We start from the raw sequence: 227,442 nt of genomic DNA on the forward strand, positions 1-227,442 counted from the left end.
AAGGGCCACCTGCAACCCGGCCTCGAACAGTAGGGTATGCACCAGCCGCCCGCGCATGGTTTTGTGCGTGGTGCGGTAAAGATGGGTCATCACCCGGTCAAAAATCAGGTTGTACAGGTAGTTCCACACCATGGCGGTTATGGCGCTGCCAAGGCCAATAACGCCCATGGAGGATTCGTGCAGGCCAAACAGGGCGCTACCAGCGGGAATGGTAATGGAGAGCGCAATAAGCTCGAACAGCAGAACATGGCGCAGGCGGTCCATGCCCGAACGCATGGGAACCACAGGAGGTGCGGGTAGCCCTGCCGCGCGCATGGCCGGGGGCTGGCTGGAAGAGTAAGTTGACATGGCGGCAATCTATCGAGCCTGATAGGAAAGAAAAGATGGAACCTATCGGAAAAACAGATGGATGAACGTTTCTCTCGAACAGCTTGAAGCCTTTGTGGCCACGGTGGATGCCGGGTCTTTTTCCGCGGCAGCGCGTGCGCTGGGGCGTGCCCAGTCGGCCATTAGTACGCACGTGGCCAACCTGGAGGTGGACCTTGGGGTTGTCCTGTTTGTGCGCACAGGGCGCACCCCCGTACTGAGCGTGGATGGCGAACGCCTGCTGCGTGAGGCCCGCGTGGTGCTGGAACGGCGTGAGCACCTGATTGGTGTTGCCCGCTCGCTGGAAAGCGGGGTGGAGAACAAGCTGGTTGTCGCCATAGACGAACTATACCCCGAGCATGCCCTTGGCCCGGTTTTTGCGGAATTTGCACAGGTTTTTCCGCATGTGGAAATGGAAATCCTGTTTCCACTCATGGAGGATGTCGGCCAGTTGGTGCGTGATGGTGCCGCCCAGCTTGGGGTTATGTGGCAGCAGCACCGCATGCCGCCCGAACTTGCCTTCCGCACCATCGGGCGGGTGCCGCTCAAGCTGGTGTGCGGGCGCAACCACCCGCTGGCACAGGGGGGCCCCGTAGCGTGGGAGGAGCTTAAACGCTACCGCCAGATTCTGGTCGCGGCCCGTGGGCAGGAGCGCGAGCGGCATTACCTGCGGCTGGCGGGGGAAGTCTGGTGGGTGGAAAGCCACTGGGTCATTCTGGAACTGGTGCGCCACGGCATAGGCTGGGCCTTTGTATCCGACCATGTTCTGGCGGCATCGCCCGCCGCACCGGACATTGTGGTGCTGGAGCAACAATTTGATGCAGGCAACCGTCTGGTGCCCCTTGCCGTGGTCTGGCACGCCAAGGGTTCCCACGGGGTTGCCGCGCGGTGGCTTTTGCAACGATTTTTTAAAAAAGAAGGGAATTTTTAAAATCGACCGCCGGATTTCCGCGGTCGGTTCCCGGTCGTGTCAGGTTGTTGACATATGTGTGCAATTTTTGTGTTGAAAAGGCAACAGTAACGACTATGATACGAAAATCCTGAAGGAAAACGAGAGAAAAACAGGTCTGCATGTCCCTTCTTAGCCCCCGCAAATCATGGCTTGGCCTGCTTCTTGGCAGTGCGGCCTTTTTTTCAGCAGCCACCGTTCAGGCCGCCGAACCCGTCCTGCAAACCGAGCAGAGCGACGTGGTCACCCTAAAACCTTACAGCCCCCACACCATTTTGGTGGAAGACGCGGTTTACACCCATAACAAGGATGGCCGTGTAGATGTGGTGGACGCCGATCGTGGCGTATTGCTGGGTATGGTGCAGGCTGCCTACAACCCCAACATGGTGCTCAGCCCCGATGCCAGCCACTTTTATGTGGGTGAAACCACATGGGAACGCGGCAACCGTGGCGCACGGAACGACCTTCTGGCCGAATACGATTCCCAGACACTCAAGCTGACTGCGGATGAAAAACTGCCGTCCCGCGCACTGGTGACCCCCAAGCGGAACGACATGGCCATCAGCGCCGATGGCGCACGGGTTTACGTGTACCAGATGAGCCCCGCCAACGCGGTGCAGGTGGTGGACACAAAGGAACACAAAGTTACCCATACGGTGGAAATTCCCGGCTGTGCCCTTGCATACGCGTGGGGCAATGCCGGTTTTTCCTCCCTGTGTGGTGATGGTACTCTGAGCAATGTCAGTGTCGAGGCAGATGGCAAGGCCAGTGTAACCCACAGCGCTGCGTTCTTTGAACCCGACAAAGACGGCATTTTTGAACAGAGCCCCAGTGTCGCCAAAGACGGTTCTACGTATTTCATCAGCTATAGCGGCAAGGTTTACCCAACCACCCTGTCTGCCAACAGTGTTGTGCAGCCTGCATGGTCCTTGCAGGAAGGGGCCGGTCTCAAGCCCGGGTCCGATGCTACGGCACCGTTTGAAGTCACCTGGCGTCCGGGTGGGTGGCAGATGTCCGCCCTGCATAAAGACACGCACGAGCTGTATGTGCTCATGCACCGTGGCACGTTCTGGACCCACAAGGATTCCGGGACAGAAGTCTGGGTGTACAACACGGACACGCACAAGCGTATCCGCCGTATGCCGCTCAAGGTAGCCAGCACCATGGTCGGCGTGACGCAGGATGCAAGCCCGCTGATGTTTACTGCGGATGAAGATGGCAACTTCTTTATCTCCGACGCCCGCACCGGCAAGCTGCTGCGGACCATGAAAGGGCTTGGTACGTCTTTGATTTTCACGGTTGCGCCGGGTGAAGGATGAGCCTGCAGGCTTCGCCCTTTCTGGCACCCGTATGGTGCGTTGAGACAGGGCAACTGGTAGCGGCTTTGTGTGCAGGTGGTATTGGCGCCCTGTTTATGGTGGCTGGTATTGCCAAACTGCGTGCGCATGACACGTTTTTGGGCACACTTGCTGCTTACCGCCTGTTGCCCGCATGGTCGTACGAAAGTGCGGCCTGGGCACTGGCTGTAGCCGAAATCGGGGTCGCTGTTTTGCTGTTTTCCGGTATTGGGGCAGGTGTTGGCAGCATTGCTGCGGCGGTGCTGCTGGTTGTGTTTGCCTGCGCCATGGGCGTGAATGTGCTGCGCGGCCGTACGGACCTGTCGTGTGGGTGCACGCCGGGGGTGGCTGGTCAAAAGCTCTCCTGGGCAGTTGTGCTGCGCACTCTGGCCTGTGCCGTGCTGGCTCTTGTGCCCTGCATGGGCCTTACCTTTGGGTATGGGGTTGCTCCCGTACTGTGGGGGCAGGGTGTTGTAGGGGGCGTGTGCCTGTATCTGCTGTGGCAGGCCATGCAGGTATTGCCACCGGTGCATGTGCCCGGGTCCGGCATGCAGGAGCACGGCGCATGATTATGCTGTTGTGCCTCTGGCAGGCTGTTCTGGTTGTTCTGGTGCTTGTGCTGGCCGTTGTGCTGGTTGCACTGGCCCGCCAGATTGGTGTGCTGCACGAGCGGCTGGCACCGCTGGGTAACCAGGAGGTCAAGCCCGGTCTGGACGTGGGGCAGGTGGTCCCGCGCCTGATCCTGCATACGCTGGATGGCCAGCCCTTTACCGTGGGGGATGTTCTTCCCGCAGGTCGCAGGCAGCTTTTGCTGTTTGTGGCGGCGGAGTGCCCCGTGTGCAAGCGCGTCTCCCCCATTGCGCGCCAGATTGCTGCCGAGCGTGGGCTGGACCTTGTGTTTGTAGGGGACGGCCCCGAACCCGAACTTAAAGCCATGCAGCTGGCCCGGCCAGAAATGCAGGGTGTTCCACTTATAACCGGGGTTGAACTGGCTCTGGTTCTTCAAATCAACCGTATGCCAGCGGTGGTACTGCTTGATGAGCGCGGCACCATACTGGCCAAAGACCTAGTTAATACGCGGCGGCAGATTGAAGGGGTGTTGGATGGCGTGGCCCCCACACACTCCGCAGCGCCAGCCGATACAGGAGCGAATGCGCATGTTGCCTTCTGAACACACTCAAAAAACGGAACAGGATGTCTCCCTGTTCGACCGTATGACCGAATCCGTGCTGCGCCGCTTTGCGGGGCGTACGTCCCGCCGTGGTGTGGTGGCCCGTCTGGGCGGGCTTGCGGCTGCCGTGCCGCTGTTCCCGCTGCTGCCGGTCAGCCGTGCTTCGGCAGCAACGCCTGCTGCGGGCAAGGCTGCTTCCAAGGCGCCAACGCCTTTTGGCACCAAGGCACAGGTCAAGGATGCCAATGCGTGCGATTACTGGCGTTATTGCGCCATTGACGGCAACCTGTGCACGTCCTGCGGTGGTGGGGTTCATAGCTGCCCGCCCGGTACGGCTCCGTCCCCCACATCATGGATTGGGAGCTGCTACAACCCGCAGGATGGTAATTCCTACATGATTGCCTACCGTGACTGCTGTGGCCAGGATTCGTGTAACGAAGTAACCTGCCTTGGCACGGACGGGGACCAGCCCTCCTACCGCCCCATGGCCAATAACGACATCATCTGGTGCTTCGGCACGGGTACGTCGGAAATGTACAACTGCTCCACCGCCGCCGTGATCGGGAAAGCTTCCTGAGCATGCGCATGGCGTTGTTGCGTTGTGTTCTGCCTGCCTGCGTTGCGGTGCTGGCCATTATGGCCGGTACCGCGCGTGCCCATGCGGTGCCAGATGCCGTGCCGGGTGCGACAACCCTGAGCCATACGCAGTCTGTTTATGTTTCGCATTGTGGTGGATGCCACGGGATTGAGGGCATATCCGGCCCGACCTTTGTGCCCATGCTGCGTAACACGGTAGGCAGTTTTGCCTGCACGGAGGAGGGGCGGTCTTATCTGGTGCGTGTGCCAGGTGTGTCCATGTCCCTGATCCGCGATGACCAGACTCTGGCGGATGTCATGAACTTTGTGCTGATCACACTGGGGGGGACCAGCACGCCGCCCAACTTCAAGCCCTACACGGCAGCGGAAGTGCACACATGGCGTGCGCACCCGCTCTCGGGGCCGGACTTCATGAGCCTGCGTGCGCATGTGCTCGAACGTTCGCTTGCGGCCTGCGCGCATACACCCGGCAAAGGGTGAGTGCGGCGTGCTCCTTGTGGCGGTGCGGCAACAAGGAGCAGGCGCAGCTTGTGGCAGGTCTGGCGGGTGACATGAAAACTTAAAGTGACTTTTGGTCACGCCTTATCCAGCCTGTATCCGGTGCAAACTGTCATACTCACCCGCCCGGCGGGTTTTACTGAATAATTTGGTTCTGATCTGTGGAGCAAAAAAAGTATGTTTCTTCGCCGCCCTTTGCCCGTTGGGATGTGGCTGACCATGCAACTGGCGGCGCTGCCCGCCATGGCGCAGGAAAAAATAATTCCCGGTGATTCCGCCCGCCCTCTGGTGCTGGAAGAAACCCCTGCGGAAAAAGCACAGGCGGACAAGGAAGAGGTTAATCTTAAAACCTCCAAGAACCATACATGGTTTGATGATCTGGAAGGCCACCTTGTGGTCGAAGCCGGCGTAAACGGCAACCCGTGGACCCACACAGGCCGGAACTGGGCACAGTCCTACGTGGACCGCGCCAACACGGCTACACTGAACCAGATTACGGGCACACTCTCCCACCCCACGACCGACATTGGCGGGGGCTATGGCATCGGGTTTGTGTTCGAAGTGCTGTACGGTTCGGACGCCCGCTTTAACCCGACCATTGGCATGGGCGATGGTAACCTGACAGGCATGTACCAGTGGGCGCCAACACAGGCCCATATTGATGCGCATCTCCCCTGGCTGAGCAAGGGCGGCATAGACCTGCAGATAGGCCAGCAATACGGTATTCAGGGTTTTGAGGGCACGGACGCACTGGAACGCCCCTTTTATTCCTATAACTATTCATCCGATTACATTGTACCATTTGAAACCGTGGGTGTGCTGGCCACATGGCATATGACCGACACGGTTGCATGGGTTCTGGGTGTTAATGCGGGTAACTCCACCACGTTTGGCGGTGCCAAAAACAACAAGCGGCCCAAAGGCTATTTTGGCGTGCAGCTTACAGGCCTTGCTGACGGCAATCTGGATGTGGCGGCCATTGCCTACCTTGGCCCGCAGCAGAGCGTGTATGCCATTGGCAATGTAGCCAACCAGAAAATGGAATATGTTGGCGATATTCTGGCTACGTACAAACTGAACGACACCACGTCCATCACGCTCAATGGTACCTATTACCATGACGACTATTTGCAGGATGACGTGTACGGCGTGACCACCTATTTTGCGCATGATTTCTCCCCCTCGCTGACCTTTAACGCACGTGGTGAAATCTTCCGGGACAATAACGGACAGGTTGTAGGTGCCAACACCTCCACCATGTCCTACGTGAACGAGCTGCGCGGGCGGAGCTACCCCTACGATCAGGCACCGGGCACCACGTATGGGGAACTGACCGTGGGCGTGACCTACCGGCCGGAGTTCCTCAAACTGCCGCGCGGCAGCTTTTCTCTTCGCCCCGAAGTGCGGCTGGACAAGTCGCTCAATGGCACCCGTCCGTTCAACCGTGTTTCTCCCACGGATGATCCGAACGTCAATTTTGCCAATAACGGCACCAACAACATGTTCTGGTTCAGCTGCGATGCCATCTGGTCTTACTGATACGCCGCTAAAGGGCGGGAAGGAGCAGGTATGACACAGGCAGGCCTGCAGGCTCTTGTTCTTGCAAATGCCATGTTGGGCCTGCTGCTGTGTGCCGCATTTTTTGTGGCGTACCGCATGGTGCTCAGGCTGCGCAGGCTTTTTCAGGAAATCGCGCCCGTAGGTGCCCTGACAAACGCACGCGGCCCCCAGCCGGGGGACATGGCCCCCGCAGGCTCCTTTGCAACGCTGGATGGGCAGGCCATGGGGCTGGCCGGTGGGGCCATGCCCCGCCTGCTGCTGTTTGTGTCGGCTACCTGCCCGATCTCGCGTAAGGTCATACCCATTGCACGCAGTTTCTGCGCCAAGGAGCAGCTGGAACTGGTTCTGGCGGGGGATGATAACCCAGCCGCACAAACCCTTTTTGCACAGCAGACCGCCACACCACCGGCCCTGTTTATAAACGACCCCGCTCTGGGCCGTGCGCTGGAAGTGGACAAGCTGCCAGCAGCCTTCCTGCTTGACCAGCAGGGGGTGCTGATCGCACGCGGGCTGGTGAACAACCGTGAACATCTGGAAAGCCTGCTCAATGCGTGGGAGAGCGGGTTTGGCACGGTACAGGCCTATATCGCCCATAACCGTAAAGCAGCCCGCACCAGCGCGTAGGGGAGTGCTGGCACACGGCCTTTTGTCGTGTGCCAGCTTACCATGCGTACCCGCCCTGCCTGTTCCTGCCTTGTGAATGGCGGAACCTTCATGCACACAGAAGCGTTGAGGTTAATCCGTGCGGGGGACTGTGCGGGGTCCATCCATACTCAAGGAGAACGCAGGCGTGAGCATTCCTGAACTAACCCTGAACGATGGCCGGAGCTTTCCACTTATAGCTTTTGGTACATACAAATTAAACGGTGCAGCAGGCGTGCAGGGCATGCTCAGTGCGCTTGATGTTGGCTACCGTGCGCTGGACAGCGCGTTTAATTACGAAAACGAAGGGGCCGTGGGCGAGGCCGTGCGTAAAAGCGGGCGTGCGCGCGAGGAACTGAGCATTGCGTCCAAACTGCCCGGCCGCCACCAGAAATATGATGAAGCCCTGACCTGCATTGAGGAATCCCTCTACCGCGCCGGTCTGGATTATTACGACCTGTATTTCATCCATTGGCCCAACCCCAAGCAGGGTTTGTATGTGGAGGCATGGCAGGCGCTGATCGAGGCACAAAAGCGCGGTTATGTGCGTTCTATTGCCGTATGCAACTTTCTGGCCGAACATCTGGACAAGTTGCATGCCGAAACAGGCGTGCTACCCACCATCAACCAGATCGAGCTTTCGCCCTACTTCCCGCAGGACGATATGCGGGCCTACCACCAGAAGCACGGTATTGTGACCGAAGGCTGGAGCCCGATTGGCCGGGGTGGCAAAATCCTGTCTGATGAGCTGATAGCAGGCATTGCCAAACGGCTGGGCAAAACCCCGGCACAGATTGTGCTGCGCTGGCATGTGCAGGTTGGTTCCGTGCCGATCCCCAAGGCATCGCACCGTGAGCGGCAGGTGGAGAACATGTCCGTGTTCGATTTTGAACTGACGGAACAGGACATGAAGGACATTGCCACTCTGGCCCGCCCCGATGGGCGCTCCTTTGGGCAGGACCCCGCGACGTACGAGGAGTTTTAAGGGCGGCTGGGGCATGGATAGCCTCAAACTCGCACAGCTCAGGTTTTTCTGCGCGGTTATGGAGGCAGGCTCGGTTGTGGCTGCCTCCCGCCGCCTGAACTGTGTTGCTTCCAACGTAACGGCCCGGCTGCGGGAGCTGGAGCAGAGTGTTGGCCAGCCCCTGTTCCTGCGTGAAAAAGGGCGGCTGGTTGAAACACCATCTGGCCGGGCATTTTACGCGCAGGCGCGTGAGGTTGTGCAAAAAGCCTCAGCCCTTGAACATTTTTTTAAACCTGATGTGCCGCGTGGTGTGCTCCGGCTTGGGGCGCTGGATGTAGCGTTACAGCATTTTCTGCCCCAGTGCCTTCCATCCTTCATGCAGACATTCCCGGATGTGGAGCTGACCGTGCTCAAGCGCGCGAGCTACACGCTGGAACAGATGCTGATGGAACGCGCAGTGGATCTGGCCCTGACGGATGGCCCAATCCAGCACCCTCTGCTGGAAAGCAGGCTGGTTTTTACGGAATGTTTGCGCCTTGTGGCGCCTGCACAGATTGCATCGCCCGGTGAGATAGACTGGGCAAACACGGATGTTCTTCTGTTCAACTCGGACTGTTTTTACCGCAGTGTGTTCGAGGCATGGATGCAAAAGAACGGTGTTGTACCAAGGCGTGTGCAGACTATTGAATCCTACCACGTTATTTTTGCCTGCGTGCGCGCAGGGCTTGGGGTGTGCTGCTGCCCCGATGTGATGTTGCCCGCAGCCCACACGCACGGGCTGCATGCCATGACCCCGCCAGACCTGCCAGAAGCCCCGGTGTACAGCGTATGGCGGCGTGATGGCGTAACCCCGCTGCTTATGCGGTTTGTGGACTATCTGGGCACCCCAGCGGAATAGGTGTTCATTTTTTGTGAGCCTTTGGCTCACATATCATCACTTTTAAAGTGGTGTTCCATGCCCAATAATCATACCCAGACGGTAAGGAGACTATTGGAAATGTCTTTGAAAAAACATGATCAGTTCATCAACGGTCAGTGGGTTCAGCCTAGCTCCGGCCATTACGTAACCATTAAAAACCCGGCCAATGGCGTGGCGCTGGCAGCCGCAGCCAAAGGTAATACCGCAGATGTGGACAAGGCCGTGGCAGCCGCGCGCAAGGCTTTTGGTCCGTGGAGTGCCAAAACAGCCTCCGCCCGGGCCGATTACCTGTACGCCCTGATGAACCTGCTGGTGCGTGACAAGGAAAAACTCGCCACCACCATTACCTCCGAAATGGGAAAACCCATTGCAGAAGCACGGGTGGAGGTGGATTTTGCCGCAGGGCTTTTGCGTTTTGCGGCTGAAAATACCCGCCGCCTGCAAGGCGAAATTATTCCCGGTGAACGTGAGGGAGAAAAAATCCTGATCGACCGTGTGCCCCACGGTGTTGTGGGGGGGATTGCCGCATGGAACTTTCCGCTGGCCCTGTGTGCGCGCAAAATTGGCCCGGCACTGGCTGCGGGGAATACCATTGTTGTAAAACCACATGAGCTAAGCCCGCTCTCGGCTCTGGCACTGGCCTCTCTGGCGCAGGAAGCAGGGCTGCCTGCCGGTGTGTTGAACATTGTAACCGGGGATGGCCCGGATGTGGGTGTGCCACTGGTGGCCCACAAGGACGTGCCGCTGATTACCATGACCGGCTCCACCCCTGCGGGCAAAAAGATCATGGCGGCCGCTGCCGAACATCTGAAGGAAGTCCGGCTGGAACTGGGGGGTAAAGCTCCGTTTATTGTTATGGAAGATGCGGACATAGACGCAGCGGTAGATGCTGCGGTGAGTGCGCGCTTCTTTAACGGCGGGCAGGTCTGCACCGCCAACGAGCGGACCTACGTGCACGAGGCCGTGTATGACCAGTTTGCAAAAAGCCTGCGTGCACGCGTGGAAAAGCTGAAAGTGGGAGACCCCATGCAGGATGATACCGATATGGGGCCAAAGGTCAGTCTGGCGGAGCTGGAAAAAGTGGATGCCATGGTGCAAAAAGCCATTGCACAGGGTGCCACGCTGGAACTGGGTGGCCACCGCTTGAGCGGGCCAGCCTATGACCACGGCACCTATTATGCACCCACCCTGCTGACCAATGTGCGGCATGGTATGGATATTGTGCAAAACGAGGTGTTTGGCCCAGTACTGTCCCTGCTCAAGGTGCGGGATTTTGATGAAGCCCTCGCACTGGCAAATGATAGCCAGTACGGCCTGTCGGCTTATCTGTTTACCAAGGATCTGGGTCGGGTGCTGCGCATGACGCGTGAACTGGAGTTTGGCGAAATATACGTCAACCGTGGCGCGGGGGAAGAACCGCAGGGCTTCCACCACGGCTACAAGAACAGTGGCCTTGGTGGGGAAGACGGGCAGCACGGGCTGGAAGCCTATGTGCAGACCAAAACCATCTACCTGAACGCCTGAATGCCACCCGTAAGCACGGGGCTTGGGGGTTAAAACAAAAGGCTGCGGAGCGTTCTGGCTCCGCAGCCTTTTTGTCTGTTTTGTATAAGCCCTGTTCTGTTAAGGATGTTTTATGTCAGGTGCCGTTTAGTTAGCCTGTCTGGCGTCATGCACTGCCTGTTCCATGTTGTGTGGGGTGGCTGTGGTAAAATGGGTCATGACAAAGCTGGCAATGTCGGCCAGATCCCGCTCGCTCAGCCCGCCACCGGCAAAATGCGGCATAATCTGCACACCCGTGGTGGTTTGCATGCCGCTCCCCTGCACCAGCAGTTGCACAAGGTTGTGCCCGTTATCCGCTCCAAGTGAGCGCGCTCCCGTAATGGTGCCAAAGCTGGACTGGCGGCCCGTGCCATCGGGCATGTGGCACCCTGCGCAGGTAGACGCATACAGGCGTGCCCCGCGCGTGTTCTGGGGCAAGCTGGCATCACCCGCTGTGGGGGTTCTGGCTTCCACCGTATCTTCCGCCGTGTGCAGGGGGGCAATGCTGCGCAAATACACAACCATGGCATGAATGTCGGATGCGCTCAGGTAGCGCAGGCTATGGCCAATAACATCGGCCATGTCTCCTGCTGCGGTGCCATGGCCATCGGCATGGCCGGTGGAAAGGTACTGGGCAAGAGCTTCATCACTCCACGCGCCAAGCCCGCTCTGTTTGTCCGGTGTCAGGTTATATGCACGCCAGCCATTGACCACATTGCCGCCCAGTGCGCGGCTGGTATCCAGCCCGAAGGTTCGTGTGCGGGGGGAGTGGCAGTCTGCGCAATGGCCCGGCCCTTCCACAAGGTAGCGGCCACGGTTCCAGTCTGCTGGTTTGGTCGGGTCATTGGCATAGCTTGCGGCCGGGCCGTTGAGCATGTTCCAAAAAACCATCAGGCTACGGATGGAGAACGGGAATTTGACCGAGTTTTCAGGTGTTTTCTGCGCAGATGGCGGCAGGGTTGCCAGATAGGCGCGTATGTCCCGCACTTCTGCATCGCTCATGCGGGCATAGGCGGGGTAGGGCATGGCGGGGTAAAGGTGCTTCCAGTGGGGGGATATGCCTTTGCGCACGGCATCTACAAACTGCTGGTCGGTCCATGCGCCAATACCTGCGGTTTTGTCCGGCGTAATGTTGGGGGCGTACATAACCCCCACCCCCGGCAGGCTGAAGGCCCGCCCGCCTGCATAGGGTGTTCCGCCTTCGGCTGTGTGGCATACCTCGCAGTCCGCCGCGCGGGCCAGGTAGCGCCCGTTTTCCACATTGGGGGCAGAGGCTGCTGCATGGGCATGTGCTGTGGTGGCCAGCAGGGCTGCCCCGCCAAGGAGCACGCCAGACAGGGCGCCACCCGCTCGGGAGAACTTTACCCGTGTGCCCTGCACACAGGTGGAAATAAAGGGGAAGGACATGGGGTTACGCATCAGCCCTGCTCCTTGTGGTCTGCCCCATTGCGGGGGGAAAGGAGTGGCAGCGTGCGGTAGCGTCGCCCCTGTGCCGCTGCCATGGCGTTGGCCAGAACGGGGGCTGCGGCTGCGGTGCCAACTTCGCCAATGCCGCCGGGGTCTTCCGTGCTGGGCATGAGCAGGACATCAATTTTGCAAGGCGCTTCATTCATGCGCATGACGCGCCATGTATTGAAGTTGCTTTGCTGCACACGGCCCCCTTCGAGCGTGATTTCGTTATAAAGGGCCGCACTAAAGCCAAAGATCAGCCCCCCTTCGATCTGTGAGATGACCTGATCGGGGTTGAGCACCCGCCCGCAATCCACCACTGCGGTTACGCGGTGGATAATCACGTTATCGGGTTCGGGCATTTCCACCTCTGCAATGCTGGCCATGTAGGAGCCAAAGGCAAACTGCACGGCCACACCGCGTGCGCGGCCCGGTGGCAGGGGGGTGTTCCAGCCTGCGGCCTGTGCGGCCTTGTCCAGCACGGCCAGAGCGCGGGGGTTCTGGGCCAGCATGGCGCGCCGGTAGGCTACGGGGTCCGCGCCTGCGCGGTGGGCCAGCTCGTCAATAAAACCTTCCACCACAAACAGGCCGCGTGTGCCGCCTACACCGCGCCACCATGCGGTAACAACGCCGGGGGCTTCACGCCGGGCAAACTCCAGCCGGTAGGCGGGGTAGGTGTAAGGCGTAATAACGGTCGCGACGGAAAGATCTTCGTCATACCCGTCCTTGGTCAGTTCCGGCGGGTCCCAGCGGGCAACCACGGCGGGGCCGACAATGCGGTGGGTCAGCGCGGTTATAAAGCCCTTGCTGTCCAGTGCGGCGGTCATCTGGTCCACGTAGGCAGGGCGGTAGCGGTCGTGCGTCAGGTCCTCCTCGCGGCTCCAGATGATCTTGAGCGGGTGGGGCACCTGCCGTGCGAACTCCACGCACTGGGTAACGTATTCATGTTCCAGCCTGCGGCCAAAACCCCCGCCAATATACTGGCAGTGCACATTAACCTTGTCTTTGGGCAGGCCGGTCAGTTCTACCGCCGTGTCCCGCGCGCGGTCGGCAATTTGTGTGCCGGTCCATATGTCGCACCCATCGGGGCGTACATGGGCGGTGCAGTTTATGGGTTCCATGGTGGCATGGGCCAGCAGGGGCTGCTGGTAGGTGGCGGTATGTGTGGCCGCCGCGTGGGCAATGATGGCTGGGGCATCGCCCTTTGTGTTGGCCACAATGGCGGGGCCATTCAGGCCATCATGCAACTGATCATAGATGGTCTGGGTCGTCACATGGGCGTTAGGGCCATCGTGCCATTGGGGCTTGAGCGCGCGCAGGCCCTTGCGGGCGGCCCAGTAATGGTCGGCTACAACGCACACGGTGTTATTGGCCGTGTTGACCAGCACGGCCTGCACGCCCCGTATGGCAAGGGCTGCGGCCTTGTTCATGCCTGCCAGCGTGCCACCTACAACCGGGCAGGCAGCTACGGTGCCGATTTTTTGCCCCGGCACCTGTACGTCCATGCCAAAAATGGCACGGCCCTGCACCTTGACCGCACTATCTATGCGGTGCTGGGGTTTGCCCAGCAGGGTGTAAGTGGCAGGGTCCTTGAGTGTGGGGTTTTGTGGCACGGGCAGCGTGGCTGCCTGAGCGGCAACCGCACCAAAGGGCAGGGAGCGCCCGGTAGGCACGTGGATAATTGTGGCCGAGCGGGTTGTGCACTCTGCCACCGGCACCTGCCAGCGCATGGCGGCGGCCTGTACCAGCATGCTGCGCGCTGCAGCCCCGGCCTGCCGGAGCGGGAGCCACTCGGTCATGACCGAGGTGGAGCCGCCCGTAATTTCGGCCCCGCCGCCGGGGGGAGCGGCTTCAATTTCCACCTGCGCCATGTCTATGCCCAGTTCTTCGGCAATCAGCATGACGGAGGATGTGTAAATGCCCTGTCCCATTTCCACATTGGGCAGAATAAGGGTGATGCGGTTGTCCGTTGCAATGCGGATATAGGCGTTGGGGGCAAAGGCTCCCTGTGCGTTTTCCACCAGCAGACCCTGCTCGGGGGCCGTGCTGGCGGGCACGGACGCGCCCTGTGCCCGGCCCTGGCGTGGTGTGGGCCAGAACGTGGCCAGCAGAAGGGCGCCCCCGGCCCCCAGCAACTGCCTGCGGCTGGCCAGTGCGGGGCGTGGTGTTTGTGTGGTCATGCCAGTGCTCCCGCCGCGTGGTGGAGGGCTGCGCGAATACGCACATACGTGCCGCAACGGCACAGATTGGCCGACATGGCGCTGTCTATCTGTTCATCCGTGGGGTGGGGGACGGCACGCAGGAGCGCAATAGCCGCCATGATCTGCCCCGGCTGGCAGTAACCGCACTGCACCACATCCAGTGCCACCCATGCGTCCTGCACGGCTTTGGTTACGGGGTCTGTGGGGTTCAGCCCTTCCAGCGTGCTGATACGCTGCTCACCAATCAGCCCTACCGGCAGGTTGCACGCCCGCACGGCCCGGCCATCCATATGCACGGTACAGGCACCGCACTGGGCTATGCCACAGCCGAATTTGGTGGCGTTCATGCCCAGAACATCGCGCAGAACCCACAGAAGGGGGGTGTCTGGATCGACATCCACCTGGTGGGATTGTCCGTTTATGTTCAGGCTCAGCATGGTGGCTCCTTGGGGTGGGTCTGGGCCTTGCAATGTAATGGAATTGGTTTGTTTCCGAAATGGGAAGGATGAAGAATGTGCCGGGTTTTTTGAAAAATCATCTGTATATAAATGGATACATTTCTAGCTTTGCGCAGGCTTGATGCCAGTAAGGAGTGGCCGTGCAAGGGGGGTAAACGCTGCCGTGATGGCGCTGGCGTTGCTACAGCCCGCGCCTGCGTTCATCATATGCAGGCACACAGCATGAGAGGCGATTCCCCATGAACACCACCCCCGGCACCCCGGATGCACTTTTGTGGAAGCTGGCACGTCTGGCCGCAGGTGTTGAGAACAAGGCCTGTGAGGAAACAGCGATTTCGTTCGATCTGAAGGAAATTACGCAGATTTTGCAGGAGATCAAAAACGCTCTGCCGGCGGATAATGAATGGTCGCTCTACCTGACACCGGGCATTATCTGGTCCACGGTCTGGAGCCTTTATCAAAACGCACTGGAGCTTGGCGGTTATCAGGACCGCGAGGCAATTGTGCAGCTTGTGCGGGATGCGGTGGAAAGCCTGAGAAGCGCTTTGCTGGGCACGGCAAAAACCACAGGTGTACGCACACTTGGTGTAGACCATCTGATGGAGCCGGGAGCCATTACAGCGGGCTGAATGCGGCAATGGGGCGTGTGCCTGTAAGGCACTGAGGCACAGAACCGCCAGCGTGTGTAAACACAAGGGCTGGTGGTTTACAAAAAGCCGATATTTTTTAAGGAAAACAATAGCATAGTCAGGCGGTTGGTGGAGCTGAGGGGAATCGAACCCCTGACCTCCTCATTGCGAACGAGGCGCTCTCCCATCTGAGCTACAGCCCCGCCTGATCTGTCAGGCAGTGGTTTACAGGGCTTACGATTTTTCTGTCAAGTTGTATTGTAGGGCGTATAACTGCAAGGTGGCCCTGCCGGGCTTGAAGCGTAAGGAGCTGGTTTTATATCGTGTTTGTGTTTTCGCTCTTCATGGTGCTGACGCGGATACTGGAGATTTATTGCTGGATTCTCCTTATATCCTGTATTTTTGTCAATCTGTATGCGTTTGGCATACTGGATAGCCGCAACCAGCTTGTCTGGAAGATTGGCATGTTCCTGGAACGGTTGACCGAGCCTGTGCTGGCCCCTGTCCGGCGGGTGCTGCCAACGCCCGGTGGGGTCGATTTTAGCCCCATGGTCGTGCTGCTGGGTATTCAGTACGTCATTCAGCCGCTGCTGGCCGATGTGTTTAGCGCATTGATCATGCACTAGGCCGTTGGATACAAAAAAACCGCCAGACCGTGCAGGCTGGCGGTTTTTTTAACGGGTTGTCCGCTAAGGCTCAGTGATGAGCGTCGGGAGTGCCGTCTTTTTCAATGTGGGTCAGCGTGTAGCTGCTCATAATGACAACCGGCACCAGGAACGCCACAACCGCAACGCCCAGCACTGCGGTGTTGCCGCCAAGCAGGTATGCGATCAGGTCAAGACCCAGAAGTGTTACGCACAGATAAATGCCCATTCCAAAAACCCTTTTGTAGCCTGTAAGGCAGGAGCTGCTGGTGTTCTGGCGCGGAATGCCTACTGTGCAGAACCTGCCGGATTCATTCACAAATCTGACAGCGTCACACTACTCCTTTGGTTTTGGCGGTCAACTGCTATCTGCTGCATGGCGTTGCGGCATTTTCGGGCGGTGTCCCGCCTGTGGGGGCGCTAGGGGCGGGCTGGTGGTGCAGGCGGTGTTGACCCGGATGCAGGGGCTGCCTGCTCCTGTGGTGCAGCCGGAGCCGCATTGTGCGGGGACTGGGAAAAACCGCTAATATCAGGCGCATGGAAGGCGGAAACCGGGCCAAAAATGGTGCCCGATACTTTATGGGCGGAGGGTACGGGGGTGTTCAGGCACCCTTTTATAACGGTGGCACACACCCCGTCGCTGCCAATCATCTGGTCGTTGTCACCGCTATAATGCATGTCTGTTACCCTGCCATCCACCAGCCGGATGGAGGCCACACAGGTGGAGCCTGCCCCGCCAAGGGTTGTCTGGGTCAGGTTGACCAGTGTTTGCAGGGGGATCAGCGTCGAATCGTTGGTTGCCGGTATGTTGGTGCCCCGGGTGTACTGGTAGATCCGCACGTGCTCGTTAATGATCTGTGTTCTGTCGGGTACGCCTACGCAGGCTTGCAGGTCCTCGTTGGTCATGCCCAGTACGGCCAGTTGCCCTTTATGCGCAATGCGGGAGGAGTAATAACCGCACCCGCTCAGGGCAAGCAGTGTAGCCAGGGTCAGGCGGGGTACAAGGTGCAGGGGCCGGGTAAAACGGCGCGGAGTAAGGCGGGCACGCATGCGCCTTAGTTTCCCGGTCTTGCGGGGGTGATGTCAATATACAGAATGGCAAGCCATGGCAGGGGCCATAAAAAGGGCAGGGGAGCTTGCCACAGCAGGGCTAACGCCCCAAGCATGGCCCCACCGGCAAAACCAACCCATGACAGACCGGGGAGCAGAATAGCCCCCGCAGGCAATGCTGGCCCCGTGCTGGCCCCGCAGCGCAGGGCTACGGCACTGGCCAGTGCCGAGGCACATTTGAGCATGTTGCTGGTGATAACCACGGTCTGGATTGCGTTGCCGGAAAAACGGGCAATGCTCTCGCCCTGAACCGCCATAAGGGCGGGGAGCAACACAAGCTCGACCAGTCGGGCATGTGCCCCAAATTGGGCAGCCTGCACCACCAGCAGTAAAAGCACCATGAGTGCAATGCCATTGGTGGCCCCCCACCGCAGGCGGGCAAGGCTTGCCAGAAAGCCCGCACCAAAAAAAATGGCCAGCACGCAGCCCAGCAACACGGCGTAGTGCCAGTTGGCATGGGCCAGTGCTGCGGAAAGATGTGTGGTGTTGCCGGTCATGGCCGAGGCAAACAGGCCGCCCAGATGAGCAAAGCTGAGCGCATCTACGTGCCCGGCCAGAATGCCAAGCACCAGAATACGGCGGGCGGATACGGCTACAGGGGTGGCAGGGGCGTCTGGCATGTTGGGGCTTGCTGTGCGTTCAGGCAAAAGGTGGGAGCGTATTGTGCCCCACAGGGCAGAAGGCTGCAAACACTGCCGGGCAGGCAGGAGCCATGCCAGACAGAGCGGGTTTATACCGGGCTGTGGGGATGGCCGCAGGGCACCTGATGGAAAAATCGGGTCTTTAAAAACCATAATGCTGCCACCAGATACAGGCATGCATAACGCAGGCCCTGAAAAGCAGGGCTGGTTTGGGAACGGAAAAGAGACAAGCGTATGAGACTGCACCGCGTGATGACACTGGGACTGGCCGGCCTTATGGCCGCAACAGTGGGCACAACCGTTGTACAGGCCGAACCGGGCGGGTGCCTTAAATATGGTGCGGCAGGTGCGGTTGGTGGGCATCTGGCCAACCATGCCGTACTGGGGGCCACGGCCGGTTGTGTAACGGGCATGTACCGCAGGCATGAATACCGTAAGGAAGCCAGAAACAAGGCCAAGCTGTACGATCAGGAACATCCCGGCGCAAAAGGCACATACGAGCAGAAAGCCACCGCCTATGATGTGGAACACTCCACCGCTCCGGGTAGCACAACGGCTCCTTCCAATGCCCAGCCCGGTTCTGCCCAGCCGCAGCAGCCAGCAAGCCCGCAGGGGGAAGAACACCTGTAACCGGGCCTGACGGCCTGCCCCTTTTGGTTTGAGGCCGCTGAAATATCTGCGCTAAAGGGGGATTTTGCCCCGCCCTGCCTGCATCATGCTTCCGGTTTGGGGGCAGGCGGGGTCCGGCGGGAGGAGAGCGTGCGCACGGTATCGAGCACAAATGCGGTCACGTAGAGCATAATGCGCTCAAACTCTTCCTGCACATCTTCAAAGGTCAACAACTGGTGGCGGAGCAGGATGTGCATGATCTGGGTATGGCAATCCATATCCGGGTTTGTGTCCAGCCATTCCGTCTCGCTCAGGCGTCGGGCATTGGCCTGGCAGATGTTCAGCAACACAATTTCTAACGCAATATGCCCACCCAGCACCCGCCCAAGTGGCTGGGTGGGGTTGTAAATGGTGGGAATAAGCGTTTCAGCGTTATAGGTTTCTTTGCACTGTTCGTAGTGAATTGAGTAATACAGATATTCCGCAAAAGTAATTTTTGTATAAATACCGGTATCGCGTGCTGTTGCCTTGAGAAAGTTTTTATAAAGATTGGCACTGACTTCAAACGGGATTGTGCCGTTCAGGTCGGCAAAGCGTTTTGCGACGCTGAGAATACTGGAAACCCGCAACTGCGCCCCTTTGAATGCGCGCAGGGTAATGGCCAGCAGCTCTTCCTGACTGATGCTATGGATGATTGTGCGGAATTTCTGGCTATGGTCGTGGGTTAATTCCACAAATTTATCGTAAAATTTGGCTTTGGTAAGAATGTAAGGCCCGGAAAGCTGGCTGTTGGGCATGATCGTGCTTTAAAGACGGGGGGATGAAATAGATAGGGTTTTAAAAACGCGGGCTGGCATGGCGTGTTTCTGAATCCTCTGGAGTGGCTTATGCTTAAAATACACTCACGCTCTTTTGCACAAAAAAGGTAAATTTCTGGTTAAAAATTGTTTTAGTGGCGGTCTCAAACCGGTGTTTGGGAACACAATAAAAAAGACGGACTCGTTTCGTTGTGTGGTTTTGCGGGCTGTTTGTGTGAATTTTACGCATGCCCGCCCAAGGGCAGCATAAAGCCGGCCCATACCGTCCTTATGCCACGGTAGCGTTAAAAGGTCTGGCGCAGGCGCATGGTTTTTCCATCCTGCGTGTGGAGCACAAGGGTTCCATCTTCCATGTTCCAGGACTGCACGGTGTGCAACAGGTCCAAAAACAGGGCAGAAACACGGCCATGCGCGCCCGGGCAGGCCATGAGCGTGCTCATGCCCGCCTGTGGAGACTGGCTCACCTTGCCATCATGGCCAAAAACAAGGCCACCGGCATAACGGTTGCAGCCATCTGACCCGGATACCTTGCCGCTGTCGTTAATATCCAGCGTGGGGGTAAACATGTCTGCCGCCGGGTCGGGGTTTTCGTCCGTGGCGCTGTCATGCGCATCGGGCAGAACATTGCCGTTGTGCAGTTTATGGCCATCAAGCTGTGTGGCAACCCAGCGTGTGGCGTTCAGTTGCGTGGGGGGCACAATGTTGCCGCCGCACCCGTTAAGGGTCTGCTCCTTGGTGGTAATGCGCACGCTTTGTGTGAACATCTGCCCGCTCATGCTGTCCTGGCAGGGGGTGGGGCTTATGGTTACGGCCAGATTGGGGGCCTCGTAATGGCGGGTGTCGCCACGGGTATAGGTCCGGGTGATCATGCGGGTCAGGCGGGGGCCATCGGGGGTGCTCAGGGCCAGTGTGCCAGCTGCCATGCTGAAGTTCCAGAATGGCTCGTTCCCACGGGCTTCATACACACCGTTGTCTGTGCCGGGTGTGTTCAGCGGCTGTGGTTGCGTTGCACAGCCCGCCGCAAGGGTTAAGGCGCAGGACGCCAGAAGGGAACGAATACGCGGCAGGGCCATGGCATGGCTCCTCATTCTATTGCGGACCGTAAGCAGTATGGCCCTTTGGCGCGTGGGCACAACGGCTTTCTTGCCCATGGCGTGTGGAGCAGGTGGGAGTTGGAGATATTAAGGTGCAGGGCGGGCCTGTTCTGCCGGGCATAGGGGGATTAAAAGCAGGGTATGATTATTCAGGGTTACAATTACTTTTGCGACATGCCGGACGATGCGCGCTACCTGCGCAGCCCCCAGCCGGATGAACGGTTTATTGAAGAAAATATGGTGTTCATTCTGCCCGATCGCCTGCGCAAGTTCCGCCGGCAGTTGTGGCATGTGCGCCGCAACCCCGGCCCGGTGCATGTTTATGTGCCGCTGTTCCGTGTGAATACGATTATGGCATCAGACCCGCTGCCTGCGGGGTATGGGGCGGTGCAGGATGTGTATCCATTCTATACCCACACCACGCGCAGGCGTGGGCGGGCACTTGATTATTATGTGCTGTTCCTTTTCAGGGACAAGGATTCCTACGTCCGGTGTGAAGCAGCCTTACCCGCTGATGGCGCGGGCTGACTGGCCCCCATATTCATGTAAGCAGATGGGCCGCCGCGGCCATGATCGCCCCTTGGGCGGATGAAAAAACAGTGCCGGAATCGGCCAGAACCGTTGCAATCATCAGGTTCACCGGTAAGCCAAAATCCTCCACCGTCATGTTGTGAGCATCCACCAGTGTTGTGCGGTTGTCCAGCGTGACCGTGCTCATGCTCTCCCCACTGGCCAATACGCGTTCGGGGTAGGCGGCCATGGGGGTGGTGGTGCTGGCATAGCCAAAAACCGGCAGGCCGAGCGCGTGGGCATAGCCTATTTCAAACGCGGTGCCATCATCCACATTGGGGCCACGGAAGGGGGAAAGATCGGCAATAACGGCCCGGCTCTGGCGGATCAGGTCCATATTGGCGCGGGCTATGGCTGCTGCAAGGGCTGCGGGGCCAGCATGGGCCTTTGGGTCGAGTGCGGCATCCAGCGGGTATAGGCCGCGCAGGCCCGCGCGCGTGCAGGCCGCCACCAGTTGTGCCCCCTGTGCGCGGGCATCCAGCGCAAAAACGCCCGGCCCGGCTAGGTACACGGCTGGTTCTGGTGTGGTGCTCTGCTCTGGCCGGGTGCCTGCATGGTTCTGGGGCATGGCGTTGGGTCCTGCTGGTGGTGGGCAAAGTGGTATGGTTGTCAGATTTTGTGTGTGCTGTCAGGCGTAAAGGTGGGCAAGGGGGTGCTTGGGCGGGTAGGTCAGGGTGGCTCTCGCACTCCGGCAATGGGGGTGTGCTTTTTTTGTTTATGGGGCATGGCGCAAAAGCGCGGTATCCTGCGTGCAATACTGGCCATACCAGAGCGGGAGCCGCCCAGACCATGCTGCATAGTTTTCAGTCCACCCGGGGGATGGTCACATCCCCGCATCATCTGGCCAGCCAGAGCGGTCTGGCTATTCTTAAAAAAGGCGGCACGGCGCTGGAAGCGGTTACCGCCATGGCCGCAACCCTGTGCGCGGTTTACCCGCACATGACCGGCATGGGGGGGGATGCGTTCTGGCTGATCTCCTACCCCGATGGCCGGACCGAGGTGCTGGAAGCCTGCGGTGCCGCTGCCCTGCATGCCAGTGCGCAGGACTACACGGCCGCAGGCCATACCAGCGTACCTTGGCGGGGGGGCATGGCGGCCAATACCATGGCGGGCACGGTTTCGGGCTGGCAGGCAGCACTTGAGCGCAGTGCGGCACTCCAGCCCGCCCTGCCGCTGGACGCAGTGCTGGAAGATGCCATCTGGTACGCCCGGAACGGTTATGCCCTGACCACGAGTGAAGCCTCCCTGCTGGCGGAAAAACAGGCCGAGCTACTGGGCAATGCTGCTTTTGCCGCAGCCTATGCCCCACAGGGGCGCTTGCCGCAGGCAGGGGATATACGCAAAAACCCGGCACTGGCCGAAACCCTGCAAAGTCTGGTGCGCCACGGGCTGGGCAGTTTTTACATTGGCGATGTTGGCCGCAAGCTGCTGGCAGACCTGACCCACGCCGGCAGCCCCCTGCGCGCGCAGGACTTTGCCCACCACGCAGTGGCAACCCCAGCCTCCCTGCATGCCCGTGTGGCGGGCGCGCAGGTCTATAACGCTCCCCCGCCAACTCAGGGTGTGGCCTCGCTCGCCATTCTCAAACTGTTTGAAAAACTCAACGTGCAGGAGGTGGATGGCTTTGCCTATGTGCATGCACTGGTCGAGGCCACCAAACATGCCTTCCTGTTTCGGAACGCGCATGTGGGCGACCCGCGCTGGATGAGCGAGGACGCACAGGGTTTTCTGGATGATACGGCCCGCTTTAACACCATGGCAGCCAGCATAGACCCCCACCGCGCCATGCCCTGGCCCGCACCGGCCCAGATGGGGGACACAACCTGGATGGGGGCCGTGGACTCCCGCGGGGTGGCGGTCAGCATGATCCAGAGCCTGTATTTTGAATTTGGCTCTGGTGTGTTCCTGCCCCAGACCGGGCTGCTCTGGCAGAACCGTGGCGCGTCCTTCCTGCTGGAGGAAGGGGCATGGAATGCCTTTGTGCCCGGTCGCAAGCCGTTCCACACCCTTAACCCCGCGCTGGCCCGGTTTGATGATGGACGGGTTATGGTTTACGGCACCATGGGGGGCGAAGGGCAGCCGCAAACGCAGGCGGCCCTGTTTACGCGCTACGCCATGTTTGGCGTGCCCTTGCAGCAGGCCATTACCGCGCCACGCTGGCTGCTGGGGCGCACATGGGGCAGCCACAGCCATTCGCTCAAAATGGAGAGCCGGTTTGATGCGGGCGTTATCGCCCGGCTGGAGCAGGCCGGGCACGAGGTGGAGCGCGTGGCTCCCTTTACCAGCATGATGGGCCATGCCGGGGCCGTGGTGCGCCATGCCAGCGGCCTGTTTGAAGGGGCGGCAGACCCCCGGAGCGATGGGTGCGTGGGGGCTTACTAGCCCGTATGCACCGCTGCATCCGCCTGCGTCTCTGCCCGTGCATGCACCAGTCGGCCATTGGCCCATGTGGCGCGTATGGCCCGGTCATCGCCCAGAACCATTAAGGTAAACAGGCGCTCGGCCAGACTGGTGCAGCGGGCACTCCGCTGGGCCATAAGTGGGGTGGCGGCGGGGTCCATAACACAGAGGTCGGCCTCCATGCCGGGGGCTATCAGGCCAATATGGTCGTGCAGGTGCAGGGCGCGTGCAGCCCCCGCCGTGGCCAGCCAGAGTGCCTGTGCTGCGGAAAGCCGGGTATTCCCCGCCATGAGTGACACCTTGTAGGCTTCTCCCATTGTGGCCAGTAGCGAGAGCGATGTGCCTGCCCCAACGTCTGTTCCCAGTGCCACGTGCACCGGGCGGGTGGGTTTGAGCGCGTCAAACAGGGCAAATGCGCCACTCCCGAGGAACAGGTTGGAGGTTGGGCAATGGGCCAGCGTACAGCCTGACTGGTGGCAGTGGGCAAAGTCATGCTCAGCCATGTGAATGGCATGGCCAAATATGGCGCGTGGTCCATCCAGCCCTGCTTTTGCGTACACATCCAGATAGGAGGAGCGGTTGGGGAACAGGCTGCGCACGGCGGCTATTTCGTCCAGATTTTCGGCCAGATGGGTCTGCATGTACAGCCCCGGCGTGTGCTGGAATAACGTGCCTGCCAGTTCAAGCTGTTCTGGCGTGCTGGTTATGGCAAAGCGTGGGGTTACGGCATAAAGCTGGCGGTCCCTGCCATGCCAGCGCGCAATAAGGGCGGCGGACTGGTCATACCCGCTCTGGGCGGTGTCCTGCAGGTTGGGGGGGCAGTTGCGGTCCATCAGCACCTTGCCCGCGATCATGCGGGTGCCAAGGCGGGCGGATTCCTCAAAAAACGCATCGACCGACTGGGGGTGTACCGTGCAGTACACCGCGGCCGTTGTGGTGCCGTTACGCAGCAGCTCGGACAAAAACAGCCTTGCCGTCCGCCGGGCGACATCCACATCGGCAAACTCTGCCTCGGTGGGGAAAATATACTGTTCCAGCCACGGCAGGAGCTGCTCCCCCCAGGAGGCAATGGCCGAAATCTGGGGGTAATGCACATGGGCATCTATAAAACCCGCGCTGATCAGGCAATCGGGGTAGTGGGTCAGGGGGGTGTTGTCTCCCAGCAGGGGGTGCAGGGTGGCGTAGGGGCCGCATTGGGTAATGCGCCCGTGTTCCATAATAATCAGCCCGTCCTCTTCCAGCACCAGTGCATCGGGCGTGGTAAAGGGGTTGGCGCAAAAGGTAACGTAACTGCCTCTTATGGCGTGGCGGTCCGGGGTGTGGGGCATTGGGGGCGTGCTTTCGGGCCGTTAGAACTGTTCGGCAAAAAAGTTTTCAATTTCGGTAATAATAAACCGCGCGGCGGTGGAAAGCTGGCGCGAGCGGTCCACGCACAGGGCCAGTGTTAGCGGGGGGAGCTTGCGGTTGGTAATGGGGGTAAAGGCCAACTGGCCTTTCTGCACCTCATCATACGCATCCAGATAGCTTAGAATCCCCACACCCGCGCCTTCCAGCACCATGGATTTGATCATCTGGATATTGTCGGCCTTGGCCACGGTTGCGACCTTGACCCCCGTTTCCGCCTCCAGCACCCCAATGGGGCGCCACAGGGCCAGCGGAGGGGCCGGGATGATCATGGGGTATTCCGCCGCAAGGCTGAAGCGGGCTTCGGTCATTTCCGCGATCTCGTGCGAGGGCAGGCAGACAAAGCCCAGTGGTATTTCCTTGTGGGTGCGTACTGTTAATTCGCGCATGTGGCCGGGGTTGAACATGAGCGCGAAGTCGGCATGCCCCTTAACCAGCAGTTCCCCCATATCGTGGCTTTTGCGTACATGCACGCTCACCATAATGCCAGGGTGTGTCTGGCGCAGCTTGCCCAGAAGGGTGGGCAGAAAACCCTTGGTCAGCGCATCGGGGATAAGAATATCCGTGCTCCCCTGCCGCAGGCCTTTAAGGTTATCCAGCTGGGTTTGCAGGGCGTTCAGGTCGCGGGACCAGTGGCGGCAGGAGGTCAGGAGCAGTTCCCCCGCGGTGGTCAGCCGCAGCCCCGATGGCAGGCGCTCAAAGAGCTGGGTGCCCAGAATTTTTTCGCCCTGCAACACCTGCCGGTCTATGGCGGATGCGGCAATATGCAGCTCGTCCGAAGCTTTTCTAATAGAGCCATGCTGGGCTACGGCCATGAAATACCGCAGGAAGCGGGAAAAAACGGGCATCAGCTTTTGCTCTCTTTTTGCGAACGCACCATGCTGAATTAAGTCATATACAAGAACGATACGTGTGTGAAACAGTAAGTCTGATTTTATTTGGCGCGATCAGGAACCACGCAGGATTCCCGATCTGCATAATGTGGACTGATAAATGGGTATGGAACAGCTAAACAAACGTGTTCGGGACGATCTTGCCAAAATCGAGTTTGCCTCGGGTAACTGGTGCGTTCCCCATCAGCACAACGGACGGGATGTGCTGGACGTGGCCATTATTGGCGGCGGGCAGGGCGGGCTTGCCACATGCTTTGGCCTGCGGCGGCGCGGCGTGGCCAACACCTGTATTTTTGATATGGCCTCCGAGGGGGAAGAAGGGCCGTGGGTTACTTTTGCGCGCATGATCACCCTGCGCACGCCCAAGCACGTGACCGGGCCGGACCTTGGTATTCCCAGCCTGACCCCCCAATCCTGGTTTGAGGCAAAATACGGCGAGCAGGCCTGGCGTGATCTGGATAAAATCTCCCGTCACGACTGGCAGGATTATTTGCTCTGGCTGCGTAATGTGCTGGACCTGCCAGTTAAAAACGAACACCGTCTGGCCGACATTGCATGGGAAGACGGTCTGCTCAGGCTGACCTTTACCGGCGCGGGTGGGGCCGAGCATGTGGTCTGGGCGCGCCGTGTGGTTCTGGCGACCGGCATAGAAGGCGGTGGGGCGTGGCATGTTCCCGACTTTATCCGCGAGGGGCTGCCCAAAAGCCGCTATGCCCATACCTGTGAACAGATTGACTTTGAAGCCCTGCGCGGCAAGCGCATTGGCGTGCTGGGGGCTGGTGCCTCGGCGTTTGATAATGCAGCAACCGTGCTGGAACATGGCGCTGCCAGCGTGGACCTGTGCCTGCGCCGCAAGCAGATCCCCACGGTGAACCCCTACCGCTGGATGGAAAACGCAGGCTTCCTCAGCTATCTGGCCGATCTGCCGGACCTGCTGCGCTGGCGCTTTATGTACAAGATTTATGACCTGAACCAGCCGCCCCCGCAGGATACGTTCTGGCGTTGCCGCAAGCACCCCAACTTTGCCTATCACCCCGGCACCCCCTGGACCGCCGTGCGGGAGGAAAACGGGGCCGTGGTCGTGACCACCCCAAAAGGCGAGATGGAGTTTGACTTCCTGATCATTGGCACAGGCTTTATTATCGACCTGACCAAGCGGCCCGAACTGGGGCGTATCGCCAGCCGCGTTGCCCTGTGGAAAGACCGGTTTGAAGCCCCCGCAGATGAGCAGAGCGCCCTGCTGGGTAGCCACCCTTACCTGAGCAATGCTTTCCAGTTCCAGCCGCTGGAAGCCAATGACCCGCTCGCCCCCATGATGCAGTGCATCTACAACTTTACGTTCTCCGCCATGCCCAGCATGGGGCTTGCCGGGGCAACCATTAGCGGGATGCGCTTCGGGGTGGAAAAACTGACCAACTGCATAGGCCGCAGCCTGTTTGTGGAGGACGGAGCCCTGCACCTGCAAAGCCTGCTGGATTATAACGTGGATGAACTGACCAGCTTTGACCCGCCGCCAGAGCAGGCCTGAAAAAAACCAAGCGTAAAACGGGATAAAAATGAACCAGACTTACCCGCGTGACATGATCGGCTATGGCGCCACCCCGCCCGATGCACACTGGCCCGGTGGCGCGCGTATAGCCGTGCAGTTTGTGATCAACTACGAAGAGGGCGCGGAAAACTGCGTCCTGCACAATGATCGCGGGTCCGAGGCATTTTTGTCCGAAATGGTAGGTACGTCCTCCATTGTCGGTGCGCGCTGCATGCAGATGGAAAGCCTGTATGAATACGGCAGTCGTGCCGGTTTCTGGCGGCTTTACCGCCTGTTTGCAAAAGCGGGCCTGCCCGTTACGGTTTTTGGTGTTGCCATGGCGCTGGCCCGCAACCCGACAGCCGTTGCCGCCATGCAGGCCAGCGGGTGGGAAATTGCAACCCACGGCCTGCGCTGGATAGATTACCAGAACGTGCCAGAGGATGTGGAGCGCGCCCATATGCGCGAGGCCATAGCCCTGCACACGCAGGTTACGGGTGCTTCGCCGCTGGGCTGGTATCAGGGCCGAACCAGCCCCAATACCGCCCGTCTGGTCGTGGAGGAAGGCTGCTTTTTGTATGATGCAGATTCCTACGCCGATGACCTGCCCTATTACGACCGGCGCTACGGCAAACCCCAACTGATTGTGCCGTACACGCTGGATGTGAATGACATGAAGTTTGCCGCCCTGAACGGCTTTACCGAGGGCGAGCAGTTCTTCCATTACCTGCGCGATACGTTTGACATGCTCTATCAGGAAGGGGGGCGTATGATGTCCGTTGGCCTGCACTGCCGTCTGGCAGGCAAGCCCGCACGGGCACTGGCTGTTGCCCGCTTTTTGGAGCATGTGGCAGCCCATGCCGATGTATGGGTGGCAACCCGGGCCGATATTGCCCGCCACTGGCAGAAGGTGCACCCGGCATGACCACCTCTGCCATGCTCACTCTGGCGCAGGTTAACGCCATGCCCGATGCCGCTTTTGTGGAGGCGTTTGGGAGTGTGTATGAACATTCCCCATGGGTTGCGGCGCAGGCAGCCAAAAGCCGCCCGTTTGCAGACCTTGGCGGCATGTGTGCGGCGTTTTCCGCCGCCATGCGTGCCGCGCCCGAGGCGGCACAGTATGCGCTTGTGCGCGCCCACCCCGAGCTTGGGCACCGTCTGGGGGTGGACCCGGGGTTGACCGCAGACTCTGCACAGGAACAGGGCGGAGCTGGGCTGGACCGGCTAACGCCAGAGGAATACACGCATTTTCGTGCCCTGAATGATGCGTACACACACAAGTTCGGCATGCCGTTTGTTATTTGTGTGCGCAAGGTGGGCGGGCATGCCAAACAGGTTATTGCACAGGCCATGGAACAGCGGCTTGCCAGCACGCCCCAAGCCGAACTGGCCGAGGCCTTGAGCCAGATTGACGCAATAGCCGCATTACGTCTGCACGATAAGGTGGTGGCATGAGCTCTCTTTCAACCCATGTTCTCAACACGGTTTCCGGCCGTCCGGCGGTGGGGGTGGCGTTGCGCCTGAGTGGGGCCACAGGCGTTCTGTTTGCAGGGCAGACCGATGCCGATGGCCGCTGCCCGGAACTGAAAGCACTTGAGCTGGAAGCCGGTGCCTACTGTCTGGAGTTTGAGGTCGCGGCCTATTTCCGCCAGCAGGGCACACCGCTGGCGGACCCGCCGTTCCTGGATATTGTGCCAATCTGCTTTGGTCTTGGCGGCAGCGGGCACGCCCATGTGCCCCTGCTGGTCGCCCCATACGCCTATTCGACCTACAGGGGGAGTTAAGCCATGCAACCTGCCAGCAACACGCCACAGACCGTCCACCCCGTGGACCAGATGCTCCCGGTCTGGAAGCTTGGCTTCTATGGCCTGCAACATGTGCTCACATTCTATGCAGCCGCCGTTATTGTGCCTGTTCTGCTGGCGGGTGCCATGGGTCTGCCCCGTGCCGCACTTGAGCATCTGATCGAGGCGGACCTGTTTACCTGTGGCATTGCCTCCTTCATCCAGTCCGCAGGGCTTGGGCGTTATATCGGGGTCAAGCTCCCGCTGTTGCAGGGGGTAACCTTTGTGGCTGTCACCCCCATGATCGCCATTGGCGTGGCTGCGGGTGGGGGCGTGCAGGGGCTGCCCCAGATTTTTGGTGCGGTCATTGCTGGGGGGATCTTTACCTTTCTGGCGGCACCTTGGTTTGGCAGGCTGGTCAGGTTTTTTCCGCCTGTGGTCACGGGGTCTGTCATTCTGGTTATCGGGCTGGCCCTGCTGCCGGTGGCCGCGAATGATATTGTGAACGGGCAGGGCACGGGAGTCATGCAAAACCCGGTTAACATGCGCAATGTGGCGTATGGTCTGGGCACGCTGGTTTCCATCCTGTTTATCCAGCGTATGTTCAAGGGTTTTGTGGCCAGTATTGCCGTGCTGTTCGGGCTGGTGGCTGGCACGTTAACCGCGTGGTTTCTGGGCGATGCCAGTTTTGATGGCGTGCTGTCTGCTCCGTGGGTGACTGTTGCGCAGCCTTTTTACTTTGGTATGCCCACCTTCCATGTGGTGCCGGTGCTGTCCATGCTGGTGGTCATGATCATTACCATGCTGGAAACCACGGGGGATGTGTTTGCCACGGGCTCCATTGTCAAAAAGGATATTTCCTCAGCCGACATCACGCGGGCGATCCGTGCGGATGGTCTGGCAACCATGATTGGCGGGGTGCTGAACTCCTTCCCCTACACCTGCATAGCCGAGAACGTGGGCCTTGTGCGGCTTACACGGGTGACCAGCCGCTGGGTTGTGGTGGCGGCGGCGTTTATCATGATGGGGCTTGGCTGCCTGCCCAAGCTTGCCGCCATTATTGCCAGCGTGCCCCTGCCGGTACTGGGTGGGGCCGCACTGGCCATGTTTGCCGCCGTGGCTGTGGTGGGGATTCAGACCCTTGTCAAAGTGGATTTTGATAATCTGAATAACACGGTTATTGTGGGCACCAGCATCGGGCTGAGCATGCTGGCAACAGCACAGCCCCATATTGCTGACCATTTTCCCGCATGGATGCAGGTTATTTTTGGCAGCGGTATTACGTTGGGTGCCCTGTCTGCCATTGTGCTGCATCTGGTGTTCAACTTTGGCAATCTGTGTTCCTCCGAGCAAACGGTGGAACAGGATACGGTCATACTCGAAACCCCGGTCTGGAATGTTGTGGGCGCGCAGGACAAACCTCAGGCCGCCATTGGGCAGGCTGGCCGCGCCCAGACCGAGTAAGCATCGGCGTTTCGCATACTCTGTGCCTGATACGCATAAAAACATAAGCCGGGAGGGCACGCATGCGCCAGCACATCAGCTTTTATGTGGGGGATACCCTCCACCATCTGTCCAGCCTGCCGCCGGAGTTGACCCTGCTGGACTGGCTGCGCGACCAGCAGGCCCGCACCGGCACCAAGGAAGGCTGTAACGAAGGGGATTGCGGTGCCTGCACCGTTCTGGTCGGGCGGCTGGAGCAGGGGCATCTGGTATGGCGCGCAGTTAATGCCTGTATCCACATGGTGTGGATGCTCGATGGCGCGCAGCTCTTGACCGTGGAGGATCTGCGCAGCCCCGATGGCGCATTGCACCCGGTGCAGCAGGCCATGGTAGACGAGCACGGATCGCAATGCGGGTTCTGCACACCGGGGTTTGTCATGTCCATGGTCGCGCTGTCCACGCGCGCGGATCTGGCGGCACTTGAGGGCACGCTGGATGGTGAGCGGATTATAAATGAGGCACTGGCAGGCAATCTGTGCCGTTGCACGGGGTATGCCCCCATTGTGCGCGCCATGAAAAAAGCCGCAGCCTACTGCGCCCGGCATGGTGAACCCATAAGTGCCCGCACGGCGGAGCTGAGCGCGCGCCTACAGGCCCTGCAGGATGGCAAAACAGTGGAACTGCATAGCCCGCAGGGGCGTGTCACGCTCCCTGCTACGGTGGAGGCACTGGCCACTGCCTATGCGCAGGACCCGGCGGCCGTGCTGGTAGCAGGGGGGACCGATGTTGGCTTGTGGGTCACCAAAAGATTGCGCCAGCTCCCCCATATTATTGCCGTGCGTAGCGCCCGCGACCTGCACAAAATCCACACCCGCCCCGATGGCGCGTTGTGGATAGGTGCAGGCGTTACCTATACGGAGGCCATGTCCCATCTGGTCGCGCACCTGCCAGCGGCGGCAGATACGCTGCGGCGTATTGGGTCCACGCAGGTCCGTAATGCTGCCACCGTGTGCGGCAATATCGGCAATGCGTCACCGATTGGGGATGGCCCGCCCATTTTTATGGCCGCAGGGGCGCAATTATACCTGCGTTGCGGGACTGATCGCAGGGTTGTGCCGCTGGAAGCGTTTTTTCTCGAATACGGCAAGCAGGACATCCGCCCCGGCGAGTTTATAGAAGGCGTGCTTATTCCGCCGTTGCCTGCTGGGAGCGTGTGCGGGGTGTACAAGGTTTCCAAGCGGTTTGATCAGGATATTTCTGCCGTGCTGGGGGCCTTTGTGCTGGTTATGGCAGAGGATGGCACCATACGGCAGGCCCGTCTGGCCTATGGCGGCATGGCGGGCATACCCTGCCGGGCCAGCCGGGCGGAGGCTGCCCTTACGGGGCAGACGCGTACCCCTGAAACACTCCTTGCAGCGCAAGCGGCCATAAAAGAGGATTTTACGCCTCTGTCAGACATGCGGGCCAGTGCGTGGTACCGTGCAACGGTTGCCGCCAACCTGCTGGTCCGCCTGTTTGAGCCTGATAGGGATAACAGCCCGCACCACGCTCCAACATTACAGAACTGGCAGGAGGTGGCGCATGGTTGACCCCCACACCATGGCAGCACAACAGGCTGAAGCCTCAGGCGTGGCACCCCAAGGCCCCGCACCGGTGGCCGGTGCGGCGTCTTCCTCGCTCAGGCATGAGAGCGCGCATTTGCACGTAGCGGGGGAGGCGCGGTATGTGGATGATATGCCAACACCGCCCAATGCGGTGCATGTTGCCCTTGGCCTGAGTAGTCGCGCCCATGCGCGCATCATCAGCATGGATCTGGGGCCGGTGCAGGCTTACCCCGGCGTGGTTTGCGTGTTGAGCGCGCGCGATATAGCGCACCACAACCAGATCAGCTCCGTAGGAGCGGGGGACGAACCCCTGCTGGCCGAAGACCATGTGTTTTTCTGTGGTCAGCCCTTGTTTGCCGTGGTGGCCCAAACCCGCCATGCAGCCCGCCAGGCCGCAGTGCTGGCACGGGTGGAGTACGAGGACCTGCCCGCAGTGCTGAGCATAGAGCAGGCCCGCGCACAAGGGGGAGCACTGGTCTGCCGCTCGCTGGAAATGACACGGGGTAACGCCGCTCAGGCTCTGGCCAATGCCCCGCACAGGCTTGCAGGCCAACTGGCCATTGGCGGGCAGGAGCATTTTTACCTCGAAGGGCAGGCCGCACTGGCCTGGCCCGGAGAGGACGGGGAAATGCGTATCTGCTCCTCCACCCAGCACCCGACCGAAACCCAGCACATGGTGGCCCACGTGCTGGGTTGCCCCAACAACCTTGTGACCGTGGAAGTCCGGCGCATGGGAGGTGGTTTTGGCGGGAAGGAAACTCAGGCCAACATTGTGGCCTGTCTGGCAGCCCTTGCCGCCGCGCGCACGGACCGCCCAGCCAAACTCCGCCTTGACCGTGATGATGACATGATGATCACGGGCAAGCGCCATGATTTTGTGATTGATTATGACGTGGGTTTTGATGCGCAGGGCCATGTTCTGGGGGTGGATATGGAGCTGGCTGCCCGCTGTGGCTGGTCGGCCGACCTGTCCGGCCCGGTAACGGACCGCGCGCTGTTCCATGCGGATAACGCCTATTACTACCCCGACGTACGCCTGCGCTCGGTGCCGCTGCGCACCAACACGCAGTCCAACACGGCATTTCGTGGTTTTGGTGGCCCGCAGGGGGCTGCGGCGGCTGAACGGATGATGGAGCAGATTGCCTTTGCCACCGGGCTGGACCCGTTGGATGTGCGGCTGCGCAATGTGTATGGTACGACCGAACGCAACGTCACTCCGTACCACATGACCGTGGAGGATTCCATTGCCGGGGAGGTCATGACCCAACTTGCGCAGGACTGCGACTACCGCAAACGCCGCGCACAGATCAGGGAGTTTAACAAGACAAGCCAGTACCTACGGCGTGGTATTGCGTTAACGCCGGTCAAGTTTGGTATTTCCTTTACCGCCACGCATTTTAACCAGGCCGGGGCATTGGTGCATGTTTACACCGATGGCTCGGTGCAGGTGAACCACGGCGGGACAGAAATGGGGCAGGGCCTGCATACCAAAATGGTGCAGATTGTCATGCGCGAGTTCGGGCTGCCCCATGAGCGGGTGCGCATTACCGCCACCACAACAGGCAAGGTCCCCAATACCTCTGCTACTGCCGCGTCCAGTGGTGCGGACCTGAACGGCATGGCCGTGCTGGCGGCTGTGCGCACCATCAAGGACCGGCTTGTAAACTTTGCCGCTGCCAAATGGCAGGTTCCCCCCGAACAGGTACATTTTACAGCTGATGGTGTGGTGGTGGGGGAGGCTACGGTGCCGTTCGCCACACTGGTCAATGCGGCGTATATGGCCCGTATTTCCCTCTCCTCCACAGGGTTTTACAAAACACCCAAAATCTCGTGGGATAGTGCAACAGGGCGTGGCCGACCGTTTTATTACTTTGCTTACGGTGCGGCCTGCGCGGAGGTTGTGGTGGACCTGCTTACGGGGGAAAACCGCATGGAGCGGGTGGACATCCTGCACGATGCAGGTCTCTCCCTTAACCCGGATATTGATATAGGGCAGATCGAGGGCGGGTTTGTGCAGGGCGCGGGCTGGCTGACCATGGAGGAACTGTTCTGGGATACATCGGGGCGTTTGCGCACCCATGCGCCCAGCACTTACAAGATTCCCGCCTGTTCCGACCGGCCACGTATTTTTAATGTCAAACTCATGGAAAACGTGCCCAACCGGGAGGAAACCATCTTCCGCTCCAAAGCGGTGGGGGAACCTCCGTTTGTGCATGGTCTGGCGGTGCTGCATGCCATTTCCGATGCGCTGGCCAGTGTGGACAACTACCGTACCTATCCGGGGCTGAATGCCCCGGCAACGCCCGAACAGATTTTGCGCGTGGCCGAGCGCCTGCGCCAGCAAGGTGGAGTGGGTCATGCGCAGGTACACACCTAAGCAGTTACTTGGCCTTTGGCAGCAGGCACCTCAGCCTCTGGTCGTGGCGCGCGTAACGCTTACCCGCGGTTCCACCCCAAGGGAGGAGGGAGCGTTTATGCTGGTCGGGCAGGACGTAGTGGCGGGCACGGTTGGCGGCGGCGCGCTGGAACTGGCGTGTGAGCAGCATGCCCGCACCATGCTCCAGTCGGGCGAGGCACTGTGCGAGCGCCAGATAGTGCTGGGGGGGAGTAATGTCAGCCAGTGCTGTGGTGGCCGCGTGGCCGTAAGGCTGGAAGTGCTGAGTGCTCCGTTATGTGCACAGCTTGAACAGCAACTGGCCCAGCAGAATACCCAGCGCCCAACCCTGTTTTTGTTCGGGGCGGGGCATGTGGGGCGTGCACTGGCCCACGCACTGGCCCCTTTGCCGTTGCGGCTGGTCTGGGTGGACCCGCGCGCACATGAGTTTGGCCATGTGCCCGAAGGAGTGGAAGCACGCGTGACCGCCGTGTGGGACGATGTTCTGGCAACGGCGGAGCCGGGTGCGGGGGTTCTGGTGTTAACGCCATCGCACACACTGGATGCGCTGATTGTGGAGGCAGCGCTCCTGCAGCCCGGCCTAGCCTATGTTGGGCTTATCGGTTCGCGCACAAAACGCTTGCGGTTTGAAAAATCCTTTTCAGAAGTGGGAATTTCTCCAGAACAGCTTGCGGCACTGGTCTGCCCCATAGGGGATAGGGGCGTGCGGGACAAACGCCCCGAGGTGATAGCCGCTCTTGTGGCAGCCGAAGTGGTGGAAAAACTGCTCCATCCCGCACAGCAGGGGGAAGGGTTTGCTGGGGCCAGTATGGGCGCCAGTGCCTGACCGCTAAACTCTGTGCGGCAAGTGTGCAGCAGTTACGTTGGCAGGGTCGGGGAAGAGCCGATTGTGGGCAAAAGACGTCACATTCTCTAGAGTACATGGCGCATCAATTTTAAAAACAGAATGAAAATGGCAGAGCAGGCCTGTCCCACGCCGTGTTCTGGTTGATTGGAATATTCCGCTCTTTTCAATTTATGAAAAATTCAGAAAATTGACCGCAATGGATCAATGCAACAGGAGGCAGCATGAAAATCGGGTTTGTTGGTCTGGGCGCTATGGGGCACCCTATGGCAAGGCGCCTTCTTGCTGCCGGGCATCAGCTTTGTGTCTATAATCGAACAGCCGCCAAAGCTGCCGACTTTGCTGCTCTGGGCGCGACTGTGGGGGAAACTCCTGCCATGGTTGCCCATGACGCCGATATTGTATTTTCTATGCTGCTGGATGATGCAACGACTGAGCAGGCGACATTTGGCAAAAATGGTATAGCCGAAGGGTTATTGCCCAATGCTGTGCATGTCTGTTGCAGCACAATATCCCTCGAGCAGGCACGCCGTTTGCGCGATGGTCATGCAGAACGTGGGCAAACATACGTCAGTGCCAATGTTCTTGGGCGGCCTCCTGCGGCGGAAGCGGGAGCATTGTTTGTTATGGCCGCTGGTAAATCGGCCGTGCTGGATTATCTGGAACCAGCACTCCAATGTTTTGGCCCTCATATCTTCAGGGTGGGGGATGACCCGTTACAGGCTAATCTTGCAAAATTGTCCCTGAATTTCATGATTTACTCAACCATTGAACAGATGGCAGAAGTTTTTGCTCTGAATGAAAAAGCGGGAACAGACCCACGCAAGATTTTCGAGATTATGACAGGCAGCTTCTATACTGCTCCGATCCATAAGAACTACGGCAAGCTGATGGTTGACCATGCTTATGACACTCCGGGAGCACCTGTTACTCTGGGCCTGAAGGATGTCGGGATGTTCATGGATGCCGGGGGAGATTATGGCGTACCACTCCCCTATGCCGCCATTGTTCGTGATCGTTTGTTGAGTGCAGTCAGCGCGGGTGATGCAGACCGCGATTTTGTCGTCCTGCAGGAACGGGTGCGTCAGGAAAGTGGCTTGAAGTAGGGCATGCCAGCGCAGAGAAGCTGGAAGGTTTGGGTTATGCCCGCTCAAGATATTGGCTTTGCAAGCATTGCACTTTGAGATTCCGGGTGAGTTTGTCCAGTGTTTCGCTTTTCAGGCGCGGAGTAACCCAGTGCAGATTAACATTTACTCGGTGCTTTGGTGCGAGTTCGACAAGCCGCCCGGATTCAAGGTGTGCTTTGGCGAGTGCAAGGGGTTGCAACCCCCACCCCATTCCGGCGAGTGCGAAATCCAGAAACCCCTGAGGGGTCGGGATATAATGCACCTGTCGGGGCAAAGGGAGTTGGTGGACCTCCTGCAACCACCGTGTTTGCAGCCTGTCCCGTTTTTCAAAGCACATGCAGGGCGCGTTGGAGAATGCGTCTTGCGTCCGTCCATGAGAAAAATAGCGTTGCACAAAATCCGGGCTTGCACAGGCTGCGTAACGTAACGTGCCAAGGTGTAGCGTGCGGCAGCCGGGCACCGGGCTTGAATCTGCCGTAACTGCGGCCATGACATCACCCGACCGCAGCCGGTCCGCCGTATGGGCTTCGTCCTCTATAAGCAGGTCCAGAAAAACCCCGCTTTCTTTTACGAAGCCAGAAATTGCGGATGGAAACCACGTGGCGAGACTATCCGCGTTAACGGCAATTTTGAGCGTGGGTGAGCGGGAGACGGATAATGCTGCATCTCCAGAAAGCTGAGGAATTTCAGCTTCCAGCAGGCGGACTTTGTCAATATGGGCGCAAAGAGCCTTGCCCAGCGTGGTGGGCTGGCAGGGCAGACCGCGGATAATCAGCAGCGCGCCCAGTTTTTCCTCATACCCTTTGACGCGTTGTGAAATGGCGGACGATGTAATGCCAAGAGCCTGAGCCGCTCCTTCAAAAGAACCCTCACGCACAACGGCACTGACAATACCCAAGGCAGCGTAATCCAGCATAAGTAAGGAATGCTTTATATCATTTAGAAAAACAAGTTTTCCTTATCAGGAAAAAGGACATAGTGAAACAGCATGATGCTGTTCCTCATTTCGTTTTGCACTGGTTTTGCGCTTTCCGCATCTCTGATCGTAGCCATTGGTGCACAAAACCTGTTTGTGCTGCGGCAGGGTCTTAAACAGGAACATGTCGGGGTGATTGTCCTGTTCTGTGGCTTTTCGGATGCCGTGCTGATTATTGCGGGTGTGAGTGGGGTCGGGGCTTTGGCGTCTGCTCTGCCTGCCCTGTCGGCGGGTCTTACGCTGGCTGGTGCCTTGTTTCTGGCATGGTATGGCGCAAAATCACTGTACCGGGCGGCACACCAGAGCAGCATGTTGGCTCAGGTGGATCGTGGGATTTCGTTAAGGCAGGCGCTGCTGGCGGTGGCGGCTTTTACGTGGCTTAACCCTCATGTTTACCTCGATACAGTGCTGCTGATGGGGGCTGCGGCCACGGCACAGCCTCCATCAGCAAGACCCATGTTTGCAGCAGGAGCGGCGTCTGCCAGTTTTTTGTGGTTTGCGGCTCTGGGCTATGGGGCACGCCTTTTACAGCCGTTGTTTGCTCGCCCCCGCTCATGGCAGATTCTGGATGTGTTTATAGGATGCATCATGTTTACGCTTGCGGGTTTTCTGCTCTGGAACGGCCTTGTGCACTCGTTTCTGGCACGGTCATAATGGCTACTATTGGGCTGGATCGCCTTATTGCAGGCAGCGCAGGGGGCATTGCCCTCCTTGCGCTGTTATGGCCGTCAAAACACTCTTTTACGGACCTGAGATTACATCTGGGCCCCGATCATCCATGGAACCATTTCCTCGTTGCCAACATTGAGCGCTTCGCTCTTACTGTGTTCCCCTGACGCCATGCGGATAATGAAGTGAAAAATCTCTTCCCCCATGTCCGTCACGCTGGAATGGCCATCCAGAATACTGCCGCAGTTGATGTCCATATCATCCTGCATGCGGTTATACATGGTGGTGTTTGTTGCGATTTTGATGGTAGGGGCAACGCGGGATCCAAAACAGGAGCCTCGGCCAGTTGTAAACGCCAGCAGGTTTGCCCCGCAGGCAATCTGGCCTGTGGCGCCCATCGGGTCATATCCGGGGGCATCCATAAACAGTAACCCGCGTGCATCAATAGGTTCGGCATAGTGGTAAACGCCCTGTAGCGCGGTGGAACCACTTTTTGCGACCGCACCCAGAGATTTTTCCAATATGGTTGTCAGCCCTCCCTTTTTGTTGCCAGGGGTGGGGTTGTTATCAATGCTGCCGTGTTCGCGCTCTGCGTATTGTTCCCATCCGTGGATGATATTGACGAGTTTTTCGCCAATATCACGCCGTGCTGCCCTGCGGGTTAACAGGTGTTCTGCCCCATAAATCTCCGGAGTTTCGGTCAGAATGGCTGAACCACCCTGTGCGACCAGAAGATCAACCGCATGCCCCAGAGCAGGGTTTGCCGTAATGCCCGAATACCCATCCGATCCACCGCACTGCAAGGCAAGGACCAGATGCGAGAGCGGGAGGGCCTCACGCGTGATAGTGTTGATTTCGGGAAGGATTTTTTCAATCGCGGCAATCCCGGCATCAACGGTCTTCTGCGTTCCGCCTTCCTCCTGCATCACAAGGGGGATCAGGCGTGTGCCGGGGTTTACATTCTCGGCCATGAATATGGCGTCCATCTGGTTTGCCTCACACCCCAGCCCGATCACAAGAACTGCCGCAAAGTTGGGGTGCACCACATAGCCCCCAATTGTCCGCCGAAGTTGCTGGAGGCCTTCCCCCTTTGAGTCGATACAGCACCCAAAGCCATGTGTGACAGGAATAACCCCATCAACATTAGGGTAGTGCTCAAGAATATCTGACCGAACGAAGTGTTCGGCAATTTTTTTGACAGTTGTGGCAGAGCAGTTAACCGTGCTGACAATTCCTATAAGGTTGCGTGTTGCTCCCCGGCCATCCGGGCGCAGGTATCCCTTAAAAGTCATGTGCTCGGCTGGTTCGGGCGAGGGTTTTACCCCTTTGCCAAACGCATAATCCCGCGCAAAATCATGCCCCATAGACAGGTTTTGGATGTGCACATGCTGGCCGGGAGCAATATCCTGCGTCGCAAACCCTATGATCTGACCATATTTGTGTACGGGATCACCGCGCTGGATTGTTCTTAAGGCAACTTTGTGCCCTCCCGGTATCTCGGTCGCAGTGCGCACCCCGTCGGTTCCTTCGAGCAGGCTGCCCGCAGGCAGGGCCAGCGTGGCAATGGCGACATCATCCATCGGATTTAATTTTATGATGTTGGCAATCGTGGACATTTTTCTAACCCCGGTTTGAATTCTCCATCTAATTTATAAGGAGGATTTGGAATTGGGTGGGTTGAAATCGTCGCACCTGTCTGTCAAAGTTTTTTCACCAATCTCAGAGCAGAAGCCACAGATGCAACGCCGCATTCCCCCCCTGAACACGCTTTACGCGTTTGAAAGTGCCGTCCGGCACGGATCATTCAGCAAAGCGGCTGAAGAGTTGCTGCTGACAAGAAGTGCCGTGAGCCACCGGATCAAACTTCTGGAGGAACTGGCGGGCTTTGCTCTCTTCCATAGGCAGGGCCGTGCATTGGTTCTCAGCTCCGCTGGGGAGGCGTATATTACGATTGTAAGGCATGCGCTTGATGCGCTTGAGGATGTTAAGCTGCCCCGTCTGGCCAATAACATTGAGGCCAGCATCACAATCAGCACACCACCGTCTTTTGCCCGGCTGATTCTGTGGCCCGCAATACAGGGTTTTCAGCAGGAACACCCCGAGGCGCAGATCAGTATTGAACTCAGTTCTTCCGGGCTGGATGTCAAAGCCGAAGGGGCGGATATTTATATTCGGTTTGGAACAGGCAACTATCCCGGAATGAAAAGCCTGATGTTTATGAAGTCAGATATTTTTCCTGTCGCAACACCGGATTTTATAAACCAGCATCGTCTTTTTGCACCTGCCGACCTGGAGCACTGCACTATGCTAAGGAGCCCTCTGGAACCATGGAAGCCGTGGTTTATGGCCGCCGGGCTGCCTTGGTCAGAACCTGTAGAGGGGCCTCATTTTGGTGACTTTGCCATGATGTACCAAGCCGCACGGGAGGGCATGGGGGTAGCCCTTGTGCGTGCTGCATTGCTTGAGCACTTTGACCCCGGAGCAAAACTGATCCCCGTCACCCATATTCGCGCGACCCCCGCATATGGGTATTATATCGTTTACCGCGAAGATGCTGCGGAGCCTAAGAGCAAGCATCTGCTCCTTGAATGGCTGGTTCAGGATAGGCGTGCCTAGGTTCAGGGTTTATGAAGTCAATATTTGAATTGATAGAATTGTGAAGGTCGGGGGTTATGCAGGGTAGCGGCGTTGGGGTCCTTGATAAGTATATGGCGCTGCAAAAGCATCTGGCAGGTGTCTCCAAGGGTTTGACAGCACTGGAGCTCGCGCGGTTGACGGGTATGGACCGTGGTACGGTCCACAGGCTGTTAAAAGCGATGATGCACTGGCGGCAGGTGGAGGCGGAACATGGAGTATACCGCCTTGGGGGTGGCTGCCTGCTACCAGCAAGTGCCTACCTGACACGCCTGCCCCTACGGCGGATTGCGCTGCCATACACCATTGATTTGCAGAATGTTATTGCGGATCGGCCTGCCATTGTCTCTGTTGCTCTGCCTGTGGGGGACCAGATTGTGCTGATCGAACGGATGTGGACAGCCGCAACCCCTTTTAATGTTGTTGCAGATCTGGATGACAAATTTGCCATAGACAGCTGCACCAGTGGACGCGCCATTCTGGCAACCTACCCCGAGGCGCAGGCGCGCCAGACAGTGGGGGATGAGCGTTACGAGCGGGTGCGCCCCAGACTGCTGGAGGTTGCTCAGGCTGGCGGATATTCTTTTGGCCATAGCGAGCAGCGCAAGGGTTTATCCTCTATGGGGTATCCAATCCGCCGGGGGCAGGATGCGGCTGTTGGTGCGCTGGTCATAGCGGGGTTGGAGATGGATGCAGTGTTGCAGGTTTCTTCCCCTCTGGCGCGGCATTTGCAACGAGCCTGCGGGGGTATTGCCGAACAACTGTTTGGTTGACCGCACGGGGCATTATTCTTCCAGAAGTTTGAGCAGTTTTGCCTGTTGTACCTTGCCATAATGAGAGCGCGGCAGGTGCGGTACAAATAATATCTGTTTGGGTACCTTGTGGCGGGAAAGCTGTTTTTTGCAATGCAGGATCAGCTCATCCGCTTCCAGCTCGGTATTGGCATGCAGGACTATGGCGGCACAGACGCGCTCCCCCCATTCGGGGTCGGTCGCACCAAAAACATGGGCCTCAGCAACCCCGCGGCAGGAGAGCAGGCAGTCAACAACTTCGGCTGGCTGCACGGACATGCCACCAGAGCGAATAATCTCTTTGCTGCGCCCCACAATTTTAAGCATATGGGTGTTGTCCATAATGCCCAGGTCCCCTGTGGCCAGCCAGCCATCGTGTAGCACGGAGGCTGTTTTTTGGGGCTGTTTCCAGTATCCCGCCATAAGGTGAGGGCCGTGAATTTCAACTTCCCCAGCATGGGGCTGCGTGCTGGGCGCGTTTAAGCGGGCCTGCACGTGCTGTAGGGGAAAACCGACAGCTCCAGCGCAGGTGCCGGCTTTGTGCAGGGCGGCAAGTTCTGGTGCTGGCAGGTAAAAGCTCCATGGTGCTTCGGTCATGCCGTACAGAATACTCAGCCGGGGGCCAAACAGATGCATGGCTTTTTCCAGCGTTTCGGGCGGCAGGGAGGCCGCGCCAACATCCAGAGAACGGAAAAAGGGAAGGGGGTTCTGGCTATTGGCAATGGTGCCGTGTGCCTGAGCGTGCTGCACCAGACGGGCAATCTGTGTGGGTACGAGCGAGCTGTAGGCGGCATGCGTTGTCTGGAGGAGGGGCAGAAACGTGGACGGATTAAAACGCCCACCCAGCACGACCGTTCCCCCGTGGCACAGATGCGCCAGCACGGAAACCGATGCAATGGGCCACAGGGGGCGGACATTAAGCAGCACATCCCCCGCAGATGTCGGGCGGGCCTGCCCGATATTGCTGACAATGGCAGTCAGGCTACCCTGTGTGTGCATAACAGCTTTTGGCTGGCCCGTTGTGCCCCCAGTATAGTTGAGGGACGCCAGCGTGGAGGGGGAGCCACCGGCCTGCGGGGCCGCCGTATGTGCGGCTACAGTCTGCCATGTGGTGGGGAGTGGAACACTGGTGGCACCCCCTGCCAGCTGTGCCAGTTCCGCATGAATGGGGTCGTGGAGCAGAATGGCAATTTCGGCATCGGCAATTTGGTTGCGCAGTTCCTCAACAGAAAGGGAGGGGTCAAACGGCACGCGCACATATCCGCAGGCCATGCTGCCGTAATCCGCAATCAGATAAGGGATGCTGGCATCGGCCAGAATGCCAACCCGCGCGCCGCAGGCAATGCCCCGTTCTGCCAGAAAGGCCCCAAATCCCTGTAAAGCCGCGTTTATCTGCCAGAATGTAAGCTTCTGGCCCGTGGCGGGTTCATGCAGGGCGAGTGTTTCTGGCCAGCGGGAAGCCGCGTTGGAAAAAAGCTGTTGTATGCTCATGCTCTTACCATCCGCTCAAAATAATGCGGCCATTGACCTGCCGTGCCTCCAGCAGTGCATGGGCCTGAGCCGCCTGGGTAAAGGACATGACACGGTCGATCTGGGGGCGAACAAGGCCAGAGGCAATCATGGCCAGAGACTGGCTGACCTCGTCCAGCGTGGCGCTGCCTGAGCCCTGTACACGTAACCTGCGCCCGATAAGCAGGCCGGGTGAAACTTCAACAGACCCCGGAGCAATGTTGCCCAGCACCACAATACGGCCCCCCATGCCCGTTGCACGCAGGGTCTGGGGGAGAGTGCTGCCCAGATTTTCCATGGCAACATCCACGCCCTTTTTGCCGGTTTTGTTCCACACCTCGGCGCTGTAGTTTCCATCCCGTGCAACCACAACGGAAGAGGCTCCCAGTTCTTCCAGCCTGCTGGCTTTTGCACTGTCCCCGGTTACGGCAATGACGTGTGCCCCAAGTGCGCGGGCAATCTGGATCTGGTGCACGCCCAGCCCGCCACTGGCACCATTGACCAGCACGGTCTCACCCGCAGTAAGCCCGGCCTGCGAGATAAGAGCCCGCATGGCGGTGCCAATGGGGCAGGAGGCAAGGGCCGCCTGCTGGAAGCTCACATTATCCGGTATGCGAATGGCAGATACCGCAGGCAGGCGGATATACTGGGCATAAGCACCTTCTGTATCCACGGCGGGGAGGGAGACCGCGCGGCACAGGTCTTGCCGCCCTCTCAGGCAGTCGCGGCACTGGCCGCAAAAGCGGCGTTGATAGCCTGTTATGCGGTCCCCGACCTGAAGAGTGCTGACTGCGGCACCGGTGGCCACAACACGCCCTGCGACCTCATGGCCAAGAATAACCCCCTTGGGGGCACCTGCCAGTTTGCCTGCCCTGTGCAGCAGGTCATGGTGGCAGACTCCGGCAGCTTCCACCTGCACAAGCACATCATGCGGGCCTGCTACGGGGGTTGATACCTCCTCCACCCGGAGTTGAGATGGACCGCCAAAGTTCGAGAGTATGATCGCTTTCATGCCGTAGTCCCTCCACAAATGTTCGAATTACGAACACATAGACCAAAATATAAACTTTTTATATTCCACATTGAAAATTGTTGCTATGGATAAATTAACGACTCTGAATCATGTTTTAAAACGGAATACACCATGATAGATAGTGCTATACAGTCCGGTGTCCTCACCATCACCCTCAACCGCCCCGATCGGTTGAATGCGCTGGACAGCCACGACAAAGCCGCCTTGGGCCGCGTCTGGCGTGAAGCACTGCGTGATTCCGCAGTCAGAGCCGTGGTGTTGCACGGTGCGGGTGAGCGGGCTTTCTGTGCCGGGTCGGACCTGAAGGAAATCGCAACAACGCAGCAGGTCGCCACAACAGATGTTCTGGCCTCCTGTATTCCCGGTGTGGCGGAGGATTTTACAAAACCAGTTGTTGCCGCACTGCACGGCCATGTCATTGGGTTGGGAATAAGTATAGCCATGTATTGTGATTTTCGGATTGCGGCGCCACAGACCTCTTTTCGCTTTCCTGAAGTCGAGCATGACATGCTCTCCGGGTTTAGCGCGGTTGAACTGCCCTCCCTGATCGGGGAGGCCGCCGCACTGGATATTATGCTGACCGGTCGCACTTTTGGTGCGGAAGAAGCACAGCGCATGGGGCTTGTTTCCTCTCTTGCGCAGGACCCGCTGGCCGAGGCCACAGCCCTTGCGGTCCGGCTGGCAGCACTGCCGACATCCGCCATGGCATGGAGCAAGCGTTTGCTGCTGGCCGAGCGGCGTACCCGACTGGACAGGCATTATGCACTGGTGGATCAGGCCAGGCTGGAAGTGGGGCGATATGAACAATGATGGCCTGACGCGTGCCGGGCAGACTGAAGGCGCTGTTTTTCGCCGTGTTGCATGGCGTTTGATGCCCTTCCTTTTTATCTGCCTTGTTTTTAACTGGCTGGATCGTGTTGCCGTTAGTTTTGCCCATTTGCAGTTTGGCGCGGACCTGCACATAAGCGATACGGTTTTTGGTCTGTCTGTCGGTCTTTTTTCAGCGGGTTATCTGCTGTGCGAGATTCCCAGCAATCTGGTCATGGAACGCTGGGGAGCGCGGAGAACACTTGCCCGGATCATGATCTTCTGGGGGTTAGTGACCATTGGTATGGCGTTTGTGCAGGGGGCGTATTCCCTGTACGTCGCGCGGACTTTGCTGGGTATGGCGGAAGCTGGCTTTTTCCCGGGGGTTATCCTGTACCTGACTTACTGGTTCCCCAGTGCATACCGGGCCCGGATTACGTCACGCTTTATCATGGCTATAGCGGTCTGCGGCATTGTGGGCGGGCCAAGCGCAACGTGGATCATGACCCATATGGCCGGGGTCTGGGGCTGGCATGGGTGGCAATGGCTGTTTCTGCTTGGTGGGCTGCCGCCAGTTATTGCCGGGTTTGTGGCTTTTGGCTGGCTGGCGGACAGGCCGGCCGATGCACGCTGGCTTGGGCGTGATGAAAAAAACATCATTCTACAGGCCATGGTACGCGAACCATCCTCTGTCGTGCGGCCTGTTCGGGCATCGCTTGCCAGTGCTTTTTCCAACCGTACGCTGTGGCTGTTATCCCTGAGTTACTGCCTGACCATTACGTGCACCGGCAATGTGGTCAATTTTTGGGTGCCCTCTTTGTTGCGTGCCGCAGGGGTGCAGAACCTGCAGCAGCTTGGGCTGCTCAGCGCCCTGCCGCATGGCGTGGGTATTGTGGCCATGCTTCTGGCTTGCCAGCATTCTGACCAGCAACAGGAGCGGCGCCGGCATTTTGCTCTGGGTGGTGCTCTGGCCATGGCCGGCATGCTGGCGCTGCCATGGATGGTGCATGGCACCATGAGCACAGTGTTTTTTCTAACCATCATGGTCGCAGGGTATCTGATTGCCACAGCAATTTTCTGGAGCATTCCAGCAAGCCTGCTGCCTGCACAGGACCGCGCCATTGGTTTTGCACTGATCAACTGCTGCGGTCAGGTCAGCAGCATGCTTGTTCCCGTTTTAATCGGTTTTCTCAAAACCCGGTTGGGCGGGTTTGAGGTCGCCCTGAGTATTGTCAGCCTGTTTGTCGGGCTTGGAGTGGTTGTGCTGCTGGCCATGACGGCCCGCACGGCACGCCTCCCGGCTTCTCCTTCTCATTCGATCGTGGATTCACACTCATGACAGATTATGTTCATATTGCCCGCACGCTTGCCCCGCTTATTGCCGAAGATGCCTCCCAGCGGGATGCGGAGCGGATCCTGCCATTTGCCATTTTTGAAAAAATCGCCAGTTCAGGCCTTGGTGCCGCTCGTGTGCAGAAAGAACTGGGTGGGGGAGATGTCAGCCAGAGTGCCGTGGCTGAGATTTTTATAGCTCTGGGTAAGGCAGACCCCAATGTGGCGCAGGCTCTGTTCCCGCATTTTATCAATATCGAGCAACTCAGGCTTATGGCCGAGCCGGATGCACAGACGCGTTATCTGGGGCAGATCGGTCGCGGTATTATCAGTTCCGGTGCCGTGGCTGAGCGGAGCGGGAACTTCCGGGGGGAAATCCATACCCATATTGCGCATGTCGATGGCAAAACAGTTTTGCGTGGGCGCAAATTTTACAGCACCGGCTGCCTGTTTGCCGACCTGATCAAGGTGCAGGCGGTGGATGAGGCGGGCAAGGGGATTTATGTCATGCTCCCCAAAGACACACAGGGCCTTGTACTGCTGGATGACTGGGACGGAATGGGCCAGCGTACCACAGCCAGTGGTGTAACGGAGTTCCATGATATTGTTCTGTCACCAGAGCAGATTATTCCCACAGGGCATTGGGCAGGTCGGCGGAACTACGTAGGGGCCTCCGCACAGCTTATCCATTGTTCCATTGATGTGGGCATTGGGCTGGCAGTGCTGGATGATGCTGTTTACTGGGCCAAAAACCACACCCGTCCTTTGCGTGAAAGTGGCGTGAGCAGAGCCAGTGATGACCCGTACATTCTTTACGCGGTGGGAGAAATTTCTGCTCGTGTCAGAGCGGCGGAAGCATTGGTCCGGCGTGCGGCCGAGTATGTGGAACAGGCTGCCCGTGCCCAGTTGGAGGATGTCCGCCATGGGCGGAGCACAACAGCGGAAACCGAAAATCTGCTTGTTCAGTCATCCATTGCTATTGCGGAAGCCAAAATAGCGGCCACGGAAAGCGCAATACATGTTGCGCAGAAGCTGTACGATGTGGGTGGTGCTGCAACCACCCAGAAACCGTTCAACTTTGACCGGCACTGGCGCAACGCACGCACACACACAACGCATGATAGTGTTGCCTATAAATACAAGGCAATTGGCAATTTTCTTCTTAACGGGGAGCCGCCTCCCATCACGTTTACTTACTGAATCAGCCATCTGGCGTTTTTTTATCTTAATACAACTATTTTAATTAGTTGTATGAAAAAGGGATCGTTTGTTATGGTTATTAAAGTTGCGAGTGGAAGGAAAGCGCTCCCAATAGTTGTTGTTATGGCGGCGCTACCGGCTACGGCATATGCTGGCACGGCGGAGGAAGGCAAAAGTCGGGACCAGCAGGGGGCACATGCAGCGCCAGCCCACCAGGCTGTTGTAAAAAATGCGTCCGCAGTAAAAAAAACTGTCCATAAGCAGGATGTTTTGCAGGCATCGCCAGAGCTGATCTCGGTTGTGGGCAAACAGGAAGACCCGGTGTTGTCCGGCACCACGCGCAGGCATAGCACGGCTAATGTGCAGGTGATCAGCGCGCAGGAAATTGTAAGGACCGGGCAGAGCAACGCCATGGCTGCGCTGGAGCAGTTAATGCCTTCAGTCAGTTCCCCCTCATTCAGCGGGGTGGGGTCCAACCGTTTTATCCGTACCATGCAGTTGCGTAACCTCTCGGCCGACCAGACTCTGGTGCTGGTGAATGGTAAACGGCGGCACCTGACGGCAAACTTCAATGCCAATGCAGGCCCCAATTCCGGCACGGAACCGGCTGACCTGTCCCTGATCCCCTTAAGCGCGATTGATCATATTGAAGTCATTACAGAAGGCGCGTCCGCCCTTTATGGTCAGGATGCCATAGCGGGGGCGGTTAATATTGTGCTCAAGCACAATACAAGCGGGGGGTCGCTCAATTTTGTGGATAGCGGATATTACGCCGGAGATGGCGTGGGCGTAAACGGGTATGGAGACTACGCGATAAAACTGGGGAACCGTGGTGGTTATCTGGATGTTGCGGCGCAGGTTTCCAACCAGTTACCGACCAATCGCTCGGGCCTTTATACGGGCAGCATGTATTTCCCGCTGGCTGATGGCAGTGTGGACCCGCGCCAGACAAAGGCTGGCCGTGACTTTAACCGTCTGGAAGGGCTGGGCCATACAACAATGGAGACACTCTCCGTTAATGGTGCCCTGCCCATAACAGATAGTATCCGTGGTTATCTTACGGCCACTTATGGCCACAGAACGGTAGAAAATCAGGTGACCTACCGTAATCCGGCTAATAACAATACGGTTCGAGCACTCTACCCGGATGGTTTTATTCCGCTTATGGGCATGACCGAAAATGACTTTCAGGTTAACGGCGGCGTGCAGGGTACAACCGCTGGGTTTGACTGGGATGGCTATGTAACCTTCGGGCGGGATGATGAGAGCTATACAACTCTCAATTCCGATAACCCGACATTCGGGCTGGCCAGCAAACGCAATTTTTATGATGGTTCGGATATTTCCACCCAGTTGGTCACGGGTTTTAAAGCATCCAGAAACTTTACGCCCTCTTTTCTGTCTCGCCCGGTAACGCTGGAGTTTGGGGGAGAATACCGGCACGATACGTTCCAGTTAACGGCGGGGGAGTATCAGTCCTGGGCTAATGGTGGGGTCAAGGTGCTGGACGGGCCAAACGCCGGTGCCACCGCCACCCCCGGCGCATCGGGCCATATTGGGGCATCCCCCGATACAGCTAGCAACACAGCGCGCGATACGTTTGACGGGCACGTTAATCTTTCTTTCCATATTCTCCCAAAATGGGAGTGGACACTAGGTGGCCATGTGGTCAGCTATTCCAGCCTTGCCACAACGGAAACAGGGTCTGTTGGCACGCGGTATGATTTTAACAAACGCTGGGCCATTCGTGCGAATTTTAACACGGGTTATAGGCCGCCCACTCTTGGTCAGGAAAATTATTATTATACCTCAACATTTCCGACCTACACATTTGCACAGCTCCCAACCACAAGTGCTGCGGCCAAGGCGCTGGGTGGCGGCCAACTGAAAGGTGAATACTCACGCAGCTACAGCATTGGCATTGATGCGCACCCGGTGGATAATTTTACGTTAACCGCCAACCTTTACCGCATTGCCATTAACGACCGCATGGCAAACTCCACACAGTTTGGAGGAACAGCGGTGGAGAGTATGCTCAATAATCTGGGGTTAAATGGTATCCGCTACGTTCAGTACTATACCAACCCGGTTAACACCGTGACCAATGGTGGGGATGTTAATGCGGCATATAACCTGAACCTGCATAAGTACGGGCAATGGATTTTTTCTGTTGGCGTCAATTTTGCCGATACGGAAATCAGCCATTACAACAGCACGCCCTCTCAGCTTCTGGCGCTCAACCAGCCGTATTTTGATGCGTATGCCCAGAACACATTGTTACACTCTTCCCCCAAAAACAGGGAAACCCTTGGGATTACATGGGCAAAAGACAAATGGCTCGTGTCTTTTCAGGAGCAGCGTTACGGGCAGTTGACATATATTGCCAACCCCAGTCTTGCAGCAAAGGACTGGACAGTTGTCAAACCCGCCTTCATTACCAACTTGACAGTCAGCTACGACATTAATTCCCGCTGGTCGCTTAGTGTGGGGGCGCAAAACCTGTTTAACAAATATCCCAATCAGGTTTCCAAGGCCGGGCAGGCGTCTTCGAGCGGGGCATTTAAATACCCGTATTATTCTGCCTACGGGTTTATGGGCGGGTATTACTTTGCAAAGATCAGCTACCATTTGTGAGGTGATGCCCCATTCATTTCATGGGCAAAAACCTTCGTGCGTTATCAGAGCGCGCTGTATAATGGGTTCCTTCTGGAACCCATTAAAAGCTGTTTGATTGCCAGATGTTTTTTATTCTGGGGGCATGTGCCGGGTGAAGTGTTGCCCGGCACATGCTTTTTAAGCAGCCTGTTGCGCCTCAAGCGGGCAGCGCCCGGCCAGACCAGCCTGTTCCAGCTTGCGGGCCAGACTGAACAGAGCAGCCTCGCGCCCGGGAGCCGCTACCAGTTGCAGGCCCAGCGGCAGGGTGCCGGTGTTCCTGAGCGGCAGGCAGAGCACGGGCAGGCCCGGCAGGGTGATAGGCTGCGTGTACAGGCCCAGATTGGCACGGGCGGAAGCCGGTTTACCGTCAACCATAACGGTTGGGTCATCCAGTCGGGGGGCTTCGCACATAACGGCAGGGGCAATTAGCACATCCACCTGCTCAAACACGGCATGCACCTGCTGGCGGAACCAGCGGCGGAAGCGTTGTGCCTGCACATAGGTGCTGGAGGGCAGCATGGCACCCGCCAGAAGCCGGTCGCGGGTTGCAGGGTCGTATTCCTCTGCTGCTGCGCGCAGGCGGGGCAGGTGGAGCGTGCCACCTTCTGCCGCTGTAATCAGGAAGGATGCAGCCCGGGCTGTTGGTGTTTGTGGCAGTTCCACACTGCCCGACAGACCAAGATGCTGGCAGACCCGGCCTATGGCCGCAGCAAGGGCGGGGCTGAGGTTTTGTGCAAACCAGCCGCCAAGGCATGCTGCGCGCAGGGTCTGGGGTTCGGGCTCGGCTGGTGTGTCCGCCATAATGTAAAAGGCGGCCATAAGGTCATCCAGCGTTCCGGCAAAATGCCCCACTACGTCCAGACTGGCGGAAAAAGGATAAGCACCCTCCCGCGGGAGGCGGCCGAATGTGGGCTTTAACCCCCATACCCCGCAGAGTGATGCCGGCACACGGATGGATCCGTTGGTGTCTGTTCCCAGTGTGAGCGGTAAAAAACCGGCGGCAACAGCCGCGGCCGACCCGCCGGAGGACCCACCTGCCATGCGGCTTGTATCGTGCGGGTTGCGGGTTATGCCGTAATGGGCGTTGTCGGTTGCAAAACCGTAGGCAAACTCATCCATGTTGAGTGTGGCAACGGCAATGGCTCCGGCTGCGCGCAGGCGGGCCACAATGGCGGCGTCCTGCGTGGCGGGGGGAGTATTGCGCAGCACAATGGAGCCTGCGGTGGTAACATGGCCCTGAATGTCAAACAGGTCCTTGACCCCAAAAGGCACACCTGCCAGCGGGGGCAGGGGTTTGTTGCGGGCCAGCAGGGCATCCACGGCCTGAGCCTGCTCCATGGCCTGCTGCGCAAACAGGTGGGTCACGCTGTGAATGGCGGCATCATGCTGGTTGATGGTAGCCAGCACCGATTGCATGACGGAGGCCGCACTGCGTTTGCCACTGCGGATGTCCTGCGCAATACCCAGTGCGCTTGCAAAGCGGGTCATGGTATGTAGTCTCCCGCTGGTTCGCATGTGTCGGGGAGTGGAAAATCCCTTACAAGGGCCGCATAGTTTTGCAACACATGGGTGTTGGCAATCACGCCAGCAATGCAGGCCGGGGGGAGGTCAAGCTCCATGGCCTGCGCACGGGCAGCGACAAGAACCTCATCAGAGAAGGGAGGCGTGGTCATGGCATGCTCCTTTCCTTACAGTGTGGGGCGTTCGGTTTCTGGCTGTTCGGCCATGATGGACACATGGGCCGCCAGAATTTTCCAGCCATCGGGCGTGTTGATCCATGTCTGCATCTGCCGACCCGTGCGGGTAGAGCCGATGCGGCGGAATTCCAGACTGACAACCCCCGCCTGCGTGCCAACGGGGGTTATGGTGCGGCGCAACATGGCGCGCGGGGGCGAGCCACCTGTGCGGTTGCGGCGGAAGGCGGCAATCTCTTCCGCGCCGTAAAGGTTTTCCCCCACGCCGTAGCGCACGGTCTGTGGCCCCTGCCAGAACAGGGCGTCCAGCACGGCCACATCGTTTTCGGCCAGTGCGCGTTCGTACTGGTCGGAGCAGTGCGTGAGTGCGAGGATGGTCTGGGCGTCATCCAATGTCATGCGCGTGCCGTCCTTTTGCGGGTGGCCTTGGGGTTATGGCCATTCGGCCAGTGCGGCGTCCACGGCTGCACCACGGGGCAGCGTGTGGCCCTGTGCTGCAAGGCAGGCCTCCAGCGCGCCAAGGGTCAACAGCACCTTATGTTTGACGGCATTGTACCCCATGGTGCCAATGCGCCAGATACGGCCTGCCAGCGGGCCAAAGGCCGTGCCAATTTCTATGCCAAAATCATCGCGCATGCGGGTGCGTATGGCCTCACCATCCACACCATCGGGGATCCACACACCGGTTACGTTGGTCATGCGGTGGGCATCATCCCCAAAAATGCGCAGGTTCATGGCGCGCAGCCCCGCAATCAGGCATGCACTGGCCTGTGCGTGGCGGGCAAAGCGGGCATCCAGCCCTTCTTCGAGCACAATGCGGGCGGCTTCTCGCGCGCCGTAGAGCATGGTCGTGGCCTCGGTATGGTGGTTGAGGCGTTTTTCCGACCAGTAATCCATGACCATGGCCAGATCGAAGTAGTTGGACAAAATGCGTGCCCGGCTGCCATTGGTTGTACCTTCGCCCCGGATCCCTGCTTCCACATGGCGGCGGGCCATAATGTGTTCCGCTGCCCGGTCCGACACGGTTATGGGGGCGGAGCCGGGTGGCCCGCCCATGCATTTCTGCAACCCGCCAGAGACCACATCAATCCCCCACACATCCGTGTTAATGGCCATGCCGCCCAGCGTTGCGGTGACATCCGTGTAGGAAAGTACGTTGTATTTGCGGCAGAGTTCTCCAACCCCTTCCAACGGCTGGGCCATGGTAGTGGAGGTGTCACCATGAATGCAGGCGAACACTTTTGGTTTGTGGGTTTTTAGTGCGTCTTCAATCTGTTCCAGCGTGGCCACCTGCCCCCATGGCAGGTCGAGCGCGCAGATTTCCGCCCCGATACGCTCTGCAATTTCGGAAAGCAGGAGGCCAAAACGCCCGGCCCGCACCAGCAGGATTTTATCGCCCGGTTCCACAAGGGAGACCAGAGCCGCCTCAATCCCTGCGCGGGCCGTGCCATCCACCAGAAAGGTCCACTGGTTCCGTGTCATGAAAATCTGACGGTACAGAGCCATGGTTTCGTTCATGTACTCTGTCATTTCCGGGTCAAACTGGCCCAGCATGTCAGCCGACATGGCGCGCAGCACACGCGGATGCGCGTTAATGGGGCCGGGGCCCATCAACATCCGCTGGGGTGGGTCAATCTGCCGGAAAAACGTGGAACTCATGCAGAAAACTCCGTTGGTTTGTGTGCGGTTGTGGTGGCAAATGCGCGTATGAAATCCAGCATGACCAGAAAAGCCGTATGGGCATCATCATGCCGCACGGCTTCTGCGGGGTTGTGGCTGATCCCCTGATGGCAGCGCAGGAACAGCATGCACACCGGGGTCAGGGCCGCCATGACCATGGCATCATGCCCTGCACCGCTGACCAGATGGTGCGCCGCCTGCCCGGTTATGCGGGTGACAGATGCCGCAAGGCAGGCCGTTAATGCGGGGTTGCAGGGGGTGGCGGGCAGGTCGTTCTGGAGTTCAATGCTCAGGCCCACGCCGCGTTCGTCTGCAATGTTCTGCAAGGCTTCACAAATCCGGGTGGTGGCCTGGTCGCGCACCTGTGCGGTGCCTGCGCGGATATCCAGACTGAAAGTGGTCTGGCCGGGCACAACGTTGCTGGCACCGGGGCCAACATGCAACTGGCCAACGGTTGCCACCAGATCGGGCGGGCCATTTGCACCAATGCGCTCGATGGCCACCATGGCCTGAGCGGCTGCGGCCAGCGCATCCTTCCGCAAGGACATGGGCATGGTGCCGGCATGGCCCGCCACACCCTGTATGCTCACCTTGAAGCGGTATTGCGCGGCAATGGCGGTGACCACACCAACGCCCAGCCCGGCGGCTTCCAGCACGGGGCCTTGCTCTATATGGGCTTCCAGATAACCGACAACCTGTTCGGGTTTGTAGGCTGCCTCAAGGTAGCGGGCGGGGTCCAGACCGTTCTGGTGCAGAACATCATGCAAGGTGGTGCCGCTGGCATCCACCGTGCCAAGGGGGAGGGCATCAAGCGTGCCGGCCACAGCGCGCGACGTAAGCATGGAGGCAGGGAAGCGCGAGCCTTCCTCATCCCCAAACCCGATGACCTCAATGGCAAAAGGCATGCGCTCACCCTGAGCGGCCAGATGGGCCACGACCTCTATGCCCAGCATGACACCCAGCGTGCCGTCATAACGGCCCGCATTACGCACGCTATCCAGATGTGACCCGATAAGGAGTGCTGGGGCACCGGGGGTCTGCCCTTCGTAACGGCCGATCAGGTTGCCCGCCGCATCCGTGCGGGTGGCCATGCCTGCCTCGTGCATCCACAAGGCAACCTGTTTGCAGGTAGCCGCATGGGCAGGGGACAGATAAGCCCGAAAAAGACCGTCCTGCGTATCGGAAAAAGGGTGTGAGCCAAGATGGTCACACCGGTTGACCGGACGGGAGTCCTTTTTGCTGGCCTCTGCCGGGCCTTGGGGGAAGGGCGGGGTCGGGGTGATTGGTTTTGTCCTTGGTATGCAAATGCCTGATCGGGTTTTGCCAGCGCTGGCTGGCGTAGTCTGGCAATCATAGACGGATTTGGTCCGTTCTCCCAAAAGCAAAAAAGGCAATTTCGCGTTGCAAAATTGAGCGCGGCCCCCGTGCTGAAAAAAGCAATGAGAAAGTGCTTTTTTTTATTTTGTGAGAAAGGGAACTCGCAATTATATATCGGAATCGTATCGTTTATGGGCAGAGTTTCGGAACACACCCCGCCTTAGGCAATCTGCAGGGGAACACACCGCGATAATGCCTGACCCGCCGCCCTTACCCCTGCTCCAGCTTCTGCTTTTGGGAGACTACACCATGCCTTCCCGATTTTTTCCCACCCGCCGTTCTGTCGGTTCATCCCTGACCTATCGGCAGCGCCTTGCAACCTTGACCTGTCTGGCCAGTGTTGCCGGCTTCTGTGCCAGTGTGCAGGGGGTGGGGCAGGCTTTTGCCGCCACGACCGACCAGAGCGCCCCTGTTGCAGGCAAGGCAGGGCATGCTCCGGCCAAGGCAGCGGCCCGGCATGCCCATGCCAAGCCAGCCAACAGGTCGGTGCAGGCAGGTGGGGCAGAGGAAATTTCGGTTGCATCCAATCGCACGGCCCGTTCCGGCGGTGGTGGCATGATGCGCCAGGAAGTGGCCCCTCACGCGGTGCAGACCGTGACCAAAGCCTACATCAATATGCGCAGCCCCACCTCCACACCGCTTGATCTGGTCAAGAACCTGCCCAGCCTGAATGTTATGACCCCCGACGCATCGGGGATGCAGGGCGGGTCCATCCAGTCACGCGGGCTGACGGACCTTGATATGGCGCTTATGGTGGATGGTGCACCGGCGGCAGCGGCCAAATACATGACCGAAGATATTGATTCGGAAAACCTGGATGAAGTCAGCGTAACTCCCGGCAGTGCCGCGCGTGACCTGCCGGTTATGTCTGCGGCAGGCGGGGTCATGAACTCGCGCACGCATCTGCCGTCCGAAAAAATGGGCGGCATGGTCGATTTTTCCTACGGCACCAACAACCTCTCGCGCGAGTTCATTCGCTTGGAATCCGGCGAGATCGGCAGGACCGGGATCAAGAGCTTTTTCTCGTTCTCCAACACGCATGACCGGAGCTGGATGGGTGCTGGCACCAACCAGCGCAAGCACATCGATTTTGGCGTGCGCAAGGACTGGGAAAACGGGTCCAACGCCCACCTGTTCCTGTCCTGGAACTCTGAAGACTTCGTCATCGACAACTACCCGACTGCCGAGCAGTTCTACAAATACAAGCATACGGGCGATGGCTATGGCCGCTCTGCCAGCTCCAAGGATGTTAACTACTGGCGCAACAATAATGACCACTGGAACCAGATTTTTCTGACCGCTCCTGTGCATATTGTGCTGCCCAAAAAGCTGACATTCGACATCCAGCCCTATTTCGGCTTCGGGCAGGGGTGGGATGCATCCCCTGGTGGGGTAGCCGGTTATAACAACCCTGTGACGAATAGCGTCGTAGGTGGGAACTATGCGTCAACGGGTCAGGCCGTGCCGTCTGGTACCAACATGACCAACTACTTTTTGGAAAATGAGGCGCGACAGGTCGGTGTGGTCGCCAAACTTGGGTATGATATTGATAAGCACAACCACCTGAGCTTTGGTTACTGGTACGAAAACAACCAGACCATTCAGTCCTACCCAACTGCAACAACTCTGGCCAATGGGGCCGCCTCCGGCCCTACTGCATCTGCACATGTGGTTGGTTCCACTTTTGGCCAGACCGCAGGGTATGAACTGCACTCGCTATTCATCCAGAACCAGTCGCGCTACCTGAACAACCGCCTGCTGATCAATGCCGGGTTCAAGTTCGTTATGTCCAACACCTGGAATAATGGCTGGATGGGGAATACAAACCATCCGACCGGCTCCAACTCTGGTGCGAATAGAACTGAGCCTCTGCCGCAGCTGTCCATCAGCTACCAGATTAACGAGAACAACCAGATTTACGTGAACGCGGAAGGTGATTACCGTCAGCCAAGTGCTACCGATCTGGGCTGGACATACGCGGGTACGCCAATTCCCAAAAATCAGTATTCCATCAAAGAAGAACTGGGTTATCGCTACCACAATAAATACGTTATGGTTGACATGTCTCTGTTCAACTACAACGTCAAAAACAGGCTTGTTGACCAGTACGTGGGTATGAACAGCTTTAGCCCCATGTCCATTGGCAGCCAGACCATGCGTGGGTTTGACTTCATGGTCGCGGGCACGTCCTACCATGGCTTCAGCCCGTATGCATCGGTCGAGTATCTGCACGCTACGCAGGATAGCAACGTGTATGATCCCAACGACAACACGATGATCCACTCCAAGGGCACGCAGGCCATTATGGCCCCGCGGGTTATGGCAAACTTTGGTCTGACCTATACATATAAAGGGTTTTTTGCGAACGGTTCCGTGCACTACACCGGCCCGCAGTCTGTTGCCATTGCCAACGACCAGCGTATTCCGGGGTATGTGACCAACACACTCTCGCTCGGGTATCACTTCAAGCCGTTTGGTTTCCTCCAATCGCCTACGTTCAAGCTGAACTTTACCAACCTGACCGGGTCTATCGTGCGCACGGGTGCCATGGGCGCTGTGTACCGGGGGAGCGACCTGAACTCGCATCCGGTGTGGAGCGGCAGCGGCAGCAACACGGGTGGATTGGGTTATGGCAACTCGTTCATGGTGGAACCACGCTTTACCATGGTAGGTTCCGTCTCCACGTCCTTCTGATCAATTCACCAGCGCACCCGGTTTTGCCGGGTGCGACAGGAGTTTGCATGCCACGCCGCACTTTGCTCACAAACATAACCAGACTGGTGTGTATGGATGATGCACGCACGGAGCTGGAAAACGGGTGGGTTCTGGTCGAGGGGCGGCAGATTGTGGCGCTGGGTGGGGGGCAGGTTGCGCCCCCGCCCGGCGCTGACCACGTTATAGACCTGCAAGGCCATGTGGTGCTGCCGGGTATGGTGAACACCCACCACCATATGTACCAGTCGCTCACACGGGTTATTCCGCAGGCACAGGATGCCTCCCTGTTTGGCTGGCTTAAAACGCTCTACCCGATCTGGGCCGGCCTTACGCCGGAAATGGTGCAGGTCTCCACCCGCACGGCCATGGCGGAACTGCTGCTTTCAGGCTGCACCACAACCAGTGACCATCTTTACATCTTTCCCAACGGATGCAGGCTGGATGACCAGATAGAAGCCGCCTTTGCCATGGGCATGCGCTTCCATGCCTGCCGTGGTGCCATGAGCGTGGGGGAGAGCAAGGGGGGCTTGCCGCCTGATGCGCTGGTGGAGCGTGAAGCCGATATTCTGCGCGACACACAACGCCTGATCGAAACCTACCATGACCCCGAACCCCTTGCCATGCTGCGGGTTGCGGGCGCGCCGTGCTCGCCTTTTTCGGTCAGCCGGGAGCTTATGCGGGACATGGCAACACTGGCCCGTGCCACAGGCACCATGCTGCACACGCATCTGGCTGAAAATGATCATGATGTCAGCTACAGCCGCGAGCGCTTTGGCCAGACCCCGGCAGAATACGCTGAAGTACTGGGCTGGGTCGGGGCCGATGTCTGGCACGCGCACTGTGTAAAGCTGGACGCGGACGGCATGGCCCGTTTTGGCCGCACGCAAACAGGTGTGGCGCATTGCCCGTGCTCCAACATGCGGCTGGCATCGGGAATAGCCCCGGTGCGGCAGATGCAGGCAGCGGGTGTGCGTGTGGCGCTGGGGGTGGATGGCTCCGCCTCCAACGATGGTGCCAGCCTGCTGGGTGAGGCACGGCAGGCCATGCTGCTCTCCCGCCTGCTCCCCGAAACCCCGCAAACACCGGGGATGATGAGCGCGCGGGATGCACTGGCCCTTGCCACGCGGGGTGGTGCGGCCGTGCTGGGGCGGGATGATATTGGCCAGATTGCCGTGGGCATGGCGGCGGATATTGTTGCGTTTGATGTGCGCGGTCTGGCCCATGCCGGTGCCCAGACCGACCCGGTAGCTGCCCTTGTGTTCTGCTCCCCCACGCAGGTTTCCATGAGCATGGTTAACGGGAATGTTCTGATACAGGACGGATACTTTGCCCGTCTGGACCTGCATGGGCTGGTGGCGCGGCACAATCAGCTTGCTGCGCAGTTGTGCGCTGGGGCGTAGAGCTGCCCATACAGGTGTTTTACCAGTCAGCCCCATCCGGCGAAGCAGGCGCTACCTCCGGCGCAGCTGCCTGAGCCGTGCTGGCTGCGTGTCAGTTCTGCGTCGCCAGCTGTTCTATTCCTGCCTGTTTTTCCCAGCCTGCAGAAGCCTCCCGTTGGGAGGGAGGCTTTGTGGTCGTGGGGTCAGGCGGAAGGGATCTCCTTCCGGGAGGCATGCAGGGTTTTATTGAGCTGCTCTGTATCCAGTGCGTTTTCCCACCGGGCCACGACAATGGTCGCTACGGCGTTGCCCACAAGGTTGGTGAGCGAGCGGCACTCGGACATAAACCGGTCAATCCCCAGTATGAGCGCCATACCCCCCACCGGCACACTTGGTACAACGGACAGGGTGGCCGCCAGTGTAATAAAGCCTGCCCCTGTAACCCCCGCAGCCCCTTTGGAGCTAACCATAGCCACAAGCAGCAGGGCAAGCTGTTCACCAAAACCCAGATGCACGTCGGTTGCCTGCGCAATAAACAGAGCTGCAAGGGTCATGTAGATATTGGTGCCATCAAGGTTGAAGGAATAGCCCATAGGCACCACCAGCCCCACAATGCCCGGCTTGCACCCGGCCTGCTCAAGCTTGCTGATAAGCCCGGGCAAGGCTGATTCGGACGAGCTGGTGCCCAGTACAATCAGCAGTTCTTCCTTGAGGAACATCAGAAGCCGCAGAATGCTGAACCCCGCCAGCCGGGCAACAATACCCAGAATAACCAGCACAAACACGCCTGCGGTAAAGTAAAAGGTCAGCACCAGCCCCAGCAGATGCACAATGGAGCCAAGGCCAAACTTGCCCACGGTAAATGCCATGGCCCCAAATGCACCAACTGGCGCCAGATACATAACCAGCCGGACCACGCCAAACACCATTTCCGTCAGGCTGCGGAACAGGTTCAGAACCGTCTCCCCCGCCTGACCCATCTGCGCCATGCTGATGCCAAACAGAATGGCGACCAGAAGCACCTGCAGGATCTCGCCCGAGGTAAAAGCCCCCGCCGTGGTGGAGGGAATGATCTGGAGCAGGAAGTCGGTAAAGGAATGGCCGTGTGCTGCCTGCACAAACTGCTCAACGGAGGCGCTATCCAGGCTTTGCGGGTGGATGTGCATGCCAGCGCCGGGGCGCACGATATTGGCCACCACCATGCCCACAGCCAGTGCCAGCGTGGAAAAACATAGGAAATACAGCATGGCCTTACCCGCCACGCGGCCGGTCTGTTTAAGGTCCGCCATGCCTGCAATGCCGGTGCTGACCGTCAGGAAGATAACCGGCGCAATGACCATTTTGATCAGTTTTACAAACCCGTCTCCCAACGGTTTGAGCAACGTTGCAACGGAGGGGAACAGAGCGCCGACAAGAATACCTGCCGCCACGGCTGCGAGAACCTGAAGATAAAGGAACCGCTGGTGTGAGCTGGATAGGGGAGCAGTAGAGGGAAGCACGCTGGTTATCTTTCTGTTTTTATTGTTTTTGTTTTGGCGTCCGCAATGGGCGTTGGCGAAAAGTTATGCTGTTATATCAAGCCTCTCGGTGTAAGCAGGGGGTAGGCTACTCCCACTTGTTGCAGTTTGGAAAGGGTTGTCCCCTTATCTGGGGCATGAAAAAAACAACACTGTTGTGTGTTTGCCCCCGCACCTGTGCATGCGCGGGCGGAATGGGCGCATCATGTACCGGGGTTTACGGGGAGAATAAGCGGTCGTGCGACGGATTTGTGTGTTTTGTGGTTCCAGTGTCGGGCGTGGGCCTGCCTACCTGCATGCGGCAGAACAGCTTGGCCTGCTTATGGCCCGGCGCGGCATAGGGCTGGTGTATGGGGGGGCTTCGGTCGGGCTTATGGGGGCTGTGGCCAATGCCGTACTGGCCGGTGGCGGGCAGGTTACGGGCGTTATTCCGCAGGCACTGGTTGCGCGGGAGGTGGCGCATAACGGGCTGGAGGACCTGCGGATTGTAGGGTCCATGCACGAGCGTAAAGCCCTTATGGCGGATATGTCCGACGCCTTTATTGCCCTGCCCGGCGGCATTGGCACTCTGGAGGAACTGTTTGAGGTCTGGACATGGACCCAGCTTGGCAACCACGCCAAACCCTGCGGTGTGTTGAATGTAAACGGGTTTTACAGCACGCTTGGCACGTTTCTGGACCACGTGGTGGCGGAGGGTTTTCTTAAACCCGCGCACAGAGCCATTTTGCAGGTTGGCCAGACACCCGAAGACCTGCTGGACAGGCTGGCCCAATGGCACCCCCCGCAGGAAACAAAATGGATTGCGCAGGATGAACGCTGAATTTGTTTCAATACTGCACCAATGGGGGTGATATTTAGATTATAGAGTTGATGTAAAAGGGATTTTTGTTTCACAATTTCTTAACGCAACCTGAATAAAAAGAGTTTTATCTTGCGCTCATCTTTTTCTGCGCAGGGTGCTTTTATGTCAGATACAATGCTGAGTTCTCCGGTTGGAGGACGTCCGAATATGCGTAAAGGGGAGCATCAGGCTTTCCGCATGTTCTTTTTGGGAGTGATTGCAGCAGCTCTGGCGTTTGTTGGTTACAGCGTGCTGGCTGACCTGCACGCTGTTGGTACCAGTGGCATAGCAACCGGGGCCTTCGCCCTGCTGGCTCTGGCGTTGCTTATTGCTCTGGGCTTTGAATTCGTGAACGGATTTCACGATACGGCCAATGCGGTCGCAACGGTTATTTACACCAACAGCCTGCCGCCACTGGTTGCGGTAGTCTGGTCTGGTATGTGGAACCTGCTTGGGGTTCTGACCTCCTCGGGGGCGGTGGCATATAGTGTTGTAACGCTGCTGCCGGTGGAACTGATCCTCCAGGTTGGCAGTGGTGCTGGCCATGCCATGATCTTTGCCCTGCTGCTGTCCGCCATTGTGTGGAACCTGGCAACATGGGCGCTGGGTATTCCCAACAGCTCGTCCCACGCTCTGGTTGGCTCCATTCTGGGTGTGGGCCTTGCAAACCAGCTTATGTCGCCTTCTGGCAGCGCGCTGTATGGCGTGGACTGGATGCAGGTTAAAAAGGTGTTCTCCGCCCTGCTGTTCAGCCCCCTGTGTGGCTTTATTCTTGCCGCGGGCCTGTTCATGGTGCTGCGCGTTGTGGTGCGCAATGCCGCCCTTTACCGTGCGCCTGAAGGCGATGCCCCGCCCCCTCTGTGGATCCGTGGTCTATTGATTGGCACCTGCACGGGTGTTTCCTTCTTCCACGGCAGCAACGACGGGCAGAAGGGCATGGGCCTGATCATGCTGATCCTGATTGGTGCTGCGCCTACCGCCTACGCCCTGAACCGCGCCATGCCCGACAGCATGATGCCCGGCTTTGTGGAAACCGCACAGCAGGCCTCCCACGTGTTTGACGTGCACGCCCAGCCCATGCTCAAGCAGCCTACGGCGGAAGAAGCCCGCGCCCAGGTAACAGACGCGCTGCGCATCAAATCCGTAGCCCGCCCCGAAGTGTATGCCGCACTCTCCGTCCTGTCGGCTGATATTGCACAGGCCGTAAGTGGGTACCACTCCTTGCACGAAATTCCGGCAGCAACCGTGCCCAACGTGCGTACCGACATGTATCTGGTGGCGGAAGCCATTCACAACATGGGCAAGGCAGCAACCTTTAGCGCAGAAGAAGACAGCGAACTCGCCAAGTTCATGAAGCAGCTTAACGCAGGCACACGCTTTATTCCTGTGTGGGTTAAAATTGCGGTGGCTCTTGCTCTGGGCCTTGGCACCATGGTCGGCTGGAAGCGCATTGTTGTGACCGTGGGTGAAAAAATTGGCAAAAGCCACCTGACCTACGCTCAGGGTGCTTCCGCCGAGTTCGTAGCTATGGGCACCATTGGTCTGGCCGAAGGGTATGGCCTGCCGGTTTCCACCACGCATATCCTCTCCAGCGGTGTGGCTGGCACAATGGCTGCCGGTGGTGGTGGCTTGCAGTGGGGCACCCTGCGCGCCATGGGCATGGCATGGATTACCACCCTGCCTGCCGCCATGCTGATCAGTGGCGTGCTGTATGTGGTGTTCCGCCACATTTTCTAAAAAACCTCCGCTCTGGCGTGGTCATGCACCACGCCAGACACTGTTTCTGCCAAACAGCAAAGGCAAGATCATGTCTGATGCCAATGTGAACAGCCTTTCTGCCGCCGAGCGTGAACGCGAGCGTATCCGGCAGGAGATCATTGACGATCTGGATGAAGAGATCGAACTCGAATTGCAGGAAGAGGGGCTGGGGGGGGAGGCCTCCGTGTCTGACCGCAGCTTCCGCCATACCTATTTTAGCGAGCTGGTCCGCCTGCAGGGCGAACTGGTGCGTTTGCAGGACTGGGTGAAGGAAACAGGCCACCGTCTGGTGGTGCTGTTTGAAGGGCGCGATGCCGCAGGCAAGGGGGGGGCGATCAAGCGCATTACCCAGCGGCTCAACCCGCGCATCTGCCGTGTGGCCGCGCTGCCCGCCCCCACAGACCGCGAAAAAACACAGTGGTACTTCCAGCGTTACGTAGCTCAGCTTCCCGCCGCGGGTGAGATCGTTCTGTTTGACCGTAGCTGGTACAACCGCGCTGGTGTGGAACGGGTCATGGGGTTCTGCTCGGATGAGGAATACGAGGAGTTCTTCCGCTCCGTGCCAGAGTTTGAGCGCATGCTGGTGCGCAGTGGCATCCAGCTTGTCAAATACTGGTTCTCCATCACGGATGATGAGCAGGAAGCCCGCTTCCGTGCCAGAATAGAAGACCCGCTTAAGCAGTGGAAGCTCAGCCCGATGGATCTGGAGAGCCGCCGCCGGTGGGAATCCTATACCAAAGCCAAGGAAACCATGCTCGAGCGCTCCAGCATTGCCGAGGCCCCATGGTGGGTTGTGCAGGCGGTGGATAAAAAGCGCGCACGGCTGAACTGCATCAACCATCTTCTGGCACAGGTGCCTTACCAGCCTGTGTCACATCCCGAGGTGGATCTGCCCCCGCGTGTGCATCATGCGGACTATGAACGCCTGCCTACGCCTGAAAACATGATTGTTCCAGAAATCTACTAGGTGTGTTCAAAAACCCTCCCCGCCCTGCGGGGAGGACCTGAAGCAGTTGTCCACGGCTTCAATCAGGGCCCGCCCGCTGGCCTCGTCCCGTTTGGGGGCGGCAAAATGCGGTCCAAGCTTTATACCGTAGCGCATGGGCAGGGGAGGGCGTTTTAAAAACGGCCAGCCCTGTGACAGATAGGGTGATGGTGTTTCTATCAGCACCACCTGCACGTCCGAGCGTGTGCGCTGGGCAATGGCGGCAAAGCCGGGCTGCACCGGGCCGGGTTCGGCTCCTGCGCGGGAGCGTGTTCCTTCGGGGAACAGCAGAAGCTGGCAGTCCTCATGCAATGCCTGGGATGCCGGGCCAATAATCCTGAGCAGCGTATCGTGTCGCACATAGCCTGCGGTGCGCAGGGTGCTGCCCAGCACGCCTCGCTCCCATATGGAGGCTTTGGTCACGCACACCATATGCGGCAGGGCTGCGGCCAGCAGCAGGCAGTCCAGCCGGGAGGGGTGGTTGGCAACCAGCACAAGGTTCCGGCGCTGGGCAATGGCTGCCAGTTCCGCCATGTCACAGTCCAGAATACCGGCGGCATGTAGGTAGCGTACGGCCACCTTGGCCATGGTGCACAGCCAGCGCCGGGCCACACGCCTGCGGCGTGCGCCCTCGGGCATGGTATGGCGCAGCACAAATGCCCCTGCATCCAGCACCACAAAAACCCCTCCCGTTACCAGCAGGGAGGTATAAAAGCGCGCCGAGGCACTTATGGCGGAGGGGGGGGATAGCGGCATGGGGCTACGGAACAGACCTGCAGGAACACATAACAGAAGTTAAGGCGGGGGAGCCTGATCAGGGGGCGGGAGCATCCGCCGCCATGATCTGGCGCAGGCTTGCGGCCATACTGGCTTTGTCAGCCTGTGCATCTATGGTGCCCCGGTAGCGCGTCTGCGGGTCCATAACCACAAACTGGGGGGACATGCGCATGGCGTAATCCCATTCCGGGTCAGTCATTTTTTCAACCGGTGCATGGTATTCCTTGGCCAGATCAGCCAGAGCAAAGGGGGCTGCCGTGCCAGCCACCACGCGGGGGCTTATGGTCTCGCCGTACTGGCGCAGGCGCTGGGCGTCATCCCGGTCGGGGTCCAGACTGACAAAAATAATAACCATCTTGCGTTTGCCCGGATCAACCTCATCCATGGCGGCAGACATGGCCTGTAGGGCAGGGGTGCATGCGTCCTGCCCGCAATGGGTTGCCCCGAACAGCACCAGCATCCACCGGCCCTGAAAGCTCTTGTCCGTCATGGTGCCGGTTGTGGCGTCCATCAGGCGGAAGGAGCCCCCAACGGGGTTGCCGTAGGAGTTAAGGGTAATGCTGTGCTTGAGTGCCAGCTCGGTGGCCAGCAAGCTGCCCACCCCGGCAAGAGCCAGAATACCCACACTGATCAGGGTAATGCGTTTTCCTGCTGGTGTCATGGGTTAGTGTGCCTCCGCCCAGTTCTGGGCAATGCCTGTTTCTACCACCAGCGGCACTTTGAGCTGTGCTGCTGCTTCCATAATGGCCTTGGCTTTTTGTGCCACGGCACTGGCCTGTTCTGCATCCACTTCAAACAGCAGTTCGTCATGGACCTGTAGCAGCATGCGTGCGCTGTCCAGCCCTGTGGCCTTCAGGGCTTCGGGCAGGCGCACCATGGCGCGTTTGATAATGTCCGCAGCACCACCCTGAAGGGGGGCGTTAATGGCCTGCCGCTCCGCATACTGGCGGCGAACGGCACTTTTCTCATGAATGCCCGGTACATAGCAGCGCCTGCCAAACGGGGTCATGACATAGCCGTTGGCGCGGGCTTCGGCCTTGACCTGCTCCATGTAATCCCGGATGCCGGGGTAACGGGCAAAATAGGCATCTATGTAGCTTTTGGCCTCCCCTGCAGGAATACCAAGCTGCTTGCCCAGCCCAAAGGCGGAAATGCCGTAAATAATCCCAAAGTTAATGGCCTTGGCGCGGCGGCGGGTCAGGGCGTCCATGCCTTCGAGCGGGATGTTGAACACCTCGGAGGCTGTGCGGGCGTGAATGTCCTGCCCCAGCTCAAAGGCTTCACGCAGGGTGGGAATGTTGGCCACATCGGCCAGCAGCCGCAGCTCGATCTGGGAATAGTCGGCCGAGATCAGCTTGCGCCCTGCCGGGGCCACAAATGCCTGACGGATGCGCGTACCTTCCTCCGTGCGGACAGGAATGTTCTGGAGGTTCGGGTCGGAGGAGGACAGGCGGCCCGTGGTGGTAATGGCCATCTGGAACGAGGTATGGACCCGGCTTTCCTTGCTGGTCAGCTTGAGCAGGGCATCCGTATAGGTGGATTTGAGCTTGGCAAGCTGCCGCCATTCCAGCACGCGTACCGGCAGGTCGTGGCCCTGATCGGCGAGGTCCTGCAATACGGAGGAATCCGTACTCCACGCCCCGGCCTTGCCGCGTTTGCCGCCCTTGAGTCCCATTTCATCAAACAGGATTTCACCAAGCTGGCGGGGAGAGGCAATGTTGAACTCCCGGCCAGCCGCGGCGTAAATGCCCTGTTCCATGTTTTTCATGCGGCTTTCAAAATCGGCGGAAAGGCGGGTCAGTTCCGCGCGGTCCACTGCAATGCCGTTTTTTTCCATGGTGGCAAGCACCTGTACCAGAGGGCGCTCCACCTGCTCGTACAGAGCCAGAGCCTTGTTGGTGCGCAAGGTGGGGTGCAGCACATGCCACAGGCGCAGGGTTACGTCTGCATCCTCGGCAGCGTAGGTGGTGGCTTTTTCCACCGGTACCTTGGCAAAGGGAATACGGTTGCGGCCCGTGCCGGTTACGCTGTCATACGTTATGGGCGTGTGGTTGAGGTGTAGGGCAGACAACTCATCCATGCCCTGCCCATGCAGCCCGGCAGACTGGCTGTAGGAGATCAGCATTGTGTCATCCACCGGCGCAATGCTGGTGTGGTCTATGCCTGCGTGGTCCAGTACCAGCAGGTCGAACTTGGCGTTCTGGAAGACTTTGAGAACACTTTTGTCCTCCAGTAGCGGACGTAACAGCTCCAGTGCCTGTGTGGCGTCAAGCTGTTCGCCGGTCAGGGCTTCCAGCGTGCCCTCGTGCCGTACGGGCACGTAACAGGCTTTGCCGGGTGCGGTCGCAAGGGAAAAACCGAGCATGTTGGCAGCCAGCGGGTCCAGCCCGTCGGTTTCCGTATCCACGGCGCATACACCTGCTTCCTGCGCCATGCTGACCCATTTTTGCAGGGCCTCGGCGGTACGCACGGTTTCGTACTCCGCATAAGGTGCGCTCAGCAGGTCGGCGGGGCCAGTGGATTGGGCTGGTGCGGCCTGAGCCGGGTTGGGGGTGTCCTGCCCGTTTGCGCTGGCATGGGCGGAGGCACGGGCCGCGCGGTGGGCATGTGCCCCAGCCGGGCTGCCCATACCCATGCGGGACATGACGGAGCGGAAGCCCATGCTGTCCAGCCAGTCGGCCAGTGCCAGCTTGTCTGGCTCGCGCGTGGCCAGTTCCTCTACCGGTACGGGCAGGGGCACGTCCGTTGCCAGCGTGACCAGCTGGAGCGAGAGGCGGGCCGCCTGCGCATGTTCGATCAGCATGTCCCGCTTTTTGGATTTTTTCATATCCGGGGCGCTGGCCAGCACGTTTTCCAGCGTACCGAATTCGTTAATCAGGGCCGAGGCCGTTTTGGGGCCAATGCCGGGCACGCCGGGCACGTTATCCGTCGGGTCGCCCATAAGGGCCTGCACATCCACCACTTTTTCGGGCGGGACACCAAACTTGGTTTCCACTTCCGCCGGGCCTATGGGGGTCTGCTTGATGGGGTCAAGCATGCACACGCCTTGCCCCACAAGCTGCATCAGATCCTTGTCGGAGGAAATAATGGTGCAGGTGCCCCCCATTTTGCGTACGGCCACGGCGTAAGAGGCAATCAGGTCGTCTGCCTCCCAGCCCGGCAGTTCTATGCCGGGGACGTTAAAAGCCTGCGTGGCATCCCGGATCAGGCTGAACTGGGGGCGCAGGTCTTCCGGCGGTTCTGGGCGGTGGGCTTTGTATTGGGGGTAAATGTCGGAGCGGAAGGTCTGGCGGCTTGCATCAAACAGCACGGCCAGATGCGTGCCCACATGGTCGCGCAGCAGGCGGGCCAGCATGTTGGTAAAGCCGTACACCGCATTGACCGGCACCCCTTCGGGGCTGGTCATGGGGGGGAGGGCATGAAAAGCGCGGAAAATAAAGCCGCTGCCATCCACAAGAACCAGATGCGGCGTGTTGGTCATGGCTGGGGGAACCGTGTGCAGGGGAGGGCGGGTAAAAAAGCAAGCATGTTCTGGGGATATGCCGCTTGGGCCGGTCTGTCCAGCATCTCTGCCGGAGGTATAGACAAAAACACCCCGGCAGAGACCGGGGTGTTTGAGCAGGGTGCCCTGAGGTGGCCTTACGCTACGGTGCTGATCCAGTTATGTGGGTCAGCCGCGCGGCCAAACTGGATGTCGCACAGCTTTTGGCGCAGCTTTGCCGTGACATCACCCACCTGATTGTTGTTGATGGTGCAGCTATCCGTCTTGCTCTTGAATGCCCCGATGGGGGACACAACAGCCGCCGTGCCACAGGCAAACACTTCCTTGAGCCTGCCGGATTTGGCATCGGCAAAAAGCTGGTCAAGCGCGTAGCGCTCTTCCTTTACGGTCAGGCCTGCATCGCGCGCCAGTGTCAGCAGGCTATCCCGCGTAATGCCGTGCAGAATGGTGCCGCCTTCCAGCGGGGGGGTCAGCAGGGTGCCATCTTCAAACACCATCATCACGTTCATGCCGCCCATTTCTTCCAGCCAGCGGCGTTCTTCCGCGTCCAGAAACAGAACCTGCTGGCAGCCGTGGTGCTTGCCTTCCATCTGTGCGGTCAGGCTGGCGGCGTAGTTGCCGCCGCATTTGGCCGTACCCGTGCCCCCGCGGGAGGCGCGCACGGTTTCCGTTTCCACCCAGACCGAAACCGGACCGGCATCCTTGGAGAAGTATTCCCCCGCAGCACAGGCAATGACAATGAACTTGAACTCGGAGGCAGGCTTGACCCCAAGGGCTGCTTCCGTCGCAATCATGAAGGGGCGGATGTAAAGCGTGCCCACCTCGGGTGCGGGCACCCAGTCCTGGTCGATTTTGACCAGCTGGGTCACCGCTTCCAAAAACAGGTCTTCAGGCAGTTCCGCCATGGCCATGCGCTCGGCCGATTTTTGGAACCGGCGGGCATTGGCTTCGGGGCGGAAGAGCTGCACACCGTCATTGGGGGCGCGGTAGGCCTTCATGCCTTCAAAGATTTCCTGCGCGTAGTGCAGCACGGAGGCGGCGGGGTCGAGCATGAGCGGCTGGCGGGGCAGAATTTCAGCCGAATGCCAGCCCCTGCCTTCCGTATAGGTAACAACAGCCATATGATCGGTAAAAGCGCGGCCAAAACCGGGGTTGGCGACCAGGCTTTCACGCTCGGCGGCGGGGGTGCCATCCGTTTTGCGGGTGATCTTGAAGGCAATGTTGTCGGCTACGGTGGTCATGGTGTTCTCGCGTTTTCCGCGGCGCTGGTGTGGGGACCAGGGGCCTGGTTGCTCCGATATACGGGTTTATTCTGTTGCTTCAGGCACGCCATAAGGCAGCCTGCCGGTGGCCCGGTTGGGCTCTTTCCTATCATGTTCGCCGTGTCTGTGCCAGACAGGTGCAAACCATGGCGTATGTGGTCCGTTCCTGTGTGTTGTGCGGCTGCGGCAGGGCTGGAAGCCCCACGCCACAGTGCCAAGGCTTTTTTGCAAGGTGGTGTAACAATGCCTCATTCTTCTATCCGGCAGGGTTATGCAACGCTGCCCTCCAGCTTTTATACCCGCACGCAGCCCACCCCGGTTGCCCGGCCTGAACTGATTGCCCTGAACACGGCACTGGCCGCAGAGCTGGGGCTGGATGCAGCATGGCTGGCCGGGCCACAGGGCTTGGCCATGCTGGCAGGCAACCAGATACCACAGGGCATGGACCCGCTGGCAACCGTGTATGCGGGGCACCAGTTTGGCCATTTTTCTCCCCAGCTGGGGGATGGCCGTGCCCTGCTTTTGGGGGAGGTTGAGGACCGCAACGGCCATCTGCGCGAAATTGCACTCAAAGGCTCCGGCCCCACGGCTTATTCCCGCAGTGGGGATGGCCGGGCCGCCCTTGGTCCTGTCCTGCGTGAATACCTGCTGAGCGAGAGCATGGCCGCCCTTGGCATCCCCACCACCCGCGCGCTGGCCGCCGTGGCAACGGGGGAGCGCGTTTACCGTGAAACACCCTTGCCCGGTGCCATTGTGGCCCGTGTGGCGCGCAGCCATATCCGCGTTGGTACGTTCCAGTTCTTTGCCGCCCGGCAGGACAGGCACGCCTTGCGCGCGCTGGCCGATTTTGCCATTGCCCGGCTTTACCCGCAGGCAGCACAGGACGCGCAGCCCTATGTGGCGCTGCTACAGGCCGTGGTGGCGGCGCAGGCGGCCCTTGTGGCGCGGTGGATGCTGGTCGGCTTTATTCATGGGGTCATGAACACCGACAACATGGCTATATCGGGGGAAACCATAGATTACGGTCCCTGCGCCTTTATGGACACCTACAACCCGGCCACCGTGTTCAGCTTCATAGATAAGCGTGGCCGTTACGCCTACACCAACCAGCCGACCATAGCCCTGTGGAACCTGACCCGTTTTGCCGAGGCCCTGCTCCCCCTGCTGGCGGAGGAGGACGGGCAGGCCATCAGTCTGGCCCAGCAAGCACTTGGGGCGTTCCATCCGCATTTTCATGCAGCCTATTTTGCTGGCATGCGCGCAAAGCTGGGGCTGGTGGGGGAGGATGAGGGGGATGAAACCCTGTTCAAAACCCTGCTGGACCATATGGAGGCGGAAAAGATGGACATGACCAACACCTTCCGCGCTCTCAGTCATGAAGAGGCTTTGCGCGGCCCCGGCCTGCCGGCTGGGTTGCCTGCCAGTACCAGCCCGTGGCTGGCCCGCTGGCGTGCTCGTGTGGCGCGGCAGGGGAGTGCGGACTATGCCGCCCGTGCCAGCGCCATGCAGCAGGTCAACCCGTGCTATATTCCACGTAACCACAAGGTGGAGGCCATGATTCAGGCCGCCGTAAAACAGCACGATTACACACCGTTCCGGGAAATGCTGAGCGTGCTGGCCACCCCTTATGTGGAGCAGCCGGGCATGGGAAGCTACACAGTCCCCCCCACACCTGACGAGGTGGTACCCTATACCTATTGTGGCACCTAAGGAGCGTTACACCACACCTGTGGTGCTGATGAAGCGTTGCCCGTCCCGCCCGGTATCTACCCGTGCCTCAATACGGTACACGGTGCGCAGGTGCTCGGGGGTTAAAACTTCCGCCGGGGGGCCGTAGGCCAGAATATGGCCATTGTGCAAAAGGCATGCCAGATCGCACTGATTGAGTGCGATGTTCAGGTCATGCAGCACCATTAGCGTGACCAGATTGCGCTGTACGGTCTCACGCCGGATCAGGGCCATAACGGTCTGCTGGTAGTACGGGTCAAGCGCGCTCAGGGGTTCATCCAGCAGCAGGGCGCGGGGTTTGCGGCCAAGGGCCTGTGCCAGCCCTGCAAGCTGGCGCTGCCCGCCGGAGAGTGCATGCAGGCTTTGCGTGGCAAGGTGGGCAATGCCCACATCGGCCAGACAGGCCATGGCGGCGTCTATGTCCGCTGCCGTGCTGGTGTTGCCCTGCCTGCCTGTGGCGTGGCGGGCGGCCAGCATGGCATCCAGCACGCTCAGGCGCACGGGCTCTGGCAGGGTCTGGGGCAGGTACAGGCAGTGCTGCGCCCGTTGGGCCCGTGGCAGGGGGGTAAGGTCCACCCCATCCAGCATGAGTGTGCCTGTGGCGTGCAGCAGCCCCCCAGTGGCGCGCAGCAGGGTGGATTTGCCGCTGCCATTGGGGCCCAGAACGGCACAGACCGCCCCGTGGGGGAACGGCCCTGCATCCAGTTCGGAGATTACGGATTTGCGCCCGTACCGCACAGTCAGGTTATGCAGCGTCAGCCCGGCTGGCACGGGGGGCGTCATGGCAACTCTTCCCCACGGCGCAGCACAATAACCAGAAAAAACGGTATGCCCACCAGAGCGGTCACAATACCTGTTGGCACCACAACGCCGGGCACCAGCACCCGCGCGACAAGGGCTGCGAGGGAGAGAATAAACGCCCCGCTCAACAGGCTGGCAGGCAGGTAAAAGCGGTGGTCCTCCCCCACAAGCCGGCGGGCAATATGGGGGGCCACCAGCCCGATAAAGCCAATAACCCCCACAAAGGCTACGGCCAGCGCGCATAAAAGGCTTATGCGCAGCAGGGCCGCACGGCGCAGGCGTGGCACATCCACCCCAAGGCTTGCAGCCCGGTCCTCCCCCATACGCAGGGTGGTAAGCGGCCATGCCGCCCGGAGCGAAAATGGCAGGATACAGGCCAGAGCCCCGGCCAGCAGGCCCAGCGTGCCCCATGTTGCGCGGGTCAGGCTACCAAGGGTCCAGAACACCAGATTTTGCAGGGCGTCCTCGTTTGCCACAAACTGCATGAGGGCAACCAATGCCTGAAACGAAAACACAAGTGCCACTCCGCACAGGATAACCGTGCCCGTCCCGCCCTGACGCAGCCGCACCAGCATGTCCAGAATCCATACAGACAGGGCCGCACAGACAAAGGCGCTCCCCGCAGTCAGCCACATGTCGGGCACATGAGCTACGTGCCAGCCCAGCACAATGGCAAGGGACGCGCCAAACGCCCCGGCGGCGGACAGGCCCAGCGTAAACGGGCTGGCCAGCGGGTTGGCCAGAATTGTCTGCATTTCCGCCCCTGCCAGCCCCAGTGCAGCCCCCACGCAGGCCGCCATAAGTGCGTAAGGCAGGCGGATCTGCCAGACAATCAGGCTTGTCTGCTCATCTACTCCGGCAGGGTCAAAAACAGCACGCAGCATGGTTGTGGGGGAAAGTTCGGCAGGCCCCACCGCGCAATCCAGCAGGACAGACAGGGCCAGCGCACCCAAAAGCCCGGCCAGCACAAGGCTGCGGTGGCGCAGGGCGGTCTGGTAGGTGCGGGCAATGGTGGGGTGGTGGGTCATGCCCGCACACTATCCTGCCGTATATGGCGCAGGGCAAGGGGGCATGGTGTACGGGCACACCAAAAGACGTGCAGGCCACGCGGCAGGCTGGGCTGGTGGTTTACACCCTGCGGCTTGACGCACAGCCTGCAAGCAGGCTTTGTACGCGCAATTCCACCCCATAAGCGTGAATGAGACAAACGGGTTTGGCACATACAGTTCCCCCTCAAGGCGAAGCCGCGCCCGGCCTTGCCCCTACCCACGGCACCACACTGGCCTTTACGGTGGATGCCGCACAGGCGGGCGAGCGGGTGGACCGGTTTTTGTCCAACTGCCCCGGAGCCCCTTCGCGCTCACGCATCAAAGGGCTGATCGAGGGCGGGAACCTCCTGTGCAATGGTGTGGTGTTGCGTGAACCCGCCACGCCGGTCCGGGCCGGAATGGTGGTGGTGCTGGACCTGCCTGCCGCAGCCCCTGCCACCCCGCAGGGCGAAGCCATGGATTTTAACATCCTGTATGAAGATGATGACCTGATTGTGCTGGACAAGCCCGCGGGGCTGGTGGTCCACCCCGCACCGGGGAACGAGACGGGTACGCTGGTCAACGGCCTGATCGCCCATTGCGGCAATAGCCTTAAGGGCATTGGCGGGGAGCGCCGCCCCGGCATTGTGCACCGGCTGGATAAGGATACGTCGGGCGTTATGGTGGTTGCCAAAACGGAAAAAGCGCATCTGGCGCTCTCGGATGATTTTGCCGCCCGCCGCATAGACCGTGCCTATCTGGCGTTCTGCTGGGGTGTGCCTACCCCTGCGGAGGGGGATTATGAAGGCGCAATAGGCCGCGACAAGCGGGACCGCAAACGCATGGCGCTGGTTACCCATGGTGGCAAATGGGCCTTGACCCATTACCGCACGCTCAAGGTGTTCAGTGCTTCGGCCGCCCTTGTTGCGTGCAAACTGGCAACGGGCCGCACGCACCAGATCCGGGTGCATTTTTCGGCCAATGGCCACCCGCTTATGGGGGACCCGCTCTACCTGCGGCGCGTGCCTGCTGCGGCCCGTGGTCTGTCCCCGGTGGGCAAAGGGGCTGGGCTGGACTTCCCCCGTCAGGCGCTCCATGCGGCGCGGCTGGGCTTTACCCACCCCAGAACGGGCGAAAACCTGCTGTTTGAAACCCCAATGCCGCCCGACATGCAGGAACTGGAACAGGCCCTGAGCGACTCGTAACGGCGCAGGCCTGCTCCGAGTCCGCATTAAAGGGGACCGCTACGGTCCACTAACTGTGGCAGTTTTGCTACCATCCGCACCTGTTTTCTTGACAGGGTGCATTTTTCAGGCGCACCCTCTTGGTCCATACCGCTCACTTTTCCGTAAAGCGGGAAGGGGCCTTTGGTCTCTGCTGCTCATGCCGAGGGTAGATGCAAGGGCCGTCTAGTTTTCCATCGGGTAATGGGACTCGCCGCTGCAAGTCTGGATGCGCCTGTTAACGGAACAGGAACCAAACGCATCCGTGGGAGTTTCCATCTCAGGAAGGAGTACTCAAATCATGGCTTCCGTCATTGATGTTGGGCCTGAAGGCAATCTTTCAAGGTACCTTCAGGAAATTCGTAAGTATCCCCTGCTCACGCCAGAAGAAGAACTCACCCTTTCACGCAAATGGCGCGATAAGGGAGATGTCAAGGCAGCCCACCGGCTGGTGACATCCCACCTGCGTCTGGTTGCCAAAATTGCCATGGGCTACCGGGGTTATGGTCTGCCGATCAATGAACTGATCAGCGAAGGCAATGTGGGGATGATGCAGGCCGTGCGCCGCTTTGACCCCGAAAAAGGCTTCCGGCTGGCCACTTACGCCATGTGGTGGATCCGCGCTGCCATTCAGGAGTACATCCTGCATAGCTGGTCTTTGGTCAAAATGGGCACAACGGCAGCCCAGAAAAAACTGTTCTTCAACCTGCGCCGCCTTAAAGGGCAGATGCAGGCGATTGATGATGGTGACCTTCAGCCCGAACAGGTCAACAAGATCGCCACAACTCTTGGTGTGTCCGAGCAGGATGTGGTGGACATGAACCGCCGCATGGCTGCACCTGACCACAGCCTGAACGCCCCGCTTAAAACGGACTTGGAAAGCGAATGGCAGGACCGTCTGGTGGACGATCAGGTGAACCAAGAAGAGGTTTACGCCGAAAACGAGGAAATGTCGGGTCGCAAGGCCCTGCTTGCTACAGCACTCGAAACCCTGAACGAGCGTGAACGCCGCATTTTCACCGAACGTCGCCTCAAGGATGACCCGGCAACGCTGGAAGAACTCGCCCACGACTACGGCATTTCCCGCGAGCGGGTGCGCCAGATTGAAGTGCGCGCGTTTGAAAAAGTGCAGGAAGCCATGAAGAAGGAAGTCGCAGCCCGCCGCAACGCCGCACAGGGGGAATAAGCCCCCTGTGCCTGCACAGGGTAGGGCCGTTCAGGCTCGGGCTACGTCCTGCACAAAAAAAGTGGCGTCTGTGCGCCCGTTCCAGCTTTCTGCCCGCAGGTAACCTGCCAGATGCAGGGCGGGGCGGGTTGCATCTTCCAACACAACAGCGAGCGGGTTGTTATCCGCCTTGAACAGAAGTGCCTTGAGCCTGCTGCCATTGCTGGCGCGGATCAGCACCCGCAGGGTGTTGCTGTCCCGCCCTATGCGGTCAGTGCGTACAATATGCACATTGGGCAGGGCAATAAGTGGTTCGGGGTTGCCTGCGCCAAAGGGGGCCAGAGCTGCCATGTCGGTCGCCAGTTCTGCCGTGGCCCCGGTTACGGCCACAACGGCATCTATGGTCAGGTCCACGGTGGGCGGCAGTTCCGCCGCCTGTGGCAGACGGGTATCGAGAAAAGAGTGGAACTCCGCCAGCTTGTCTGCATGGAGCGAAAAACCCGCAGCCATGGCGTGCCCACCACCTGTTTTAAGCAGCCCGGCCTGACGTGCGGCAATAATGACCGTACCAAGGTCCAGCCCGGCAACCGAGCGGCCAGAGCCTTTTATGCTCCCGTCCTCCTGCTGCGCGCCAACAAGGGCGGGGCGGTTGAAGCGTTCTTTTATGCGCCCTGCCACAATCCCCACGACACCGGGGTGCCAGTCCTTGCCCGCGAGCAGAATAACGCCGTGACCAGCGTCCTTCTGTTCTGCTGCCTGCTCCATGGCGCGGTCCAGAATATCGGCTTCCACATCCTGCCTGCGTCGGTTGACGGCATCCAACCGCTCGGCCATCTGCTTTGCTTCATGCACATCCGGGCAGCGGAGCAGGCGCAGGCCAAGTGCGGCTTCGGCTATGCGTCCGCCCGCATTAATGCGCGGTCCCAGCGCAAACCCGCACGAAAACGCATCAGGCGCTTTGCTGACACCTGCAATTTCAAGCAGGGCGGCAACCCCTATACGCTGCCGGGTCGCCATAACCTTTAGCCCCTCGGCCACAAACAGGCGGTTGACCCCTTGCAGGGGCATGACGTCACACACCGTGGCCAGTGCAACAAGGTCCAGCAGGGGGCGCAGGTCGGGCTGGGGATGGCTTGCGTTAAAAAAACCGTTCTCGCGCAGGGTGCGTCTGGTCGCAACAGTGGCCAGAAAACTCAGTGCTGCAGCGCAGATATGCCCAAGACCCGATGAGCAGTCCGCCCGGTTGGGGTTAACCGTGGCCAGAATGGCTGGCAGGGCATCTTCCGACTTGTGGTGGTCCAGCACCACCACATCGGCCTTGCCTGCAAGCTGGTTCAGAATATCGGCGGAGGCTGTGCCACAGTCCACACAAACCAGCAGTTTGGCGCCCTGAGCCACCAGTGCCTCAAGTGCTGGCAGGTTGGGGCCATACCCTTCGGTCATGCGGTCGGGAATATGGGTGAGAACGGAGCAGCCAAGCTGTTCAAAAAAAGCGGCCAGCACGGCACTGGCGCATGCGCCGTCCACGTCATAATCGCCAAAAATACCTATGGTTTCCCCCGCCTGTACAGCCTGTGCCATGCGGGCGGCGGCTTTGTCCATATCCATCAGGCAGGACGGGTCGGGCATAAGGGCGCGCAGGGTGGGGGCCAGAAAATGCGGTGCATGCTCGGGGCTGACCCCGCGCATGGCCAGCAGGCGGCCTACAATTTCGGGTATGCCAAGCTGCTGGGCCAGTGCGGCCCCCAGCCGGTTGGTGGTCGGGTTGTCTGCTCCCTCCCGCCAGGACCAGCGTCGTGCGTTCACGCTGTGCTCCACATTGAGCACGGCTGGTGTTGCGGCTGGGGTGGGGGCGTGCGCCCCCTCTGGTGATGCGGTCGAGAGCATGGGGTTAAAAAACGCCTGTTATTGTGGCGTCCATGTTTTGGTTTTGAAGTTGTGGTGCCCTTCAATAAAGCGGGACGTGCCAGATTTGGAACGCATGACCAGCGAGTGCGTCACCGCCTGATGCGGGTACTGCCGCACGCCGCGCAGCAGCGCCCCGGTGGTGACCCCAGTGGCCGAGAACAGCACCGAGCCTGCTGCCATATCATGCAGGTCCAGCTTGCGGTCGGGGTTTTTGCCGGGGTTCATCTTCTGGGCGCGTTCGCGCTGGGCGTTATCTTCAAACAGCAGGCGTCCCTGCATCTGGCCTTCCACGCAGCGCACGGCGGCGGCGGTCAGCACCCCTTCGGGCGCACCACCGGAGCCGACGTAAATATCGACCTGACTGCTATCAAGGCAGGCAGCAATGCCACCGGCTACGTCGCCATCGCTCAGCAGGCGCACGCGGGCACCGGCTGCACGGGCGCGGGCAATCATTTCCTCGTGCCGTTCGCGGTCGAGCGTGCATAGCAGCAGGTCCTGCACGCTTTTGCCTTTGGCTTTGGCAAGGTTCTTCAGGTTGGTTTCAATCGTGTTTTCAAGGTCCACCACACCTGCGGGCAGGTTGGGGCCAACCACAATCTTGTCCATGTACACATCGGGTGCGTGCAGGAAGTTGCCGCGTTCGGCCAGTGCCACCACCGTAATGGCGTTTGGCATGTCCTTTGCGCACAGGTTGGTGCCTTCCAGCGGGTCCACGGCAATATCCATGGCCGGGCCGCCGGAGCCCACTTTCTCGCCAATATAGAGCATGGGCGCTTCGTCCATTTCGCCCTCACCAATGACCACGGTGCCATCAATGGCCACGGTGTCAAAGGCAATGCGCATGGCTTCCACCGCGGCACCGTCTGCATCGTTCTTACGGCCGCGGCCCGTCCAGCGGGCAGAGGCAAGGGCCGCCGCTTCGGTCACGCGCACCAGCTCAAGAGCCAGATTGCGGTCGGAAACAACGAAGGGAGAGGGGCCAATGGAATCAGACATGAGAAAGCGGGATCCTTAATTACACAATTGATCGGGCGGGGCTGGCGGGTTGCTTCAGGCAGCCTCGATCCGGATCACAACTGTGGAGTCTGTCACAACAGTCAAAGCGTCAATCCGGGTGACGGCGTCCTGCATAGCCGCCTCGGATGTCCGATGTGTGACCAGAACAAGGGGAACATAAGGCGTGCTGTCATTTTCCGCCGGGTGCTGGAGCATGCTGCGCAGCGATACGCCACAATCACGCAGGATGGCGGTAATGTCGGCAATAACGCCGGGGCGGTCTTCCACCATCAGGCGCAGGTAGAAGGCACCTTCCCCGCTGGAAATGGGGCAGGCCCGCAGCGGGGGCTGGGCGCTGGTCTGCACGCCCCACACGGCAATGGTGTTGCCACGGGCAATATCCACCAGATCCGCCGTGACCGCACTGGCCGTGGGGCCAGCACCGGCCCCGCGTCCTTCGATCATGATCCGGCCAACAAACTCGCCTTCAGCCACCACAGCGTTAAAGACGCCATCCACCTGTGCCAGCGGAGCCTGCTGGGGCACAAGGCAGGGGGTTACGCGGGCGTGCAGCCCGGCATCGGTCATGCTGGCAAGGCCCAGCAGTTTGATCCGGTAGCCAAGGGCGCGGGCAAAACTCTGGTCCACCGCACCAATGCGGCGGATGCCCTCTACATGCACGCTGTCAAACGCTACGGGCTGACCAAAGGCCAGACCAGCCAGAATGGTCAGTTTGTGGGCTGCGTCCAGCCCGTCCACATCGGTGGAGGGGTCGGCTTCGGCATAGCCGAGGTCCTGCGCATCCTTGAGCACGGTTGCAAAATCCTTGCCCGTCTCGCGCATGACGGTGAGGATGTAGTTGCAGGTGCCGTTAAGAATACCGCCCACGCGCAGCAGGCGGTCCGCTGCCAGCCCTTCGCGCACGGTTTTAATAGCGGGAATACCGCCAGCAACCGCTGCTTCAAACAGCAGGGGGGCGTTGTTGTCAGCACTCAGGCGGGCAAGGGTGGAGCCATGCAGGGCCAGCAGCGCCTTGTTGGCGGTAACCACAGGTTTGCCAGCTTTAAGGGCTGCTTCCACCAGCGTACGGGCGGTGCCTTCTGCCCCGCCAATCAGCTCCACCACCACGTCCACATCGGGGTCGTTTACCAGATCGGCGGCGTTGTCGTGCCAGCGCAGGGCGGACACATCCACCCCACGGTCCCGCGTGCGCTCGCGCGCGCTAACGGCCACAACCTCCAGCGGGCGGCCTGCCCGTGCGCTCAGCAGGTCCGCATTGGCCCGCAGCAGTTTGATAACGCCCGCGCCAACCGTGCCGAGCCCGGCAATGCCAAGACGAAGAGGAGAAGAAGAGGAACAGGATGTCACGGTGCAACAGACTCCGGTTTTTGGGCTGGGTTGGAGGAGGGAGGGGCCTTGACGCCGTGGGCGGCCATAAAGCCCTTGATGGAGCGCAGGGCCTGCCGCAGGCGGTGGGTGTTTTCCACCAGCCCGATGCGGACGTGGTCATCACCATATTCACCAAACCCAAGGCCCGGTGCCACGGCAACGCCGGCTTCTTCAAGCAGGAGTTTGGAGAAGGCAACACTCCCCATCTCGCGGAAAGGTTCGGGAATGGGAGCCCATGCAAACATGGACCCTTCGGGGGAGGGCACGTCCCACCCGGCGGAATGCAGGCCCTTGATCAGCACGTCGCGCCGTTCCTTGTACAGGTTGCGCAGGTCGGCCACGCAGTCCTGCGGGCCGTTCAGCGCGGTTACGGCGGCAACCTGAATGGGGGTGAAGGCCCCGTAATCCAGATAGGATTTAATGCGGGTGAGGGCGGAAATCAGCCGTTCGTTGCCTGCGGCAAAACCCACGCGCCAGCCAGCCATGGAGTAGGTCTTGGAGAGCGAGGTAAATTCCACCGCAATGTCACGTGCGCCCGGAACGGCCAGAATGGAAGGGGGAACCAGATCGCCAAAATAGATTTCGGCATAGGCAAGGTCGGACAGAATCCAGATTTCCTCACGCCGGGCAAAGGCGACCAGTTCCTTATAAAAATCCAGATCAGCCAGATACGATGTGGGGTTGGACGGGAAGTTGACAATCAGCGCCGTGGGTTTGGGCACGGAGTGGCGCACGGCGCGCTCAAGTGCGCGCAGCATGTCCTCGTTCGGGGTGGCGGGGATGGAGCGCACGGACGCACCCGCAATAATAAACCCGAACTGGTGAATGGGGTAAGACGGGTTGGGCACCAGAATGGTGTCCCCCGGGCTGGTAATGGCGGAGGCCAGATTGGCCAGCCCTTCCTTGGAGCCAAGGGTAACAATCACTTCGCTGTCGGGGTTGAGTTTGACGTTGAAGCGCCGGTCATAATACCCCGCCACGGCCTTGCGCAGGCCGGGAATGCCACGGCTGACCGAGTAACGGTGCGAGCGTGGGTCGTTCACCGTTTCAATCAGTTTGTTCACAATATGGGGTGGGGTGGGGGTGTCGGGGTTGCCCATGCCAAGGTCAATAATATCCTCGCCCCGTGCGCGCGCTGCTGCCTTGGCCTGATTGACAGAGGCGAAAACATAAGGCGGCAGGCGGCGGATGCGATGGAACTCTTCGGTCATGGACTTTGGGTGCTCTGAAAGGACAGGGAACATGGCCCCTGTAGGATGAAGGGAGTGAGCATAGTAATCGCCAAAATGGAACAGGCAACTCCTCTGGATGCAAAACCGCCGTGCGGGTGCGTTTTTACCGCATGTGGGGCGGAGCAAAAGGGGTGTGTGCGCGGGATCAGGGCGGGGTAACCACCTTTGCCCCTGTGCCAAAGGCATCGCCCCGTACGGTTATGGCGCTGGCGGGAATGCCCCGTCCGGTCAGTTCCACGGCAAGGCGCTGGGCACGCAGCAGCCCAAGGCGTACGGCATCGGCCTGATCCTGCGGGCTCATGGATGCGGCATCACCAAACCCGCGGATGGTCAGGGGGCCGTTTGGCCATTTTTGCACAATCTTGGCCAGTGCCGCGTCCTGCCCGCTGGAGAGCTGGTCGGACTGGGGCACAAAATGGAAGGCCGTGCCTTTTATATCGGTCAGGTCATAGTTGGGGCGCACGGCATCGGGCAGGTTTGCATCCGTTGGCACATCAAAACCGGGGAAGCTGGGGGCCGTGGGCGGGGTTTGAGGTATTTGCGGAATCTGGTCGGGGCGTAATTCGGGAATATCCGCTTTTTTGTGCACCTCGGGCATGGCCACTTCCGCCTCGGCTTCCTCCGGTGCGGGGGAGGAGGCCGTGGTGCCTGCAGGCAGGCTGGATACGGCCGAACGCAGGGGTGCCCGCACGGGCTGGGGGGCGCTGTCGGCTGCATCCATCACCGCGCCGCTTACGCCTGCGGGCAGGGTCGGCTGGGCCTTTTGCGTACTGGTTCTGCCGCTTGCATTGGGTGGGGGCGGAATGTTGGGGATCATGGTCCCGTTGGCGGCCACGGTCCGGTAGGTCAGGTTGCGGTCGCGGGTCAGCTGTTCGCTTAACAGGGCGCGCGCATCGGGGGAGGGCACTTCGGGCACATCCGTTGGGGTCAGGCCCACTTTGGGGTAGGGGTCGTAGCGCCCGGGTGGTGGGGGGCGCTGCTCGGCAATGGCGCCGCCGCGCATACTGCGTGACCAGTCCAGCGCTGTATCAATAGCATCGCGGTGCTGGCAGGCGCTTAATGTGCCACCCAGTGCAACAAGAGCAGCCATGCTGGCAGCCTGCAAAAAGCGGTCTGGCCGGGGGGCGTTGGTCCGGCTGGTCGGCTTCTGCTCCAGAGGGGGCTGCTGCATGGCGGGGGGAATGCTCCGAAAAACCTGATATAAAATTGCCCCGCACCTTACCCTTTTCCCTCCCCCGTGGCGAGAGAGCGCATGATTGCCCCTTGGCAGGCACGTTCGGGCAGCGCAGGATAAGGGAATGAACACTGCTACGGAACAATGTGCGGAGACAGCAATGACAGGCATCTTCTCCCGTAACGCCATCAGGCTGGACGATGAACCGGAAACCCCCGAAAAAGAGGAAGGCAAGGCCTCTGGCGCCCCGCAGGGCGAACTGGAGCACAAGCTGTTCAAGCAGCGTAAGGTGCTTATTTTTGGTGGGATAAACGACAAGGTTGCGCGCGACGTAACCGGCCGCCTGCTGGCACTGGCCGGTGAATCCGACAAGCCGATTGATGTGTACGTCAACTCCCCCGGCGGGCACGTGGAAAGTGGCGACACGATCCATGACATGATCCGCTTTGTCGATTCGATTGCTCCGGTCAACATGATCGGCACGGGCTGGGTGGCTTCTGCTGGCGCGCTTATTTTTGCCGCAGGTCACAAGGACCGCCGATTCTGCCTGCCCAACACGCGCTTTCTGCTGCACCAGCCCATGGGCGGTGTGCGTGGTCCGGCAACCGATATTGATATCGAAGCGCGCGAGATCATTAAAATGCGCGAACGCCTGAACCACCTTTTCGCGCGTGAAACCGGGCAGCCTTACGAAAAAGTCGTCAAGGACACGGACCGCAACTACTGGATGTCCGCAAAAGAAGCGATAGATTACGGTTTAGTGACCAAGATCATTTCTAAGCTGGCTGATCTGCACTAACACGGGGGCGTCGTCGCCATTCCCGGCAATGGGGATGGCGGCATGTTTCAGGTTTATTGGACCTTCCGACGTTCCAGCCAGTCAGGGCCGGTTGCAAAAAGGGGAGGTCCCCAGATAACGGGTTCCTCACATGGGTTCTCTGAGCGATATTTACTCCCATCTGCCGGAAAGTATGGATGACCTTCCTGCACCCCCTAATGCCGAGGCTGTGGCCGAAGCGGATTTCCGCGCGCGGCATTGGCTGAGCCCCATTCGCGGGCCGCTTAAGCCGGGTTCGGAAGAGCATAAGCGCGCACTCGCGGCCATGTTCCGCGACACGTTCAACCCGTACAAGCCATCTGTCATTGACTGGCCCAAGCTGGACCCCGAAACCCTGCACCGCGTAACCTCCCTGCCGATCTGGGATATTGCCGTGCAGACCGAGGGCAAGGCCCGCCTGCGTATGGCCGCTTACGCCAGTCTGGTCACGGATCCTGATGTCAAGGACGCCATCTCACGCAATGCGTGGGAAGAAAACCGGCATAAGGAAGTGCTGTCCAAAATGGTGGCAGCCTACAACATTCCCATGGCCCCCGAGCCCCCGTATGTGGAGCCGAAGGACGTGGAATGGGCCTATCTGGTCACTGGTTTTTCGGAATGCGTGGATAGCTTTTTTGCGTTTGGCATGTTCGAACTGGCCAAGCGTTCGGGCTACTTCCCCGAAGCCCTGACCGACACGTTCGAGCCGATCATGCAGGAAGAATGCCGCCATATCCTGCTCTTTGCCAACTGGCTGGCTTGGTATCGCGCGGTTATGCCGTGGTGGCGTCGCCCGTTCTTTGAGGCAAAGGTATGGGCTGTTTGGGGCTTTCTGGCCTACGAACGCATGAGCCTTGCCCGCACGGTGGATGATAGCGGGCAGGTCCATACGCAGGACAACAACTTTACCGTAACCGGCACCAAGGAAGTGACCAACATCCAGATCAGCCTGCCGGACTTTATGGACCTGTGTCTGGAAGAAGATGATCGGCGCTTTGCCGGGTATGACCCGCGCCTGCTGCGCCCGACCACAACCCCCGCCATTGCCAAGGTGATCCGCAATGTGGGTCGGGTGTGGGAATTTACATCGGGTATTTTCAAGGCCAACGGTAAAAAAGCCGCCTGAGCTTTTTGCCTGTCGTGGTTTGCATGCAGCCTGCCCTTATGGGGCAGGCTGTTTTGTTTTGGGCATAGGCACAAAACGCAGCCAGATATTGGCTCAGCAAGTGCGTAGGCGCGGCATACTTCTGTAAGTCAGAGACCTCATAATAGGTTTGTTTTTTCCAAACCCTATGTACTGGCATGGGGCTTTGTGTGGCCCATGCCAGTAAGGTCTTGTGCGGGAGTTCAGGATTTTTTTACAAATTCCGACTTCAGGTTCATGGCCCCGATGCCGCTTATTTTGCACGCAATGTTGTGGCCGTCCGTGGCATCGACCAGTTTGATGTTCTTGACCTTGGTGCCGCTTTTAACCACCAGAGAAGACCCTTTTACCTTAAGGTCCTTGGTGACTGTAATGGTGTCCCCGTCAGCCAGAACGTTGCCGTTGGCATCATGAATAACGCCAGAACCGCCTGCATCCGCATCCGTTGCACTGGTGGAGAATTCGTTCCATTCGTGCGCACATTCGGGGCAGACCCATAGCCCGCCATCCTGATAGATATGTTCACAGCCGCATTGCGGGCATTTGTGTTCGTCGCTCATGGTCATCCCCCCGTGGTTACAATGCGGCGCAACCTAATACATGCGCCCGGTAATAGAAATAGCAGGGGAAAAAGCAGGCTGGCGCTCCCGTTAGCTCAGCAGGCAAAAAGTGGAAGCAGTTGGGGGTTACGCAGCGGCTGCCGGTTTGCGGTGGGCGCGTACGCACAGCAATACGCTCAGCACCACACAGCCAAAGGCCAGTGTTTCCATCCCGCTGGGCAGTCGCTGCTCCCATATGAAGCCGTAGCAGAGGGAAAACAGGGTTTCGAACAGAATCATCTGCCCCACCAGTGTTAGCGGGAGGAGCTGGTTCATTCTGTTCCACAGTGCGTTGCCTGCAATGGAAGCCAGCAGAGCTACGCCCGCACTCACCAGTGCAAAGTTGCGCCATTGCTCCAGCCCGTGGGCTGTGCTGTCCAGCAGAAGGGCAAGGGGGAGCAGGACCACATTCTGGGCACCAGTGGCAAGCCCGGTCAGCAGGTTCCAGTCATGGGCGGAAAAATGCCGCTGGCGCACAAGTGCGCGGCTATTCCCCACGGCATAGAGTGTCCAGGAGCCAAGGGCTGCAACAGCGCAGAGCAACCCCACAAAAGGCGCACGTGCAACAGAATGTGCATGCGTATGCATGGCCTGCCAGCCAATGCACGCAGCACCGGTCAGGCACAGCAGGATGGAAGGCAAAAGCTGGCGCAGGGGCAGGGCGTCCTTGTCGCGGCTGCCAACCAGTGTCACCAACACAGGCAAAAAGCCGATTACAAGAGTGGTGCTGGTAATGCCCCCGTTTTTGACAGCGCTCGAGAGCAGCACATAATAAGCCGTATTCCCCGCAAAGGAGAGCCAGCTCAGCGTCCACCATGTGCGCAGGCTTACGGTATGGCTGAGCACCTGCCAGCGTGGTGCAACCATAGCAGCGGCAAACAGGCCGTACAGCACGTAGCGGCCACAGGCCATTTCCAGCGCGCTGAAGTTGCGGATCAGCTCGGGGGCCAGAAAAACAAGCCCCCACAATGCGCCCGCCCCAACACCGCAGGCAATGCCTTTGCCAAGGTTATGCTGTGCGGCTGGGTGGTGCATGGGGTTGGTCGCCTTGGCCGGGGGTGTGGGGCCATGCGGCCCGGGCAAATTGTGGGGCGCTCGGGTCCGAGCGGGTTACTGGTGCCTCTTAGCCATAAGTGCGGCTGTGATGCAATTTGTTCGCATGTCCTGCGCCTGCACGTGGCATCCGTGGCGTTGTTTGGGTCAGGTAGTGGCCGGTTTTGTAAAAACCCTTTTTGCCTCAGGCGTTCCCGAAGCGCCTGTAGCGGAAGGGGGGCGGCGTTTGGGGGCGCTGGGCAATAGCTTGTGTGACCTGTTTGTGATCGGGGGCCTTGTGGCAGACCGGGTCTGCCGCATCCGCCTTGCCGGCCAGTGCCAGTGCCTGACAACGGCAGCCCCCCCAGTCTTCCTCCTTGAACGCGCAGGACTGGCAGGGCTCGGGCATCCATTCCGTGCCGCGGAACAGGTTAAAAATGGGGGAATCCTCCCATATGGCAGCAAGGCCTGCCTCGCGCACATTGGGGAAGGTAATGTTGGGAATGGTTTCTGCCGCGTGGCAGGGGAGCACCTTGCCTGTGGGGGTAATGTTTAAAAAACGCTGGCCCCATCCGCCCATGCAGGGTTTGGGCCGGTCCTCGTAATAATCGGGGGTAACAAAATCTATGCTCATGCGCCCTGCCAGCCGGGTGCGGGCTGCGGCTACGGCTTCGGTCGTGGCCTCTATCTGGGCGCGGTCGGGCAGGAGAGCATCGCGGTTAAGCAGGCCCCAGCCATAATACTGGGTGTGGGCAATTTCCACCCGTCTGGCGCCAAGCTGTTCAGCCAGTTCCAGCATGGCGGGCACACGCTCGGCATTCTGGCGATGGATGACAAAATTGAGCGTGAGTGGCAGACCCTCTGCGGTAATCAGGCGCGCTGCTTCCAGCTTTTTGGCGTGTGCGCCTGCCATGTTGGCAATGCGGTCCGCGCTGGCGGGGTCCACGTCCTGAAAAGAAAGCTGGATATGGTCCAGCCCTGCATCGGCCAGAGCGCGCAGTGTGTCCGGGCGGATCAGCACGCCAGAGGTGATCAGGTTGGAATACAGGCCAGCCTGTGCTGCGTGGCGCACAAGTTCTGGCAGGTCGGGGCGGGCCATTGGCTCCCCGCCAGAAAAATGAACCTGCAACACGCCCATCAGCGCCGCCTCGTCCAGCACACGCTGCCATTCCGTGGTGCCTAGCTCCTGCGTTCTGGGGTCGAGCATAAGCGGGTTGGAACAGTAGGGGCATTGCAGGGGGCAGCGGTGGGTAAGCTCCGCCAGCAGGCTCATGGGGGGAGGGGGCGCGCTCATGCGGGCAGCAGCACCTGCTTTGTGGCCAGTTCTGCCACCATGGCCAGAACGTCCTGCGCAATAACGGCACGGGGGGCGGTAAATTTTTCGGCCAGCAGGTCTATAATGGTGTGGAGCGGGCGGGTGCCATCCACCAGTTGCAGCACTTCGGCGGCAATGGCATCGGCATGAAAAGCGCGCTCGGGGGCCTGAATAAACCAGACCTCCCGCACGCGGTCATATTGCAGGCGGGTGCCACGCGCAAAGCGTGGCACGGTCGTCTCGCACAAAGTTGGGCCTGTGGCCTCGGTCATGCCTGCGGGCCTGGGCGGAATGCACCGGGGGGAACACGCCCGGGGACCACATAGGCGTAATCCAGTGCATCCAGCATGGACCACAACACGTTGCATTTGAACCTGAGCGCGTTGAGCACCGCTGTCTGCTGCTCTGCCGTGCGGGCGTGCTCGCGCACATAGGCCAGCGCAAAAGCGGAATCCTGCGGGGCCTGCGTGAGCCGGGGCTTGAAGTAGGCGAGTGTTTCCTCGGTGACAAAATCGTAGTTGCTGAGCATGCCCGCAACCCGCTCGCTGATAATGGTGGGGGAGAACAGCTCGGTCAGGGAAGAGGCAATGGCCTCCAGAATGGAGCGTTCCCGCACGAACTGCACATAGGCTTCCACGGCAAAGCGCGTGCCGGGCAGCAGCCCATCGAGCGATTCCACATAAGCGCGGTCCAGCCCGAGGCCATCGGTCAGTTTGAGCCAGCGGGCAACACCCCCCGTGCCGGGCTGTGTGCCATCATGGTCTTCCAGTCTGCGCCGCCATTCACGCCGCAGCTCCGTGGTGGGCAGGCGGGCCAGCAGGGAGGCATCCTTGGCGGGAATGCTGGCCTGATAGTAATAGCGGTTCAGTGCCCAGGCCTGTACCTGCCCCTTGTTCAGCTTGCCGTCGTGCAAGGCACGGTGGAAGGGGTGCAGGTTGTGGTAGCGCTCGGCACCAATGGCGCGCAGGGCGGCTTCCAGTTCATCGGGGGTGAGAATACGGTCTGTCATAATCTTACCTTCATGCCATCAAAGGCCACTTCCCAGCCTGCGGCTTCGGCCTGCTGGCGCTCGGTGCTGTCGGCCAGCAGAACAGGGTTGGAATTGTTGATGTGGATGAGGATTTTGCGGGTCACATTCAAATCCGCAAAAGCGCAGAACGTGCCATCGGGCTGGTCGGCGAGGGACATATGGCCCATGCGGTGGCCGGTTTTGCTGCCAAGGCCCGCGCGCACCATTTCATCATCCGTCCAGAGCGTGCCGTCAAAAAATACGGCGTCGGCTCCCTGAATGTGGGCGCGCAGTTCATCCGTCATCATCGCGCAGCCGGGAATAAACAGGGCGCGGGCGGTGCCATCGGTTATTTCCAGCCCGATGGTTTCACCATTCGTCATGATTTCGGCCGGGTTTTCCGCTTTTTCGGCATAAAGGGGGACTTTGCCGGGAGCGGAAAACGGGGTGATGCAAAAGCCCGGTGGGTCCAGGGCAATCGGGCGGTCGAGCACCATGGGCAGGCGGGGCACCAGTGTGCGGTCGAGGGCTGTAAAAATGGGGTTTGCGTCCAGCTGGTCCAGCACCGGCTGCGTTGCATACAGCTCAAACGCCTGTCGCTCGCGCAGGGTGAGCAGGCCGGTAATGGCGTCAATTTCCCCACTGGTCAGCACAACCCCGGCAATGGGGGTGGAGCGCAGGCCGGTGCGCGGGTGCAGGTCGGGGGTCTGGTTGATCTGGGTCCGCAGGTCGGGGGAGGCATTCAGCACGTACCACGACGTGCCATTCCCGCTAACGGCTATGGAGGCCTGTGTGCGGGCGGGGGCTGCGGGGTCACCCGCGCGGGCGCGGCGGCAGGCAGGGGCGTTGGAGTTCCATTGCGGAAAACCGCCACCAGCGGCTGCGCCAAGGACGACAATATCAAGCATACGACGCTTTCTAAACAAAAAAGCCGTCAGGGGGAAAGTCGGTGAGGCACCAACCCGCCTGACGGCTGAGAGAGGGCATGCCCTCTCTTATTTTTTCTGACCGCAGACATAGCTGTTGATTTCTGCGCCCAACGGAATTTCCGTCACTTTCGGTGCGTTCCAGGCCATGATGTTTCTCCTTGGCATTGGGTGTGGTGTGCACAAAACGCAGCCACACATCGCAGGTACGTGCGGTGCGTCAGAGCGTGGTTAGTGTGATGAAAAAAAACAAACGTGCAAGGGCTGGTACTGCCATAAGGGGAGAAGGTGCGGCCTTATCACGGCAGTGTGATGGCGCATGCCCGCTTTGAGCGGCGCAACTGTTTCATTTTGAAACACATTCAGCCGTCGCAGGTACAGCATACTGCATGGCGCAGCGGGGTATTGCGGCAAGGCCGGTGGCGTGCTCATGCGCCAGTATGCTGGCCAGCCGTGCGTCCAGTGCGGCATCGGGCACATGGCAAAACCCGGCCGAGGCATAGAATGGCGCGTTCCATGGCACGTTGACAAACGTGGTAAGTGTTACGCGCTGCAATCCCCGCTTCTGTGCGGCTGTGCATACGGCGTGCAGCAGGCGGCGGCCCAGCCCCTGGCCCTGTGCTGCCCGCGTGACCGACATTTCCTGAATATGCAGGTCCTGCCCGTAAGGGTGCGCTGTGACAAACCCCAGCAGCGGCCCCGCAGCACTGGCAGCAACCCAGCAGGCTTGCGCGGCTATGCTGGCAGTATGTTCGGCAAGGGGGAGCACATCACCCCCGGCCAGCCAGGCCAGTTCCGGTATGCTGGCAAATGCCTGTGCGGCATCGCGCTCCAGTGCAGGCAGGTGCGGGGCATCCGCCAAACAGGCGAGGCGGATGGTGCAGGGCAGGCGGGCACCCGTGGCAGGGTCGCCTCCTGTGCCTGTGGGCCTAGCTGGGTGTGGGTGTGCCATTTTCCAGCGTGACAATAAGCGGCACGTGGTCGGATGGGCGCTCCTTGCCGCGTTCCTCCCGGTCGGGTTGTGCTGTTTGCAGGCGTTCGGCCACACGGGGGGAGAGCAGCATATGGTCGATCCGCAACCCGCTGTCCCGTGGCCATGCTCCGGCCTGATAATCCCAGAATGTATAGGCCGCACCGTGGGGGTGCAGGGCGCGCAGGGCATCGGTCAGGCCTAGCCAGCGCAGTTGCCGCCATGCTGCCCGGCTTTGCGGGCGTACAAGGGCGTCATCCGGGGCCAGCGCACCGGGGGCGCAGTCCTCTGGGGTGGGGCAGATATTGTAATCCCCCGCCAGCACAAAGTCCGTATCCTGCTGCAAAAAATCCTGCGCGCGCGCGGTGAGTGCTGCCAGAAACTCCAGCTTGGTGGCGTAACCCTGTTCCGCGCCGGAATTGCCATTGGGTAGGTACAGGTTGCCCAGCACCAGCCCTTGGGTGCAAACCTCCACATACCGGGCGGCAGGGTCGGTAAAGCCGGGCAGATGCTCGGTTGTGACTGTAAAATCCCCACGGACCAGTGTGGCTACGCCGTTATAGGATTTCTGCCCCACAACGGCGCTGCGGTAGCCGGCCTGCGCAAAAACCTCGGAGGGGAACAGATGCGTCTCGCATTTGATTTCCTGCAACATCAGCACATCGGGCTGTTCGCGCGCCAGCCAGTCCAGCACCAGATCCTGCCGCAGACGCACCGAGTTGATGTTCCATGTCGCGATTTTCATGCGAGGGAAAAGCTCGTGCCGCACCCGCAGGAGGACGCCGCATTGGGGTTGGCTACGGCAAAATGTGCCCCCATCAGCTTGTCCTCAAAGGTCAGCTCCGCCCCGGCCAGCAGGTCCAGACTTGTGGGGTCCACCACCACCAGCGCGCCGTTTTTTTCTATGCGCACGTCATCAGCGGCCAGCCCGCCGGGCGGGGTGAGGATGAACTGATACTGGAACCCGTTGCACCCCCCTGCTTCCACTGCTACGCGCAGGGCAACCGGGGCTTCCTGCCCGGTGGTGGCACTGGCCTGTTTTTTGGCGATAACGCTGGCAATGCGGTTGGCAGCGGAGTCGGAGACGGAAAAAGTGGGGGCTGGCTGTGTCATACCCCCATAGATAATCCGCCCGCGTGCAGGTTTGAAGGGGCAAGACGCCTCCAATGGTCAACTTTCCTCCAATAGCCTAAGATCAGGCGGCATGGTCCGTGGGCATTGTGCCGCCCGGACAGGCCAGGAGGTGCGTAATGCTGCAAGCCACACAACGCGATGAGCTGATGCCCTATGCCGTGCAGCCCGGCGAGGGCCGGGGCAGGCGCCTGCACGCAGAGCCCGAATCCCTGACCCGCTCCCCCTGGCAGCGTGACCGGGACAGGGTGGTGCATTCCTCCGGCTTCAGGCGTTTGCAGTATAAAACGCAGGTGTTCATTAACCACGAGGGCGATTTTTTCCGCACCCGGCTGACCCATTCGCTGGAAGTGGCGCAGGTGGCCCGTTCCATGGCCCGCTACCTGCGGCTGGATGAAGACCTGACCGAGGCCGTGGCCTTGGCGCATGACCTTGGCCACACCCCCTTTGGCCATGCGGGGGAAGATGCACTTGCCGCGCGCATGCAGGAGTACGGCGGGTTTGACCATAACGCGCAGGCGCTGCGGCAGGTCATGCTGCTGGAGCGGCGCTATCTGGCGTTTGATGGCCTGAACCTGACATGGGAGACGCTGGAAGGGCTGGCCAAACATAATGGCCCCGTGCGCAGGCCCTCCGCCAGACTGGCAGAGGTGGATGCGCTGTTCCCGCTGGAGTTGGGCGGTTATGCCTCGGCCGAAGCACAGGTGGCTGCTCTGGCGGATGACATTGCCTACCACGGGCATGATCTGGATGATGGCGTAAAGTCCGGCCTGCTGTCGCTGGATGATCTGGTGGATGTGCCACTGGTCGGGCAGGCTCTGGCCGAAGCCCGCGCACTGGCGGCAGACCTGCCAAAAACCGACACCCGCACCCACCAGCGTATCCGGCACGAAATGGTGCGCCGTGTCATTCATGCTCTGGTGACCGATGTGCTGGTGTGCACGCGAGCGCGGCTGGCGGATCTGGCCCCGCGCAGTGTTGAGGATATTCGTGCTGCCAGCGCACCCGTTGTGGCCTTTGGCCCCGCCATGGATGAGGCCAATAAGGGGATCCGCAAGTTCCTGTTTGCCAAGCTGTACAGGCACTGGCGGGTCAACCGCATGACCCACAAGGCCCGCCACGTAACAGGGGAGCTGTTTTCCACCCTTACGGAGTCGCCAAACCTGTTGCCAGCCGAATGGCAGCAGCGTCTGGGGGATAAAGATAAGGCAGCCGTGCACCGCACCGTGGCGGATTACGTGGCTTCCATGACCGATCGATACGCCATGGAAGAACATAGGCGGTTGACGGACCTGGCCGTTGCAGGCTGATAAACGCGTTTGCTGCACCAATTACGGGGTTGAGTCGTCTATGTCCGAGTGTGTTTTCCAGCGTTACCGTCATCATGTTCTGGCCGTTGTGCGCGAACTGTTGCCCGACGTGGCGGAGGAAACGCTGGCCCGCGTGGAACTGACCCCCACGCGTGACCCCGCGCACGGGGACATGGCAACAAACGCCGCCCTGCTGCTAGCCAAGGCTGCGCGCCGCAAACCGGCCGATATTGCGGCTGATCTGGTCAGCGCCCTGCAAAAGGTGGAAGGCATTGCCGCTGTGGCTGCCGCCGGGCCCGGTTTTGTCAACATCACCCTGCAACCCGCCGTGCTGCGGGCCGTGCTGCCCGTGGTGCTGACTGTGGGTGAGGCCTATGGCCAGTCCACAGCAGGCAAGGGCGTGCGGGTGAATGTGGAATACGTATCCGCCAACCCCACCGGCCCCATGCATGTCGGCCATTGCCGCGGTGCTGTGGTGGGCGATGCTCTGGCCAACCTTATGGCCAAGGCCGGGTTTGACGTGACCAAGGAATTCTACATCAACGATGCGGGGAATCAGGTCAAGGCGCTGGCATGGGCGGCATACTGGCGCTACCTGCAGGTGCTGGGCACCAGAATGACGCAGGACGATTTTTCGGCCCTTGCCCCCGGTGGCCTGCAATATCAGGGCGAATACCTCATTCCCGTGGGTGAGGCACTGGCAGCCGAGTTTGGCAACAAGCTGGCCGAAGTGGACGTGGACGGAACACCCCTGCCAGCCCCTGCCGCAACATGGCTAGAAACCGTGCGCGGCTTTGCCGTGACCCATATGTTAAGCGCGATCAAGGAAGACCTCGCAGCGCTTGGCGTGCACCACGATGTGTTTTCGTCCGAGGCGGATGTGCTGGCCCGTGGCGTAACCGATGCCGCCATAGACCAGCTGGCCAAGGCCGACCTGCTGTATAACGGCGTGCTGGAGCCCCCCAAAGGCAAACTGCCAGAAGACTGGGAAGAGCGCGAACAGCTCCTGTTCCGCTCCACCAGCTTTGGGGATGATGTGGACCGCCCGCTGCGCAAGTCGGATGGTACCAACACCTACTTTGCCAATGATATTGGCTACCACATGGACAAGGTCGCCCGTGGCGCACAGGTCATGATTGACGTGTGGGGTGCGGACCATGGCGGTTACGTCAAACGCATGAAGGCTGCCGTAAAGGCCCTTACGGGGGATACCGTACCGCTGGAAGTGCTGCTGTGCCAGATCGTGCATATTCTGCGTGATGGTCAGCCGGTCAAAATGTCCAAGCGTGCAGGCACGTTCGTTACCCTGCGGGACCTGATTGACGAAGTCGGGCGTGACGCCGTGCGCTTTACCATGCTCACCCGCAAGAGCGATGCCCAGATGGAGTTTGATCTGGACCTTGTGGTGGCCCAGCAGCGTGATAACCCCGTGTTTTATGTGCAGTATGCCCATGCCCGCTGCCGCTCCGTGCTGCGCAGTGCCGCAGAAGAAGGGGCCTACGGCGCAGTGGACAACGCAGCCCTTGCCACCGCCACGCTGGACAGCCTGACCTCGGACGCGGAAATGGCTCTGGTGCGCCGTCTGGCTGAATGGCCGCGTATGGTGGAAGCCGCTGCCTTTGCGCGGGAGCCGCACCGTATTGCGTTCTATCTGGCCGAACTGGCGGGTGATTTTCATGCGCTGTGGAACCGTGGGCGTGATGATGCGTCCCTGAGGTTCCTGCAGGCTGGTGCGGTGGAAGCCACGCGCGCGCGTCTGGCCCTTGTGGCGGCTACGGCGGCGGTGATCCGCTCCGGCCTTGCGGTTATGGGTGTGGACCCGGTGGAGGAAATGCGCTGATGAGTGAGGATGACCGCCCCAGCTCTACGGTGGAAGAACGGATCAGCCGTGCGCGTGAGCGCATGAGCATGGATTATGACGACAAACCCGCCACGCGCTCGGCAACAGGCAACAAATTGGCCGGTGGCAGCAAGCTGATGGATATGTTCACCAGCTTTTTGGGCAGTGAGTCCGGCACGCGGCGTCTGGCTTACGGTGCGGCCGGGCTGGGCGGGCTGCTGGTGCTGGGTATTGGCGGCTGGGCCGTGCTGGGCCACCACCAGAGCGGTATTCCCGTTATGGGGCCCCCCCCGGTTGCCATGCGCACCAAGCCGGTTGATCCGGGCGGTATGCAGCTTGATACGCTGGCCCTGCCTGATGCAGATGCAAACCAGCAGGGCCACCCCGTGCCCGCGCCTGAAAAACCCAACCCCGCAGCCCTTGCTGCCCAGTACGGTGGCCAGCCTGCCCCGGTGGGTGCCCCAGCCCCCGTAGCGGCGGATAATGCAGGCACCACTCCGGCAGCGGGTGCGGCTGCACCTGCACCTGCGGCTCCCGCAGCTGAACCCACAGCGCAGGATGCCGCACAGGCCGATGGCGCAGCCCTTAAGCCTGTGCCCTCCGCCGCTTTGCCCGCGCAGGGGGCGGACGCTCCCGTAGCCGAGGCCGCAGTGCCCGAACCGCTTAAGGAAGCCCCCATTCCCACGGATGATGCCTCCGATGGGGAAGAGGAAGCCGCTCCGGTTGCCAAACCTGCGGCCAAAAAAGCCGCAACTGCTCCACATGGTACGGCAGGGGGCAAGTATCAGGTCCAGCTGGCAGCCCTGCAAACTGAGGCAGAAGCCCAGAAGGAATGGGCACGGCTCAAAACCCGTTACCCAACCCTGTTCGGTGATGTGACCCCCGCCTTTGTCCGTACCGAGCAGAATAACGCCACGTTCTACCGCCTGCGCGTGCTGGGCTTTGGTGCCGTGGCGGATGCAAAGGATTTCTGCTCCTCGGTGCGTGAGCGTGGTATGGCCTGCATGGTGGTGCGTCCCTGACGCCACCTGTGGAACGCCTGATGGAATCCCAAACTGTGCATCCGGCAGGGGAGGGCACGCAGCCCCCCCCTGCCCACAAACCGGCAGACCCGCAAACCACTGCGCCGCATGATGCGGCGCAGGACCACGTGCCACGTGTACCGCTTTTGCGGCTGGAGGGGTTTGAAGGGCCAATGGACCTTCTGCTCGATCTGGCGCGGGCGCAAAAGGTGGACCTCGCCCGGATTTCCATCCTGCAACTGGTCGAACAGTATCTGGCTGTGGTGGAAAATGCCCGCCGTGTCCGGCTGGAACTGGCAGCAGACTGGCTGGTTATGGCCGCATGGCTGGCATGGCTCAAATCCCGCCTGCTGCTCCCCGCCGATGACGAACTGGCCATGGAGGGGGAGGAAGCCGCCGAGCTGTTGCAAGAACGGCTGATAGAGCTGGCCTGCATGGGTGAGCTGGCCCGCTGGCTGGATGTGCGGCCCCGCCTTGGGCGTGATGTGTTTGCCCGTGGCCTGCCCGAAAATCTGGTGGAGGTGGACCGCTCCGGTCTGGCGCTGGATATGGCCCAGCTTATGCGGGCTTACCTTGCCTGTGTAAGACGCACCGCACGCAGGCGGATTTACGCCCCCCGCACGATCCGGTTCTGGACTGTGCAGGATGCGCTGAGCAGGCTGACCCGTCTGCTGGGCGAAACCCCACCGGGCTGGAGCACGCTGGACGCTTTTCTGCCAGACAGCCTGCCCGGTCAGGCGGAGGGGGAGGATGCCCTGCGCCAGCGCCGCGCCGCCATGGCTGGCACCCTGATCGCAGGGTTGGAACTGGCCAAGACCGGTCGGCTTGAACTGCGGCAGGATGAAACCTTTGGCCAGATCATGCTCCGCCCGCATGAGCAGGCAGAGGCCACCGACCCGCAGCCCGAACCGGAGGAAGACCCCGCCCCCGCAGAGGACGCCACGCCTAGGCACACCAGAGAAAAGAAGCAGGACGCATGACCACCCCCGCCCCCCTGACTGTGCCGGATGAAGCCGTAAGGCTGGCCGAAGCCCTTATTTTTGCCTCGACCGAACCCGTGAGTGCCCGCCGTCTGGCAGACCTGCTGGAAGGCAGGCAGATCATGCCCACGGGGGAGGAAGACCTGGGGGCTTTTGTGGCGGCTGTTCTGGCCGAACTGTGCCGCCGTTATGAGGGCAGGGGCGTGTTCCCCGTAGAGGTAGCCGGTGGCTGGCAGTTCCGTACCGCCCCCGATCTGGCACCGCTCTTAACCCGCGTGCTGGAGCGGCCAAGGCGGCTGCCCCGCGCGGTGATGGAAACACTGGCCATTATTGCCTACCACCAGCCCTGTACCCGTGTGGAAATAGAAGAAATTCGTGGCGTAAGCCTTGGGCAGAATGTGCTCGATACCCTGATCGAGGCGGAGCTGATTGCCCCGCGTGGCCGCAAGGAGGTACCGGGCAGGCCGGTCCTGTGGGGCACCACGGCCGACTTTTTGCGTCATTTTGGCCTGCGCGCACTCTCCGACATGCCACGGCGTGAGGAGCTTATGGTGGATGTGCCCCAAAATCCGGGGGAGGGCGGGCTGCCCCAGTCGGCTATGGCGTTTCAGGCCGCAGGGCAAGGGCCTGATGAGGGCCCCCACTCCCCGGGGGATACCCCGGAGCAGGTGGGGGAAGAGCCAGAGGTACTCCCCGCAACCGGCACGGCAGATGAGCAGGTTGCACAGGTTGCGGTTCCCGCCCCCGATGGTCCGTGATAGAGATGCACGCCCTGACTGTGTTGCAGGACTATGTTGTGGGTCGCATGGGGTGGGCGTGAACGGGGCTTGGTATGTTTGATTTTGCATGGTCGGAATTCGCCCTGATCGGCGCGGTGGCTCTGGTTGTTATTGGCCCCAAGGACCTGCCGGTTGCTATTCGCGGGCTTGCAAAAGGCATTAAAAAAGCCCGTGCGCTGGCCAGCGAGTTCCAGTCCCACCTTGATGAGGTGGTGCGTGAGGCTGACCTGTCCGAGGTAAGCGAGCATGTGCGGGACCTGAAAAACCTGAACGTGCGCGGCCGGATCATGAAGGCGCTGGATAGCGATGGGAGCCTGAACAGGGCTGTATCCGCCCCACCCGTAACCGAGCGTTTTGTCCCCTCCGGCCCCAGAGCGCTGGATGCCATGCCCCGCTCGGCAAGCCCCGCCCCCGCAACAGCGGACTACGCCACCACGCCTATGGGCCATGAGCACTACGGCTCCGCCCCGGCATGGCAGGAAAGTGTGCAGGACCGGCAGGTGGACAGTGCTCCCCCCGAACTGCCCCCCATTATTGTGCGCCGCATCCTGCGCGAGCAGGACCGGCTGCATCCGCCTGCCATCCTCCCCCCCGTGCGGCTTATGCATGCAGGCCGTAGCGTGGCCCCCGGCGTTATTGCCGGGCTGGAGGACCAGCCCATGACGGGGCAGGCCGTTGCGCCTCCCTTTACGCCAGAGCAACCCACCCCGGCGGGCGCAGAGCCAGCGGGGGAAGAGGTCGAGAATAGAACGCAGGCCGTTACGGCAGCGCATGGACCCGCCAGCACGACAACGGACCCGCAGGCATGAGCGATAACGCCCCTCATCAGGAAGACCCGATCCACGACCAGCCCATGCCCCTGCTGGAGCATCTGCTGGAGCTGCGCCGCCGCCTGCTGTGGTCGGGGGCTGCGTTTATTGTGTGTTTTGCCCTGTGCTACCATTACGCGGGTGATATTTACCTGTTTCTGGCCCGCCCGTTAGGCGAGATCATGCGCCAGCGTGGGGAGCAGCCCCACCTGATTTATACCGCACTGTATGAGGCGTTTTTCACCTATATCCGGGTGGCCCTGTTCGGGGCGGCGTTTTTGTCTTTTCCCATCGTGGCCATACAGGCGTGGATGTTTATTGCGCCGGGGCTTTACCGATCGGAAAAACGGGCTTTTGCGCCGTTCCTAATCGCAACGCCTGTGCTGTTCGTGGCCGGGGCGGCGCTGGCGTATTACTTTATTTTCCCTGTGGCATGGCGGTTTTTCGTGTCGTTCCAGACGCCGGGTGCGGGGGGCGATCAGGTACAGATCGAACTTCAGGCCAAGGTGTCGGAATATCTGTCTCTGGTCATGAAGATGATCATGGCGTTTGGCATTGCGTTCGAGCTGCCGGTGGTGCTCAGCCTGCTTGCCCGTGTGGGTATTGTGACCTCCGCCATGCTGCGCAAGTTCCGCCGCTACGCCATTGTGGGCGCGTTTGTGCTTGGGGCCATTTTTATGCCGCCCGACCCCATTACCCAGTTCGGTCTGGCTGTGCCGCTGGTGTTGCTTTACGAAATTTCCATTCTGTGTGCCCGCCTGATCGAGCCTAAACGGCCGCTGGCGGATACGACCAACCCCGAGCAGGAGGTTCCCTGATCCATGCATGACATCCGCGCCCTAAGAGCCGACCCCACGGCGTTTGATGCAGATCTGGCGCGCCGGGGCATGGCCCCCGTCTCTGCGCAGCTTCTTGCATGGGATGAGGAAAAACGGCAGGCCCAGACCCTTTTGCAGGACAAGCAGACCCGCAGCAAAACCCTTGCGCGGGAGATAGGCACCCTCAAACGCACAGGGGGAGACACAGCCGGGCTGGAAGCCGAAGGCGCTAGCCTGCGCGCGGACATGGAAGGACTGAAGGAGAAGGTGGACACTCTGGGCAACCAGACCACCAACCTGCTGGCCACCCTGCCCAACCGGCTGGACCCGAGCGTGCCTGATGGCCCGGATGAAACCGCAAATGTGGTGGTGCAGACATGGGGCACCAGACCCGAGTTTGCCTTTGCCCCCAAACAGCATTTTGAGCTGGGCGAGGCTCTGGGCCAGATGGATTTTGCCACGGCGGCCAAGCTTTCGGGGTCGCGCTTTGTGGTGCTGCGTGGCGCACTAGCGCGGCTGGAGCGCGCTCTTGGCCAGTTCATGCTTGATCTGCACACCACGGAGCATGGCTACACGGAAACACAGGTGCCCGTGCTGGTGAATGATGATGCCATGTACGGCACCGACAAGCTGCCCAAGTTTGCAGACCAGTCCTTTAGAACGGAGGATGGCCGCTGGCTTATTCCCACAGCCGAAGTGCCGCTGAGTGCTTCGGTCGCGGGGGATATTGTGGATGGCTCCGCCCTGCCCATGCGCCTGACCGCACTCAGCCAGTGCTTCCGTAGCGAGGCCGGGGCCTCCGGGCGGGACGTGCGCGGTATGCTGCGCCAGCACCAGTTTGAAAAAGTGGAAATGGTCAGCGTGACCACGCCGGAGGAAAGTGACGCCGAACACGAGCGCATGACCCGCTGTGCCGAGGTTGTGTTGGAAAAACTGAACATTCCCTACCGCCGCATGCTGCTGTGTGCGGGGGATACGGGGTTTGGCGCGGCCAAGACGTTTGACCTTGAAGCCTGGCTGCCGGGGCAGGACGCCTGGCGCGAGATTTCGTCATGCTCCAACACGCGCGACTTTCAGGCCCGCCGCATGAATGCGCGCTACCGTGCGCAGGCCGGTGGCGCCCCCGCATTTGTGCATACCCTCAATGGTTCCGGGCTGGCGGTAGGACGTACCTTAATTGCCGTGATGGAAAACTACCAGAACGAGGATGGGTCCATAACCGTGCCGGAGGTTCTGCGCCCCTATATGGGTGGTGTTGAGCGCATTGCGTAACGTCTGGCGCGCTACTCCCGCTTCGGGTTTGTGGGGATGACTCACAAACCCCTGCTGCTGTTGGGCATTGCCATTGTGGCGGAAGTGATTGGCACGGCCTGCCTTGCCGCGTCTCAGGGGTTTGCGCGCTGGCTGCCTGCGACCATCAGCCTGCTGGCTTATGGGTGCGCGTTTTACTTCCTGTCTATCCCGCTTAAAACCCTGCCCGCAGGCGTTGTGTACGCCTTGTGGTCGGGTGTTGGCATTGTGCTGATCTCGGTTATTGGCGCGGTGTTTTTAAAACAGACGCTCGATGCCCCGGCCATTGCGGGCATCGCGCTTATTCTGGCTGGTGTGGTGGTCATCAACCTGTTTTCCACCACCACGCATTAAGCCCTCCGCAGCTTTGCTGGCAGGGGCTTGGTGTGGGGTGGAGCCGTGCCGTGGCTCTCAGGGTATGGGGGTTATGGTGCGGAGCACCAGCCCCTGGGTCAGAATCTGGGGGAGCACCACGGCATCACCCTGTGCGGGCACAAACAGATAAAACGGCACACCGTCGCGCCCATGCGCGTGCAGAAAAGCCGTTATGGCCGGGTCTCGCCGGGTCCAGTCCCCGCGCAGGACCGTTACGCCGTAGCGGGCCATGGCGGCTTTTGTGGCATCGGTGTTCAGGGCCACCCGCTCGTTCACAAGGCAGCTAATGCACCATGCCGCTGTCATATCCACAAACACGGGTTTACCGGCGGCATGCAGGGCGTCCAGCCGCTTTTGCGAAAAAGCCTCTGTCCCGCTGGGTAAAGCCTGCACCGTGCCGGGCTGCTGTGCCGCCTGCTGTTGCAGGGCAGGGAGCAGCGCCATGGCCCCCAGCAGCCCCAGCAGGGCCACACCATACAGGGCCGTGCAACTCCGGCTGTGGCCCATGTGGCGCTGGCGCTTTTGGGCAATGCCATACACCCATGCAGCAAATGCCAGACACACCATGCCCGAACACAGCAGCAATACTGTTGTGGCGCCCCCTTCCACCGTGGCAACCCAGAGCAGCCACACGCAGGTCCCGAGCAGGGGGAACGCCAGAAACTGGCGTAAATAGTCCATCCATGCACCGGGGCGCGGCAGGTGGCTGGCCAGTGCGGGGCTAAAGGCCAGCAGCACGTAGGGGGCTGCCAGCCCAACGCCAAGGGCTGCAAACACCACCAGCCCGGTAAGCGGCGGGCCTGCAAGGGCTCCAGCAATGGCAACCCCCATGAACGGGGCCGTGCAGGGGGAGGCCACAACCACAGCCAGCAGGCCGGTCAGCACATCATGCGCAAGCCCGTGTTTGCGGGAGGAGGCATTGCCCAGAGCGGGGGGAAGAAAGGCAAATACATCCAGCAGGTTGAGCGCCATGGCAAAGAGCAGCCAGGTGATCATGCCCACAAATACGGTGGACTGGAACTGGAACCCCCAGCCCGTAGCATTCCCCCCAACCCGTAGCGCCATGACCAGTGCGCCAAGGGCTGTAAAACCCGCAATAACCCCGGCGGCGTAAGCTATGGCACTCTGCTTTTGGTGCTTGCGCTCGCTTTGGCCCATACGGGCCACGGCCAGCGCCTTCATGGCCAGAATGGGAAAAACGCAGGGCATCAGGTTTAGCACCAGCCCGCCAAGTAACCCAAGTATGATAAAGCGGAGCAGGTCGCCCGTTGTGTCCCCCCTTTCCGCTGGTGCGTTACCTGTAGAGGCGGCTGTGTCGGGGGCTGGGCTGGGGCTGGCAGCGTTTTGCTCTTCGGGCCGTGTGGGGGCGGGTTGGGGTGTGCTTGCTGGCGGAGTTGCCGCCGGTATTGCGCGTGGCACTCCACTCAGGGCCGCGCTCTGTGCCGGGGCTGGTGTATCCGCCTGTGGGGTAGCCTGTACGCTCAGGGCGCGCTCGGTTCCGTCTGGTGCCTGCAGGACCAGAATACCCGCTAGAGGTTTGTTACGGGCAAAACCTGTTGTGGGTTCAAGGCGGAGGGACAGCCCATTGGCATCAAATGTCAGGGCCTGTGGTGCGGCTTCGGCAATCTGCCCGCGTTCTTGGGGCATGAACCACGCATTCCCCACGGATTGCCGGTTCAGGCCCGGTGCGAGCACATGCAGTACGCCGTCAGGGCTGACTGTAACCGGGTAGGGGGAAGGCACAGGCGTATGCTGGGCCGCCTGCACAAAAAGAGATGCCTGAGCAGAGGCCAGCGGAGCCCCTGTGGGCAGGGTCAGGGTAAACGTACCGTCTTCGGGAATGCAGGATTGCTCGCATACAAGCCAGCTTGCCTGTGCGTTCAGGGTTGTCCAGCCGTGTGCGTCTGGCGTGCCGGGTTGCAGGTGCAGCGTAACCGGCAGCACAACATCCCCCGTATAGGCGTAGGACATAAGGGAGGCATCCCTTATGCGCTGGGGCGTGGGCCAGGTAATGGTCTGGGCGGTGCCCTGTAATGCGCCCGATGCGGTGACACTCAGGCTGGCAGGGTCCCCCGCATCTCCGGGGTTGAGCCAGTATGTGTGCCATCCGGGCTTGAGCTGCAGGCGCAGGGCAACATGGAGCGGAGCAGTGGCGCTGGCCGTGCTGGCGTCCGTAATCAGGGTGGCGGTGCTGTGGGCACTGACCACAGGAGCACTTTGCGCAGCCTGTGCGGCATGGGGCAGGCTGCCAGTGCAGGCCAGTGCTACCCCCAGTAGTCCTGCCAGCCCCGTTGCAAGCCGTGCCACCTGTTCAGAACCACGCAAAAACAGGGGGCGGGGTGCGTGCGTGCTGGCAGCCGCTGGTGCGGAGCACGCAACCTTGGGGGCAGGGAGTTGGGTGGCGGAGCGGGCAGGGCGGCGCATCAACGTCAGCTTTCAGCACGGGTATGGGTCCAGAGGGCCAGCATACGCAAAGCCTGGCTGTGTGGGAAATGGATCGTGTGCCCGCCGCCGGATTAATGCCCGGAGTCGGCTGCGGCACCGGGCTGGAGCACAAACAGGCGCGAGCAGTAGGGGCAGACCGTCTGGTGCCCACCGATCCTGAGCCAGACGCGCGGGTGCCCCAACTGGCCCAGCCCGCCATCGCAGGCAATTTTGCGCTGATCGACCAGAATGGTTTCCACATGCCCCAGACGGGGGCGGGGGATGGGGTTTGCCGGTTGGATAAGCATGGGTTCAAAAAGCCTCGTATCAGGTTGGCAGGTACGGGTGTGGCGCAAAGTCTGGGGGGATGATACGCATTGTAGCCGTGGTTGTGCAGCAGGCATCTTTTCCCATACGCGTGAGCAAAGGCTTACTCCGGCGCTGGAGCAGGGCTTTGCCCCTGTTTGCATGTGGGCTGGCTCTGCTTGGAGGCTGCGCCAGTGTGCTGCCCCCCGCACCTGTTCCTCCCCCCCGGTACGCCGCCGCCGCCCGCCTTGTTCCGCCTGATGGGGTGATAAGCCTGCGGGATGGTGCAGCCATACCCGTGCGGGTGTGGCAGGCCCATGGGCGTGAACGCGCGGTTGTGCTGGCCCTGCACGGGTTTAATGACAGCAAGGACGCATGGGAGTACTCCGCCCCGGCTCTGGCAGCACAGGGGATTACGCTTGTTGCCCCCGACATACGCGGTTTTGGGGCCGCCCCCCTGCGTGGGGGCTGGGCCGGCAGTGCCCAGCTGGTTGCCGATGCGCGTGAGGAGGAAGGCCGGATCCGCCAGACCCACCCCGACGTGCCGCTTTACCTTATGGGGGAGAGCATGGGGGGCGCTGTGCTTATGCTGCTTATGTCCGGCCCGGATGCCCCCAATGTTGCAGGGACCATATTGCTGGCCCCTGCTGTGTGGGACCTTGGAATAGGGGCGGATATTCCGCTGGATGTGCTGGCCACACTGTTTCCCAAGCGTTTTGTAACGGGGCGCGAACTGCCGGTGCATGTTGTGGCCAGCGATAACCCCGCAGCCCTTATCCGCCTGTATTATGACCCGCTCACCCTGCGCCAGACCCGGCTGGAAGCCCTGCGCGGGCTGGTGGCCCTCATGCGCAGCGCAGCGCGTGCGGCGCCAAGGGTGCATGGCCCCGTCTTGTGTCTGTACGGAGATCAGGACCAGCTTGTGCCCCCGCAGGCCATGGCGCAGGCATGGGGGGAACTGCCACCACCCGTCCGGCTGGACCTGATAACCGGAGGGCACCACCTGCTGCTGCGTGACCTGCGCGGCGCGCTGGCTCTGGGGGATATTGCTGGCTGGATCAACCAGCCAGAGCGGTTTTTGCCATCGGGGGGTGATATAACCGCTGCCGTATGGCTGGCGCAGGAGCAGGGAGCCAGCGGGCTGGGTGGTCGTAGCCCGGCATGGTTCCTGCCTGCCAGACTGGATGGCGTTGTTCCTCCCTAAGCCCTGTGGAGGCCCCTTGCAGGGGTTATTCTGCCGGTGCTGGCCTGTTCGGGCGGATATGAAAGATTAAAGGCTTGGCAACGCCCCCCGCTTTAGGTTAGGAGATGGGCCAACGGACCCGTAGCTCAGCTGGATAGAGCGTTGCCCTCCGAAGGCAAAGGTCACGCGTTCGAATCGCGTCGGGTCCACCATTCTCCTGTAAAAATAGCTAAAAACTGCGGTTTATAGGCCGGGTTAGACACTTTCCCGTTTTGGGTTAGACATGTCCGGGCTGTTCTCCCTTGTTTATGCTGCGGGTAAGTGCTTCTCGCGCGCGGACAGACTGTTTATTCTTGGCCATTCATGCCAGATTGCGCGTGGTATTCAGGACAGCTTTTTTACAAACGGTGGATAAAGGGTGCGGCAGTGGTGATGAAGCAGAAACTTTTTGTTGTGGCATCCTGCCTGTTTATTGCGTCAGTCGCTGCGTTTGTGCCTGCTGCCACAGCACGGGCGGCGTCCGTGCCCCGTTCGCCCTATGCCGCCAATGATGGCGAGAGCACATTGTGTGTATCCGGCCCGGTTTACATTATTGATGTGCATGTGGTGGTGACCGTCAATGACGTGGAACACACAATCAGCACCGCTGCGTCTGAAGTGTGTTCGGTCAACCCGGCCAATTTTTCCGATGTAGTGGTGCAGGGCGCACCGCCGCAGGGGGGAGCGCCGCTGGAGGTCAGCAAAAAAGTCGGGGTGGAGGGCACAGTCCGCCTGAACGGCCGCACAGCTACGCTGGAAACCAACGTGTACCTGCCCACCAAGGGGGGGAGTGCCGCCCAGTGCGCCAACAGCCAGCCGGGGGATGGCAGCCCGCCATGCAAAAGCAGCTCCCTTGGGGTTAACCTCTCCAAAACATGGATATTTACGCGCAACACATGGCGCGATTTTTACGTAGGACCAGATGACAACGGCAACCCGGTCAAGGTGCTTGTGCGTCTGTCCGATGGTCCGGTGAACTAACGCGGCCACCATGCGCGTAACAGGTGCCGGTATGGATAAAACCAGCCCATCCCCCGTTGTGGTCTGGTTCCGCGATGACCTGCGGCTGGCCGACAACCTTGCCCTGACCAATGCTGTGCGGAGCGGCCAGCCCCTGTGGTGCGTGTTTATACGCCCTGCTGGCCAGACCTGCACAACCGCGCTGGACTGGTGGCAGGCCCAGAGTGTGCAGGCGCTGGACCACGCCTTGCGCGCATATGGCGGCCGCCTGCACCTGTTTACGGGGCAGGCCGAGCAGATTCTGCCCGAGCTGGTGCGTGAAGGCGGGTGTACGCAGGTGTTCTGGAACCGTCGCTACGACCCGGCGGGTAAGGCTACGGATACCCGGCTCAAGGCCCAGCTTAAACAGATGGGTGTGGCAGTGCACAGCACGCCGGGCAGCCTGCTGCATGAGCCATGGACCGTGCGGAGCAAGGCCGGGCAGCCTTTTCAGGTTTTTGGTGCATTCTGGCGTGCGGCCAGTGCTACGGCCCATTACCCGGCCCCCTTGCCGGTTCCCCCAAGTATGGCGTTTGCCCCATGCCTGGCCTTGCCAGATGCACGGATCTTGCCCGATGCTGCGGTGCAGAACCTGCCGGGCTGGGCCGAGGCCATGCGGCCCTACCACGTTTTTGCCGAGCAGGACGCACACGCCCAGTTGCATGACTTTATTGCCCATGCCCTGCAAAACTATGTGCAGGACAGGGATTTTCCCAGCAAAGATGCAACGTCCGAGCTTTCTCCCTTCTTGCGCACGGGCCAGATAACACCCGCACAGATCTGGCACGCCGTGGCGGCGGCAGGCGCGCAGGATGGAGGGAGTAAGTTCCTCTCCGAAATCGGGTGGCGGGAGTTTGCGTGGTCCTTGTTGTGGGAACACCCGGATATGAGCACGCGCAACCTCAGGCCTGAGTTTGATACAATGCCATGGCGGGTGGACCCCAAGGGGCTTGCGCGCTGGCAAAAGGGGCGCACGGGTTACCCGCTGGTTGATGCGGGCATGCGCCAGCTCTGGCAGACGGGTCTTATGCACAACCGGGTGCGGATGGTTGTGGCGTCTTTTCTGGTCAAACACCTGCTGATTGACTGGCGCGAGGGCGAACGCTGGTTTGCCCATACGCTGGTGGATTATGACCCCGCAAGCAACCCCATGAACTGGCAATGGAATGCTGGAACCGGGGTGGAATCCGCCCCTTTTTTTCGGATTATGAATCCCATCCTGCAATCGCAGAAATTCGACCCCGATGGCGCGTATATCCGTACCTGGGTGCCCGAACTGGTGGGGCTGCGTGGCCCCGATATTCATACCCCATGGCAGGCAACTCTGTTGCAGCCGACTGGCTACCCCAGCCCCATTGTGGACCACGGCGTAGCGCGCGCACGGGCACTGGCGGCATGGAAAGCGCAGAAAAACGAGGCATGAGTTAAGCCCGTGTAGCCTTTACGCCGGATATGACCCGACAATGCGGGGTAAAGAACTGATTTTTTTGAAAATATGGTGAAGAAAACAATTTTTTTGACGGGCATCAAGGCCAAAGGCTTCGGTTTGCGTTTGTAATTACAGGACAGAACAAACCACGGAGCAGATACATGACCCGCGTAGCAGGAAAAGTCGCCATTGTTACAGGGGCCGCCAACGGTATTGGCAAGGCCACCGCAATTCTGCTGGCCAAGGAAGGTGCCAAGGTTGTCGTGGCTGATTTGCAGGAAGAAGCCGGGCACAACACGGTAGCCGAAATCAAGGCTGCAGGGGGCGAGGCCCTGTTTGTCAAACTCAACGTTACGCAGGAAGCAGACTGGCAGAACGCCGTAAATCTGGCGGAGCAGACATTTGGTAAGCTGGATGTTGCGGTCAACAATGCCGGTATTGCCTATAATGGCACGGTGGAAAGCACGAGTTTGGAAGACTGGCAGCGTGTGCAGTCCATCAACCTCAACAGCGTGTTTCTGGGCACCAAATATGCGGTTGAAGCCATGAAAAAAGCAGGGGGCGGGTCCATTATCAACCTGTCTTCCATTGAAGGGCTGGTGGGGGACCCTACCCTTGCAGCCTATAACGCCAGCAAGGGTGGCGTGCGCCTGTTTACCAAATCTGCCGCATTGCACTGTGCCAAGTCGGGCTACAAGATTCGGGTCAATTCCGTGCATCCGGGCTATATCTGGACCCCCATGGTGCAGGGGCTGACCAACGATGCCGCAGAAGCACGCCAGAAGCTGGTGGACCTGCATCCGCTTGGCCATCTGGGTGAGCCGGACGATATTGCCTACGGCATTCTGTATCTGGCGTCTGACGAATCCAAGTTCATGACCGGGAGTGAACTGGTGATTGATGGCGGTTACACGGCCCAGTAAGTCATTTTGTTACCCCCGGCCTTTCAAGGGACTGGGGGTAACAAAAAAGCCTCCCGCAGCACTGTGCGGGAGGCTTTTTTTATGGTCTGCCCGTAATGGTGCAGGGGCTTATGGCAGCGGGTGGGCTGCGTTAAGCGTGTTGCGCTCTTCCAGAATCTGGCCGGGCTGGAGTGGGGTTGCACGCGCGCTCTTGATTTCGTCCGCAGTAAAGGCCGGGGCGGAAGCGTCGCCCGACAGGGCGGAAACGTAGCTCAGCAGTGCTGCAATATCATCATCCGACATGGCGGCCATGGAGGGCATGTAACCCATATAGGACATGCCGCCAGCCTTCAGGCTGCCTGCCAGGCCGTTGAGCAGTACGTGAATAACGTAGGTTTTGCCTTCGGGGGTGGCTGCAATCTGGTTGATACGGCCTTTAAGCGGAGGGAACTGCCCGGGCACGCCGCTGCCGGTGCTCTGGTGGCACATGGCGCAGTGTGTTGCGAACAGTTGCGCACCATCGGCTGCTGCGTGTGCGTTCCCTGCAAGGCCGGACAGGCCCGCAGTTGCTGCAAGCACAGCCAGAATGGTTTTTTTCATGAAAAACTCCTGCTTAATCGTTCGATTTCGCAACAATTATACACGGCTTTGGCTGTATCTCAACTCCCCCCTGCGCACAGATCCGCATATGGGGCGCGCAAGGATAAAGTTGCCGTTGGGCTGGCTTCCTGTCATTCAGGCGTCATGACGAAAGACAAGGACTTTGAGATATTTTTGGCCACCGTGCCGGGGCTGGAATCCGTGTTGTGCGCGGAGGTGCGGCTTAAAGGGTTCAAACAGCCCGTGGCCGTGCCCGGCGGGGTTGTTATCCGCGGTGGGTGGCCGGAGGTCTGGCGCGCAAACCTGTGGGTGCGTGGGACCAGCCGGGTTCTGGCGCGTATAGCGTCTTTTCCCGTTGTGCACCTGTCCCAGCTCGACCGGCGCGCGCGGCAGGTTGCGTGGCAGGACGTTCTGCGCCCCGATGTACCCTTCCGGGTGGAGGCAAGCTGTGCAGGCTCGCGCGTGTACCATGCCGGTGCTGCGGCCGAGCGCATAGGCAAAGCCATTGCCCAGACGCTGGGGGCCACACAGGCGGATGACGCACCAGTGCTGGTGCGTGCGCGTATTGAGCAGAATCTCTGCACCATAAGCGTGGATACATCGGGCGATCTGCTACACAGGCGCGGCTACAAACAGGCGATTAACCGCGCCCCCCTGCGGGAGACAATGGCGGCCCTGTTCCTGCGCCAGTGTGGCTATAACGGGCAGGAGCCAGTGCTGGACCCCATGTGTGGCTCGGGTACGTTTGTGATTGAGGCCGCCGAAATTGCTGCCCGCCTTAACCCCGGCCGGGCGCGCCATTTTGCGTTTGAACAACTGGCGACCTTTGATGCGCAGGCATGGCAGCAGATGCGCGCGGTTAAAAGCGAACGCACACCGTTGGTCCATTTTTATGGGAGCGACCGGGATGCTGGCGCCATAACCATGAGCCGCGCCAACGCTGAACGCGCAGGCGTGCAGGACTATGCAACCTTTGCCCAGACCACCATTAGCGCCCTGCGGCCACCACCGGGGCCTGCGGGGCTGGTTATTGCCAACCCACCCTATGGCACCCGCATAGGCGACAAGCAGAGCCTGTTCCCCCTTTACAGTGCGTTTGGGCAAACCATGCTGGCGCATTTTTCGGGCTGGCGTGTGGCTATTGTCACGACCGAGGCAAAGCTTGCCCACGGCACCGGCCTGCCATTTTTGCCGCCCGAAGCCCCCGTGCCCCATGGGGGGCTGCGTGTTTCGTTGTACCAGACCGCACCGCTGCCATAGGGGACAGTGTGGTATGGGGGCGGGCATGACGGGCATGCCTGCGCGCCCCCTTTATTTCCCCCATCCTGCTTTATAAAAGGAAGCCCGATCAGCAGGTGAGCCAGGGGTGAGGTGCCAAAAAATGAGCGTGACATGGGGCGATTTTCAGGCCGTTGTGCAGTTATCGGCCGGTCTTAACGTGGCTATTCTCAGCTTTGTGGACATCAGCCTGCCCGCCATCAAGGAGCGGCGGCGCGTGTTTGCCAAGGCCCGGCAGGAACTCGATATTCACCGCAAAAACCCCCACAAACGCACGGAGGTTGAAATAAAGGAACACACCGCCGCTGTGGATGATGTGGACCGCAAGCTGTTTGACTTGTGGCGGGAGACATCGGCGTTTGAGAGTATTGAGGATTCCTTGCTCAAATCAACCGGCGTGCTCGGGTTTTGTGGCGCGGTGTTGAGCATAGGCCTGCTGTGGTATTCCGCCCTGCACTATGATGCTCCCATCCTGTTTACAGGGGAACTGCTGACCGTCATTTCGTTCGGCTCCCTGCTGGGTGCGTTTTTGATCAATTACTTCACCGCATCCAAGGCATCCCAGTATGCCAAACGGTGCAATGACCTGCGCACCCATATGCGCTTGCACCTTTAGGCACAGAACCTGAAAAAAACAGTGCAGGTTCTGCCAGTTTTATAAGGCTGGTGGAGCATGGCCTAGAACTTCAGTAACATGCTGGCCTTTACACCACTTTCCACCGATTGCGCGCCATACTGACCGGTATAGGACAGACCGATTTTTATGCGGTCGCTCAGTCTGGCGCTCAGCCCCGTATCCAGCACCACAGCATCGGTTGAGAGGGGTGTGCCTGCAATATCCATGCTGCCGCTGCCTCCTGCGGCAAACAGCATATGGGTTGTGGGTGTTGTCAGCCCGAATGCGTGCCGGTACGCCACCGAGCCATGTGGGATTAACAGCAGCCTGCCCGCATGAAAGCTGGAAGAAGCCTTGACCCCAAAGGTGGAAAACGTAACCCCCGTATCCATTCCGGCCCCCCGCAGGGCCGCTGCCCCGCCATGTTCATGGTAGCCATTGGTGTGCAGGTTGACATACGCCACATTGGCAAAAGGTTCGGCTATGCTCCGGCCCATGTAAAGGCGGTAACCCAGCTCACCAAACCCCTGTGCGGTGCCCCCAAGATAACTGCTTGAAAGGCGGTCCGTATAACCGGGAAAAGCAACATTGCGTTGTAGGCTCAGCATATTCCACGTATAGGCAGCCCCCAGTTTAAGGGTAAGCGCACCCCAGTGTGTGCCTGCATACCCCCCAAGGCTTACCGTGTTGCCATGGCCGGATGAGCCACGCCCACTCCCTACATCAAACATGGTGCGGCCATAGCTGAGCATGCTGCCAATGCGCCATGTGTTGTTGAGTATGGGTGTATCTACCCCCATGATAAAACCGGTGGTGGAATGGTGCAGGGCTGCGGCATTGCCATCGCCCCCATTGTGGCCAAGGCTGCCGTAAGCCTGCCCCCACAAGACGGTCTGTTCGCTCAGGCAGCCTTCATCCTTGCGGCCGGTTCTGAGCGATGCCGTGTGCAGGGTATCGTCCACATAGCCTTTGTTGCAGTCTGCTGTATCCAGCCGCTCCATGGCTGCCTGACGTAACAGGAAGCTGTCCTGCACAAGTGCGGTACGGGCCGAAGCATGCACCTCGCCCGAAAGCGTGTTCATGCTCCGGCGGGCCTGTGCGGCATTCAGGTGCTCCATAGCCCCCACAATGGCGCTGCTCTGGGGCACGCGGTCCAGCATCTGTGCGGTTTCACGCTCGTTGCGGGTATTGGTGACGGAGGCAAAGCTCAGGCTATTGCGTGCCATAAGTACGTCCAGATCATTCCCGTTATAATACAGCGATGGTGAGATAAATGTGTAAGGGCTGGTCAGGTTGGTTTGCAGGGAATAGGTTTTTTGCAAAAACCCGCTGCCTGTTGTGAGAATGGTATAATATTCATTCAGTTTTAACGAGGTGGCAGGCGTAACATTCAGAACAACAGTGCCAGAAAGAGCAGCACTGCCCGCAACGCTGAGTGTATTGGACTGCAACTGCTGGTACTGCGTGCCCTGAAGGTTCATGACCTTGCCCGAAAGCTGGTCCGTGCCCTGAAGGGCGAGTGTGGAGTTCTGCGCAGTTTGCAAATTGCCTGCCACCCGAACACTGTTTTGTACATCGGGGGTGGCAAGGGTGCCACCAGAACCAATAACGGTATCCCCCACGGAGCCAGACCCGCTTAAGGTGCCACCATTGCTGACATCAACGGATGAAGAGGTAATGGACCCATCCACCTCCAGCGTGCCTTGTGTTACGGTGGTGGCCCCCGTGTAGGTGCTGTTTGCGCTCAGCACGGTTGTGCCGGCACCATTTTGTGCCAGACCACCAGTGCCATCAATACTTTGCGCCAGTGTAAAGGTGCCACTGTGGTTTATGGCCAGCACGCCGTTATTGTGGATGGCAGTGCCAGCGGCAAGGGCACCGGACGTGCCTCCATTACCCAGTTGCAATACACCGCCGTTAATGGATGTTGCTCCCTGATAGGTCTGGTCCTTGGTAATAATCAGGGTTCCCAGATCCGTTTTTACCAGAGATGTACCGCCAGAAACCAGTTGGTCATTTAGCACCGTATCCAGTACGGCGGTAATGGATGCCCCAGCCGTGGTGCCATCGCCCACACGGATAAGAGTGGACGCGCTGTTTGCGTAAATATTATCCCCGGTTACCGTGTATATTTTGCCATCATTATTGGCAAACTGCATGCCACTGGCGACAACATTGTTTGTAACGCCGTTATATGTGTCCTGCACGGTTACCGTTCCGGCATTGCCGGCATAAACAACAAACTGGCCATTAACCCACGGCCCGTTGGTCTGGCCTGTTTTGTCGGTCCAGTTCAGGTCATTGGTGCCGGTCTGGGCGTCCCATGTGCCGGAACCGCCATCTACCGTGTTGTTGCTCCGGTTGGTGGTGCTTCCACCATCCCAGAACGTCAGGTTGCCGTAATTGATAACCAGATTGACCTGATGATCAATGGATGTCTGCAAGGATGCCGTAGCACCGGGGGCAACGCTTGTTGGGGCCAGCGTCTGGTCTGCGGCACCACTTAATGTGCCACCGTATGTGTACAAACGGTAAAGGCCGGGGTCCAGGCTGTTATTGTTTACGTTTGGCCCGGCGGTATTGGGCGTAATGCTGAGCGTGCCGCCAAGGGTTAGGTCCCCCTGCACGGCAACCAGAGAGTTATAGGCGCCGCCAGCAACATTGGTCTGCCCCAGATAAAAGTTCTGGGATGACCCGCTCGCCAGTGTCAGGTTCTGTGCCATGCTCAGGATGCCAACATGGCTGGTCACATCACCCGGGGTCAGGGTGCCCCCACTTTGTATGACGGTATTCCCCCCCAGTGTGCCGGTGCCAGATAAAGTGGCTGTGGCGTTTACCAGTGTATCCCCGGTGGCTGTGCTCTGGTCACCATTGATGGCAAGAATGCCCGATGTGATCTGGGTGGTGCCAGTATAGGCATTATTGCCACTAAAAACCTGCGTCCCGGATGCGCTTACGCTCACCCCCCCAGTGCCGGAGAGCGTGCCGGAATAGGTGTTGTCTGCCGTAGCCAGTGTAAGCTGCCCGTCCAGAGTGCCGTTGGCCGAACCGGTTAAAGACCCAATGGTTGCGCCGTTTGCCGTGACATCAAAAGTACCACCATTGGCCAGAAGCTGCCCGTTTATGGTGTTCCCATCCAGCGTCAGGGTGCCGGACGTGTTGGTTGTGTTGTGCAGGACCGTATTGTTTTTGGCGAGTAACAGCGTGCCTGCGTTAGCAACACTATCCACGGTGCCAGCATTGAGTGTGAGTGTGCCGCCGGAATCATTGACCGCGGCACCCGCTATTGTGCTGTCGGAAAAAGTTGCCGTGCCACTTTTGTTTTCCACACTTCCAACATGGGAGTTGTTCTGAATGGTCATGACCCCAATGTTGGAAAGGGCACCCTGTATGGTTGCGGCATCCATGTTCAGGACTGTCGAGTTTGTAAAGTTTCCAACAACTGTTGCATTGGTATTGATGTTTGCCGTCCCGGCATTGTTGACATCCCCCAGAACCTGGGATGACCCGGTCAGGTTAAAGGTGGAGCCGGTGGTGTCTGTTACGTTGCCTTTGATAACGGAGGAACTGCTGAGTGTGGCCGTGCCGGAGTTTATAAGAGACTGTTCAAAAACCGCATTACTGGCGGCCTGAATAACCCCCGTGTTGGAGTTGTTCACCAGTCCGCCAATGGTCCCGTTAACGGTAAGCTGCCCAATGTTGAGCACATTCCCAAAAACCTTGCCGGTGCTGGTAATAATGGTGGGGTTGGCCGCACTCGAATTGTTGGTCAGGCTGCCAGCGATTGACCCGGATAGATTCAGGGCAGCATTGGCGCTGACTGCGGTCATCCCCGTATATGTATTCTGCCCTGAAAAGGACTGAGCCCCGCCAGAGAGCGATATGCCACCCGGCCCGGACATAACGCCGGAATAGAGCGCGTTGCCCGCACGGTTGATGATCAGGGTGCCGGTCAGGGTGCCATTTGCCGTGCCGGAAAGGGCGTTTACCGCGCCATTGATAACATTGAATGTGCCCCCGTTGGCCTCCAGCGTGCCCAGCACATAAACGCCCATACCCGAAAGTGTGACCGTGCCGCCATTGCTGACAACATTGCCCTGAACCATGGCGCTGCCATTCAGGTTGAGTATGCCCGAATTGCTTACGTCACTCCCTATTATGCTATTGGTTGTAAAGGTGCCCGATGCGTGGTTTGTCAGCCCCCCCTGTACTGCGGTGGCGGAGAGTTTGGCCGTGCCTGAATTTTCAAAACTCCCGTTTATGGTGCCGGATAGGTTTGAGAATGTTGCATCCTGCTGGTTGATAACATTAAGGGTTTCTGCGGCTGAGAGCGTCATGCTGCCGTAATTGTTCACGTCCCCCATTGTGCCAAATGTGGCGCGGATGGACCCGGAGGCAAGGTTGACAATACTGCCGGTTGTTCCTCTGGTCAGGTAGAATGTTCCGCTGTTGGTTGTATTGTTGAGCGTTCCTGAATTATTTAACATCCCATTATTGGTTGTTGTGCCGGCAATTCTCCCCGATGAGTTGATGAATGTGCTGCCATTGTTGGTCAGGTTTATATTCTGGCTATCGCTGACCGAGTAATTCGAGCCCGCAGCAACGGTATAATCCGTTGCACTGCTGGCTGCGAAAGCGGGAACAGAAACAAAAAGGGACGTGGTAAAAAGATAAACCTTAAGCCCGTTAACGTGTGGTTTGCGGAAAATTGTAAGGCATTTTCCCAACATGCGGCTGTCTCCTGACGGGCTTAATAGAAATGTCCGGAGGAAACCTTAATAATAATTAATTAATAATATTCTAATCTTTCTCTATCTATATTTGATATTATTTTCTTAACAGCGTTATTTATCCTGCAAAAAACAACATTTGTTTGATTTTTATTTACAAAAATTATGTTTATTCAGGGCGGGAGGAGCCGCTTATCCTATGCAGTAGGCCGGTCCTCTGTTGCATGGAGCGCCATTTTGGCCGGGTTGCCGCGCGGGAGGATTGTCCGCGTTGGTATGGGAAAAACCTGCTCACACCTGTTCAGGACTGGGGAGCTGAGAACGCGGAAGGGGGAGGGGGCTGATCGTAAAAATCCACCCTCATCGTCACCTTGCCCATGGGTGTTACAAAATGAGGCTGCTGCGGTTCGATCAGGCCGGGGGTGGCGGGTGTCAGCAGAAGTTCAGATGGAGGGGCCAGATAAGTGAGCTTCAACTCCCCTTCAAGCACACGGACCACGCCCCACACACCTGCCTTGGTATTATGGCGCGTGCGCAAGGCAGCAGGTAGCGTGTCCTGATCGAATACGGGCGTGGAGCGATAGGGCAGGGCTTCGGTCATGGGTATCACTTTTCCGAGGAACAGCGCCTCAAGGTGCTGTGTTGCGCTGGGGCATGGCCCGTTTGGCGTAAAAAGAGAGAGCAAGCTGCAAGCTTCTGGCAATGTTGGCTGCCTTGTCCTGTAGAACAGCAGCCACATCTGCTGGCATGTGTGTGGAGGTGGTCTCACCCCACAGTGCCAGCCACCGATCAAACAGTTCTGGCGTCATCCGGTCACGGTGCTGCATATGCACGGGCACTGGCTGGCCTTTGTAACGCCCGGTACCCAGCATGACGGAAGACCAGAAAGCCGTGAGCGTTTGCAGGTGCTCAGGCCAGTTGGTCACGGCATCTTCAAAAATGGGGCCAAGCTCGGGGTCCGCGCGCACACGTGTGTAAAAGGCGTCTACAAGTGTTGCCAGCCCGTCCTCGTTTAGTGGCAGCCTGCTCATAATATGAGCCTCCTTAACAGCCTGATGTTGAGCACAGTCTATCTGATGCGACTGGCAGAAAGATTGCGCCAGCGCAAACCCGACACGCCCCCAACGCAGTAGAAATACGGCGAGACAGGCAAATATGGCAATCTTCCCAAGGAGGGATGGATGAACGAACTGGCAATTGCCCGGGCACTGCACGTGATCGGGGTCGTGATCTGGATTGGCGGGGTCTCCATGGCGACAACAGCGGCTTTGCCTGCCCTGCGCTGTGGTGTGTTCGGGGCGGACAGGCTTGCGGCTTTTCAGGCTTTTGAGCGCCGTTTTGTGTGGCAGGCGCGCGGTGCTGTGGTTCTGGTCGGGCTGAGCGGGCTTTTTATGGTCATGAAAATGGACCTCTGGGCACGTTTTGCTGAACCCGGTTTCTGGTGGATGCACGCCATGGTGGGGTTGTGGCTGGTGTTTGCCATTGTTCTGTTTATTGCGGAGCCTCTTGTTCTCCACCGGCGCTTTAATGTCTGGGCAAAGCGTGACCCGGATGCCGCTTTTACCGCCTTGCATCGCGCGCATATTGTTCTGCTGGTGCTGGGTCTGATAACCGTTTTTGGTGCGGTGGCGGGTAGCCATGGCTGGTCGCCGGTCTGATCGTATGCGTGGCATGAATACCCTGCGCGGCATAAGGGGTGTATGGGTCATGGCATGTCTGAGCAAAAAGCGCCTTCGCAGAATACGGTCAGGGCCATATGCGCACTGGGTCTGGTAAAGGGGTTGCCGCCCGAAGTGGCAGCGCATGTTGCGTCTTTGGCGCGGATTGATGTTCTGCCCGGTGGGGCTGGTGTGTTCACGCAGGGAGCGGTGGCGCAACGGGCCTATGCGGTGCTTGTGGGGGCGGTGCGTATCCGCCAGATCGGGAGCGATGGCGCGCAGGCACTCATGCGCATGATTGCACCGGGGGAGATGTTTGGCACTGTCGCGCTGTTTACCGAAGGGTATTACCCGGCGGATGCTGAAACAGCGATGCCCTCGCATATTGCAAGCTGGTCAAAAGCGGATTTTATGGCGCTGACCATGAACTCCCCGCAAATTGCGATCAACATTATCGGCATGGTCGGGCAGCGGCTTGCCAATGTTCAAAACCGCCTGCGTGAAATGGCAACCCAGAGCGCAGAGCAGCGCATTGCCCATGCCCTGCTTATGCTGGTTGAGCAGAGTGGCGCCGTGCAGGCCGGGGCTTGTGAGATTTGTATTCCCCTGCGCCGCAGGGATGTGGCGGAACTGGCGGGCACAACGCTCTATACTGCCAGCCGCCAGCTGGCCGCGTGGGAGAAAGTGGGGCTTTTGGCCCGCTCCCGCCAGATGCTGGTTGTGCGTGATGCCAATAAGCTGCGCAGAATTGCGCAGGGCGGACTTCTTTAAAAACATTTTGAATGGACTACACTCTTTGCAGAGTGTCTTGCTGCTGCATGGCTTGGCACCTTGCGTGGCCTGTGTGGCAAAAAACAAACAGCATCCTGCCAGGATGTCGCCCGCGCATAGAAACATTTTGACATCGGAATGATATGCCGTCATCCTTGGGTCAGATCTGGTAAATGTCAACGCTGGCATTCGATCCATAAGGTCATGATGATATCTACATTGGGGGCCAATGATGGCCTTCTTGCCCATGGTGGGCGTGCCTGACGTTTAGTCCGGCACTAGGTATTAGTGTTATGGATAGAGGTTTCCTCAAAGCTGGTCATCCCCGCACTCTGCTTGCTGCTTTTCTTTATTTTGATGTGTCTTTCATGGTCTGGGTGCTGCTTGGGCCGCTTGGCATAGCCATATCACATGACCTGCACCTGAACTCCGGCCAGAAGGGGCTTCTGGTGGCCATGCCTGTGCTTGCAGGTGCTTTGCTGCGGGTTGTTGCTGGCGCACTGGTTGACCATTATGGCCCGCGCCGTGTTGCCATAGGCATGCAGTCCTTTGTTATTGCAGGGCTTGCCGCAACGTGGGTGCTGGCACCACATAGTTATGCCGGTCTGTTTCCCGTAGCTTTTGTTCTGGGTGTGGCTGGGGCTTCCTTTGCTGTTGCTCTGCCTTTGGCATCTGGCTGGTATCCTCCGCAGTATCAGGGCACGGCACTGGGTATTGCCGGGGCTGGTAATTCCGGCACGGCGCTTGCCTCCCTGTTCGCGCCCGGGCTTGCGGCCCTTTATGGCTGGACCAACGTGTTCGGGCTGGCCACGCTGCCGCTTGTCCTTGTGCTGTGTGCCTTTATCTACCTTGCCAAAGAACCACCCCGCCGCCCGAGTGCCGGCCTTGTGGCGTGGCTCCCGGTTTTGAAAAAAGCCGATTGCTGGGCCCTGATGTTCTTTTACGGCGTAACATTTGGCGGCTTTGTTGGGCTGGCCTCCTTCCTGACTATCTATTTTAATGACCAGTATGGCCTTTCCCCCGCAGTGGCAGGGAGTTGCACCGCGCTGGTAGTGTTTGCTGGTTCCTTTATCCGCCCGCTGGGTGGCGCACTGGCAGACCGTATTGGGGGTGAGCGTGCGCTGTGCATACTCTATGGGGCCGCAACCGTTATTTTTGGCCTGATCGGTTTGGGGCTGCCTACGATCTGGCTGGCGTTCCCTGCTTTTTTCGCGGGCATGTTGGTGTTGGGTCTGGGGAATGGTGCCGTTTTCCAGCTTGTTCCCACACGTTTTGCACAGCAGGTGGGCATATTGACCGGGCTGGTCGGCATGAGTGGTGGGGTTGGCGGGTTTTATCTGGCCTCCTCTCTGGGAGCCGCACGGCAGGCAACGGGGTCTTATAGTCTGGGGTTTCTGGCTTTTGCCGGTATCGCTCTGGTGGCTCTTGTCTGCGTCTCCATCTGCCGCAGAAGCTGGAACAAACCAGCCGATGCACATGGGTCTGACACGACCGGCCTTTCCGCAATTTCCTGATTTTCCTTTCAGCCACGGATTATGACACGTGACCTTGAACAAGAATCGCGTGCGCCCCAGGTGCGCCCTTTTTCAGACCTGGCCAATCTCGGTTCATGCGGCTGTGCTGCTGGGCACTGTGGGGATACACCCCGCCTTGGCGCAGGCTGCCAGTGCTCCCGCGCAGGATACAGCCCCGACTGCACGCCAGACCATTGTGGCGGTGGAGAAAAACAACACGCCCAAACCCGCAAAAGCGGCGGGGCACATCCCCCATACACAGGATTGGGGGGTGTTCAACGCAGGCAAGCAGGCTGCCAGCGGCTTTGGAACAATGGCAGGCTTTGGGCAGGTCCGCTGGGCCGAGGACTGGAGCGATCTTGCAAACGTTCCGGTATCAAAAAGAAATAAGGACTGGTTCAATCGCCTTAAATACATACGCCTGAACACCACAGGCAGTATCTGGCTCTCCCTGAGCGGGGAGGAGCGGCTACGCTATGTGTTTGAAAACCAGCCCATGATGGGCACAGCAGGCAAAACCAACGCCAACCGTGTGCTGTTGCGCAACATGTATGGTGCAGACCTGCATCTTGGTGAACATGTGCGCGCATACGCCGAGTTTTTGTGGGGGGTGGCCGGTGGCTCCAATTACTACGGGTATCAGGCAGGCACACAGCGCGAGCGGCTGGACCTTCAGCAAGGGATTCTGGAGGTAAAGGGGCATCTGCTGGGGGCGAGCATGGGGGTTATTGGCGGGCGGCAGGTATTTTTGGATGCGCCGGTTTCCATGCAGTCGGCCCGTGACCTGCCTAACGTGCAGCAGACATGGGATGGCGTGCGGGGCTACGCGGTGTGGAAGTCCTTTCGTGTTGACCTGTTTGACTTCATGCAGACCAATAAAAAGCCGATTGATGTGTTTGCAGATGGCACAAGTTACAATGCCCGCATGTATGGGGCCTACACATCCACGGCACTGCCATCATTTTCTTTTATGAAGCAGAAGAGCCAGCTTTTTGCCGATGTGTTTTTTCTTGGCTACCTGTTTAACGGTGCCAATGCGGCCCTGCCTCTTGCTCAGGCAGGCAAGACGGAAGCAGGCTCCACCCGCCGGGATAATATAGGCGGGCGTTTATGGGGGAATGCCGGTCCGTTTGATGTTAATCTGACCGGGGTTTTTCAGGGTGGGCAGTTTCGTCCCGCGCAAAAGGATGCGCAAACCCGTCCGGTCCGGGCATTTGCGGTTAACGGAAGCATTAGCTGGAATGCAAAAAACCTTCTGGGTAAACCCTCTTTCGGGATTCAGGCCGATGTGTTTTCCGGCGGGAATTACAACAGCAAGAATGGTGCAGTTGGCACTTTTGCAACACCGTATGTCGCATTGCCATATTATAACGATGTTACACTCGCCCTGACATCCCAGAACCTTGTGGGGGTTGGCCCGCTAATTACAGCCGCTCCCAAACCCAACCTGCGCCTGAGGCTGCACGTGCCTGCCTTCTGGCGTGAGAGCACACAGGACGCGGTTTACGGAACAGGCAAGACCTATGCCTGGCGCAATAACCTGCATGGTGGTTTTGTTGGTGTTTCTCCCCAGGTGCAGGTTGCCTGGAGTTTTGCCCCGCATTTTACATGGACGCACGATATTGCAGGTTTTGCCTCATCCCACGGTATGCGGGAGGCCGGGGCCAAAAGCGGCATGTTTTATATGCAGACCATGGAGTTCAAGTTCTAGGTCCGTATGCCATGAGCCGGGGCAGCTTTTGGCGTGATATGTGGTTCCCTATTTATTTTATTTCGTGTAAGGAACTAATTGGAAGCATCCCATAACAGTTACCGTCAACGGCGGTGGTAACGGGTTAACGGCGAGTTGTTCAGGGGTCAACGGCGGCTCCTTGGCCTGAACAAGGCGTGTTTGCACACAGTGCAAACGCAGGAACCGTTCCATAATGGTGCAGCGTTTTTCCCATTCTGTTTTCTGTAACATGCGTTCTTCCCTGTGTGCATGCCTCCTGCGGGGGCGGTTGCACGCTTCCGGGCAGCCTTGCGCGCATATGGGCATTTGCGTTGTCACCCCCTGTTCCCAAATTGCGAGGAGTTACTGACCATGGCCACTACCGGCACTATCGTTATCATCGGCAATGGCATGGTGGGGCACTACTGTGCAGAACAGCTGGTCATGCACGGCCTGCACGAAAATTGCGCCATCCACGTATTTGGCGAGGAACTGCACGATGCATATGACCGTGTGCACCTGACCGAATACATGACCGGGCAGGATGCGCTGGCCCTGCGCCTGCATGCGGAAGATTTTCATGCAGCACACGGCATTACCCTGCACCGTGGGGTGCGCGTGAGCAGCATAGACCGGCAGGCACAGACCGTACACAGTGCAGAAGGCGCTTTGCAGTACACAACGCTGATTTTGGCAACTGGCTCCACCCCCTTTGTGCCTCCGGTGCCCGGAAATACCGGTACGGCAGGGCTTGTTTACCGGAATCTGGAAGATCTGGACCTTATCCGCGCAGCAGCACAGGGTGCACAGCACGGCACGGTTATCGGGGGTGGTCTGCTTGGGCTGGAGGCCGCCAATGCCCTGAGAATACTGGGCCTGCACACAAGCGTTATCCAGCTTGGAGGGCACCTTATGTCTGCCCAGCTGGATAAGGAAGGCGGAGATGCGCTCAAATGCCGGATTGAGGCATTGGGGATAGATGTGCGCACATCCCACGCCACAAAGCAGATTGTGCCGGGGCAGACCTGCCGGCACCGCCTGATTTTTGCAGACGATACGTTCCTTGAAACCGATATGGTGGTGTTTTCCGCTGGTATTCGTGCGCAGGACCAGCTTGGGCGTGAGTGCGGGCTGGAGGTGGAAGCACGCGGCGGTATTGTGATTGACCAGAGCTGCCGTACGTCAGACCCAGCCATTTTTGCCGTTGGGGAATGTGCCTCCTGGCAGGGGCAGGTTTTTGGTCTGGTTGCGCCCGGCTATGCCATGGCCCGCACGGTTGCGTCCATTCTGGCAGGCGAGGAAGCCGCTTTTACCGGGGCAGACATGTCCACCAAGCTCAAATTGCAGGGTGTGGATGTAGGCTCCATTGGCGATGCCTACGGGGCAACACCGGGGAGTAGGAGCTACCGCTTTATAGGCGAGGCAGATGGCACCTACAGGCGGCTTGTGCTGTCTGGGGATGGTACCCGTGTTCTGGGTGCCGTGCTGGTGGGGGATAATTCGTATTACGACACCATTCTCCAATACGTGCAGAACGCGATCAAACCCCCGGCCGACCCGGCAGCACTTATTCTCCCGCGTGGGGAAGGGGCGGAACTGCTTGGGGCCGATGCCCTGCCCGATACGGCCATGGTCTGCTCATGCCATAACGTGACCAAAGGGGCGATCTGCGCAACAATAGATGCCGGGTGCACCGATCTGGGGGAACTCAAGCAGACCACAAAAGCCAGCACAGGGTGCGGCGGGTGTGCCGCCCTTTTGAAAAGTGTTTTTGAAACAGAGCTGGAAAGCCGTGGCATTACGGTTGATCGCAGCCTGTGCGAGCATTTTTCCCATACCCGGCAGGAGCTGTATTCTCTGGTCCGGGTGCACGGTATCCAGACATTTGAAGAGCTGATGCAGCAGCATGGCCATGGCGGTCTGGGGTGCGATATCTGCAAACCTGCGGTTGGGTCCATTCTTGCTTCGGCCTGGAACAAGCCCATAACCGACCCGCTGTATATTCCCCTGCAGGACACGAACGACACGTTCATGGCCAATATGCAAAAGAACGGCACCTACTCGGTGGTGCCACGCATAGCCGGGGGGGAAATTACACCGGACAAGCTGATCGTGCTGGGTCAGGTTGCAAAAAAATATGATCTCTACACAAAAATTACCGGTGGGCAGAGGATCGACCTGTTTGGCGCGCAACTGCACCAGTTGCCAGAAATCTGGACCGAACTGCTCGATGCAGGGTTTGAAACGGGGCAGGCTTACGGCAAGTCCACCCGCACCGTAAAATCATGCGTGGGGAGCACATGGTGCCGTTACGGTGTGCAGGATAGTGTGGGCAAGGCCCTTGATCTGGAAAACCGCTACAAGGGGTTGCGCTCGCCCCACAAACTCAAGTTTGCGGTTTCTGGCTGCACGCGTGAATGTGCGGAAGCACAGAGCAAGGATGTGGGGGTTATCGCCACAGAAAACGGCTGGAACCTTTATGTCTGTGGTAATGGCGGCATGCGGCCGCGCCATGCGGAACTGTTTGCAACCGACATCGATTCAGAAACTCTGATAAAATATATAGACCGTTTTCTCATGTTCTATATCCGCACGGCCGATAAACTCCAGCGGACTTCTGTCTGGCGTGAAAATCTGGAAGGCGGGCTGGATTACCTCAAGGACGTGATCATCAACGACAGCCTTGGCATTGCCGAAGAGCTGGAACGCCAGATGCAACTGGTGGTGGACCGCTACCATTGCGAATGGCGGGACGCACTGAGCGACAAGGACAAACTCAAGCGGTTCCGCACATTTGTAAACGATGCCCGCCCAGACCCCAACATTCGCACTGTGGCCGAGCGTGATCAGGTCAGGCCCGCTGCCAATCTGCCCGAGGCAGGGAGCCTTGCAGGCCCGCAGGCATGGACGGAACTGTGCGCGCAAACGGACCTTGTGGAAAAATCTGGTGTGGTCGCATGGTGCGAGGGTAATCAGGTTGCCCTGTTCTATGTTCCGGCCACGCAGGCCGAGCCCGCCTGTGTGTATGCGCTGGATAACCATGACCCGTTTTCGCATGCCAATATTATTGGCCGTGGGCTGATAGGGGAGATCAAGGGGCAGCGGGTTGTGGCCTCACCACTGTACAAGCAGCACTTCCGTCTGGAAGATGGCCAGTGTCTGGAGGATGCATCGGTCCGGCTGCGCACATGGGATGCACGGCTGGTGGACGGCAAGGTGCAGATCAGGGTGCGCGCCGGGCAGGGCACACCTGAACTGACGCCTGCCTGACGTGGCCATGCCTGATACTTCATTCCGTTCTGTCTGCCCGTATTGTGGCGTAGGGTGCGGGATTATTCTGGATGTAAAGGATGGAAAAATTGCAAAGGTGCGGGGTGATGCCGCGCACCCTGCCAATGCCGGCCGTTTATGCACAAAAGGCAGCTCGTGCGATAAGCCCTTATATGCGCAGGAGCGTTTAAAAACCGCCTTGTTGCGCCCGCAACGTGGGGCGGATGCCGTGGCGGTTCCGCTTGAACAGGCTATTGGCAAAACGGCAGCAAGGTTAAGGAGCATCCTGGATACACATGGGCCGGATGCAATTGCGTTTTATGTGTCCGGTCAGATGTCTGTGGAGGCACAGTACCTCATTAACAAACTGGCAAAAGGGTATGTTGGAAGCCAGTATATAGAATCCAATTCCCGCCTGTGCATGGCAGCGGCAGGTACAGGCTACAAGCTCTCGCTCGGGGCAGACGCACCACCGGGCAGTTATGAGGATATAGACACCACCAACCTGTTTTTTGTCATCGGGTCCAATATGGCCGATTGCCACCCGATCCTGTTCCTGCGTCTGATGGAGCGGAAAAGGGCCGGGGCCAAGCTGATTGTGGTGGACCCACGCAAAACGGCCACGGCGGAAAAGGCGGACCTGTACCTGCCCATCCGCCCGGGAACAGACCTGGCCCTGCTGAATGGCCTTTTGCATATTCTTGTTGAAAATGGAGACATAGACAAACAGTTTATCGCGCAGGCAACCCGTGGGTGGGATGCCATGCCTGCATTTCTGGCAGAGTATGCGCCCAGCACTGTTGCCGAAATAACCGGCCTGCCTGTTGCAGATATTATGACCGCCGCCCGCTGGATTGCTCAGGCCGGGGACTGGATGAGCCTGTGGACCATGGGGCTGAACCAGAGCGTTGCGGGAACATGGAATACCAATGCGCTATGCAACCTGCACCTTGCCACAGGCACGCTGTGCAGGCCCGGTTGCGGCCCGTTTTCCCTGACCGGCCAGCCCAACGCCATGGGGGGGCGCGAAATGGGCTATATGGGGCCGGGGCTACCGGGGCAACGCAGCGCGCTGGTGGCGGAAGACCGCGCATTTGTGGAGGCGCAGTGGAAGCTCCCCCCCGGCACTCTGCGGGATGTGGGGGGCAATGGCGCCATTGCCATGTTTGAGGCCATGGAAGAAGGCCGCATAAAAGCCTGCTGGATTATCTGCACCAACCCTGTGGCTACTGTTGCCAATCGCGGTCATGTCATACGGGCATTGGAAAAAGCGGATTACGTGGTTGTACAGGACGCCTTTGCAGATAGTGAAACCACAGGATTTGCCGATAGTCTGCTCCCAGCTGCCCTTTGGGCAGAAGCGGATGGCGTGCAGGTGAATTCCGACCGGACCATGACCTTGGCACAAAAGGCGGTTGCTCCACCGGGGGAAGCACTGGCCGACTGGGAGCTTATTGCCCGTGTTGCGTGCGCCATGGGGTTTGAACAGGGTTTTTCCTTTACTTCCGCCGCTGAAGTGTTTGCTGAACTCAGCCGTTTTACAAACCCCAAAACCGGCTATGACTGCGCCGGAGTGAGCTATGAGCGCCTGCGCCGAGGCTCGGTGCAGTGGCCTGCCCCTGTGGGGGACACGCAGGCCCGCCACCCGGTGCGCTATGTACCGGCCGGGCAGGTGCTACCAGTTTTTCCTACCCCCGATGGGCGTGCGATTTTTTACGCGCGCCCATGGATGCGCCCGCAGGAATGGCCAGATGAGCAGTTCCCCTTTGTGCTCAACAGTGGCCGACTGCAACACCAGTGGCATACCCTGACCAAAACAGGCCGTGTTGCCAGCCTGAACCGCCTGAACCCCGGCCCATTTGTGGAGGTTTCGGTGCAGGATGCACAGTTACTTGGGTTGCAGGCGGATGATCGTGTCAGGGTAACGTCCCGCCGTGGGCACATTGTTCTGCCTGTTCAAATCAGCCAGCGCGTGGGGGCGGGGCAGTGCTTTGCCCCATTCCACTGGAATGACCGCTTTGGCCCGGACATGGCCGTCAATGCGGTTACGTCGGATGATGTGGACCCGCTCTCTCTCCAGCCCGGCTTCAAGCTCTGTGCCGTTAAGCTGGAGCGGGTTGCGCCAGATGCGTCGCCGCCCTCAGCCCCCCGTCAGGAAGAAGGAAGTGCCCCTATGCCGCTTGATACCCTGATGCGTCATTTCTCCCTTGATGATCCAGCCCTCCAGCCAGATTTGCCCGAACAGGCCAGAATATGGCTGAAAGGTTTTCTGGAAGGGTTGCGTATGGTGCCCCCACAACCCGGTCTGGTGCCGGATGTACCCGCATCTGCTCCCCTGCCTGTGGAGGCGCGGAGTTATGTAAACGGCCTGCTGGCGGGCCTGTTCAGCCGTGTGGGGGAGGCGTGTGCCCAGCCTCTTCCCCCGGATGTTCTTGCCGTGCGGCAGAGCATCCGGGTTTGGTGGGCATCGCAGACTGGTCGGGCGGAGGCGCTGGCCGCTACCGTGGCTGTCTGGCTGCGGGAGGCCGGGTATACGGTGGAACTCGCCTGTCTGGATCACTGCAAGGATGCGGACCTCGGGCAGGGGAAGGCGATTTTTGTTGTCTCCACTTTTGGGGATGGAGATCCCCCCGATTGTGCAACCCCATTCTGGGACACCCTGCGTGCGCGCAAGGAGGCACTGACAGGCCTCTCCTGCGCGGTTCTGGCATTGGGGGATTCCTCCTATGCCAGTTTCTGCGGGTTTGGCTGTGCGCTGGATGGCCGCCTGCGGGAGCTGGGTGCCTGTATGATCATGGACCGCGTGGATTGCGAACCGGATTTTGAGGATACGGTAGAAGTCTGGCGTGGCCAGCTTCTGGCTGTGCTGGACAGCACAACACCCCCAGTGGCCCCACCCGCCGGAGGGGAGGCCGCACCCGCCACCACGCTGCCCGAGCCTAGAGTTGGCACAAGGGATGCGCCGGTTATTGCCCGCCTTGCACTGAACGAACGCTTGTGTCAGGGCGCTGCCAGCAAGGATACACGCCGTATTGGTCTGGACCTGGGCAAGAGCAGCCTGGACTGGAAGCCCGGAGATGCGCTGGGGATATGGCCCTGCAACGCTGTGGAGGTTGTCAAAACCACTCTGGCGGCACTGGGCCTGCCAGCGGATACTCCCGTGACCCTAAAGGGCGCAGGCACCGTTGGGCTGCACGATGCCCTGTTGCGCCATTTTGATCTGGCACGCCCCAACCCGGCAATGCTGCACGCACTTGGCCGGACCGAAGGCGGTTACCTGCCCGAACTGTTGCAGGCGGCCCGCCTTGATGTTGCGGCACAGGATGTGCCCGCCCTGTTCCGCAGGATGCAGCCCCGGCTTTATTCCACAGCCTCTTCCCCGCTCGTGTCGGGGCGGGTGGTGGAACTGACTGTGGGCGTGAATAACGACCCATGGCCCGGTGTGTGCACAAACTGGCTTGCCGGGTTGCCCGCTGGGGCCGATGTGCCGGTTTTTGTCCAGCCCACAACGCACTTCCATCTTCCCGCAGATGGCGGGACGGATGTGATCATGATCGGCCCCGGCACGGGTATTGCGCCATTCCGCGGGTTTTTGCAGGAGCGTGAAGCCCTTGGCGCAATAGGGCGCAACTGGCTGTTTTTTGGCGAACGGCACGCTCAGGAAGGATTTTACTATCAGGAGGAGCTGGCCCGCTTTGCGCATACCGGGTGCCTGACACGGCTTGATACCGCATTTTCGCGCGATCAACCCAAGCGGATCTATGTGCAGGACAGGATGGAGGAAGCCGGGGCAGAGCTATGGAACTGGTTGCAGGCCGGGGCTTTCCTTTATATTTGTGGAGATGCGGCGCGTATGGCGCGTGATGTGGATGCCGCATTGCGCCGTATTGTGGCACGGCATGGGGCCATGCCAGCAAGCCAGGCAGATGATTATGTTGCCGGGCTGACCAGAGGGGGCCGCTACCTGCGAGATATTTATTAATGGATAAATATCCTGCCCCATCCCCCATGCGCACCCCCATCAAGGTGCTGGTTGCCGATGAAAACCCCGGACGGGCAAAGGCCTTGTCCGATACGCTGCGGGCGGACCCGTCGCTTGATGTACAGTCCGTTCCTGTTGGCATGAGCCTGATAGAAGCCGTGCACCAGTACTACCCCGATGTTGTGCTTGTGGACATGGCCCGCGCAGACCGTGATGCGCTGGATAGCGTGCGCGCGCTGTCTGTTCCAGCACTGGAACGGCCCATTGCCCTGTTTGTGGATGAGGACGATGTGGACCTTATGGAAACCGCGTTTGATACTGGGGTATGCTCCTACAATGTTCTGGATGCCCCTCCGGATGATGTTAAGCCGCTGCTCCGTGCAGCCATTGCGCTCTATGCGCGTTTTCAGCGCACGCGGGCGGAACTCAGTGCCGCACAGCAGGAAATTGAAGAGCGCAGGATTATTGATCAGGCCAAAAAGCTGTTCATGAAAAATGAAAAAACAAATGAAACACAGGCATATCGCTGGTTCCGAGGGCGGGCAATGCAAACATCCCAGCGTATTGTCACCGTGGCCACCCAGTACCTCGCCGCGCAGCAGAAAAGCGACACACCATGACCAGACCTCTCCGTATCGGGTTGCTGCGCCTGTCTGATAGTGCGCCCGTTATGCTTGCCCATAATGCGGGCCTGTTTGCACAATACGGGCTTAGGACGGAACTGGTGGTTTCTCCCTCATGGGCCAATATCGCAGATGGTCTGGTCTGGAAAACACTGGATGCAGCCATTATGTTTGCGCCACTGGCCATGATGACCTCTTTGGGCAGGCGTGGGCATATGCCTGCACTCAAGCCCCTTGCGACGTTAAGCTATGGGGGCAACACCGTTATACTGCGTGGCACCAACCCGCTGATGGGACAGTGGCCCACGGGGGATAAGGGGCGTGAGGCTTTTGAGACATGGCGCGCTACAATCAGCCGCCGTCCAAGGCTTTCTGTTGTGCATATGTATTCAACCCATTTTCTTATCCTCAAGCGGTTCCTGTTATCCATAGGGGTGAACATGGAGCAGGATATTGAAATTCAGGTCATGCCCCCGCCTGATATTATCAGCGCCCTGATGAATGGCTCCATAGATGGCGGGTGTGTAGGCCCGCCATGGGGGACAGAAGCCTGCCTGCAAAACCTTGCTTTTCTGGCTGGTGGTTCTCAAACCGTTATGCCGCGTCATATTGAAAAGCAGTTTGTTGTGCCACAAGGCACGTCTCAAAATCAGGATGTCTGCAAAGCAATTATCAACGCGCTGAACGATGCCAGGATTTTTTTGCGCAATGCGGAAAACAGGCAGACTGTTGCGCATGACCTAGCCGCACCGCTGGAAGAAAAAGGATTAAACCTGCCCGAAGCCGCAACCCTTAAAACCTTGAGTGGCGAAGGCTTTACAGAAAAAACACATTACATCCATGGCCATACAGAAGCAGGGAATGTGGCGTGGATGCTGGATGACATGCAGGGGCTGGGCTGGATCACTCAAACGGAACACAGTTTTCTGGAAGAAAAATGGAACGTGCCATTGTTGTTTTAAGCAATGATGGCACGCTTCTGTGCGCATTCTCTGGTTGGTATGGTGGGGCGCAATCAGTGGAGATATTCCACAGGAAGTGGAACAAAACCTGCCATGCAATTTATTGAGTGCAGACAGAATTTTGAAATAGAAGGCAATATATTACAAGAAGGCGTGACGCTCATAATGTGGGGAGCGGATGGACCATGTCTGACAGACGAGACAAGAAATCCGGTGTGTTCGATTTTTCACTCAACCCGATAAAGGACTAGTCATGTTTGACCTGTTTTTAGAAAAAAGTGATAATTTCTATGATGAAGACGGGTACTGGGGGAAAATAATTATCAATGATTTCAATGAGAGGTTTTTTTCGAATACAACTTTTTTCGATAAGGCTTCTTACCAGAAACAATGGCGGCATGCTGCAGAGTTACTTTTAAAGAAGAAAAAATCTTATTTTCTTGTTGATGTTCATAATCCAAACACATCTAATTTCTTTATGTCTTGGCCGTGTTATTTACAAGGTGATATTGTTTATTTGCAAAATTGGATGATTCTTGCTGATCAACATCCATTGGATAAAATAATTTCTAATGAGGCTGATTTGGGAGATTTAAGGTTTACCAATGAAGATGATCAAAAAATATCAACTTGGGAAACCGACATACAGTCATTTGTTAATTTTAAAGATAAAATCAATAAAATCCAAGAATGATAATTCAATAGAAACTTCGAAAAAATATTGATTAAAGAAACAAGTATCAGAGTTTAGTAGCAATTTTGACGAAGCCAACTGGAAGGCCAATTATGGGCGCACTTTGCTTGGAGTGGCCGGAAGCACTGGCATTGTGGTTCCGAGGCATAGGAATATAGCCATTTCTGGCTTGGGGGGCAGCGATAGCGTGGGAAGTCAGCGGTCTCGGTCAGGCTGTTTCCTATGGGCTGCCCTGCAATATAGTAGCCCGAACACGCAGACAATTCCGGTCAGTGTAATGATGAACAAGCCTTACGGATGCAGTTTCCGCATCGGGGGCAGCACCTGGCAGAAGCCAGACAGATACCATTCTCAACCGGGTGGGAAGGTGCTCACTATTGAACGAACACTTAGGCTTCTTGCTGTTGAAGTTGTTTCCATCGCTCTGGAAGTAAGTAAGGAGATGGCAGCCAACAGGTGCCAGTGTTGTTCCAACTGTCGCAGTGCCTTTGTAGGCGGGTGTAAAAATGCGAACACGCACAAAGAGCGATGAGCACAAATTACATCAAATTGTCACGGGGGGATGCAGTTTACTGCGTTATAATGGTGCCCAAGACCGGGATCGAACCAGTGACACTGCGATTTTCAGTCGCATGCTCTACCAACTGAGCTACTTGGGCACCGCAGCCTTGCGGCGTGAGAGAGGATTTATCTCAGCTCGCTGTAGAGATCAAGTCATGTTTCATCATTTATTTCAGGTTTTTCACCATCCGGTTCCTGAACAGGTTCGCCGGGGATGCGGTAGTTGCCGCCAAACCAGCGGCCAAGGTCCACATCCGCACAACGGCGGGAGCAGAAAGGGCGGTAGTCAGGGGTGCTGGGTTGCCCGCAGATCGGGCATTTGGTGGCTTTGCTCATCAGGATTCCTGAACAGTCCATGTCAAATCGGGCAGGGCGTGGTTTGTGTGCAGGCTCAGCTTGTGGCCAAGCTGGCGTGCGCAGTCGGCCACGGCTTCGGGGTCCTGCTCCAGTGCGCGGATAATGCCTGCTCCACCCGTTATCTGCGTTGTCTGGGGGGCATGCACCAGAATATGCCGGAGCACCCGCAGCGCGCGGCCGTGCGGGCTGTTCAGCAGCTCGGGCAGGGAAGGGTAAATACGGGCACGCACAATTTCTATCAGTCCAAGGGCAGTAATGCCCAGGCAGCGCGGGTTAAGCGGGTCTGGCTTGAGCGCGGCATTAACCGGCTCCAACAAGGCCTGGCGCTTGCGGGTGGCAAGGCCTGCCGGGTCTATCAGAATGGCCCCAGACAGGTTGCGTAGCCGGATCTGGCGCATCAGTGCGGGCAGGGCATCGCGGTTGGCAGCAAATTGCGCGGTCTGTTTGGTACGGCCCGTTTGTGCGGGGGGCGCGTCCATATCAATCGCGATCAGAGCAGGGGTGGGGGTTATGGTTGCTTCCATGCCACCGGGCAGGGCAACAAGCGGTTCCTCCAGCGCGTCACAGGCTGCGGCTATGGAGTCGGGGTAGGGGGCAAAACCCGGTTCACGCCGGTCACGGAGTGCGGGTGGGATAAGGGCTGCTGCTGCCGGGCTGTCCACCACCACAGCAGCGGTAGGCCACAAGGCTGCCAGCCGGGCCAGTGGTGTGGGGCCGGGGGTTACAAGCCCCTTTTGCTCCGAGGCTACGTCAGCGGCCAGCAGGCGCAGGCGCAGGCCCTTGCCACCCTGCGCGGCACGGCTGACCTCCACCGTGACGGCCTGCCCCTCCGTTAGTTTAGGGGCGTTGTTCTGCAAGGGTAAAAAACCGCTCTGGTTACCACCAAGCGCAACAAAAGCGCCCCCCATGGCTGGGGTCAGGGCTTCTATGCGGGCGTGGTATACGCTGCCCACCATGTCCGGGGCAGCGGGGCGCCAGAGCGCAAAATCCAGCAACGTGTCGTTTTTGGTAACGGCAATGCGCATTTCGCCGGGGAAGGTGGCAATGCGCAGGAACAGGCTCACGCTAGCCAGCCACCGGGTTGCCCGCGCAGGAGTTGGCCTGTTTCAAACAAGGGGAGGCCAATAACACCCGAGGCACTCCCGGACAGAGCCCGGATAAAACCAGCCGCATGGCCTTGCAGGGCATACCCGCCCGCTTTGCCAGACCAGTCCCCCGCATCCAGCAGGGCATCAATCTGGTAGGGTGTCAGGCGTGAGAATGTTACGGCGGTTTCCACCAGCCGTGTGCCATGCCGCCCAAGGGGCCAACTGGCTGTGGGGGCAACCACAACGCAGGTCAGCACGGTGTGCCGCCTGCCAGAGAGACGCTCCAGACAGAAGCGTGCACTCTCCCGGTCTTCGGCCTTGGGCAGAATACGCCGGCCAAGGGCCACCACCGTATCGGCTGCCAGTACCAGAGCAGGGTCTTCCAGCGTTGCGGCAACGCATCTGGCTTTTTCGGTTGCCACGCGCTGGGCATAGGCCCTTGGCGTTTCACCCTTTGCGGGTGTTTCGTCAATATTGGCAGGCAGAACGCGGTCGGGCACAAGCCCGATCTGTTCCAGCAAAGCGATACGGCGGGGGGAGGCGGACGCGAGAACCAGCAGAGGGGCTGTAGCCTGCCCCGCCTGTGTCTGCCCGGAGGAAGTCATGCTTACTTGAAGCGGAAGGTGATACGACCTTTGGACAGGTCATAAGGGGTCATTTCCACATTCACCCGGTCACCCGCCAGAACGCGAATACGGTTCTTGCGCATCTTGCCGCTGGTATGGGCGAGAATAACGTGTTCGTTGTCCAGCTTTACGCGGAACATGGCATTAGGCAGCAGTTCGGTCACTGTGCCGCTAAATTCGATCATGTCTTCTTTAGACATTGCATCCTTCGTGTATGTTGAAACTGACGGAAGTTTGGTCAGCAGATATGGTTGAGGGGCGCTTGGCGGTCAAGCATTAGGTGTTTGCTCTGCCAGGGCATCCAGCCGGGCAGAAACGCTAAGGGCGTGGGCTTGCAGCCCTTCGGCATGGGCCAGAGCCACGGCGGAAGGGCCAATCCGGCGCAGGGCATCCGGCCCGCCGGAAAGGAAAGTGGTGCGCTTCATGAAGTCGTAAATCGACAGGCCGGAGGCAAAGCGCGCGGTGCGTGATGTGGGCAGAACATGGTTTGGCCCCCCCACGTAATCGCCTACCGCTTCCGGGCAGAAACGGCCAAGGAATGCGGCTCCCGCGTGCCGGACATGGACAAAAAGGGCCTCGGGGTCATCCACCATCAGCTCCAGATGTTCGGGTGCCAGACGGTTGGCCAGTTCCACGGCTTCCAGCAGATCGCGGGTGATCAGCACAGCCCCGTTACGGGCCCAGCTTGCACTGGCAATGGCCGTGCGGGAGAGAACCTTAAGTTCTGCATCCACAGCCGCAATGACCTTGTCGGCAAAAGCTGAATCGGGGGTAATCAGGGTGGCCTGTGCAAGTTCGTCATGCTCGGCCTGCGCCAGCAGGTCGAGTGCGATCACACGCGGGTCGGACCCCGAATCGGCAATGACCACCACATCGGACGGTCCTGCAATGCTATCAATCCCCACATGGCCAAAGACCTGCCGCTTGGCTTCGGCCACATAGGCGTTGCCGGGGCCAACAATGCGGTCAACGGGGCGGATGGTCTGGGTGCCATAAGCCATGGCCCCAACGGCCTGTGCGCCACCTACCCGGTAGATTTCTGTCACGCCTGCGCGTGCGGCTGCGGCAAGCACCAGCGGGTTGATCACCCCGTCAGGCGTTGGCACGCACATGGCCAGCCGGCTGACCCCGGCCACCTTGGCGGGAATGGCGTTCATCAGCACGGAGGAGGGGTAAGCCGCCTTGCCACCGGGCACATACAGCCCTGCCGCATCTAGCGGAATCCAGCGCATGCCCAGCGTCATGCCCTCGGCATCCGTGTAGCGCATGTCGGATGGAAGCTGTTTTTGGTGGAAGCTTTCAATCCGCCGGGCTGCCACGTCCAATGCTTCAAGCAGTTCGGGGCTGACCTGTGCCGTGGCTTCGGCAATTTCCTGCGCTGTAAAGGCCAGCGTGGCCGGGGTTACGGGCAGGCGGTCAAAGCGTTCGGTCAGGGCGCACAGGGCGGCGTCGCCCTCCTTGCGCACGGAGGCCAGAATATTGGCCACGGGGGTTGTAACTTCCTGCCCCTGTTCTTCCCGGTTGGTCAGCAGCGCGTTGAAGGCGCTCTCAAAACCGGCATCACGCGTATTAAGCCGTTTCATGGAATCCGATCTGCCTTACACATTATTTTGCAGCGGTTGTGGTGCCCGCAAGCGCCGTGCGGAAGCGGGAGAGAATGCAGTCAATCTGGTCAGGGCGGGTTTTGAGCGCCGTGCGGTTGATAATCAGGCGGCTGGAAACCTGCGCAATGGTTTCAACCTCTTTCAGCCCGTTGGCCCGCAGTGTGGAGCCGGTATCCACCAGATCCACAATCAGGCGGGACAGGCCAAGCATGGGGGCCAGTTCCATCGCGCCGTGCAGGTGTACAATGGTAGCGTTAATACCGCGTGCGGCAAAAAAGCGGCGGGTAATGGCGGGGTATTTGGTCGCCACCCGAACTTCCGACCAGCGCGCCCATTCCTGCGGGTCATGCGGCAGGTGGGCTGGCTGGGCCACGGCAATGCGGCACGCCCCTATGCCAAGGTCCAGCGGTGCATAAATTTCGGGGTAGTCAAATTCCATCAGCACGTCAGAGCCGCAAATGCCAACCTGCGCGCCGCCTGCGGCAACAAAGGTGGCTACGTCAAACGAGCGAACGCGCACGATGTCCACGCCGGGGTCTTCGGTGGAAAAACGCAGCTTACGGCTGCTATCGCCAAGGCAATCGGCCGAAGGGGCCATGCCGGTACCCGCCATAAGGGGGGTTACGGCCTTGAGAATACGGCCCTTGGGCAGGGCCAGAACCATCTGCCCGTCATGGCCCGCACCGAGCGCGTTGGCGGTCTGGGGGTCTGGAAAGGGCTGGTTCATGCAAACTCCGGCAGGCAAGGCATTGAAATGCGGCCTGCTCTCCTAGCACAAGGTGGCCGGGAAGAAAAACCGGCAGCCTGTTTTCCGGGTGGAAGACGTTCCTCCACCCGGAAAAGACAGTGCGGGTTTTAGCGCTTCCACCACCCGGTGCGGCGGCGGGTAGCGGGTGGGCTGTCCTCAATCACGATCGGCTGTACCAGAGGTTCGGCTTTTTCCTCTGTGACAGGGGCGGTCGTGGCGTCTGCCTGCGGTGCGGCCTCTGCGCTGGTTTTGCGCGTGGTGCGGCGGCGGGTAGGCTTTTTTGGGGCCTCCTCCTCCGCGCCCTGTGCGGCAGGGGTATCCTGCACCGTTTCGGCTTCCGTGCTTGCAGCGGCGGTTCTGCTGCGTGCTGCGCGGCGGCGGGCCGGCTTTTTGGGAGCTGCCTCGGCAGTTTCACCCGCATCGGCCACTGGGGCTTCTGCCGGTGCGTCTGCCGTATCCGCCGGTGCCTCGGCCTTGGCGGAAGCAGGTTTGCGCGTGGCGCGGCGGCGGGTTGGCTTTTTGGGTGCCTCCTGCTCCTCAACCTGTGCGTCTGCCTGCGGGGCTGGCGCGGCTTCGGCCACCACATCCTTGCGGGCGGGTTCTCTGGCTGCGGGGGCAGGGGCGGGCTTGGCCTGCGCACTGTTTTCCAGCAGTTCAAAAATATCCGGCCCATCGCCAAACGGGTTGGCCGGGGTTGGCCCGGTCCAGACCGCGCGTTGCGGGCGGGGAGCGGGGCCTTCCTCTATGGTCACGCGCTGTTCTGCCCCCGATTCGGGAGCCTGACGCTGCACGCGGGAGTGGCGTGTGCGGCGGCGACCGGGAACAAGGTGCTGCCCATCGGCGCCCTGCTGCTGTGCGGGAGCACTTGGAGCGGCCTCGTTTGCTGCGGGTTCCTCGGTGTCTTCCGCGTCCGTTTCGGCGGAAGCGGGCATACCATTCTGGCCCTGCGCATTACCGTTGCCATTCCCGCCACGGCGACGACGGCGACGGCGGCGGCGGCGTGGTTCCTCATCCCCTGTGGCGGCTTCTGCCGTGTCTGGGGTGGGGCTGGAAGGTGTGGCCACAGGGGCGGATGAGGGAACATCCACATCCACATTTTCAACCGGAGGCAGCGCGTGTTGCTGTGCGGCTGCCATGGGGCGGGCCGGGGAGCGGCGTTCGATGCGGATTTCCGGCGCGGGAAGTGTGTTATCGGGCGAGAACAGCACTTCCATCTGGTGGCGCTGCTCAATATTGGCCAGCCAGTCACGCTTGTTGTTGAGGATATAGAAGGCAATCTCGGCCGCCACATGCACCGTAATGGCGCCAGCGCGGCGGCGTGCGCCTTCCTCTTCCACGGAGCGCAGCACGTGCAGGGCGGAGCTTTCCACGCTGCGGGTCATGCCGGTGCCGTTGCAGTGCGGGCAGACCGTAAAGGCCGCTTCTGCCACAGACGGGCGCAGCCTCTGGCGGGACATTTCCAGCAGGCCAAAATGCGATATGGAGCCGATCTGGATACGGGCGCGGTCGTGGCGCAGGGCGTCCTTCAGGCGGCGCTCTATGGTGGCGTTATGGCGGCGGGATTCCATGTCAATAAAGTCAATGACAATCAACCCGGCCAGATCGCGCAGGCGGAGCTGGCGGGCCACTTCGTCCGCTGCTTCCTGATTGGTGCGGAAGGCGGTTTCTTCAATATTGCGCTGGCTGGTGGCCTTGCCGGAGTTCACGTCAATGGCGACGAGTGCTTCGGTCTGGTTGATGACCAGATACCCACCCGAGCGCAGCGCCACCACGGGGGAGAACATGGCATCCAGATGCCCTTCCACATGGTAGTGGGTGAAGAGCGGCTGATGCTCCTTGCTCCACAGGCGCACTTTTTCGGCGTGCTGGGGCATAAGCATGCGCATGAAGTCGCGTGCGGCTTTCCACCCGCTTTCACCATCCACCACAATCTCGCTCACATCACGCGTGTACACATCGCGGATGGCGCGTTTGACCAGACTGGCTTCCTCATAAATCAGGGCAGGGGCCATGGACTGGAGCGTGTGCTCGCGAATGTCGTCCCACAGATGGAGCAGGTATTCGCAGTCACGCGTAATTTCGGGGCCGGGGCGCTGGGCACCAGCGGTGCGCACGATCATGGCCATGCCGCGCGGCAGGTTCAGGCTGCTGACAATATCGCGCAGGCGGCGGCGGTCGGCCACGGATGTAATCTTGCGGGAAACACCGCCCCCACGCAGCGCGTTGGGCATGAGCACGCAGTAACGGCCGGCGAGCGAGACGTAGGTGGTGAGCGCTGCACCCTTGTTGCCACGTTCTTCCTTGACGACCTGCACCAGCAGAACCTGACGGCGGCGGATAACTTCCTGAATACGGTAGTTGCGCAGGAAGCGTGCAATCCGCTTCTGAATAAGCGCTTCCTCGCCCGTATCGGTTTCACCGCTTACGTATTCGGGTGTTTCCTGCCGGTCTTCATCCCCTTCGGCGCCGTCGTTCTCGGCGGTGCTGGAGGTTTCATCCGCTTCGGCATCCGCGTTGTGGGCGGTGGCTTCGTCCTCATCGGAATCGGAGCCAGCGTCGTCCATCAGCGTTTCTTCTTCGGCCTGAAGGGCGAGAAGTTTTTCGCGGTCAGCTACCGGGATCTGGTAATAATCCGGGTGAATTTCGCTAAAGGCGAGAAAGCCGTGCCGGTTGCCGCCATATTCTACAAAGGCAGCTTGCAGGCTGGGTTCTACACGAATAACGCGAGCGAGGTAGATATTGCCTTTAAGCTGCTTTTTTGCAGCAGATTCAACATCATAATCTTCGAGTCTATTTCCGTCCATCACAACAACACGCGTTTCTTCTGCGTGTGTTGCGTCGATCAGCATCCGCTTTGACATAAAAAGAAAAACTCCGGTGCGCTGGTGGCCAGCCTGAGCGGTGCTTTTGCCAACGTGGCGCAGCACGGAGCAGGGGCGCTTCCAGCGGGTATAAACAGGCGTGAAATGGAAAACCGAAGGTGCACCCAAAGCCCGCTGGCAGCCGCGCGCCAGTACCCGGCAGGCATGCTGGTGCCTGTGGTCTGGCCGAGATACTCAGGGCAATGGGGCGAGCTATGGTCGTGTATCCTTCAATCATCACTTTGCTCGGCTTCCGGGTGCTGGGTGGTGGCGGGGCATGCCGCGCAAACACAACGCCCAAAAGGCTACAAGCAGGGCGCACGGCAGGTACACTAATGCCCAGATGCCATGCACATTAAGCATGACCCAAATACAGCAAGACTGCAAGCTATTCGTAATAAAGGCTTTGGGGTGTAAATGGGTGGTTATTTTTTTGCCATTTTTCGGGCACAGTGTCCGCTAGATAACCCAAGGATAAAGGCGCGCTTGATGGCACCGCACAGGCCGGACCACGTTTGGTCGGATACGCACCTGCTGCTCCCTGCACCGCAGAGCCTGTCCGTGCCGCGCAGAACCTTCCTGACCACTGCGGCAGGCGGGGTGGTGGGGGCTGGTATTGTGGCCAGTTCTCTGGCTCCAGCCAGTGCGCGTACGGCGCACCATACTGCGGCGGTGCATGCACCTGCTGTGGTCGGGCGTGCCCAGCCACCCAAGCCGCTGGTCATGCTGGACCCGGGGCATGGGGGTAAAGACCCCGGAGCCATTGGTTTTTCCGGCACCTATGAAAAGCACGTGGCAGAGGCCGCAGCGCAGGAATTGGCGCGGCAGTTGCTGGCAACGGGGCGCTACCGCGTAGCCCTTACGCGCTCGAGTGACCACTTTATTCCGCTGGACGGGCGGGTGGATATGGCCCAGCAGCACGGGGCGTCTCTTTTTGTGTCCATGCATGCAGATGCGCTGCATAATGCCAGTGTGCGTGGGGCGAGCGTGTACACCCACGCCCACGGGGCATCGGACAGCCAGACGGCAGATCTGGCCCGTACAGAAAATAGTGCAGACCGCTTTGGTGGCCCCATGGTGCACGGGGCTTCGCCCGAGGTGCAGCGTATTCTGGCCAGTCTGGTAACGGAGGAAACCCGCAAGGGGTCCTCGCATATGGCGCAGGCGGTGGTGTCTGCTTTTCAGTCCCGCGTGCAGCTTTTAACGCATCCGCACCGCCATGCGGCATTTGCGGTGCTTAAATCCGCACAGATTCCCTCGGTTCTGGTGGAAATGGGCTTTATGTCCAACAGGCTGGATGAGGCGGCTCTGCGGCAGGCAGGGCACAGGGCTATGGTGGCAGGGGCCATGTGCCATGCCGTTAACCTGTATTTTGCCTCTGCTGGCGCGGGGCTGGCAGGCTGAAACTATTTTGGGGTGTGTGCTGTTGCCGGGGTGGCAGGAATAGCCTGCGGCCAAAATGCTGGCGGCTTGCGCTCAGGGCATCAGCATTTTTGAAGAGGGGAGAGTAAAGCGGGAGGCCAGAAAAGCAGAAGCCCCCTTGCGGGGGCTGCTTTGCTTGACAAATTCCCGGGGGAGAATTTGGTGCCCAGAAGAAGACTCGAACTTCCACAACCTTTCGGTCACAGGTACCTGAAACCTGCGCGTCTACCAATTCCGCCATCTGGGCTCAAATGGCAACCCGGAGTGTTCCGGGCTGGTGAAGAGGCATTTACCCCGCACACATGCTACCGTCAACAGGTAAAATGATTTTTTTTTGACGAATTTGTGTCGGCCCCTCCTCTGGCCTGTTGGGAGCGAATGCAACACAGTGCATGTATTGCGTGAAGCGCAAGAGACTGAAGCAAGGGAATGCGGGCATGAGTGGGAACAAGACTGCGGCCGTGCTGGGCGGGAATGGCTTTGTTGGCCAGTATGTTGTGCAGTGTCTGGCGCAGGCCGGGTACACGGTGCGTGTTGCCAGCCGAAGGCCGGACCAGGGTGCCCTGCTGCGCCCCATGGGGCGGGTGGGGCAGGTTGCGCCTTTTTATGCCTCGGTGCTGGATGACAGCACGGTGGCCTGTGTCGTGCGCGGGGCGGATGTGGTGGTCAACCTTGCGGCGGTTCTGTCCTCCTCCTCCGCGCAGAGCTTGCAGGCGGTCAATGTGGAAGGGGCGGGGCGCGTGGCCCGCCTTGCGGCGGAGGCCGGGGTTGCGCGCTATGTGCACATGTCCGCCCTTGGTGCTTCGGCCGATGCGCCCTCTGCCTACGGGCGGAGCCGCGCTGCGGGGGAAGAGCTGGTCAGGCAGTTCCGTCCGGATGCCTCCCTTGTTCGCCCTTCGGTTATTTTTGGGCCGGAAGACAAATTCTTTAATCTGTTTGGTACGCTGGCGCGCTACCTGCCGTTTATGCCGGTTTATGGGGCAACTACCCGCGTGCAGCCTGTTTATGTGGGGGATGTGGCGCAGGCCGTGGCGCAATTGGCGACCACGCCCGAACTGGCCGGGCGGGAATGGCTGCTTGGCGGGCCAGATATTATGACCATGCAGGATATTGCCGAGTTCGCATTGCAGCAGACGCAGCGTGACAAGCCCGTTATGCGTGTGCCTCTGGCGCTGGCGCGGTTGCAGGCAGCGGTGCTGGAGCGTCTGCCGGGCAAGCTGCTCACACGCGACCAGTTGCTCATGCTCTCGCAGGATAATGTTGTGCCACCAACGGAATCGGGGTTCGAGGTGCTGGGTATTGTGCCGCGCAGTGTGGCGGCCTGTGTGCCCTTCTATCTGGAACGGTACAGGGCTGGCGGCGGTCGGTCCGGGGTTTTTGTTCCGCAACGGTAGGTTGGGTTCATAAAGGTCCGGAATGGAACCAATTATTTTATAAAAAATACGCCATTTAACGCCATTCCGGGCCTAAAATTAAAATAGGTAAGCAATGCTGTCTTTTTATCCGGAAGGATAACAGGCACTTTCCCTCCTGCTTGATTTTAGGGGGGCGAGGACTGTCTGCCGCGCCCTTGTTAGCCGGGGATGGCGTATGACAACCAAGATGCTGAAATTTGTCTCCGTTCCGCAAAAGCAGCCACAAAAACGCACGGCGGCTGAGCGGCGGACGGATTTTGACGAAATTTACGACGACTTTAAGCCAGAACAGGCCACCGAACAGGCTAGCCGCTGCTCGCAGTGCGGCGTTCCGTTCTGCTCTGTTCACTGCCCGCTGGGGAACAACATTCCCGACTGGCTGATGCTCACGGCGCAGGGCCGGCTGGAGGAGGCTTATGGTGTCTCCTCCGCTACCAACACCTTCCCCGAAATCTGTGGCCGCATCTGCCCGCAGGATCGCCTGTGTGAAGGAAGCTGCGTGATCGAACCGGGGTTCGAGAGCGTGACTATTGGCGCAGTTGAGCGGTTTGTAACGGACACGGCGTTTGAAAACGGCTGGGTCAAGCCGGTCAGCCCCCTGCGTGAGCGCGCCGAATCCGTAGGGATTGTTGGGGCGGGCCCCGCAGGGCTGGCTGCGGCAGACCAACTGCGTGCGCAGGGTTATCAGGTCCATGTCTATGACCGGTATGACCGTGTGGGCGGCCTGCTGGTGTATGGTATTCCCGGCTTCAAGCTTGAAAAGCATATTGTGGCCCGCAGGCATGAACTGCTGGTGGAGGGCGGTGTTGTCTTCCATCTGGGGCAGGGTATTGGCAACGGCCCGGGCGAGTTGTCCTTTGCTGAACTGCGTGGGCGGCATAATGCGCTGCTGATCGCAACAGGCGTGTACAAGTCCCGCGCCATTGGTGGCCCCGGTGCGGGCCTTGCCGGGATTGAAAAGGCGCTGGATTACCTGACCGCCTCCAACCGTCGCTCCCTTGGGGATGTCCTGCCTGATGAGGCGCAGGCGCTGGATGCCGCAGGTAAAAACGTGGTGGTGCTGGGTGGTGGTGACACGGCCATGGACTGCGTGCGTACGGCTATCCGCCAGGGTGCCAAATCGGTGCGCTGCCTCTATCGCCGTGACCGTGCGAACATGCCCGGCTCCACGCGTGAGGTGAAGAACGCGGAAGAAGAAGGCGTGCAGTTTGAATGGCTGGCCGCCCCCGAAGCTTTTCTGGGCGACACCCACGTAACAGGTGTGCGTGCATCCCGCATGAAGCTGGGCCTGCCCGATGCTTCGGGCCGCCAGTCGGTGGAACCGCTGGAAGGGTCCTCCTTTACACTGGAAGCGGATCTGGTGATCGCAGCCCTCGGCTTTGACCCCGAACCCCTGCCGCAGTTGTGGGATGAGCCCGCTCTGGCGGCATCGCGCTGGGGTACGCTCAAGGTGGACCAGAAAAGCTTCATGACCTCGCTGCCCGGTGTGTTTGCAGCAGGGGATATTGTGCGTGGGGCCAGTCTGGTCGTGTGGGCGATCAAGGACGGGCGGGAAGCCGCCCAGAGCATCCATGAGTGGATCAAGGCCGATGCAATGGCTCGTACGGCGGAGCAGGGATAATGGATATGGAACAGTTTTCGCACACTGTTTCCGCTGAAAGCGGTGAAGAGTTTCTCAAGGCGTGGGACGCCAACGTACAGGCGCTGGATGGGCTGTATGACCCGGCGGACGAACGCGATTCCTGCGGTGTGGGCCTTGTGGCGGCACTGGACGGCAAGCGCCGGCGTGAGGTGGTGGAAGCCGGTATTGCCGCGCTTAAAGCCATCTGGCACCGTGGCGCGGTTGATGCCGATGGCAAAACGGGCGACGGCGCGGGCATTCATGTAGAAATCCCGCAGGAGTTTTTTGCTGACGCCATCACCAGCACGGGCGACCGCCCGAGCGATGGCCCCATTGCCGTGGGGCAGGTGTTTTTGCCCAAGACCGATTTTGTGGCGCAGGAACAGTGCCGCCAGATTATCGAAACCCAGATTCTGGCCTTTGGCTATGGCATTTACGGCTGGCGTCAGGTGCCGATCGACACCTCCTGCATTGGTGAAAAAGCCAATGCAACCCGCCCCGAAATCGAGCAGATCCTTATCCGCAACCTGCCGGGCAAAACGGAGGAAGCGTTTGAGCGCGACCTCTACGTTATTCGCCGCCGGATAGAAAAGGCTGCCATTGCAGCGCAGGTGGACCTGTATATCTGCTCGCTCTCCTGCCGCTCCCTTATCTATAAGGGCATGTTCCTTGCCGAGCATCTGACCGAGTTCTACCCGGATCTGCTGGACGAACGTTTTGTCAGCCGCTTTGCCATTTACCACCAGCGGTATTCGACCAACACCTTCCCCACATGGAAGCTGGCTCAGCCGTTCCGCCGCCTTGCCCATAATGGTGAAATCAACACCATTTCGGGCAACATCAACTGGATGAAAAGCCACGAAACACGGCTGTCTCATCCGGATCTGGACCCGTGGATGGCGGACATCAAGCCTCTGGTGCAGGCTGGTGGGTCAGACACGGCAACGCTGGATAACGTGTTTGAACTGCTGACCTTTGCCGGGCGGGATGCGCCCGCAGCCAAGGCGCTGATGATCCCCGCCAGCGTGGGCGGCAATGCGGCCATGAAGCCCGAACACCGGGACATGTTCACCTACTGCAACGCGGTTATGGAACCGTGGGACGGCCCCGCCGCCCTGTGCGCGACCGATGGCCGTTGGGTTGTGGCCGGGCTGGACCGCTCCGGCCTGCGCCCGCTGCGCTATACGGTTACAACCGATAACCTGCTGATTGTGGGGTCCGAAACCGGTATGGTACGCGTGCCTGAAAACGCCATTGTCAGCCGTGGTCGCCTTGGCCCGGGCGAGATGATTGGTGTGGATCTGGACGACGCCAAACTCTACGGCAACAGCGCCCTGCTGGATGTGCTGTCCTCCCGTCAGGATTTTTCTGACTGGATCAAACGCACCCAGAAGATCGGCCATCTTGTCCGCTCCGAAGTGACCGAGCCGGTTTACTACACGGGCGATGAACTGCGCCGCCGCCAGCTGGCCGTAGGCACCACGCTGGAAGAGCTGGAAACCCTGCTCCACCCGATGGTGGAAGACGCGAGCGAAGCCATTGGCTCCATGGGGGATGATACACCTCTGGCCGTGCTGTCGCCCCGTTACCGTGGCCTGTCGCACTATTTCCGCCAGATGTTCAGCCAGGTGACCAACCCGCCCATCGACAGCCTGCGTGAATCGGGGGTGATGAGCCTTGCCACGCGTCTGGGCAACCTTGGCAACATTCTCGACCAGTCGGCCGAACAGTGCGACATGCTGCAACTGCCCAGCCCGGTTCTGACCTCGGGCGAGTATGAGGCCCTGCGCGGCTTCTGCGGTACGTCCGCCAGTGTGATTGACTGCACCTTCCCCGCAAAGGATGGTGAGGCCGGTCTGCGTGAGGCCATTGCCCGCATCCGCCGCGAGGCGGAGGAAAGCGTGCGGGGTGGCTGCACCCATGTCTTCCTGACGGATGAAGGCCAGTCCCCCGACCGGGCTTCCATCCCCATGATTCTGGCCACCGGGGCCGTGCATACGCATCTGGTGCGGACGTCCCTGCGTACCTTTACCTCGCTTAACGTGCGCACCTCCACGGCGCTGGATGTGCATGCCATTGCCGTGACCATTGGTGTGGGCGCCACTACAGTTAACCCGTATCTGGCGCAGGAAAGCATTGCAGACCGCCATCGTCGTGGCCTGTTTGGCAGCCGCAGCCTGCGTGAATGCATGGAGCGCTACCGCAAGGCGGTGGACAAGGGTCTGCTCAAGATCATGTCCAAAATGGGTATTTCCATTGTGGCGTCCTACCGTGGTGGCTGCAACTTTGAGGCCGTGGGCCTGTCCCGCGCGCTTACGGCGGAGTTCTTCCCCGGTATGCCTTCGCGCATTTCCGGTATTGGCCTGTCGGGTATTGCCCGCAACGCGCTCAGCTTCCACGAGCAGGCATGGGGTTCGGCTTCCGCGCTCACCCTGCCGGTTGGCGGGCTGTACAAACTGCGCCGCAGTGGGGAGCAGCACGCATTTGATGGCGGGCTGATCCATATGCTCCAGACCGCCGTGGCAACAGACAGCTTTACTATTTACCAGCGTTACGCCGATGCCGTGCGTGCCCAGCCGCCCGTGGCCCTGCGTGACCTGCTCGACTTCCGCGAAGGGCGCACGCCTATTCCGGTAGAAGAGGTGGAAAGCATTACGCAGCTGCGTAAACGCCTGATCTCGCCTGCCATTTCGCTCGGCGCACTCAGCCCTGAAGCGCATGAGACCCTCTCCATCGCCATGAACCGGATTGGCGCAAAATCCGATTCCGGTGAGGGCGGGGAAGACCCGGCACGCGCCAAACCACGCCCGAATGGGGATAACGCATCCTCTGCCATCAAACAGGTGGCGTCTGGCCGTTTTGGGGTGACCGCACAGTATCTGAACGACTGCCGCGAGCTGGAAATCAAGGTGGCCCAGGGGGCCAAGCCGGGTGAGGGCGGGCAGCTGCCCGGCTTCAAGGTCACCGAGCTTATTGCCAAGCTGCGCCATGCAACGCCGGGGGTTACGCTGATCTCCCCGCCGCCGCACCACGATATTTATTCCATCGAGGATCTGGCCCAGCTTATTTATGACCTCAAACAGATCAACCCCGATGCCAGCGTAACCGTTAAGCTGGTGGCCCGTTCGGGTATTGGCACTATTGCCGCGGGTGTGGCCAAGGCCAAGGCCGACGCCATTCTTATTTCCGGCCATTCCGGTGGTACGGGGGCAAGCCCGGTCAGCTCCATCAAATACGCGGGTCTGCCGTGGGAGCTGGGGTTGGCGGAAACGCATCAGGTTCTCATGCTCAACCGTCTGCGCCACCGCGTGCGCCTGCGTGCCGATGGTGGCATCAAGACCGGGCGTGATGTGGTGATCGCCGCCATGCTGGGTGCGGAAGAGTTTGGTATTGGCACGGCCAGCCTTGTGGCCATGGGCTGCATTATGGTGCGCCAGTGCCACTCCAACACCTGCCCGGTTGGCGTGTGCTCGCAGGACCCGGCCATGCGCGCCAAGTTTGAAGGTACGCCGGAAAAGGTGATCAACCTGTTCTCCTTCATTGCGGAGGATGTGCGGAACATTCTGGCCTCCCTTGGCTTCCGTACGCTGAACGAGATTATCGGCCGCACGGACCTGCTGCGTCAGGTTTCCCGCGGGGCGGATTATCTGGACGATCTGGACCTGAACTCCCTGCTTTCGCAGGCAGACCCGGGGCCGTTTGCCCGTTACTGCACGCTTGAAGGCCGTAACGAGGTGCCCGATACGCTGGACGCGCAGATGATCAACGATGCCCGTCCGCTGTTTGACCATGGTGAGAAAATGCAGCTGCACTACAATGTGCAGAACACCCAGCGCGCCATTGGCACGCGCATTTCCTCCCTCATCGTGCGTCAGTTCGGCATGAAAACGCTGGCTCCGGGCCACCTGACCGTGCGCCTGCGCGGCTCGGCCGGGCAGTCCCTTGGGGCGTTTGCGGTGCAGGGCCTCAAGCTGGAAGTGCTGGGCGATGCAAACGATTACGTGGGTAAGGGCCTTTCGGGCGCGACCATTACGGTTCGTCCGTCTCCGTCCTCTACGCTTGTGTCCAACCAGAACGCCATTATTGGCAACACGGTGCTCTACGGCGCTACAGCGGGTGAGCTGTATGCCGCAGGGCAGGCGGGTGAACGCTTTGCCGTGCGTAACTCTGGCGCGACAGCGGTTATTGAAGGTTGCGGTTCCAACTGCTGTGAATACATGACCGGTGGTACCGTTGTGGTGCTGGGTGAAGTGGGCGACAATTTTGGCGCAGGCTTTACCGGCGGCATGGCCTTTGTGCTGGACAGCAATGGGGGCTTTACCAAGCGCATCAACCCCGAAGCTCTGCTGTGGTCGCGTGTAACCGACCCCAAATGGGCCGAAAGCCTGCGTGCTCTGGTGGAACGCCATGTGGAGGAAACCGGCTCGGCCTACGCCTCCATGCTGCTGCATAAGTGGGACGAGGTTCTGCCCCAGTTCTGGCAGATTGTGCCCCGCGACTACGCCAGAATCATCGGCTTTGATGTTGAAGGCGCAGAACAGGCCCAATCGGCCTGAACCAGCCTTTACAGGGCATGCGTGCACAAAACGGGCGGGGGCTTATGGCTCTCGCCCGTTTTGCCGTTCTGGTGCCTTGTCTTTGCATGCAAGGGCTCTCGCCTCTGGTGGATTTGCGCGGTAGAGTGGGGGCATGGAACATACCGCGCATTTTTCCCGTTCGCTGTCACTTCCGCTCATGGCGGCGGAAGCCGGACCTGCCCCTTCCTCCGACCAGAGCGCTGCTGCCCTGCCGCGCTGGGACCTGTCGGCCCTGTACGCGGGCATGGACGACCCGCAACTGGAGGCCGATCTGGCTGGAGCTGCCGCGGCTGCCAAAAGCTTTGCCAAGCTGTATCAGGGCCGCCTGAACAGCCTGAACGGCGGGCAGCTGGCGCAGGCCATGAGCGAGTTTGAAGAGATCGAGGAAAAACTGGGCCGGGCAGGCTCCTATGCCTCGCTGCTGTTTGCTGCGGATTCGTCCAACCCGTCCATCAGCCGCTTCAGCCAGTCCATTAACGAACGGCTGACCGATATTTCCACCGACCTTCTGTTCTTTGGGCTGGAACTCAACCGGCTGGAAGAGGCCGACCTTCAGGCCAAAATGGACGATCCCGCTCTTGCCCGCTGGCAGCCTTACCTGCGTGACGTGCGCATGTACCGCCCCCACCAGCTTGGCGATGACGTGGAAAAAGTGCTGCTGGAAAAATCCGTAACCGGCGCGCAGGCATGGTGCCGCCTGTTTGATGAAACCATAGCCGCTCTGCGGGTTACGGTGGATGGGCAGACCATGACGGTGGGCGATGCGCTTAACCGCCTGTCCGATACAGACCGTGGAGTGCGCGAGCGCGCAGGCAAGGCCGTGGGGAGCGTGTTTGAAGGGAATGTGCGCCTGTTTGCGCTCATTACCAACACGCTGGCCAAGGACAAATCCATATCCGACGGGTTGCGGCATTTTGCCCGCCCCACATCCTCGCGCAATCTGTCCAACATGGTGGAAGATGGCGTGGTGGATGCGCTGGTTTCAGCCGTGCGCACGGATTATCCGCGTTTGTCCCACCGTTATTATGCGCTCAAGGCCAAATGGATGGGGCTGGACAAGCTGGAGCACTGGGACCGCAACGCCCCTCTGCCCGGTTGCGAGGACCGCCAGATTCCGTGGACTGAAGCCAAATCCATTGTGCAGAAGGCGTATGACGGGTTTGACCCGCGCATGGGCAAGGTGATCAACACCTTCCTGAGCAGCCCGTGGATTGATGTGCCTCCCGCTCCCGGCAAGTCCCCCGGCGCGTTTGCCCACCCCACCGTGCCATCGGCCCACCCGTATATTCTGCTCAACTACCACGGACGCATTCGGGATGTGATGACGCTGGCGCACGAACTGGGGCACGGCGTGCATCAGGTTCTGGCGGCAAAGCAGGGTTACCTGATGTCCGACACCCCGCTCACACTGGCCGAAACCGCCAGTGTGTTTGGGGAGATGCTTACCTTCCAGTCCCTTCTGGATACGGAAAAAGACCCCGCCCGCCGCCGCCTGCTGCTGGCTGGCAAGGTGGAGGATATGCTCAACACCGTGGTGCGCCAGATTGCATTCTACGAGTTTGAAACCCGCGTGCATGACGAGCGGAAAAAAGGCGAACTGCTGCCCGAACGGATTGGTGAAATCTGGCGCGCGGTGCAGACCGAAAGCCTTGGTCCGGCCTTTAACTTTACCCCTGATTACGATGTGTTCTGGGCGTATATCCCGCACTTTATCCATTCCCCCTTCTATGTGTACGCCTATGCGTTCGGGGATTGTCTGGTAAACGCGCTGTACAAGGTGTTCAGCGAAGGGGCTCCGGGTTTTCAGGACAAGTACATTGCCATGCTGGAAGCCGGTGGCACGCTGCGCCACAAGGAACTGCTGGCCCCCTTCGGGCTGGATGCCTCGGACCCCGGTTTCTGGCGCAAGGGGCTGGATGTGATTTCCGGCTTTATTGACCAGTTGGAGCAGGCAGAGCATGGCGCGTGATCTTGATAACTCCGGCATGTTCGGGGAATTGCGGCGTATGGTGCAGACCACCGGCACGGTGGGGGGCATTGCCGCACGTATGGCCGGGCACAAAATGGGGATCCGCACCACGGGCCTGACCCACGCGGAAGACCTTAAATCCGTGCTGGGGGGGCTTAAAGGCCCGCTCATGAAGGCTGCGCAGCTTCTGGCCACCATACCCGGCGCATTGCCGGAAGAATATGCGGAGGAACTGGCCCAGCTCCAGTCCAACGCGCCACCCATGGGCTGGAACTTTGTGCGCCGCCGCATGACGGCGGAACTTGGAGCAGGGTGGGAGAAAAACTTCCGCGCCTTTGGCAAGGAGGCCGCCGCGGCTGCAAGCCTTGGGCAGGTGCACCAAGCCATTCTGGCCGATGGCCGCCGCGTGGCCTGCAAGCTCCAGTACCCGGACATGAACTCGGCAGTGGAGGCGGACCTCAAGCAGTTCCGCATGGCCATTGGTGTTTACCATAAGCTTGATAATGCCATCCGTCAGGATGATGTGGTGGAAGAACTGGCCGAACGCCTGCGGGAAGAGCTGGATTACCGGCGTGAGGCCGCCAATATGCGCCTCTATCACGCCATTTTGCGCGACTGCCCGGATGTAACCGTACCGCTGCCGGTAGATGAGCTGAGTACCCGCCGCCTGCTGACCATGGAGTGGGTTGCTGGCCAGAACCTGAATGCCGCCATCAAGGCCGGGCTTTCAGATGAGCAGAAAAAGAAAATTGCTCGTGCCCTGTTCCGGGGTTGGTACGTGCCACTCTACCAGTATGGTGTGGTGCATGGTGACCCGCATATGGGCAACTTTACCGTGCGTGAGGATGGCGGACTGAACCTGCTGGATTTTGGGGCGATCCGCATTTTCCGGCCTTCGTTCATCAAGGGTAATATCGACCTGTACAACGCCCTGCGCACGAAGGATGAGGACCTGGCCGCCCTTGCGTACGAGGCGTGGGGCTTCAAGGACCTCTCGCGCGAGAAGGTGCGTGTGCTCAATGAATGGGCAAGCCTGCTTTATGCCCCGCTCATGGATAACCGTGAGCGTTACATTCAGGAAGAGAACACCCCCGAACACGGGCGCGAGGTGTTGAGCCGTGTGCATGAAGGGCTACAAAAAACAGGGGGTGTGCGCCTGCCGCGCGAATTTGTGCTGGTGGACCGCTCGGCCATCGGGCTTGGGTCGGTATTCATGCGGCTCAAGGTTAAAATGAACTGGAGCGAACTGTTCCACGAAATTGTGGAAGGGTTTGATGAGCAGGCCCTGACCGACCGGCAGAACGCCGCCATAAAAGAGGCCCGCTTCCCCCCTGACGCACCGCCTGCCACCTAATGGGCGGGGCGCGCGTTACAGGCTTGTAACGGTGGGGTGCACAAGGGCGGATGCTCCCTTGCGCACCCCAATTTGCTTAGTAAGCTTGGTAGTTCGCCCGTTTGAGGTGCGTCTGGTTATATTCAAGCTGACGTGGGCTTAGCTGGAATCCCACCTCGAACCGGTAGTCGGAATCGACATTGCGGGGGGGAATTGGCAGGTCGATCGTGACCACCTTGCTGGTGGTGTCAAACGTTGCAAGGTTGGCCGGGAACGTAACGGTGTGGCGGAAGATGTGCTTGTTCACAATCCGGTCGCCATGCATCACGGCAATAAACCACGGTATGTTCAGCATCTCGGTAGAGGAGGCTGGGCCGCGTTCAACCGTAATATGCAGTACGACTCGGGTCTTCAGGTCCTTGGGGCCACCGGCGGAGCATTCTCCCTCCAGCTTGACAATACTGGCCCGCGCTACCAGATCACCAAAACCGGTACCTTTCCCGTTATACAGGTAATAATCCGCTGCCTCGGAGGGGATATGTGTAATGGGGCAGGCAGGTGCGAACTCCATGGAGGCGCTTTCTCCGCCACTGCAGGCCGCCAGAGTTGTCAGCAGGCCCATGGCCAGTGCGCCACAAGCAGTTACGCGGGGGAGCAGGCGGCGCAGGCGGGTAAGATCATAAGGCATGGAGTGATCCGGCATTATAAGGGGTGGAGGAACAAAAATAGGTGACGCACCAACCCGCAACGCCCGGCAGCGTGCGTGTTTCACGTCTTGAATGCTGCAAAACGGGTTGCATCACATGCGTCCTTTGCGTAGGCCACAACTGCCACGGCCTTTACCGGGTTTCGGGCGTAGCCTGTTTTCAGTATGCGTCTTCATAGCCAGTTATCTTCTCTATACAGTCCGCTGCAACTTTGGGGAACACCATGCCCGATCAAACTGACACCCTTACCACCACCCAGACCGCGGATACGCAGCATGGCCGCTCACTCAAGGTCCTTCTGGCTGGCCCGCGCGGCTTTTGCGCCGGGGTGGACCGCGCCATCCGTGTGGTGGAGGAAGCCATTCGCCGTTACGGCGCGCCGGTCTATGTTCGACACGAGATCGTTCATAACCGCACCGTTGTAGAGGAGCTGGAGGCACAGGGTGCCATCTTTGTGGAGGAACTGGACGAAGTTCCCGCAGATGGTCACGTTGTTTTTTCCGCCCATGGCGTGCCCAAGACCGTGCCGGCCGAAGCCGAGCGCCGCAACCTTTTGTATCTGGATGCCACATGCCCGCTGGTGTCCAAGGTCCACCGCGAGGCCGAGCGCCATTATGCCGCAGGTGGCCCGGAAAGCCGCCATATCCTCATGATCGGCCATGCCGGCCACCCCGAGGTTGTGGGTACCATGGGCCAGCTCCCCGCCGGGGCTGTAACCCTGATCAACGATGCAGACGAAGCCCGCAGCGTGCAGCCTGCGGACCCGAGCATGCTGGCGTTTATTACCCAGACCACCCTCTCGGTTGATGATACGGCAGAAATCGTGGACATCCTGCGTGAGCGCTTCCCCCTGATCGAAGGGCCAAAGCGCGAGGATATCTGCTACGCCACCACCAACCGGCAGGAAGCGGTCAAGACCATAGCCCCCGAGTGCGATCTGGTTATTGTTATTGGCTCGCCCAACTCCTCCAACTCCCAGCGTCTGCGGGAAGTGGCCGAACGCTCTGGCGCTGCCCGTGCCCTGCTGGTGCCCCGTCTGGATGCGCTGGACTGGTCCGTGCTTGATGGCGTGGGTACGCTGGGCATTACGGCGGGTGCCTCCGCACCGGAAGCTCTGGTGCAGGAAATGCTGGCAGAAATGGCCAAGCGTTACACCCTGTGCATTGAAGAACGGATCGTGAAGGAAGAAAACGTAACGTTCCGTCTTCCCGCACCCTTGGGCTAAAGGTGGTTTATGGCCGTTTACACGGACGTTAGCGACGAGGCGCTGCAGGACTTTCTGGCAGATTTTGCCATTGGGGATCTGGTGTCGTTCCGTGGCATTGCCGAGGGGGTGGAAAACACCAACTTCCAGCTGCGTACAACCGAGGGGGATTTTATTCTCACTCTGTACGAAAAGCGGGTGAATGCGCGTGAACTGCCCTGGTTTCTGGGTCTGATGCAGCACCTTGCGCGGGAAGGGGTTACCTGCCCGCAGCCGGTGGCAGACCGGCGGGGGGAAACGCTAAAAACCCTTGCGGGCCGTCCTGCGGCCATTACCACGTTTTTGCCCGGTGTCTGGCCGCGTACGGTGCGGGGCGAGCATTGCCGCCCTCTGGGCCGTGCGCTGGCGCAACTGCATGCGGCAGGCCGGTCCTATGCACCAGAGCGTGCCAATGCGCTGGGGCCAACCGCATGGGCACCCCTGATGCAAAGCTGCGCGGGTGGGGCCAACACGGTGCAGCCGGGTTTGCAGGCGGAGCTGGAGCAGGCTCTGGCCCGCATTGTGCCCGCATGGCCGGGCCACGGTGGCAATCCAACCCTGCCGCGCGGGCAAATTCATGCCGATCTGTTCCCCGATAACGTGTTTTTCCTCAACCACGGTGTATCGGGGCTGATTGATTTCTATTTTGCCTGCACGGACTACCTTGCATACGACGTGGCCATCTGCCTGAACGCGTGGTGCTTCCAGCCCGATGGCGCATTTAACGTGACCTTCGCCCGCCAGATGCTGCTGGGGTATGAGGAAGTACGGAAGCTTGATGAGGCCGAGTGCTATGCCATGCCGGTTCTGGCCCAAGGTGCGGCCATGCGCTTTTTGCTGACCCGGCTGTACGACTGGATCAACACTCCGGCCGATGCACTGGTCACGCCCAAAAACCCGCTGGATTACCTCAAACGGCTCAGGTTCCATCTGGCAACGCAGACTGTGGGTGGTTATGGACTCTGAACCTTCTTCCCCAACCCCGGAAAACCGGATGCAGGTTGAAATCTGGACCGATGGCGGGTGCAAACCCAACCCCGGCCCCGGCGGCTGGGGGGTGTTGCTGCGCTGCAAGGGCGTTGAGCGCGAACTCTCGGGCGGGGAACTGGCAACCACCAATAACCGCATGGAACTGACAGCCGCCGCTGAAGCACTGGAAGCGCTGACCAAGCCCTGTACCGTTAACCTGCATACCGATAGCGAATATGTGCGGAACGGCATTACGCGCTGGCATACAGGCTGGGTCCGCCGGAACTGGCGCAATGCGGCGGGGGACCCTGTTGCCAATATGGATTTGTGGCGGCGCCTGCTGGATGCGGCCAAACCGCATGATGTGTCATGGCACTGGGTCAAGGGCCACTCTGGCGTGCCGGAGAACGAACTGGTGGACCAGTTGGCCACACAGGCCCGTATCCGCATGGAAGAGCAAAAAGCAGGCGCGTAATGCCGCCTGCTGCCCACCTTTACCTTACAATCTGAGTGGTTTGTGTATCGCCCCCGGCAGGCTGGGGGCGAGCCGTGCGCCGTAGTGGCTTATGCCGCGTTATGGCTCCATGTCAGACTGGTAAATATCAATATAGTCCTGTGGCGCATCCGGCTTGGCGTTCTGGGGCTGACCAATAACCCGCACATAAATTCTGGTCGAAGGCGTTCCGCCGTTCATCAGCACGCTCCGCGCTGCCAGGCCGCGGGCAAGAGCCATGCGCCGTGGGAGCGAGGGGTCATCCGCCGACCCTGAACTATAGGCATCCACAAGGGCGCGAACATGCGGCTTGTAAGCAAGGTTCTGACCGAATGCCAGAATGGCCTGATGCGTTTCGGGGTTAAGGTCGGCCGAGCCGGGGGCAAATGTCAGGCGCACACCACCGGGAATGGGCGTGAGAGTACCGGTCGCCTGAAGCTGCACGGCAGGCTGCGGCGGAATGGGGAAGGGATGCACCTCCACATCGGAGGGGGGCGGAGTAAGCTGCGGCACACCCGGTGGCGCATTGGGGATAGTGGCTTCCGGCGCGGGGCGTACCGGGGCAGGGGCTGCAACCGGTTGTGCCTGCGCGGTGCCCGCCCCACCCGCAGGAGCAGGAGCAGGAGCAGGAGCAGGAGCAGGAGCAGGAGCAGGAGCAGGAGCAGGAGCAGGAGCAGGAGCAGGTTGGGCCGGGCCGGGAGTACCTGCTGGCGTTGGCAATGGTTGCGTGTTCTGCCCTGCTGGTGCTGGTGCTGGTGCTGGTGGCGTGGTTCGGGTGGCGGCAGCATTTGCCGTGGCGGCTGGCTGGGTGGTTCCGGGTGTGGAGGTCTGTGCCTGCGGCCGCGACGTAGGCCGGGGGGCTACGTGGCGCTGCGCGTGCGGGTGCTGGGGTGTGTTCTGCCTTGCCTGCGTGGCGGCTGTTCTGGAGGCCGCGGGGGGCTGTGCGTCTGCCAGACTGTCGAGTGCCTGTGTGTTGGTCGTGATCTGGGCATGGGCTGTGCCCGCTCCGACCAGCCCTGCGGCGCAGAGCAGGGACAGACGGCACGAAAGGGAGAACATTTTTTTCATTGCAGTGCAGACTAGCCCAGAAGGTGGGAGGGATAAAACGGGGTATTCTGGCAAGGTGGGGCAAAACGGCGCGCAGTCATGCGGAAAACTGCTCTTCTGCAATACGTTCGGAGAGTGTCTGCCCCGGATCAAACAGCAAGGTTACGGTCAGGTTACGGTCTTCGCGCACCTGAACCGAGGTCACGTCGCGCACTTCTACCGAATCGGCCACAGCAGCCACGGGCCGTTTTTCGGCCTCCATGACCGTAAAACCTACATGGGCGGTGGAGGGCAGCAGCGCGCCACGCCAGCGGCGGGGCCGAAAGGCGCATATGGGGGTAAGCGGGAGCAGATTGCCCGAAAGCGGAACAATAGGCCCGTGAGCGGAAAGGTTATAGGCGGTGGAGCCTGCCGGTGTTGCCAGTAATGCGCCATCGCAGATCAGCTCAGGTACACGGACCAGCCCATCCACATCTATGCGGAGTTTGGCGGCCTGGCGTGTCTGGCGGAACAGGTACACGTCATTCAGGGCGAGCGCTTCGTGCGTTTCATTGCTGCTGGTGGTGGCGGTCATGCGCAGCGGGTGCAGGGTGGCCGCCTGTGCGTGAAAAAGGCGGTGGGGCAGGTCTTCTTCGTCCATCGGGTTCATCAAAAACCCAACGGAGCCACAGTTCATGCCATACACCGGGGCGGTGAGCTGTGTTTCCAGCACCACGCGCAGGGTTTCGAGCATAAAGCCGTCCCCCCCCAGGCAGACAATAATTTCCGCATCGCCAGGGTGGCAGTTGCCGTAATGGGCTACCAGCCGGTCAAACTCCATCCGTGCCTCATGCGTGGGGGCGGCCATAAAGGCCAGCTTGCGCGGCGTCTGGGCAAAAAGGGGCTGCGTGGAGGGGGATGCGGCACTCATGCTCTGCCCTGTGGGTGGAGGAAGGAAGAGTGTGTCTTACCCCGCAAGACCGTGGTCCTGAAAGGGGGCGGTCTCATTTTTGGTGTGGAGGAAGGCAGGGGCCAGCCGGGTGCCCAGTAACTCGTCATAGACGCCCAGTGTTGCGTGCTGCATGGCCTCGGTTGTGTAGTGCGCCACAACTGCCTGCCGGGCGGCCGTGCCCATATGGGCGAGTGAGGCTGCCGGGGCGTTGAATACGGCCAACATGGCATCGGCCAGTGCCTCCACATTGTTGGGAGGAACAGACAGGCCGGTTACACCATTCTCCACCGTTTCCACCGCCGCCCCGTGGTGGGAGACAATAACCGGGCGGCACATGGCCTGTGCTTCCACCACAACACGGCCAAAGGGTTCGGGGCGGAGGGAGGGCACAAGCACCATGGTGGCCAGTGCCATGGCGGCGGGCATGTCCTCGCAGTGGCCGGCAAAGCGGATTCTGTCGTCCAGCCCAAGGCTGCTGGCCAGTTGGATGAGTTCCTGCACGTAGCGCCCGTCTGCCTTGTCGGACCCGGCAAACACGCAGTGCCACGGCTGGTCGGGCAGCCCGGCTTCCAGTTGCGCCAGTGCCTGCAGCACAAGGGTCTGCCCTTTCCAGCCAGTAAGCCTGCCGGGCATGAGAATAATGGCTGACCCTGCGGGAATGCCCCATTGCTCGGCAAGCTGGTGCATGCGCTGCCCGCTGACCGCATGGGGGCTGAACTGCCCTATATCCGCCCCGCGCGGAATAACCCGCAGGCGGGTGGCAGGTACATTGTAGTCCTTGTGGAGCATCCGCCCGATATGCGCGCTTATGGCAATAACCCGGTCCCCGCTGGCCAGCACGGAGTTATAGAGCTTTTTGCCCGGCATGGTGTTGGCATGCACGCCATGCCATGTGGTGACAAACGCGGTGCGGGTACGCCTGCACGCCATTCTGGCTGTCCAGGCGGGAATGCGGGAGCGGGCATGCACCAGAGCCACATTGTGCTGGCCCAGTATGCGGGCCAGTACACGGGCATTCTTCCAGACATGTGCGGGGTTGCGGCTGCCACATTCGGGGAGGGTAATATGCTCAGCCCCCAGACTCCGCAGCATGGGCACAAGGCGGCCACCGCTGCTGGCAACAAGGGCCTTGCCGCCGGCCTGAGTAATGGCCTGCGCCATTTCCAGCGTGCCGCGTTCAACCCCCCCCTGCTGCAGGGCAGGAAGAATTTGCAAAATAACAGGAGAGCTTAGAGAACTGGCCATGGTGCTCCTATTATCACGCACAGGGGCAAAAGTGCCATATTCTGAACATGCTGGGGTCCGCGCTTGACCAGTATGGGCGAGAGTTTGCTATGGATGGTCTATGAAAGCAGTTTTCTCTGCGCGTCGGTCCTTGCCCTGCATGCTGGCTGGCGCTGTTGTTCTGGCGGGAGCATCTTCGTTTGAAGATGTCGCACAGGCCCGCACGCAGCAGGCGTCGGGGGATAAAAAGCAGGTCTGGTCCGTGACCACCTGCATGGCCATGATCGGTGATGACCCCTACGGCGCGCGGGATTACGCGCTGGACTGGCTGCACCATGGCGGCGGGCGGGATGCCCGGCACTGCCACGCTCTGGCCCTGCTTGAAGCGGGGGATGAAGACGAATCCGCGCGTGAGCTGGATGAACTGGCCCACCAGACCGCACCCAAGGGGGATGTGCCGCCGCCAGCCCTGCGTGCAACTCTGGAGGATGAGGCCGCCGAGGCATGGCTTGCCGCCGGAGTGCCGGGCAAGGCGCAGGCCAGCGCGGATTTTGGGCTGCTGGCCCAACCCCATGACCAGTCCTTACAAATTGCCCGGGCGCGCAGCGTGCTGGCCCAGAACCGGGCCGATCTGGCGGAGCAGGAACTTACGGCCCTGATAGCCCACCAGCCCGGTGCCATGCCCGAAGCCTATGTTCTGCTGGCCGAGGCCGAGCGCAAGATGGGGCGGCTTGACCTTGCCATGCAGCACGTTGCCCATGCTCTGGCTGTGGCGCCAGACAGTGCAGCCGCCCTGCTGGAGCGCGGGATTATTCGCGAACGCAAGGGCGATGCCACCGGTGCACAGCAGGACTGGCAGAAGGTGCTGGACCTCTCCCCCGATAGCCACGAGGCAGACATGGCCCGTCAGGATCTGGCCGTGATGGCGGCAGACCCCGATTCTCCATGAGCGGAGGGCCGGGGCTGGACCCGCAGCGTATTCTGGTTATCCGGCTAAGTGCGCTGGGGGATTTTGTGCAGAGTTTTGGCCCGTTCGAGGCCATAAGGCGCGCACACCCCAACGCCAGCATAACCCTGCTGACAACCCGCCCCTTTGTGGACCTGGCCCGCCTTGCCCCATGGTTTGACCGTGTGGAAGTGGACCACCGCCCCCGCTGGACCAACCTTGCCGGGCTACGCACCCTAAGGCGGCAGTTGCGCGGGTATGACCGGGTCTATGATTTGCAGACATCGGGGCGCACTGCGCGGTATTTCTGGCTGGCGGGGCAGCCGGTGTGGTCCGGGCATGTGGGGCGTGCAGCCTTGCCCCACGCCAATCCGTGGCGGAACATCATGCACACACGCCCCCGCCAGCGTGACCAGTTGCGCATGGCGGGCGTTACCCCGGTGGATCGGCCCGACCTTGGCTGGCTGGTGGGCGGTGGGCCGCACCTGCCCCAGCCCTATGCCTTGCTGGTACCCGGTGCGGCCCCCCATCGCCCCGCCAAACGCTGGCCCGCGGGGCATTACGGCCAGTTGGCGGCCCAGATGGTAGCGCACGGCATAACCCCCGTTGTGGTTGGCAGTGCCGGGGAGCAGCCTCTGGCGGCACAGATCCTGCGGCATTGCCCGCAGGCGCTGGACCTGACAGGCCAGACCAGCCTGCCCGACCTGGCGGGCCTTGCCGCACGGGCATGGGGGGCGGTGGGGAACGATACAGGCCCCATGCATCTGGCTGCCGAGGTTGGGTGCCGCTGCCTTGTCCTGTTTTCGCGTGACAGTACGCCTGCGCGCACAGCCCCTTTGGGGTATGCGCCGGGGCAGGTGGACGTGTTATGGGCGCGTGATCTTGCATTCCTTTCGGTGCAGAGGGTTGCAGCCGCGCTCTGGTAGCGCCATTAAACACTCTTTGCTTTTATTCTTCCTATCCTTTTGGAGCTTGCACCTATGCCCGCTATCACCCTGCCCGACGGTTCTGTTCGCAGTTTTGACGGGCCAGTTACGGGCACTACGGTGGCAGAGTCCATTGGTGCAGGACTGGCCAAGGCCGCTTTGGCCATGGAAGTAGACGGCCAGCTCAGCGATATTCGCCAGACCATAAAAACCGATGCCAAGGTCCGCTTTATTACCAAAAAGGACCCGGAATCGCTCGAGCTGATCCGCCACGATGCCGCCCACGTGCTGGCCGAGGCCGTGCAGGAGCTGTTCCCCGGCACTCAGGTGACCATTGGCCCGTCCATTGAACACGGGTTCTATTACGATTTTTTCCGTGCCGAGCCGTTTACCCCCGAAGACTTTGCCGCCATCGAAGCCAAGATGAAGGAAATCGTGGCACGGGCCGAGCCGTTCGAGCGTGAAGTCTGGCCGCGTGATGCCGCCATTGCGTTTTTTGAAGAACGCGGCGAATCGTTCAAGGCCGAGCTGATCCGTGACCTGCCGGAAACGGAAGATATTTCCATCTACCGGCAGGGCCAGTGGCTGGACCTGTGCCGTGGCCCCCACCTGCGCACTACCAAGGATGTGGGAACCGCCTTCAAGCTGATGAAGGTCGCCGGCGCTTACTGGCGCGGGGACCACCGCAACCCCATGCTGACCCGCGTGTACGGCACCGCATGGCGCGACCAGAAGGAACTCGACGCCTATCTGCTCCAGCTTGAGGAAGCCGAAAAGCGTGACCACCGTCGCATCGGGCGGGAGATGGGGCTGTTCCATTTTCAGGAAGAGGCCGTCGGGCAGGTGTTCTGGCACGCCAAGGGCTGGCGCGTTTATTCCGTGTTGCAGGACTACATGCGCCGCGCACAGACCCGTCACGGGTACCAGGAAGTGCGCACTCCCCAGCTTGTGGACCGTGGTCTGTGGGAGGCATCGGGTCACTGGGACAAATACCGCCACCACATGTTTGTCGCCACGGTGGAGGATGAGGATAAAACCCTCGCCCTCAAACCCATGAACTGCCCGTGCCATGTGCAGATTTTCCGCCATGGGCTGCGCTCCTACCGCGAGCTGCCGCTCCGCATGGCCGAGTTTGGCGCCTGCCATCGTTACGAACCCTCGGGCGCTCTGCATGGCCTGATGCGTGTGCGTGGCTTTACGCAGGATGATGCGCATATCTTCTGCACCGAGGACCAGATCGCGGCCGAGACCGTACAGTTTGTGAAGATGCTGCACGAAGTGTACCAGGACCTCGGGTTTGAGCACGTACGCGTCAAGTTTGCTGACCGCCCCGAACAGCGCGCAGGCAGCGAAGCGGTGTGGGACAAGGCCGAAGCCGCACTTAAGGAAGCCTGCACCGTTGCCGGGGTTGAGTACGAATATAACCCGGGTGAGGGGGCATTCTATGGTCCCAAGCTCGAATTCGTGCTGCGTGACGCCATTGGCCGCGACTGGCAGTGTGGCACCTTGCAGGTGGATCTTGTTCTGCCCGAACGGCTGGATGCCAGCTATGTGGGCGAGGACTCGGCCAAGCACCGCCCCGTTATGCTGCACCGCGCCATTCTGGGCTCGTTCGAGCGGTTCCTCGGGATTCTGATCGAGCAGCACGCCGGGCGCTTCCCGCTGTGGCTGGCACCTGTTCAGGTGGTTGTGGCCTCCATTGTCAGCGATGCCGCACCCTATGCGCAGGACGTTGCCGCGGCCCTGCGTAATGCCGGGCTGGTGGCCGAGGCGGATGTCCGTAACGACAAGATCAACGCCAAGGTCCGTGAGCATAGCGTAGGCCGCGTACCGGTTATTCTGGTCGTCGGGCGGCGCGAGGCGGAGGAAGGCACTGTGGCCATGCGCCGCCTTGGCTCGCAGGCGCAGGAGGTGCTAACGCTGGATCAGGCCATTGCTGCACTCAGCCACGAAGCGACACCACCTGACCTGCGCAAAAAGGCGTGAAGCAGGCCGGGTTTTTGTGGCAATGCTGCAATGCCCCTGATTTATTGCATGGACCGCTTGATAAACAGCGGAGAATTGCGCACATACTAACCGCAGGCGGAGCACCGGGTAACGGTGCTTCTGTTTGTTTTTGAAATGTATTACAGGAGCCGACCATAGTCAGATCCCCTTACCCCGCGGCACCCAGCAAAGAAGGGCCGCGCGTGAATGAAGAAATTCGTGTGCCGCAGGTTCGCCTGATTGATGAAACAGGCGAAATGGCGGGCGTTATGTCCGTGCGTGATGCGCTTGCCCGCGCCTATGGCGTTGGGCTGGACCTGCTGGAAATAAGCCCCAATGCTGAGCCGCCGGTAGTAAAGATTCTTGACTACGGCAAGTTCAAGTACGAGCAGCAGAAAAAGCGCAACGAAGCCAAGAAAAAACAGAAAGTTATTGAAATCAAGGAAGTCAAGGTTCGTCCGAATATCGACGAAAATGACTACCAGGTTAAGATGCGCTCTGTGAAAAGCTTTATTGGCGACGGGGATAAGGTCAAGGTCACACTGCGTTTCCGTGGGCGCGAAATGGCGCATCAGGAACTGGGGATCAAGGTCCTGGAACGGATTCGGACAGAGATTGATGAACTGGCCAAGGTTGAGCAGATGCCTCGCCTTGAAAACCGCCAGATGATTATGGTGCTGGCACCGCGCTAAGCATTTTTCTGTCTGGACTGGTTATAAAAAACCGCCCGGGGTTGGCCCCCGGGCGGTTTTTTGTGCGTGCATTCTTCTATGCAGCGTTTACGCGCCCTGGCTTTGGGGCGCAGCTTACCACTATGATACCCGACCCCAGAGGTCTGCTCAGGGTTCCAGAAGAACGGTTGCCCGCAGGTCCGCGCGCACGGTCTGGGTTTCCGCCGTGCTGGAGGGGCTGGCATCGAGCGAATCGTTTGCCGCACCGGCAACAGCGGCCCGGAGCATAATGGGCATAGGGTGGGGGTAGCCCTGATCAGAAACACTGATCTGCGTAAACCGGGCTACGTGGAGGCCAAGGGTCTGCGCAAGTGTATCGGCCTGTTTTTTAAGCTCGATAATGGCTTTTTTCTCGGCTTCCAGAAACAGGCTCTGGCGTTTTTCGTCCGAAAGTGACCAGTCCAGCCCTTCCAGAATAAGCCCCTTGGCTTGCAGTTGCCCGGCCAGTGGCAGCAGGTTTTTGCCATCTGTGGCAGAAAAGCTCAGGGTCTGGCTGGCAGTCCAGTAGGGGGAGGCTTTTTCGGGCCGTGTCTCGTACACCGAATACTGGAGGACGGCGGCTTTGATGTCGGCATTTTTGGCGGCTTCATCCGTGGCTTTTTTGACCACAGCATTGACGCCCCCTTGGGCGGAGGCCGCATTCTTGTTCTGGCTTTCTGCCCTGAAGCGCGCACTCAGCTTGTCTGGTGCCGCCTCTGTGGTGCCCGTGGCATGGATTTCCAGTCGGGTATAAGGCTCTTTGTTGTCCTCGGCATGGGCGGCAGGCGTGTGGGCCAGCACGGCCATGCCCGAAGCCAGAGCCACAAGACCCATGGATTTGAAAGATGGGAGGAGAGTCACGATGGTGCTCCTTCTGCATTCAGTAGGGCGCGGCGCAAGCGCACCAGTCCGGGGCGGACATGCCCGTTTTCGCAAAGGTTTATGCCTTCCGCCTTCAGGCTGGAGACGGAGGCAGAAGACTTCGTGGCTGAATATGAATCTATCAAATGGGCAAGTTCAAGGCAGAAGGACAGACTGTCAGACGTAACAACAACTGGGGTGGATAATCTGGGAGCGGGAAAAAAGTGCCAGCCAAACGGCAGCGATGTTGGCAGGTGCGTGTTACTGGCAAGGGTGACGGAACCGCCCGTAATAACGCACGCCAAAGCTAATGACAGAACAAGGGGTAAGCGGAAATTCATAGAGACACTAAGAGACGCAATTGCATGTTATTTCAACAAAACTATCCACCAAAAACGATCTATTAACGTTAATAGATTTACGTCATCATTATAATATTACGTATAGTTTAGGTTTTATCTGGATAATCATGTATTGCGGGCACATCTATAGTCACCGCAAGGCCGGGGTTGTTGTGCGACAAACGCAATGTGCCGCCATGCAGTTCCACAATGGCTTGCACAAGGGATAAACCCAGCCCCGAACCGGGGGTATGGCGTGCCCGCTCTGCCCGAAAGAAGCGTTCCGATGCCCGGGCAAGGTCTGCTTCGTTCATGCCAATGCCCCTGTCCACCACCATAATGCGGATGGTGCCTGACTGCTCACGCTCCGTAGCGGGCGGGGCGGGAATGTGCCACGCGCTCAGGCTTATGGCCCCTTGTGGGGGGGAGAATTTGATGGCGTTGTCCAGAATATTGGCCAAAGCCTGCTGGAACATGGCCTGATCCCCCCAGAATGGCAGGTGGGGAGGCAAATCTGTCCGTAATTTAAGGCCGTGGTCATCTGCTACGGCTTCATACAATTCCGTAATGTCGCGCAAGGTGGTGGCCAGATCGAATATGGCAAAGGCCGAGCGGCGTGTACCTGCCTCAATCTGGGCAATGCGCAGCAGGGCTTCGCAAATGCCGGTCACGTTATCCAGATTGACCACGGCCTGATCTATGGCTGCACGGAGAGCCTGCTCGCTTGTGGCGGAACGGGAGGCATCTTCTAGTTCGGCACGGGCACGGGCAATGGGGGTGCGCAGGTCATGGGCAATGGAGTTGGAAACCTGTTTGACCCCATCCATCAGCCGGGTAATGCGGTCGAGTATCTGGTTGATGGTCAGGGCCACATCGTCCAGTTCGTCCCCCATGCCGGATACGGGAATCCGGCGGGACATATCGCCCTGCGTAATGGCCAGGGTTGTACGGTTGATGGAGTGGATGATCCGCCGGAACAGGATGCGCACAACCCAGCCCCCGCCAATGGCCAGCAACCCGACCATAAGGCAGGTCCAGACCATGGCATCGGTGAGCATGCGCTGGATCTGGGTGCGTTCGCTAATATCGCGCCCGATGAGCAGAAGGTAATCGCCTTGCAACGTCCATACGCGGACCTGCGCAAGGTTGAGTTGCCCATCACGGAGCACGGGCAGGGTCTGCCAGATCTGGGTAGGGTCGAGCCGTACGGGCCAGTGGGCCAGATTGCCAGCCAGTAGTTTGCCGTCCGGCGCGCTCAGCAGGTACAGGGCGTTGTCGTCTATATCCTGCGCCAGACGGTTGCTGATCAGGTTTTCCAGCCCCAGAATACCGTCATGCCGCCATTCCGTCAGCAGGGCATGGGCATCAAGCGCAATGGAGTGGCGTACGCGCTGTTCCAGTAGGCCAATGGTGCCCCACCATACAAACGACAGGAACAGTATGGCGGAGCTGATAAACAGAACACTGTAAACAAGACCAAAACGCAGGCTGACGGATTGTATGCGGACCTTGCGTAAAATGGTCTGCATAAATCGGCCTGGTCCGGTCATTCTTGCAGCATGTACCCGGCGTTGCGCACGGTATGCACCAGCGCGTGCTCAAAAGGTTTGTCTATTTTCTGACGCAGGCGGGAGATGTGGACGTCAATCACGTTGGTCTGCGGGTCAAAGTGGTAGTCCCACACGCCTTCAAGCAGCATGGTGCGGGTTACGACCTGCCCGGTGTGACGCATTAAAAATTCCAGCAGCCGGAACTCGCGCGGTTGCAGGTCTATTTTCTGCCCACCCCGGCGCACAGCGCGGGAGAGCAGGTCTATTTCCAGATCGCCCACGCTCAGTTTGGTCAGGGGCTGGGCCTCGTTGCGGTTGCGCCGCACAAGGGCTTCCAGTCGGGCCTGTAGCTCGGAAAAGGAGAAGGGCTTGCTTACGTAGTCATCCCCACCCGCTTTAAGCCCGGCGACTTTCTCGTCCACATCCGCCAGAGCGGACAGCAGGAGAACGGGGGTTAAGTTCCCTTCACGGCGCAGGGTTTCCAGAATATGGAGCCCCTCCACCCCACCGGGGAGCATACGGTCGAGGATGATGACATCGAACTTATCCTGGCAGGCAAGGGAGAGCCCCTGCTTGCCGTCTGCCGCCTGTTCCACCAGATGACCTGCTTCGGACAGACCCTTGGCAACAAAGTTACGGACCGTTTGATCATCTTCTATTAGAAGAACACGCATAGACAGACCTCAATTACCCAAACGGATTACCAAATTCTTACAAGGAATATATGTTCTTGTCACGGGTTAGTGCGGAAATGTTTCATATACGGTCTGTTTCGGCTAGGGGTTTTGTGAGGGAATCAAGGATTGCCAGCAGAACCGCCGTAAGGGGGGAAGCAAAAATCAACCCCGGAAAGCCCAGAATAGCCCCGAACAAAGTCTGGGAGAGCACGGTAAGGGCCGGTGGCATCTGCACAGCATGGCGCTGGATAACGGGGGCAAGCACGTTGCCTTCAAAAAACTGGATCACGCTATACAGCACGGCCACCATAATGGTCTCACGCGTGCCGAGCGAGAGAGCAAGCAGCAGGGCAGGCACAGCCCCCATGATGGCACCAATATAGGGGATAAAATTACACATCCCCGCCAGTACACCCAGTGCCAGTGCCAGAGGCACGCCAATAAACCACAGCCCGATGCCCGAGAGCGTGCCAACTACCAGCATGTCCAGCGACTGGCCGGCAACCCATGCCCACAGGGTCTGCCCCGCGCGCAGCAGCAACTGCCGGATGACCGGGCGGCGTTCTTCTGGCACCAGACGCAGCAGGCCATTGGCATAGGTGGCGGGGGACATGGCAAAATACAGCCCGGCAATCAGCACCACAACCAGCGTGCCTATGGCACCAAAGGCAGAGCCCAGTATGCCGGTCATGGACCCGGCAATACGTGAGCCAAGCGAGGCCAGACCACTATCGCCCCCGGTATGGTGCCCCCCGAGGGAGGCAGGCAGGTAGTTGAGGATCATCTGCCCGGTGGGTGTGCCCTGCAGGGTGCCCCGCAAGGCCATTTCCTGCTGGCGCAGGGCTTCTTGCAGGCGGATGGCCTCGCTCACAATGGCAGGGCCACTGTTCCAGACCAGCAGGGCGGCACTGGATAGCAGGGCCAGCACGACAATGCTGAGCGCCCATGCGTGCGACACGCCAAGGTGGTGGCGCAGGATGCGGGCCAGCCCGTACAGCACCACCGCACACAGCACGGAGGCAAACACCACCATAAGCACATCACCCAAAAGCCATATGAGCAGGCCCATACACACAGCCCCCACGGACAGGCGCAGGATGCGGGCAATATGTTCGGGGCCAAACACTGGCGAGTCCGGCCGTGGTGTGGGTGGGGGAGGGGAACCGCTATCGGATGGCATGCAAGAAAACTCTTTCAGGATCGGGGGAGGCTGTGTAACGGCTGTCCGTTCGTTAATCTGTAAGCACACGATGTCTTACTTTTTTGTGTACTCTTATCCATTCATGCACGGATGTGAGAAGAAAATTCTTTATATAGTTGCAGGAGCATAAACGGACATGTCTGGCGGGAACGACGGTGGGCTGGCGGCTGCCTCCAAAGCCATTCTCGCTCTGGCGGTGGGCACTTTTGCCATCGGCACGGGAGAATTTGCGGCAATGGGGCTGCTGCCCCAGATGGCGGACAGCATGCATGCCAGTATTCCACGCACGGGGGAGGCTATTTCGGCCTATGCTCTGGGGGTTGTGGTGGGGGCTCCTGTTGTGTCGGTCATGGCTGCGCAAATGTCGCGCAGGCAGTTGCTGGTGCTGCTTATGGGCTGGTTTGCCGTAGCCAATGCACTGGGCACACTGGCCGCCTCGCTGGGTATGCTTGATCTGGCGCGGTTTGTAACCGGGCTGCCACATGGCTCCTTTATGGGGGTTGCGGCACTGGTTGCTGCGGGGCTGGTGGACCGTGGCTACCGTGGGCGGGCCGTGGGGCGTGTTTTTTCGGGCCTGACCATTGCCAATGTGGTGGGGGCTCCCTTTGCCACTTATGCCGGGTCGTATTTCGGGTGGCGGCTGTCCTACCTGTTTATTGGCCTTATTGGCGTTGCGTGCTGCCTTATGGTGCTGGCATGGGTGCCGTATGATGCGCCTAACCGGGCGCGCTCGGCTTTGTCGGAGCTTGGTGCGTTTTCACGCAAGCAGGTCTGGTACGTCATGGGCACCGTGGCGGTGGGGTGTGGCGGCATGTTCTGCGTGTACACCTATTTTTCCGTGACATTGCAGGATGTGACCCATGTGCCGCTCTGGGGCGTGCCGCTTTTTCAGGCGCTCTGGGGTGTTGGCATGTGTGCGGGCGCATGGGCAGGTGGCCACCTGATGGACAGGAACCTGAAATGGGCAACCATTTTTGCGTTTTTGTGGAATGCCGCCGCACTGGGGCTGTTCGCACTGGTTGCGCATTCGGTCTGGCTGACGGCGCTGGCCGTTTTTATGCTTGGTGGTGGCATTGCCATTGGCCCGGCCATGCAGGTCCGCCTGATGGATGTGGCAGCCGATGCACAGACCCTTGCCGCCTCCATGAACCACGCGGCCTTCAACCTTGCCAACGCCATTGGGGCTTGGCTGGGCGGGGTGGTGCTGGCTGTGGGGTTTGGGCTGGAAGCCACAGGCTGGGCCGGTATGGCGCTCTCGCTCGTGGGGCTGGTGCTTTTCCTGCTCTCGCTACGGGTGGAAACGCTGGACGCCAGAAAAGCCGCGCTGGCAGAAGGTGGTGCTGCGTAAGCCGAACAACAGGCCTTGTGCGTGCATAAGGGCTGCTTTGCGGCCCGGAGGGCGCATAGGGCCGTTACCGCAGGTATTGCCGTGGTTTTTACTCGACCAGCTTGCTGTTTATTTATAACCCTGAGCGGGCAGGTGCAAAAAGCAGATCAATACTGAAGGTGTGTGAGCATGGAAATCAGCAGCCCCTACCAGATCCTGAACAGCCCGGCGAGCGCGGCCCAGCAAAGCCAGAACAGGAAATCGCTCGGGCTGGATTTCAGCAACATGACACCGCAGGAAATGGAATCCGCACGGCGGGAGCTGTCGCTGGAGGGCAAGATTTCGCTCCACCAAAGTGTGACAATGGCTCTGATGGATGGTTATGCTCTGGAAGGCGTGAATGGCGGAAAGCTCGTGAGTGGCTCAACCAACATGTACGCCATGATTGATTCGCTGCTGGATTATCAGGAAAAAAACGGCGTCTTCAACGTCCAGCAAAACATTGAATCGCTTAAGTCTCTTCGCAAGGTGCTTGAGGAGAACGATGTGAATTACACCTCTTCCACAACATCCATAACGGCCTGAAAAACCTCCCCCAGCCCAACCGGAAAGGGAGAGGCACCGGGTTGCGCCTATGGGGCGCTGGCCGTGTCCTCTTCCATCTGGGCTTCGGCGGTCAGCCAGCGTTCTTCGGCTTCGGATTCTTCTCTGGCAATGGCGGCCAGTCGGGTGTTCAGGCGGGTTACTTCTGCCGCCTTGCCCGGTTCGTACACAGCCGGGTCAGCCAGTGCGGCTTCCAGCTTTGTGCGCTCAAGGGCCAGCTTGGCCAGCTTGGCTTCCGCATCCTTAACAATTTTACGCAAGGGAGCCTGCGCCTTGCGGATTTCGGCCCGGTCGCGGCGTTCGTCCTTGCGGCTGTTCTGGCTTGTGGCGTCCTGTTTGGGGCGGTTGCTGGCGCGGCTACGCTCAAGCAACCATGTGCGGTATTCGGCCATATCCCCTTCAAACGGGGTGACCTGCCCATCGGCCACCAGCCACAGCCGGTCTGCCACCAGTTCCACCAGATGCGGGTCATGGCTGATCAGCACCACCGCCCCTTCAAAATCCGCCAGAGCGCGGATCAGCGCATCACGCGCATCGAGGTCCAGATGGTTGGTGGGTTCGTCCAGAATAAGCAGCTGGGGGGCATCTCGCGTGGCAAGGGCCAGCAGCAGGCGGGCTTTTTCCCCGCCCGAGAGGTCTTTGACCGCAGTTTCCGCCCGGTCCACATCCAGCCCGAAGCGGGCTAGCTGCGCGCGTACAACCGGCATGGTGGCTTTGGGCAGGGCACGCGCCATGTGCTCGATCGGGGTCTGGTCCAGATGCAGTTCTTCGGTCTGGTGCTGGGCAAAATACCCAACCCGGAGCCGGGCATTGCGCTCCACATCACCCGAAAGTGCCTCAAGGCGGCCAGCTATCATTTTGGCGAGGGTGGATTTACCATTGCCGTTGGCGCCAAGCAGGGCAATCCGGCTTTCCATATCCAGCCGGAAGGAGAGGTTGCTCAGCACAGGCCTGCCCTCATACCCCACGCTTGCGCGGTTGACGCTCAGGATGGGGGGAGGGAGCTGCTCGGGCTCGGGGAAGGAAAAATGTGCAGCGGTATCTTCCACCACGGCGTCGATCACGGGCAGTTTTTCCAGCGCCTTGAGCCGGGCCTGTGCCTGTTTGGCCTTGGTGGCCTTGGCCCGGAAGCGGTCCACAAAAGACTGCATATGAGCGCGGCGGGCGGCAATTTTTTCGGCCTGCCGGGTCTGCTGCAACGCCTGTTCGGTACGGATTCGGACAAAATTTTCGTAGCCACCGGGGGTCAGGCTCAGCTTGCCGCGTTCCAGGTGGGCAATGGCGTCCACGCAGGAATCGAGCAGGCCACGGTCATGGCTGACAATAAGTGCTGCCCCTGCGAATCGGCGTAACCAGTCCTCCAGCCAGAGTGTGGCCTCAAGGTCCAGATGGTTTGTGGGTTCGTCGAGCAGCAGCAGGTCAGGTTCCAGAAAAAGGGCCGTGGCCAGCGAGACACGCATGCGCCACCCGCCCGAAAAGTCCGATACCGGGCGCATCTGCGCCTGAGCACTAAAGCCCAGCCCCGCCAGTACGGCCCCGGCGCGCGCGGGGGCGCTGTCTGCCCCTATGGCGCGCAGGCGTTCGTGTATTTCGCCAAGGCGCATGGGGTCTGTGGCCTGTTCGGCCTCGGTCAGCAGGGCTGTGCGCTCGGTATCGCCTGCCAGGACGGTGTCCAGCAGGTTGGCGCCATCTGCTGGGGCTTCCTGTTTAACACGGGCCATGCGCGCGCGTGAGGACAGGCGGATTTCCCCCCCATCGGGGGCAATGTCCCCCGCAATGGCGGCCAGCAGGGTGGACTTGCCAGCACCATTGCGCCCGACCAGCCCGACCTTGCGGCCGGGGTCGATGGAAAGGCTCGCCTGGTCCAGCAGAACGCGGCCAGCCATACGCAGGCTAAGGTTGGAGATGACAAGCAGGCTCAACTCAAGTCTCGTTTCTTCTGGAATTGTTCATTACATTCTGTGTGGTACCTACCAGCCAGCGCCGATATGCTCTAGATGGAAACGCTGAACGTTCGCCAGACCAAGGCGGATATCTGCGTTTATACCCAAGGAGGGCCTTATGGCTAAAGAACGTACTCTGTCCATTATCAAGCCGGATGCAACCCGTCGTAACCTGACCGGCAAGATCAACGCCGTGTTTGAAGATGCAGGCCTGAGCATTGTTGCGCAAAAGCGCGTCCAACTGTCCCACGCTGTGGCTGGCGCTTTTTACGCTGTGCACAAGGAACGCCCTTTTTACAACGATCTGGTGTCCTTCATGATCTCCGGCCCGGTTGTGGTGCAGGTGCTTGAAGGCGAAAACGCCGTTGCCAAAAACCGTGAAGTCATGGGTGCAACCGACCCCAAAAAGGCCGACCCCCAGACCATTCGCGCCCAGTTTGCTGAAAGCATTGAAGCAAACTCCGTGCATGGTTCCGACAGCGCGGAAAATGCTGCAAACGAAATCCGCTTCTTCTTTGCAGAAACGGAAATCCTGCCCTAATTCTGGCAGGTCACACCCCGGCGTTGTGCCTTGCGCATACGTCGGGGCCGCCATAATGGCGGTTAAACGCCAAGCCAGACGTCTTGCGCATGGGAGATACCCGGCTGCAGGATAGGGCAATGGGGTGCATTTCTTATATAATCATTTCTTATGCTCGAGCGTTATGGGCAAGGCGGGATGCCGTTCGCATTCCCGGCCCGCAGTAGGCAGAAAGGAATGTCATGAAAGTTCTGGCGGTTCATCCCAGCGCCCTGATGTACACCAAGGTTTTCCTGCGGCTGGAGCCGCTGGGGCTGGAACTGGTGGCAGGTGCTGCGCGGAATGCCGGACACGACGTGCGGATTATCGACCTTCAGGCCGAAACGCACGAAGATTACTGGAAGCTGGTTGACGAGTTCCAGCCCGATGCCGTGTGCTACTCGGGCAGCTATCTGGCCAATGTGCCGGAAATTCTCGATCTGTGCCGCGAAACACGCTACCGCTTCCCGCAGGTGTTCCAGTTTATTGGCGGGCATTCGGTTTCGTTTATCGCCAAGGATGTGCTTGATCTTTCCGAAGGGACAGTCAACTGCATTCTCAAAGGGGAGGGCGATGCTACGGTCGGCCTGCTGCTGGATGCAGTGCAGAACGGCACGGATATTCTGGAAGTCCCCGGCACCATTACGCTGGACGGGGAAGGCCCGCCCCCCATTTTTGTCAAATCGCTTGATGAGGTCCGCCCCGCGCGTGACCTGCTGCGCCACCGCAACAAGTACTTTATTGGCACGCTGGACCCCGCAGCCTCCATTGAATTTGCTCGTGGCTGCCCGTGGGACTGCACGTTCTGCTCGGCTTGGACCTTCTATGGTCGCTCCTACCGCACGGCCAGCCCGCAGGTTATTGCGGATGAGCTGGAGGAGATCAAGGAACCCGGCATCTTTATTGTGGATGACGTGGCCTTTGTGCATGAAGAACACGGCATGGCCATTGCCAACGAAATTAAAAAGCGTGGCATTAAAAAGGAATATTACCTTGAAACCCGCGCAGACGTGCTGCTGCGCAACAAGGAAGTGTTCAAGGTCTGGAGCGAGATCGGTCTCTCCTACATCTTCATCGGTCTGGAAGCGGTGGATGAGGAAGGGCTCAAGCAGTTCCGCAAGCGTGTTTCACTCGACAAGAACTTTGAGGCCCTTGAATATGCCCGCTCTTTAGGGCTGATTGTAGCCATCAATATCATTGCCGATCCATCCTGGGATCGTGCGCGGTTTGAGGCTGTGCGGCAGTGGTGCCTGGAAATTCCCGATATTGTGAACATTTCCGTCACAACGCCTTATCCGGGGACGGAAATCTGGCACAAGGAAGCACGCCGCCTGACCACGCGTGACTACCGCCTGTTTGACATCCAGCATGCCGTGCTGCCCACCACCCTGCCTCTGCCCGAGTTTTATGAAGAACTGGTCAAGACCCAGCAGGTGCTCAACACCAAACATATGGGCTGGCAGGCACTCAAGGACACGGCAGGGATTGCGGTTAACCTGCTCAAGAACGGCCAGACCAACTTTGTTAAGATGTTGTGGAAGTTCAACTCGGTCTTTAACCCCGAACTCCAGCTTGCCGACCACCAGCGCCCTGCGCGCTACCTTATGCCCGTGCAGCCCGATGCGGTGGACAAGGTGGACCGTAACGACCTGTACGTGCATGGCCCCGGCGGCCGCAAAACCCGCGCGCTGGATGATGCGACCGAAACCTTTGTGGACAAGACCCGTATGGGGGAAGATGCGTAACCCGCATCTTCCCAACAGTTTTACCCACACTCAGGCGTTTGCCTGAGTGCTGGTGCCTGCCTCTGCTGGCCTGTGCGGTGTTTAACGCACAGGGGGCGGAGTAAAGGCAAAGGCCTGCGGGGTGTAGGTTTCCACCACCAGACTGAACGGCGTGCCGGCATGGGTCCGTAACAGGGCAATATGCCGGAAAAGATGCGGGGGTAGAGCCAGTGGGTCTGCCCCCGTTGTGCTGTTTGGCGGGTGGGGTTGCATTTCCCACAGCTCTGGCAAGGGGGACCATAGGGTTTCCCGCCGGATCAGCTGACGGGTAAACCGCAGGGGAGATACAACACGGCCAAAGGGTGTGTCGGTTTGCTCCAGTGCCTCGGTCATGGCTTTTGTCAGGCGCTCTGGCACAAACCAGTTTTCCGCTTCCGAATAAATGCGGTTGTGCCCTGCCAGCCGTATTTTGCGGTAGCGCAGGCTTTGGCCACCTTGTGTTGTGGGTAGGTCTAGTGCGGCCAGCAGGTCGGGCGGGCAGGGGCTGTGGGCACCGGCTTCACGCTCGGCGCGCAGGGTTTCATGCGCGCCAAGGAGTGCGTGCTCGCGCAGCCAGTGTTCCAGCGTTTGTGTGGCGCTGTTTTCGGCCAGCAGGCGGTTTTCCATCTGGCTGATCAGGGTTGCCAGCATAAGCCGGTGCATAAAGCTGTTCCGCCAGAGGGGGCGTGCAGGCTCCGTGGCGGGTTGAGGGGGCGCAAAGTTGGGCATGTGGGTCTTATATCATGCTTTGGGGCAGGTATGGGCTGCACATCACTGTTTCGCATCAAGGCGGAGTTGCGTTATGGAAGAAGCAGAATGGCCGTGTAAAAACGCCATGTATGGAATTTTGTAAAAAGGATGCAAACGCAATGAGCCAGACGACAGCGAGCTTTATGGTCGAAGGAATGACATGCGACGGTTGTGTTTCGTCCGTAAAACGTGCGCTGGCCGCAATTGACGGTGTGGATGGTACGGATGTGAATCTGGCCAATGGTGAGGTCAAGGTAACGTATGACCCCGCACGTGTTGGTGTTTCTTCCCTGCGGGACGCCATTCGTGGTGCTGGTTACGAGGTAAGCTGAGCGGCATTGTGCCGTGTCATGCAACCAGCGGAAAGGGGGCGTGAGCTGCGCTCTCTGGTTGTTGGGGGGCAGGCATGGCACCATGGGGTGTGCCGGAGTAACCGGTGCTTAAAAGCCGCTCGACAGGCAAAAACAGAGGTAAGCTGGTCCGTGACGCAAAAAACAAACAAATTTGCTCTGGGTGTAATGGCGGCGGGCGGTTTGCTGCTGGCTGGGTGTTCATCCGAAATCGGGCGTGTGCCCATGCTGGATACGGATATAAGCTGCCTGCACAAGCAGATGGCTGGCCCCATGTTTTTGAGTTTTCCACTGGCGGCCAATACCTGCCAGCGCATGAGCAATAATGGTTTTGTGCTGGGCGAGGCCAAGGCCAAGCCGCTCCCCCTTGACCTGAAGGGCGCACTGGACCTGCAAAAACTGGCGGATGAATACGGCTACACCTACACCCGCTAGGGCGTGTGGGCGGGCTTAACCTTCCAGTTCCGCATCCCAGTATAAATAGTCATGCCAGCTTTTGTGCAGGTAGTTGGGTGGAAAAGCCCGTCCGTTTTCCTGCAGTTCCCATGATGTGGGGCGTACAGGGGTGCGGCGGGGCAGCATGCCAATATGGTGCGGCATGTGCGGGCCCTTGCGCAGGTTGCAGCAGCCACACGCGGTAACAACATTCTCCCAGCTTGTGCGCCCGCCCTTGCAGCGGGGAATAACGTGGTCAAACGTTAGTTCCTGCGTGGGGTGGCGCTCCCCGCAATACTGGCAGGAAAAGTTGTCGCGCAAAAATACGTTAAAGCGCGTAAAGGCCGGTTTGCGGGCGGCTGGCACGTAGTCCTTGAGGGCCACCACGCTGGGCAGGCGGAAGGCCTGGCGGGGTGAATGCACTTCCATGTCATATTCGCTCAGGACCGAAACCCGGTCGAGGCACACCGCTCTTATGGCATCCTGCCATGCCCAGAGGGAAAGCGGGAAATAGGAAAGTGGTCGGAAGTCTGCATTCAGAACAAGGGCTGGGTAGTTTAGAGTACTGCCATCGGCCAAGATGTGTCTCCTCGTTAGCACGAGAACACAGTTCCGAAGGGGTCAGAACAACTCAAGCCGACCGCCAGCAGAAGTGCGTCGTCGAGATAATTACCGCCAAGACTATTGCAGACACAAAGAGGTGTGGCAAGAAAATGCGGGCCAATAGTCACCGATATTTGGCATCTTTATATATCTGGTAAGATTAATATGACTATTCGATTACAGTACAATGAACATTGCAAAACAGAGTGGGTTACGCGGTTCGCTCCCAGCCCCACAGGGGCGCTGCATCTGGGCCATGTGGCGTCTGCCCTGTTCGGGTGGAAACTGGCGCAGCCCGGCGGGCAATGGCTGGTCCGCATGGAGGATATAGACCCCCAGCGCTGCAAACCTGCCTATGCCACCGCTCTTTTGGAAGACCTCGCATGGCTCGGGCTGGTGCCAGATGGGCCTGTTCTGTACCAGTCCACCCGTATGGCGGTTTACAAGGCCGTGCTGGACACGCTTGAACATATGGGTGTGCTGTATCCGTGCTTTTGCACCCGATCGGATATTGCGCGGGAGAGTGCGGCCATGTTCTCCGCCCCCCATACCGCCCCCGATGGCAGCCTGCTCTACCCCGGCCGTTGCCGCCAGCTTGATGCCCACACACGGGCGCAGCGTATGGCGCAGGGTCAGCCATACGTGCTGCGCCTGCATATGGCGCGCGCTATGGAGTGTGCCCGCACGCTGGCCCGCACCCGGAGTGGTGGGGAGCATGGCGGGGCAGGGGCCTATGGCCCGCTCACCTACCATGATCTGGCCTGTGGCCCGGTCCCCTGCCAGCCCGAACTGTTTGGTGATGTGGTTCTGGCCCGGCGGGACGTGCCTGCATCCTACCACCTGTGCGTGACGTGTGATGATGCCGCGCAGGGCGTCACGCTGGTCACACGGGGGGAGGACCTGCGCCCCGCCACCAGCCTGCACCGGTTGCTGCAGACCCTTATGGGCTGGCCCGCCCCGCATTACGCGTTCCACCCCCTGCTATGCGATGCCACAGGCCGCCGTCTGGCCAAGCGTGATGGTGCGTTGAGTGTGCGCGCCATGCGCCAGAGCGGGCTGAGTGCCCAGCAGGTGCGGGACAAGGCCGTGTTTGCGGCGGCTCCCCATGGCCGCGCGCCCTTGCAGGGTTAGGTTACCGCCCACTGCACCCTTTTTTGCATGACAGGGAAAAAGCCCGCGCAGAACAAAAAAGACAGAGCAGGTGGAATCTCCGGTTCCGCCCTGACCGGAAGAGGATTACTGTGCGCGCCGGAGCAGCGCATTTGCCGCCTTTGTCCGGGTCTGTGCCCGCGCAGGTGCCGAGTGCCTTAAAATATTGTGTCGGAAAGTAAGAAAACCATGAGCCTTGTTGCTGACCGCCTGAACAGGATCAGTCCTAGCCAGACAATCGTCATTTCAACGCGTGCACGGGCGCTGAAGGCAGAGGGGCGGAATATTATCAGCCTTTCTGCGGGTGAGCCGGACTTCAACACACCCGACAACATTGCTCAGGCTGCCGTAAAGGCCATTGCCACAGGCCAGACCCGTTATACGGATGTGGCTGGCACGCCAGAACTGCGCAAGGCCGTGGCAGAGCGCTTCAAGCTGGATAGCGGGCTGGATTACACGCCTGAGGAAGTTATTGTTTCCACCGGCGGCAAGCAGATCATTTACAATGCCATGATGGCGACCCTGAACCCGGGTGATGAGGCCATTATTCCCGCGCCATGCTGGGTGTCCTACCCCGATATTGTCACGCTGGCCGAAGGCGTACCCGTGGTGGTGCCCTGCAAGCGCGAAAACGGTTTTCGCCTTCAGGCAGATGAGCTGGAAGCCGCCATTACCCCGCGCACCAAATGGGTGTTCCTGAACTCGCCCTGTAACCCCACCGGGGTTGCCTACTCGGCCGAAGACCTGCGCCCGCTGTGTGATGTGCTGCTGCGCCACCCGCATGTGTGGATTTTTACGGACGATATTTACGCAAAGCTTGTGTACGACGGTTTTCGCCCCGCAACATTCGTGGAGGTCGAACCCCGCCTGCGCAGCCGCACCGTAACCATGAACGGTGTCTCAAAGGCTTATGCCATGACCGGCTGGCGTATTGGTTTTTCCGGCGCGCCGGTGGAACTGACCAAGGCCATGAACAAGTTGCAGGGGCAGTCCACCTCCAACACCTGCTCCATTGCGCAGGCCGCAGCGGTGGAAGCCCTGACCGGCCCGCAGGACTTTATCCAGACCATGGTCGATACCTATCAGGGGCGGCGGGATATGGTGGTCAGCATGATCAATCAGGCCAAGGGCATGGAATGCGATGTTCCCCAAGGGGCGTTCTATGTTTTTCCCTGCATTGAAAAATGCCTTGGCAAAACCTCCGCTGGCGGAAAACTGCTTAAAACGGATGAGGATTTTGTAACGGCCCTTCTGGAAGAAGAAGGCGTGGCAGCCGTGCATGGGTCGGCCTTCATGTATCCGGGGTATATGCGTATTTCCTACGCAACCGATACGCAGAGCCTGCGGGACGCCTGCACCCGGATCCAGAATTTTTGTGAAGGTCTGCTGTAAACCATGTCCCGGAGTTTTGCGCACCGCCTGAATGGCCTGCCAGCCCCCGCAACAATAGAGATGGCCCGGCGCGCCCGGGCTCTCAAGGCGGAGGGCAGGCCGGTTATCTCGCTTGCTCTGGGCGAGCCCGATTTTGCAACGCCGCCTGCGGTGGTGGAAGCCGCCCATCAGGCTGCGCTGGCCGGGCAGACCAAATACCCCCCTGTGGATGGTACGCCCGCGCTCAAGGCGGCCATTGCCCGCAAGTTCGCGCGGGAGAACGGGCTGGACTACACGTCCGAGCAGATCATGGTTTCCAACGGGGGCAAGCAGGTCATCTTCAACGCCTTCATGGCGACCCTGAACGCGGGGGACGAGGTGGTGGTGCCAACACCCTACTGGGTCAGCTACCCCTTGATTGCGCGCATGTTCGGGGCCACGCCGGTGTTTGCTCCATGTCGGGAGGAAGACGGGTTCAGGCTCCGGGCAGATGTGCTGGCGCAGGCTCTTACGCCCCGTACACGCTGGGTTGTGCTGAACTTCCCCAACAACCCTACCGGGGCCATCTGCCCGGCCGAGGATCTGGCCGCTCTTGCCAAAGTCCTGCGCGATTACCCCGATGTATGGATTTTGTCGGACGAAATATACGAACATCTGGTGTTTGACGGAGCACGCTCCGCATCAATCGCCGCCGTGGCACCCGACCTCAAGGATCGCACCATTACGCTTAATGGTGTTTCCAAGGCTTATGCCATGACCGGGTGGCGCGTGGGGTTTGCCGGTGGACCAGCCGACCTTCTAACCGCAATGCGCGGTGTGCAGGGGAACGCCACATCGGGCGTGTGTTCCATTGCGCAGGCGGCTGCTGCCGCCGCACTGGATGGGTCGCCGGATCTTGTGCAGACCATGGTTGCCACATACAGCCGCCGCCGTACCAACGTGGTGCAGGCCCTGCGTGCGGTGCCGGGCCTGACCTGCGCCATGCCCGAAGGGGCTTTTTATGCCTATCCCGGTGTGGCCGCCTGCCTTGGGCGCACAACAGCCGCCGGACGCCTGCTAGAGACTGACCACGACTTTGCCGCAGCTTTGCTGGATGAAGAGTTCGTGGCAACAGTGCCCGGTAGCGCCTTTGGGCAGTCCCCCTACCTGCGTCTGTCCTGCGCAACCTCGGATGAGGTTCTGGCCGAAGCCTGCCAGCGTATTGCGCGCTTTGTGGGCGGATTAACGTAATCATACGGTCGGGCAGGTTCCAAGGCCCGGCTAGGAGTGCCTGAACGTGCCTGACCAGCCCCAGCCCGCGCCGCTACCTGCGGGGGAGAAACGTGTCTTCCGGAGCTTCTCGCGTGAGGAGATGGCTCTGGTCTGCATTACCGTTCTGTGGGGGGTAACGTTTTTGGTCGTGCATACGGCCATGCGTTACACGGGGCCCATGTTTTTTGTGGGGCTGCGCTTTACCACGGCGGCTCTGCTTTCCATGCTGCTGTTCCGCCGCCTGCTGCTGGACCTGACCCTGCGGGAAGTGCAGGCGGGGGCCTGTGTGGGGGTGGCCATTTTTTTTGGCTATGCGCTGCAAACTCTGGGGCTTGGGAGCATTTCCAGCAGCCAGTCGGCCTTTATTACGGCCATGTATGTGCCTATTGTGCCGTTTTTGCAGTGGTTTTTCCTGCGCAAACCCCCTCATCTTATGGTGTGGCTGGGGGTGCTGTTCGCTTTTTCCGGTCTGGTGCTGCTAACCGGCCCGCAGGCCATAGCCCATATGCACCTCCAGTTTGGGGAGGTTGTAACCTTGGTCAGCGCTGTGGCTATTGCGATGGAAGTTGTGCTGATCAGCCGTTTTGCCTCCTCCGCCATTAACAGTTTTCGGGTAGCGATCGTGCAGTTGCTGGTTGCCGGGCTGCTGGCATTTGCTGCCATGCCCATTATGCACGAACACGTACCGGCTCTGACGTGGTGGTGGGTGCTGCCCGGTCTGGGCCTTGGGGCCATGAGCGCGGTTATTCAACTGGTTATGAACTGGGCGCAAAAAACAGTTTCTCCCACACGGGCAACACTTATTTATGCGGGTGAGCCCGTATGGGCCGGGCTGGTGGGGCGTCTGGCGGGGGATATGCTGCCAGCCAGAGCGTTGGCGGGTGGCGCGCTGGTTATTCTGGGCGTGTTGGCCAGCGAGGTGCGCCTGCCGCGCAGGCAGGGGCGGGGCAGGAAGGGGCGTTCCCTGTAAAGTGGCTCCGGTCATTCTGCCTGAGCGTGTGACACAGGCAGCCAGTTAGAAAAAACCGTTTATTCGTGCAGAACATTCAAGGTGTAGGCACGGGCAAGGGCGGTGGAATCCTCTCCATCGGCCATCATGCCCACAAGCTGGAGTTCATCGCAGTACTGCGCGATCTGCTCACGTAGGCCGTGGCCTACAAGGGGGCGGATAACCGGCTCGTTGCGCAACATGCTGCGGGCACTGGCAACGGGCAGACCGGCGGCGTTATCGGCTATCAGGGTTGCGGCATCATCACGGTGGGTGTTGACCCATAGGGCCGCATCGCGCAGGGCCATAACCAGTGCCGTGGCGGCTGTGGGGTCTTTGTCCTGTGCGGTATCTGCAACGCCCAGAATAAGGCTGGTGCGTGCGGCGTAATGGCCTGTATCGCTGCCAACAAGTTCGTACAGAAGGTCCGGATAATTCTGGAGCAGGCTCCACGCATCGGGATCATGCGTGACCACAGCTTCTATTGTCTGGTCATGCAGAGCCTGTTCTATTTGCGGGATGGGCAGGTCAACCCAGTTGATGTGGTTGAGTGCATCCATGCCCTTGCGGCGCATCATGATACAGAAGAACAGTTTGTCTGCCGCATTCTGGTCTGGCACCGCCACGTTGCGGCCCATAAGCTGGTCCAGCCGTGTAATGCCGCTGCTCCGCCGCACCAGCAGGCGGCGGCTGCCCGACTGTACCCCCATAACCAGATGGGCCGGCAACCCTGAATGCAGGTGTTGAAGCCATGTGAGAGCCGGGGCCAGCGCGTAAGAGGTTTTTTGCTGCGCCAGTGCTGCAAGCGCTTCCTGCCCGTTATGGATATTGGGCAGGGGGTCCACGTCCAGATTGTACTGGGCAAAAAAGTTCTTCTCCAGTGCGGCTGCCAGCACGGGGGACATGGCGGCCTCTGGCCAGGCAATCCGGAGCTTGCGGTAAACACCGTCGGGCTGTTTGCGGGGCTTGCGGGGGTGCTGCTGGCTCGCCAGAAGCACAACGCCACCTGCGGCAACGCAACTTCCGGCCCCCCAGAGCAGGGCACGGCGTGAAAAGGGGGAAGGTGCGGGTGCGCTCATATGCGTTATCTTACACCGTGTTGGCGGAGGTGTCCCGGTTAAGGGGGCAGAAAATCAAAAAAACAGGAGCATGCCAGAGCCTTATGGCCGCAGTTGTGAGGAGGAAACTGTACTATTGTTTTTATTGTTTGTTGTTTTGGAAAGGTTTTTCAAAAGTTCTTTATGCATTCTGGCGATGTGTGCGCAGGTATGTGTTCTGCCAGTTTGGATGCGGCGCAAAATGTGCGGCGCGAGGGGAGGCTATACTGGCCAGCGCATGGGCTAACAGGCAGCGGTAGGGGTTTTGGCAGAGACGGTGCGGGCGGAAACAGCGGGGCAAACGGGGTGCGTTTACAGGGGAAGTTTGATTAACATTTTGTAATATAAAAAGGGTCTTGCACCCTCAAAGGGTTGCCGTTATACACCCATTCAGCAGCACGACGGGCGGCATCTTGAAAAAGATTATGCCCTGAAATGCCGCTAAGTGGTTGTAAAATAATTATTCCCGAATAGCTCAGTTGGTAGAGCAAGCGACTGTTAATCGCTGGGTCGTAGGTTCGAGTCCTACTTCGGGAGCCACACTTATTCCTCCCCCCTAAAATGCAAATCCCTATACCGTAGCTTCAAACGCTCTGTGTGCGTTCGCGCATGTTTTTGCCGCCCGAGTGGTGTGCCAGCACGGGCGGCGGAATGTGGAGTGTGTTGCGTGGGCTCAGGCCTGAGCGGCAATGCCGGTGAGTTCCACCTTCCAGGACGGATCAGCCAGCTTGGCTTCTACCGTGGCGCGGGCGGGTTTGTTGCCCTTGTCCAGCCATGCATCCCATGCGCGGTTCATGCCTGCCATATCGGCCATGTCGGCCAGAAAAATCTGGACTGAAATCAGGCGGCTTTTATCTGTTCCGGCTTTGGCCAGAATGGCATCCACCTGACGCAGAATATCTTCCATCTGCCCCTGCGCATCCAGTGTGGCGTCATCCGCGACCTGCCCCGCCAGATAGACCAGACCGTTGTGAATAACAGCGCCGCTCAGGCGTTCTTCAGGTTCAAGGCGGGTTATGCTCATGCTGTTGTCTTTCCTGTGCAAAAAAGCTTGGTGGGTAAAGGAGTTTACGCAGCCGCCATGTTGTCAATCAGGCGGATGTCGCCCAGACTTGCGGCAACAAACAGGCGTGCATCGGGTGTGAGCGTTTCGGTCGTAAGGAGTGTATCGCCCGAGCGCAGGTCCAGATAATGCACGTTAAAGCCGTGGCTTTTCAGGTTTTCACGGCAGGATTGCAGGCAGGCATCAACCGCTTTGCCAGCCTGAATATCCGCAATGCAGGCCCGTAATGCCGCAGGCAGGTAAGGAGCCTGTTCGCGCTGCTGGGGGGTGAGCCTGCGGTTGCGTGAGGACAGGGCAAGTCCATCGGCCTCGCGCACGGTGGGGACGGGTTTTATGCGCACGGGCAGGTTCAGGTCCTGCACTAGGCGGCGGATCAGGCAGAGCTGCTGATAATCTTTTTCGCCAAACGCGGCTATGTCGGCCCCGGTCTGGAGCAGCAGCTTGGTAACAACCGTTGCAACGCCATCAAAATGGCCCGGTCGGTCCGCGCCACACAACATGCCATCCAGCCCGGAAACTGTAATGCGGGTTGCAAAACCCTCAGGGTACATTTCTGCCCCGTCCGGGGCGTAAAGCACATCCACTTTGCCTGTGCTTTCCAGTAGGGCGGCATCGGCTTCCAGCCCACGGGGGTAAAGTTGGAAGTCGGCTGCGTTATCAAACTGGATTGGATTGACAAAAATGCTCACAATCCGGCGCGTGGCCTGCCCATCCAATGCGTTAACAAGGGTAAGGTGGCCATTGTGGAGCGAGCCCATGGTGGGCACAAAACCTATGGTTTCACCCGCGTTGTGCCATTGGGCTACCAGTGTGGCCAGTTCGGTTCTGGATCTGATAATCCGCATGAAAAATCCTGAAAAACAGATGAATCCCCATAAGGGGATTGCCCGGACAGGGCAGGAATGCCCGCATTGTAGTGCTGATTGGCTCGCGGTTCCAGAGAGGGCGGTTTTACAGCATGCGGGATTTAAAGTGCAGACAACCCGGTGGAGAGGGGCCGGGCCTGTGCTATAGGGGGCGTATGTCCTACGCTGATTTTGTTCATCTTCGTGTGCACTCTGCCTACTCGCTTAGCCAGGGGGCAATCCGGGTGCCGGAAATTGCATCCCTCGCGCAGGAAATGCATATGCCTGCCGTGGCTATTGCCGATTCGGGCAATCTGTTCGGCGCTTTGGAATTTTCGCAGTACTGCACAAAAAGTGGCATTCAGCCCATTATCGGGGCCCAGATCGGCCTGCCTGCCCGCAATGACAAGCCCGGTGCCCCGGCTGAACCGGTGGTGTTGCTGGCCCAGAACGAGGTGGGGCTGACCAATCTCCAGTTCCTCTCATCCGAAGGGTTCAAGACATCCGACCCGTCTGACCCGTTTGTAACGCTGGACACACTCTGCGCACGCGCCGAAGGGCTGATGCTGCTTAGTGGCGGCACACGCGGCCCGCTGTTCCAGATGCTGGCCGAAGGGCAGAAGGACGAGGCCACACGCTGGCTGGCCCGTATGCAGGAAGCGTTTGGCGACCGGCTGGTGGTGGAACTGCACCGCCACGGGCTGGCTGTGGAAAAAGCGGTGGAGCCGGGTGTGCTGGGCCTTGCAAGCCAGTTTGGCCTGCCGCTTGTGGCCACCAATGAGTGCTTTTTCCCCAAGCCGGAAATGTACGAGGCGCATGACGCGCTGGTGTGTATTGCCCAGGGCCGCACCATGGCGGAAAAAGACCGCTTCCGCGTGACCCCCGAACACTGGTTCAAACCCCCGCAGATGATGCGCGCCCTGTTCGCGGACCTGCCCGATGCGTGCGACAATACGCTCGAAATTGCACGCCGCTGCGCCATAAAGGTGGAAACCCGCAAACCCCTGCTGCCCGTCTGCCCCAAAGTGCGTGAAGGTGCGACCGAGGACCAGACCCTGCGCGCCATGGCGTGGGAAGGGCTGGAGCGCCGCATGGCCTCCATGACGCTGGATGACGCAACGCAGGACCGCTACCGCGAACGGCTGACATTCGAGCTGGATATTATCTCCAAAATGGGGTTCCCCGGTTACTTCATGATCGTGGCGGACTTTATCCAGTGGGCCAAGGCGCATGATATTCCGGTGGGGCCGGGGCGTGGTTCGGGTGCAGGCTCGCTGGCGGCATGGGCGTTGACCATTACGGATATTGACCCCATTCCCTTCAACCTGCTGTTCGAACGGTTTCTTAACCCCGAACGTGTCTCGATGCCTGACTTTGATATCGACTTCTGTCAGGACCGACGAGACGAGGTGATCGCGTATGTCCGGCGTGAATATGGGGGCGACCGGGTTGCCCAGATCATTACCTTCGGTAAGTTGCAGGCCCGTGCGGCCGTGCGTGACGTGGGGCGTGTGCTGGGGCTGCCCTATGGCATGGTCAACCGTGTGGCCGAGCTTATTCCCAACAACCCTGCCAAGCCTGTTACGCTCAAGGAAGCCATAGCAGGCGAACCCAAATTGCAGGAAATGCGCGATAACGACGAGGCTTTGCGCAGACTGCTCGAAATTGCCCAGCAGCTTGAAGGGCTGTTCCGTCACGCCAGCACCCATGCCGCCGGGGTGGTGATCGGGGACCGCCCGCTGGTGGAACTGGTGCCGCTGTACCGAGACCCCAAGAGCGATACGCTGGTCACCCAGTATAACATGAAGTTTGTTGAGCAGGCCGGTCTGGTCAAGTTCGACTTTCTGGGCCTGACAACACTGACCATTCTCAAACGCGGTGTGGATTTTATCCACCGCATGGGCAAGGACGTGGATCTGGCGAGCATCCCGCTCAATGATGCGCCAACCTATGACATGCTCAGTAGGGGGGATACGGCAGGCGTTTTCCAGTTCGAAGGTGCTGGCATGCGCGATGTTCTCAAGCAGATGCGCCCCACCCGGCTGGAAGACCTGATTGCCGCCGTGGCCCTGTACCGCCCCGGTCCGATGGCCAATATTCCCGATTACTGCCGCCGTAAACATGGAGAGGCATGGGAACCCCCGCACGAGGAAATCCGCGATATTCTTGAAGAGACCTACGGTATTATGGTCTATCAGGAACAGGTCATGCAGATTGCCCAGAAGATGGCGGGCTACAGTCTGGGGGGGGCAGATCTGCTCCGCCGTGCCATGGGTAAAAAAATCCGTGCGGAAATGGACCACCAGCGCGAGATCTTTACCAAAGGGGCCACCGGGCGCGGCATAGATCACGACAAGGCGGTAGAGGTGTTCGACCTCATGGCCAAGTTTGCGGATTACGGGTTTAACAAATCCCATGCTGCGGCCTACGCTCTTGTCTCCTACCAGACTGCATGGATGAAGGCTAACCACCCTGTGGCCTTCCTTGCAGCCTGTATGTCACTCGCGCGGGAGCGGACGGAAAAACTGGCCGCTCTTCGGCAGGAAGCCGAGCGCATGGGCATTGCCGTGCTGCCGCCAGACATCAACCGTTCAGAGGCCGACTTTGCCGTGGAGGTCATGCCCAATGGTGAATATGGCATTCGTTATGCACTGGCCGCGGTTAAAAAAGTTGGTTTTGGGGCCATGGAGGTTCTGGTTGCCACAAGAGGGGACAAGCCTTTTGCCGATCTGGCCGATTTTGCAACGCGCATAGACCCCAAACACATCAACCGCATGCAAATGGAAAATCTGGCCAAGGCAGGCGCGTTTGAATGTCTGGATAAAAACCGGGCGCGTGTTTTTCATTCCGCCGATGCCCTTTTGCGCCGTGCCCATAGTCAGGCGCAGGAGGCGGCATCTGGCCAGATTGGCCTGTTTGGTGGTGGCGGGCAGAAGGAACCCCTGCGTCTGGCCGAAGGGCCGGACTGGCCGGAGTTTGAAAAACTGGCCATGGAAGCAGAAGCAATTGGCTTCCACATGACAGCCCACCCGCTGGATTCCTACGGCCCCGTGTTGCGCAGGTTGGGGGTTGTTAAATCCTCCCAACTGCTTGCCGCGGCAGAAGCCGGGGTAGGGCGAGTTAAAATTGCGGGCTGCGTGGTGGACCGCAAGGAACGCCCGACCCGCACAGGCAATAAAATGGCATGGGTGCGCCTGTCCGATGCCACAGGTGGGTGTGAGGTCACGGTCTTTTCCGAAGTGCTGGGCCGTGTGCGGGAAAGTCTGGTGGCGGGCAGGGCTGTGCTGGTTACGGCCGAGCTTAAGCTGGAGGGCGAGGCCATGCGCATAACCGCGTCCGACATTGTGGAACTGGAGGACGCAGCCGCCCAAGGCCAAAGCGAATTGCGGATATGGCTGGAAAAGGAAGAAGCTCTGCCTGCCCTGCAAACCGTGCTGAGCGACCAGAAGGGCGGAGCAGGCCGCATTGTGCTACTGCCGGGTGTGGCTGAAAGCTGCGATGTGGAAATCCGGTTGCGTGGTGGCTACAAGGTGACCCCTCTGCTCGGGCAGAAGCTGCGTACCCTGAATGGTATTTCCCGCGTGGAGCAGGTCTAGCCCGTGGCATGGACGCGCACCCTGCCATGGCGGGAGCCGGATACGGTTCTGGCCCTGTGGGGCGGTGCCCCGTGGTGCGCTTTTCTCGATAGTGGCGGAGTGCTGGACGCGCGCAGCCGGTGGCGTATCTTCTGCCATAATCCACGCCATACCCTACAGGTTTTTGCAGAGAGGGTAGAAGTGGATGGGGTGTCTCAGGCTCGGGGAACGCCTGAACAGATATTGGATATTCTGCGTAAAATACAGGCAGGTTTCAAGGTTGGTGCCTGTCAGGCTGATGTGCCGTTCTGCGGTGGCTGGGTTGGCTTTGCCAGCTACGCATTTGGTCGGGCCCTGCAAGGTGTTCCGTCCCGGCATGCGGAAGGGGATGCTCCTGTATTTTCCGCAGCTTTTTACGATCATGCTTATATATGGGACCGCAAAAACCGGCAGGTGGTGCTGGCAGGGCTGGCGCGTGGTGGGTTAACGGCCCTGGCTCGTGAGCAGGCTCAGGCACTCTGGTCCGCCCTGCCTGAGCACGCGGAGCCTGCGCCACAGGTGCCCCCGTTGCATTTGCGGGCCAGTCAGACACAGGCCGAATACTGCCGGGCAGTCAGTGCGGCGCAACGCTATATTGCTCAGGGGGATATTTTTCAGGTTAACATCACCTGCCAGCATGTTGCGGACCTGTCGGCAGATGTGTGTGCATCTGGCCTGTATCGCCGGTTGCGGCAGGTGGCCCCGGCACCCTTTGGGGCGTTTTTATCCTGTGGGGTAAAGTTTTCGCTGCTTTCATGCTCGCCAGAGCGGTTTTTGCAGGTTGACCGGCACGGGCATATGGCAACCCGCCCCATAAAAGGCACAGCCCCACGCGGCCAGAGCGGGGCGGAGGACCTGCTTCTGGCTCAGGCTCTGGCAGCAGACGACAAGGAGCGTGCTGAAAACCTGATGATTGTGGACCTCATGCGCCATGACATCGGGCGTGTTGCCCGTATTGGCAGCGTATGTGTGCCAGAATTATGGGCGGTGGAACGGTTTGAGCATGTGCATCATCTTGTTTCCGAAGTGCAGGGGCATTTGCGGCAGGGGTGTGATGTGTTTGACCTGCTGGCAGCGACCCTGCCGCCCGGCTCCGTAACAGGTGCGCCCAAACACCGCGCCATGGAAATTATTGACGAACTGGAAGCCACACCCCGTGGGGCTTATTGTGGGACGGTTTTTTGCCTTGGTGTGGATGGGCAGATGGATAGCTCCGTGATCATCCGCAGTTTTGTTGCCCATGGGGGGCAGTTGCGTATGGGCACGGGGGGCGGGATTACCATTTTGTCCGACCCGCAAAAGGAATATGAGGAAATGCGCCTGAAGCTCGCCCCTTTTGCTGCCTTTGCGGAGGGAGCATGACCGTCGTCTGGCTCAATGGTGCGCTCCTCGCGCATAATGAGGCCCGTATAAGCCCGGCAGACCGCGGCTTTACGCTGGGTGATGGCCTGTTTGAGACCATGCGCGCGGTTGGCGGGCGGGTTCTGCATCTGCCCCGGCACATGGCGCGTCTGGCATCGGGCGGAGGTGTGCTGGGCATGCCCGTGCCGCAGGTGGGTGTGGTGGTGGAGGCGGCCACGGCGCTGCTACAGGCATGCGGGTTGCAAAACGCGGTGCTGCGGCTGAGCGTGGCGCGCGGGGAGGGGGCAAGGGGGCTGCTGCCTCCGGTTCATCCGCACCCTACCGTGTTGCTCACGGCGGCCCCGGGGGAGTTCAGCCTTGCCCGTATTCAGGCCGTGACCAGCCGGTTGATCCGGCGGGATGAGGCTTCTCCCCTGTCTTATATCAAGAGCCTGAACTATCTGCCTGGTATTCTGGCCCGGCAGGAGGCCGAGCGTTTGGGGGCGCAGGATGCGCTGTTGCTCAATACGCAGGGGCGGGTGGCGGAAAGTACAATCAGCAACCTGCTGGTAGCAACGGATGCGGGGCTGCTCACGCCCCATGTGGCGGAAGGTGCGTTGGCGGGCATTGCCCGTGAGCGCCTGCTGGAGCAGAATCTTGTGCGCGAGGCCCGTCTGGCCCCGGCGGACCTGCTGCGCGCGCGTGGCGTGTGGCTGGTCAACTCCCTTTCGCTCCGGGTGGTAACAGCACTGGACGGAACGCCTTTGCCGGTGGACGAACCACACACCGCGCAACTGGAGCAATGCCTGCGGCACACTGCATAAGCCGGTTTTGATTTATGCCCTTTTCGTTTAGAGGGCAGGCATGCGACGATAAGGGCTTGTGCAGACCTGCCTGAATGCTCAATCGTTCGCCCGTCCTTTTCAGGCCGGAATGATATGCATCGGAACAGCCGGTCTGTGGTATTCTGATGAGGTGACACCATGCAACAGGCAGCAACAGCCACGGAGCAACAGGCGGAGCAGGGTCATGCCCCCCGTTATGATCTGAGGCAGATCGATGTTGATCCCAATTTCTGGTACCCTGTGGCATGGTCCAGCAAGGTACGGCAGGGCAAGGCATTTGCCGCCCGCTTTGCAGGCCACCCCATTGCGCTTATCCGCCCCGAATACGGCCCGGTCTATGCGCTGGAAGACCGTTGCGCCCACCGTCAGGTGCCGCTGAGCAAAGGCGTTGTCGACGATAAGGGCTGCATCAAGTGCTGTTATCATGGCTGGGCGTTTGACCAGCAGGGCAAATGCGTAACCGTGCCTTACCTGAACAAGGAAGGCGTGGGTCGCCCGGTTAAATCCTACCCCTGCCGCGAAAAAAGCGGGCTGATCTTTATCTTCCCCGGCGACCCCGATCTGGCGGACAAGGTGCCCGTGCCCGACATCGCGCAGGTGGGGAACCCCGAATACAAGACCCGCCAGTTCAGCCCGCGCCTGAAGTGCCACTACACGTTCATGCACGAAAACCTGATGGACATGAACCATCAGTTCCTGCACCGCCGCCAGATGGGTTCCATCACGGCTCGTTTTCTGGGGCAGGACAAGGGCGACAACTTTATGGAAGCCCGCTACAGCTTTGCGCGCAAAGGGGGCAACCAGCCGCTGGCCGAAGCCCTGATTTTTGGCAAACACCATGATGATGGGCGCGAACAGCCGGTGGAAGAGGTCGTGTCCATCCGCACCACTTATCCGTACCAGACGCTCCAGATCCACGATAAGGACGGCGACCTGATCATGGACCTGTGGGCATGTTACCTGCCGCTGGGGGAAACCCAGCAGGTTACTCAGGCGTTTGGTCTGCTGTCGGTTAAAAAGCCCAAATGGACTTTCCTGCTTGATATGGCATGGCCGGTGCTGGGTCTGTTTACGCATCGCATCTTTGAAGAAGACCGCGAAATTGTGGAAATGGAACAGAACGCATGGCGTGAACTGGGCGGGGATCACAACGTGGAAGTGTTCCCTGTTGTCAAAAGCCTGCGCGAGCTGCTGGCCCGCAGCGGGGTGCCCAACCGTTACGCCAAACCGCTCAAGCAGGGCTGAACGCACTTTTTGGCCTTGCCCGCAGGGCCAAAAAACGCCATATAGAGCCGCCCCGGCGCAGGCCGGGGTATAACACACGCGGGGCCATACACCTCTGGTGCCCAGTCAGATGGCTGGGTGGTGTCTCGCGGAGGTTTAACCAGTTAGGTAGGAATACGCCCCATGGCGATGCCCGATTTCACACTGCGCCAGCTGCTTGAAGCTGGTGTTCACTTTGGTCACCACACACGCCGCTGGAACCCGCGCATGGCGCCGTTCCTGTTCGGTGTGCGCAACCAGGTTCACATCATCGACCTCCAGCAGACCGTTGGCCTGCTCGACCGCGCCCTTAAGGCGATTCGCGATGTTGTAGCTGGCGGTGGCCGCGTTCTGTTCGTTGGCACCAAGCGCGCTGCACAGGACCCGATTGCAGAAGCAGCACGCCGCTGCGGTCAGTACTACGTCAACCACCGCTGGCTGGGCGGCATGCTCACCAACTGGAAGACCATTCAGGGCTCCATCAAGCGTCTGCGCCAGATTGAAGAAACGCTCGAAGGCGCGACTTCCGGCCTGACCAAGAAGGAAGTGCTGGAACTGACCCGCCAGCGCGACAAGCTGGAACGCTCCCTTGGTGGTATCAAGGAAATGGGTGGTCTGCCCGACGTCCTGTTCGTGATCGACACGAACAAGGAAAAGCTGGCCATTGAAGAAGCCAACAAGCTGGGTATCCCGGTTGTGGCCATTCTGGACAGCAACTCCGACCCGCGCGGCGTGACCTACCCGGTCCCCGGCAACGATGACGCCATTCGCGCCATTGGCCTTTACTGCGACCTCGTTTCCGCTTCCGTGCTCGACGGTATTTCCGCCGAACTGGGTGCAGCGGGCCATGACGTGGGTGCATCTGAAGAACTGCCGGTTGAACCCGCTCTGGAAGCGGCTCCGGTGGCGGAAGAAGCTCCGGCAGCAGGCTGAAGCCTTTAAAAAACAGCCCGGCTTAAACCGGGCTGTTTTTTTGCATGAGATGCCTGTGGTTTTTACAGGCAACGGAATGTTCTGCCACGCGCCCTGCCAGGGGCGCGTTGCGGTTTTCTAAGGAGTAGGAATATGGCGGAAATTACCGCAGCATTGGTCAAGGAACTGCGCGAAAAAACCGGCGCAGGCATGATGGATTGCAAAAAGGCGCTGAACGAAGCGCAGGGTGATATTGAAGCCGCCATTGACTGGCTGCGCACCAAGGGCCTTGCCGCCGCCGCCAAAAAATCCGGCCGCGTGGCAGCAGAAGGTCTGGTTGCCGTTGCCTCTGGCGACAAAACCGCCGCCATGGTGGAAGTCAACGCCGAAACCGACTTTGTTGCCCGTAACGAAGCGTTCCAGAACTTTGTGGAATCCGTTGCTCAGGTTGCACTCAAGGTTGGTGATGATCTGGAAGCCATCAAGGCAGCTACGCTGGACACGGGCCGCACCGTTGCTGATGAACTGACCCACCTGATCGCCACCATCGGCGAAAACATGACCCTGCGCCGCGCACGCGTGTTCACCGTGCCGTCTGGTGTGGTGGCAACTTACGTGCATGGTGCCCTGCGCCCCGGTCTGGGCAAAATTGGCGTTCTGGCAGCTATTGAAGCTCCGACGGCTGATGAAGCCATTGAACAGCTTGGCCGTCAGGTTGGTATGCATGTTGCAGCTACCCGCCCGTCCGCGCTGGATGTCAGCAGCCTGAACCAGGAAGAAGTCGAGCGTGAACGCGCTGTTCTGATCGAACAGTCCCGCGCATCGGGCAAGCCCGAAGCCATTATTGAAAAAATGGTCGAAGGCCGTATCCGCAAGTTCTACGAAGAAGTGGTGCTTCTGGAACAGGTTTGGGTGCATGACGGCGAAACCCGCGTGAAGGACGTTGTTAAAAAAGCTGGCGTCAAGCTGGCTGGTTTTGACCGCTTCCACCTGGGTGAAGGCATTGAAAAGACCGTTGATGACTTTGCCGCTGAAGTGGCCAAGGTTTCCGGCGTCTAAGACCGGGTCTTTTGCATGTTGAACAAGAGCGGGACTTCTCTGCAAAGGGAGGCTCCCGCTCTTGTTGTTTTTGTGGCCCCGCAGGGCGAAAATGGCGCGCAGGTTCATATGCTGACCGAGCAGGACGGGCTGGTGCGTGCCCTGGCTTACGGGGGTGCTGGCCGTGCCGGTCGCGCCTTGTGGCAGCCGGGTAATGTGGTCAAGGTCCGCCTGACACAACGGGGCGAGGGGGCTCCTGTTCAGGTATCGGGTGAACTGCTGTACGGCTGTGCGGCGCGTATCCTGAGCATGCCGCTGGCACTGGCCATGATGCAGTCTGCCTGCGTTCTGGCCGATGCGACCCTGCCCGAGGGTGAGCCTTGCCCGGCATTTTTTGGGGCGACCCTCAAACTTCTTTCCTTTATCGGCTACAGCCCCGACGTTGCGGAGCAGACTGGCCTGCCCAATTACATTGAGTGGGAGCTGGCCTTGCTGGACGTGCTGGGCTTTGGGCTGGATTTAAGCTGCTGCGCCGTGACCGGGCAGACGGGCGACCTCGCTTTTGTCTCCCCCCGCACAGGGCGTGCCGTCAGCCGCGAAGGAGCAGGAGTGTGGAAGGACCGGCTCCTGCCCCTCCCTGCTTTTTTGCATGACCCCACACAGGCCGGTTCCTGGCCGGACTGGCTGGATGGCCTGCGCCTGAGTGGGCATTTTCTGGCGCGGGATGCCTTTGGCCAGCGGCATCTGCCCCTCCCTGCCGCCCGGCAGAGGCTGCTCGGGCGTGTGGAAAAACTGGTAGCAGGGGCGGGCGCAACCTGAACTGCGCACCAAGGCTGGCACAACTTGGCCTGTGGCGGTATGTCATGGCCATCACACATCGCACCGTTTTATCTGGGGCAGAACATGAACGAGACATTCGAAGGCCATATTGAGGAGACAAAACTGGCAGATGCGCTAAGCGAGCGTTATCTGGCCTATGCTTTGTCCACCATCATGTCACGTTCGCTGCCAGATGTGCGCGATGGGCTCAAACCAGTGCACAGGCGGCTGGTTTACGCCATGCACCAGCTCAAGCTGGACCCGGCATCGGGGTTTAAAAAGTGCGCGCGTGTTGTGGGGGACGTCATTGGTAAGTTCCACCCCCATGGTGATGCCTCGGTTTATGAGGCACTGGTCCGTCTGGCGCAGGATTTTGCCGCCCGTTACCCGCTGGTTGAAGGGCAGGGGAACTTTGGCTCGATTGATGGCGATAACGCAGCCGCCATGCGGTATACGGAATCCCGCCTGACCGAAGTGGCCGTAGCCCTGCTGGACGGGATCGAGAGCGATGCAGTCGATTTTCGCCCCACCTATGATGGTGAGGAGCAGGAACCCGTGGTGCTGCCAGCGGCGTTCCCCAACCTTCTGGCCAATGGTGCCGCGGGTATTGCCGTGGGCATGGCCACCAGCATTCCCCCCCATAACGCGGCAGAAGTGTGCGCGGCCGCAGCGCTGCTGGTGCGCAAACCCACCGCCACCACGCAGGACCTGCTGGCCCTTATGCCGGGGCCGGACTTCCCCACCGGCGGGCTGATTGTGGAGGATGCCTCGGCTATTCTGCAGGCATACGAGACAGGGCGTGGGGGCTTCCGCATGCGTGCACGCTGGGCCGTGGAGCAGGGGCGGTTTGGCACATGGCATATTGTTGTGTCGGAAATACCGTACCAGGTGCAGAAGTCCCGCCTGATCGAACAGGTAGCAGACCTGCTGGAGCAGAAAAAACTCCCGCTGCTAGGCGATATTCGCGACGAAAGTACGGATGAAATCCGTCTGATCCTTGAGCCAAAAACACGCGGGATCGAACCCGAAGTGCTGATGGAAACCCTGTTCCGCGCCACGCCGCTGGAAAGCCGCTTCCCCCTGAACATGAACGTGCTTGGGGCGGACCGCTCCCCCGGTGTGCTGGGGCTCAAGCAGGTGTTACAGGCATGGCTGGACCACCGGCACGAAGTGCTGGAACGGCGTAGCCGCCACCGCCTTGCCGCCGTGGAAAAACGGCTGGAAATTCTGGCAGGCTTTCTCATCGTTTACCTCAATCTGGATGAGGTCATTCGCATTATCCGCGAGGAGGATGATGCCAAAGCCAGCCTGATGGCCACCTTTGGCCTGACCGACATGCAGGCCGAATCCGTGCTGAACATGCGCCTGCGCAGCCTGCGCCGCCTTGAGGAAATGGAAATCCGCAAGGAGCATGACGCCCTTGCTGCCGAAAAAGCCGGACTGCTCGCGCTGCTGGGAGATGAAAAACAGCGCTGGAAGCAAATCGGGCAGGAACTGGAGGGCATGGTCAAAACGTTTGGCAAGGGCCGCGTTGGACCACGGCGCAGCACCATTCTGTCCGCTCCCAAGCCGGTTGATATTTCGGTGGTGGAAACAGTGGAGCGCGAACCACTGACCATGATCCTGTCCCAAAAAGGGTGGGTGCGGGCCATCAAGGGCCACAATGTTGATCTGGAAAGCCAGAAGTTCAAGGAAGGAGATGGCCTCAAGCTGGCCCTTCCGTGCCAGAGCACGGACAGGCTGTGCTTTTTTGCGACCGATGGCCGTGCCTTTACGCTCAAGGGTGTGGACCTGCCGCGCGGGCGGGGTGATGGCCAGCCGATACGCCTGCTTATGGACCTCTCCAATGATGAAGAACTGCTAGCAGTTTTTGTGCTCGAGGAAGGCGGTAAGCGCCTTGTGGCTTCCAGTGCGGGGCGTGGCATGGTGGTGGAGGATGATAACCTCGTCTCCGAAAAGCGCTCAGGTCGGCAGGTGCTTAACCTCAAGGGCGATGAGTCCGCCCAGTTGTGCATTCCCGCACAAGGGGACCACGTGGCAGTGCTTGGGGATAACCGCCGGTTTTTGATTTTCCCGCTCGATCAGCTCCCCGTCATGGGGCGTGGTCTGGGGGTGGCGTTGCAGAAATACGCCGATGGCGGGCAGTTGCGTCAGGCTGTGGTGTTTACTGCATCCGAAGGGCTGGTCTGGCCCGGAGCCGTACGGAACCGCGTTATGGCGGATTTGCAGGACTGGCTGGGCAAGCGTGCAAGTGTTGGCAAGCTGGCTCCCACCTGGGCGAACAAAAAAGCCTAAGCCTGTTATCAGGCCTGCTCCTCGGGCGCATGGCCTGCGGGGGCAGGCCTATGTCTGGCAGGTGGGTCAGAATAACGGCGCATCCGGGAACAGGGCGTCCCGCGTGGTGTTGATGGGCTGCTCCGGGTCCAGCGGCTGCCATGTATCATCACGCAGGATTTCTGCCGGTCGGAAACGGCTTTTGTACGCCATCTTGGGGCTGCCCGGAATCCAGTAGCCCAGATACAGATACGGGCGGCCGAGCAGAAATGTCTGGTGAATAAGAAAAAGCACAACATACACCCCTAGTGAGCGGGTGGTCTGCTGGGGGTCGTAAAAGCTGTACACGGCCGAAAGCCCGTCATCGAGCGTATCGGTCAGGCTGACTGCGACCAGTTTGTTGTCTGCCGTGCGGAATTCTATGATCTGTGTATCAACCGTCGTTTCCTCCACCATAATCCGGTAGTCGCGCGCGGTCATGTTTGCCATTTCGCCATCTGCGTGGCGGGTGTTCAGGTACTGGCGGAACAGCTCGTATTGTTCGCCTGTTGCTACAGGGGGCAGCAAGGTCGCGCTCAGGTCCGTATTGCGGTTCCAGACCCGTTTTTGTGTGCGGCTGGGGGCAAAGGCCGCCACAGGCAGGCGGATGGGAATACAGGCAGAGCATCCTGCACACAAAGGCGCGTAAGCGAGTGTGTGGCTGCGCCGGAAGCCCGTGGCAGACAGGCGGCTGTGCAGGGTGTCGGCATCGGGGACTGCCAGATCAACCAGAATTTTGCGTTCCATGCGCGCAGGCAGGTACGGGCAGGGTTGTGCCGTGGTGGTGTAAAAAAACTGCGGGTTGCGCAGCGGAGGCGTCATAATCGGCAATCCCGGATGCATGGCGGGCCAGTAGAACTGGCCCGCTTATGCCCGGCATGGGCCAGGCGGTGGTTACAGGCCCGATCTTTCCCGGATGCGCTGTGCAGCTTCAATGGCAAAATATGTGAGTATGCCATTGGCTCCAGCACGGCGGAAAGCCATCAGGCTTTCCATGATGGCACGGTCGCGGTCGAGCCAGCCATTGTTAATGGCTGCCATGAGCATCGCATATTCTCCCGAGACCTGATACGCAAAAGTCGGCACGCTAAAGGTGTCTTTTACGCGGCGGATAATGTCCAGATACGGCATGCCCGGCTTGACCATGACCATGTCCGCGCCTTCGGCAATGTCCATCTCCACTTCGCGCAGGGCTTCATCGCTGTTGGCGGGGTCCATCTGATAGGTTTTTTTGTCGCCTTTCAGCAGCCCGCCAGAGCCAAGCGCATCACGGAACGGGCCATAAAAGGCGGATGCATATTTGGCGGCATAGGACATGATGCGGGTGTTGATCAGGCCATTGGCGTCAAGGTCCTGCCGGATAACGGCAATGCGCCCGTCCATCATGTCCGAAGGTGCGATAATATCCACCCCTGCGCGGGCCTGATTAACAGCCTGCTGGGACAGGATCTGGACCGAGGCCTCATTGACCACGTAGCCATCTTCGATCACGCCGTCATGGCCGTGGTTGGTGTAGGGGTCCAGCGCCACGTCCCCGATCAGGGCCATGTCGGGGAACTCTTTTTTCAGTAGTCTGGCTGCCCGACACATCAGGTTGTCGGGGTTGAGCGCTTCGGTCCCGACGTCATCACGGGCTTCTGTCGGGGTGATGGGGAACAGGGCAAGGGCCGGAATGCCCAGTTTGGCGGCTGGTTCCACATGCTTGGCAAGCCGGTCCAGTGTAACGCGGTGCGCACCGGGCATGGAGGAAACTTCGGTTGTAACACCTGTTCCTTCCATGAAAAAAATCGGCCAGATCAGGTTGCTGATGCCCAGTGAGTTTTCGGCAACCAGGCGGCGTGTCGCATCGTCAAACCGGTTGCGGCGCGGGCGGGTCAAAGGGAAACGACCAGCCATCATGGGCGGGATCTCCTTGCACGGTGTTTGCCACGGGGCAGGCTTGGCTGGTTGTCCATGGCAGCACAGGGGTGAACAAAACGGGGGGAGTATGCGCTCCTGCCCCTGTTATGCAACCCCGCTGGGGTAAAGGTCAGCTCCGCGTGGTTTTGCAATGCTCACGGTATGCGAATCCGCCGCTACCGCAGGGGCCAGCCCCCGTGCCATGCCGGGGCTGGTGCTTGTGGTGTATGCAAGCCTGTGCGGTGGGTAAAAGTACAGGGCTGCAAAAGGGGGGAGAGTTCCGCCCCTTTTGCGTTTTTCTCCTGTCAGGGGCGCAAGGAACGGAGTAAGAGAGCACCCAGCGCTTGTGTCTGTTATAAAAAGCAGTGTGGAACATGGTCTGGCAAAGAGCGTGCCAGAACCGTATAGAGTGACCACCATCTGCCGCCCGGCAGGCATGTTGCCAAACGACAGTTTGATTTTGAGGGAACACCCGAATGAGCCACACGGATCTGGACCGTTTTTTTCATGCGCCGCTGACCCAGACGGATCCGGACGTTGCGTCCGCCATTGCCGCAGAGCTGACCCGCCAGCAGGATGGGATTGAGCTGATCGCCAGCGAAAACATGGCCTCCGAGGCTGTTTTGCAGGCGCAGGGCAGTGTGCTGACCAACAAATACGCCGAAGGCTACCCCGGTCGCCGCTACTACGGTGGCTGCGTGGAAGTGGACAAGGTGGAAACTCTGGCCATTGAACGGGCCAAAACCCTGTTTGGTGCCGCTTTTGCCAACGTGCAGCCGCATTCGGGCGCCAATGCCAACCAGGCCGCGTTCATGGCCATGGGCAAGCCGGGTGACACCGTTCTGGGCATGAGCCTTGCCGCGGGTGGGCACCTTACACACGGTGCAGCTCCCAACTATTCGGGCAAATGGTTCAATGCCGTGCAGTATGGCGTGCGCCAGCAGGACGGCATGCTGGACTACGACCAGATGGAAAGCCTTGCGCGCGAGCACAAGCCCTCCATTATCGTGGCTGGTGGGTCCGCTTACCCGCGGATTATCGACTTTGCCCGTTTCCGCCGCATTGCGGACGAAGTGGGTGCGCTGCTTATGGTGGATATGGCGCATTTTGCCGGTCTGGTTGCTGCGGGCCTGTACCCCAACCCGCTGGAATATGCAGACATTGTAACCTCCACCACGCATAAAACCCTGCGTGGCCCGCGTGGCGGCCTGATCCTGACCAACAGCGAAGCACTGGCCAAAAAGATCAACTCTGCCGTGTTCCCCGGCCTGCAGGGCGGCCCGCTCATGCATGTTATTGCCGGTAAAGCCGTAGCTTTTGGCGAAGCCCTGCGCCCTGAGTTCAAGGAATATCAGAAAGCCGTGCAGAAGAACGCCGCAGTGCTGGCCGAAGTGCTGGTGGAGCGTGGGTTTGATATTGTGACTGGTGGCACGGATTCCCACCTGCTGCTCGTTGACCTGCGGCCTAAAAAGGTGACCGGCAAAGCAGCGGAACAGGCACTGGAACGTGCGGGCATTACAGCCAACAAAAATGCCATTCCGTTTGACCCGGAAAAACCTGCCATTACCTCTGGCGTGCGTCTGGGCAGCCCTGCTGCTACGGCACGTGGCTTCCGCGAAGCAGAGTTCCGCCAGGTTGGTGAAATGATCGACGAAGTGCTGACCGCCCTTGCCGCCTCGGGTGGGGAAGGTGATACCGCAGTGGAAAACGCTGTGCATGAACGGGTTAAGGCCCTGTGTGCACGCTTCCCCATTTATACGCGCTAATCTGCGTTTAAATCGGTTCTGCCTTAAAAGGCGCGGGAGATTTCTCCCGCGCCTTTTTTGCTGGTCTGTTCATGCCCGACCCGTGTGCGGCGTTTCTGCGCGTTCCTGTGGGGAGAAAGCAGGTAGGCCATGGCCGGAATATGAAAAGATATGCAGCCTGTTTTATAAAAAATGAAATTTATGCAGCGGCATATACAACAGAAAAAAAATGAAATAAATACAACGCAAAAGCCTTGGACAACATGGATGGATTGAGGTGTGGAAAAGTAGTTTTCGCCATCCATATAGTAGAGTGTAAGTGATTCAATGGATGTTTCTAAGTCATTTTTAGCTGATATTAAAGTTGTGGTTTTAATACCCTGCTATAATGAAGAAATAACCATAGGGTCAGTTGTTCGGGATTTTCGGGCAGCACTGCCTAATGCGCCAATCTATGTTTATGACAATAATTCCACGGATCAGACGGTCAAAACCGCGCTGGCCGCTGGTGCCATTGTTCGCTCTGAATCCCTTCAGGGCAAAGGCTACGTGATCCGGCGCATGTTTTCAGACATTGAAGCCGATTTTTACATTCTGGTGGACGGGGATGCCACATACGAGGCCGCTGCTGCACCAGAGATGCTGAAAACCGCCTACACCAACGGGCTGGATATGGTGAATGGCGCGCGTGTTACCGACCGGGTGGATGCCTACCGGCGCGGCCATGTTCTGGGCAACAAGGTGCTTACCGGGCTTGTCACCAGCGTGTTCGGGCGCCGGTTGTCAGACATGCTTTCGGGCTACCGGGTTTTTTCGCGGCGGTTTGTCAAATCCTTTCCCGCCCTGTCTTCAGGGTTTGAGACGGAAACGGAATTTACCGTTCATGCGCTGGAACTGGCCATGCCTATTGGCGAGCAGTCAACCCGTTATGTGGAACGGCCCCCCGGCTCGGCCTCCAAGCTGAATACCTATAGCGATGGCTTCCGTATTCTGGGCATGATCATCAATCTGGTCAAACAGGAACGGCCATTGATGTTCTTTACCACCATTGGTGTGGTTGTGCTGGTTTGCGCCATTGGTCTGGGCTTGCCGGTTATTCTCGACTTTTTCCGGACCGGGCTGGTGCAGCGCCTGCCCACGGCTGTTCTGGCGACCGGGCTGGTCATTCTGGCCGTATTTTCCATGGGGTGTGGTCTTATTCTGGATAGCGTTGCGCTGGGGCGGCGGGAAACCAAACGTCTGGCCTATCTCGCGCTGCCGCCTCCCCCCCGCCTGCCCGATGCGCAGGGCGATGTTCCCCCGGTTGCAACGGCAGAGCCTTAAGGCAAACCCTGCCTTGAGCCTGTACTACCCGGTCTGATTTTAAAGAAGGCGCGCCAGCCGGACAGCCGTATGCCCCCGGCGGGGGCGCAGGTTGGGTATGACCAGCATGCAGTTGTCGTAGGGGGTGCGGATTTCGTCCATGCCATCCACGGCAATCAGGGTTTGGGCGCGTTCAATAATATCTCCACCCGTATAGCGGCGCAGGAAGGCAAAGCCTGCGGTATGGGCTTCCACGCAATCGGTCACCACGGCATTGATCCCGCCCTGGTGTGGGGTGATGGGTAAAGGCGGCCCCATGCCATGCTGGGCCAGAAACGCGCGGGCCATGCTCAGGCTGTGCTGGGTGGCGCTGCGGGTCCAGTGTTGCCCGGCTTCAAGCAGGCAGGCCCGTGCCGTGCCTGATGGTGTGGAAAAACGCTCGTAATCAATCAGGCGGGGCCCGGTGGGGTGGCCCTGATCCAGTACAACCTGTGGAGGGTCTGCCTGCTGGCAGGCCAGAGTGTTGGCCATGCGCAGGTTGCGCTCTGCCATGCTGGTCAGCAGCAGGGGGGCGGAAGGCCATGTCATGGTGTGCAGGTCAAGCAGCACGTCCACCGTGTCAATCACGGGTACAAGCTCGCGCACGCGCTGCATTTCAAGGGATGTATGTGTGGAGTGGATAAGTTTGGGGGCCCACAGCCTGTTCATGTCCTCCTCAATATAACGGAAGCGGGAGGGGTGGCGGGGGTCAAACGCCGCGTAGGCATCCGGGTTAAGAAAAATCAGGCTCAGCCGCCCCCGTGTGGGGGTAGGGGGCGTTGCCAGCAGGTGGGTAAGGGCTCCGGCCCCGGCATATTCGTTGCCGTGCATCAGGGCCGTTATGGCAATGTGGGGGCCGGGCCTGTGGCTTTCAAAATGGTGGACCCCTCTTATGCCGCAGTTCCCCTGCACCCATGGTGTTATGTCCGGCAAGGGGTCTTGCGGTGGTGCGTGGGGGAGCGGTGGCAGAGGGGGAGGCAGAACCTCTGGCAGGGTGCGGAAGCGGTAGGAGCTTTTGCCACCCCGTTTGCGCTTTGCGGCACAGCTCATGGCTGCCCCGGTGCTTTGCAACGGAGTGTTGTCCCCAAAGATTGGCACAATGGGTGAGGGAGGAAAAAACTGCACCACATGGGCCTGAGTATGGTTCGGGTTGCGTGTGGCTGCAATCCCCTCCCTGCACGGTGGTGTGGAGGTGTTGCGGGCATGGGGAACATGCCCGTGTTGTGGTGGCGGATGTGGTTATGCGCCTTTGGTTTTTGGGCGCGGCTTGCCTGCCACAGCGCGCGGGCCAGACGGCGTTGCAGGCGGGAGTGCCTGCTCCGTGCTGAGCACGCGGAGTTTGACATGCGCGCCAACCTCCACCTGCCGCAGGCGCTTGCGTTCGGCCCCCGAACACAGGGTGAGTGCGGAGCCCTTCTGCCCCGCGCGGCCTGTGCGGCCAATGCGGTGCAGGTAGGTTTCGGGCTGTTCGGGTACGTCGTAGTTAATAACCTGCGTAACTGAGGCAATATCCAGCCCACGGGCGGCCACATCGGTCGCGACCAGAATAAACAGGCGGCCAGAGCCAAAGCTGGCCACAGTGCTGGTGCGTTTGTCCTGTGTCAGGTCCCCATGCAGGGGGGCTACGGCCAGACGTGCTTTTTTGAGTGTGGCGGCCAGCACATCCGCTTCCGCTTTGGTGCGGACAAACACAATGCTGCGTGTTTTGGGGCTGCGGCCAAAAAATGTCTTGAGGAAGACTGCCTTCTGCTCGTCTTCCAGAAACAGCACACCCTGACGGATGGCGGGGCGCTCCTCGGGTGGTTTTTCAACACTCAGTTCCACCGGCTTGTACACAATGCTGGCCAGCATGGCCTTGCACGCGGCCGGCATGGTGGCGGAAAAAGCCAGTGTCTGGCGCGGTGTGGGCAGATAGTTGAGGATGGTGCGGGTTTCCTCCTCAAACTCGTGGGTGAACAGGCGGTCGCACTCGTCCATTACAAGCTGGAAGCAGTCTGTAAGGTCGCATGTGCCTGTGCCAATAAAATCCAGCAGACGCCCCGGTGTGGCAATAAGAATACGGCTCATGCCGCTGGTCTGGATGAGTTCTGCGGCCTGCTCGTCCCGGTCCGCGCCGCCATACAGGCAGATAATGGGGGGGGTATGCGTTCTGGCGTTTGCCTGCTTTTTGCCCCCTTCGCCCAGACAGGCGCGAAAGACCTTGGCGGTCTGCAACACAAGTTCACGCGTGGGCACCATAACCAGCAATGTACGGGGTTTGCGGGCCTTGAGCAGCCTGTGCAGCATGGGCAGCGCATAAGCTGCGGTTTTGCCCGTGCCGGTCGGGGCGGTGGCCAGAATGTCCCGCCCTTCCAGTGCTGCGGGAATGGCCGCTAGCTGGATGGGGGTCGGATGTGTCATTCCCGCCTGCTGTGCATGGGCGCAAAGGGCTGGGGACAGACCCGTATCCTTGAAGCTAGCGGACATACTGTTGCCTTTCTCGTGGTCTGGAATGCGTACAAGGTGCCTTGCTTTTAAAGACAAACCGATAGCAAGGACAAAGCGGACCATGCAGGGCGCGTGGTTGCAAAGGCCGATGTGTAGCGGAGGAATGCGCGTTATGGCGAGCGCAATGTATGCAGGTGCGCAAACTGGCTCGAACCCGGTAGAGGATTTGCCGCGTGCGGCACCCCACGCTTTTGTGGTGGGGGAAAATTTTGCCGGTATGCGTTCGCAGGCATTGGGGCTTGCCCACCGTGCCGGGTGGGATGGTACGTTCCAGCCCGTATGCCCCAGCCGTGTGGCGCGTGTGGCGCTGGCTGGCCCGCGCTGGCTTGGCCGCACATGCCTGCGTGGTAGCAGCGGGCAGATGCTGGAATCCCACAAGGACCTGCTGCGCGCGGATGTGGTGATCAGCATTGGTGGCAAGGGTGGCGCCATTGGGGCAGCCCTGCGCGCGCACCACCGCCCGGTGGTGCAGATTCAGAACCCCCGGCAGTCGCTCGCCCGTTTTGACCTGATTCTGGCCTGCCGGCATGATGATATTTCTGGCCCCAATGTTCTGCTCGGCCGCACCGCGTTGCATGGCCTTACCCCCGAGGAGCTTGCAAGTGCCCGGCAGGAGTGGGAGCCACGGTTTGCCCATTTGCCCCGCCCGCTGGTAGCCGCCCTTGTTGGTGGCTCCAACGGGCGCTTCCAGCTGGGTGAGGCAGAAGCCCGCAGGCTGGCCCATGTGCTGGTGCAGACCCGCAAGGATGAAGGCGGCAGCCTGATTGTGACCGCCTCCCGCCGGACAGACCCGCAGGCACTGGCCGCGCTCAAGGAAATTATAGAACCCGCAGGTGGCTTTGTATGGGATGGGGAGGGGGATAACCCCTATATCGGGCTGATCGCCTGTGCCGACAGCCTGCTTGTAACCATAGACAGTGTTTCCATGATGTCCGAATCCGTGGCAGGGCGTGCGCCTGTTACGGTTTTTCCGCTGCCTGGCAAATCCCGCCGGATCAATGAGTTTGTTGAGGAACTCGAACTGGCCGGGCGCGTGCGCGTGCTGGGTGAGAGTGCTATCCGCCTGCCCACGCCATGGTACGTAACCCCACTGGATGATACGGCCGAACTGGTGGGGGAAATGCATAGCAGGCTCGGCTTCTAGCCCGCCTATAGTGCATGGAAGGCAGGGGCAGTACCCAGTGTGCTGCCTCCGGCCCAGTATTGGGTTGGCTGGAATGTATCAGGCTACAGGGGAGCCGGTTCGGGGGTGTCCGGGTTGTCTGCGGGCCAGACCAGAGACGCCAGTGCCGTGGCCATAACGGCCAGCACGCATAACCCCATAGCGGCAACAGGCAGCCCAAACGCAGCCCCCACGCGCCCGGCAAGCGGGTAAGCCAGTAACCAGCATAAATGAGAGAGCGAAAACTGGGCCGCGAACAGTGCGGGTCTGTCCTCCGCCGTGCCGGAGCGGCGGAGCAGGCGGCCAGAAGGTGTTTGTGCAACGGAATACCCAACGCCCAGCACGGCCCAGAGTGGCAGTAGCCAGCCATAGCTGGGCACGCTTATGGCCAGAGCAGCCCCCACACACAACACACTGGCCCCACCCAGCATAACCGTGCGGTCTGCCCTGCGTGCCAGCACGCGGGGTAAGCCAAGAGCTGCCAGCATGGAGCCCGCCCCAAAACAGGCCAGTGCGAGCGCTGTTGCGCTCTGCCCCAAACCGAATGTGCCCTGCACATAAACAACCGTGTTGACCAGCACGATGGAGGCTGCCGCAGCAACGGCCATGTTAATACCCAGCAGGCCCCGCAGGCGCGGAGTAGCAAGGTAGAGGCGTATGCCGCGGGTTGTGCGCTCGTACACACTCCGGTGCGGTGCAGGTCTGGGGGCGGGCAGGCGAACAGACATGACAAGAGCGGCAGAACCCAAAAAGCCCAGCGCAGTCCCCACGAACAGGGCGTGGAAGGACACGACACTCAACAGGGCTGCGGCCAGTAACGGGCTGAGTACGCTTTCCATGTCATACGCAATGCGGGAGAGGGAGAGCGCATCGGTATAATCCTGCTCGTCGGGCAGAATATCGGGGATGGTCGCCTGAAACGTCGGTGTAAATGCAGCCGAAGCCGCCTGGAGGGCAAAGATCAGAACGTAAATCTGCCAGACCGTGTTCACAAACGGCAGGCAGGCGGCCACACCACAGCGTACAAAGTCCAGCAGAACCAGTGCCGTGCGGCGGGGCAGGTGGCCTGCAAAAGCTGCGGCAAGGGGGGCTAGGCCCACATAAGCCAGCATTTTTATGGCCAGTGCGGTGCCCAGTACAGCCCCGGCATGCCCCCCCGCTACGCGGAAGGCCAGCAACCCCAGTGCAACGGTGGCAAGGCCTGTGCCGGTCAGGGCAACAAGCTGTGCCCCAAACAGGTGGCGGTAGGTGCGGTGGCGCAAAACATGCAGCATGCGCTTACAGGTATTTGGTCAGGGCGGCAAAAGCCTGCAAGGCGTCCTCGCGGCTCATCTCGCCTGCGGCAATGGCGTCTATAATGCAGTGCTCAAGGTGGTCCTGCACCAGCATGCGCTTGGATTTGCGGATCGTACTTTCCACGGCCTCAAGCTGTTGCGCAAGGTCCGAGCAGCTTCGGCCTGCGTCGAGCATGGCAATAACTTTGGCAAGGTGCCCGTGGGCCTGTTGCAGTTGCCGCCGGATAAGGGGGTGAGAATGATGAACCATACATCACCCTACCCTAGGGGGGAGGGGTAGGCAACGCACAAACACACGTTGGAATAGAAGTAAGATTGAACTTTTTTAAAATTTCACCGGAATAAATCTGGATTTATCAAATCCAACGTTATTTTCTTCGAAAATATGGTTCAATTTCTTCCAATAAGCCTGATCATTCCCAGATATATTCCATTCATCCAAAAACTCCTGTCCTTTATCAGTCAAATAAAACTGATGGGTTGACCATATCGCAAGACCACTAAACTCATTAGGAGAGTTTTGAGACATTTGTTCAAAAATATCTTTTAGCTCTTCGGGGGTTGGCCCTTCATCAGGGTAATCGATCCACATTAGATGAGAGTAGATCATTCTATATATAAAATCCAAAACATCCTGGCACCACTTTTTTGAATAGGTCCATGGCTCATAAACTGGATACATACAGAAAGGATCAGATATTTCACCACCATTGATGCTAAGTATTGATTCTTTATAAAGGTTCAGCATTATTGTTACTTTTCTGTGATTTTAAAATTTATTATTTAGGAAATGTATTGCATATTTTTTGGTTTTTACAGTTTCTATATCGTCTGCTGTGCAAAAACTTGCTGATCCAGAAGGTCTATATGTTGTAGTATTTCCGTCAGAAAATTTTGCACCTCATGCTCCGGCCTGTTCTTTAATGGTCAAGGGTTTGACTCATATAGATATTAGTTGCTGGGATTATCCGCGGATCAAAGCTGTTCGTCAGTGAGTGATTGGCGCTCGAAGGGGCACGTGAGAGCGTACCTCATAGGTACAAAGTTGTAGGGAGGTCTAAACTCTTTCGAGGTAGCTTTACACTGGAAACCGTTGGGGATCGCAATGCGATGCTCAGTTCAGTAAATTAATGAAGTCCTGACCCTAGATCCAGATGCTGCCCAGCAGCAGAATGGTGCCGACAATCAGCGCTGCCACATGCCGCATGACGTGCTCGGGTGTGTCCTGTGGCAGGGTCAGGTAGAAGTTGAAGCAGTACAGCACCAGCCCCACGCCCAGTACAATACTGATGGCGCGGGCTATGGGGTAGGTTGAAATATCCCTTGGGTCAAACTGCATGGTGCTGCCTTACTTTTTTACAGGCGCTCAGCGGCTGGTGTTACGGGTTATGCGCTTACAAAAGCGGATGCGGGGTAGCCCTGCATGAATAGTGCCGTGCGGAGCGAGGTATGGTTGATCTGGGCCGCTACGGCCTGACGCACAACCGGCTTTGCAAAAAAGGCAATGCCCAGCCCTGCGGCGCGCAGCATGGGCAGGTCGTTTGCGCCATCGCCAATGGCCAGAGTAGCCTCGGGGGCCAGCTTGTGGCGCGTGCTGAGTTGTTCCAGCAGGTCCAGTTTGGTTTGCGCGCCTAGAATGGGCAGGCCGGGGGCACCGCTCAGGTGGCCGGTCGCATCGGTCAGCAGGGTATTGGCGTGGTTTTCCTCAAACCCGCAAAGGGCGGCCACGCGGGAGGTAAAAAAGGTAAACCCGCCCGATACCAGCGCCGTGTAGGCTCCATGCGCACGCATGGTGCGCACCATTTCCACCGCGCCGGGGTTCAGGCGCACATCCTGCCATGCTTTTTCCAGCAGGCTTTGGGGCAGACCTTTAAGCAGGGCTACGCGTTCGCGCAGGGAGGTGGCAAAATCCAGCTCGCCGTTCATGGAGCGGGTGGTAATGGCGGCAACCTTGTCCCCAATACCGGCAAGGGCTGCCAGATCATCGAGTGTTTCGTTGGCGACAATGGTGCTGTCCATGTCCGAGACCAGCAGTTTTTTGCGGCGGCCCTCTGCGGGGGTCAGTACCACGTCCACCTTGCTGCCAAGATGTGTGTGTAACTGGGCCAGCACGTCTGGCGTGCAGGCCGGACAGGGAATATCCACTGCCTCCCCGGGGGAGAGGATAACGGTTTCACCCTGGGCACGGATAATATCACGCACGAGGGAGATTGTGGCGGTATCGAGTGTTGTTGCCTCACGGGGGGCAACAAGGGTCAGAACAAGGCTCGTCATGGCACTTGGGTGTGTGGCAGGAATACGGACATGAAGCAAGCAGAACACCCATGCCCCAGCCCGGCAACCCGCTACACGCAAAGCCAGCCCCCGGCCCTTGTGCTGGCAGGGCCGACCTGTTCGGGCAAATCCGCCCTGGCACTCAGGCTGGCCCAGCAGTTGGGGGGCGTGGTTATTAACGCGGATTCCATGCAGGTTTATAAAGACCTGCGTGTGCTGACCGCCCGCCCGGACGAGGCGGAAGAACAGCGTGTGCCGCACCGGTTATATGGTGTGCTGCCCGCCGCCCATAAGGGGAGCGTGGCATGGTGGCGCGAGCAGGCTCTGGCAGCCATGCAGCAGGCATGGCATGCGGGGCAGTTGCCCATACTATGCGGGGGCACGGGCATGTATATGCGCGCCCTGACCGATGGGCTGGCCCAGATTCCACAAAGCCCCCCTGCCGTGCAGCAGGCTGCCCGTGCTCTGGTAGCGGAGGAAGGGGCCCCCGCCGTGCATGAGCGGCTTATGGCGGTGGACCCGCAAACGGCATCACGCCTCAAGCCAGTGGATTCGCAGCGTGTGGCCCGTGCGTGGGAGGTATGGCAGGCCACAGGCCATGGGCTGGACTGGTGGCTGGCCCAGCCCGGCCTGCCGCCCGCCCCGGCCCGGTTTGTCGCTGTGCGTCTGGACCCGTCCCGGGTGGAACTGCGTGCGCGCATACAGGCCCGGTTTACCGCCATGCTGGAGCAGGGCGGCGTGGAGGAGGTGCGCGCCCTGTTACAACAGAATCTGGACCCGGACCTGCCCGCCATGCGCGCCCATGGCGTGCCCGAACTGGCTGCCATGCTGCGGGGGGAGATTACACAGGCCGAAGCCGCAACCCGTGCCGTTGCCGCCACAGGGCGCTACACCAAGCGGCAGGCCACATGGTTTGCCCACCATCCGCTTACGGCTGAGGGGCTGACCTGTATGGTTAATGCCTGTTTTTCCGATTTTGAGCAATTTTCGGAAAGAAAGTATGATGAAATTGTTTCTTTTATTCTAAAGGGGATTGACGCACCCAATATCGGGTCCTAAACAGGCGACCTGCTCCCAATTCCGGGAAGAGAGGACGCTATGACACGCACAACGGGTTCGACCACACTGGACGCTCAGACAACCACCACCCTGCCGGGTGCGGAAGTTCTTCTGCGCGCATTGGTCGAACAGGGTGTGGAGGTTATTTTTGGCTACCCCGGTGGCGCCGTTCTTCCTATTTACGATGCCCTGTTCAAGCAGAATCACATCCGCCACGTTCTGGTGCGCCATGAGCAGGCGGCTGTGCACGCGGCGGAGGCCTATGCCCGCTCGACCGGCAAGGTGGGGGTGGTGCTGGTGACCAGTGGCCCGGGGGCGACCAACGCCGTAACCGGCCTTCTGGACGCCATGATGGATTCCATTCCGCTGGTCTGCCTGTCCGGGCAGGTGCCCACACCCCTGATTGGCAATGATGCTTTTCAGGAAGCGGATACAACGGGCATTACCCGCCCTGTTACCAAATACAACTATCTGGTGCGCAAGCCTGAAGATCTGGCTCCTGCGGTACATGAGGCTTTTGCCATTGCCCGCTCCGGCCGGCCCGGCCCGGTGCTGATTGACCTGCCCAAGAACATTACGGTGGGCGATGCCCCTTATGTGGAGGCACACGCCGTAACCCCGCGCACCACCCGTATGGGCTCCCAGCCAGACCGTGCGGCCATTACCCGTGCCGTGGCAGCCATGAAGGCAGGCAAACGCCCGCTGTTTTACACGGGTGGCGGGGTTATCAACTCCGGCCCGCAGGCCAGTGCCGCTTTGCGCCGGTTGGTGGAACTGACGGGTTTTCCCGTAACATCCACGCTCATGGGGCTGGGGGCGTTCCCCGGTACGGACCAGCGATTCCTTGGCATGCTGGGCATGCACGGGACGTATGAGGCCAATCTGGCAATCCACGGCTGCGATGTGCTGATCGCCCTTGGCAGCCGGTTTGATGACCGGGTAACCGGGCGGCTGGATGCGTTCTCCCCCAGCTCGTTCAAAATCCATGTTGATATTGATCCCTCCCAGATCAACAAGATCGTGCATGTCAACGAAGGCATTGTGGGGGATGTCGGGCAGATTATCGATCTGATGATCGAAGAGTGGGAAAAACAGCCCGCTTACGCCCATAAGTCTGACCTGGATGCCTGGTGGACACAGATTGAAAGCTGGCGCGCGCTGGACTGCCTGCGCTTTGGGCAGGACAAGGCCCCCGATGCCGTGATCAAGCCGCAGCAGGCCATCCAGCGGATTTACGAACTGGCACGCCAGACCGGGCGGGATACGTACGTTTCCACCGAAGTCGGGCAGCACCAGATGTGGGCTGCGCAGTTCTTCCGCTTTGATGCCCCCAATCGCTGGCTGACATCGGGCGGGCTTGGCACCATGGGCTACGGCCTGCCTGCTGCCGTTGGCGCGCAGATTGCGCACCCCGATGCGCTGGTTATGGATATTGCGGGGGAAGCCTCAACCCTGATGAACATTCAGGAACTGGGGACCATCGCGCAGTACCGCCTGCCGGTTAAAATTTTCATCATCAACAACCACTACATGGGCATGGTCCGCCAGTGGCAGGAACTGCTGCACGGTTCGCGCTATTCGGAAAGCTATTCCGATGCCCTGCCGGACTTTGTAAAGCTGGCGGAAAGTTTCCATGCCACCGGCCTGCGCGTGACCCGGCTGGACGAGCTGGATGCCACCATCCAGAAGGCGCTGGAGCATAATGGCCCCGTGCTGGTGGATATTTGCGTGGCGGAGGGGGAAAACTGCTTCCCCATGATTCCATCTGGTGCCGCCCATAACCAGATGATCCTTGGCCCGGAGCAGGAAGCAAGCAGTGCCACGATCAGCAAGGAAGGGCAGATGCTGGTCTGATTAACCAGTTCTGTTCTTTTAGGTTCCGTCTTGTCCTTTCTGCCTTGATTGCGAGAAACATGAGTATGCAGGTCGAAGTTTCCGGTTCCGCTGTTATTTCCCTTCTGGTGGATAACGAGAGCGGGGCTCTTGCCCGTATTGTGGAGCTGTTCTCGGGCCGTGGTTACAACATCCAGAGCCTGACCGTGGCTCCGGTGGATGAGCATGGCCACACTTCCCGTGTGAACATTGTCACCACGGGCACGCAGTCTTCCATCCGGCAGGTCAAAACGCAGCTTGAGCGGCTTGTGCCCGTCTCGCGCGTAGTCAACCTTACGGCGGAAGGGCCTTATGTTGCGCGGGAAATGGCTCTGGTCAAAGTGGTATCCTCTGGCGAACCACGGACCGAAGCCCTGCGCATTGCACAGGCGTTCCGGGCACGGGCGGTTGATACAACCGCCAGTTCCTTTGTGTTTGAACTGACCGGCTCCACAGACAAGCTGGACAGTTTTATTGAGCTGATGCGCCCGCTCGGGCTTGTTGAGGTGTCCCGCACCGGGGTTGCCTCCATTTGCCGCGGGCCGCAGACAATTCAGAACTTCTGAAGTATAGACAGGTGCAACGCCGGGGACTGACCCCCGGCAACAGGGAGAAAAGTATAATGGCTATGCGCGTGTATTATGATCGTGACGCCGACGTTAACCTGATCAAGTCCAAAAAGGTGGCCGTTATCGGTTACGGCAGCCAGGGCCATGCCCATGCCAACAACCTGAAGGACAGCGGTGTTTCCGACGTTGTGATCGGCCTGCGTGAAGGCTCCACGGCAGCGGAAAAAGCCCGCAATGCTGGCTTTACGGTTATGACGCCCGACAAGGCCGCTGCCTGGGCAGACGTTGTTATGGTGCTGACCCCCGATGAAGGCCAGGGCGCACTGTACACCGAATCCCTGGAAAAGAACCTTAAGCAGGGTGCAGCACTTGCCTTTGCTCATGGTCTGTCCATCCACTTCCGCCTGATCGAAGCCCGCCCTGACCTGGACGTGTTCCTGATCGCACCCAAAGGCCCCGGCCACACCGTGCGTTCCGAATACCAGCGTGGCGGCGGCGTGCCCTGCCTGGTGGCCATTGCACAGGACAAGTCCGGCAAGGCTCTGGACATCGCCCTGTCCTACGCATCCGCCATTGGTGGTGGCCGTGCAGGCACGATCGAAACTTCCTTCAAGGAAGAAGTGGAAACCGATCTGTTTGGTGAACAGGCCGTGCTCTGCGGTGGTCTGGTCGAGCTGATCCGCGCTGGCTTTGAAACGCTGGTTGAAGGCGGTTACGCCCCGGAAATGGCTTACTTCGAATGCCTGCACGAAATGAAGCTGATCGTGGACCTGATCTACGAAGGCGGCATTGCCAACATGAACTACTCCATCTCCAACACTGCGGAGTATGGTGAGTACGTATCTGGCCCGCGCGTGATCACGGCGGAAAGCAAGAAGGCCATGAAGGACATCCTGACGGACATCCAGAACGGCACCTTCGTGCGTAACTTCGTGCTGGAAAACAAATCTGGCAACGTGTTCTTCAAAGCGACCCGCGCTCGTAACGATGCCCACCAGATTGAAGCCGTTGGCGAAAAACTGCGTGGCATGATGCCCTGGATCGCCAAGTCCCGTCTGGTTGACAAAACCAAGAACTAAGACCGCGACCCTTACGGCGTTTATGCTGTGCTTAAAGGCTCCCCCACCAGCAGGTGGGGGAGCCTTTTTTGTATCTGCACCGCTCCCAGCCTTGCAAAGGAGGGCGCATTGCGTGCCGGGGCTGGCTGAAAAACGGTAGTCTTCAAATTGTTGTAGGGGTCATTGTTATCCTGCGTGACTGCTCTTTATGATCTTGCTGACCCGCAAGAGAAATGGAGAGTGTTGACGATGACAACCCTTGATCTGGTTGATGAACAGCAGCGCGGGATGGTGGCGTCGTTTCCAGCCTTCAACCCTGAGCAGGATGATCTGGCAGAATTCCGCCGTGCGCTGGTGGAAGGCACAACAGAACTCTTGCAATCCGCCGCAGCCAGATTTGAGGAGCGCATCATCCCTGGCCCCAAGGGTGCGCCAGATGTGCGGATTATCCTGTTCCGCCCCGTGGATGTTCAGGGCGTTGTGCCTGTTATTCTCAATATTCATGGTGGCGGCATGATCGCGGGCACGCCAGACATGCAGGCCGGGGCACTGGAGCGCCTTGCGGCAGATACGGCGGCTCTGGTCGTGTCGGTTGATTACCGGCTGGCGCCGGAAACGCCTTTTCCCGGTGGTCTGGAGGATATTTACGCCGCGCTGGTATGGCTGCATGAGCACGCGCGTGCGCTTGGGGCAGACCCCTCGCGCATTATGGTCATGGGCGATAGCGGGGGCGGTTGCCTTGCGGCGGCCACCGCTCTTCTTGCGCGGGACCGCGCAAAGGTAAGGCTGTGCGGTCAGGCCCTGATCTACCCTATGCTGGACCTGCGCACAGGTAGCCCCGATGCCCCGGGGGATGACCCCACAACCGGGGAGTTTGTCTGGACTCGCGCACAGAACCGGCACGCATGGTCTGCAGTGCGGGGGGCGCTGGCAGCGGATGACCCGCGGTTTGCTTACCTGTCCCCCACCTTTATGCATGACCTGTCGGGGCTGCCTGCAACATTTATCGTAACCGGCGCGCTAGACCTGTTCCGGGATGAGGATGTGACGTTTGCACACCGCCTGTGGCATGCTGGCGTGCCAACCGAGCTGGTGGTGTATGCCCGTGCGGTCCATGGGTTTGACTTGCTGCCTTCTGCTCTGGCTGAGCGTTGCCGCCATGATCTGGTGGCTGCCGTGCGGCGCATGCTGGGGACGTAAAGCGCACAGGCAGGCTTCTGGTTGAGCACTCATGCTGCTGCGTTGGCCTGCTGGCTGGCATGCAGTGGAGCCTTAAAGTGGGTGTGGGCGGCAGGCACGCTCTCGTTTGCCTATGCCGGTCATTGCCTTGCCGGAAAAAGTGATGAGCAGGAAGTGAACACCCGGCACAGGATATGCGTTGCATAAGTGTACGGCGAACACGCGAAGGAGACCGTGGTGACAAATGATTCAACCGTGAAAATACACACAACGGAATCCGGTATCCCGGTTTCGAGCGATGAGCATTCGCTCACTGTTGGCGCGAATGGCCCCATTGTTCTGCATGATCATTACCTGATCGAGCAGATGGCGGCCTTTAATCGCGAGATGATCCCCGACCGCCAGCCCCATGCCAAAGGGAGCGGTGCATTTGGTACGTTTGAAGTCACGCACGACATGAGCGCGTACACCTGTGCAAAGTTTTTGCAGCCGGGTGCGAAGACCGAGGTTGTGGCCCGGTTTTCAACCGTGGCAGGGGAGGCTGGCAGCCCCGATACATGGCGGGACCCACGCGGTTTTGCCCTGAAGTTTTATACGGATGAAGGCAACTTTGATATGGTCGGCAACAATACGCCGATCTTCTTTGTGCGTGATCCGCTTAAGTTCCAGCATTTCATCCATTCCCAGAAGCGCCGGGTCGATAACGGCCTGCGTGATAACGACATGCAGTGGGATTTCTGGACCCTCAGCCCCGAAACCGCACATCAGGTTACCTGGCTTATGGGGGACCGGGGTATTCCGGCGTCATGGCGGCATATGGATGGTTTTTCCAGCCATACCTACATGTGGGTCAATGCACGGGGGGAACGGTTCTGGGTTAAATACCACTTCAAAACCGATCAGGGTATTCAATGCCTGACGCAGGAGCAGGCTGGTAAAATTGCTGGGCAGGACGCGGATTATCACCGCAGGGACCTGTACGCGGCAATCCGGCGTGGGGAGTATCCAAGCTGGACGCTCAAAATGCAGATCATGCCGTATGAGGATGCCAAAACCTACCACATCAACCCGTTTGATCTGACCAAGGTCTGGCCGCATGAGGACTATCCGCTGATCGATGTCGGCAGGCTCACGCTTGACCGGAACCCAACGGATTTCCATTCCCAGATCGAACAGCTTGCGTTTGAACCAAACAATTTTGTACCCGGCACCGGCCTGTCGCCTGACAAGATGTTGCTCGGCCGTGCGTTTGCTTATGCGGACGCCCACCGTGCGCGCCTTGGCGTGAATTACAAGCAGATCCCGGTTAACGCACCCAAATGCCCCGTTCATGGGTACACCAAGGGCGGCACAATGCGCATGAACCCCGCGCACGACCCGGCTTATGTGCCCAACTCCAAAGGTGGGCCGGTGGCGGATGCACAGCGTTTTCCAGATAACGCAGTCTGGGCGGCCGATGGGGCTTTTGTGCGGGAAGCCTACACCTTACGCGCCGATGATGATGATTTTGCGCAGGCCAATACCCTGATCAACCGCGTTATGGACAGTGCCGCGCGGGACAGGCTGGTGAGCAATATTGTCGGCCATGTTCTACAGGGTGTTGAAGAACCTGTGCTGTCACGGGTGTTTGAATACTGGACTAATATTGATGCCACCATAGGCCAGCGCGTGCGCGATGGCGTGGCTGCTGCACGGGACTAACCCCGTGCGTGCGGTAACCGGGGCAGGCATGGCAGCGTTATGCCATGCCTGCCTGTAAAAATAGCCGTATTATTCAGGCTGTTTTTTGGGACGCAGCGCGTGCAGCCTGTTTTTCTTCCTCAGTCCAGACCCGGCGCTCACGCTTGACCTGCGGTTTGACCTGCTTGACCGGCCCGCCACCCAGTACGGGCGCGCGCATGGTGGAGTTCCGGGCGTCTTCTGAGTGCCATTCATGCTCGGTATGGACGGTCAGGGTCTGCCCGATCTCCCGTTCCACATCATGGAGCCATGCGCGCTGTTCGGCATCGCACAGGGTTACGGCAATGCCCCGCCGCCCCGCACGCCCGGTGCGGCCTATGCGGTGGACGTAGCTTTCGGGCAGGCTTGGCAGGTCGTGGTTAAAAACATGCGTGACTGTATCTACGTCAATCCCGCGGGCTGCAATATCCGTTGCAACCAGAACCTGCACCGTGCCCTCACGGAACGCATTGAGCGCGCGCTCCCGCTGCCCCTGTGAGCGGTTGCCGTGCAGGGCTTCCGCCGTAATCCCGGCATCGGTCAGAAAAGAGCAGACTTCGTTGGCAATGTTTTTCTGCAAGGTAAAAACAACCGCCTGACCAATATCAGGTTCCTGCAACTGTGCGAGCAGGGCTGTTTTTTTGTCGGCGGCGTTCACAAACATGACCGACTGTTCAATCCGGTCCACGGTGGTGGAGGGGGGGGCAATTTCCACCTTGGCCGGGTCGCGCAGCAGGTTTTCCACCAGTGCGGCAATGGATTTGGGCATGGTGGCGGAAAACAGCACGGTATGCCGGTCTTTGGGCAGGGTTGCCACAATCCGCTCAATCGGTTTGGCAAAGCCCATATCAAGCATCTGGTCGGCTTCGTCCAGCACCAGGGCTTCAAGCTGAGACAGGTCACAAAGCCCCTGTTCGATCAGGTCCAGCAGGCGTCCGGGTGCGGCAACAAGAATATCCACACCATCCTTGAGCGCGTTGACCTGATGCATCTGGCTTACGCCGCCAAATACCGTTGTGACGCTAAAGGGCAGGTGGCGGCCAAAGTTTTCAAAACCATCGGCAATCTGGGACACAAGCTCACGCGTGGGTGCCAGAACCAGAATACGCGCCCCCCCTTTGGGGGCCGGGCGCGGGTTTGCGGCAAGGCGGTGCAGGAGCGGCAGCGCAAAAGAGGCTGTTTTGCCCGTGCCTGTTTGCGCCAGACCCAGCAGATCACGGCCTTCAAGCAGTAGGGGAATGGACTGGGCCTGAATGGGGGTGGGGCTTACGTAGCCTGCCTCGGCCAGTGCAAGGAGCAGCGGCTCCATCAGGGAGAGGTCGGCAAAAGTCATGGACATGGGAAAGCGGCGCCTGATGGGGCATCGCGGGATGAAAACTGACGCTTTTTACGGAGGATGTCTGGCCGGGTCAATATAGCGGGAGGGCGGTCTTTTGGCAGAATGTCCTATTTTACCATTTTGCGGATAACGCCCATCAGTTCCTCCAGTGCTTCCTCCCCGCCATTTTCAGCAATGGCGGTGCGCACGCAGCCTTTGGCGTGGGATGTCAGGATCTGTACCCCCACGCCATCCAGCGCGGATTTAACGGCGGAAAGCTGGGTCAGAATATCCACGCAGTAGCGGTCATCCTGCACCATGTTCAGTATCCCCCCGACCTGTCCCTCAATCCGTTTAAGGCGGTTGATCAGGGCAGTCTTGTCCGGCTGGGTCACGTGCCGTTCCGTGCTGGCCGGGGTGGGGGGTGTGCAGGCATGGCAACCGGGTTTGTCTGTGGACATGGGCTTCTACAGGCTGTTCTGAACAAAAAAGAGGCAGGGGCCGAAACGGGTAAGAGCCTTTCAGGCCCCGCAGCCGTTCCGGAGTGTGATCTTGCTCCCTGTGTAGAATGTCTGCGCGCCGGACGCAAAAGGGAGTGTGCCGGTCAGGCGCTGGCAGGGGTTAGAACCATGTGCGCACGCCAAAGGTAAAGCGGATGTCCTCTGGCCCGTTATCGGCTGTGCCGTGCCAGTTTGGCCTGCGGTTTGCGGTGTTGCCGTAATGGCCGGCATAGGTCACGGCAATATAGGGAGCTATTTTGCGCTTGAATTCGTAACGCAGGCGCAAACCCGCATCAATGTCGGAAAAACCCCGGCTTACGTCGCGCTGAGCATCGGTATGGGAATAGAAGTTGAACTCCGCCTGAGGTTGCAGGATCAGGCGGTTGGTAATCAGCAGGTCATAAGACCCTTCCAGCTTGCCCGCTACACCTTGGGCATTAAAGTAGGCTGTGGCTGATACATCAAAAAAGTACAGAGCAAGCCCCTGTACCCCAACAGCCCCCCACGCACGGGTTGGCCCACTATCCAGATCAAGCCGCACACCGGCCTGTAGGTCAAAATAGGTGGAAATGGCGTGGTCATATAAAAATTCGTGGTCGCCATCACTCATATGGCGGTGCCCGTCCACCGTGCCTTCGGACTTGATCCAGAGCTTGTCGTGGTCGGTGCCAAACCAGCTTTGCCCGGAATAGCGCAGCAGGCTGTCCCCCGCAGTATAGCGGCCTTCAAACTGCTCCATCAGAACATGAAAATAAGTGCTGTGGTCCATGACCGGGGGCATGTTGTGCACATAATGCACGACTGGCGTTGCCGGTGGGGTCGCCGGCCACTGGCTGCTGGGTGCCAGGGGGGGCAGACTCACGCGGAATGTAGTGGGGTTCGGGGGCTGTGCAATCACCCCGCTGGTGGCGGAAGTGGCCGGGTGGGGCGTGCTGGCATGGGTGGTAGGCGCAGGTGGGGCCGCCGTGTGGGAGGGAGCCGCAGGGTGCGCCGTACCATGGGTGGTGGGCTGCGGGGCCGGGTGGGCTGGCATATCCATGCCCTCGCTCATGTCCATACCGGGCATATCCTCCATGCCTGCCATACCCGCCATGGCGGGTTGTGGGCTGGCAGCTCGGGCGGGGCTGGTGTTGGGCAGGTTTATGCCAAGCAGCAGCAGGGCCGCGCAGGCGGCGGGGGTGTATCTGCTCATGACACCACCACTGTGCGGAACATGCCAAGGTCCATATGGTAGAGCAGGTGGCAATGATAGGCCCACAATCCGGGCGTATCGGCCGAAACAAGGTAGCTGAGCTTGCTCCCCGGCTGCACAATAATGGTATGTTTGACCGGGTTGTAAGCGCCTTGCCCGTTTTCCAGTTCGCTCCATAACCCGTGCAGGTGAATGGGGTGTTCCATCATGGTGTCATTGATCAGGGTAAAGCGGACGCGCTCGCCCAGCCGCAGGGGAATTGGCTCTGCTTCGGAGAACTTTTTGCCGTCAAAGCCCCATATGTAGCGCTCCATGTTGCCGGTCAGGTGGAGCGTGATCTCCCGCGAGGGGGGGCGGGTATCTGCCACCGGGTGCAGGGCGCGCAGGTCGGCGTAGGTGAGCACTCTGCGGCCATTATCGCGTAGTCCATCCCCCGGGTCAGCAAGCCGGTCGGTGGGTATGCGGGCAATGTTCTGGTTTTCAACATTCAGCGGCGGCGTGTGGGTGGCAAGCGGTTTGGGGGCGGACATATCCATGCCTTTCATGTCCATACCCTGCATGGTGGAGGGCATGCCCATGTCCAGCATGGTGCGCACGGGGCGTGGGTCCATGGGGGGAATGGCGGCCCGCATACCCTGCACGGGGGCCAGCGTGCCGCGCGCAAAGCCCGTGCGGTCCTCCGTCTGGGCAAAAATGGTGTAGGCTCTGCTGTCCGTAGGCTGCACGATGCAGTCGTAGGTTTCGGCCACACCAATGCGGAACTCATCAACCCGCACGGGTGCTACATCGTTGCCATCGGCCTGCACCACATCCATTTGCAGGCCGGGAATGCGGATGTCGTAAAAGGTCATGGAAGAGGCGTTGATAAAGCGCAGCCTGACCCGCTCGTTCGGGCGGAACAGCCCGGTCCAGTTGGTATCGGGCGTGCAGCCGTTCATCAGGTAGGTGTAAATAATCCCGGTTACGTCTGAAATATCGGTGGCGGACATGTTCATGCCTGCCCATTGCAGGCGGTTTTTTATGGCGGCCCCCAGACCATCCCGCTTGGCGTCATGCACAAGGGAGACAGCCGTCCGCTGGCGGAAGTTGTAGTAGTCGTCCTGAAATTTCAGGTTATTCATAATGTCGTGCGGGGCCACGTCCGACCAGTCAGAGAGAAGAATAACGTAATCCCGCTCCCATGTTGTGGCCGGTGGGGTGCGGGGGTCTATGATAATGGCCCCATACAGCCCCCGTGCTTCCTGCATGTTGGAATGGCTGTGGTACCAGTAGGTTCCGCTCTGTTTGACGGGAAAACGGTACGTAAAGCTCCGCCCCGGCGCAATGCCACCAAAGCTCAGGCCGGGTACGCCATCCATATCGGCCGGGCAGCGTATGCCATGCCAGTGGATGGAGGTGTCCTCGGCCAGATGGTTATGCACGTTCAGGGTTACCGTCTCCCCCTCGCGCCAGCGCAGGGTGGGGCCGGGCATGCTGCCGTTCATGGCCGGTATGGTCTGGGTTTTGCCGGCAATGGTGCAGGCCATCGGGCTTATGGTCAGGTCATAAACCTGCTGTGGGTTGGGGGGAATAATGGGGTCAAACAGGGTATCCGCCTGCGCACGGGGTGTGGCAGGCAGGGTGGCCATGGCGGCAAGCGCGCTGGCACCAGTTATAAACTGGCGGCGTGCAATGCTCCTGCCATGGCGGAGGGAGGAATTGGGCATGGTCTGGTCCATACTGCGCGCTCTGCACGGGGGCAGGGCGTCTGGCTGATCGGGCGGAGCTGTGGCTCCGGCGGATGTGTCAGGCCGTGTGCAGTCTGGGGGGGCGGAGCAGGGGGGCCGCCCTGCGGTCGGGCAGGGTAGGGGGTGTTGCAAAAACCGGGCGTGCCCGGGTGTGCCACAACAGGCCACTGGGCAGCATGCCAACCGCTGTATCAACAACAGACAGGGCATTCCCCGTCATGCAGCATGCGCCGTGGTGGTGCATAAGGTGGTGTGTGGCGGCCGTGGTTGTGGGGCAGCTTATGGCTGCTGATGTGTGGCTGTGCAGGGGGGCTGTGCCCGCCATGCTGTGCCCGGCCATGTGCATGGCTGTATGGGCCATGGCAGGTTGTGCCGCCCGCGCGGGTGTATGCGCAGCCCAAAGCCCCAGTGTTGCGGCCAGCACAAGCAGGCAGCCCATCACCATCTGATGCAGGAAAGAACGACACAGCATCTTTTAAATATACCCCTAGGGGGCATATATGGCAAGAAGAATGGATGCGGTTCCAACCCGACCACCCCCTATGCATAAGCATGTTTGGCCCCGGTCTGTGCGACCACGGGCGCGGAGCAACAAGAGCATGAGCCAGATTGTCAGTTTTCCCATAGAGGGCATGAGCTGCGCCAGCTGTGCCACCCGGCTGGAAAAAGTGCTTAACCGCCAGCAGGGCTTGCAGGCGTCGGTCAATTTTGCCACGGCAAGGGCGCAGGTCACGCTGGAGGACCCCACCACCCAGTTGCCACAGGTGCTTGCTGCCGTGCGCAGCGCGGGCTTTGCGCCCCAGACGGCCAGTGTGGATCTGGCCCTGACCGGGCTGACCTGTGCTTCCTGCGTAAGCCGGGTGGAAAAAGTGCTTAATGCCCTGCCGTCTGTTCAGGCATCGGTCAATCTGGCGACCGAGCGTGCGCATGTCAGTTTTGTGCCCGGTGTGGTGGATACCGCGGCCCTGATCGCGCGGGTGGGAAAAGCGGGTTACGGTGCAACCCTGTACAGCCAGCAGGACCCGGATGCGCAGGCAGCGCAGCACAAGGCCGCGTTGCGAGATGAATGGCGTAATTTTGTGCTTGCCGCAGTGCTGAGCCTGCCTTTTGTGGGGCAGATGCTGGGCATGCTGGCAGGGCTGCACGCAGCCATGCTGCCCTTGTGGGCGCAATGTGTGCTGGCAGCCATTGTGCAGGTCTGGTGTGGGCGCTCCCTGTATGGCGGGGCCATGCATGCCTTGCGCAGTGGGGCTGCCAATATGGATGTGCTGGTGGTTATGGGCACCGGCATTGCCTTTGTGTTCAGCACCGTTGTCATGCTGTTTGGCCTTGACCAGCCTGTGTATTTTGAAACCAGCGCACTGGTCATGACCCTTGTTCTGCTTGGGCGGCTCCTGGAGGCCCGCGCCAAGGCCCGTGCCAGCGCAGGTATGCAAAGCCTGCTGCACCTGCAACCCCGCACGGCACAGGTGGAGCGCAATGGCCAGTGGGTGGAACAGCCGGTGGAACAGCTTGTGCCCGGTGACGTATTTATGGTTCGCCCCGGTGAGAGCGTTGCCGTGGACGGGCAGGTGCTTGATGGCCAGTCCGATCTGGATGAAGCCATGTTAACGGGGGAAAGTGCTCCCGTTGCCAAAACCGCAGGGGACCGCGTGTTTGCAGGCACGCTCAACCAGACCGGGGCATTGCGTGTGCAGGCCACCAAGGTGGGCACGCAAACCGTACTTTCGGGCATTGTGCGCATGGTGGAGCAGGCACAGGGCAGCAAGGCCAGCGTGCAGCGTCTGGCCGACCGCGTAGCGGCTGTATTTGTGCCCGCGGTACTGGTGCTGGCCGTGCTGGCCCTTGGTCTTGGCTGGGTTATCACGCATGACTTCGGGGCCAGTCTGGTCAATGCCGTGTCCGTGCTGGTTATTGCCTGCCCGTGCTCTTTGGGGCTGGCAACGCCCACGGCCATTATGGTTGGCACGGGCCTTGGCGCACAGGCGGGTATTCTGTTCCGCAATGCGGATGCGCTGGAACAGGCCCGCAAGATGGACATTCTGGTTACGGACAAAACCGGCACGCTCACCATGGGACGGCCCGGTGTGGTGCAGGTGCAAAGTGCGCAGGGTGTGGCGGAACAGGCCATGCTGGGGCTGGCCTGTGCGCTGGAGCAGAGTTCCGAGCACCCGCTGGCCCGCGCCATTGTGGCCTACGCCACGGAGCGGGGTGCCCAGCCTGCGGCCCTGAGCGACTTTAAAGCCATACCGGGGCAGGGGGTGCAGGCCCGCGTGGATGGGCAGGATGTGCATATGGGCTCGCTGGCTTACATGCTCCAGCTTGGCTATCCGGTTGACCATACCTTGACCGATGGTTGGCAGGCACGGGGGCAGAGCATTGTTGCACTGGCCCGTGCCGGTGCGGTGGTCGCCTATTTTGGGCTGGCTGATCAGGTGCGGCCAGAAGCCCAGCTTGCTATTGCCGCCTTGCGGAGCGAGGGCCTGCGGGTTGTCATGCTCAGCGGGGATAACGCGCGTGCAGCGCAGGCTGTAGCCCGGCAGGTGGGTATTGATGAGGTCGTGGCTGATGTGCTGCCAGATGGCAAGGCCGCCCAGATTGCGCGGTTGCGGGCCGATGGCCAGCATTGCGTAGGCATGGTGGGGGACGGCATTAACGATGCACCAGCCCTTGCGCTGGCCGATGTCAGCTTTGCCATTGGTGCCGGGGCCGATATTGCGCTCGAAACAGCCGATGTCGTGCTTGTGCGCAGCCAGTTGACAGCACTGGTGGATGCGCTCTCGCTCTCCCGCGCAACGGTTTTCAAAATCCGGCAGAACCTGTTTTTTGCCTTTATTTACAACATACTGGGCCTGCCGTTGGCGGCCTTTGGGCTGCTGGACCCGGTCTTTGCCGGGGCGGCCATGGCCATGAGTTCCGTCTCGGTGGTCAGTAACTCCCTGCTGCTCAATCGCTGGAAGCCGCGCAAGGTCTGGTCCGCGTAATCTGCCTGTAGTCCAGCCTGCTCCCCTGTGCCCGGCGGTTCAGGCGGGCAGGGTGGGGGTTGTGCTGCCCAGCAGCAGGCTGCTGGTATGGGGGCGCCATTCGCCCGTGTTTTCGTCCCGCCCCTGTAGGTAGAGCCTGCGGGGCGTGCCAGCCGGGGCGGGCTGTGCGGCATCGCGCAGGAAGACCTCCATATCCTCGGACTGTTTGCGGTTGATCAGGCAGCATAGCGGTGTATCGGGGAAGGATTTGAGCAGGTTGGCCGTGCTGCTTTCCCCCGCAAAGATCATCAGGGGGGGCTGTTTGCGTTTCTGTTCAAAATGGAGGCGGATCAGCTCGGTTTTTCCAACCCCTGCGGGGAATGGGTAGTGGGAGACCTCGGTAGGTTCCATAACGCCCTTGCGCTCGACCAGCCGTGCGCCAAACACATGCTCGTGCCGCAGGTTGTAGCCGTATTCGGCCGAGGTGGCGAACAGGGCAATCAGGTCCTCCAGTGCGGAAGAGCAGATAATGGGGTCTATCCCATGTTCCTGCAAAATCTGGAGCAGGTTGCCCATTTCGGGCGTTAGCCGCAGCATTTGCGTTATGTCTGCCTGCACAGGGCCAGCCTTGCCGGGGCGGGAGGCAGGGCAGACCCACCTCTGGTTGCTGATTGACGCTCCAAGGCACCATTCATTGGCGGCGCGGCTCAGGGTAATCACATCGGTCTGGGTTTGCCCCGCAACCAGCCGGATCAGCCATTGCTGTGCTGCATCGGGGCCATGCAGGGCGGCCACCGCCTGATGGCAGAATGCCATACGTGCCCTGAAGGCCAGCATGGCGGGGTTGTCCTGTAATTCCTCACGCGCAATGGGGTGGGGCATGTGCCCGTAGCGGGCGGCCAGTGCGCTGTAATCCTCTACAATATCGCTCACAAGGCCGGGAAAAGTAACCGGCTGTCCGGCAAGGTTTGCAAAGGGAGCAGGTAGGGGGTGGCTGGATGCGTGCACATGGATCAGGCTGCGGAACTTCTGGGCTGGCAGCAAAAAGCAGAAGTGTTCCAGCATGAACAGGAACAATGTCTGCTGCACATCACCCACTATGGCGGTGTTGTTCCAGTCCATCACCACATAAGGGGGGGCGTTGCCATTATAGGTGTCGGAATAATGGCCATGCGCGTTAATGAGTGCCTGAATGGCCTCCCGGAGCGGGGGGTGCCACTTTAACTCTTCCAGTTCGGGCGGAGGGCGGTCCATCAGGTCGGGTATGCTGGTGGCCCGTCCGGCTGTGGGGGCGGCCAGAAGCGCGGTCAGGCCCAAACCAAATGTACGGCGGTGCAGAACAGGGCGCATACAGATTCCAGACTGACAGATAAAGCGGTGCAGCCCCCTATTGAAAGGCGGGAACACGCACGGTCAAGTCATGTTATGCGCAATGGACAAAAAGACACGGGCCAGAAGACGCTCAGCCAGACCCGCTACAGGGCAGCACACATGGCCCCGGCAGCCTATACCGGGGCCATATGGCGTTGCCGTTGGTTTAGACCTGAGAAGGCAGCAGGCGGGCCAGTGCGCGTTTGCGGCCGATAAGGGGGAGCAGGTCGCGCAGTTCAGGCCCGTGTTCTTCCCCCGTCAGGGCAACACGCAGGGGGTGGAACAGGCTTTTACCGCTGCGGCCTGTTTTGTCCTTGATCGCGGCTGTCCACGCCTTCCATGTTTCCACATCCCACGGTTCGGGCGGGAGCAGGGCTGCGGCATCCTGCAGGAATGCTTCGTCTTCTTCCTGCACGGGGGGGATAATGTCCCCCTCCACAACGTTCAGCCACAGCTTGGCTTCCGAAAGCAGGTCGATATTGCTGCGAATAGCCAGCCAGAAGGCTTCCGTAGCCCCTTTGGGCAGCTTGTCGGCCACCGTGGTAAAGGGAAGCTGGGCAAGGTAGCGGTGGTTCATGGCCAGAAGCTGGCGCGTGTCAAACCGTGCAGCCGAGCGCGAGATATGTGACAGGTCATAGCTCTGGGCCAGCGCATCAAACGGCATGAGTGCCGGGTCGTCCGAACTGCCAAGGCGTGCGAGGTAGGAGATCAGGGCTTCCGCCTCCACCCCGTCCTGACGCAGGGTGCGCAGGGAACAGGCATCAAATCGTTTGGAAAGCTTGCCGCCGTTTTCATCCAGAAGCAGGGGCAGGTGGGCAAAGCGGAAGTGGTCGGGGCGCGCGCCCAGAGCCTCGGCTATGTCAATCTGCACACCGGTATTGGTAACGTGGTCTTCCCCACGGATAATGTGGCTGATCCCTGTTTCTAGGTCATCCACAACCGAGGCCAGCGTGTACAGCACCGTGCCGTCGGTACGGACCAGAACCGGGTCGGATACAGATGGCAGCTTGACCTGACATTCCCCCATAACAAGGTCGCGCCAGCGCACAATGCGGCCAGAAAGTTTGAAGCGCCAGTAAGGCACCTTGCCATTGGCCTCGGCCTGTGCGCGCTGCTGCTCGGTCATTTTGAGCATGGCGCGGTCATACACAGGAGCACGGCGCTGGCGGATCTGGGTTTCGCGCTTTGCGGCCAGTTCCTGCTCGCTTTCAAAGCAGGGGTACAGATGGCCGGATGCCTTGAGCTTTTCAATGGCGGCAGCATAGCGGTCCAGCCGCTCGGTCTGGCGGAAGGTCTCGTCCCACGTAATGCCCATCCACTCCAGATCCTGCTGGATGGCACCTACCAGTTCCTCGCGCGAGCGACCGGTATCCGTATCATCAATACGCAGTTGGAATTTGCCCTTGTTGCGGCGGGCAAACAGGGCGTTGGCAAGGGCAAGGCGGGCATTGCCCACATGGAGAAGGCCCGTAGGGCTGGGCGCAAAGCGGAGTTTCATAACAGGGGCTTATGCCGTGAATGGGCTGGAAAGACCAGCACGAAGGAAACATAAAACAGGGGCAGGGGTGGCATGCCGGGTGGGGCTGCCTGCCGCTGCCGCTTGTGGGCGGGAATTAGTGCAGGTTGTGCAGGCCGGGGTCGAACGTGTCCGTGTCGTCCTCTTCCGCTCCCGCATCGTCTTCATCTTCAAGCAGAATGTCTTCCCCGTCCACCAGCCGGCGGGGGTCCAGCATGCGCCAGTCACGCTCCATGGGGGTTGCTGGGGTTGCGGTAAAGTCATCCAGTTCGTTGGCGGAGCGCCAGCCATCGTCTTCTGCGTCTATAACCACGGCGTCCTCGCCAAAGCTGGTCCATGTGTCCAGCACGTCCTTGGCGGAAGCACCGGGCGTGCGGCAGCGTTCCACACTGTCACGCACATAGGCGCGGGCAAAAGCGTTGGCGTGGGCAAGGTCATGAAAAACGCCAACCTCTTCCACAATATTGTCTTCGGCGCCGCCGGACAGGTCCAGAATACGGACTTTCCAGCCCTGCTCCTGAGGGGCTTCGGTTTCGCTCATGAGGTTTTCCTAGCTGTCTTTTTTGTTGCGGGCGGAGGCAAACAGGAATTCACGCCCGATTTTAACCCGCTCAACACCGTTGTACGAAATAATATCGGCTGTGGCGTAGGTTTCGTTCCATATTTCGGGAATGAACGAGCCTGTGCCAACAACGTCTATGGGGGCATGCGCATCGGCCATACAGGCGCATTTGGTGACCCCAAAGCCCGAGGAGGCGATAATCCGCACCTGTTGGAACCCTGCCTCGTCCAGTGCTTCACGCATTTTCCAGATGGATGCGGCAGAAACGCCTGTACCAATCAGGTAGCGCAGCTCACGGTCCGAGCGGTAGCGGCGCAGGGCCTCGGGGGCGTGGCGGTTGACCACGGTATAGGATTCCTGCGGGTTCAGCCCTTCCATAAACCGCCCGCCATGCGTATCCAGCCGCACGGCAATGCGGCCTGCTTTGGCCAGGTCTTCAAACCGGCGGCATACGGCCAGTGCGTCGGTTATTTCCTGCCCAAAATAGTCCACCAGCACCACAAGGTCGGAATCGGGGAATGTCTCGTGGAACATTTCCGCCGCCCGCACGGTGGAACCCGCATACCCAATAAGCGCGTGGGGCATGGTGCCTGCGCCCTGTGTGGTGCCAAAAAAGGCGGAAACGGCATCATTGGCTGTGCCAACAAAGCCTACCGCCCCGTCCTGCTGGGCTGCCCGCCCACCAACGGAGGCCGCATAGGCCATAAGTTCCTGCATTTCGTAGCCTGCGCAATGCCGGGCATCCATGGCCAGAAAGCGGGTTTGTGGCAGGGAGAGCGCCATCTGGTAAGCCCGCAGGGCCGCAACGCAGGAACTCCCCAGCTTCTGGAGCAGAAGTGTTTCCAAATCCGCCAGATGCAGGAATGAGCCGGTCACATAGACCAGCGGTTCCCCCGCCCCAACCCATTCGCCCTCGGGGTGGAGCAGGTCCACGGTGTAATGGCTGCCGCGTTCGGCCATAACGTTCTTCAGCCATTCCAGCATAATGCCGGGGGCGGAAATAACAGGGCAGCGCAGGAAAAAGGCGTAAGTGACCTCACAATCCCCAAAGTGGCTGACAATCTGACTGGTGCGGTTGAAGTAGGAATCCGTGCGTGCCCGGATTTCTGCATCTGTCAGGGCGGTTGCGGCCTGTGCCGTAGTAATGCCGGGAGCCGTTACGCCAGAGGGGGACTGCGTCATTGCTGAAATGCTCTTTTCTGCCAAATACACTGCACAGATGATGGGTGTGATGGAGGGTGGCGTAAAGACCACCCCCCGCTTCTGTGATCAGGCAAAGAGCAGCGCGGCCTTAGTTGCGGCCGGTCAACTCCTCCGCGATCAGGAATGCCAATTCCAGAGACTGTTCGGCATTCAGGCGCGGGTCGCAGAAGGTTTCGTACCGTGCGCCAAGGTCTGCTTCGGTCAGGCGCTGGGCACCGCCTACGCATTCGGTCACGTTCTGGCCGGTCATTTCCAGGTGAACACCGCCAGCAGGTACGCCCTCGGCTGCGCACACGGCAAAGAAGCCTTTGACTTCCTTCATCACCGCATCGAACGAACGGGTCTTGACCTTGTTCTCGGTCGAGATGGTGTTGCCGTGCATGGGATCGCTGATCCATGTCACAGGCTGCCCCGTTTCCTTGACCGCCCGCATGAGCGGGGGCAGGAACTGTTCGATTTTTTCCGCCCCCATACGTGAGATCAGGGTAATGCGCCCGGCCTCGCTCTGGGGGTTGAGGATGGTGGTCAGGCGTTTGATGTCTTCCACGCTGGTGGTGGGCCCAACCTTGATGCCAATGGGGTTGCGCACCCCACGCAGGAACTCCACATGCGCCCCATCGGGCTGGCGGGTGCGGTCCCCGATCCATACAAAATGGGCCGAGCAGTCATACCATTCGCCCGATGTGGAATCGACGCGCGTCAGGGCCTGCTCGTAAGGCAGCAGCAGCGCTTCGTGCGAGGTGTAGAACTCGGTTTCGTCCACCTGGGCGGAGGAGGCTGCGTCAATCCCGCAGGCCTGCATGAAGGCAAGGGTCTCACCAATCCGTTCGGCCATGGTGCGGTAGCGGTTGGCCAACGGGGAGCGTTCCACAAAACCAAGGTTCCAGCGGTGCACTTCGTGCAGGTTGGCATACCCCCCGCGAGAGAAGGCGCGCAGCAGGTTCTGGATTCCGGTGGACTGGAAATACCCTGTTTCCATCCGTGCCGGGTCGGGAATACGGGCTTCAGGGGTGAATTCCGGCCCGTTGATGATGTCCCCCCGGTAGGATGGCAGGCTGACACCATCTATCGTTTCCATATCGGAAGAGCGCGGTTTGGCGAACTGGCCAGCCATACGGCCGAGCTTGATGACCGGCACCTTGGCCCCAAAGGTGAGCACCACGGCCATTTGCAGCAGCACACGGAAGGTGTCGCGCACAATATCGGCCTTGAACTCGCCAAAGCTTTCAGCGCACGGGCCGCCCTGAAGCACAAAGGCCTTGCCCTGTGCAGCCTGAGCCAGATGGTTGCGCAGGCGGCGCACTTCACCAGCAAAAACCAGCGGTGGGTAGGCGCTCAGCCGGTCCTCAACGTTTTTAAGGGCCGCTGCGTCCGGATAGGTGGGAATCTGCTTGAACGGAAACGAACGCCA

Annotated in this window: 198 protein-coding genes and 5 tRNA genes (2 of these 203 running past the window's edge); 109 read left to right on the forward strand and 94 right to left on the reverse strand. The window is 59.7% G+C overall.

The annotated features are described in order from the left end of the window. Positions 1–348 carry the 5' portion of a PACE efflux transporter gene (locus GOB83_RS03325; protein WP_242005718.1) on the reverse strand. It extends 138 nt beyond the left edge of the window, so 348 of the gene's 486 nt are visible here — the first part of the coding sequence; it begins with the start codon at positions 346–348; its stop codon lies beyond the left edge, outside the window. Between the two features lie 61 nt (positions 349–409). On the opposite strand from GOB83_RS03325, the gene GOB83_RS03330 reads away from it, so the two are divergent. From GOB83_RS03330 to aldA, 11 genes are all read left to right on the forward strand, one after another. Next, positions 410–1,297 carry a LysR family transcriptional regulator gene (locus GOB83_RS03330; protein WP_086646569.1) on the forward strand — a complete coding sequence of 296 codons (888 nt, stop codon included), beginning with the start codon at positions 410–412 and terminating at the stop codon, positions 1,295–1,297. Positions 1,298–1,437: 140 nt separating this feature from the next. Continuing rightward, on the forward strand, positions 1,438–2,634 hold the full coding sequence (locus GOB83_RS03335) for an amine dehydrogenase large subunit (protein ID WP_086646570.1): 1,197 nt from the start codon (positions 1,438–1,440) through the stop codon (positions 2,632–2,634). Further along, positions 2,631–3,221, forward strand: coding sequence for a MauE/DoxX family redox-associated membrane protein (locus GOB83_RS03340; RefSeq protein ID WP_165925238.1), 591 nt, complete (start codon positions 2,631–2,633; stop codon positions 3,219–3,221). Before GOB83_RS03335 ends, GOB83_RS03340 begins: the two co-directional genes overlap by 4 nt. Next, positions 3,218–3,823 (forward strand): redoxin family protein, encoded by a 606-nt coding sequence (locus GOB83_RS03345; protein ID WP_158093044.1) that lies wholly within the window; start codon positions 3,218–3,220, stop codon positions 3,821–3,823. The genes GOB83_RS03340 and GOB83_RS03345 overlap by 4 nt, the downstream gene beginning before the upstream one ends. Then, positions 3,810–4,400: a methylamine dehydrogenase (amicyanin) small subunit gene (gene mauA / locus GOB83_RS03350; RefSeq protein ID WP_086646666.1), complete on the forward strand. Its 591-nt coding sequence runs from the start codon at positions 3,810–3,812 to the stop codon at positions 4,398–4,400. Before GOB83_RS03345 ends, mauA begins: the two co-directional genes overlap by 14 nt. A gap of 8 nt (positions 4,401–4,408) precedes the next feature. After that, complete coding sequence (locus GOB83_RS03355; protein ID WP_233129134.1) at positions 4,409–4,900, forward strand: c-type cytochrome; 492 nt, start codon at positions 4,409–4,411, stop codon at positions 4,898–4,900. Between the two features lie 195 nt (positions 4,901–5,095). Next, complete coding sequence (locus GOB83_RS03360; RefSeq protein WP_086646573.1) at positions 5,096–6,457, forward strand: outer membrane beta-barrel protein; 1,362 nt, start codon at positions 5,096–5,098, stop codon at positions 6,455–6,457. Between the two features lie 30 nt (positions 6,458–6,487). Next, on the forward strand, positions 6,488–7,102 hold the full coding sequence (locus GOB83_RS03365) for a thioredoxin domain-containing protein (RefSeq protein WP_242005719.1): 615 nt from the start codon (positions 6,488–6,490) through the stop codon (positions 7,100–7,102). Positions 7,103–7,268: 166 nt separating this feature from the next. Next, on the forward strand, positions 7,269–8,105 hold the full coding sequence (locus GOB83_RS03370; protein WP_086646574.1) for an aldo/keto reductase: 837 nt from the start codon (positions 7,269–7,271) through the stop codon (positions 8,103–8,105). Between the two features lie 13 nt (positions 8,106–8,118). After that, a complete protein-coding gene (locus GOB83_RS03375; protein WP_165925239.1) occupies positions 8,119–8,982 on the forward strand; it encodes a LysR family transcriptional regulator in 864 nt (287 codons plus the stop codon). Positions 8,983–9,081: 99 nt separating this feature from the next. Then, positions 9,082–10,527, forward strand: coding sequence for an aldehyde dehydrogenase (gene aldA / locus GOB83_RS03380; RefSeq protein WP_165925240.1), 1,446 nt, complete (start codon positions 9,082–9,084; stop codon positions 10,525–10,527). A gap of 126 nt (positions 10,528–10,653) precedes the next feature. On the opposite strand, the gene GOB83_RS03385 is transcribed toward aldA, so the two are convergent. From GOB83_RS03385 to GOB83_RS03395, 3 genes are read right to left on the reverse strand one after another with little or no spacing between them, the layout of a single operon-like run. Further along, entirely contained in the window at positions 10,654–11,964 is a 1,311-nt protein-coding gene (locus GOB83_RS03385; protein WP_242005720.1) for a cytochrome c, read from the reverse strand. Beyond that, positions 11,964–14,174 (reverse strand): xanthine dehydrogenase family protein molybdopterin-binding subunit, encoded by a 2,211-nt coding sequence (locus GOB83_RS03390; RefSeq protein ID WP_165925241.1) that lies wholly within the window; start codon positions 14,172–14,174, stop codon positions 11,964–11,966. The genes GOB83_RS03385 and GOB83_RS03390 overlap by 1 nt, the downstream gene beginning before the upstream one ends. Beyond that, positions 14,171–14,632 carry a (2Fe-2S)-binding protein gene (locus GOB83_RS03395; RefSeq protein WP_086646578.1) on the reverse strand — a complete coding sequence of 154 codons (462 nt, stop codon included), beginning with the start codon at positions 14,630–14,632 and terminating at the stop codon, positions 14,171–14,173. The genes GOB83_RS03390 and GOB83_RS03395 overlap by 4 nt, the downstream gene beginning before the upstream one ends. A 260-nt stretch (positions 14,633–14,892) precedes the next feature. On the opposite strand from GOB83_RS03395, the gene GOB83_RS03400 reads away from it, so the two are divergent. After that, positions 14,893–15,282 (forward strand): hypothetical protein, encoded by a 390-nt coding sequence (locus tag GOB83_RS03400; RefSeq protein ID WP_086646579.1) that lies wholly within the window; start codon positions 14,893–14,895, stop codon positions 15,280–15,282. Positions 15,283–15,409: 127 nt separating this feature from the next. Here GOB83_RS03400 and GOB83_RS03405 read toward each other — a convergent pair. Then, positions 15,410–15,485: transfer RNA gene (locus GOB83_RS03405), tRNA-Ala, on the reverse strand. 120 nt (positions 15,486–15,605) lie between these two features. Between GOB83_RS03405 and GOB83_RS03410 the strand changes: the two genes are divergently transcribed. Beyond that, positions 15,606–15,908, forward strand: coding sequence for a YggT family protein (locus GOB83_RS03410; protein WP_233129137.1), 303 nt, complete (start codon positions 15,606–15,608; stop codon positions 15,906–15,908). Positions 15,909–15,978: 70 nt separating this feature from the next. Here the strand turns inward: GOB83_RS03410 and GOB83_RS03415 are convergent, their stop codons facing one another. The 3 genes from GOB83_RS03415 to GOB83_RS03425 all read right to left on the reverse strand — a co-directional run bounded on the left by GOB83_RS03415 (position 15,979) and on the right by GOB83_RS03425 (position 17,854). Then, on the reverse strand, positions 15,979–16,155 hold the full coding sequence (locus GOB83_RS03415) for a hypothetical protein (RefSeq protein ID WP_165925242.1): 177 nt from the start codon (positions 16,153–16,155) through the stop codon (positions 15,979–15,981). A 191-nt stretch (positions 16,156–16,346) separates the two neighbouring features. Continuing rightward, a complete protein-coding gene (locus GOB83_RS03420) occupies positions 16,347–16,976 on the reverse strand; it encodes a hypothetical protein (protein WP_165925243.1) in 630 nt (209 codons plus the stop codon). A 5-nt stretch (positions 16,977–16,981) separates the two neighbouring features. Then, a complete protein-coding gene (locus GOB83_RS03425) occupies positions 16,982–17,854 on the reverse strand; it encodes a YoaK family protein (protein WP_242005721.1) in 873 nt (290 codons plus the stop codon). Between the two features lie 57 nt (positions 17,855–17,911). On the opposite strand from GOB83_RS03425, the gene GOB83_RS03430 reads away from it, so the two are divergent. Next, complete coding sequence (locus tag GOB83_RS03430; protein ID WP_179290108.1) at positions 17,912–18,307, forward strand: hypothetical protein; 396 nt, start codon at positions 17,912–17,914, stop codon at positions 18,305–18,307. A gap of 83 nt (positions 18,308–18,390) precedes the next feature. Here the strand turns inward: GOB83_RS03430 and GOB83_RS03435 are convergent, their stop codons facing one another. Next, entirely contained in the window at positions 18,391–19,083 is a 693-nt protein-coding gene (locus tag GOB83_RS03435) for a hypothetical protein (RefSeq protein WP_086646581.1), read from the reverse strand. A 305-nt stretch (positions 19,084–19,388) separates the two neighbouring features. After that, positions 19,389–20,177 carry an META domain-containing protein gene (locus GOB83_RS03440; RefSeq protein ID WP_165925244.1) on the reverse strand — a complete coding sequence of 263 codons (789 nt, stop codon included), beginning with the start codon at positions 20,175–20,177 and terminating at the stop codon, positions 19,389–19,391. Between the two features lie 162 nt (positions 20,178–20,339). Here GOB83_RS03440 and GOB83_RS03445 point away from each other — a divergent pair, with 162 nt between their 5' ends. Continuing rightward, positions 20,340–20,726 carry a hypothetical protein gene (locus GOB83_RS03445; RefSeq protein WP_095349327.1) on the forward strand — a complete coding sequence of 129 codons (387 nt, stop codon included), beginning with the start codon at positions 20,340–20,342 and terminating at the stop codon, positions 20,724–20,726. A 13-nt stretch (positions 20,727–20,739) separates the two neighbouring features. On the opposite strand, the gene GOB83_RS03450 is transcribed toward GOB83_RS03445, so the two are convergent. Then, positions 20,740–21,336 carry a nucleoside 2-deoxyribosyltransferase gene (locus GOB83_RS03450; protein ID WP_165925245.1) on the reverse strand — a complete coding sequence of 199 codons (597 nt, stop codon included), beginning with the start codon at positions 21,334–21,336 and terminating at the stop codon, positions 20,740–20,742. A 221-nt stretch (positions 21,337–21,557) separates the two neighbouring features. Between GOB83_RS03450 and GOB83_RS03455 the strand changes: the two genes are divergently transcribed. Continuing rightward, positions 21,558–23,150: a gamma-glutamyltransferase family protein gene (locus GOB83_RS03455; RefSeq protein WP_165925246.1), complete on the forward strand. Its 1,593-nt coding sequence runs from the start codon at positions 21,558–21,560 to the stop codon at positions 23,148–23,150. Here GOB83_RS03455 and guaD read toward each other — a convergent pair. Both guaD and GOB83_RS03465 read right to left on the reverse strand, forming a co-directional pair. Then, complete coding sequence (gene guaD, locus GOB83_RS03460; RefSeq protein ID WP_165925247.1) at positions 23,147–24,496, reverse strand: guanine deaminase; 1,350 nt, start codon at positions 24,494–24,496, stop codon at positions 23,147–23,149. The genes GOB83_RS03455 and guaD overlap by 4 nt on opposite strands. Positions 24,497–24,517: 21 nt before the next feature. After that, the gene (locus GOB83_RS03465; protein WP_165925248.1) at positions 24,518–25,420 is read right to left on the reverse strand and encodes a LysR family transcriptional regulator; all 903 of its coding nucleotides are present in this window, start codon (positions 25,418–25,420) and stop codon (positions 24,518–24,520) included. Between the two features lie 151 nt (positions 25,421–25,571). Between GOB83_RS03465 and GOB83_RS03470 the strand changes: the two genes are divergently transcribed. The 9 genes from GOB83_RS03470 (at position 25,572) to GOB83_RS03510 (ending at position 36,169) form a co-directional block, all read left to right on the forward strand. Beyond that, the gene (locus tag GOB83_RS03470; protein ID WP_165925249.1) at positions 25,572–26,993 is read left to right on the forward strand and encodes an NAD(P)-binding domain-containing protein; all 1,422 of its coding nucleotides are present in this window, start codon (positions 25,572–25,574) and stop codon (positions 26,991–26,993) included. Between the two features lie 28 nt (positions 26,994–27,021). Further along, positions 27,022–27,918, forward strand: a complete 897-nt coding sequence (gene puuE / locus GOB83_RS03475; protein ID WP_165925250.1) for an allantoinase PuuE — start codon at positions 27,022–27,024, stop codon at positions 27,916–27,918. A gap of 11 nt (positions 27,919–27,929) precedes the next feature. Next, on the forward strand, positions 27,930–28,448 hold the full coding sequence (gene uraD, locus GOB83_RS03480) for a 2-oxo-4-hydroxy-4-carboxy-5-ureidoimidazoline decarboxylase (protein ID WP_165925468.1): 519 nt from the start codon (positions 27,930–27,932) through the stop codon (positions 28,446–28,448). Next, positions 28,445–28,777, forward strand: coding sequence for a hydroxyisourate hydrolase (gene uraH / locus GOB83_RS03485; RefSeq protein ID WP_086646588.1), 333 nt, complete (start codon positions 28,445–28,447; stop codon positions 28,775–28,777). Before uraD ends, uraH begins: the two co-directional genes overlap by 4 nt. Positions 28,778–28,780: 3 nt before the next feature. Then, positions 28,781–30,241, forward strand: coding sequence for a nucleobase:cation symporter-2 family protein (locus tag GOB83_RS03490; protein ID WP_086646589.1), 1,461 nt, complete (start codon positions 28,781–28,783; stop codon positions 30,239–30,241). A 62-nt stretch (positions 30,242–30,303) separates the two neighbouring features. Then, entirely contained in the window at positions 30,304–31,809 is a 1,506-nt protein-coding gene (xdhA, locus tag GOB83_RS03495) for a xanthine dehydrogenase small subunit (RefSeq protein WP_165925251.1), read from the forward strand. Between the two features lie 10 nt (positions 31,810–31,819). Further along, the gene (gene xdhB, locus GOB83_RS03500) at positions 31,820–34,201 is read left to right on the forward strand and encodes a xanthine dehydrogenase molybdopterin binding subunit (protein ID WP_165925469.1); all 2,382 of its coding nucleotides are present in this window, start codon (positions 31,820–31,822) and stop codon (positions 34,199–34,201) included. Beyond that, complete coding sequence (gene xdhC / locus GOB83_RS03505; RefSeq protein WP_165925252.1) at positions 34,182–35,045, forward strand: xanthine dehydrogenase accessory protein XdhC; 864 nt, start codon at positions 34,182–34,184, stop codon at positions 35,043–35,045. The genes xdhB and xdhC overlap by 20 nt, the downstream gene beginning before the upstream one ends. Positions 35,046–35,287: 242 nt before the next feature. After that, positions 35,288–36,169: an NAD(P)-dependent oxidoreductase gene (locus tag GOB83_RS03510; protein WP_165925253.1), complete on the forward strand. Its 882-nt coding sequence runs from the start codon at positions 35,288–35,290 to the stop codon at positions 36,167–36,169. Between the two features lie 34 nt (positions 36,170–36,203). Here GOB83_RS03510 and GOB83_RS03515 read toward each other — a convergent pair whose 3' ends face one another. After that, entirely contained in the window at positions 36,204–37,106 is a 903-nt protein-coding gene (locus GOB83_RS03515) for a LysR family transcriptional regulator ArgP (RefSeq protein WP_165925254.1), read from the reverse strand. A 72-nt stretch (positions 37,107–37,178) separates the two neighbouring features. Between GOB83_RS03515 and GOB83_RS03520 the strand changes: the two genes are divergently transcribed. After that, on the forward strand, positions 37,179–37,820 hold the full coding sequence (locus GOB83_RS03520) for a LysE/ArgO family amino acid transporter (RefSeq protein ID WP_165925255.1): 642 nt from the start codon (positions 37,179–37,181) through the stop codon (positions 37,818–37,820). A gap of 101 nt (positions 37,821–37,921) precedes the next feature. On the opposite strand, the gene GOB83_RS03525 is transcribed toward GOB83_RS03520, so the two are convergent. After that, positions 37,922–39,451: a UxaA family hydrolase gene (locus GOB83_RS03525; protein WP_165925256.1), complete on the reverse strand. Its 1,530-nt coding sequence runs from the start codon at positions 39,449–39,451 to the stop codon at positions 37,922–37,924. A gap of 121 nt (positions 39,452–39,572) precedes the next feature. Between GOB83_RS03525 and GOB83_RS03530 the strand changes: the two genes are divergently transcribed. Both GOB83_RS03530 and GOB83_RS03535 read left to right on the forward strand, forming a co-directional pair. Further along, a complete protein-coding gene (locus tag GOB83_RS03530) occupies positions 39,573–40,451 on the forward strand; it encodes a LysR substrate-binding domain-containing protein (protein WP_165925257.1) in 879 nt (292 codons plus the stop codon). Between the two features lie 92 nt (positions 40,452–40,543). After that, positions 40,544–41,242 (forward strand): IclR family transcriptional regulator, encoded by a 699-nt coding sequence (locus GOB83_RS03535; protein ID WP_198911987.1) that lies wholly within the window; start codon positions 40,544–40,546, stop codon positions 41,240–41,242. Positions 41,243–41,254: 12 nt separating this feature from the next. On the opposite strand, the gene GOB83_RS03540 is transcribed toward GOB83_RS03535, so the two are convergent. Together GOB83_RS03540 and GOB83_RS03545 are read right to left on the reverse strand one after the other, a co-directional pair. Then, complete coding sequence (locus tag GOB83_RS03540; RefSeq protein WP_165925259.1) at positions 41,255–42,751, reverse strand: class I adenylate-forming enzyme family protein; 1,497 nt, start codon at positions 42,749–42,751, stop codon at positions 41,255–41,257. A 4-nt stretch (positions 42,752–42,755) separates the two neighbouring features. Further along, positions 42,756–43,781 (reverse strand): alcohol dehydrogenase catalytic domain-containing protein, encoded by a 1,026-nt coding sequence (locus GOB83_RS03545; RefSeq protein ID WP_165925260.1) that lies wholly within the window; start codon positions 43,779–43,781, stop codon positions 42,756–42,758. 132 nt (positions 43,782–43,913) lie between these two features. On the opposite strand from GOB83_RS03545, the gene GOB83_RS03550 reads away from it, so the two are divergent. The 4 genes from GOB83_RS03550 to GOB83_RS03565 all read left to right on the forward strand — a co-directional run bounded on the left by GOB83_RS03550 (position 43,914) and on the right by GOB83_RS03565 (position 49,775). Further along, positions 43,914–44,612 (forward strand): enoyl-CoA hydratase/isomerase family protein, encoded by a 699-nt coding sequence (locus tag GOB83_RS03550; RefSeq protein ID WP_165925261.1) that lies wholly within the window; start codon positions 43,914–43,916, stop codon positions 44,610–44,612. Next, complete coding sequence (locus GOB83_RS03555; protein WP_165925262.1) at positions 44,602–45,948, forward strand: MFS transporter; 1,347 nt, start codon at positions 44,602–44,604, stop codon at positions 45,946–45,948. The genes GOB83_RS03550 and GOB83_RS03555 overlap by 11 nt, the downstream gene beginning before the upstream one ends. After that, complete coding sequence (locus GOB83_RS03560; protein WP_165925263.1) at positions 45,945–47,141, forward strand: acyl-CoA dehydrogenase family protein; 1,197 nt, start codon at positions 45,945–45,947, stop codon at positions 47,139–47,141. The genes GOB83_RS03555 and GOB83_RS03560 overlap by 4 nt, the downstream gene beginning before the upstream one ends. Positions 47,142–47,264: 123 nt before the next feature. Continuing rightward, the gene (locus GOB83_RS03565) at positions 47,265–49,775 is read left to right on the forward strand and encodes a TonB-dependent receptor plug domain-containing protein (RefSeq protein ID WP_165925264.1); all 2,511 of its coding nucleotides are present in this window, start codon (positions 47,265–47,267) and stop codon (positions 49,773–49,775) included. Between the two features lie 159 nt (positions 49,776–49,934). On the opposite strand, the gene GOB83_RS03570 is transcribed toward GOB83_RS03565, so the two are convergent. Genes GOB83_RS03570 through GOB83_RS03590 form a run of 5 tightly spaced genes read right to left on the reverse strand, consistent with a single transcriptional unit; the run spans position 49,935 to position 54,453 of the window. Beyond that, the gene (locus tag GOB83_RS03570) at positions 49,935–51,284 is read right to left on the reverse strand and encodes an AtzE family amidohydrolase (protein ID WP_086646601.1); all 1,350 of its coding nucleotides are present in this window, start codon (positions 51,282–51,284) and stop codon (positions 49,935–49,937) included. Beyond that, positions 51,281–51,469, reverse strand: coding sequence for a DUF4089 domain-containing protein (locus GOB83_RS03575; RefSeq protein ID WP_165925265.1), 189 nt, complete (start codon positions 51,467–51,469; stop codon positions 51,281–51,283). The genes GOB83_RS03570 and GOB83_RS03575 overlap by 4 nt, the downstream gene beginning before the upstream one ends. Positions 51,470–51,484: 15 nt before the next feature. Then, positions 51,485–51,889 (reverse strand): oxalurate catabolism protein HpxZ, encoded by a 405-nt coding sequence (gene hpxZ, locus GOB83_RS03580; RefSeq protein WP_165925266.1) that lies wholly within the window; start codon positions 51,887–51,889, stop codon positions 51,485–51,487. Between the two features lie 33 nt (positions 51,890–51,922). Continuing rightward, on the reverse strand, positions 51,923–53,149 hold the full coding sequence (locus GOB83_RS03585) for a pyridoxal-phosphate-dependent aminotransferase family protein (protein WP_086646604.1): 1,227 nt from the start codon (positions 53,147–53,149) through the stop codon (positions 51,923–51,925). Next, a complete protein-coding gene (locus tag GOB83_RS03590; RefSeq protein WP_264802452.1) occupies positions 53,146–54,453 on the reverse strand; it encodes an allantoate amidohydrolase in 1,308 nt (435 codons plus the stop codon). Before GOB83_RS03590 ends, GOB83_RS03585 begins: the two co-directional genes overlap by 4 nt. Positions 54,454–54,796: 343 nt before the next feature. Between GOB83_RS03590 and GOB83_RS03595 the strand changes: the two genes are divergently transcribed. Together GOB83_RS03595 and GOB83_RS03600 are read left to right on the forward strand one after the other, a co-directional pair. Next, entirely contained in the window at positions 54,797–57,241 is a 2,445-nt protein-coding gene (locus GOB83_RS03595) for a TonB-dependent receptor (RefSeq protein ID WP_165925471.1), read from the forward strand. Between the two features lie 47 nt (positions 57,242–57,288). Further along, a complete protein-coding gene (locus GOB83_RS03600) occupies positions 57,289–58,662 on the forward strand; it encodes an 8-oxoguanine deaminase (RefSeq protein WP_165925267.1) in 1,374 nt (457 codons plus the stop codon). A 182-nt stretch (positions 58,663–58,844) separates the two neighbouring features. Here the strand turns inward: GOB83_RS03600 and GOB83_RS03605 are convergent, their stop codons facing one another. Beyond that, a complete protein-coding gene (locus GOB83_RS03605; RefSeq protein ID WP_086646607.1) occupies positions 58,845–60,140 on the reverse strand; it encodes a dicarboxylate/amino acid:cation symporter in 1,296 nt (431 codons plus the stop codon). Positions 60,141–60,396: 256 nt separating this feature from the next. Here GOB83_RS03605 and GOB83_RS03610 point away from each other — a divergent pair, with 256 nt between their 5' ends. From GOB83_RS03610 to ppk2, 3 genes are all read left to right on the forward strand, one after another. Next, positions 60,397–60,978, forward strand: coding sequence for an LOG family protein (locus tag GOB83_RS03610; protein WP_165925268.1), 582 nt, complete (start codon positions 60,397–60,399; stop codon positions 60,976–60,978). 144 nt (positions 60,979–61,122) lie between these two features. Continuing rightward, on the forward strand, positions 61,123–62,736 hold the full coding sequence (locus tag GOB83_RS03615; protein WP_086646609.1) for an inorganic phosphate transporter: 1,614 nt from the start codon (positions 61,123–61,125) through the stop codon (positions 62,734–62,736). 70 nt (positions 62,737–62,806) lie between these two features. Next, the gene (gene ppk2, locus GOB83_RS03620; protein ID WP_086646680.1) at positions 62,807–63,724 is read left to right on the forward strand and encodes a polyphosphate kinase 2; all 918 of its coding nucleotides are present in this window, start codon (positions 62,807–62,809) and stop codon (positions 63,722–63,724) included. A gap of 6 nt (positions 63,725–63,730) precedes the next feature. Here the strand turns inward: ppk2 and GOB83_RS03625 are convergent, their stop codons facing one another. The 4 genes from GOB83_RS03625 to GOB83_RS03640 form a co-directional block, all read right to left on the reverse strand. Then, positions 63,731–64,498 (reverse strand): lysophospholipid acyltransferase family protein, encoded by a 768-nt coding sequence (locus tag GOB83_RS03625; protein ID WP_165925269.1) that lies wholly within the window; start codon positions 64,496–64,498, stop codon positions 63,731–63,733. Positions 64,499–64,556: 58 nt separating this feature from the next. Beyond that, positions 64,557–65,180, reverse strand: coding sequence for an SCO family protein (locus GOB83_RS03630; protein WP_086646611.1), 624 nt, complete (start codon positions 65,178–65,180; stop codon positions 64,557–64,559). Positions 65,181–65,183: 3 nt separating this feature from the next. Beyond that, positions 65,184–68,000 carry a DNA polymerase I gene (gene polA / locus GOB83_RS03635; RefSeq protein WP_165925270.1) on the reverse strand — a complete coding sequence of 939 codons (2,817 nt, stop codon included), beginning with the start codon at positions 67,998–68,000 and terminating at the stop codon, positions 65,184–65,186. A gap of 158 nt (positions 68,001–68,158) precedes the next feature. Further along, the gene (locus GOB83_RS03640; RefSeq protein WP_165925271.1) at positions 68,159–69,262 is read right to left on the reverse strand and encodes a branched-chain amino acid aminotransferase; all 1,104 of its coding nucleotides are present in this window, start codon (positions 69,260–69,262) and stop codon (positions 68,159–68,161) included. A 264-nt stretch (positions 69,263–69,526) separates the two neighbouring features. Here GOB83_RS03640 and GOB83_RS03645 point away from each other — a divergent pair, with 264 nt between their 5' ends. Further along, positions 69,527–70,993, forward strand: coding sequence for a protein adenylyltransferase SelO (locus tag GOB83_RS03645; protein ID WP_165925472.1), 1,467 nt, complete (start codon positions 69,527–69,529; stop codon positions 70,991–70,993). Between the two features lie 6 nt (positions 70,994–70,999). Here the strand turns inward: GOB83_RS03645 and GOB83_RS03650 are convergent, their stop codons facing one another. Together GOB83_RS03650 and GOB83_RS03655 are read right to left on the reverse strand one after the other, a co-directional pair. Then, entirely contained in the window at positions 71,000–71,794 is a 795-nt protein-coding gene (locus tag GOB83_RS03650; RefSeq protein WP_165925272.1) for an ABC transporter ATP-binding protein, read from the reverse strand. Then, positions 71,791–72,840, reverse strand: a complete 1,050-nt coding sequence (locus tag GOB83_RS03655; RefSeq protein ID WP_165925273.1) for a FecCD family ABC transporter permease — start codon at positions 72,838–72,840, stop codon at positions 71,791–71,793. The genes GOB83_RS03650 and GOB83_RS03655 overlap by 4 nt, the downstream gene beginning before the upstream one ends. Positions 72,841–73,091: 251 nt before the next feature. Between GOB83_RS03655 and GOB83_RS03660 the strand changes: the two genes are divergently transcribed. Continuing rightward, positions 73,092–74,045, forward strand: a complete 954-nt coding sequence (locus GOB83_RS03660) for an RluA family pseudouridine synthase (RefSeq protein ID WP_233129144.1) — start codon at positions 73,092–73,094, stop codon at positions 74,043–74,045. Between the two features lie 319 nt (positions 74,046–74,364). Beyond that, the gene (gene rpoH, locus GOB83_RS03665) at positions 74,365–75,249 is read left to right on the forward strand and encodes an RNA polymerase sigma factor RpoH (protein WP_086646617.1); all 885 of its coding nucleotides are present in this window, start codon (positions 74,365–74,367) and stop codon (positions 75,247–75,249) included. A 30-nt stretch (positions 75,250–75,279) separates the two neighbouring features. Here the strand turns inward: rpoH and recJ are convergent, their stop codons facing one another. The 5 genes from recJ to GOB83_RS03690 all read right to left on the reverse strand — a co-directional run bounded on the left by recJ (position 75,280) and on the right by GOB83_RS03690 (position 81,924). After that, positions 75,280–77,115, reverse strand: coding sequence for a single-stranded-DNA-specific exonuclease RecJ (gene recJ / locus GOB83_RS03670; RefSeq protein WP_165925274.1), 1,836 nt, complete (start codon positions 77,113–77,115; stop codon positions 75,280–75,282). 18 nt (positions 77,116–77,133) lie between these two features. After that, positions 77,134–78,132 (reverse strand): class II fructose-bisphosphatase, encoded by a 999-nt coding sequence (gene glpX, locus GOB83_RS03675; RefSeq protein WP_086646619.1) that lies wholly within the window; start codon positions 78,130–78,132, stop codon positions 77,134–77,136. Positions 78,133–78,186: 54 nt separating this feature from the next. Continuing rightward, positions 78,187–79,500, reverse strand: coding sequence for a homoserine dehydrogenase (locus GOB83_RS03680; RefSeq protein WP_165925275.1), 1,314 nt, complete (start codon positions 79,498–79,500; stop codon positions 78,187–78,189). Then, on the reverse strand, positions 79,497–80,732 hold the full coding sequence (locus GOB83_RS03685; protein WP_086646621.1) for an LL-diaminopimelate aminotransferase: 1,236 nt from the start codon (positions 80,730–80,732) through the stop codon (positions 79,497–79,499). The genes GOB83_RS03680 and GOB83_RS03685 overlap by 4 nt, the downstream gene beginning before the upstream one ends. A 166-nt stretch (positions 80,733–80,898) precedes the next feature. Then, positions 80,899–81,924 (reverse strand): OmpA family protein, encoded by a 1,026-nt coding sequence (locus GOB83_RS03690; protein ID WP_242005724.1) that lies wholly within the window; start codon positions 81,922–81,924, stop codon positions 80,899–80,901. A gap of 127 nt (positions 81,925–82,051) precedes the next feature. Between GOB83_RS03690 and GOB83_RS03695 the strand changes: the two genes are divergently transcribed. Then, the gene (locus GOB83_RS03695; RefSeq protein WP_194301280.1) at positions 82,052–82,726 is read left to right on the forward strand and encodes an ATP-dependent Clp protease proteolytic subunit; all 675 of its coding nucleotides are present in this window, start codon (positions 82,052–82,054) and stop codon (positions 82,724–82,726) included. A 130-nt stretch (positions 82,727–82,856) separates the two neighbouring features. After that, complete coding sequence (locus GOB83_RS03700) at positions 82,857–83,870, forward strand: ferritin family protein (protein WP_086646623.1); 1,014 nt, start codon at positions 82,857–82,859, stop codon at positions 83,868–83,870. A gap of 221 nt (positions 83,871–84,091) precedes the next feature. Here the strand turns inward: GOB83_RS03700 and GOB83_RS03705 are convergent, their stop codons facing one another. The 10 genes from GOB83_RS03705 to GOB83_RS03750 form a co-directional block, all read right to left on the reverse strand. Next, positions 84,092–84,448, reverse strand: a complete 357-nt coding sequence (locus GOB83_RS03705; RefSeq protein WP_165925277.1) for a zinc ribbon domain-containing protein YjdM — start codon at positions 84,446–84,448, stop codon at positions 84,092–84,094. Between the two features lie 126 nt (positions 84,449–84,574). Beyond that, a complete protein-coding gene (locus GOB83_RS03710) occupies positions 84,575–85,522 on the reverse strand; it encodes a DMT family transporter (RefSeq protein ID WP_165925278.1) in 948 nt (315 codons plus the stop codon). A 202-nt stretch (positions 85,523–85,724) separates the two neighbouring features. Continuing rightward, complete coding sequence (gene pqqE, locus GOB83_RS03715) at positions 85,725–86,813, reverse strand: pyrroloquinoline quinone biosynthesis protein PqqE (RefSeq protein WP_165925279.1); 1,089 nt, start codon at positions 86,811–86,813, stop codon at positions 85,725–85,727. After that, the gene (pqqD, locus tag GOB83_RS03720; protein ID WP_086646625.1) at positions 86,810–87,106 is read right to left on the reverse strand and encodes a pyrroloquinoline quinone biosynthesis peptide chaperone PqqD; all 297 of its coding nucleotides are present in this window, start codon (positions 87,104–87,106) and stop codon (positions 86,810–86,812) included. The genes pqqE and pqqD overlap by 4 nt, the downstream gene beginning before the upstream one ends. Continuing rightward, on the reverse strand, positions 87,103–87,843 hold the full coding sequence (gene pqqC / locus GOB83_RS03725) for a pyrroloquinoline-quinone synthase PqqC (RefSeq protein ID WP_165925280.1): 741 nt from the start codon (positions 87,841–87,843) through the stop codon (positions 87,103–87,105). The genes pqqD and pqqC overlap by 4 nt, the downstream gene beginning before the upstream one ends. Then, positions 87,840–88,751: a pyrroloquinoline quinone biosynthesis protein PqqB gene (pqqB, locus tag GOB83_RS03730; protein ID WP_165925281.1), complete on the reverse strand. Its 912-nt coding sequence runs from the start codon at positions 88,749–88,751 to the stop codon at positions 87,840–87,842. The genes pqqC and pqqB overlap by 4 nt, the downstream gene beginning before the upstream one ends. 87 nt (positions 88,752–88,838) lie before the next feature. Next, positions 88,839–88,919 (reverse strand): pyrroloquinoline quinone precursor peptide PqqA, encoded by an 81-nt coding sequence (gene pqqA / locus GOB83_RS03735; RefSeq protein ID WP_035370857.1) that lies wholly within the window; start codon positions 88,917–88,919, stop codon positions 88,839–88,841. Positions 88,920–89,115: 196 nt separating this feature from the next. Further along, a complete protein-coding gene (locus GOB83_RS03740) occupies positions 89,116–89,721 on the reverse strand; it encodes a GNAT family N-acetyltransferase (RefSeq protein WP_165925282.1) in 606 nt (201 codons plus the stop codon). Continuing rightward, a complete protein-coding gene (locus GOB83_RS03745; RefSeq protein WP_165925283.1) occupies positions 89,699–90,484 on the reverse strand; it encodes an exodeoxyribonuclease III in 786 nt (261 codons plus the stop codon). The genes GOB83_RS03740 and GOB83_RS03745 overlap by 23 nt, the downstream gene beginning before the upstream one ends. Continuing rightward, positions 90,481–90,852 carry a HesB/IscA family protein gene (locus GOB83_RS03750; RefSeq protein WP_095349292.1) on the reverse strand — a complete coding sequence of 124 codons (372 nt, stop codon included), beginning with the start codon at positions 90,850–90,852 and terminating at the stop codon, positions 90,481–90,483. The genes GOB83_RS03745 and GOB83_RS03750 overlap by 4 nt, the downstream gene beginning before the upstream one ends. A 137-nt stretch (positions 90,853–90,989) precedes the next feature. Between GOB83_RS03750 and GOB83_RS03755 the strand changes: the two genes are divergently transcribed. The 9 genes from GOB83_RS03755 to GOB83_RS03795 all read left to right on the forward strand — a co-directional run bounded on the left by GOB83_RS03755 (position 90,990) and on the right by GOB83_RS03795 (position 100,072). Then, positions 90,990–92,180, forward strand: a complete 1,191-nt coding sequence (locus GOB83_RS03755) for a deoxyguanosinetriphosphate triphosphohydrolase (RefSeq protein WP_095349291.1) — start codon at positions 90,990–90,992, stop codon at positions 92,178–92,180. A 40-nt stretch (positions 92,181–92,220) separates the two neighbouring features. Next, positions 92,221–94,020 carry an arginine--tRNA ligase gene (gene argS / locus GOB83_RS03760; protein ID WP_165925284.1) on the forward strand — a complete coding sequence of 600 codons (1,800 nt, stop codon included), beginning with the start codon at positions 92,221–92,223 and terminating at the stop codon, positions 94,018–94,020. After that, a complete protein-coding gene (locus GOB83_RS03765) occupies positions 94,020–95,042 on the forward strand; it encodes an SPOR domain-containing protein (RefSeq protein ID WP_165925285.1) in 1,023 nt (340 codons plus the stop codon). Before argS ends, GOB83_RS03765 begins: the two co-directional genes overlap by 1 nt. A gap of 20 nt (positions 95,043–95,062) precedes the next feature. Continuing rightward, complete coding sequence (locus tag GOB83_RS03770) at positions 95,063–96,022, forward strand: segregation and condensation protein A (RefSeq protein ID WP_242005725.1); 960 nt, start codon at positions 95,063–95,065, stop codon at positions 96,020–96,022. Beyond that, positions 96,019–96,780 (forward strand): SMC-Scp complex subunit ScpB, encoded by a 762-nt coding sequence (gene scpB / locus GOB83_RS03775; RefSeq protein ID WP_165925286.1) that lies wholly within the window; start codon positions 96,019–96,021, stop codon positions 96,778–96,780. Before GOB83_RS03770 ends, scpB begins: the two co-directional genes overlap by 4 nt. A 74-nt stretch (positions 96,781–96,854) precedes the next feature. After that, entirely contained in the window at positions 96,855–97,610 is a 756-nt protein-coding gene (tatB, locus tag GOB83_RS03780) for a Sec-independent protein translocase protein TatB (protein WP_165925287.1), read from the forward strand. Then, positions 97,607–98,428 (forward strand): twin-arginine translocase subunit TatC, encoded by an 822-nt coding sequence (gene tatC, locus GOB83_RS03785; RefSeq protein ID WP_095349286.1) that lies wholly within the window; start codon positions 97,607–97,609, stop codon positions 98,426–98,428. Before tatB ends, tatC begins: the two co-directional genes overlap by 4 nt. Before the next feature lie 3 nt (positions 98,429–98,431). After that, positions 98,432–99,700 carry a serine--tRNA ligase gene (gene serS, locus GOB83_RS03790; RefSeq protein WP_086646637.1) on the forward strand — a complete coding sequence of 423 codons (1,269 nt, stop codon included), beginning with the start codon at positions 98,432–98,434 and terminating at the stop codon, positions 99,698–99,700. Between the two features lie 36 nt (positions 99,701–99,736). Further along, a complete protein-coding gene (locus GOB83_RS03795; protein ID WP_086646638.1) occupies positions 99,737–100,072 on the forward strand; it encodes a DMT family transporter in 336 nt (111 codons plus the stop codon). 57 nt (positions 100,073–100,129) lie between these two features. Here GOB83_RS03795 and GOB83_RS03800 read toward each other — a convergent pair whose 3' ends face one another. After that, positions 100,130–102,517, reverse strand: a complete 2,388-nt coding sequence (locus GOB83_RS03800) for a protein-disulfide reductase DsbD family protein (protein ID WP_165925288.1) — start codon at positions 102,515–102,517, stop codon at positions 100,130–100,132. Positions 102,518–102,609: 92 nt separating this feature from the next. Continuing rightward, on the reverse strand, positions 102,610–102,825 hold the full coding sequence (locus GOB83_RS03805; RefSeq protein WP_086646640.1) for a zinc-finger domain-containing protein: 216 nt from the start codon (positions 102,823–102,825) through the stop codon (positions 102,610–102,612). A 59-nt stretch (positions 102,826–102,884) separates the two neighbouring features. On the opposite strand from GOB83_RS03805, the gene GOB83_RS03810 reads away from it, so the two are divergent. The 5 genes from GOB83_RS03810 (at position 102,885) to GOB83_RS03830 (ending at position 107,396) form a co-directional block, all read left to right on the forward strand. After that, positions 102,885–104,027, forward strand: coding sequence for an alpha/beta fold hydrolase (locus GOB83_RS03810; RefSeq protein WP_165925289.1), 1,143 nt, complete (start codon positions 102,885–102,887; stop codon positions 104,025–104,027). 114 nt (positions 104,028–104,141) lie between these two features. After that, positions 104,142–104,218, forward strand: a tRNA-Arg gene (locus GOB83_RS03815). A 220-nt stretch (positions 104,219–104,438) separates the two neighbouring features. Then, a complete protein-coding gene (locus GOB83_RS03820; protein WP_086646642.1) occupies positions 104,439–105,026 on the forward strand; it encodes a hypothetical protein in 588 nt (195 codons plus the stop codon). 31 nt (positions 105,027–105,057) lie between these two features. Continuing rightward, entirely contained in the window at positions 105,058–106,467 is a 1,410-nt protein-coding gene (locus GOB83_RS03825) for a cryptochrome/photolyase family protein (RefSeq protein WP_165925290.1), read from the forward strand. A gap of 167 nt (positions 106,468–106,634) precedes the next feature. Then, positions 106,635–107,396 (forward strand): SDR family oxidoreductase, encoded by a 762-nt coding sequence (locus tag GOB83_RS03830; RefSeq protein WP_165925291.1) that lies wholly within the window; start codon positions 106,635–106,637, stop codon positions 107,394–107,396. A 108-nt stretch (positions 107,397–107,504) separates the two neighbouring features. On the opposite strand, the gene GOB83_RS03835 is transcribed toward GOB83_RS03830, so the two are convergent. Beyond that, complete coding sequence (locus GOB83_RS03835) at positions 107,505–107,975, reverse strand: c-type cytochrome (RefSeq protein ID WP_086646644.1); 471 nt, start codon at positions 107,973–107,975, stop codon at positions 107,505–107,507. 144 nt (positions 107,976–108,119) lie between these two features. Here GOB83_RS03835 and GOB83_RS03840 point away from each other — a divergent pair, with 144 nt between their 5' ends. Together GOB83_RS03840 and GOB83_RS03845 are read left to right on the forward strand one after the other, a co-directional pair. Then, on the forward strand, positions 108,120–109,235 hold the full coding sequence (locus tag GOB83_RS03840) for a THUMP domain-containing class I SAM-dependent RNA methyltransferase (RefSeq protein ID WP_165925292.1): 1,116 nt from the start codon (positions 108,120–108,122) through the stop codon (positions 109,233–109,235). A gap of 121 nt (positions 109,236–109,356) precedes the next feature. Next, positions 109,357–109,869 carry a hypothetical protein gene (locus tag GOB83_RS03845; protein ID WP_086646646.1) on the forward strand — a complete coding sequence of 171 codons (513 nt, stop codon included), beginning with the start codon at positions 109,357–109,359 and terminating at the stop codon, positions 109,867–109,869. 62 nt (positions 109,870–109,931) lie between these two features. On the opposite strand, the gene GOB83_RS03850 is transcribed toward GOB83_RS03845, so the two are convergent. From GOB83_RS03850 to GOB83_RS03860, 3 genes are all read right to left on the reverse strand, one after another. Beyond that, complete coding sequence (locus GOB83_RS03850; RefSeq protein ID WP_165925293.1) at positions 109,932–114,599, reverse strand: autotransporter domain-containing protein; 4,668 nt, start codon at positions 114,597–114,599, stop codon at positions 109,932–109,934. A 301-nt stretch (positions 114,600–114,900) separates the two neighbouring features. After that, a complete protein-coding gene (locus GOB83_RS03855) occupies positions 114,901–115,200 on the reverse strand; it encodes a DUF1971 domain-containing protein (RefSeq protein WP_165925294.1) in 300 nt (99 codons plus the stop codon). 28 nt (positions 115,201–115,228) lie between these two features. Continuing rightward, positions 115,229–115,630 carry a group III truncated hemoglobin gene (locus tag GOB83_RS03860; protein WP_165925295.1) on the reverse strand — a complete coding sequence of 134 codons (402 nt, stop codon included), beginning with the start codon at positions 115,628–115,630 and terminating at the stop codon, positions 115,229–115,231. 150 nt (positions 115,631–115,780) lie between these two features. Between GOB83_RS03860 and GOB83_RS03865 the strand changes: the two genes are divergently transcribed. The 4 genes from GOB83_RS03865 to GOB83_RS03880 all read left to right on the forward strand — a co-directional run bounded on the left by GOB83_RS03865 (position 115,781) and on the right by GOB83_RS03880 (position 120,253). Further along, a complete protein-coding gene (locus tag GOB83_RS03865; RefSeq protein WP_165925296.1) occupies positions 115,781–116,257 on the forward strand; it encodes a hypothetical protein in 477 nt (158 codons plus the stop codon). Between the two features lie 54 nt (positions 116,258–116,311). Further along, positions 116,312–117,028: a Crp/Fnr family transcriptional regulator gene (locus GOB83_RS03870; RefSeq protein WP_242005726.1), complete on the forward strand. Its 717-nt coding sequence runs from the start codon at positions 116,312–116,314 to the stop codon at positions 117,026–117,028. A 293-nt stretch (positions 117,029–117,321) separates the two neighbouring features. Next, positions 117,322–118,542 carry a nitrate/nitrite transporter gene (locus tag GOB83_RS03875; protein WP_019088891.1) on the forward strand — a complete coding sequence of 407 codons (1,221 nt, stop codon included), beginning with the start codon at positions 117,322–117,324 and terminating at the stop codon, positions 118,540–118,542. Between the two features lie 103 nt (positions 118,543–118,645). Further along, positions 118,646–120,253: an alginate export family protein gene (locus tag GOB83_RS03880; RefSeq protein ID WP_264802459.1), complete on the forward strand. Its 1,608-nt coding sequence runs from the start codon at positions 118,646–118,648 to the stop codon at positions 120,251–120,253. Between the two features lie 57 nt (positions 120,254–120,310). On the opposite strand, the gene GOB83_RS03885 is transcribed toward GOB83_RS03880, so the two are convergent. Further along, on the reverse strand, positions 120,311–120,505 hold the full coding sequence (locus GOB83_RS03885; protein ID WP_003631118.1) for a hypothetical protein: 195 nt from the start codon (positions 120,503–120,505) through the stop codon (positions 120,311–120,313). 120 nt (positions 120,506–120,625) lie between these two features. Here GOB83_RS03885 and nirB point away from each other — a divergent pair, with 120 nt between their 5' ends. From nirB to GOB83_RS03910, 5 genes are all read left to right on the forward strand, one after another. Then, positions 120,626–123,523 carry a nitrite reductase large subunit NirB gene (gene nirB, locus GOB83_RS03890; RefSeq protein ID WP_165925298.1) on the forward strand — a complete coding sequence of 966 codons (2,898 nt, stop codon included), beginning with the start codon at positions 120,626–120,628 and terminating at the stop codon, positions 123,521–123,523. Between the two features lie 7 nt (positions 123,524–123,530). Continuing rightward, on the forward strand, positions 123,531–127,505 hold the full coding sequence (locus GOB83_RS03895) for a bifunctional nitrate reductase/sulfite reductase flavoprotein subunit alpha (protein WP_165925299.1): 3,975 nt from the start codon (positions 123,531–123,533) through the stop codon (positions 127,503–127,505). Further along, positions 127,505–128,125, forward strand: coding sequence for an ANTAR domain-containing response regulator (locus GOB83_RS03900; RefSeq protein WP_086646655.1), 621 nt, complete (start codon positions 127,505–127,507; stop codon positions 128,123–128,125). Before GOB83_RS03895 ends, GOB83_RS03900 begins: the two co-directional genes overlap by 1 nt. Then, positions 128,122–129,090, forward strand: a complete 969-nt coding sequence (locus GOB83_RS03905) for an ABC transporter substrate-binding protein (RefSeq protein WP_165925300.1) — start codon at positions 128,122–128,124, stop codon at positions 129,088–129,090. The genes GOB83_RS03900 and GOB83_RS03905 overlap by 4 nt, the downstream gene beginning before the upstream one ends. Before the next feature lie 253 nt (positions 129,091–129,343). Next, the gene (locus GOB83_RS03910; protein ID WP_165925301.1) at positions 129,344–129,784 is read left to right on the forward strand and encodes a hypothetical protein; all 441 of its coding nucleotides are present in this window, start codon (positions 129,344–129,346) and stop codon (positions 129,782–129,784) included. A 583-nt stretch (positions 129,785–130,367) separates the two neighbouring features. Here the strand turns inward: GOB83_RS03910 and GOB83_RS03915 are convergent. The 8 genes from GOB83_RS03915 to GOB83_RS03950 all read right to left on the reverse strand — a co-directional run bounded on the left by GOB83_RS03915 (position 130,368) and on the right by GOB83_RS03950 (position 137,629). Further along, positions 130,368–130,443: transfer RNA gene (locus GOB83_RS03915), tRNA-Phe, on the reverse strand. A gap of 55 nt (positions 130,444–130,498) precedes the next feature. Next, positions 130,499–130,684: a DNA gyrase inhibitor YacG gene (locus tag GOB83_RS03920; RefSeq protein ID WP_369823049.1), complete on the reverse strand. Its 186-nt coding sequence runs from the start codon at positions 130,682–130,684 to the stop codon at positions 130,499–130,501. Then, a complete protein-coding gene (locus GOB83_RS03925) occupies positions 130,681–131,766 on the reverse strand; it encodes a ribonuclease E/G (protein WP_165925302.1) in 1,086 nt (361 codons plus the stop codon). The genes GOB83_RS03920 and GOB83_RS03925 overlap by 4 nt, the downstream gene beginning before the upstream one ends. Then, positions 131,763–132,395 (reverse strand): Maf family protein, encoded by a 633-nt coding sequence (locus tag GOB83_RS03930; RefSeq protein WP_095349267.1) that lies wholly within the window; start codon positions 132,393–132,395, stop codon positions 131,763–131,765. The genes GOB83_RS03925 and GOB83_RS03930 overlap by 4 nt, the downstream gene beginning before the upstream one ends. 2 nt (positions 132,396–132,397) lie before the next feature. Beyond that, positions 132,398–132,616 (reverse strand): translation initiation factor IF-1, encoded by a 219-nt coding sequence (gene infA, locus GOB83_RS03935; protein ID WP_003623225.1) that lies wholly within the window; start codon positions 132,614–132,616, stop codon positions 132,398–132,400. A 69-nt stretch (positions 132,617–132,685) separates the two neighbouring features. Further along, positions 132,686–133,999, reverse strand: a complete 1,314-nt coding sequence (gene hisD, locus GOB83_RS03940; RefSeq protein WP_165925303.1) for a histidinol dehydrogenase — start codon at positions 133,997–133,999, stop codon at positions 132,686–132,688. 22 nt (positions 134,000–134,021) lie between these two features. Further along, on the reverse strand, positions 134,022–134,747 hold the full coding sequence (hisG, locus tag GOB83_RS03945; RefSeq protein WP_086645659.1) for an ATP phosphoribosyltransferase: 726 nt from the start codon (positions 134,745–134,747) through the stop codon (positions 134,022–134,024). 128 nt (positions 134,748–134,875) lie between these two features. Further along, positions 134,876–137,629 (reverse strand): ribonuclease E/G, encoded by a 2,754-nt coding sequence (locus tag GOB83_RS03950; protein WP_242005727.1) that lies wholly within the window; start codon positions 137,627–137,629, stop codon positions 134,876–134,878. A gap of 489 nt (positions 137,630–138,118) precedes the next feature. On the opposite strand from GOB83_RS03950, the gene GOB83_RS03955 reads away from it, so the two are divergent. Further along, complete coding sequence (locus GOB83_RS03955; RefSeq protein WP_373321587.1) at positions 138,119–139,033, forward strand: N-acetylmuramoyl-L-alanine amidase family protein; 915 nt, start codon at positions 138,119–138,121, stop codon at positions 139,031–139,033. Between the two features lie 178 nt (positions 139,034–139,211). Here GOB83_RS03955 and GOB83_RS03960 read toward each other — a convergent pair. Further along, positions 139,212–139,298, reverse strand: a tRNA-Leu gene (locus tag GOB83_RS03960). A gap of 190 nt (positions 139,299–139,488) precedes the next feature. Between GOB83_RS03960 and GOB83_RS03965 the strand changes: the two genes are divergently transcribed. The 5 genes from GOB83_RS03965 (at position 139,489) to GOB83_RS03985 (ending at position 149,987) form a co-directional block, all read left to right on the forward strand. Continuing rightward, positions 139,489–140,445, forward strand: coding sequence for a complex I NDUFA9 subunit family protein (locus GOB83_RS03965; protein WP_086645712.1), 957 nt, complete (start codon positions 139,489–139,491; stop codon positions 140,443–140,445). 196 nt (positions 140,446–140,641) lie between these two features. After that, positions 140,642–142,087, forward strand: a complete 1,446-nt coding sequence (locus GOB83_RS03970; RefSeq protein ID WP_086645657.1) for an NAD(P)-dependent oxidoreductase — start codon at positions 140,642–140,644, stop codon at positions 142,085–142,087. Next, the gene (gltB, locus tag GOB83_RS03975) at positions 142,087–146,643 is read left to right on the forward strand and encodes a glutamate synthase large subunit (protein ID WP_165925304.1); all 4,557 of its coding nucleotides are present in this window, start codon (positions 142,087–142,089) and stop codon (positions 146,641–146,643) included. Before GOB83_RS03970 ends, gltB begins: the two co-directional genes overlap by 1 nt. 133 nt (positions 146,644–146,776) lie before the next feature. Further along, on the forward strand, positions 146,777–148,633 hold the full coding sequence (locus GOB83_RS03980; RefSeq protein ID WP_165925305.1) for a M3 family oligoendopeptidase: 1,857 nt from the start codon (positions 146,777–146,779) through the stop codon (positions 148,631–148,633). Next, on the forward strand, positions 148,623–149,987 hold the full coding sequence (locus GOB83_RS03985; RefSeq protein WP_165925306.1) for an ABC1 kinase family protein: 1,365 nt from the start codon (positions 148,623–148,625) through the stop codon (positions 149,985–149,987). Before GOB83_RS03980 ends, GOB83_RS03985 begins: the two co-directional genes overlap by 11 nt. Positions 149,988–150,063: 76 nt before the next feature. Here the strand turns inward: GOB83_RS03985 and GOB83_RS03990 are convergent, their stop codons facing one another. Beyond that, entirely contained in the window at positions 150,064–150,654 is a 591-nt protein-coding gene (locus tag GOB83_RS03990; RefSeq protein ID WP_086645711.1) for a hypothetical protein, read from the reverse strand. A 242-nt stretch (positions 150,655–150,896) separates the two neighbouring features. Between GOB83_RS03990 and ispH the strand changes: the two genes are divergently transcribed. The 3 genes from ispH to rnhA are packed head-to-tail and all read left to right on the forward strand — an operon-like array spanning position 150,897 to position 153,360. Continuing rightward, complete coding sequence (gene ispH / locus GOB83_RS03995; protein ID WP_086645653.1) at positions 150,897–151,898, forward strand: 4-hydroxy-3-methylbut-2-enyl diphosphate reductase; 1,002 nt, start codon at positions 150,897–150,899, stop codon at positions 151,896–151,898. Between the two features lie 9 nt (positions 151,899–151,907). Continuing rightward, a complete protein-coding gene (locus GOB83_RS04000) occupies positions 151,908–152,882 on the forward strand; it encodes a homoserine kinase (protein WP_165925307.1) in 975 nt (324 codons plus the stop codon). Then, complete coding sequence (gene rnhA / locus GOB83_RS04005) at positions 152,872–153,360, forward strand: ribonuclease HI (RefSeq protein ID WP_086645651.1); 489 nt, start codon at positions 152,872–152,874, stop codon at positions 153,358–153,360. The genes GOB83_RS04000 and rnhA overlap by 11 nt, the downstream gene beginning before the upstream one ends. A 99-nt stretch (positions 153,361–153,459) precedes the next feature. Here rnhA and GOB83_RS14755 read toward each other — a convergent pair whose 3' ends face one another. The 3 genes from GOB83_RS14755 to GOB83_RS04020 all read right to left on the reverse strand — a co-directional run bounded on the left by GOB83_RS14755 (position 153,460) and on the right by GOB83_RS04020 (position 156,601). Continuing rightward, entirely contained in the window at positions 153,460–154,437 is a 978-nt protein-coding gene (locus GOB83_RS14755; protein ID WP_194301281.1) for an OmpA family protein, read from the reverse strand. Between the two features lie 85 nt (positions 154,438–154,522). Continuing rightward, positions 154,523–155,335 carry an NAD kinase gene (locus GOB83_RS04015; RefSeq protein ID WP_086645649.1) on the reverse strand — a complete coding sequence of 271 codons (813 nt, stop codon included), beginning with the start codon at positions 155,333–155,335 and terminating at the stop codon, positions 154,523–154,525. Between the two features lie 36 nt (positions 155,336–155,371). Continuing rightward, complete coding sequence (locus tag GOB83_RS04020) at positions 155,372–156,601, reverse strand: glycosyltransferase family 4 protein (protein ID WP_165925308.1); 1,230 nt, start codon at positions 156,599–156,601, stop codon at positions 155,372–155,374. A 100-nt stretch (positions 156,602–156,701) separates the two neighbouring features. Here GOB83_RS04020 and GOB83_RS04025 point away from each other — a divergent pair, with 100 nt between their 5' ends. From GOB83_RS04025 to infC, 4 genes are all read left to right on the forward strand, one after another. Then, positions 156,702–157,529, forward strand: a complete 828-nt coding sequence (locus GOB83_RS04025; protein WP_086645647.1) for a tetratricopeptide repeat protein — start codon at positions 156,702–156,704, stop codon at positions 157,527–157,529. Further along, complete coding sequence (locus GOB83_RS04030) at positions 157,526–158,452, forward strand: glycosyltransferase family 9 protein (RefSeq protein WP_165925309.1); 927 nt, start codon at positions 157,526–157,528, stop codon at positions 158,450–158,452. Before GOB83_RS04025 ends, GOB83_RS04030 begins: the two co-directional genes overlap by 4 nt. 54 nt (positions 158,453–158,506) lie before the next feature. Next, a complete protein-coding gene (gene thrS / locus GOB83_RS04035) occupies positions 158,507–160,438 on the forward strand; it encodes a threonine--tRNA ligase (RefSeq protein ID WP_165925310.1) in 1,932 nt (643 codons plus the stop codon). A 155-nt stretch (positions 160,439–160,593) separates the two neighbouring features. Then, the gene (gene infC, locus GOB83_RS04040) at positions 160,594–161,130 is read left to right on the forward strand and encodes a translation initiation factor IF-3 (protein ID WP_059024330.1); all 537 of its coding nucleotides are present in this window, start codon (positions 160,594–160,596) and stop codon (positions 161,128–161,130) included. A gap of 147 nt (positions 161,131–161,277) precedes the next feature. On the opposite strand, the gene GOB83_RS04045 is transcribed toward infC, so the two are convergent. From GOB83_RS04045 to GOB83_RS04065, 5 genes are all read right to left on the reverse strand, one after another. After that, a complete protein-coding gene (locus GOB83_RS04045) occupies positions 161,278–162,009 on the reverse strand; it encodes an SIMPL domain-containing protein (RefSeq protein ID WP_264802539.1) in 732 nt (243 codons plus the stop codon). Then, entirely contained in the window at positions 162,006–162,350 is a 345-nt protein-coding gene (locus GOB83_RS04050) for a hypothetical protein (protein ID WP_143221889.1), read from the reverse strand. Before GOB83_RS04050 ends, GOB83_RS04045 begins: the two co-directional genes overlap by 4 nt. A 107-nt stretch (positions 162,351–162,457) precedes the next feature. Then, complete coding sequence (locus GOB83_RS04055; protein ID WP_165925311.1) at positions 162,458–163,879, reverse strand: sensor histidine kinase; 1,422 nt, start codon at positions 163,877–163,879, stop codon at positions 162,458–162,460. Between the two features lie 17 nt (positions 163,880–163,896). Then, entirely contained in the window at positions 163,897–164,574 is a 678-nt protein-coding gene (locus GOB83_RS04060; protein WP_086645642.1) for a winged helix-turn-helix domain-containing protein, read from the reverse strand. Between the two features lie 82 nt (positions 164,575–164,656). After that, on the reverse strand, positions 164,657–165,757 hold the full coding sequence (locus tag GOB83_RS04065) for an AI-2E family transporter (protein WP_165925312.1): 1,101 nt from the start codon (positions 165,755–165,757) through the stop codon (positions 164,657–164,659). Positions 165,758–165,914: 157 nt separating this feature from the next. Between GOB83_RS04065 and GOB83_RS04070 the strand changes: the two genes are divergently transcribed. Both GOB83_RS04070 and GOB83_RS04075 read left to right on the forward strand, forming a co-directional pair. Beyond that, complete coding sequence (locus GOB83_RS04070; protein WP_165925313.1) at positions 165,915–167,126, forward strand: MFS transporter; 1,212 nt, start codon at positions 165,915–165,917, stop codon at positions 167,124–167,126. Positions 167,127–167,294: 168 nt separating this feature from the next. Next, complete coding sequence (locus GOB83_RS04075; RefSeq protein ID WP_194301282.1) at positions 167,295–167,690, forward strand: hypothetical protein; 396 nt, start codon at positions 167,295–167,297, stop codon at positions 167,688–167,690. 47 nt (positions 167,691–167,737) lie between these two features. Here the strand turns inward: GOB83_RS04075 and GOB83_RS04080 are convergent, their stop codons facing one another. After that, on the reverse strand, positions 167,738–169,630 hold the full coding sequence (locus GOB83_RS04080; protein WP_165925314.1) for an ABC-F family ATP-binding cassette domain-containing protein: 1,893 nt from the start codon (positions 169,628–169,630) through the stop codon (positions 167,738–167,740). A 139-nt stretch (positions 169,631–169,769) separates the two neighbouring features. Here GOB83_RS04080 and ndk point away from each other — a divergent pair, with 139 nt between their 5' ends. Then, positions 169,770–170,192, forward strand: coding sequence for a nucleoside-diphosphate kinase (gene ndk / locus GOB83_RS04085; protein WP_086645638.1), 423 nt, complete (start codon positions 169,770–169,772; stop codon positions 170,190–170,192). Between the two features lie 221 nt (positions 170,193–170,413). Then, positions 170,414–171,955, forward strand: a complete 1,542-nt coding sequence (hpnR, locus tag GOB83_RS04090) for a hopanoid C-3 methylase HpnR (protein ID WP_086645637.1) — start codon at positions 170,414–170,416, stop codon at positions 171,953–171,955. A gap of 81 nt (positions 171,956–172,036) precedes the next feature. On the opposite strand, the gene GOB83_RS04095 is transcribed toward hpnR, so the two are convergent. Next, on the reverse strand, positions 172,037–172,702 hold the full coding sequence (locus GOB83_RS04095; protein ID WP_165925315.1) for a hypothetical protein: 666 nt from the start codon (positions 172,700–172,702) through the stop codon (positions 172,037–172,039). A 140-nt stretch (positions 172,703–172,842) separates the two neighbouring features. Here GOB83_RS04095 and GOB83_RS04100 point away from each other — a divergent pair, with 140 nt between their 5' ends. Continuing rightward, a complete protein-coding gene (locus GOB83_RS04100; protein ID WP_025826709.1) occupies positions 172,843–173,055 on the forward strand; it encodes a heavy-metal-associated domain-containing protein in 213 nt (70 codons plus the stop codon). Positions 173,056–173,241: 186 nt separating this feature from the next. Beyond that, the gene (locus tag GOB83_RS04105) at positions 173,242–173,508 is read left to right on the forward strand and encodes a hypothetical protein (RefSeq protein WP_165925479.1); all 267 of its coding nucleotides are present in this window, start codon (positions 173,242–173,244) and stop codon (positions 173,506–173,508) included. Positions 173,509–173,523: 15 nt separating this feature from the next. Here GOB83_RS04105 and GOB83_RS04110 read toward each other — a convergent pair whose 3' ends face one another. After that, positions 173,524–174,087 carry an HNH endonuclease gene (locus GOB83_RS04110; RefSeq protein ID WP_165925316.1) on the reverse strand — a complete coding sequence of 188 codons (564 nt, stop codon included), beginning with the start codon at positions 174,085–174,087 and terminating at the stop codon, positions 173,524–173,526. A 189-nt stretch (positions 174,088–174,276) separates the two neighbouring features. Here GOB83_RS04110 and gluQRS point away from each other — a divergent pair, with 189 nt between their 5' ends. From gluQRS to GOB83_RS04130, 4 genes are all read left to right on the forward strand, one after another. Further along, a complete protein-coding gene (gene gluQRS, locus GOB83_RS04115; RefSeq protein ID WP_165925317.1) occupies positions 174,277–175,242 on the forward strand; it encodes a tRNA glutamyl-Q(34) synthetase GluQRS in 966 nt (321 codons plus the stop codon). 207 nt (positions 175,243–175,449) lie between these two features. Beyond that, positions 175,450–176,652, forward strand: coding sequence for a pyridoxal phosphate-dependent aminotransferase (locus GOB83_RS04120; protein WP_086645633.1), 1,203 nt, complete (start codon positions 175,450–175,452; stop codon positions 176,650–176,652). A 3-nt stretch (positions 176,653–176,655) separates the two neighbouring features. Further along, the gene (locus GOB83_RS04125) at positions 176,656–177,861 is read left to right on the forward strand and encodes a pyridoxal phosphate-dependent aminotransferase (RefSeq protein WP_165925318.1); all 1,206 of its coding nucleotides are present in this window, start codon (positions 176,656–176,658) and stop codon (positions 177,859–177,861) included. A 46-nt stretch (positions 177,862–177,907) separates the two neighbouring features. Continuing rightward, the gene (locus GOB83_RS04130; RefSeq protein WP_306309872.1) at positions 177,908–178,852 is read left to right on the forward strand and encodes a DMT family transporter; all 945 of its coding nucleotides are present in this window, start codon (positions 177,908–177,910) and stop codon (positions 178,850–178,852) included. A 59-nt stretch (positions 178,853–178,911) separates the two neighbouring features. Here the strand turns inward: GOB83_RS04130 and GOB83_RS04135 are convergent, their stop codons facing one another. Further along, positions 178,912–179,949: an ABC transporter substrate-binding protein gene (locus GOB83_RS04135; protein ID WP_095349248.1), complete on the reverse strand. Its 1,038-nt coding sequence runs from the start codon at positions 179,947–179,949 to the stop codon at positions 178,912–178,914. Between the two features lie 482 nt (positions 179,950–180,431). On the opposite strand from GOB83_RS04135, the gene GOB83_RS04140 reads away from it, so the two are divergent. Further along, positions 180,432–180,507: transfer RNA gene (locus tag GOB83_RS04140), tRNA-Asn, on the forward strand. A 133-nt stretch (positions 180,508–180,640) separates the two neighbouring features. On the opposite strand, the gene GOB83_RS04145 is transcribed toward GOB83_RS04140, so the two are convergent. Continuing rightward, positions 180,641–180,991 (reverse strand): RidA family protein, encoded by a 351-nt coding sequence (locus GOB83_RS04145; protein ID WP_165925319.1) that lies wholly within the window; start codon positions 180,989–180,991, stop codon positions 180,641–180,643. Positions 180,992–181,035: 44 nt separating this feature from the next. Further along, positions 181,036–181,875, reverse strand: a complete 840-nt coding sequence (panC, locus tag GOB83_RS04150; RefSeq protein WP_165925320.1) for a pantoate--beta-alanine ligase — start codon at positions 181,873–181,875, stop codon at positions 181,036–181,038. A 176-nt stretch (positions 181,876–182,051) separates the two neighbouring features. Between panC and dnaE the strand changes: the two genes are divergently transcribed. The 8 genes from dnaE to parC all read left to right on the forward strand — a co-directional run bounded on the left by dnaE (position 182,052) and on the right by parC (position 194,002). Next, positions 182,052–185,471, forward strand: coding sequence for a DNA polymerase III subunit alpha (gene dnaE / locus GOB83_RS04155; protein WP_095349245.1), 3,420 nt, complete (start codon positions 182,052–182,054; stop codon positions 185,469–185,471). Between the two features lie 3 nt (positions 185,472–185,474). Then, positions 185,475–186,851: an anthranilate synthase component I family protein gene (locus tag GOB83_RS04160; RefSeq protein ID WP_165925321.1), complete on the forward strand. Its 1,377-nt coding sequence runs from the start codon at positions 185,475–185,477 to the stop codon at positions 186,849–186,851. Continuing rightward, positions 186,848–187,654: an aminotransferase class IV gene (locus GOB83_RS04165; protein WP_165925322.1), complete on the forward strand. Its 807-nt coding sequence runs from the start codon at positions 186,848–186,850 to the stop codon at positions 187,652–187,654. Before GOB83_RS04160 ends, GOB83_RS04165 begins: the two co-directional genes overlap by 4 nt. Positions 187,655–187,813: 159 nt before the next feature. Further along, on the forward strand, positions 187,814–188,920 hold the full coding sequence (locus GOB83_RS04170; protein WP_086645624.1) for an aromatic ring-hydroxylating oxygenase subunit alpha: 1,107 nt from the start codon (positions 187,814–187,816) through the stop codon (positions 188,918–188,920). A gap of 162 nt (positions 188,921–189,082) precedes the next feature. Beyond that, on the forward strand, positions 189,083–189,871 hold the full coding sequence (gene rpsB / locus GOB83_RS04175) for a 30S ribosomal protein S2 (protein ID WP_086645623.1): 789 nt from the start codon (positions 189,083–189,085) through the stop codon (positions 189,869–189,871). A 132-nt stretch (positions 189,872–190,003) separates the two neighbouring features. Continuing rightward, the gene (gene tsf / locus GOB83_RS04180; protein ID WP_086645622.1) at positions 190,004–190,909 is read left to right on the forward strand and encodes a translation elongation factor Ts; all 906 of its coding nucleotides are present in this window, start codon (positions 190,004–190,006) and stop codon (positions 190,907–190,909) included. A gap of 39 nt (positions 190,910–190,948) precedes the next feature. Then, positions 190,949–191,707, forward strand: coding sequence for a DNA repair protein RecO (recO, locus tag GOB83_RS04185; RefSeq protein WP_194301293.1), 759 nt, complete (start codon positions 190,949–190,951; stop codon positions 191,705–191,707). An 84-nt stretch (positions 191,708–191,791) separates the two neighbouring features. Continuing rightward, positions 191,792–194,002, forward strand: coding sequence for a DNA topoisomerase IV subunit A (parC, locus tag GOB83_RS04190; protein WP_165925324.1), 2,211 nt, complete (start codon positions 191,792–191,794; stop codon positions 194,000–194,002). A gap of 66 nt (positions 194,003–194,068) precedes the next feature. Here parC and GOB83_RS04195 read toward each other — a convergent pair whose 3' ends face one another. Both GOB83_RS04195 and hemB read right to left on the reverse strand, forming a co-directional pair. Beyond that, complete coding sequence (locus tag GOB83_RS04195; RefSeq protein WP_165925325.1) at positions 194,069–194,842, reverse strand: arginyltransferase; 774 nt, start codon at positions 194,840–194,842, stop codon at positions 194,069–194,071. Positions 194,843–194,914: 72 nt separating this feature from the next. Beyond that, the gene (gene hemB, locus GOB83_RS04200; protein WP_086645619.1) at positions 194,915–195,919 is read right to left on the reverse strand and encodes a porphobilinogen synthase; all 1,005 of its coding nucleotides are present in this window, start codon (positions 195,917–195,919) and stop codon (positions 194,915–194,917) included. Between the two features lie 476 nt (positions 195,920–196,395). On the opposite strand from hemB, the gene glyA reads away from it, so the two are divergent. Further along, positions 196,396–197,685, forward strand: a complete 1,290-nt coding sequence (gene glyA, locus GOB83_RS04205) for a serine hydroxymethyltransferase (RefSeq protein WP_086645618.1) — start codon at positions 196,396–196,398, stop codon at positions 197,683–197,685. 306 nt (positions 197,686–197,991) lie between these two features. Next, on the forward strand, positions 197,992–198,987 hold the full coding sequence (locus GOB83_RS04210; protein WP_165925326.1) for a glycosyltransferase family 2 protein: 996 nt from the start codon (positions 197,992–197,994) through the stop codon (positions 198,985–198,987). A gap of 39 nt (positions 198,988–199,026) precedes the next feature. Here GOB83_RS04210 and GOB83_RS04215 read toward each other — a convergent pair whose 3' ends face one another. After that, positions 199,027–200,055 (reverse strand): M14 family metallopeptidase, encoded by a 1,029-nt coding sequence (locus GOB83_RS04215; protein WP_165925327.1) that lies wholly within the window; start codon positions 200,053–200,055, stop codon positions 199,027–199,029. A 189-nt stretch (positions 200,056–200,244) separates the two neighbouring features. Beyond that, complete coding sequence (locus GOB83_RS04220) at positions 200,245–201,471, reverse strand: DEAD/DEAH box helicase (protein ID WP_165925328.1); 1,227 nt, start codon at positions 201,469–201,471, stop codon at positions 200,245–200,247. Positions 201,472–201,604: 133 nt separating this feature from the next. On the opposite strand from GOB83_RS04220, the gene GOB83_RS04225 reads away from it, so the two are divergent. Next, on the forward strand, positions 201,605–202,636 hold the full coding sequence (locus tag GOB83_RS04225) for a mitochondrial fission ELM1 family protein (protein WP_086645706.1): 1,032 nt from the start codon (positions 201,605–201,607) through the stop codon (positions 202,634–202,636). An 83-nt stretch (positions 202,637–202,719) separates the two neighbouring features. Here GOB83_RS04225 and GOB83_RS04230 read toward each other — a convergent pair whose 3' ends face one another. The 5 genes from GOB83_RS04230 to serB all read right to left on the reverse strand — a co-directional run bounded on the left by GOB83_RS04230 (position 202,720) and on the right by serB (position 206,223). After that, positions 202,720–203,928 carry an MFS transporter gene (locus GOB83_RS04230; protein ID WP_165925329.1) on the reverse strand — a complete coding sequence of 403 codons (1,209 nt, stop codon included), beginning with the start codon at positions 203,926–203,928 and terminating at the stop codon, positions 202,720–202,722. Positions 203,929–203,932: 4 nt separating this feature from the next. Continuing rightward, positions 203,933–204,199 carry a metal-sensing transcriptional repressor gene (locus GOB83_RS04235; protein ID WP_165925330.1) on the reverse strand — a complete coding sequence of 89 codons (267 nt, stop codon included), beginning with the start codon at positions 204,197–204,199 and terminating at the stop codon, positions 203,933–203,935. Positions 204,200–204,274: 75 nt separating this feature from the next. Further along, the gene (locus GOB83_RS04240; protein WP_165925331.1) at positions 204,275–204,697 is read right to left on the reverse strand and encodes a hypothetical protein; all 423 of its coding nucleotides are present in this window, start codon (positions 204,695–204,697) and stop codon (positions 204,275–204,277) included. A gap of 396 nt (positions 204,698–205,093) precedes the next feature. Next, the gene (locus tag GOB83_RS04245) at positions 205,094–205,288 is read right to left on the reverse strand and encodes a hypothetical protein (protein ID WP_165925332.1); all 195 of its coding nucleotides are present in this window, start codon (positions 205,286–205,288) and stop codon (positions 205,094–205,096) included. 47 nt (positions 205,289–205,335) lie between these two features. After that, entirely contained in the window at positions 205,336–206,223 is an 888-nt protein-coding gene (gene serB, locus GOB83_RS04250) for a phosphoserine phosphatase SerB (RefSeq protein ID WP_165925333.1), read from the reverse strand. A gap of 30 nt (positions 206,224–206,253) precedes the next feature. On the opposite strand from serB, the gene miaA reads away from it, so the two are divergent. The 6 genes from miaA to GOB83_RS04280 all read left to right on the forward strand — a co-directional run bounded on the left by miaA (position 206,254) and on the right by GOB83_RS04280 (position 213,661). After that, entirely contained in the window at positions 206,254–207,282 is a 1,029-nt protein-coding gene (miaA, locus tag GOB83_RS04255) for a tRNA (adenosine(37)-N6)-dimethylallyltransferase MiaA (protein ID WP_165925334.1), read from the forward strand. A 39-nt stretch (positions 207,283–207,321) separates the two neighbouring features. After that, positions 207,322–209,136 carry a biosynthetic-type acetolactate synthase large subunit gene (gene ilvB, locus GOB83_RS04260; protein WP_165925335.1) on the forward strand — a complete coding sequence of 605 codons (1,815 nt, stop codon included), beginning with the start codon at positions 207,322–207,324 and terminating at the stop codon, positions 209,134–209,136. Positions 209,137–209,201: 65 nt separating this feature from the next. Then, entirely contained in the window at positions 209,202–209,720 is a 519-nt protein-coding gene (ilvN, locus tag GOB83_RS04265) for an acetolactate synthase small subunit (protein WP_086645705.1), read from the forward strand. 62 nt (positions 209,721–209,782) lie between these two features. Then, the gene (ilvC, locus tag GOB83_RS04270) at positions 209,783–210,802 is read left to right on the forward strand and encodes a ketol-acid reductoisomerase (RefSeq protein WP_086645704.1); all 1,020 of its coding nucleotides are present in this window, start codon (positions 209,783–209,785) and stop codon (positions 210,800–210,802) included. A gap of 228 nt (positions 210,803–211,030) precedes the next feature. Beyond that, the gene (locus GOB83_RS04275; protein ID WP_165925336.1) at positions 211,031–211,981 is read left to right on the forward strand and encodes an alpha/beta hydrolase; all 951 of its coding nucleotides are present in this window, start codon (positions 211,031–211,033) and stop codon (positions 211,979–211,981) included. A 234-nt stretch (positions 211,982–212,215) separates the two neighbouring features. Beyond that, positions 212,216–213,661 (forward strand): catalase, encoded by a 1,446-nt coding sequence (locus GOB83_RS04280; protein ID WP_264802532.1) that lies wholly within the window; start codon positions 212,216–212,218, stop codon positions 213,659–213,661. Positions 213,662–213,734: 73 nt separating this feature from the next. Here the strand turns inward: GOB83_RS04280 and GOB83_RS04285 are convergent, their stop codons facing one another. The 5 genes from GOB83_RS04285 to GOB83_RS04305 all read right to left on the reverse strand — a co-directional run bounded on the left by GOB83_RS04285 (position 213,735) and on the right by GOB83_RS04305 (position 218,888). Continuing rightward, on the reverse strand, positions 213,735–215,018 hold the full coding sequence (locus GOB83_RS04285) for a DEAD/DEAH box helicase (protein WP_086645608.1): 1,284 nt from the start codon (positions 215,016–215,018) through the stop codon (positions 213,735–213,737). Between the two features lie 107 nt (positions 215,019–215,125). Continuing rightward, positions 215,126–215,458 carry a metal-sensitive transcriptional regulator gene (locus GOB83_RS04290; RefSeq protein WP_086645607.1) on the reverse strand — a complete coding sequence of 111 codons (333 nt, stop codon included), beginning with the start codon at positions 215,456–215,458 and terminating at the stop codon, positions 215,126–215,128. A 160-nt stretch (positions 215,459–215,618) separates the two neighbouring features. After that, positions 215,619–216,530 (reverse strand): copper resistance protein B, encoded by a 912-nt coding sequence (locus GOB83_RS04295; protein ID WP_373321597.1) that lies wholly within the window; start codon positions 216,528–216,530, stop codon positions 215,619–215,621. Positions 216,531–216,685: 155 nt separating this feature from the next. Continuing rightward, entirely contained in the window at positions 216,686–218,395 is a 1,710-nt protein-coding gene (locus GOB83_RS04300; RefSeq protein WP_165925339.1) for a copper resistance system multicopper oxidase, read from the reverse strand. A gap of 79 nt (positions 218,396–218,474) precedes the next feature. Further along, on the reverse strand, positions 218,475–218,888 hold the full coding sequence (locus GOB83_RS04305) for a hypothetical protein (RefSeq protein ID WP_165925340.1): 414 nt from the start codon (positions 218,886–218,888) through the stop codon (positions 218,475–218,477). Between the two features lie 127 nt (positions 218,889–219,015). Between GOB83_RS04305 and GOB83_RS04310 the strand changes: the two genes are divergently transcribed. Next, positions 219,016–221,400 (forward strand): heavy metal translocating P-type ATPase, encoded by a 2,385-nt coding sequence (locus GOB83_RS04310; RefSeq protein ID WP_165925341.1) that lies wholly within the window; start codon positions 219,016–219,018, stop codon positions 221,398–221,400. Between the two features lie 39 nt (positions 221,401–221,439). Here GOB83_RS04310 and GOB83_RS04315 read toward each other — a convergent pair whose 3' ends face one another. The 5 genes from GOB83_RS04315 to GOB83_RS04335 form a co-directional block, all read right to left on the reverse strand. Continuing rightward, a complete protein-coding gene (locus tag GOB83_RS04315; protein WP_165925342.1) occupies positions 221,440–222,729 on the reverse strand; it encodes a lipoprotein pyruvate-formate lyase in 1,290 nt (429 codons plus the stop codon). Positions 222,730–222,916: 187 nt separating this feature from the next. Continuing rightward, positions 222,917–224,248: a glutamate--tRNA ligase gene (gene gltX, locus GOB83_RS04320; protein ID WP_086645602.1), complete on the reverse strand. Its 1,332-nt coding sequence runs from the start codon at positions 224,246–224,248 to the stop codon at positions 222,917–222,919. Between the two features lie 115 nt (positions 224,249–224,363). Continuing rightward, complete coding sequence (locus GOB83_RS04325) at positions 224,364–224,807, reverse strand: hypothetical protein (RefSeq protein WP_165925343.1); 444 nt, start codon at positions 224,805–224,807, stop codon at positions 224,364–224,366. Between the two features lie 9 nt (positions 224,808–224,816). Continuing rightward, complete coding sequence (locus tag GOB83_RS04330; protein WP_095349225.1) at positions 224,817–226,010, reverse strand: nicotinate phosphoribosyltransferase; 1,194 nt, start codon at positions 226,008–226,010, stop codon at positions 224,817–224,819. Positions 226,011–226,119: 109 nt separating this feature from the next. Beyond that, positions 226,120–227,442, reverse strand: the 3' portion of a protein-coding gene (locus tag GOB83_RS04335) for a class II 3-deoxy-7-phosphoheptulonate synthase (RefSeq protein ID WP_086645600.1). It continues 57 nt past the right edge of the window; only the last 1,323 of its 1,380 coding nucleotides appear in the window; its start codon lies beyond the right edge, outside the window; the stop codon is at positions 226,120–226,122.

This window comes from Acetobacter fabarum (genome assembly GCF_011516925.1).
GTDB classification, from domain to species: Bacteria; Pseudomonadota; Alphaproteobacteria; order Acetobacterales; family Acetobacteraceae; genus Acetobacter; species Acetobacter fabarum.

What these genes read in the sequence shown, in the direction of transcription:
- GOB83_RS04240 (WP_165925331.1), bottom strand. Translation starts at nt 204,697, where the DNA reads ATGCTGAACCTTTATAAAGAATCAATACTTAGCATCAATGGTGGTGAA.
- GOB83_RS04025 (WP_086645647.1), top strand. Translation starts at nt 156,702, where the DNA reads ATGAAAGCAGTTTTCTCTGCGCGTCGGTCCTTGCCCTGCATGCTGGCT.
- GOB83_RS03445 (WP_095349327.1), top strand. Translation starts at nt 20,340, where the DNA reads ATGATTATTCAGGGTTACAATTACTTTTGCGACATGCCGGACGATGCG.
- panC (WP_165925320.1), bottom strand. Translation starts at nt 181,875, where the DNA reads ATGCGGATTATCAGATCCAGAACCGAACTGGCCACACTGGTAGCCCAA.
- gluQRS (WP_165925317.1), top strand. Translation starts at nt 174,277, where the DNA reads ATGACTATTCGATTACAGTACAATGAACATTGCAAAACAGAGTGGGTT.
- GOB83_RS03650 (WP_165925272.1), bottom strand. Translation starts at nt 71,794, where the DNA reads ATGACGCCCCCCGTGCCAGCCGGGCTGACGCTGCATAACCTGACTGTG.
- GOB83_RS03745 (WP_165925283.1), bottom strand. Translation starts at nt 90,484, where the DNA reads ATGAAAATCGCGACATGGAACATCAACTCGGTGCGTCTGCGGCAGGAT.
- GOB83_RS03615 (WP_086646609.1), top strand. Translation starts at nt 61,123, where the DNA reads ATGTCAGATACAATGCTGAGTTCTCCGGTTGGAGGACGTCCGAATATG.
- GOB83_RS03560 (WP_165925263.1), top strand. Translation starts at nt 45,945, where the DNA reads ATGACAGATTATGTTCATATTGCCCGCACGCTTGCCCCGCTTATTGCC.
- GOB83_RS04275 (WP_165925336.1), top strand. Translation starts at nt 211,031, where the DNA reads ATGACAACCCTTGATCTGGTTGATGAACAGCAGCGCGGGATGGTGGCG.
- GOB83_RS03585 (WP_086646604.1), bottom strand. Translation starts at nt 53,149, where the DNA reads ATGAGTTCCACGTTTTTCCGGCAGATTGACCCACCCCAGCGGATGTTG.
- ilvN (WP_086645705.1), top strand. Translation starts at nt 209,202, where the DNA reads ATGCAGGTCGAAGTTTCCGGTTCCGCTGTTATTTCCCTTCTGGTGGAT.
- GOB83_RS03595 (WP_165925471.1), top strand. Translation starts at nt 54,797, where the DNA reads ATGCCTTCCCGATTTTTTCCCACCCGCCGTTCTGTCGGTTCATCCCTG.
- GOB83_RS03330 (WP_086646569.1), top strand. Translation starts at nt 410, where the DNA reads ATGAACGTTTCTCTCGAACAGCTTGAAGCCTTTGTGGCCACGGTGGAT.
- xdhA (WP_165925251.1), top strand. Translation starts at nt 30,304, where the DNA reads ATGCGCCAGCACATCAGCTTTTATGTGGGGGATACCCTCCACCATCTG.
- puuE (WP_165925250.1), top strand. Translation starts at nt 27,022, where the DNA reads ATGAACCAGACTTACCCGCGTGACATGATCGGCTATGGCGCCACCCCG.
- pqqC (WP_165925280.1), bottom strand. Translation starts at nt 87,843, where the DNA reads ATGACAGACCGTATTCTCACCCCCGATGAACTGGAAGCCGCCCTGCGC.
- GOB83_RS03970 (WP_086645657.1), top strand. Translation starts at nt 140,642, where the DNA reads ATGACAACCAAGATGCTGAAATTTGTCTCCGTTCCGCAAAAGCAGCCA.
- dnaE (WP_095349245.1), top strand. Translation starts at nt 182,052, where the DNA reads ATGTCCTACGCTGATTTTGTTCATCTTCGTGTGCACTCTGCCTACTCG.
- GOB83_RS03365 (WP_242005719.1), top strand. Translation starts at nt 6,488, where the DNA reads ATGACACAGGCAGGCCTGCAGGCTCTTGTTCTTGCAAATGCCATGTTG.
- GOB83_RS04330 (WP_095349225.1), bottom strand. Translation starts at nt 226,010, where the DNA reads ATGACGCAGTCCCCCTCTGGCGTAACGGCTCCCGGCATTACTACGGCA.
- GOB83_RS03985 (WP_165925306.1), top strand. Translation starts at nt 148,623, where the DNA reads ATGGCGCGTGATCTTGATAACTCCGGCATGTTCGGGGAATTGCGGCGT.
- ilvC (WP_086645704.1), top strand. Translation starts at nt 209,783, where the DNA reads ATGCGCGTGTATTATGATCGTGACGCCGACGTTAACCTGATCAAGTCC.
- GOB83_RS04325 (WP_165925343.1), bottom strand. Translation starts at nt 224,807, where the DNA reads ATGAGCGAAACCGAAGCCCCTCAGGAGCAGGGCTGGAAAGTCCGTATT.
- uraH (WP_086646588.1), top strand. Translation starts at nt 28,445, where the DNA reads ATGAGCTCTCTTTCAACCCATGTTCTCAACACGGTTTCCGGCCGTCCG.
- GOB83_RS03450 (WP_165925245.1), bottom strand. Translation starts at nt 21,336, where the DNA reads ATGCCCCAGAACCATGCAGGCACCCGGCCAGAGCAGAGCACCACACCA.
- GOB83_RS03430 (WP_179290108.1), top strand. Translation starts at nt 17,912, where the DNA reads ATGAGACTGCACCGCGTGATGACACTGGGACTGGCCGGCCTTATGGCC.
- GOB83_RS04020 (WP_165925308.1), bottom strand. Translation starts at nt 156,601, where the DNA reads ATGGCCAGTTCTCTAAGCTCTCCTGTTATTTTGCAAATTCTTCCTGCC.
- GOB83_RS03520 (WP_165925255.1), top strand. Translation starts at nt 37,179, where the DNA reads ATGATGCTGTTCCTCATTTCGTTTTGCACTGGTTTTGCGCTTTCCGCA.
- GOB83_RS04310 (WP_165925341.1), top strand. Translation starts at nt 219,016, where the DNA reads ATGAGCCAGATTGTCAGTTTTCCCATAGAGGGCATGAGCTGCGCCAGC.
- GOB83_RS03950 (WP_242005727.1), bottom strand. Translation starts at nt 137,629, where the DNA reads ATGTCAAAGCGGATGCTGATCGACGCAACACACGCAGAAGAAACGCGT.
- hpnR (WP_086645637.1), top strand. Translation starts at nt 170,414, where the DNA reads ATGAAAGTTCTGGCGGTTCATCCCAGCGCCCTGATGTACACCAAGGTT.
- GOB83_RS03340 (WP_165925238.1), top strand. Translation starts at nt 2,631, where the DNA reads ATGAGCCTGCAGGCTTCGCCCTTTCTGGCACCCGTATGGTGCGTTGAG.
- rpsB (WP_086645623.1), top strand. Translation starts at nt 189,083, where the DNA reads ATGGCGATGCCCGATTTCACACTGCGCCAGCTGCTTGAAGCTGGTGTT.
- hemB (WP_086645619.1), bottom strand. Translation starts at nt 195,919, where the DNA reads ATGATGGCTGGTCGTTTCCCTTTGACCCGCCCGCGCCGCAACCGGTTT.
- gltX (WP_086645602.1), bottom strand. Translation starts at nt 224,248, where the DNA reads ATGAAACTCCGCTTTGCGCCCAGCCCTACGGGCCTTCTCCATGTGGGC.
- GOB83_RS03870 (WP_242005726.1), top strand. Translation starts at nt 116,312, where the DNA reads ATGTCTGAGCAAAAAGCGCCTTCGCAGAATACGGTCAGGGCCATATGC.
- polA (WP_165925270.1), bottom strand. Translation starts at nt 68,000, where the DNA reads ATGACCAACACGCCGCATCTGGTTCTTGTGGATGGCAGCGGCTTTATT.
- miaA (WP_165925334.1), top strand. Translation starts at nt 206,254, where the DNA reads ATGAAGCAAGCAGAACACCCATGCCCCAGCCCGGCAACCCGCTACACG.
- GOB83_RS04170 (WP_086645624.1), top strand. Translation starts at nt 187,814, where the DNA reads ATGCAACAGGCAGCAACAGCCACGGAGCAACAGGCGGAGCAGGGTCAT.
- GOB83_RS03700 (WP_086646623.1), top strand. Translation starts at nt 82,857, where the DNA reads ATGGGTTCTCTGAGCGATATTTACTCCCATCTGCCGGAAAGTATGGAT.
- GOB83_RS03465 (WP_165925248.1), bottom strand. Translation starts at nt 25,420, where the DNA reads ATGCCCGTTTTTTCCCGCTTCCTGCGGTATTTCATGGCCGTAGCCCAG.
- GOB83_RS03705 (WP_165925277.1), bottom strand. Translation starts at nt 84,448, where the DNA reads ATGAGCGACGAACACAAATGCCCGCAATGCGGCTGTGAACATATCTAT.
- GOB83_RS03980 (WP_165925305.1), top strand. Translation starts at nt 146,777, where the DNA reads ATGGAACATACCGCGCATTTTTCCCGTTCGCTGTCACTTCCGCTCATG.
- GOB83_RS03685 (WP_086646621.1), bottom strand. Translation starts at nt 80,732, where the DNA reads ATGACCGAAGAGTTCCATCGCATCCGCCGCCTGCCGCCTTATGTTTTC.
- GOB83_RS04120 (WP_086645633.1), top strand. Translation starts at nt 175,450, where the DNA reads ATGAGCCTTGTTGCTGACCGCCTGAACAGGATCAGTCCTAGCCAGACA.
- GOB83_RS03360 (WP_086646573.1), top strand. Translation starts at nt 5,096, where the DNA reads ATGTTTCTTCGCCGCCCTTTGCCCGTTGGGATGTGGCTGACCATGCAA.
- GOB83_RS03645 (WP_165925472.1), top strand. Translation starts at nt 69,527, where the DNA reads ATGCCTCATTCTTCTATCCGGCAGGGTTATGCAACGCTGCCCTCCAGC.
- GOB83_RS03625 (WP_165925269.1), bottom strand. Translation starts at nt 64,498, where the DNA reads ATGCCGCTATCCCCCCCCTCCGCCATAAGTGCCTCGGCGCGCTTTTAT.
- GOB83_RS03415 (WP_165925242.1), bottom strand. Translation starts at nt 16,155, where the DNA reads ATGGGCATTTATCTGTGCGTAACACTTCTGGGTCTTGACCTGATCGCA.
- GOB83_RS03710 (WP_165925278.1), bottom strand. Translation starts at nt 85,522, where the DNA reads ATGCACCACCCAGCCGCACAGCATAACCTTGGCAAAGGCATTGCCTGC.
- GOB83_RS04305 (WP_165925340.1), bottom strand. Translation starts at nt 218,888, where the DNA reads ATGCTGTGTCGTTCTTTCCTGCATCAGATGGTGATGGGCTGCCTGCTT.
- hpxZ (WP_165925266.1), bottom strand. Translation starts at nt 51,889, where the DNA reads ATGACATTGGATGACGCCCAGACCATCCTCGCACTCACGCACTGCTCC.
- hisD (WP_165925303.1), bottom strand. Translation starts at nt 133,999, where the DNA reads ATGAAACGGCTTAATACGCGTGATGCCGGTTTTGAGAGCGCCTTCAAC.
- ppk2 (WP_086646680.1), top strand. Translation starts at nt 62,807, where the DNA reads ATGTCTGATGCCAATGTGAACAGCCTTTCTGCCGCCGAGCGTGAACGC.
- GOB83_RS03435 (WP_086646581.1), bottom strand. Translation starts at nt 19,083, where the DNA reads ATGCCCAACAGCCAGCTTTCCGGGCCTTACATTCTTACCAAAGCCAAA.
- GOB83_RS04210 (WP_165925326.1), top strand. Translation starts at nt 197,992, where the DNA reads ATGGATGTTTCTAAGTCATTTTTAGCTGATATTAAAGTTGTGGTTTTA.
- GOB83_RS04225 (WP_086645706.1), top strand. Translation starts at nt 201,605, where the DNA reads ATGGCGAGCGCAATGTATGCAGGTGCGCAAACTGGCTCGAACCCGGTA.
- GOB83_RS04230 (WP_165925329.1), bottom strand. Translation starts at nt 203,928, where the DNA reads ATGCTGCATGTTTTGCGCCACCGCACCTACCGCCACCTGTTTGGGGCA.
- GOB83_RS03855 (WP_165925294.1), bottom strand. Translation starts at nt 115,200, where the DNA reads ATGACCGAAGCCCTGCCCTATCGCTCCACGCCCGTATTCGATCAGGAC.
- GOB83_RS03640 (WP_165925271.1), bottom strand. Translation starts at nt 69,262, where the DNA reads ATGACCACCGTAGCCGACAACATTGCCTTCAAGATCACCCGCAAAACG.
- GOB83_RS04055 (WP_165925311.1), bottom strand. Translation starts at nt 163,879, where the DNA reads ATGCAGACCATTTTACGCAAGGTCCGCATACAATCCGTCAGCCTGCGT.
- GOB83_RS03810 (WP_165925289.1), top strand. Translation starts at nt 102,885, where the DNA reads ATGATACGCATTGTAGCCGTGGTTGTGCAGCAGGCATCTTTTCCCATA.
- GOB83_RS04060 (WP_086645642.1), bottom strand. Translation starts at nt 164,574, where the DNA reads ATGCGTGTTCTTCTAATAGAAGATGATCAAACGGTCCGTAACTTTGTT.
- parC (WP_165925324.1), top strand. Translation starts at nt 191,792, where the DNA reads ATGAACGAGACATTCGAAGGCCATATTGAGGAGACAAAACTGGCAGAT.
- serS (WP_086646637.1), top strand. Translation starts at nt 98,432, where the DNA reads ATGCATGACATCCGCGCCCTAAGAGCCGACCCCACGGCGTTTGATGCA.
- GOB83_RS03545 (WP_165925260.1), bottom strand. Translation starts at nt 43,781, where the DNA reads ATGAAAGCGATCATACTCTCGAACTTTGGCGGTCCATCTCAACTCCGG.
- GOB83_RS03765 (WP_165925285.1), top strand. Translation starts at nt 94,020, where the DNA reads ATGAGTGAGGATGACCGCCCCAGCTCTACGGTGGAAGAACGGATCAGC.
- GOB83_RS03440 (WP_165925244.1), bottom strand. Translation starts at nt 20,177, where the DNA reads ATGGCCCTGCCGCGTATTCGTTCCCTTCTGGCGTCCTGCGCCTTAACC.
- mauA (WP_086646666.1), top strand. Translation starts at nt 3,810, where the DNA reads ATGTTGCCTTCTGAACACACTCAAAAAACGGAACAGGATGTCTCCCTG.
- GOB83_RS03885 (WP_003631118.1), bottom strand. Translation starts at nt 120,505, where the DNA reads ATGTTACAGAAAACAGAATGGGAAAAACGCTGCACCATTATGGAACGG.
- GOB83_RS04015 (WP_086645649.1), bottom strand. Translation starts at nt 155,335, where the DNA reads ATGAGTGCCGCATCCCCCTCCACGCAGCCCCTTTTTGCCCAGACGCCG.
- GOB83_RS03905 (WP_165925300.1), top strand. Translation starts at nt 128,122, where the DNA reads ATGACCAGACCTCTCCGTATCGGGTTGCTGCGCCTGTCTGATAGTGCG.
- GOB83_RS04295 (WP_373321597.1), bottom strand. Translation starts at nt 216,530, where the DNA reads ATGCCAGCCCACCCGGCCCCGCAGCCCACCACCCATGGTACGGCGCAC.
- GOB83_RS03755 (WP_095349291.1), top strand. Translation starts at nt 90,990, where the DNA reads ATGCTGCAAGCCACACAACGCGATGAGCTGATGCCCTATGCCGTGCAG.
- GOB83_RS03835 (WP_086646644.1), bottom strand. Translation starts at nt 107,975, where the DNA reads ATGAAAAAAACCATTCTGGCTGTGCTTGCAGCAACTGCGGGCCTGTCC.
- nirB (WP_165925298.1), top strand. Translation starts at nt 120,626, where the DNA reads ATGGCCACTACCGGCACTATCGTTATCATCGGCAATGGCATGGTGGGG.
- gltB (WP_165925304.1), top strand. Translation starts at nt 142,087, where the DNA reads ATGGATATGGAACAGTTTTCGCACACTGTTTCCGCTGAAAGCGGTGAA.
- GOB83_RS03375 (WP_165925239.1), top strand. Translation starts at nt 8,119, where the DNA reads ATGGATAGCCTCAAACTCGCACAGCTCAGGTTTTTCTGCGCGGTTATG.
- GOB83_RS04315 (WP_165925342.1), bottom strand. Translation starts at nt 222,729, where the DNA reads ATGCGCCCTGTTCTGCACCGCCGTACATTTGGTTTGGGCCTGACCGCG.
- GOB83_RS03865 (WP_165925296.1), top strand. Translation starts at nt 115,781, where the DNA reads ATGAACGAACTGGCAATTGCCCGGGCACTGCACGTGATCGGGGTCGTG.
- thrS (WP_165925310.1), top strand. Translation starts at nt 158,507, where the DNA reads ATGCCCGCTATCACCCTGCCCGACGGTTCTGTTCGCAGTTTTGACGGG.
- GOB83_RS04125 (WP_165925318.1), top strand. Translation starts at nt 176,656, where the DNA reads ATGTCCCGGAGTTTTGCGCACCGCCTGAATGGCCTGCCAGCCCCCGCA.
- pqqA (WP_035370857.1), bottom strand. Translation starts at nt 88,919, where the DNA reads ATGGCCTGGAACGCACCGAAAGTGACGGAAATTCCGTTGGGCGCAGAA.
- GOB83_RS04095 (WP_165925315.1), bottom strand. Translation starts at nt 172,702, where the DNA reads ATGCCCAACTTTGCGCCCCCTCAACCCGCCACGGAGCCTGCACGCCCC.
- pqqE (WP_165925279.1), bottom strand. Translation starts at nt 86,813, where the DNA reads ATGAGCGCGCCCCCTCCCCCCATGAGCCTGCTGGCGGAGCTTACCCAC.
- GOB83_RS03400 (WP_086646579.1), top strand. Translation starts at nt 14,893, where the DNA reads ATGAACACCACCCCCGGCACCCCGGATGCACTTTTGTGGAAGCTGGCA.
- GOB83_RS03825 (WP_165925290.1), top strand. Translation starts at nt 105,058, where the DNA reads ATGGATAAAACCAGCCCATCCCCCGTTGTGGTCTGGTTCCGCGATGAC.
- GOB83_RS04135 (WP_095349248.1), bottom strand. Translation starts at nt 179,949, where the DNA reads ATGAGCGCACCCGCACCTTCCCCCTTTTCACGCCGTGCCCTGCTCTGG.
- tsf (WP_086645622.1), top strand. Translation starts at nt 190,004, where the DNA reads ATGGCGGAAATTACCGCAGCATTGGTCAAGGAACTGCGCGAAAAAACC.
- GOB83_RS14755 (WP_194301281.1), bottom strand. Translation starts at nt 154,437, where the DNA reads ATGTTCTCCCTTTCGTGCCGTCTGTCCCTGCTCTGCGCCGCAGGGCTG.
- GOB83_RS03600 (WP_165925267.1), top strand. Translation starts at nt 57,289, where the DNA reads ATGCCACGCCGCACTTTGCTCACAAACATAACCAGACTGGTGTGTATG.
- GOB83_RS03510 (WP_165925253.1), top strand. Translation starts at nt 35,288, where the DNA reads ATGAAAATCGGGTTTGTTGGTCTGGGCGCTATGGGGCACCCTATGGCA.
- GOB83_RS03750 (WP_095349292.1), bottom strand. Translation starts at nt 90,852, where the DNA reads ATGACACAGCCAGCCCCCACTTTTTCCGTCTCCGACTCCGCTGCCAAC.
- recJ (WP_165925274.1), bottom strand. Translation starts at nt 77,115, where the DNA reads ATGCTCTCGACCGCATCACCAGAGGGGGCGCACGCCCCCACCCCAGCC.
- GOB83_RS03695 (WP_194301280.1), top strand. Translation starts at nt 82,052, where the DNA reads ATGAACACTGCTACGGAACAATGTGCGGAGACAGCAATGACAGGCATC.
- GOB83_RS03875 (WP_019088891.1), top strand. Translation starts at nt 117,322, where the DNA reads ATGGATAGAGGTTTCCTCAAAGCTGGTCATCCCCGCACTCTGCTTGCT.
- xdhC (WP_165925252.1), top strand. Translation starts at nt 34,182, where the DNA reads ATGCGCAGGTACACACCTAAGCAGTTACTTGGCCTTTGGCAGCAGGCA.
- GOB83_RS03830 (WP_165925291.1), top strand. Translation starts at nt 106,635, where the DNA reads ATGACCCGCGTAGCAGGAAAAGTCGCCATTGTTACAGGGGCCGCCAAC.
- GOB83_RS03840 (WP_165925292.1), top strand. Translation starts at nt 108,120, where the DNA reads ATGACGAAAGACAAGGACTTTGAGATATTTTTGGCCACCGTGCCGGGG.
- uraD (WP_165925468.1), top strand. Translation starts at nt 27,930, where the DNA reads ATGCTCACTCTGGCGCAGGTTAACGCCATGCCCGATGCCGCTTTTGTG.
- GOB83_RS03565 (WP_165925264.1), top strand. Translation starts at nt 47,265, where the DNA reads ATGGCGGCGCTACCGGCTACGGCATATGCTGGCACGGCGGAGGAAGGC.
- GOB83_RS03910 (WP_165925301.1), top strand. Translation starts at nt 129,344, where the DNA reads ATGTTTGACCTGTTTTTAGAAAAAAGTGATAATTTCTATGATGAAGAC.
- infA (WP_003623225.1), bottom strand. Translation starts at nt 132,616, where the DNA reads ATGTCTAAAGAAGACATGATCGAATTTAGCGGCACAGTGACCGAACTG.
- GOB83_RS03930 (WP_095349267.1), bottom strand. Translation starts at nt 132,395, where the DNA reads ATGACTTCCTCCGGGCAGACACAGGCGGGGCAGGCTACAGCCCCTCTG.
- GOB83_RS03990 (WP_086645711.1), bottom strand. Translation starts at nt 150,654, where the DNA reads ATGCCTTATGATCTTACCCGCCTGCGCCGCCTGCTCCCCCGCGTAACT.
- serB (WP_165925333.1), bottom strand. Translation starts at nt 206,223, where the DNA reads ATGACGAGCCTTGTTCTGACCCTTGTTGCCCCCCGTGAGGCAACAACA.
- GOB83_RS03355 (WP_233129134.1), top strand. Translation starts at nt 4,409, where the DNA reads ATGGCGTTGTTGCGTTGTGTTCTGCCTGCCTGCGTTGCGGTGCTGGCC.
- GOB83_RS03575 (WP_165925265.1), bottom strand. Translation starts at nt 51,469, where the DNA reads ATGACCACGCCTCCCTTCTCTGATGAGGTTCTTGTCGCTGCCCGTGCG.
- GOB83_RS03535 (WP_198911987.1), top strand. Translation starts at nt 40,544, where the DNA reads ATGGCGCTGCAAAAGCATCTGGCAGGTGTCTCCAAGGGTTTGACAGCA.
- GOB83_RS04215 (WP_165925327.1), bottom strand. Translation starts at nt 200,055, where the DNA reads ATGAGCTGTGCCGCAAAGCGCAAACGGGGTGGCAAAAGCTCCTACCGC.
- GOB83_RS03550 (WP_165925261.1), top strand. Translation starts at nt 43,914, where the DNA reads ATGATAGATAGTGCTATACAGTCCGGTGTCCTCACCATCACCCTCAAC.
- argS (WP_165925284.1), top strand. Translation starts at nt 92,221, where the DNA reads ATGTCCGAGTGTGTTTTCCAGCGTTACCGTCATCATGTTCTGGCCGTT.
- GOB83_RS03770 (WP_242005725.1), top strand. Translation starts at nt 95,063, where the DNA reads ATGGAATCCCAAACTGTGCATCCGGCAGGGGAGGGCACGCAGCCCCCC.
- GOB83_RS03540 (WP_165925259.1), bottom strand. Translation starts at nt 42,751, where the DNA reads ATGAGCATACAACAGCTTTTTTCCAACGCGGCTTCCCGCTGGCCAGAA.
- GOB83_RS03900 (WP_086646655.1), top strand. Translation starts at nt 127,505, where the DNA reads ATGGATAAATATCCTGCCCCATCCCCCATGCGCACCCCCATCAAGGTG.
- GOB83_RS03740 (WP_165925282.1), bottom strand. Translation starts at nt 89,721, where the DNA reads ATGGCACACCCACACCCAGCTAGGCCCACAGGCACAGGAGGCGACCCT.
- GOB83_RS03515 (WP_165925254.1), bottom strand. Translation starts at nt 37,106, where the DNA reads ATGCTGGATTACGCTGCCTTGGGTATTGTCAGTGCCGTTGTGCGTGAG.
- GOB83_RS04050 (WP_143221889.1), bottom strand. Translation starts at nt 162,350, where the DNA reads ATGAATTTCCGCTTACCCCTTGTTCTGTCATTAGCTTTGGCGTGCGTT.
- GOB83_RS04000 (WP_165925307.1), top strand. Translation starts at nt 151,908, where the DNA reads ATGGCCGTTTACACGGACGTTAGCGACGAGGCGCTGCAGGACTTTCTG.
- GOB83_RS03525 (WP_165925256.1), bottom strand. Translation starts at nt 39,451, where the DNA reads ATGTCCACGATTGCCAACATCATAAAATTAAATCCGATGGATGATGTC.
- GOB83_RS03395 (WP_086646578.1), bottom strand. Translation starts at nt 14,632, where the DNA reads ATGCTGAGCCTGAACATAAACGGACAATCCCACCAGGTGGATGTCGAT.
- GOB83_RS03690 (WP_242005724.1), bottom strand. Translation starts at nt 81,924, where the DNA reads ATGCAGCAGCCCCCTCTGGAGCAGAAGCCGACCAGCCGGACCAACGCC.
- GOB83_RS03850 (WP_165925293.1), bottom strand. Translation starts at nt 114,599, where the DNA reads ATGTTGGGAAAATGCCTTACAATTTTCCGCAAACCACACGTTAACGGG.
- guaD (WP_165925247.1), bottom strand. Translation starts at nt 24,496, where the DNA reads ATGCCCCACACCCCGGACCGCCACGCCATAAGAGGCAGTTACGTTACC.
- GOB83_RS03955 (WP_373321587.1), top strand. Translation starts at nt 138,119, where the DNA reads ATGGCACCGCACAGGCCGGACCACGTTTGGTCGGATACGCACCTGCTG.
- GOB83_RS04030 (WP_165925309.1), top strand. Translation starts at nt 157,526, where the DNA reads ATGAGCGGAGGGCCGGGGCTGGACCCGCAGCGTATTCTGGTTATCCGG.
- rnhA (WP_086645651.1), top strand. Translation starts at nt 152,872, where the DNA reads ATGGACTCTGAACCTTCTTCCCCAACCCCGGAAAACCGGATGCAGGTT.
- GOB83_RS03630 (WP_086646611.1), bottom strand. Translation starts at nt 65,180, where the DNA reads ATGACACCAGCAGGAAAACGCATTACCCTGATCAGTGTGGGTATTCTG.
- pqqD (WP_086646625.1), bottom strand. Translation starts at nt 87,106, where the DNA reads ATGACCGAGGCCACAGGCCCAACTTTGTGCGAGACGACCGTGCCACGC.
- GOB83_RS04290 (WP_086645607.1), bottom strand. Translation starts at nt 215,458, where the DNA reads ATGTCCACAGACAAACCCGGTTGCCATGCCTGCACACCCCCCACCCCG.
- glyA (WP_086645618.1), top strand. Translation starts at nt 196,396, where the DNA reads ATGAGCCACACGGATCTGGACCGTTTTTTTCATGCGCCGCTGACCCAG.
- GOB83_RS03390 (WP_165925241.1), bottom strand. Translation starts at nt 14,174, where the DNA reads ATGACCACACAAACACCACGCCCCGCACTGGCCAGCCGCAGGCAGTTG.
- GOB83_RS03555 (WP_165925262.1), top strand. Translation starts at nt 44,602, where the DNA reads ATGAACAATGATGGCCTGACGCGTGCCGGGCAGACTGAAGGCGCTGTT.
- GOB83_RS03965 (WP_086645712.1), top strand. Translation starts at nt 139,489, where the DNA reads ATGAGTGGGAACAAGACTGCGGCCGTGCTGGGCGGGAATGGCTTTGTT.
- GOB83_RS03420 (WP_165925243.1), bottom strand. Translation starts at nt 16,976, where the DNA reads ATGCGTGCCCGCCTTACTCCGCGCCGTTTTACCCGGCCCCTGCACCTT.
- GOB83_RS03530 (WP_165925257.1), top strand. Translation starts at nt 39,573, where the DNA reads ATGCAACGCCGCATTCCCCCCCTGAACACGCTTTACGCGTTTGAAAGT.
- GOB83_RS03805 (WP_086646640.1), bottom strand. Translation starts at nt 102,825, where the DNA reads ATGCTTATCCAACCGGCAAACCCCATCCCCCGCCCCCGTCTGGGGCAT.
- glpX (WP_086646619.1), bottom strand. Translation starts at nt 78,132, where the DNA reads ATGTCTGATTCCATTGGCCCCTCTCCCTTCGTTGTTTCCGACCGCAAT.
- GOB83_RS04300 (WP_165925339.1), bottom strand. Translation starts at nt 218,395, where the DNA reads ATGCCCAATTCCTCCCTCCGCCATGGCAGGAGCATTGCACGCCGCCAG.
- ndk (WP_086645638.1), top strand. Translation starts at nt 169,770, where the DNA reads ATGGCTAAAGAACGTACTCTGTCCATTATCAAGCCGGATGCAACCCGT.
- tatB (WP_165925287.1), top strand. Translation starts at nt 96,855, where the DNA reads ATGTTTGATTTTGCATGGTCGGAATTCGCCCTGATCGGCGCGGTGGCT.
- rpoH (WP_086646617.1), top strand. Translation starts at nt 74,365, where the DNA reads ATGGCTTCCGTCATTGATGTTGGGCCTGAAGGCAATCTTTCAAGGTAC.
- GOB83_RS03795 (WP_086646638.1), top strand. Translation starts at nt 99,737, where the DNA reads ATGACTCACAAACCCCTGCTGCTGTTGGGCATTGCCATTGTGGCGGAA.
- GOB83_RS03845 (WP_086646646.1), top strand. Translation starts at nt 109,357, where the DNA reads ATGAGCGTGACATGGGGCGATTTTCAGGCCGTTGTGCAGTTATCGGCC.
- scpB (WP_165925286.1), top strand. Translation starts at nt 96,019, where the DNA reads ATGACCACCCCCGCCCCCCTGACTGTGCCGGATGAAGCCGTAAGGCTG.
- GOB83_RS03345 (WP_158093044.1), top strand. Translation starts at nt 3,218, where the DNA reads ATGATTATGCTGTTGTGCCTCTGGCAGGCTGTTCTGGTTGTTCTGGTG.
- GOB83_RS04165 (WP_165925322.1), top strand. Translation starts at nt 186,848, where the DNA reads ATGACCGTCGTCTGGCTCAATGGTGCGCTCCTCGCGCATAATGAGGCC.
- GOB83_RS03470 (WP_165925249.1), top strand. Translation starts at nt 25,572, where the DNA reads ATGGAACAGCTAAACAAACGTGTTCGGGACGATCTTGCCAAAATCGAG.
- ilvB (WP_165925335.1), top strand. Translation starts at nt 207,322, where the DNA reads ATGACACGCACAACGGGTTCGACCACACTGGACGCTCAGACAACCACC.
- GOB83_RS04100 (WP_025826709.1), top strand. Translation starts at nt 172,843, where the DNA reads ATGAGCCAGACGACAGCGAGCTTTATGGTCGAAGGAATGACATGCGAC.
- GOB83_RS03385 (WP_242005720.1), bottom strand. Translation starts at nt 11,964, where the DNA reads ATGCGTAACCCCATGTCCTTCCCCTTTATTTCCACCTGTGTGCAGGGC.
- GOB83_RS04145 (WP_165925319.1), bottom strand. Translation starts at nt 180,991, where the DNA reads ATGAGCATAACCCGCCTTGAACCTGAAGAACGCCTGAGCGGCGCTGTT.
- GOB83_RS04070 (WP_165925313.1), top strand. Translation starts at nt 165,915, where the DNA reads ATGTCTGGCGGGAACGACGGTGGGCTGGCGGCTGCCTCCAAAGCCATT.
- GOB83_RS04065 (WP_165925312.1), bottom strand. Translation starts at nt 165,757, where the DNA reads ATGCCATCCGATAGCGGTTCCCCTCCCCCACCCACACCACGGCCGGAC.
- ispH (WP_086645653.1), top strand. Translation starts at nt 150,897, where the DNA reads ATGCCCGATCAAACTGACACCCTTACCACCACCCAGACCGCGGATACG.
- GOB83_RS04220 (WP_165925328.1), bottom strand. Translation starts at nt 201,471, where the DNA reads ATGTCCGCTAGCTTCAAGGATACGGGTCTGTCCCCAGCCCTTTGCGCC.
- pqqB (WP_165925281.1), bottom strand. Translation starts at nt 88,751, where the DNA reads ATGCTTGATATTGTCGTCCTTGGCGCAGCCGCTGGTGGCGGTTTTCCG.
- GOB83_RS03490 (WP_086646589.1), top strand. Translation starts at nt 28,781, where the DNA reads ATGCAACCTGCCAGCAACACGCCACAGACCGTCCACCCCGTGGACCAG.
- hisG (WP_086645659.1), bottom strand. Translation starts at nt 134,747, where the DNA reads ATGAACCAGCCCTTTCCAGACCCCCAGACCGCCAACGCGCTCGGTGCG.
- GOB83_RS03860 (WP_165925295.1), bottom strand. Translation starts at nt 115,630, where the DNA reads ATGAGCAGGCTGCCACTAAACGAGGACGGGCTGGCAACACTTGTAGAC.
- tatC (WP_095349286.1), top strand. Translation starts at nt 97,607, where the DNA reads ATGAGCGATAACGCCCCTCATCAGGAAGACCCGATCCACGACCAGCCC.
- GOB83_RS04105 (WP_165925479.1), top strand. Translation starts at nt 173,242, where the DNA reads ATGGCGGCGGGCGGTTTGCTGCTGGCTGGGTGTTCATCCGAAATCGGG.
- GOB83_RS03655 (WP_165925273.1), bottom strand. Translation starts at nt 72,840, where the DNA reads ATGACCCACCACCCCACCATTGCCCGCACCTACCAGACCGCCCTGCGC.
- GOB83_RS03895 (WP_165925299.1), top strand. Translation starts at nt 123,531, where the DNA reads ATGCCTGATACTTCATTCCGTTCTGTCTGCCCGTATTGTGGCGTAGGG.
- GOB83_RS04075 (WP_194301282.1), top strand. Translation starts at nt 167,295, where the DNA reads ATGGAAATCAGCAGCCCCTACCAGATCCTGAACAGCCCGGCGAGCGCG.
- GOB83_RS03820 (WP_086646642.1), top strand. Translation starts at nt 104,439, where the DNA reads ATGAAGCAGAAACTTTTTGTTGTGGCATCCTGCCTGTTTATTGCGTCA.
- GOB83_RS03425 (WP_242005721.1), bottom strand. Translation starts at nt 17,854, where the DNA reads ATGCCTGTATCTGGTGGCAGCATTATGGTTTTTAAAGACCCGATTTTT.
- aldA (WP_165925240.1), top strand. Translation starts at nt 9,082, where the DNA reads ATGTCTTTGAAAAAACATGATCAGTTCATCAACGGTCAGTGGGTTCAG.
- GOB83_RS04245 (WP_165925332.1), bottom strand. Translation starts at nt 205,288, where the DNA reads ATGCAGTTTGACCCAAGGGATATTTCAACCTACCCCATAGCCCGCGCC.
- GOB83_RS04235 (WP_165925330.1), bottom strand. Translation starts at nt 204,199, where the DNA reads ATGGTTCATCATTCTCACCCCCTTATCCGGCGGCAACTGCAACAGGCC.
- GOB83_RS03455 (WP_165925246.1), top strand. Translation starts at nt 21,558, where the DNA reads ATGCTGCATAGTTTTCAGTCCACCCGGGGGATGGTCACATCCCCGCAT.
- GOB83_RS03800 (WP_165925288.1), bottom strand. Translation starts at nt 102,517, where the DNA reads ATGCGCCGCCCTGCCCGCTCCGCCACCCAACTCCCTGCCCCCAAGGTT.
- xdhB (WP_165925469.1), top strand. Translation starts at nt 31,820, where the DNA reads ATGGCAGCACAACAGGCTGAAGCCTCAGGCGTGGCACCCCAAGGCCCC.
- GOB83_RS04195 (WP_165925325.1), bottom strand. Translation starts at nt 194,842, where the DNA reads ATGACGCCTCCGCTGCGCAACCCGCAGTTTTTTTACACCACCACGGCA.
- GOB83_RS04285 (WP_086645608.1), bottom strand. Translation starts at nt 215,018, where the DNA reads ATGTCCATGACTTTTGCCGACCTCTCCCTGATGGAGCCGCTGCTCCTT.
- GOB83_RS03570 (WP_086646601.1), bottom strand. Translation starts at nt 51,284, where the DNA reads ATGACCCGCTTTGCAAGCGCACTGGGTATTGCGCAGGACATCCGCAGT.
- GOB83_RS03335 (WP_086646570.1), top strand. Translation starts at nt 1,438, where the DNA reads ATGTCCCTTCTTAGCCCCCGCAAATCATGGCTTGGCCTGCTTCTTGGC.